Here is a 183,749-nt window from a genome sequence, read left to right on the forward strand (position 1 = left end):
ATTTCTGTGGTCTTACTACTAGAGTGACCTAATAATTCTTGTATGTATCGTAAATCAGTTCCGCTCTCTAATAAATGAGTGGCAAAACTATGGCGTAAGTAAAGTGTGTAAGCTGATTCTTTTTGTAATTCCCGCATTTTTTGCAGCTTGCTGTAATACTGATTGTGCGCTTCTACTACTATATCGTAAGCCAGTATCTAGAACTCTAGTTTAAATAAGACTTCTCAATACCCGACGAAATGTCCCGAAACTTCGGCAGCAGAAGAGGACATTCCCAAATAAAAAAAACCGGCTTGTAGTGAACAAACCGGATGCTTATGGAAATTAATTTTTTGAAACGAAAGAAGTTTATCTGATAACTCCTGTTGAACCTTCCTCGGACGGAATCAATTCAAGAACTGAATTTGGAGCCAAATTAGCTTCGATACGGTGAGAAACATACACAATAGTCATGTTCGATTCCTGTTTAAGCAAATTGATCAACTGACAAACCAGAGCTACATTTTCATCGTCAAGACCTTCTACAGGTTCGTCCAGAATCACTAAAGGCGGATGTTTTAAAACCGAACGCACAATCATAGCCAGACGCTGTTGCCCAACAGAAAGGCGTTTGAACATTTTGCTTTTAAGGTGTTTCATGCCTATTAAATCAAGCCATTGATCGGCTATGTTTTTTTGCAGGGTAGTAGGCAGATCGTATAATCCAATAGAATCAAAAAAACCCGAAAGTATCATTTGCTCCAGAGTGTGATTTCGGGTAAACAGACTGGTCATATTGGTGGCAAAATAACCGATGTTTTTTTTGATATCCCAAACACTTTCACCGCTTCCTTTTTTATGTCCAAAAAGGTGTAAGTCCTGACCGTAACCTTTAGGACTGTCACCATTAATTAGAGATAAAAGCGTGCTTTTTCCCGAGCCATTAGGTCCGATAAGTTGCCAGAATTCATTTTGCCTAATGGTCCAGTTAATGTTTTTCACAACAGGGCGTTCTTCATAACTTACCGAAACATTATTCATTTGCACCAGAATATTTTGCTGGTTTTCAATAGCGTGTGCCGGCTGCGGAATACCGGATTGTGTAATTATTTTAGTTTCGTGCACTCCGGTATTTATTTCTTCTAAAATATAGTCATTTGAATTAATTTGTCTGTTATTCGAAATGAAAGACAATACATCGGCAGAACGATTAATTAATTGAATAATCTTAATTTTTGAAGCCATTTCTTCCAATGATTTTGACAGCTCTGTTCTGGAAGCCTGATCTAAATGATCCATCGGGTTGTCAAAAATAATATAATCGGGTTTTTGATCCATACAGTATTGCAGGAATTTCTTTTTGCGCTGACCGGAAGAAAAGGTGCTGAGTTTTCTGCCGGAATCTACCGTGGTCAATTCCAGGTATTGGAACTCTTTTTGAATAAAATGATCAATGGCTAAATCAGAATAAAGGATTCCTTTCAGGGTGTTAAAAGGAGCTAATTCGCCAGTGGCATTTCCGGAAAGAATGGTTTCTATGAATTCTTTTTTATTGATTTGATTGGAAAGTAAAATGTTCCAATGGGTAGCAGTTTGCATTAAAAAGTCTCTTTTTTATTGACTGCAAAGATAAGAAGTTTTAAGTTATGAGTTTCAATAGCTATCGGGATGAGTTGAAAACAGTGTTCAGATAACAGACAACAAATAGATTACTTAACTGACTCTAATTTTCAATCCACAATTCACAACTAAATCTGAATATTGAGCGCTTTGATCTGGTCTTCGAGTGTTAAGGCGTATTGATAGCTGTAATCGAAAATTTCATCTGCGTTTTTTAGGTTGTAAAGACTAAACTGACTCATGTTAGGCGGTTCAAAATAAAAGTCACAGCTTAGTGTTTTTTGCTCTACAGAACTTTTCATCGCCAAATGAAAACAACGATCCAGAATATTATTCATTCCTACTTTATCTACTTCCTTTTTGATCGAATTGACATAACTTCCAATAATAACATCACATTGTCCCATAAGAGGTTCTATGGGAAAATTGTTAATCACACCGCCATCGACATACAAACTGCCGTTGTAAGAAATGGGTTGAAATAGTAGGGGCAGGCAGGAAGAGGCCATGATGGCACTGGACAGGTTTCCGGAGGAAAAATAGACTAATTCACCTTTTAAAATATCTGTAGCGGTAATGTATAGCGGAATTTTTAAATCTTCAAAAGTATTTGCCGGAAAGCAGTTCAGATAAATATCGTGAAAACCTTTCATCGCAAACAAACCCTGTCGTTTGATTAAAAGATTTGAAAAACTAAAGATTTGTCCTTTTTTGAGAATTTCTAATATTTCAGTTGCCGAGTAACCAGCTGCATAAAACGCAGCAGCAATAGCACCTGCACTGGTTCCTGAAACATGTGAAGCCTTTATATTTAATTCTTCGAGAGCTTTCAGGAGTCCTAAATGTGCAATTCCGCGGGCCCCTCCGCCGGATAATACAATTCCAACTTTGGTTTTCATTTTTTTGGTTTAAGGTTGGGTTATGAGTTATGTGTTATGAGTGTAATGTTTATACATTATTTTACTGAACTGCTATTGCCTAAGATTCTGTAAAATCTTCATATTTTGGAATACTTAACATCGCATTAAGAGCAATTTCCGGAACAGGATCTACAAGTTTACGCAGTTTGGTATCCATCCAGGCACCATCTACAGTCAGCGTTGCACAGAGCACATTATCCTCTGTCCTAAATTCATGAGCAATAGACCAGCGGGATGCATCGGTTTTCATTTTAGCTACTTTAGTATAAAGTGTTATGGCATCACCCAGTTTTAATTCTTTTCTAAAAACACATTCTTCCCGAAAAAGTACCGGACCAAAATGCTGTTTTTGAAAAATCTGTAGAGTGAGTCCCAGACTTTCTAATATTTCCATACGATGCTGAGCGGCAAAATCGTAATAAACACTATGACGAACATGAAAATTAGGGTCTAAATCGGACCAGCGAAAAGATAATTGCTTGCTGAAAGAGGTCATATTGTTATTTTAAAATTTAATTCTCGTAAATTTAGAAAAAATAAGCCAAAAGACAGAGAAGAATTCTATAGTTTTAGCTATATTTAATTTAATTGATTTTGTTTTTTTGTGGTGCTTTTTTAAGTAATAAATATCTTTATCAGATGAGATTTAGTGTAAGCAGTTTTTTATCCTATGAAGTTTTTTCTGCAACAACCTTTATTTTTAATATTCAGGCTGCTGTTTCGGAAACCCAGATTATTGTTTCAGAATTGCTTACCATTACTCCAGAGATTAAGTACGAAGAATTTATGTTGAAAAATTCAGCTACTCGTTTTATAAAAATGGAAGTAGCTAAAGGAACTGCTTTTACAATTAGTTATGAAGCAGTGGTGGAAGTGTTATACCAGCTGATTGCTCCCGAAAGACTGTCAACATCTATGCCTTTAATTAATTTAGATAATGAAATATTACCTTTTATTTCTCCCAGCAGGTATTGTGAATCGGATAAATTATTAGATTTTGCACACCGGCAGTTTGGACATTTACCGAATGAATTTTCTAAGGTAAAAGCAATTAACGAATGGGTTTTTAATTCCATAGCTTATAAAGCCGGAACTAGTGATTCCAACAGATCTGCCTGTGATGTTCTCCATTTAAAAGAAGGGGTTTGTAAAGATTTTGCTCATCTTGCCATTGCTTTATGTCGTGCCTTAGATATTCCGGCGCGATATTTTACGGCTTATGCTTATGCCCTTGATCCACCTGATTTTCATGCTTGTTTTGAGGCTTATGTAGGAGGGAAGTGGTTGTTTTTTGACCCTACTCAATTAAGTATTCCTAATGGATTGGTCAAAATAGCTGATGCTAAAGATGCCAGTGAGGTAGCTGTGGCTAGTTTTTTTGGTGAAGTGAATTGTACTTTTATGAAAATCGAATGCCATCCTCTTTCTGTTTTTATTCCTATGGATGCAAAAAAAAACAAAGCCATTTCTTATGGTTGAAATGACTTTGTTCTCCAGAATGTGTTAATCATCGATAGCCTGTTCAGCTAATATCTGGAATTTCCAGCCAGTATTGTCTGATGTTTTTTGTGTTTGTTTCAGAATGATTCCTATGAGTTCTTCTTTTGGATCAGCAAAATACTGGGTATTAAAGTAGCCGCCCCAGTTAAAGGTTCCGGCGCTTCCCTGACCGCCTGAATCTTCGCCCATCTGGTTCAAAACTCTAAAACCTAATCCGTGACCGGCATCGGTTTTGCCCCAGATTTCGCCAATTTGGTTTGCCAGCATAAATTGAACAGTAGTTCGGCTTAATAATCTTATTCCGTTTAATTCGCCTTTATTCAGGAACATTTGCAGGAAAGTAGCATAATCTTTTGCTGTGCTGGATAATCCGGCACCACCTGAGAAAAAACTTTTGGCTCCTTTTATCGGATAATTTACGTCATAAAAAGTATTGGGAAACGGAATCCATTTGCCGTTTTCTTTGGTTTGGATAGTAACCAGTCGGTTGGATTTTGATTCCGGTAAATAAAAATAAGTATCATTCATTCCCAAAGGTTCAAAAATACGGGTTCTGTAGTACTCATCCATTGGCATTCCTGACATGATTTCGATAAAATAACCGATGACATCCAAACCTTCACTATAAGTAAATTTTTCTCCCGGATTGTGGTGCAACGGAAGCTTTGCCAGTTTTTTGACACTTTCGGCAATGGTAATTTTATCAGTTGTAAACAAATCGGTTACGCCGGCATCTTTGTATATTTTTTTAAAACGGGCATCGCTGTCAATTTGTCCATAACCAATTCCTGAAGTATGCGTTATTAAATCGCGGATGGTAATCTCTCTTTTGGCAGGTTTTGTCGTGTATTTTCCATTTGGATAAACACTGTCCAGAACCTGTGCGTTTTTAAATTCCGGAATGTATTTTGAAATGGGGTCGTCAAGTTTGAATTTGCCTTCTTCCCAAAGCATCATCACAGCGGTTGTAGTAATGGCTTTGGTTTGTGATGCAATTCTGAAAATGGCATCGGTTTTTAAGGGGGCTGAATTAGCATTATCGGCATTTCCAAAGGCTTTTAGATATACAATTTTTCCTTTTCGGGCGACTAAAGCAACGGCGCCGGGAATTTCTGAATCAGCAACGGCTTTGTTAAGCATGTTATCAATTCGTGCCAGTCTTTCGCTGGATATTCCCACACTGGCAGGAGCGGCTTCACTGAGTTTGGGTGAGTTTTTTATAGATTTAGTTTGGGCATAATTGCTAAAACCTGACACTATAAAAAAAGCAATAAAAAGATTTTTCATGTTGGTTAATTAGTAGTAGGGATTAAAATAGTTTTATTCCGGAATTTTTTCTATCAAAATAGGATTTTCGGCAGTAACATAATAGGTGCAGCTCATGTCGATAATGTCTACACGCCATTTGGCAATACCACATTGTGCTGCATGTTGGCAAAAAGTATAATAATCTGTCTGACCGTCCTGATGCATCACCAGAAATTCAATAAATCGCTCTTTGTTAGCCACAGCAGAAATTGTTAATGTATCATATTTTTTATCGGTGCTGACAACAAAATTATTGACACCATAATACGAAACACTTCCATCAGCCACAATTGTATCATAGCCTTTCACGCCCAGACTAATTAAGTCTTGTATGTAATTTGGGAAATCAGCACCCGACTTTACTTTGGAATGTGCAGCTTTAATTTGGTCTATTGTAAACATGTTTATTTTTTTTTAGGTTTTTCAAATATAGCGTAAAAACGCAAAAAATCTGTTTTTTGATGTTTTAGTTTAAGAAGAAAGTCTTTTATCTTCTGGAATTGTTTTAATCGAAATTTCCCTTTGCGGATAGGGAATAGAAATTTTTTCGGCATCAAAGCGTTTTTTTATACTTTGCAATAAATCACAGTACATGATAAATCCATCACTATGATTTTTGGCCCAAGCCCATGCTTTTAAATTCACGCTCGAATCGGCCAGAGCAATTACTCTTGCAACTACTAATGGTGAGTTTTCTCTAATGTTTTCCGGTGTTCTGGTATCAATAAATAAAGGATGTTTTGCCACTTCTTCCTGCATTATTGCCAAAGCTTTATCAATATCTGATTCGTAGCCAATACCTATTTCTATAGCTTTGCAGCATTTAGTATCCTGCATATTTGTATTTTTAATTATTTCATTACTGATAACGGAGTTAGGAATGATAATGCGGTTGTTTTCTGCATCTTTTAAAACGACCTGTCTAAGATTAATATCTTCTACAATTCCGGTAAAATCATTTATGGTTATGCGATCGTTAATACGGAAGGGTTTAAAAATAACTAAAAAGATTCCACTCATGATGTTGCTTAAAGCCTGTTGCGAAGCTAAACCTGCAATTAAGGAAAGTACTCCTGCACCAGCTAACAGAGAATGTCCTATAATTTTAAATTGGGGTATTTGTATTAGTGCAAACGAAATGCCCAGAATATAAATAATACTGATAATAAGGTGTTTTAAGAATTTTAATCCGGTACTGTCAAAATCTTTACGCTCGAGTCTTTTGTATATTAAACGTTTTAATATTTTATCGACAATAGCACCTAATAAAAAAGTAAAAAGAATAATTATAACAATGCTAAGAAGCAGTTTAAAGTCGGTTTTGAAGTTAAGCATAACAGGTGTTTTTGAAATTTTAAAAATAATAAAATGAACCGATATCTGATCCTATTTTTTTATACTATATGACATATTCAGACACAGAATAAAAATAAGGGATAGAAAATGTATTTTATGATGAGAATGGATATAGTTTCTGAAGCTTCAGAAACAGGAATAGCTTTTGATTTTAATTGTGACAGTATTATTACTGTTTTTTGAAATTCTGTCAGTTATTTTTAAAATGTCATATTGTCAGCTAATTTTACGACAGCTTTTCTGTTTTCTGACAATTTACAGGAGGCTTTGATATTGGCACAAAGATTGACTTATGCACCATGAGTTATTAAATCGAGTATATAATAAAAATTAAATATATTAAAAATGGGTAAAATAATCGGAATTGATTTAGGTACAACGAACTCTTGTGTTTCTGTAATGGAAGGTAGCGAAGCAGTTGTTATTCCTAATGCAGAAGGAAAAAGAACAACGCCATCTATCATCGCTTTTGTAGAAGGTGGAGAAATTAAAGTAGGGGATCCTGCTAAAAGACAAGCGGTAACTAATCCAACTAAGACTATTGCTTCTATCAAACGTTTTATGGGACATTCATTTGCTGAAGTTACTGAAGAAGCAAAAAGAGTTCCTTACAGTGTAGTAAAAGGAGACAACAATACACCACGTGTGGATATTGACGGTCGTTTGTATACTGCTCAGGAGTTGTCTGCAATGACACTTCAAAAAATGAAAAAAACTGCTGAAGACTATTTAGGTCAAACTGTAACTGAAGCGGTTATTACTGTTCCTGCTTACTTTAACGATGCACAACGTCAGGCTACTAAAGAAGCTGGTGAAATTGCTGGTCTTAAAGTGATGCGTATCATCAATGAGCCAACTGCTGCTGCACTTGCTTACGGATTAGATAAAAAAGGAACTGATCAAAAAATTGCTGTTTACGATTTAGGTGGAGGTACTTTTGATATCTCTGTTTTGGAATTAGGAGACGGTGTATTCGAAGTATTATCTACAAATGGAGATACTCACTTAGGAGGAGATGATTTTGACCAGGTTATTATTGACTGGTTAGCTGATGAATTTAAAGCTGAAGAAGGAATTGACTTGCGTTTAGATCCAATGTCATTACAACGTATCAAAGAAGCTGCTGAAAAAGCTAAAATTGAATTATCTGCTTCTGCTGAAACAGAAATCAACTTGCCATACGTAACCGCTACTGCTTCAGGACCAAAACACTTAGTTAAAAAATTATCTCGTTCTAAATTTGAACAATTAGCTGATTCTTTAGTAAAACGTTCTATGTCACCAGTTGCTAAAGCGTTAAAAGATGCTGGTTTATCAGTTTCTGATATCGACGAAGTGATCTTGGTTGGAGGTTCTACCCGTATCCCAAGAATCGTTGAAGAGGTTGAAAAATTCTTTGGTAAAAAAGCTTCTAAAGGAGTTAACCCTGATGAAGTTGTAGCTATCGGTGCTGCTATTCAAGGTGGAGTTTTATCTGGAGATGTAAAAGATGTATTGTTACTTGACGTTACTCCATTATCTTTAGGTATTGAAACTATGGGTGGTGTAATGACTGTTCTTATCGAAGCTAACACTACTATCCCAACTAAAAAATCTCAGGTATTCTCTACTGCTGCTGATTCTCAACCATCTGTTGAAATCCACGTTTTACAAGGAGCCAGAGCAATGGCTGCGGATAACAAAACTATCGGTCGTTTCCACTTAGACGGTATTCCGCCAGCACCAAGAGGAGTTCCTCAAATCGAGGTTTCTTTTGATATTGATGCTAATGGTATCATCAAAGTTTCTGCTACAGATAAAGGAACTGGAAAATCTCACGATATCCGTATCGAAGCTTCTTCTGGTTTAACTGCTGAAGAAATCGAACAAATGAAAAAAGATGCAGAAGCTAATGCTGATGCTGATAAAGCTGCAAAAGAAAGAGCTGAAAAATTAAACGAAGCTGACAGTACTATTTTCCAAACTGAAAGTCAATTGAAAGAATTGGGAGATAAAATTTCAGATGAGCATAAAACAGCTATCGAATTTGCTTTAACTGAACTTAGAATGGCACACCAGTCTCAGGATATTGCTGCTATCCAAAAAGGTTTAGATAATGTAAATGCTGCTTGGAAAACTGCTACTGAAGCTATGTACGCTCAAGGAGAGCAAGGTCAGGCAGCTGCTGCTGAACCACAAGCTGAAGGTGACAACGTTCAGGATGTAGATTACGAAGAAGTAAAATAATTTTATAACTAAGCAATTAGTATTAAAATCAAAACCGGGTCAGAAATGACTCGGTTTTTTTGTTTTTTTAGAGAAGTAATAAAATGAAATTTTGAAACATATCTCATAAATTATATAAGGACTTGTAATGATTTATTCAGCAATTTTGAGATATCGAAAATTGAAATAATGAAAAAACGGAATGCCTCACATTTTATATGAAAATTATGGTTTTGAAATAAAAATTAAAAACATATTGTTTTTTATATAAATCGTGTTCATACCTTATAATACGTTAGCTATTGTAGCCAAATATATCGATTGAAATTTCAGCACAAAAAAAACAGCTTTCTAAATAAGGCTGTTTTTTTTTTTTTTTATGATAGCAAAATGAATGACTATTTTATAGAATTTGTAACACAAAATATAAGTTCGGAACATAGTGCTTTGTAAGTTTAAATATTTGGTTCAAAAAAAAATGAAAATTGCCGTTGTACACCGCTGCTTTATGACTTCTTTTCTTTATTTTTGATTCAACTATATTAAAAATTTTACAAATGTTACTCTTGTGAAAAGTTTTATTAATTTAAATTTTAATCTCTGACCATCTAGCTGATCTATTTGTAAAGAGTCATACTTAATTATGATTTTAATTGTTGATGATATAGAGGCAAATATAATTGCTCTGAAAAAAATTCTGGAGTTACATAACCTTGAAGTTGATACAGCAACATCCGGCGAGGAAGCGCTTAAAAAAATTTTAAAGAAGAATTATTCTTTAATAATTATGGATGTTCAGATGCCTAAGATGGATGGTTTTGAGGTGGTTGAAATTTTAGCCGGTAATAAAAAGACAAAAGACATACCTGTCATCTTTCTTTCAGCAGTTAATAAACAAAAAAAATTCATTTCCAAAGGCTACCAAACAGGAGGAGTTGAATATATTACCAAACCGGTAGATCCTGAATTACTCATTTTAAAGGTAAAAACTTTTCTGAAAATTTATAATCAGCAAAATGAACTTAAAATTGTTCGTGATTTATTAGCAAAAGAAATAGAAATTCGAAAAAAAGATCAGGAAAATCTGGAAATCATTGTAGCGGAAAGGACTAAAGAGCTGGTACAAAAAAACGAAGAATTAGAGATGCGCAATCATGAATTACAGCAGTTTTCCTGGGTTGTTTCCCATGATTTGAAAGAACCAGTTCGTAAAATCCAGATTTTTATTAAGATGATTAAAGAAAGATTTCTCATTCAGGAAGAGAAATCACTCGATTATATTGACAGGACGATTCGTTCTGCAGAAAGAATGGAAAACCTGATTACGGATTTATTAGAATATTCCAGACTCTCGTCGAATGTACCTCCGGAAGAAACAGATTTAAATCTCATTGTAGAAGAAATTGTGACTGACTTTGATTATCTGATTGATAAAAAAGAAGCTTCTATTTATGTCGGTAATTTGCCTGTACTTAATGCTATTCCAAGTCAGATGCGTCAGGTATTTCAAAATCTGATAGGTAATTCTTTAAAATTCACCAAAAAAGATGTAAAACCGGTTATCGCTATTTCCTCTCAGATTATCGCTTCTAAATCTTTTGACAGCGAACCTTCAGAAGACGGAAAATATTGTCGTATTGAGGTCAAAGACAACGGAATTGGTTTTGATGAAAATTATATAGATCGTATTTTTATGATTTTTCAGAGCCTGAATGTTCGAAGTGCTTATGAAGGAACCGGAATTGGTTTAGCAATCGCAAAAAAAATAATTGAAAAACACAATGGTTTAATTACCGCTAAAAGCGTTGCTAATGAAGGTGCCACTTTTATTCTGATTTTACCTTTGACTAACGAAATAAATTAATCAAACTATTCTTTATTTACATGAACGGAAATTTTAAAAGAAACGTACTTATTAGCTCTTCTGTATCAATATGCATATTATTGATTAGTTCGATAGCCTCTTTTTTAAGTATTCGAAGTCTCTTAAAAAGTAACAATCTGGTTTATCATACTCAGGAAGTTATTTATAATATTAACGAAGGAAAAGCCCTTTTACTTGAATCGCAGACACGTATGAGAGGCTTTTTAGTTACCGGAAAAGACAGTTTTTTAGCAGGTTTTAATGAAAATGAAGCTAAAACAGATACATTTTTCTATACAGTGGAAGAGTTGACTATTGATAACCCTGTTCAGCAAAAGAGATTAGTTCAGCTAAAACCTTTACGTGCCCAGTATTTCAGATTTCTGAATCAAAAAATTGTAGAGAAAAGAAATGGTTTTAATTTCCTTGCTTATGATTTAGACAGAGGTAATGAGCTAATGGCAAAAATGAATGATCTTACCACTCGTATTGAAAAGGAGGAACAAAGATTATTAACTGAACGCATTTCCAGCTCTGAACGTTATGGTCAGTATAGTTCTATATTGATTGTGGCAGCTTTTATTATCGCTTTTATTATTAGTGTGTTATTTTTAATACGAATACTAAAAGATTATAAGCAAAGATTAGAATTACAAAAAGAGCTGCAAAAGAAAGAAGAAGAAACACAATTGCGCATAAGTACAATCAGTTCAGTAGCAAAACAAATTTCGGAGGGAAATTATGATATTGAAATTGAAGGCGCAAAAAATGACACTTTAGGAAGTGTGAGTGTTTCACTCAATAATATGGGAAAATCGCTAAAAGAATCATTCCGGTTATTAGAAGATCAGGAATGGCTACAAGCCGGTATTGCCGAATTAAATAACGTTATGCTTGGCGAAAAACTAATAGATGTTTTTTCTAATGATGTGGTCAACTTTTTAGCAGTGTATACTAATAGTAGTGCGGGGGGGTTATATGTACTGGAAGGAGATACATTATATGCTAAAGCCGGTTATAACTTTTCTTCAAATTCAAAACGAGAGAAATTTAAACTTGGTGAAGGTTTAATTGGTCAGGCAGCGGTTTCTAAAGAATTATTAGAATTAGACATTATTGAAGAAGATGCAATTCATATTTCTTATGCTTTAGGAGAGGTGAAGCCAACACACATTGTGGCATTTCCATTAATCGACAACAAGGTTGAAGGTGTTATTGAACTGGCAAGTCTTACTACTTATACAGCATTAGAATTAGAGTTTTTTAAATTAATAGCTAAGAATATAGGAGTGGGATTGCGGGCTACAATTAATCGTAAACATTTAAGTGATTTACTGGAAGAAACGCAGGCACAATCAGAAGAATTACGCATTCAGCATAGTGAAATGGAAGCTATTAATGCTGAACTGGAAGCGCAGACAGAAAAATTACAGGCCTCAGAAGAAGAATTGCGTGTGCAGCAGGAGGAATTACAGCAAACTAATGAGGAATTAGCGGAGCGAAGTGTTTTATTAGAAGAGAAAAATACTGAAATTCAGAAAAAATCCGAAGATTTAGAAATCACAACGCGTTATAAATCAGAGTTTTTAGCCAATATGTCTCATGAATTGCGTACACCATTAAACTCTATTTTGTTGTTAAGTCGTTTGCTTTCTGAAAATAATGACAGCAACATGAATGAAGAGCAGATTGAATTTGCAAAAGTAATTCAGAGTTCAGGAAACGGATTGTTAGGTTTAATTGACGAAATTCTGGATTTATCCAAAATTGAAGCCGGTAAAATGGAATTAGAATTTTTAGAAGTTTCTGTTAAGGAAATCACAGATACAATGAAAAATCTATTTTCTCAGGTAGCTAAAGAAAAAAATATTTCTTTTGAAATTATTGCAGAAAATGCCCCAGTAGTAATTAGAACGGACAAAATCCGTTTGGAGCAAATTATTAAAAATTTGATTTCAAACGCTATTAAATTTACTTCTGAAGGTAAGGTTACACTGGAAATAAAAATGGATCCTGATAATGACAAAACAGTTTGCTTTATAGTTACAGATACCGGTATAGGAATTCCGTTAAACAAGCAGCCACTTATTTTTGAAGCTTTTCAGCAGGCTGACGGTTCAACAAAACGTAAATATGGTGGTACAGGCTTAGGATTATCTATCAGCAGAGAGCTGACTAAATTATTAAAAGGAGAAATTAAATTAAAAAGTACTGTTAATCAGGGAAGTGAATTTACTTTATGTTTACCGGCTTATGGACAAAAATCTGTTCAAAACGATGAAACAAACCATAAATCATCTGAGGATGAAACCACTGATATCACCTCAAGACCTATTGTGAAAAAGTACATCAGTCCGGTTATTCCGGATGAAATAGAGGACGACAGAGCGCAATTAGAACCGGGTGATAAAGTTATTTTGATTGTAGAAGACGATATAAATTTTGCTAAATCACTTTTAAAATATACCCGAAATCAGGGGTATAAGGGGATAGTGGCTGTCCGCGGTGATTATGCTTTAGATTACGCTTTGCTTTATAGTCCTATCGGAATTTTATTAGATGTAGAATTACCCATAAAAAGCGGTTGGGAAGTAATGGAAGATTTAAAAGGAAATTCTCAAACACGTCCTATTCCGGTGCATATTATGTCATCTCATAAATTAAAACAGGAAAGTTTGTTGAAAGGAGCGGTAAACTTTTTAGACAAACCAGTTGCATTTGAAAAATTTCCGTCTGTTTTTGAAAAAATAGAACAAATTATCAATAAAGAATCCCAAAAAGTATTAATTATTGAAGACAATTCTCATCACGCACAGGCATTAGCTTATTTTCTGGAAACCTATAATATTAATTCAGAAATTAAAAGTGAAGTTGGAGCAGGAGTAGAAGCTTTGATGAATAGCGATGTTGAATGTGTAATTCTTGATATGGGAATTCCGGACAAACAATCGTATGCTATTTTAGAAGGTTTAAAGAAAACCGAAGGAATGGAAAGTTTACCTGTTATTGTTTTTACGGGTAAAAGTTTATCGATGAAAGAAGAAGTGAAAATTAAAAAATATGCTGATTCAATTATTGTTAAAACAGCTCATTCTTACCAGCGAATGCTGGATGAAGTGTCATTATTTCTTCATTTGGTTGAAGAGAACAAAGACAGTTCCAAAGTGGATAAAAAATTAAATTTATTAAACAATATTCTCAACGGTAAAAAAGCCTTAATCGTTGATGATGATGTTCGTAATATTTATTCATTAACTAAATCTTTGGAGGTTTTTAAAATGAATATAATTACTGCAATAGATGGTAAGGAAGCCTTAATTGCATTAGAAGAAAATCCTGATACTGATATTGTTTTATTAGATATGATGATGCCTAATATGGATGGTTATGACACAGCTGTTCAGATTCGAAAAAATCCATTGTTTAAGAAAATGCCTGTAATTGCAGTTACGGCAAAAGCAATGATAGGAGACCGCGAAAAATGTATTCAGGCAGGAGCGTCAGATTATATTACAAAACCGGTAGATGTTGACCAGTTACTTTCATTATTAAGAGTTTGGTTGTATGATAAAACCAACTAAGAATTTGTTTTAAAATGTCCAGAAAAAGAATTTTAATTATTGATGATGATGCTCGAAATATTTTTGCGCTTACAGCAACATTACGAGCCAGATCTTTTGAATGTGTTTCTTGTTTAAGCGCTGAGGAAGCTTTGAAAAAATTAGAAACAGAGGAAATTTTTGATGCTGTTTTAATTGATATGATGATGCCTGATATGGATGGCTATGAAGCGATTCCTTTAATAAAAAAGATACCTGAAAGGAAAAATGTTTTGATAATTGCAGTTACCGCACAGGCTATGGTAGGTGATCGGGAGAAATGTTTAATAGCGGGAGCAAATGATTACATCTCTAAACCTATTGATGTAGATAAGTTGCTGGTTGCACTTGAGAAAATATAAAAATGATAGAAGAACTAGAGTTGGAAACACTTATTAATGAGGTTTATGAACATTACGGTTTTGATTTTGGAAATTATTCAAAAGCTTCTTTAAAAAGACGGGTGGAAAGACTCTATCTGATGGATGGTTTTAGTCATTTTCACGAATTTTTACATCGTATTACCACCGATGAGGATTATTACAGAAGGATGATTGAAGAAATTACAGTAAATGTAACTGAAATGTTTCGTGATCCTTTGTTCTACAGTGTTTTACGAAATGAAGTTATTCCTCTTTTGGCACCAAAACCATTTATCAGAATCTGGCATGCCGGCTGTTCAACAGGAGAAGAGGTTTTTTCAATGGCTATTTTGTTAAAGGAGCTCGGACTTTTACATAAATCTCTTTTGTATGCAACTGATATCAACGGTACTGTGCTGGAAACGGCTAAAAAAGGGGTTTTTCCATTACGAATGATGAAGCAATATTCTGAAAATTATTTAGCGTCAGGAGGAGCAGAAGATTTTTCGTCTTATTATAGCGCTAATTTTAATATTGTAAAATTCAATCCGGATTTATCTGAAAAAATGGTTTTCTCACAACACAATCTGGTTTCAGACACTTCCTTCAATGAGTTTGATTTAATTTTATGCCGCAATGTTTTGATTTATTTTAATAATGATTTACAATCCCGGGCTATAAAATTATTTGATGATAGCTTATCTGTTCTGGGGTTTTTAGCATTAGGCTCTAAAGAGACAATAAAATATACACAGGGTGACAGTAAATTTGTTCAGCTGCGTAAAGAAAAAATTTGGAGAAAAACACAATGACAAGAAAATGTGAGTTAGTTATAATCGGAGGTTCAGCAGGAAGTTTACAGGTATTAATTAATATTTTGCCACAAATAAAACTTCCTATTCCCTTTGCAATAGTGATTGTTGTACATCGAAAAAACTCATATGACACTGTTTTAGAAGATTTAATTGCGCTTAAAACTTATATTCCTATTGAGTATGTAGAGGATAAATCAAAACTTCAGCCAGGAGTACTATACATTGCTCCTTCAGATTATCATATGCTCTTTGAAGACAAGAATAGCATTGCGCTTGATGGATCCGAAAAAGTTAATTACAGTCGTCCCAGTATCGATGTCTCTTTCGAATCTGCGGCCTTAGTATTTAAGGAACATTTAGTTGGGATTTTGTTGTCAGGAGCAAATACAGACGGAACATTAGGCTTACAGATTATTCAAAAAAAAGGCGGACTAACGATTGTTCAAAAACCTGAAACTGCCGAAGTTCCTTATATGCCAAAATTTGCAGTATTAAATGCTAATCCTGATTTTATTTTCAGTGAAGAAGAGATTATCGCCTTTTTAAATTCTGATATTTAAAGTTTTTAAAACCGGAAATTATACTCTTTCATAATCTCCTTTCCACCTTACAATTGACTTTTTGATGCTTTTTGAATCTAAATTTTCAGCAATGGTTTTTTCAATTAATTGGATAAGTTCCTCATCTGGCGCAAATCGTAAAGAAAAAATCTGACTGTCATTTAACTGTCCTTCAATGATTTCAAAACGCTTTCCTGTTAAGGAAAAATAGCGGTAACGAAGTTCCAGTTTCACTATCCTGTTTTGTAAAGTTAATGCATAATGCTGGCGAAGCATAAATGCTAAACAGAATAAAATAATAAATAAAACAGCAAACATGGCCCATACTAAATATTCTGCACGGGTGAAAGCGAAGTAAATGCTAAGTCCGGTTAAAAATAAGATTACAGGATAATAAATAAAATGATGTGGGGTATAAAACCGAATATGATTGTTGTAATTCTGAGTAGGCATACTGTTTTTTTTAGATGATATAAATTTAGCCTTTACATGATAGAATTCAAAGTTTTTTAGGGTTCTTTTAAAATATGATTTATCTCATAAAACAAAACAACATTTAAAATTACTTTTACCGGCATTAATCACTGTTTTTAAATTGTTAAGTTGTTATAGTTTGCCAAAAGTTTTTTGTAATATTACTATCAAATGATTTTTATATGAGAAAAATAAAATATAAAAAAACAAGAAAAGTACAGCCAAATCCTTTAGAATATACCGGTAAACACAAAAAATCCGAATCAGAAATGCAGTTGTTTGTGTACGATGAACCGGGTTTTAAAGAAAATAAAAGCATTCATTTATCCGATTTAAAATCCAGTATAGATTTAACTAAAAATAATTGGCTGAATTTACATGGTCTGAATGATATTGAAATTGTGGAAGGAATTGGTTCTCTTTTCGAAATAGATAGTTTTTTATTATCTGATATTCTGAATACTACCCGAAGAACAAAATTAGAAGAGACTAATAATAGTTTGTTTTTTAATATTAAATCTATTTTGCCAACAGAAAACTCAGATAATATAACTGTTGAGCAAATTAGTTTTATGATAAAAGACGGTGTGTTAATTTCGTTTCAGGAAAAACGAAGTGATTTTTTTACACACATCAGAGAACGAATCCGTACAAAATCAGGGATTATACGAACGAAAAGAGTTGACTTTTTGTTATACCTGCTTTTGGATGCTGTTATTGAAAATTTTTACATCACCATTGAAAACGAAGAAGATAAAGTCGAAGAGCTGTTAACACTCTCAAAGGGAAGTGCTAATCCGGAAATTTTAATACGTATAGAAAAACACCGCGATAATTTTAATTTTTTAAAGCGTTCTATTGTACCTCTTCGGGATTCTTTAACCGGTATTAAAAGTTTAAAAGATGATGCTATTTGTAATGTAATCGAAATGGATTCCTTTGTCTATTTTTCCAGACTGCATCAAAAAAGTTTAGAACTCTTAGAACAAATTGAATCCGATATGGGGATGCTGGAAAGTGCTTCCAATTTCTTCTTTTCTTCTCAGGGGCATAAAATGAATGAAATTATGAAAACGCTGACTATTATTTCTTCAATATTTATTCCGCTCACTTTTCTGGCCGGAATCTACGGAATGAATTTTGAATACATTCCTGAACTGAAAATACATAACGGTTATTTTATAGTTATAGGTGTTATGTTTTTAATGGTGCTGGGCATGATAGCTTATTTCAAAAAAATTAAATGGTTTTAAACCAGTTCAGATAACTTAAAATAATTATTAAATCTAAAAAAAACACCATGAACAAAGCCATTTATATTGCAACTTCCGAAAGTAATAGTGGAAAATCAATGATTACTTTAGGATTGATGAGTATGCTAATGGGTAAAACTGCTAAGGTGGGTTATTTTAGACCTATTATCGAAGATTTTGAAGATGAAAAATTAGACAATCATATTGAAACGGTGATTTCGCATTTTGGTTTAGATATTCATTTTGAAGAAGCTTTTGCAGTCACAAAAAGTCAGTTAATCAAAAAGAAAAACAAGGGGAAAATAGGGGATGTTCTGGACTTAATCATTCAAAAATTCAAACATCTGGAAGAACGTTTTGATTTTGTTTTAGTGGAAGGAACCAGTTTTAGTGGTGAAGGAACAGCGATTGAATTAGATATGAACGTCCTTATTGCAAAAAATTTAGGTATTCCGGTCATTATTGTAGGTTCAGGAGTAGGGAAGACACTAGAGGAATTTTTAGACGGAGAATATTTAGTTTATGATTCTTTCAAAAATAAAGAAGTCGAAGTTCTGGCATTTATTGCTAATAAAATTCAGCCTGAAAATCTGCAATTGGCTACCGATGGTTTAAAGAGTATACTGCCAAAAGATGTTTTGGTAAGCGCTGTTCCTCTGGTATCAACTTTAGACAACCCTACAGTTAAAGAAATTGTAGAAGAACTGAATGCTAAAATACTATTTGGCAGCGATTTTATAAACAATGAAGTGGGAAGTTTTAGTGTGGGAGCTATGCAGTTACGAAACTATTTATTGCACTTGAAAGAGAATGCATTAGTAATCACTCCCGGTGACCGGGCTGATATTATTTTAGGAGCTTTGCAGGCCAACGAATCGGCTAATTATCCTACTGTTTCAGGAATTGTTCTTACCGGTAATATTTTGCCTGAAGAAAGTATTTTATTGCTGATTCAGGGTCTAAATAGTATTGTACCTATAATTTCAGTAGATGGCGGTACTTATCGGATAACTAATAAAATAGGTTCTATTCGTTCTAAAATTTACGCTGAGAATAAGCATAAAATTGAAACTTCTGTGAGTACATTTGAAAAATATGTAGATATAGAGGTTTTGTCGGATAAACTCAGTGCTTTTGAAGCAGATGGAATGACGCCAAAAATGTTTCAGTATAATTTAGTTAAAAGAGCCAGACAGCACCGAAAGCATATTGTCCTGCCGGAAGGAAATGATGAGAGGATTATTATTGCAGCATCCCGGCTGTTAACAATGGATGTAGTTGATATTTCGATAATTGGAAACAGAAAACAAATCGAAAATAAAGTAGCCGAATTAGGAATTACATTTGATTTTTCCAAGGTTAATATTATCGTTCCAATCGAATCACCTTTTTATGAAGAGTATGCAAATACCTACTACGAACTTCGTAAAAATAAAAATGTTTCTATAGCTATGGCTAAAGATTTAATGGAAGATGTGTCTTATTTTGGAACGATGATGGTTTATAAAGGGCATGCGGACGGAATGGTTTCCGGAGCAGCACATACGACTCAACACACTATTTTACCTGCTTTACAATTTATCAAGACCAAACCTAACTCAAGTGTGGTTTCTTCAGTATTTTTTATGTGTTTAGAAGACCGGGTTTCCGTTTTTGGAGATTGCGCTATCAATCCGAATCCTACAGCAGAACAATTAGCCGAAATCGCTATTTCTTCTGCTGATTCCAGTCTTGCATTTGGAATAGAACCTAAAATAGCGATGCTTTCTTATTCTTCAGGTTCATCAGGAAAAGGTGATGAAGTTGAAAAAGTGAGAAGAGCCACAGAAATTGTTAAACTCAAACGCCCCGATTTAAAAATTGAAGGACCTATACAATATGATGCTGCAGTAGATATGGGCGTTGGTCAGAGTAAAATGCCCAATTCAGAAGTTGCAGGACAGGCGAGTGTGCTTATATTTCCGGATTTAAACACAGGAAATAATACGTATAAGGCAGTTCAGAGAGAAACAGGTGCATTAGCAATCGGACCGATGTTACAAGGGTTAAATAAGCCTGTAAACGATTTAAGTCGTGGCTGCACTGTTGATGATATTATAAATACAGTGGTTATTACAGCAATTCAGGCGCAGGGGTTGTGAAAAAAAAGCTTAGTGCCTTACGGGCTTAGTATTTTATAAACTAAAATAAAGAAAATAAAGAAAATAAAGAAAATGAAAATAGTTATTATAAATTCAGGAAGTTCTTCTATAAAATACCAATTGATTGATATGCCCTCACAGGAAGTGATTTGTAGTGGTATGATTGACAGAATAGGATTGGATACATCAAATTTAAGTTACAAAACTAATAAAGATTCATTGGAGGAAAGAATACCAATAGCTAATCATAAAACAGGTTTAGAAAAAATAGCCCAATTATTATTGGATGAAAGTATTGGTGTAATTAAAACAACACAAGAAATTGAAGCAGTAGGACATAGAGTAGTACATGGGGGTGCCAGTTTTTCAGATACTGTTTTGATAAATGATGAAATAAAAGAAAAGATAAAAGAGCTTTTTGAGTTAGCTCCTTTGCATAACCCTGCTAATTTAGAAGGAATTATTGTAGCCGAAGAAGTTTTTGCTTTAGCTAAACAAGTAGTTGTTTTTGATACTGCATTTCATCAGACTATGCCTGAAGTTGCTTATCGATATGCCATTCCAAATTATCTATTGATAGAAAACAAAATAAGAGCCTATGGTTTTCACGGGACTTCTCATAAATATGTTTCAGAAAAGGCTATCAGTTTTTTAGAAAAAAGTAATAAAATTATCAGTATTCATCTGGGGAATGGCTGTAGTATTACTGCCGTAAAAAATGGAAAAAGTGTTGACCACAGCATGGGGTTTAGTCCTGTAAACGGATTGATAATGGGAACCCGTAGTGGTGATATTGACCAATCAGTGATTTTTTATATGGTAAATACGCTGGGGTATCAATTAAATGAAGTTAATACAGTATTACAAAAACAAAGTGGTATGCTGGGGCTGACTGGTTATAGTGATTTGAGAGATATTCAGGCAAATGCGGAAAATGGAGATGTCAGTTGTCAACTCGCTTTAGATATGAATGTATACCGCATTAAAAAATATATTGGTTCTTATGCTGCGGTTTTAAACGGAATTGATGCTATTGTTTTTACAGCAGGAATAGGAGAAAACTCCGCATACATTAGGAAAAAAGTCTGTGAGCAAATGGATTTTCTTGGAATAGAATTGGATGAGGATAAAAATAATATGCGCTCGAATGCTATCCGTCAAATCAATACAGTCCGGTCAAAAACTAAAATTTTAGTTATTCCAACTAATGAAGAATTAGAAATTGCTCATCAGGTTTATGATTTAATAGTTAATTAGTGTTACTTTAAAGGAAAGCTAATTGTAAATTTTGATCCCTTATTCACCTCACTATCCAGAGTAATCTGACCACCGAGTGTTGTGATATGATTGTGTACCAAATAAAGCCCGATACCATTACTATCTGCATGTGTATTAAATTTCTGAAATAACCTAAATACTTTGTCTTTTACTTTATCTAAATCAAACCCAATACCATTATCTGAAATAATTAACTGGATGGTATTGTTTTGTTTTTTAGATTTAATAGAGATTGAAGGTACTGTATTAGGTTTTACATATTTTATAGCATTCGTAATCAAATTTAAAAAAATACTTTTTAAATAGGATTTGTTGAAATGTACTTTATCAATTGCAGAAAAATCAACATTAATGGTAGTTTTAGAATTATGGATTAAGGCATTAATCGAAGTTAAAACTTCATTCAGCGAATTGTTTAAATCAATTTCTTCCAATTGGTTATCGCTTTGATTTTTATAATTCAGTACCCGAATGTACTCGTCTAAATTTTCTTTTAAAGTATGAGTGGTACTTTTTAGAATAGTAATAAACTCAGCAATTTCCTCTTTATCAATATTTTCTGTTTCTAAAAGCTCAAAAACAGAAAGCATGTTATTTACAGGTGATCTTAAATCATGTGCTGTAGAATAACTCAATTGTTTAAACTCATTATTGATTTCAGTAAGCCTTTTAAGATGATTTTTTCGTTCCTGTTCCAGTTCTTTTTTATCGGTAATATTTTTTGCTACAGCATAAATTAGTTTTTTATCCTCTACGGGTACTGAAGTCCATAAAAGCCAAACGATCTTTCCGCTTTTAGTTTCATATCTGTTTTCAAAACTAAACAGAGGAACCTGGTTTCTTAAATTTTTTCTGGCTAAGCTTGTTTTTTCTTTATCATTGCTATACACAAAGTGATTAACAGGTTCTGCTAATAATTCTTCGGTAGTATATTCTAAAAGATCAGAAACCGCATTATTGATTTTTTTAAAATAACCATCATATCCTACTATGCAGAATAAATCTTGTGATACATCAAAAAAATGTTCAAAGTTCTGGAAAACATCATAATTATGTACTAAGTCAGTTTCTCTATTTTTGGTCATAAACATTTACTAAAGATTAATTAGTGTTAGGACAAATAAATAGGTTAAAAAAAAGACTTGGGGAGAATTTTTATACAAAAATAATTTTTTTTAGAGATAAAACTGTAAAATTAAGTTTTTTTTTGTGAGATATTTAAATTGGTTTTTTTATTGAGTTAAAAGTTTAGATGATCCCAATGAAATAAAATTTTTCTCTGTATGAAATAAAAAAAAAGCTGCTTTGACAGATTCAAAACAGCTTTTGTAAAAAGTTAAAATATTTTATAATTTAAAAATCCCTCCCAGTGCGATAATCCGCTGCAAGAAGAAAAAGTCCTGCGAAGCTTTATCTGCTGTACTTTGTGTAGTACGAATATCCTGCATATTGATGTAACCGCCTTTTAATTCGCCCTGAATGTAAAAATGTTTAAAGAAAGTGATGTTTAAACCTGCTTTTGCAGATATTCCATAACCCGAAACATGAAAATCATCGTGGCGTTCTTTTCCTAGCAAGGTAGTATTTGTTCGAGGATATAAAAGACCGGCACCCAAACCTTCTGTTAAGTTAATTTGCACTTTGTCGGTGTTGGGAAGTTTGAATAGTTTTGAAATATCGTCAAAACGAGACACTTCAGTATGCACATAATTTAAACCATCAGTATGCTCATAGATAAGAAAAGTCATGTCTGAAAAATCAACAGGAGTATTGTTGTATACCCCGTTGTGAATCGAACCCGGATCAGTTAATGGTAAATTGATTTCTCCGCTGACATTTGCAGTCTGATTTTGCGTCATCACATATTTCATGTGATCTACTCCGATAGTCACACTGTAATGATCACTAAAAAAATATCCTAAGCGTAAATTAGTCTGCGGAATAGTCATTCTCGCAGGGTTAACATAATCTACATTCCAACCTTTGGGTTTATCATGCGCAACCATGTTTTTTACAGTAAAATTATAATCTTTTCCTGTGTAGGTTACATCCGATTTTGAATAATCTTCTCTGTTTCCACCCCAGGAAATGAAAAACTTTCCTTTGTTATGTGCGGTATATTTATCTTGTATTGTTATATTTTCCTGAGCGTTTAAGTTGTTAACAAGTAAAACAGCTGCAAATGCAGTTGTGAATAATTTTTTCACGATTTATTAAAATTTTAATTAAAATGTATTGATGGTTTTTCTAATGGCTACAAGTTTAGTCATTAAACTTTCAAAATAATCCAAATGCAGCATGTTAGCTCCGTCACTTTTAGCATTAGCGGGATCAAAATGAGTTTCAATAAAAAGTCCATCAACACCTACGGCAATACCTGCTTTGGCAACGGTTTCAATCATATCTGGTCTTCCGCCAGTTACTCCGGCTGTTTGATTAGGTTGTTGCAGTGAATGGGTAACATCAAGTACGGTAGAAGCATATTGTTGCATAGTAGGTATTCCTCTAAAATCAACAATCATATCCTGGTAACCAAACATAGTACCACGATCGGTAACCATTACATTTTGATTATTGCAGTCCAATACTTTTTGTACGGCGTGTTTCATACTCTCCGGACTCATAAATTGTCCTTTTTTCAGGTTGACTGTTTTTCCTGTGTTGGCAGCAGCCACAACCAAATCTGTTTGACGTACTAAGAAAGCGGGAATTTGCAATACATCAACGTATTGAGCTGCCATAGCTGCATCTTCATTGGTATGAATATCAGTTACCGTAGGAATATCAAATGTTTCAGATACTTTTCGAAGTATTTTTAATGCTTTTTCGTCACCAATTCCGGAAAAGCTATCAATTCTGGAGCGATTGGCTTTTTTAAACGAACCTTTAAAAACATAAGGGATTTGAAGTTTGTCTGTAATACCAACTAATTTTTCGGCAATACGCAGCGCCATTTCTTCTCCTTCGATGGCACAGGGACCTGAAAGCAAAAAGAAATTATCACTTTCTGTATGCTTAATTTTGGGAATATTATGTATGTTCATGGGTGTTTTTTAGTGATTGCAAATGTAGTTATGATTTGCGATTTAAGACTTAATTTTGTGATTTTTTTAATTAAAAAAAGATGTCTTATTGAGGGTTAAACAAAAACGTATTTGTTTAATCCTGTTTTTTTATGCTTAATCCTACAGGACATTTTAAATACCCTTTTTCATATATATTTAAGTATAAAAGGATTGGTTTTTTCTGACCTTCCCAGCTAATTTCATAAATATTAAGAAATCCGGCTCCCATAGCTGTTCTCTTAGACGGAAAAGGGCAACAGGTTTCTATTTTAGTATACGTTATTTTTTCTCCTTTTGGTCCGGCCAAGGCGTTCAGAAAACGTTCTTCGTTTAATTGTTCATTATAGGTATTGTAGTAGAAAATATTAACGGGATAATCTTTATTGTAACCGTATCTTTTGTCCTTACTGTATTCGGTGATAATAAAAGTGTTGTTCTTAGAAAGTTTGGGTATAGGAGCGTTGTCATCTACATTTTTCAATGTAGAGCGTGTACTGATACAAGAACTGCTTAAAAACATTAAAACAATTGCAACTAATATTTTTTTAGAAACTATAAAAAAGAGGAGTTTTCTATTTTCCTGAATTTTTTTAAGTAAATTAGTTATTAAAGGTAATTTCATAAAATAAATTAATTTAGAAATAGGTATTCTTACAACAGTGATACAAAGATATTCAGAACTTTAAAGTTTATACCAGCTTTTATGTATTTTTTTAAAAGTAGTATTGTTTTGACCTTCTGTAACTTTTCTCACATACCATTTACAGCCTACTGTTTAACTTTGCCAGAAAATAATAAATATGGAATCAATTTATCACACCTGGACATGGTATGTTTCGGGGTTTCTAATCGGCTTAGTAATGCTAATTCTGACTTATTTTGGAAAGTCATTTGGGATGTCTTCCAACTTAAGGACTTTGTGTAGTATGGCCGGTGCCGGAAAAAGAGTTTCTTTCTTTGATTGGGATTGGAAGTCTCAACGTTGGAATCTTGCTGTAGTGGCAGGAGCCATGTTGGGCGGTTTTGTGGCTGTAAATTTTTTAAGTGCCCCTTCAAATGTTTCGATAAGCCCAGAAACGATAGGAATGCTTCAATTGATCAATATTGATGCCCCTGAAGGTAAATTAATGCCGGATGCTTTGTTCTCAAATCAGGTTTTTACTTCTCCGAAGACAATTTTAATTTTGATGATTGGAGGAATTCTTATTGGATTTGGTTCCCGTTATGCTGGTGGTTGTACTTCAGGACATGCTATTTCGGGATTGAGCAATTTGCAGCTACCATCTTTAAAAGCTGTAATAGGTTTTTTTATTGGTGGATTAATTATGGCTCATTTTATTTTACCTTTAATTGTATAAAATATGAAATAAGCATAAACTAAAATTGGTTGAAACTACCAATTAGTTGTATGCGAATTATATATTACCTATAAAAAGACAATAAATATTTAAATATGAAATTAATAAAATTTATTTTGGTTGGATTTGTTTTCGGAATTGTACTAACAAAATCAGAGGCAGTTTCCTGGTACCGCATTTATGAAATGTTCCAGTTTCAGTCTTTTCACATGTACGGAATTATTATGGTTGCTGTTTTAACAGGAGTTATTGGTATTCAAATCATTAAAAAATATCAGTTAAAAGACAGTACAGGAACTCCAATCTGTATTGCCGATAAAGAATCATCAACTACTCGTTATGTTTTAGGTGGAATAATTTTTGGATTAGGATGGGCTTTAGCAGGTTCTTGTCCGGGACCTATATTTATTTTAATTGGAGCAGGTTTTACAAGTGTTATCATAGTTTTTTTAGGTGCTATGATTGGAACTTTTCTTTATGGCGTTTTAAAAGATAAATTACCTCATTAATAATTTAAAAGGCATAAAAAAAAGCATTCGCTTTGACGAATGCTTTAAAAATTGGGTAAATTTTGTAGTTTATTAAATTATTTCGGCGCTTAAACCAGCTTCTAAAAGCTGTGTACATTGTGGTTTTAATTTGTCTAAAGAGCCTGTTTTTACCGTACATTTTCCATTGTAATGAACAATTAGCGAACATTGTTCGGCTTGTTCTGGTGTATGCTGGCAAACACGCATTAGAGTTTCAATTACATGGTCAAAAGTATTCACATCGTCATTGTAAACAATAATTTCATTGTTTTTAGCCGTGACTTCTTGTACGCTTACTCTTTCTCTAATTTTTTCTTTAGTACTCATTGTGTTCTATTTTTGTACTTTAATCATTGATTATAAACAGAGTACTAATTTACGTATTTTAGTGAGACCCAGTTGTTTCTTTCGAATTTTTTAACATAAGTCAAACCTTTTTCTGTGCAGGAAGCATCAATAAAAGGGATGTCTTCATTGTAAAAACCGCTTAGTAACAAAGTTCCTTTTGGGTTCAAACAATCAACATACGTTTGCATATCGTTCAACAAAATATTTCTGTTAATGTTGGCAATAATTAAATCGTATTTTTTATCTTTTAATAAAGAAGCATCGCCTTCATAAACACTAATGTTTTTACAATTGTTGCGCTCAGCATTTTCAATAGAATTTAAATAACACCAGTTGTCAATATCGATAGCATCAATAGGTTGAGCACCTTTCATTTCGGCAAGAATAGCAAGAATAGCAGTTCCGCAACCCATGTCTAAGGTTTTCATTCCAGTGACATCCATTTCTAATAAATGTTGAATCATCATGTGTGTTGTTTCATGATGACCTGTACCAAAACTCATTTTGGGTTCAATTACAATATCAAACTCCGCATCAGTTTTAGGGTGAAAAGGAGCACGAACATGACATCTTCCATCTACATCAATAGGTTCAAAGTTTTTTTCCCATTCTTCATTCCAGTTTACCTGATCAATTTCTTCAAAAGAATAATCAATTTCAAATTCTTCTGAGTGCAAAATATTTACATTTTCAAGAATCATTTCGTCCCATAAATCTTTTTGAACAAAAGCGGATATTCCGGTTTCTGTTTCGGTAAAACTCTCGAAAGCAAGTTCGCCTAATTCGGCAATTAAAATTTCAGAACCCAGTTCTTTTGGTTCAATGCTAAAATGGTAGGCGATATAAATATTGGACATAATTGTTTTAATTTTTTGCAAAGGTAGTATTTCTCTTTTATGAAAATCATAAAAATAAAAAAAGCGATAAAATGGATTATCGCTTTTCTGTATGTAGGATTGTTTTTTTAGATAGCTGTTACAATTGCAACAAAATCATCCGCTTTTAATGCTGCTCCACCAATAAGACCACCGTCTACATCTGGTTTTCCGAAAATTTCTTTAGCATTTTCAGGTTTTACTGAACCTCCGTAAAGAATAGTTACGTTTTCAGCAATTTCTTTTCCGTAAGCTTTAAGAACTGTTTCTCTGATGAATTCGTGCATTTCCTGTGCTTGTTCCGGAGAGGCAGTTTCACCTGTTCCAATAGCCCAAACTGGTTCGTAAGCTAAAACAACTTTATCCCAAGATTTAGCATCAATTTGGAACAGACCATCTTTCAATTGGTTTTCAACAATATTGAAATGATTGTTTGATTGACGGTCTTTTAATTCTTCGCCAAAGCAAAAAATAACAGTCATATCGTGTTTTAAAGCAGTGTTTACTTTATCAGCAATTAAAGCGTCTGTTTCATGGAAAATAGCTCTACGCTCAGAGTGACCTAAAATAACTGTGTTTACACCAACTCCTGTTAACATGTCAGCAGAAATTTCTCCTGTAAATGCACCACTTTCAGTTTGGTGAACGTTTTGTGCCGAAACACTAATGTTAGTTCCTTTTAATTGGTTTACAGCTGCAGCTAAGTTTACAAATGTAGGAGCCACAATTACTTGTGCTGTAGTGTTTGCAGGTACTTTTGCAATTAATTCACTTAATAATTCGCTAGTTTGTGCGGCATTTTTATGCATTTTCCAGTTTCCTGCTACAATCTTTTTTCTCATTTTAGTAGTGTTATATTTGAATTTTGTTTTTTTATGCGGTAAGTTATTCTTTTTCTAATTGGCTTAGAGTATTGTTAATTTGGTCAAAATCAGTTTCAATGGCGCGATACAATACAATCTTTCCTGTTTTGTCTATAATGATGTATCTAGGAATCCAGTCTAAATCAATCGCTTTTGCAAATACGCCACTCATTTGATCATTTGCCATAAAATGCGCTCCTTGTAATTGATGTTTTTCAATTCCGGATTTCCATTTATCGGCCGTTTTATCCATTGAAATAAAAACATAAGCGGTTTTGGGATGTGCTGCTTGCAATTCTTTTATTTTTGGCATTGCTTTTACACAATCTCCACACCAGGAAGCCCAGACTTCAATAACTACATTTTTACCTTTGTTTTGAGACAGTATTTCACTAAAAGCAACTTGCCCGTTGTTAGTTGACAACAGTGTTTCAGATAAGGCTTCTTTAGAAAATTCCGTTTTTTGTGCTGTTGATTTTGCACAGGACACGAAAACTAAAGCCAGTAGAATAAGTGTTATTTTTTTTATTTTTTCCATTGTTACAAAGTTAAAATAAACAATTTGATTGCTGTTTTCATATTGTTATTTTTTAAATATTCTTTAATAAAATAACAAATACAGTATTTTGAGTTATAAAAAGCCAAATGAAAACGTAATAGTTGCTTTCCCATTTTTTATTTGGTATAATAAAATTGAAAATTATAGTTTCAAAAAGCTAAAAAACTACTTTTTTGCATACGAAAACTAAGATAAAAATATAAAAAAAACAACTATCAGAGTAATGATAAGCTTTTATTTCTATAGTTTTAAATCACTAATATCCTCGTAATGTACTTTTTGTTTTACAGTACCTTTTTCCAGAATTACAATACTTGGGTTGGCTCTTTCAATTGTTTTTAATGCAATCGCATCACAAATATAAAAATCGAAGTCTAAATTGTATTTTTTTTGTGCTTTCTTAATTTCCTGCTCAGAAGAATTGGTCATACCAATGACTTTATATCCTTTTGCAACAGCTTTTTTATTTAAGTCTGCTAATTTTTGCATTCCGTCAGTGTCTGATTTAGTGAGGTCATACGTTACTATCATTAGTAATTTAGATTCTAAAAGTAATTCCTCTTTATAATCAGAACCATCTTTCATCATCGTAAAATCGTGAATAGGAGGAACGTAACCTTCGCTGATTACCTGATCTTTTCGGTCTACAAATTCAGCGCCTTCAGGAAGATTCATTAAGTCATCTTCACTAAATTCTTTGTTAACACCGTTTACTTTATAAATAAAAGTCATTTTAACTACGGCTTGCGGAGCACCTTCAGGTATTTCCATTGCTTTTTGAATATTCGTTCCTACTTTGTAAGGACGGAAATCAATAATTGGTAAATGATTTAAGACATAATATGCCATAAAAATGGAAGCAGTCATTCCTAAAGCTACTAATAGATTTTGAGTTCCTTTACTGAATAATGGTTTCACTAATTTTTTATTGATAAATAAAACCAGGATAAAGAATAAAAGGACAACATCTTTAGTAAATGATTCCCAAGGCGTAAGATGCAATGCATCTCCAAAACAACCACAGTCTTTCACTACATTATAATATGCAGAATAAAATGTAAGGAAAGTAAAAAATACAATCATTAACAGTAAACTCCAAATGGTAAATTTAGGCTTGTAACCTATGAGTAACATGATTCCTAAAAGGACTTCTGCAATAACCAAAAATAGCGCTAATGATAAGCAGAAAGGTACTAAAAAAGGCAGGTTAAATACAGGTTCACTAAAATACTCGGCCAATTTATAAGAGAAACCTACGGGGTCATTCAGTTTAATTAAACCTGAAATGATAAATAAAATACCAACAAATATTCTTGAAAACTGAGTAATGATGTTCTTCATAAGAATGTTATTTTTTATCGGCAAAACCCATTAAAATTAAAGCAAAAACAGAGTAGTTAATCATGTCCTGATAATTGGCATCAATCCCTTCAGAAACAATTGTTTTTCCTTTATTGTCTTCAATTTGCTTCACGCGAAGTAATTTTTGCAAAATCAAATCGGTCAAAGAACTTACACGCATATCGCGCCAGGCTTCGCCGTAATCATGATTTTTAGCTTCCATTAAATCTTTGGTTAACTTTACTTTAGCATCATATAAAGAAGTGGCTTTAGCAGTGTTTAAATCCGGTTGGTCAACAACACCAAATTCTAACTGGATTAAAGCCATGATAGAATAATTGATAATTCCGATGAATTCACCCGATTCGTCCTCGTCAACTTTTCGAACTTCGTTTTCTTGTAAACTACGAATTCTCTGGGCTTTGATAAAAATTTGATCGGTTAAAGAAGGCAAACGTAAAATACGCCAGGCGCTTCCATAATCCTGCATTTTATTCACGAATAAGGAACGACAAATTTCAATTACCTTATCGTATTCTTGAGAAGTATTCTTCATTATTGATGTATATTTGTCTAAAATTTTCTCAAAAATAGGGATAAATTTTAAAAAGATTCTACTTTAAACAAAGATTAAAAAATGACAATTAATTGCAAAGGACAACTGATTGATTTATCGCAACCTAAAGTGATGGGGATTTTGAATATAACACCCAATTCTTTTTTTGATGGAGGAAAGTATTCCAGTGATGATGAAATTATTGCTAAAGTTCAAAAAATGCTGGACGAAGGAGCCACATTTATTGATGTTGGTGCTTATTCCAGTAAACCAAGTGCCGAGTTTGTTTCGGAGGAAGAAGAAATCAGCCGAATTGTTCCTGTAGTACAGTTGTTGTTGAAATTTTTTCCGGATATTTTGTTGTCTATAGATACTTTTAGAAGTAAAGTGGCTAGCGTTTGTATCGATAATGGTGCTGCTATTATTAACGATATTTCAGCCGGAAATCTCGATGATAAAATGATGGAAGTGATTGCAAAATACAATGTGCCTTACATCATGATGCACATGCGTGGTACACCACAAAGCATGCAAAGTTTAACGCAATATGATGATATTATAAAAGAAATTTTATTCTATTTTTCTGAAAAAATAAGCAAAGCCAGAAGCTTAGGGATTAATGATTTGATTGTGGATCCAGGTTTTGGTTTTGCAAAAACAATTGAGCAGAATTATGAAGTTATGCAAAAGTTAGAATTATTTCATAATTTAGATTTGCCGTTATTAATTGGGATTTCCAGAAAATCAATGATTCATAAAACCTTAAAAATTAGTGCCGAAGAAGCCTTGAACGGAACTACTTTTTTAAATACAATTGCATTGACTAAAGGAGCTCAGATTTTAAGAGTACATGATGTGGCAGCAGCTGTTGAATGTATAAAATTATTTCAAAAACTGAACCAGTAATGATGAAATATTTAAGTCTTATTTTAGGGGTGTTGTTTTTTTCCTGCGGAAATAAAGAAGATATTTTATTGCCAAAATCAGATACTACAGTGGTTAGTGATGTTCAGGATCATTCGCCCATTTATATTTTTTTTAGAGTAAGTGAAAAAGATACTTTGGCAGAAGTCAATCGAAAAAACAGTATTATTACAACTAATTGGATTTTTAGTATTGATAAACGTTTGCCCTTAAAATTAGTGATTCCCGAAGTAATAAAACTTCAGGAAAAAAAGCATCAGGAAAAAGCACACAGGAATGAAAAAGCTGAGAATTTCTATGCTTATGCCGATACGGTAAAAGAAAATTTGGCTTTTTTACCTTTTACAAAAGTGAATTATACAATGGGGAAACCTAAAAATAATGATTTTGTAATTTTATTTAAAAAAGCTACTGATATGGTTTGGTTAAATGGAAGAGGCATTAAAAAATCAGATTTGATTCAGGAATTTTTCAGTATTCAGTTTATTACAAAACCTCATGTGGTTACTCAGTTTGAAAAAAATATGTCTTATGGAGAATACATTGACAATAAAGTGATATTGCTAAAATTTGATTTGTACAGTACCAATCCAATTTCTTCAAATGAATTTATTTTTTAGTACTAACTTTAAAATAGCTTACTCTTTTTCCTGTTTAATTTGAACAGGCATTTCGTTTAAAGTTGTTCCTCCTTTGATGCCAAAATCTAATGTTCGGATTGGGAACGGAATCATAATATCATTAGCATCATAAGCTTTCTTGATTTTTATAATTGCTTCACTGCCTACTTTATTATAAACGGATTGTTCGGGAGTATTAATCCACATTCTAACGGATAAATTCACAGAACTATCGCCAAATTCAACAAAGAAAACATTTATAGTATCTTCTTTTGACAGTTCTGCAATATCACTAACGGCATCAAGTGTAATTTGCCTTACTTTTTCTAAATCATCTCCATAAGAAACACCTACACTTAAATCGAAACGCCTTTTTTGAAGAAAACTGTAATTTTCTATAGGATTCTGGAAGACTTCTTTGTTTGGAATAATAACGGTTTTACCTTGAAAAGTTTCTATGATGGTATCTCTAAGATTAACCTCTTTTACTTTTCCCATATAATCTCTGATTTCGACAATATCACCCACTTTTAGAGGTTTTCTAAACGAAATAAAAATCCCCGACATGAAATTAGCTGCAATATCCTGAAAAGCAAAGGCTAAAGCTAAGCCTAAAATCCCTGCACCGGCTAATATAGAAGTAACCGCTTTATCTAATTTAAGAATGCTTAGCACCGTAAATATTACAATTCCTAAAAAGATAAAATAAATGATGGAACTGAATAAATTATTTAAAGTTAAATTTTTAGAAATTTTACCAATTAGTCTGGTTGCAGTTTTTTGAATAAATTTAGCCAGATAAAACCCTAATACCATTACAATTGCCGCTACGGCAATGTTAGGAAGGAGTTTGATAAGTGCTTCGCTCCAGACAGTTAATTTTTCAGTTATTAAATCAGTAATTTTATTGATGTCCATATTTTTTCAATGAAAATTTAATTAGTAATTCATTGACAAGATACCAAAAGTTTCGTTTTATGACAACTATTGCTCCATCAAAGTAGAGCATTTTAAGCTGTGTGGATATAATTTACCCCTTTTAAAAGACAATTTTACTGATGGTGATACGGTTCATTTCTTAAAATGGTAAACCCACGGTATAATTGTTCGATAAAAAATAAGCGTACCATTTGGTGAGAAAATGTCATTAGCGAAAGTGAAATTTTTCCTTGTGCTTTGGCATAAACCGTATCCGAAAAGCCATAAGGACCGCCAATGACAAAAACCAGTGTTTTAATTCCGGAGTTCATTTTCTTTTGTAATTCTTCTGAAAAACCTACGCTGGAAAAGTTTTTTCCGTTTTCATCCAATAAAATCAGTTGGTCAGTTGAAGTTATTTTTGACAAAATCAATTCACCTTCTTTTTCTTTTTGCTGACTTTCGGATAAGTTTTTTACATTTTTGATATCCGGAATAATTTCTAAATCAAATTTGATGTAGAAAGACAGGCGTTTGGTATAATCGTCAATTAAGCTTTGTAACGCTTTATTATCAGTTTTGCCTATGGCGATGAGTTTGATGTTCATTTTGGATAATTTTCGAAGCCACAAAGATATTAAACTAGTTTTTGATTTAATAATTACCGCAAATTCGCAGATTTAATGAAAATTGCGAATTTGCGGTAAAAAAAATTAGTTTACTTTTTTACTTTCAATATTAGGTAAAAAACCGGTTATGATTCCCAATAAAGGCAAATAAGCACAAACATTAAAAACATAAGTAATACTTGTGGTATCTGCTAAATTTCCTAATACAGCTGAACCTAAACCAGCCATTCCAAAAGCAAATCCAAAGAATAACCCGGCAACTAAACCCACTTTTCCCGGAAGTAATTCGGTAGCATATACTAAAATCGCTGAAAAGGCTGAAGAGATAATTAATCCAATAATAACCGATAAGATTCCCACCCAAAATAAAGAAACGTACGGCAATAAAAGAGTGAAGGGAGCCGCACCTAAAATGGAAATCCAGATTACATATTTTCTTCCAAACCTATCTCCTAAAGGACCTCCTATTAAAGTTCCGGTGGCTACAGCACCTAAAAAAGTAAATAAATACAGCTGAGAATCCTGAATACTTATATGAAATTTATCAATCAAAAAGAAAGTATAATAGCTGGTAATACTGGTCAGATAAAAATATTTTGAAAATATTAAAGCCAGTAATATTATTAATGAAAAAGTTACTCTTGTTTTTGATAAATGATGCGGTATAATTTCATTTTGAATTTTTCCTGCATTTTTTAATGATAAATGATCGCTGTACCATAATGCAATTTTGTACAAAACAAATATTCCGATTAGTGCAATAAGGCAAAACCATACAATATAACTTTGTCCATGCGGAATGACAATTAGAGCCACTAATAAAGGACCAATGGCGCTGCCGGCATTTCCTCCTAATTGAAAAATAGACTGAGCCAAACCTTTTTTTTCACCTGACGCTAAATGAGCTACTCTGGAAGATTCAGGATGAAAAATAGATGACCCCACACCTATTAAACTAACTGAAATCAATAAAAAAGAAAAGCTGGAGGCTATTGAAATAAGGTATATTCCGATTAAGGTAAAACTCATTCCGATTAATAATGAATAAGGTTTTGATTTTTTATCCGTATACATCCCCACAAAAGGCTGTAAGACAGAAGCTGTAACCTGATAAGTAAAAGTGATAAGTCCGATTTGTGAAAAGCTTAGTTTAAAATTATCCTTCAATAAAGGATAAACAGAAGGGATTACTGCCTGTAATAAGTCATTAATTAGATGAGAAAAACTAATGATAAATAAAATAGAATAAGTTGTTTTTTTGATTATATCGGGATGTGTTTTAACATTTTCCATGAGTTGTTTTTTAATTATAAAATTCTTTTAAAATAACAGCTGTATTATTTTTTTACAAAGATGATAAGAAAAATTATTGTCTTAATTATTATATTTGGACAATGAATAACGATAATCAGACATATAAAGTAGTAGATTTTGGATTTCAGATCAATTCTGCTTTGCCGGTTACAGGATATACTGAAACAGTTACCAATGCTGTTTGTTTGTCTCACTCACATCCTCGCGCACAATTAATTTATGCCACCAGCGGAGTAATGAATGTAGTGGTTGATAATCAAATTTGGGTTGTGAATCCATTACAGGGATTATGGATTCCGGGAAATACGGAACATCAGGTTTCTTTTCAAAAAGATGTGAAATTGTATAGTGTATTTATTGATCCGGCCTTTACAGCTGATTTGCCCACAGTTAGTTTTTCTTTTGATATTTCGGTTTTTCTAAAACAATTATTGTTTAAGATTATTTCATTTGAAAGTAATGATGTAATTACTCCTTCACAAAAAAGAATCATGGATGTTTTTTTGGACGAAATGGCTTTGATTGAACCTAGCGCTACTTTTTTACCTACTACAAATCATTTGAGATTAAAAAATGTAGTTCAGCTTTTGCTTAATGATGTGGCGAGTAGATATACGATAGATTATTACGCTGAAATTTCGTCTATGAGCAGCAGGACATTATCCCGTTTGTTTATCAGGGAACTAGGTATGAATTTTAGTGATTGGCGTATTCGGTTAAAATTACTGGAAGCCATAAAACGACTGGGAGAAAAACAATCGGTAAAAGAAATTGCTTTTGATTTGGGTTATGAAACCACAAGCGCATTTATTTTTATGTTCAAAAAGCATCTGGGCAAGACTCCTTCTACTTATATTTTAGAAAGTAATGAATAATTTTTAAGTGATTTATCGTTAAATAAGACGATATTTTAAATTATCGTTAAAATAAGCGATAATTTCACTATATTGCTTTTATTTTTATAAAAGTTCAAAATATTTTACAGGCAAATCCATAAACACTAATCTATGAAAGCAGTAATTACAGGAGATATAATTGATTCGCGAAAATTGAGTTCGGCAGTTTGGATGTCGGATTTAAAAGCAGTTTTAAATCAATATGGGAGTGAACCTAAAAACTGGGAAATTTATCGAGGAGACAGTTTTCAATTAATTATAGCTGTTGAAGATGCTCTTGAAGCAGCATTGCTGATCAAGGCAGCGGTAAAACAACATAAAGAATTAGATGTACGAATGGCAATAGGAGTGGGGAAGGTAGATTATTTATCTGATAAAATTACAGAATCTAATGGTGCGGCATTTATTAATTCAGGAGAATGTTTTGAAAATTTAAAAAAACAAACTCTGGGGATACAAACACCCTGGGAACAATTCAATACTACTTTTGCTGTTATTTTTTCTTTTATGCTTATTATTGTCGATAACTGGACAAGTACTTCAGCGGAAATAGTAAAAAAAGCTTTGGAAAATCCGGAAATTAATCAAAATCAGCTGGCTTCTGCTTTAAATAGAAAAAGTCAAAGTTCGATTAGCTCATCGCTAAAGAGAGCAGCTTATGATGAATTAAAGAACATGATTGCATTTTACAAACAAGAAATCAAAAAACAATGGTAGCATTATTTTTAAGTTTGCTTTTAGCACATTTTGCAGGAGATTTTTTAATGCAGCCTTCTTCCTGGGTAAAAGATAAAAAAAAGCGAAAAATAAAATCGAAGTTTTTGTATTATCACGTGGCCGTCCATTTAGTATTATTACTAATTACTACACAATTTAATTCCGAATATTCAGGTGCCGTTTTTTTAATTACAGTAAGTCATTTTGGTATTGATTGTGCTAAATTATATTTCGAAAAAAAGAAAACTGAAAAAAAATGGTTTTTTGCAGATCAGTTTTTGCATCTGTTGGTAATTGCGTTTGTTGTAAATTATTATTATCCATATCAGATTCCGTTTGCTCAATTGTATTCGGAGCAAAGTTTAGCCCTAATTACAGCTTTAATTTTAGTAACTTACGTAAGTGCTGTTCTTTTAAAAGTATTGTTATCAAAATGGAGTGAACAGATTGTGAAAACAGACAGCAATGATACCAATAATGCGGGTAAATATATTGGAATTCTGGAACGGTTATTTATTTTCTTTTTTGTTGTAATGGATTTTTGGGAAGGAATTGGTTTTTTGCTGGCAGCAAAATCTATTTTTCGTTTTGGTGATTTGAAAGAGTCAAAAGATGTTCGCCTTACAGAATACATTTTAATAGGTACATTAATGAGTTTTGGATTAGGAATTCTTTTTGCAATGCTTTATAAATTGTTATAAATAAAATATCGCTAAATAAAGCGATATTTTTAAATATTGCGTTATTTAGCGATATTGCTAAAAACAGAACGGTAATAATTTCTAATTGTCGTTTTGAGATGCTTTTTTAAGCAGGAATTTGTTGGCTCAGGCAGTGTAAAGTACCGAATCCCCAAATTAAATCGACAGCACTAATTCCGATTATTTCTCTGTCAGGAAAACATTCCGCCAAAATATTTAATGCTTTGCGATCATTTACATCATTAAAAGTAGGTACCAGAACACAATTGTTTAAAATCAGAAAATTAGCATAACTTGCCGGCAAACGTAAATCTTCAAAATCCAAACGTTTTGGCATAGGCAAAGTTACAATTACAGGTGATTCTCCATTTTCTAATTTGGCATTCTGCAGTCGTTTTAAATTATCCTGTAAAGGTTCATAATTTTTATCTGATTGATTTGTTTCAATAATGGTTACAATAGTGTTTTCGTTGATGAAACGACATAAATCATCTATATGACCATGCGTATCGTCCCCCTGAATACCATCGCCCAGCCAGATCACATTAGTAACACCTAAATATTCTTTAAAAACAGTTTCATAATCTTCTTTGCTAAAACCTGCGTTGCGTACCTGAATGCTTTGATGCATCAGGCATTCTTCGGAAGTTAATAAAGTACCTCGACCGTTTACATCTATAGCACCGCCTTCTACAATTACAGGTTTTCCGTTGTAAGTAACCTGTGTTAGAGGGAGATTTAAAAAATCAGCAACTTTAGCAGGGACATGTTTGTCAAGTTGGAAGTTTTTGTATTTAGCCCAGCCGTTAAAGTTAAAATTCAAGGCTTCTCTTTTACCGTCTTTATAAACAACAATAGGTCCGGAGTCACGCATCCAGCTGCGATTTGTTTTTTGAATAATAAAGAAAACCTGTTCTAAGTTTACATGCGCTCTACTGAGCATGTCATTAACTTTCGCTTTTAATTTTTCGTCAATCACTACCAGAAATACCTTTTCATAAGTAGCTACTTTTTTAATAAACTCCACAAAAGCCCATTGAATCGCTTCATATTTCCCTGGCCAATCGTTTCCGTTATGCGGAAAACAAAGCAAAATTCCTTCTTGTTTTTCCCATTCAGCAGGAAAACGTCTGTTTGTAGTTGTCATAAAAAAAGCTAAAAATTATAAGACTGCAAATATAAGCATTCACAAGGATTATAAAAATCATAGATGTAAACAATATTAAAAACAGGATGCTGTTAAAACAGAAAGTTTTTTTTGTATTATGGTAAAAAAATATTGCATTTTAATGTTGTACAGGATAAAAGCTTTTACCAATACAATAATTGTGATAAAATGACGTTGCAAATGATTTTTTTATCTTTTGAATGGTATATAACTTCAGTTTTATTAGAAAATATTTGTTGTTTTATTGCTAAAAAATTACCTTTGATTTGATGAAATAGCGATAATATCTCAAGTAAATTAAGATAATTAAGAGATTAATTTAAAAAAAAAGTGGTTTTTTAAGTCTTTACAAACAGAGTTAAATGCCGTTTTAACACTTTGATAATCAAAATAATAGTACGATATTGTTTCCATAATAAGGAACGAAGAATTAAAAAAGTGGGAATTATATAACTCTAAAATAACAATTATCAGAATTATATGATTTATATTTGCATTGATTAAAAAATAAAATAAATTAAAATAAATAATCATGAAAAAGAAATTTGCCTCTTTATCTCTGTTAATACTGTCATTTGCAGCAAATGCACAAATTATGGGGACAACATCTGAAGAAAACATCGTTGATCCAAATCCTTATGACAAATGGTCTATTGAATTGAATGGTGGTGTAAACAAACCATTAAGAGCTATGACACCAGGTTATTCAACAGCTACACTTAATCCTTTTCATGCTGATTTAGGAGTAAGATACATGTTTAATCCTAAATTTGGTTTGAAACTTGATTTTGGATATGATAAATTTCAAGAGCGTGATGATACTGCACCATTTGAAAGCAGAATGATCAGAACAAGTTTACAAGGGGTTATCAACTTGGGTAGAACTTTAAACTTTGAGACATGGACTAACACTATTGGTTTATTAGCACATGGTGGATTTGGAGTTTCTCAATTATCTGCTAAAGATAATGGTTTTGACGGAGAAGATTACATGGGACATGGTATCCTTGGTTTAACGGGACAAATTAGATTAAGTAATAGTGTTGCTTTAACTGGAGACTTAAGCGGATTAGTTTACGGAAGACAAAACTACAATTTTGATGGTATGGGAGCAGCTAGGACAGGTGCTTTAGACGGAGTAACTCTTAATGCTTCTGTTGGTTTGACTTTTTACTTAGGTAAAAATGAAAAACATGCTGACTGGTATTCTAAAGATAAGTACGATGAGTTAGATGAAAGAGTAACATTGATTGAAACAGGTCTTATTGATTCTGATAAAGATGGTGTAGCTGATTTATATGATTTAGAGCCAAATACCGTTGCAGGTGTAGCAGTAAATACAAAAGGACAAGCGATAGATAAAAATCAAAATGGAGTTCCTGATGAATTAGAAAGTTATTTAGATAGCAGATTTGCGCAAAACAACAATACTAGTGCAACTAATAGTACTGTAGAAGAATTAATCAACGGAGGTTATGTAAATGTTTATTTTGATTTTAATTCATCAAAACCAACAAATACTTCTTTATCAGGTGTTGATTTCTTAGTGAAATATTTGAAAAATAACCCTTCAAAAAGTGCAGACGTTATAGGTTATGCAGATGAAATTGGAGGTTCAGGATACAACCAGACTTTATCTCAAAAAAGAGCAGAGGCAGTTAAGAATGTATTAATCAATGCCGGAATTGATGCTTCAAGATTAACTGTATCAGGTAATGGAGAAGATGCTTCAGTGAACAAAAATTCTAAAGAAGCTCGTCAAATCGTAAGAAGAGTTACTTTTAAAGTAAAGTAATTTTTAAACACTAATATTATAAAAAAGCTGTTTTGACAAATTGTTGAAACAGCTTTTTTTTAACTGTTAATTATTTATTGTTGCAAAACAAATTGTAAGTTTTGAAAATGTATAGAGGATTCAGTATCCTCTTTTTTATGCATTTTAATTTTATTGGCTTAAAATTACAACGGATATAGCGTTTTTTATTTTTTATTTAATTATCAAACATGAAAAATGGACTAAGGCAAATAGCTTTAGTCCATTTTTTATTTTAAAATCTGTGAGTTCTATATTAATCAATCGCTCGTTTTGTAATATCTCCAAAAGCATCGATTCTTCTATCTCTGAAGAAAGGCCAGTTTTGACGTACATTTTCCTGTAAATCTAAATCAACTTCAGCGATTAAGATTTCCTCTTTGTCATGGGAAGCCTGTGCCAAAATTTCTCCTTGCGGTCCACAGATAAATGAAGCTCCCCAAAATTCAATTCCGGGAGTATCCGGTAAATATTGTTCTAAGCCAATTCGGTTTGCTGCAGCTACAAATACACCATTAGCAACCGCATGACCTTTCATTACATTCATCCAGGCACCATATTGGTTTTCACCATAGTGCTCTTTTTCTTGTGGGTGCCACCCAATTGCGGTTGGATAAAATAATACTTCAGCACCTTTTAAAGCGGTCAAACGGGCTGCTTCAGGATACCATTGATCCCAACAAATTAAAGTTCCAATATTCCCTTTTTTAGTCGGATTGTTTTTAAAACCTAAGTCACCCGGTGTAAAGTAAAATTTCTCATAGAAAGCAGGATCGTCAGGAATATGCATTTTTCGGTATAGTCCGGCTTCAGTTCCATCCGTATCAATTATATAAGCACTATTATGATAAATTCCGGCCATCCTTTTTTCGAAGAAAGGAACAATAATTACGACACCCAATTCTTTAGCTAATTCGCTAAAAGCAATAAAAGAAGTGCTGTATAAAGGTTCAGCCAGGTTAAAGTTTTCTACATCTTCGCTTTGGCAGAAATAATGACTGCTGTATAGTTCAGGTAATGATATGACTTCTGCTCCCTGACTGGCAGCATCTCTCACCCAATTGATACATTTTTTTAAATTGTTTTCGGCATTATCATTCAGGTTTAACTGAACAACGGCAATTTTATATTTTTTGTTTGGCATCGTAAAAAAAATTTAGACTGTAAAAATAGTTATTTTTATGAAGAGTAGAAATAGTGACTTTTATTAAAAAAGAGGTTTTTCCCTCTTTAACAAATATTTTAAGTATCTGAATAGTAAATATTGGGAACTTAGCTCATAAAACACCCGAATATTATTTTATATAATGTTTATTTAAAAATTATATATATTTTTGTCAGAAAAATACAGAATCCGTTTTTTATGATAAAACTTTACAGGGTTGTACATTGTTTATGTATATGCATTGCTCTCATAGGAATAAATGAAACAATTGCCAATACTTTAAATACCACTGTTGAAAATACTGTTGCTGCTCCTGTAGTAGATTTTACTTTTAACAATAACAATAGTTGTTCCGGAACTCCCATTACTTTTGCTCCTGTAATTAGTGGTGATGCACCTTATACTTACAATTGGGATTTTGGTGACGGTACCAACTCTGCTAATAGTAATCCTACACATAATTTCATCGCTTTGGGGTGTGGAATTCAAAATTTCAGTGTTAAATTAACGGTTACAGATCGAAATGGTTTAAGCAATTCAGTAACTAAAACAGTTTCAGTACAACAAAAGCCTGATTTAAAGTTTGTCAATTTAGATGCGGGTTCTACTTCAGTTTTTGAGCGTTGTGGTGATAATAACACCAATTTAACCTATACTATCCGAGTGGGTAATGCTTCTGCTTCGGTCTCCTGTATTAGTTCTTACAATATAGATTGGGGTGATGGAAGCACTGAAACGAATGTTAGTTTTCCAAAGACACATACGTACCAACGTTTAGGTTCTTTTAATATGGTTATTACAGCTGTAGGAAGTGCAGGTTGTAATAATAGTATTTCGTACATCGTAAAAAATTCAAACAATCCTGTAGGAGCTTTGATAGCTCCGGGAAATACGACCAACTTTTGTATTCCGGTAGCTCCAATGAATTTTGCCATTGGTTCCTGGGCATTAAATCCTTCTGATACCAGATACACGGTAAATTATGACGATGGTTCAACAGCAACCTATACACAAACTCAATTAGAAAGTTCGGTTTATTATAACGCTTCAAATCCTTCTGCATCTCAGGATTTTCCTATTCCGCATACTTTTACACGTTTTAATTGTCCCACTGGAAGTACGGTAAGATTAACTATTTCTAATTCCTGTGGAAGTACGAGTTTATCTGCCGGTCCTATCATTATTTTGGATAAACCAACTGTAAGTTTTAGTTCGCCAAGTATAGCCTGTGTGAATTCGTCAGTTTATTTTAGTAATACCACTGTTGCCGGATTTAAAAATGATTGTAGTACAGTGGGAGTATATACATGGGATTTTGGTGATGGAACACCCGTATCTAATCAGGTTAATCCAAGTCATGTTTATACAAGACCAGGATCTTATACCATTAAACTAAACGCTGTTACTCCTTGTGGTGTGGGGATAGAATACAGAAGAGATATTTGTGTGGAACCTGTTTTACAACCCAATTTTACTTATACAAAAGCTTGTATCAATTCGAATACTCAGATTAGCAATACAACCGATACGAGATTTGCCTGTGGTTCTCAAAGTTATTATTGGAGTATAAATGATTTTTATGATCCTTATTGCAAAAATGAGAGAGGAAGCTGGTATTTTACAGCTGGAACAAGTTCTAATTCTAAAGATCCAGTAATCAATTTTACAGTTTCGGGAACTTATTACCTTCGATTAAGAACTATAAATTCCTGTGGTATCGAAAGAGAAATCACTAAGATTATAGAAGTTAAAAAACCTCCAATTATTACTTTAGATCCTATTTCTAATTATTGTAATTCTGCCACAATCAATCCGGTTGGAAAAGTAGTAGAGAATTGTGCGCCAAGTTCTGAATTGACTTATTCCTGGAGTTTCCCCGGAGGAACTCCATCAACTTCTTCGTCTTTAAATCCGGGGCCTATAAATTATACAAGCAGCGGGAATTACACGGCAACTTTTACGGTTACTAATAGTTGTGGTTCTGTTTCCGCATCACAAAATTTTTCGGTAAATACGGTTTTGTCACCTATTATTGCTCCTAAAGCAGTTAATATGTGCAGTGGTGCGACTTTTAATGTTACCCCAAGAAGCGGAGCCGGAGATAACGTTCCTTCGGGTACTACTTATACGTGGTTTACACCGGTAATTTCTCCTGCGGGAGCAATTAGTGGCGCATCGGCACAATTAACTCCCAGAACTAATATCAGTCAGACATTAGTAAACAATACAAGTAATCGGGCGACTGCTACTTATACCGTTTCACCTACAGCAGGAAGTTGTCCCGGACCTAATTTTACCGTTACCGTTACGGTTGATCCTCTGATAAATCCTAATCCTGTCATCCGTAACACTACTTGTTTTGGCGCAGCTGATGGTGCTATTAATTTAACAGTAGCAGGAGGAATCCCTTTTACTACAGGAGCTCAATATCAATTTTCATGGACAGGACCTAATGGTTTTACAAGTACCAGTGAGGATATTTCCAATTTAGTAGCCGGAACTTATACTTTGAGAATTACAGATAATGGAAATTGTCCATTTGTAGCTACTTATCAGGTAAATCAACCGGCTAAATTTGCATTTACTGATTTTAAAACAGACATCTCCTGTCATAATTTGAATGACGGACAAATTATTCTAAATGTTAGTGGCGGAACAGCGCCTTATACATATGTCTGGACCAAAGATGGTAATCCATTTTCTTCTTCGAAAGATATTCGGAATTTAGCCGAAGGCGTTTATCATGTTATCATAACGGAAGTCAATAATTGTGATATTCTCGAAAATACTTATACCATTGTCAATCCTCCTTTATTAGAAGTAAGTCTGGCCGGAAAAAAAGACATTCTTTGTTATGGTTATGCTACGGGTGAAATTGATGTTGATGTTATTGGTGGGAGAGCTGTAGAAATAAGTCCGGGTCTTTTCAATTACAGTTATTCATGGACCGGTCCTAATGGATTTAGAAGCTCTTCTAAAAACTTACGCAATCTGTACGCAGGAACTTATCGCTTAAGTGTAACTGATAATTCAGGATGTGTGGACAATCTGGATGTTGTTTTGACTCAGAACAGCGAAATTAAACTGGAATACACTAAAACAGAAATTGCCTGTTATAATGATGCGAATGCATCCATTACTATTACAAATATTACCGGCGGAGTTCCATTTGCTTCAGGCGAACCTTATAGTATCAAATGGAGTAATTTAGGTTCGGGAAGAATCCAAAACGATTTATCAGCAGGAACTTATGTTATTACTATCGAAGATGCCTTAGGCTGTCCAAAAGTATTTCCTGTTACCATTGATAATGTTCCTGAGTTTGCCATCCATCCTGATGTAAAACAAATTAGCTGTTTTGGAGCTAAAGACGGTCATATTCGATTAAACTTAGTAGGAGGAGTAACTCCTGTAAAATTAGTATGGACTGATGATCCTACAGCCGGAGTTGAACGAAACAATCTTGGACCGGGAAGATATTCCGTAATTATTACAGATAAAAAACTATGTAAAATTGAGGATACTTTTATTATAAACGAACCTTTAGCTATAGAATTAAAAGCAGATGTATCAAACCCGTTGAGTTGTAATAACGCCAATACCGGAGCAATTAATTTGATTATTACCGGAGGAACACCGCCTTTTACTTATGTCTGGTCGAATGGAGCAAAAACAAAAGATTTAATCAATTTGCCTCCGGATAATTATATTGTAAATGTAACTGATGCGAATGGTTGTAAAGCAACAGAATCCTGGAAAATTACCCGATTTGAACAATTAACACCCACTGTCGAAACCATAACGGATTATGATTGTGATACTAAATATGTCAAACAAACTTTTGTAGGACATGTAAAAGGAGGGATTCCACCTTATACTTTAAGCTGGTCTGACGGGGTAATTAGCGGCAGTAATAACCAGATTATGAACACTAAAAATAATGGTTTAATCGTATTTAGTGTTGAAGACAGTTTTGGCTGTAAACAGGATTTGCCTTTCAATGTAAATACTCCGGTACTGGGGAATCCCGGTTTTTCTTTCGAATCGTATGGAAATGATGTTTATAATTTATATTCCATATTTGACCCTGTTTTGTTTACCAATTTAGCTACGGGAGATTTCACTACTATTGCCTGGGACTTTGGAGACGGGAATTTCTCTGATGAAGAAAGTCCTTCTCATATTTATACCAGAACAGGAACCTATACGATTAGGCAAACTGTTAGCTATCCTTTTGGTTGTCAGTATGTTTTTTCTAAAACTATTCAAATAGAAAAAGGATATAGTTTAGTAATGCCTACCGCTTTTACTCCGAATAATGATGGTACTAATGATAGTTTTGCTCCTGTATTTTTAGGTCTTACTCAGATTACATTACATATTTATGACACCTGGGGCAGTTTAATTTACAGTGAAACAGGAGAAACCATAAAAGGCTGGAATGGAAAAGTAAAAGATACTGATGCCGAAAATGGAAATTATTATTTTAAAGTATTGGGTACAACCTTTTACAATCATACCATTACCGAAGAAGGAGCTGTCACATTAATAAAATAAAAGAATATCATTAAAATGAGAATTAAATTAATTATTATCCTGATTTCGTGTTTCTTTTATTCGAATTTGAAAGCACAGGATCCTGTTTTTACGCAGTACTTTTTAGTGCCAGAAACTTTGAATCCCGGTTTTACGGGTTTTATGGAAACTACCTATCTGGGAATTATTCATAGAGAACAATGGCCGGATTTAAATTTAAAAATTGATACTGATTATGCTTTTTTGAATACCTGGAGTGACCAAATGAACAGTGGTATTGGCATCAGCTTTTTAAATCAGAGGGAAAGTGCAACTAATTATAATTTTTCTCAAATCAATGCCAATTATGCTTACCGTGTTCGAATAAGTGACGAATGGGATTTCAGACCCGCAATAGAAGTTGGTTTTGGATTAAAATCATTTGGATTCCGAAATTTATTATTGGAAGACCAAATCAATATTCGAACAGGAATTAATAATGCCACTTCAATTGATCCGGCATTACAAAATGATAAAGTTGGTTTTTTTGATATAGGAGCAGGGATGGTTTTTAATACGGAGGATTTATGGATTGGCTTGTCTGTAAAACACCTCAATAAACCTAATATTGCTTTTAATAAAGATGGAAATGTTCCTTTGAATACCTTTTTCTCCTTGAGTTCGGGATACGAATTTCTTTTAGCCGATTATATCGATGTACAATTTTTTCCGTATGCCACTAAAATGTTTGCTACAGCAAATTATATGCAACAAGGGCGTTACAACCGTCTGGATATAGGAACTTCTATATTATTTGAAAAAATGTTTTTTGGTGTTACTGCCGTTACTAATCCTGCTAAGAACGGAATAGACGGACACTTACTGACTTCCTTAAATTTCTTTACCGGATTGCAATATGAGCATTTAAGGCTGGGACTTTCTTATGATGCCAATACAACTAAAATAGGTCGGACAGGAGGTATTTATGAACTTTCGCTGACTTACCAGTTTAATTTAGACAAAAAATGTTTTGGCTGTCCTAATTACACCGAAAGGTAAGTTGAATATTACTTTTCTGAAAGTACCGCTTCCCGGTGTTGTATTCCCCATTCCAGCATTTTATCCAGAACATCACTCAGTAATTTTCCTGATTCAGTCAGTTCATATTCAACGGTAATAGGTGTAGTATCATAAACAGTACGTTTTACCATTCCGTTTATTTCTAAATCTTTTAATTCTTTGGATAGCATTCGGGGAGTAATCTTTGGAATATTACGCTGAATATCTGTAAAACGTCTTTTTTCGAATAAGAGCGAACCGATAATGGGCAATTTCCATTTTCCACTAATAACATTCAGCGTATCATTTACTGCTAAAACAAACTGAATTGGACAGGATTTAGCTTCTTTAAAACTAATTATGTTTTCCATAATGTATTGATTTTATTGTTACTATACTAAAGGATAGTAGTATACTTTAGTATATGAGTATATTTTGTATAGCAAATGTAAGTATCTTTGAATTATTATTAATGAAAAAAAACAGAAAAAATGAATACTACTATTTTAGTTACCGGAGCTACCGGAAATTTCGGAAAATTAACAATTGATTTTTTATTGAAAAAGGGAATCGCTCCGGCAAATATTTCAGCATTAGTCAGAAACGAAAACAAAGCAGAAGATTTGGCTGCAAATGGAATCAATATAAAAGTTGGAGATTATGACAATTATGATTCTTTATTAAATGCTTTTCAAGGAATCGATAAGTTATTATTGGTATCCGGTACTGATTTGACCAACAGAATGAGCCAACAATTAAATGCTGTTAAAGCGGCAAAAGAAGCAGGAGTGAAGCATATTTTGTATACCAGTTTTGAACGTAAAAACGAAACGGAAACTTCACCAATTGCCTTTTTAGCCCAATCCCACATTGCTACGGATCATGCTATCAAAACAAGCAGAATCAGGTATACTATTTTTAGAAACAATTTATATCTGGATGTTTTACCTATGTTTCTGGGAGAAAAAGTATTAGAATCCGGAATTTATTTTCCTGCCGGAGAAGGAAAAGCAGCTTATGTTTCCAGAACTGATTTGGCAGAAGCAGCTGCGAATGTATTGAGTTCTGAAGGACATGAAAACAAAGAATATGCAATGAATAATATCGAGAATTATTCGTTTCAGGAAATTGCCGAAGCTATAAGTAAAATTACATCTAAAGAAATTAAGTATTTCAGTCCCGCTACAGAAGAATACTCAGAAACACTCAAAAATGCCGGAGTTCCCGGAGAATACATAGAAATGTTTACAGGTTTTGCTGAAGCTATCAAACAAGGAGAATTTGATTCTGATAAATCTGATTTGGAAAAATTATTGGACAGAAAACCTACAAGTCTGAATGATTTTTTAAAGAATGTTTATGCTAAATAAAATCCAGCACTCAGAAAATCAATAAAATTTTATTAACCACAAACTATACCAATTAATTTTCGCTAATTTGTGTAATTTGTGGTTGAAAATAAAAAATCATTGTTTATGAATACTTTAAACGATTTATATAAAATTTCGGGTAATTTTTCTAAAACGGATAAAATGCCGGTGCTGTTTTTAGGACATGGAAGCCCGATGAATGCTATTGAGGAAAATCAGTTTGTGGCTGGTTTTAGGAATATGGCTAAAACTTTACCGCAGCCGAATGCTATTTTGTGTATTTCGGCACATTGGTTTACTAAAGGAACTAAAGTTACAGCTATGGAAATGCCTCGAACGATTCATGATTTTGGAGGATTTCCAAAAGAATTATTCGCAGTGGAATACCCTGCCCAAGGAAATCCGGATTTAGCCATCGCAACTAAGGAATTATTATTGCCCACAGAAGTGGAACTCGATCACGAATGGGGATTGGATCATGGTGCCTGGAGTGTGATTAAACATTTATATCCTGAGGCTAATGTTCCTGTGATTCAGTTGAGTATTGATTATTCAAAATTACCACAATACCATTTTGAGTTGGCGCAAAAATTAAGTGATTTGCGTCATAAAGGCATTCTTATTATAGGAAGTGGAAATATTGTACACAATTTACGATTGGTAGATTTTTATAATATGAATGTAGATAATTATGGTTTTGATTGGGCAATTGAAGCCAGAGAAAAAGTAAATGCTTTTTTATTAGATGGTAATTTTCAGGCTTTGATTGATTATGAAAAACAGGGGCAAGCTTTGCAACTCGCTATTCCTACACCGGAACATTATTTGCCTTTAATTTATACCTTAGGCTTAAAAAATAAAACTGAAGAACTGAGTTTGTTTAATGATAAATTATTGGGAGGTTCTTTGAGTATGACTTCGGTGAAGATTGTGTAGAGTATTTGATTAAAATAAGACTATGCATAGTTTAAAAATTGTAAATCAATAACCATTTGTTTCCTTATAAAGAAACTTGTATCTTTGTTAAATTAAGCGTATAAATATGGATTATAAATTCAAAGTTACATTTCTTGAACCTGTTTTTGGAGTTTTTAGAAAGTTTAGATCAAAAAACTAAAGAGAAAGTTCTTTACAATATTTGGAAATCAAGAAGTGTAAATGATAATGAACTTTTCAAAAAACTGGAAGGTAAGATTTGGGAATTTAGAACTTTGTATAATAAACAATATTTAAGATTATTTGCTTTTTGGGACAAATCAGACAAGCAAGATACAATTGTAATTTCAACTCATGGAATAATTAAAAAAACAGACAAAACACCAAAAGTAGAAATGGAACGTGCAAAATCATTAAGAATAAAATATTTTAACGAGAAAAAATAAGATTATGAAAACATATAGTTTAGATGAAGTAACAGATAAATTCGTTGGAAAAAAAGGAACAGCTAATAGAGATGCTTTTGATAACGAGTTAAAATTAGAGCTTATAGGACAAACTATTAAACAAATTCGTAAAGAAAGAAATTTAACTCAAGAACAATTAGGAGAATTAGTGGGAGTTAAAAAAGCGCAAATTTCAAAAATTGAAAATAGTTTAACTGATGCGAGATTTGATACCATTATAAAAGTGTTTAAAGCGCTAAATGCAAAAATAAATTTTAGTGTTGAATTAAGTCATTAAAAATAAATTGCAAAACCATCTTAGATGAATTATATCATTTTAATATGAAAAAATGTATCTTGATATTATGTTGTTTTCTTATAATTGTTTCTTGTAATAAAAACAAGAAAAAAGTTGTTGAAAAATCAAACATTGTAAAAAGTATAGTTGTATCTAAATTTAATTCCTCAAATAATTTAATACCTAAAGTTAATAGTGACACTTTGATTATTAAAAGTAAATGTGCAATAATATATGATCAAACAGAAAAGAATATTGAAAAAAGAAAAAAAGAAATTGGAGAAGAAAAATTTTATGTAGGTGCAGACGATTTTCTTTTTTATCTCAATGAAGCCAATGAATATTTGGAATCAAAAGAAATAAAAATCATTACAACTGAAAATCATAAAATTTTGAAATTTGTTTCAGATAATAAAAAAGTTACAATTATAAATCTTGATTTAGAAAAAGATATGGGTGGAGTTTATTTATTTAATTCCAAACAAACACCTAAAAAGATTAACATCATGGACATAAGTGACGAATTTGAATCTTATATGAAATAAAACATAGTTTAGAAAAACAACAAATTTCAATTTTAAATATATCTTTGCGCCTTTCTGTCTTTGTGGCAAATATAATTTTATATGAAAATAATAGCAGTCATTCCCGCCCGTTACGCCTCCACACGATTCCATGCCAAACTAATGCAGGATTTGGGAGGAAAAACAGTCATTTTAAGAACTTATGAAGCAGCAGTAAACACTAATTTGTTCGATGATGTTTTTGTCGTAACGGATTCCAGTTTGATTTTTGACGAAATTACAGCTCACGGCGGTAAAGCGATTATGAGTATCAAAGAACACGAATCGGGGAGTGACCGAATCGCTGAAGCGGTAGAAAATCTGGATGTAGATATTGTAATTAATGTTCAGGGCGACGAACCTTTTATTAATGCCGAACCGTTGAAAGAGGTCATTGAAGTTTTTAAAAACGACCATGAACAAAAAGTAGATTTGGCTTCGTTGATGTATGAAATCAAAGACGAGGAAGAAATCAACAATCCAAATAATGTGAAAGTAGTGGTGAATCAAAATAATTTTGCCTTATATTTTTCCCGCTCAGTTATTCCGTATCCAAGAGAGAAAAATGTTGGGGTACGCTACATGAAGCATATTGGAGTCTATGCATTTAGAAAACAGGCATTATTGGATTTCTATCATTTGCCCATGAAAACTTTGGAAGCTTCCGAAAAATTAGAACAATTGCGCTATTTGGAATTTGGCAAACAAATAAAAATGGTCGAAACTACTCATGCCGGAATTGGTATTGATACCAAAGAGGACTTAGACAAAGCCCGAAAAATAGTTTAATCAACAAATAAACTTTTTGCCACGAATTCACGAATTGAAAATAAATTTGTGAATTCGTGGCTTAAAATTTCAGATCAATTTTTCAATAATAATTAATTCATTGTGCTGTTCTACCCTTGGAATGGTTTTAATTGTGAAAGACTGCTTTTTAAAATCGGTAATTAATTTTTTATTTCTAAGATTGTCCGCTTCGTTTAAAAGCATGGTGTTAAAAAGAATGTTCCCTTTATTTTTTAACAGCGAACAAATCCTGTCGATAAAAAAAGATTCAAAAAGGAAATTAGGCATTTTGATATCCTGAAAAATATCGACTACAATCAAATCATATTTTTCGGTTGTTTTTAAAACAAATTCAAAAGCATCGTCAATCACAATGTCGAGCTGTGGAATTTCATTCAGTTTAAAAAACCGATTCGCTATTTTTATAATTTCTGAATCAATTTCTACAGCTGTTATTTTTCCTTTAAACTCAATTTCATCAACCAGCGTTTTGATGACGCTTCCGCCTGCAACTCCTAAAACTAAAATATGCTGCATTTGCTTTATTCTGGCAAAACCAATGTTTTTTAAACCTAATTTTAAAATTCGCTGCAAACTTCCATACGAATAATTAGTATTTAAAGAATCCATGACCAAATCGCCATTAGACCAGCTAATTTCTAAAGTCTGACTTATAGCTGATTTTTGAGTATAAATTTTTATGGGGTAGAAATAACTTAAAAGGCGTTTAATCATAAAATAAGGGCTTTTACCAAAAATAGCGCATAATTTTTAAAATTCTATATTTTATTACAGAAAAAAGAGTGAGATTTTGCTTATTCTGTTAAAATTTAATAACAGGATTTTTTTTGATAATTTTAAAACCATGACTGGGAAATTTTCGTAAATAAATGAAACTTTAAAAAATACAACTATGAAAAATTTATTTATCTCTTGCGCAGTCTTAATTTTATCACTGAGTTCCTGTTCTAATGATGACAAAGAAATGAAGGATAAAGAACTGGTATTAGTTACGTCAAGTAATACTTCAGGAAAAGTAACTTATGTTAACTTAGAAGAGCCTTCTCCAATGGTTCAGTCATTTACTATTGCTTCTCTGGATGCAGAAGGAATTTCGTATGATCCCGATACAGATAATATTATTGTAGCGTCACGCACAAATAACAGATTAGAAAGTTATTCGGATGTTAAAACCGCAGCTGCTTCCGGGGCTTTAGCATTAACAGCTTCTGTAAGCAGCTCAAATCTTGATTTTACAAATGCACGGGAAACTGCAGTTGCAGGGGACAAAATCGTAGTCGCTCAGGATCAGTTAGCGTCCAACGGAATGGTTAATAAATTATTTGTTTACCAGAAAACGACCTCAGGTTTTACGCTTTTAAAGTCTTATACCGTTGATTTTAAATTATGGGGAATTCATATGGATGGAAATGATTTATATGCAGTTGTTGATTTAACCTCAGATATTGCAGTGTTTAAAAACTTTATGAATAATCCTTCGGGGAATATTGCTGCCACTAAACGCGTCAGTATTGAAGGTCTTGTAAGAACTCATGGAATTACTTATTCTGCTAAGGAAGACTTAATGGTTCTTACTGATGTTGGAAGTGCAACTTCTGATTCTGATGGCGGATTGGTTTATATTAAAAATTTCACCAGTGTATTTGCTTCAACTGCTAATATGGGAACTATCAGTACGGGAAATCAAATCAGAATTTACGGTCCCAACTCTCAGTTAGGAAATCCTGTAGATGTAGCTTATGATGATAAAACTAAAATGACGTATGTTGCGGAACGGTTAAATGGAGGTGGAAAGGTATTGACTTTTGCAAAAGCTACTATGTCCGCTGATGCTAATCCTTTAAGTGTAAGAACTGAAGCTGGTGTTACTTCAATTTTTATTATAAGAAATTAAGATAGGTTTTTATTTGTTTTGTATAACCCTAAATGCTGTAAAAAGGTATTTAGGGTTATTTTTTTTGGTTAGCACTATAGGTCTTAAAAGTTCCGTCTTTGTAAAAAAACACTATTTTATCAATAGTTTCTTCAAAGAAATGAGCTGTGATTTCCGGTTTCTTTTCCGCAACGGTCTCTTTTTTATCTTCTTCTATAGTACCTTGAAAGCTTTGGGAAAACAAATCCTCTTTTATTGCAGTCCTAGTATCTGAAAAACTGCTTATAGCTTCAGCTTCTGTAGGGACTGAGTTATTTTTAGGGAAAGTTCCTTTACCGTTTAAAAGCCAGTACAAATCCACTTCAGGATAAACTTCTAAAATTTTAAGTATAAAATCCAGACTGGGTTTGTTTCTTCCGGAAAGGAGGTGGGACAGACTGGAGCGTTGTACTCCAATTTTATCTGCAAATGCAGAAGCGTTTACACCGTAGTATTCCAGTATAACTTCGAGTCTTTTTATAAAATCATCCGTGTTTACCATTGTAAATCAGTATTTAAATTTGACTATTTACAAATGTAAATAAAACAATCGGTATTAACAAATTTACAACTGTAAAGAGCGATTTTATAGTTTAAAACATTAATTTTTAAGTTTATTTAATTATATATAAAATACTGATAATTAGTTTTTTATAATATTTAAACAAACTAGATAACATTTGTTAATTACAGACTTAGTTTCTAGATATAGTTTTCTAAAACGGCTGTTTACAATTCTGAAAAATCAAACCAAACAATTGTTTACAAATGTAAAAATAAAGATGTTTACTTTTGTAAATCAAATATATCAGATTATGAATTTAGAGCAGTTGTTTCTAGACAGCAAGGAAAAAACGATTGAAGGCAGGTATTTGACTTTGGAGTCAATTGAGCCAATTTTGAAACGAATTAATACAGATAACCAACTTTCTGTTGTTGGACAATCGGTTCAGGGAAGACCAATTTATAAGTATATTATTGGTACCGGAAAAACTAAAATTTATTTGTGGTCACAAATGCACGGAAATGAAAGCACGACTACTAAAGCATTATTCGACTTTCTAAACCTCTTGCATAGCGGTAGTGATTTAGCCGAAAGCTTTTTGGAAAATTTTACATTTTGCTGTTTGCCGATGCTTAATCCGGATGGAGCTGTGTTGTACACTCGTGCGAATGCCAACGAAATTGATTTAAACAGAGATTCTCAGGATTTAACCCAACCGGAAAGCAAATTATTACGAGCTGTTTTTGAAGAATTCAAACCGGATTATTGTTACAATCTTCATGATCAGCGAACTATTTTTGGTGTAGCAGATACCGGAAAACCTGCAACTGTATCTTTTTTAGCACCTTCTTACAATGAGGAAAGAGAAATAAATAATTCGAGACAAAAAGCGATTAATTTGATTGCAGGAATGAATGAAGTTTTACAAAAATTCATTCCGGGACAAATAGGCAGGTTTGATGATTCTTTTAATATCAATTGTATAGGTGATACATTTCAGTATTTGGGCGTGCCAACCATTTTATTTGAGGCTGGGCATTACCCTGGTGATTATGAAAGAGAAGTGACCAGAAAGCATATATTTATCGCATTAGTGACGAGTTTTAAAATACTTAGCGAAAACGTTATAGAAATTAACAGAACAGAGGATTATTTGAATATTCCTCAAAATAAAGTCACTTTTTATGATTTTATATACAAAAAGGTTAAAATAAATTATGACGGTAATGAAAAAATAACGAATTTTGCTGCACAGTACAAAGAAGAATTAGTTGACGGAAAAATCAACTTTAATGCTTACATTGTAAAAGTGGATGATTTGGAAGGTTTTTTTGGTCATGAAGTATTTGATGCCCGGGAAGGTGTTTATGAAGATGAGGACGAAAATTTTCCAAAATTAGATCAAAAAGCAAATTTTTGTGTAAATAAAAACATTAATTTTGTTAACGGATTGATAAAAAAGTAATTTTTTGTAAGAGTTCTTCATTTTTATGTATATTTTTATGCTTTAAAAATGATAATTAATAATATAATTAGAGAAATATGAGTAAGTTCCGTTTAGATGAAGTTGATCATCAAATATTAGACATGTTGATAGACAATACGAGAGTTCCGTTTACGGATATTGCTAAAAAATTATTGATTTCTGCTGGAACAGTTCACGTGAGGGTAAAGAAAATGGAAGATGCCGGAATAATTATGGGATCTTCATTAGTATTGGATTATGACAAATTAGGCTATTCTTTTATAGCTTATGTGGGCGTTTTCCTGAATAATACTTCTCAGACTAAATTTGTTTTACAGCGAATTAATGAAATTCCATTTGTAACTGTTGCTTCGGTAACTACAGGTAAATTCAATATTTTTTGCAAAATCAGAGCAAAGGATACGAAACACGCTAAAGATGTAATCTTTATGATTGATGATATTGATGGTGTTTACAGAACCGAAACTATGATTTCTCTTGAAGAAAGTATAAACGATAAAAAGCGTTTGATGCATACTATTTTTAAAAATATGTAATCAACTTGAATGCGAAGTAAAAATATTACCTCAAGTTGACTCTTGGGGTTATTTTTTTTAATACTCAACAATAAAATACACTATAATTAACTTAATAATTTAACATAATTTATGTATACGCTCCCTAAAATAGAACGTTTTAACCAAAACGTACTCTCTAAATACAATATTTACAACAGCGTTTTTATTACTTTACCTTTTGACTCTATAGATAACACAGGTGCTTTATTACCTTTATTCACAGAAGTTTGTGAAACGGGTTTTAAAAAAATGGAAACTCCTAAGGAAATTTTCGAATTTTTCTCCAAAAAATATTTACATACTGACGTAGAAGCAGACAAAATCGATTTGATGTTTCGTTTTATTCAATATATTGAGCGTCAAATTGTATTGTTTGATGCTGTAGAAGATGCTGCATTTCCAATTGTAAATAATATGGAAGGGCGCGGTTCACTTAGAGATGTTAAAGAAAAATCAGATGCAAGAGGAAAAAATGAAGAGTTAGTTGAATTTTTAGAGAATTTCAATGTCAGAACTGTTTTAACAGCGCATCCTACACAATTTTATCCCGGAGCTGTATTAGGTATCATTAATGACCTGACGCAGGCAATTCGTGATAATAATTTACTTCAGATTAAACAGCTTTTAGCGCAGTTAGGGAAAACACCTTTTATTCAAAATGAAAAACCAAATCCTTTTGATGAAGCTGTAAGTTTGATTTGGTATCTTGAAAATGTATTTTATAATACCGCCGGTGATCTGATGCATTATTTGGAAACGAATATTGCTCCAACAGGGAATATTAAAAACCCAATTATCCAGCTTGGTTTCTGGCCGGGAGGTGACAGAGACGGTAATCCGTTTGTAACGACTGATATAACCTTAAAAGTAGCCGATCGTTTAAGAACTTCTATTTTGAAATGCTATTATTTTGAAATGAGAAACTTAAAAAGAAAATTAACTTTTTCAGGAGTAGATGTATTGGTGGCTGAACTGGAAAATAAATTATATCGTTCTGTATTTTACTCAAGAGGAGAAATTTATATTACTTTAGAAGAATTCAAAGCACAATTAAATAAGATCAAGACTATTATTGTCGAGCAGCATCAATCTTTATATGTTAATGAATTAGAAGCTTTATTGATTAAAGTAAATTTATTCGGTTTTCATTTTGCGACCTTAGATATTCGTCAAAACAGCAGAATTCACGATGCCGTATTCAGAGATATTTTTGATTTCTATCAAAATAATGGAGGCGATATTTTTCCTAAAAACTATTACGAATTATCTGAAAATGAAAAATGTAAAGTTTTAACAAGTGTCCTGGGCAATCTGAATCCGGCTGATTTTAAAAACGAAATGACTAAATCTACTATCGAGTCAATTCAGGCTATCAAACAAATTCAGACCAGCAATGGTGAGCTTGGTGCTAACCGCTACATTATCAGTAATAACGAAAATGCGGTGAATGTTTTAGAAGCATACGCTTTATTCAGGTTGAGTAACTGGGAAAATCCTTCAGTTGATATTGTTCCTTTATTTGAATCTGTTGATGATTTACAAAACGCACATCATGTTATGGAGCAATTGTACACTAATCCTGTATATGCAGCTCATCTGGCTGACAGAGGAATGAAGCAGACTATTATGCTTGGTTTCTCTGATGGAACAAAAGATGGAGGATATCTTATGGCTAACTGGAGTATTTATCAGGCTAAAGAACAGCTTACAGCAATGTCCAGAAAATATGGTATCAAAGTAATTTTCTTTGACGGACGTGGTGGGCCGCCTGCACGTGGAGGAGGAAAAACACATAAATTTTATGCTTCTTTAGGTCCGGATATCGAAAACAAAGAAATCCAGGTAACTGTTCAGGGACAAACTATTAGTTCTAATTTCGGAACTTTAGATTCCTGTCGTCATAATTTAGAAAATTTATTGAGTGCCGGAGTCACTAATCAGGTATTTAATAAGGAATTAAATAAGTTTTCTGAAACAGACAAAGAAGTAATGACTCAGTTATCAGAGCTTGGATATAAAAAATACCTGAGTTTTAAAAATCACGACAAGTTTATTCCATATCTGGAAAAAATGAGTACGCTGAAATATTATGCTAAAACTAATATTGGTAGCCGTCCTTCAAAAAGAAGTAAATCTGAAAAACTGGATTTCAAAGATTTAAGAGCAATTCCATTTGTGGGTTCATGGAGTCAATTGAAGCAAAATGTTCCTGGTTTTTATGGAGTAGGATCAGCTTTGAGACATTTTGAAGAGACAAATCAATGGGATAAAGTTCAGGATTTATATAAAAATTCTATGTTCTTTAAAACATTGTTGGAGAACAGTATGATGTCATTAGCAAAATCATTTTTTCCATTAACAGCATATATGAAGAATGATCCTGAATTTGGGGAATTCTGGCAAAATATCTACGATGAGTTTTTAGAAACGAAACGATTATTGTTGAAAATTGCAGGACATAAAGAACTAATGGAGAATTATCCTGACGGAATGGCTTCGATTCAGATACGTGAACGTATTGTATTGCCTTTATTGACAATTCAGCAATATGCTTTATTGAGAATTAATGAACTGAATAAAGAAAGTGTTCCAGATGATAAATTGATTAAGGTATACGAAAAAATCGTAATGCGTTCTTTATTTGGAAACACCAATGCTAGTAGAAACTCAGCTTAATGACAAAATAATGAAGCGAACTGATATTCCGGAAAACGAATATTCTAAATTTAATGCTACTTATATTAACGCAGCAACTGATGGAGATTTACATGAAGACTTAGAAATAAGTCTTCATGATTTTATTCGGTTTGTTCAGGATATTCCAATGGATAAATTTGATTATCGTTATGCTGAAGGCAAATGGACGATTAAAGAAATTATTCAGCATATTATTGATACAGAACGTGTTTTTAGTTACCGTGCTCTTCGGGTTTCCAGAAATGATAAAACACCATTGCCGGGTTTTGATGAAAACGATTTTGCTTCCAATACCAATGCCAATGACAGGCACTTGCAAAGTTTGTTAACAGAATTGTCTATTGTTCGTCAGAGTACTTTAGCACTTTTTAAAAGTTTTTCTGAAGAACAATTAAAACGAATCGGAATCGCTTCAAATGATGAAATTTCAGTGCGTGCTATTGGTTTTATTATCATTGGACATCAAAAACATCATCAAAAAGTTTTTCAGGAAAGATACCTGTAAATTATTCAAAACAAGTTGACCAGATTTTCAGCTTGTTTTCAAAAGACATCGTATTAGCGGGACTTGTAGAAGGCATTACATAATAAGTAATGCCTTTTATTTGCCCAAAACTTTTTACAAAATACCGGTGACTTTCTTTTCCGTTAAAAATAATTTTTCTAATATTTGGAAATTGACTGAAGAGAGTTTGAAAATCATTAGGTTTGTGATTTTTAATATGAATATCTAAACTTCCTTTGCGCTCGCAATTTTCTAAGACATCCCAAATTCCGATTTTATTCTTTTCTAATAGTTTTATTTTTTCTTCGAAATGAACTGAAACGGGTAATTTATCAAAAAGTGTATAGATTATTTTCCAAAAATGATTTCGTGGATGCGCATAATATTCCTGTTTCTCTAAAGAGGCAATTCCGGGCATAGTTCCTAATATTAGGATTTCAGTTTCAGAGTTTACAAAAGGAGGAAAGGAATGAATCATGATTTTAGAGGTTTTCTTCTTCTTTTTCAATTATAGCTAATCCCAGCCTTATTTTTCCATAACTAATTTGTTCTTCAAAATAGTCAAAATAAGGTCTTAGTGCATTTGGGGTTTCTAAAGTTTTTCTTGCTTGTGAAATTTTACTAACTTCTTCTTTTGAAATGAATTGGTGTAAATCAATTAAAGCTCCGTCTGAATATAATTTTGCTAAATGGGACATGATAGTTCCTAAGCCTAATTTTCGTTTTTCAGCAATTTCATCAACAGATAATCCTTCGTTGAATAGCGCCAGTGTTTCTTTATAAGTAGCCGATTCTTTTTTTGTTTTACTCTTTTTATCTTTTTGAAAAGCAATAATAGCTTTGATGAAAGCATCACCATATTTTTCTAATTTCGCTTTTCCTACACCGTCAATAATGATAAATTCTTCTTCACTCATCGGGCGGTTTATTTCCATTTGGCGTAAAGCAGCATCACTAAAAATTACATAAGCGGGAACTTCTTCTTCTTTGGCGATTTCATAACGCAATTTGCGTAAACTTTCAAAAAGAGAATTTGCAATTACCTTTGTTTTAGTTTCTTTATTTTTAACTTTTTCAGTATTTACTTTTTGTAAGGTGTTGAGTTGTACTTTTTCATCTTCAAATAATACTTTTTTAGCTAACGGAGTAAGTTTTATTTTATTTTGCTGATGAAATGCAATTTCGCAATATCCTAAATTAATAAGTTGAATCAGGTATTGATTCCAGTCTTGCCATGAGATTTCGATACCTACACCGTATGTTTTTAAATTCTGATATTCTTTTTCATAAATATAAGCATTTTTAGAACCTCTTAAAAAATCAACAACTACAGCTAATGATTCTGATTCTTTAAGTCTGATAATTGCCGAAAGTGCTTTTTGTGCAATGATAGTTCCATCAAAAAAGGCGGGAGGATTTTTACAAATATCGCAATTACCACAATTTTCGGTTACGATTTCTCCAAAATAGGAAAGCAATATTTTACGTCGACAGCTCAAAGCATCTGCGTATTGTTTCATTCTTTCTAATTTTGCCAGCTGGATTTCAGCATTTTGTCCCTGTGAGGCAAATTTTTGCAACTGAATCAAATCGCCATAACTTTCGAATAAAATAGTTTCTGAAGCTAATCCGTCTCGTCCCGCGCGACCAATTTCCTGATAATAGCCTTCAATATTTTTAGGCAAATTATAATGAATAACCCAGCGCACATTCGATTTATCAATTCCCATCCCAAATGCAATGGTAGCACAAACTACCTGGCATTGATCATTTATGAATTCATCCTGAGTTTTAAAACGAATCTCACTATCTAAACCAGCGTGATAAGACTTAGCTTTGATTCCGATATTACTGAGTTTTTCGGCAAGTTCTTCAGTTGTTTTTCGGCTAAGACAATAAATAATACCGGATTCAGCAGGTTTTAATTCGATAAAATCAATAATTTGTTTCACTCTGTCCAGCGCAGGACGCACTTCCAGACTCAGATTTTTTCTATCAAAAGAAGCTATAAAAGTTTTTGAATTTCTTAAATTTAACTGATTGCTAATATCCTGACGTGTAGCTTTATCGGCAGTTGCAGTTAAAGCTAATATTGGAGTAGAAGGGAAGCGGTTTTTCAGGTAGCCTAAATTAGTATAAGCAGGTCTGAAATCATGTCCCCATGACGAAATGCAATGTGCCTCGTCAATAGCAATGAGGCTGATGGTAACAGCACTAAATGCATTTTCCAGATAGGATAAACTTTCAGGAGCTATATAAACAAGTTTAACTTTATTATTTCTCAGGTTTTCAATATGCAACTGCTGTTCATTATCAGTTTGTGTACTATTGATGAAGCAGGCAGCAATTCCGTTAGCTTTCAGACTGTCTACCTGATCTTTCATTAAAGCAATAAGAGGGGAAATCACAATAGTAATTCCCGGGAATAATAAAGCCGGCAACTGAAAACAAATAGATTTTCCACCACCTGTAGGCATAATTGCTAAAGTATCTGTTCCGTTTAAAACGGTACTTATAATTTCTTCCTGATTAGCTCTGAATTTTTCAAATCCGAAATTTTCTTTAAGAGTATGATGTAGGATTTGAGAAGTAATCATTTTGTACTACTTAATTTGATTGTGTTTTTATGGATAAAAAAAGGAACTCTTTTTTGGAGTTCCTTTTGGTGTATTATACTCTGAAAATTAATTAATCTTCGTCCTCTTCGTCGTCATCCTCTGCGATGTCTTTGTCATCAGCATCTTCATCTTCGTCATCCAGATCCGGTTTGTCTATATTTTCGTCTTCATCATCATCGTCATTAATATCATCATCAAGATCTAAACCTTTAATTGGAGCAATTGGTTCGATTTCATCATCAATATCATCATCTTCATCAAAGTTTTCGATTCTGTCAGCAAGTTTTGTACTTACTTTTACTAAATAAATGGTGTCTTCAGTACGCACTTCTACTGCTTCCACTAATTCGTTTTTAGCATTTTTAAAACGGATGATATCTTCGTCGTCATATCCATCAGGAAATTTTTCAACCAATAAGTTTAAAATTTCATTTGTCAGTTTAGCGTACTCAACAATAACTCTTCTCATAAAAATGGTATTATAAATCTAATAAATAAGCAAAAATTAATGGCGCTACAATAGTAGCATCTGATTCAATGATAAACTTAGGAGTAGTAATATCTAATTTACCCCAAGTGATTTTCTCGTTCGGAACTGCTCCTGAATAAGAACCATAACTGGTTGTAGAATCTGAAATCTGGCAAAAATAACTCCAAAACGGAATATTATGCATTTCCATATCCTGATATAACATTGGTACTACACAAATAGGGAAGTCTCCTGCGATACCACCGCCAATTTGGAAAAATCCAATACCATTATCACTATTTTTTGGATACCAGTCTGCTAAGAAAGTCATGTATTCAATACCTGACTTCATTGTAGACGCTTTTAATTCTCCTTTAATAACATAGGATGCAAAAATATTACCCATAGTGCTGTCTTCCCATCCTGGAACAATAATAGGCAAATTTTTCTCAGCTGCAGCATACATCCAGCTATCTTTTAAGTCAATTTCGTAATACTCTTCAAGAACACCTGAAAGCAGCATTTTGTACATAAACTCATGAGGGAAATAACGCTCTCCTTTATCATCAGCATCTTTCCAGATTTTGTAAATATGTTTTTGCAGTCTACGGAAAGCTTCGTGTTCCGGAATACAGGTATCAGTTACACGGTTCAGTCCTCTTTCTAATAAATCCCATTCATCCTGCGGAGTCAAATCGCGGTAGTGAGGCACCCTTTCATAGTGAGAGTGTGCTACCAGGTTCATGATGTCCTCTTCAAGGTTTGCTCCCGTACAGGAAATAATCTGCACTTTATCCTGACGAATAATTTCAGCGAATATTTTTCCAATTTCTGCTGTACTCATGGCACCAGCCATACTTACCATCATTTTAGCTCCATTGGCCAATTGTTGTTCGTAGGCTTTTGCGGCATCGACTAAAGATGCAGAATTGAAATGTAAATAATGCTTTTCAATAAACTGACTGATCGGTCCTTTACTCATTTTATGGGGTTTAAATATTTTGTAAATTTATAGCTATCTGAATCTAAACTGGCTCAAATATAATGAAATTATAAATCTACTAATTGTGTGTTTTGTTAATTATTTTTTATTGTAACCTAAAATTTTTAATACATCCTCAGAGGTTTGTTGTTCTGAAAAAACTTCTGTTGCTAATATACCATTTTCATCCCGGTCTATTAAGATATGTTTGGGCTGCGGAATCAAACAGTGGTGTAAACCGCCGTATCCGCCTATGGTTTCCTGATAAGCTCCGGTATTAAAAAAACCGATATAAAGTGGTTTTTCTTTGTTGTATTTAGGTAAATAAATAGCATTCATGTTTTGTTCTGAGTTGTAATAATCATCACTGTCACAAGTCAGACCTCCTAATAACACCCTTTCATAAGTATCATTCCAGCGGTTTACTGCTAACATAATAAAACGCTTGTTTATTGCCCAGGTATCCGGTAAGGTGGTAATGAATGAAGAGTCAATCATGTTCCACTTTTCTCTGTCATTTTGTTGTTTTTGATATAAAATCTGATAAATGGCGCCACCGCTTTCTCCTACTGTAAAGGAACCAAATTCTGTAAAGATATTTGGAACATCTACTTCTGCTTCGTCACAGGCAATTTTTATCTGATTAATGATTTCATCAATCATATATTGATAATCGTATTCAAATGCAAGCGAGTTTTTGATAGGAAAACCACCTCCAATATTTAGACCGTCTAAAGAAGGGCATTCTTTTTTTAAGGCAATATATACTTTGATACATTTTACCAACTCGTTCCAGTAGTAAGCAGTATCGTTTATTCCTGTATTGATAAAAAAGTGAAGCATTTTTAATTCAAGATTGCTATTTTCCTGAATTTGCTTTTTATAGAAATTAACAATGTTTTTATAACCAATTCCTAATCTGGAAGTATAAAACTCAAATTTAGGTTCTTCCTCGGCAGCAATACGGATTCCAATTTTGAATTTTCCTTTAATTTCCGCCTGAAGTAAATCTAATTCTTCGTAGTTATCAATAATAGGAATAGTATTTTCATGACCATTATTGATTAAACGGGCAATATTACTGATGTATTCGTCTCTTTTAAAACCATTACAAATGACATAAGTGCTTTTATTGATTTTGCCGTTTTCTAATAAATTTTCAACTATATTAATGTCAAAAGCAGAGGAAGTTTCAACGTGAATATTGTTCTTGAACGCTTCGTTCATGATAAATTCAAAATGAGAACTTTTAGTACAATAACAATAATAGTACTTTGCCTCATATTTGTTTTTTTCCATCGATTTACGAAACCAGCTTTTGGCTTTGTTGATGTTGTTGGAAATTTGTGGCAAATAAGTAAATTTTAATGGCGTACCATATTTTTCAACCAGTTTCATCAAATCGATATTGTGAAACAGCAGATTGTCTTTATTGAGTTTAAATTCTTCCTGAGGAAAATAGTATGATTGATTTATTAAGTCAGAATATTTTGTATTCATTGAATTTTAGGATTTTATTTTTTTTTTATAGCTTAATGTACTAAATTAATCTATAATTCAAACCCTAATATTGGCATAAATAATTTGCAGCTTTTCGTTTTCTACTTTTAAATACTGAAAAGTATCAAAATTAAAGCGCCCTATAACTAAGTTCAAACGCTTCAATATTCTTAAAAAAGAACTATTGTTAACGCTTTGATTTTTGTTATAATTTCTTTGTTTTTGATCTCTTTTCATTGCGGCAAATGTAAAAAATAAAATATAAGTGATGCAATCCTTTTTTATAAAAAAAACAGCTAAGATTTATAATCTTCAAAAGCTTCAAGAATTAATTCATTCTCAACTGCTTGATTAATTTTTATCTTTCCAATTCCTTCGATTAAGGCAAACTGAATGCTTCCGTACTCATTTTTTTTATCATGAATCAGCAATTCCAGAATCGGTTCTATGTCTGCTTCTTCAAAAATAATATCTTCGTAAATTGATTTTAATACGCTTTTAATTTGTGTATATTCTTCTTTAGAAATCAAATCTTTCTTTAATGAAATATAACTTTCCAAAATCATTCCCACAGCAATTGCTTCTCCGTGAAGCAGGGTTGTTTTGCTTTGGCTTTCCAAAAAATACCCTTCAATTGCATGTCCTAAAGTATGCCCAAAATTCAATGCTTTTCGAATGTTTTTCTCAGTAGGATCCTGCTTTACAATTTCATTTTTAATTTCTACTGATCTGAAAATTAATTGATCTAACGCTTCAAAATCAATAGTAGAAATATCTAAAAACTCTTCCCAGTATTTTTTATCATAAATCAAACCGTGTTTCAGCATTTCGGCAAGACCGGAACGCATTTCGTTTTGAGGAACGGTTTCTAAATATTGAGTATCAATAATAACCATTCCGGGAACATTAATTACACCAATCTGATTTTTTAAATTTCCTAAATCCACTCCGTTTTTTCCACCTACCGAAGCATCCACCATTGAAAGTAAAGTTGTAGGGATATGGATAAAATCAACACCGCGTTTGAATGTTGAAGCAACAAAACCACCCAAATCTGTAACAACTCCGCCTCCCAGATTGATAACAAGACTTTTTCGGTCTCCTCCAAGTTCTGTTAGTACTTTCCAGATTTCAACGCAGGTTTCAATGTTTTTATTTTCTTCTCCGGCCTCAAATTCAACAATTTCAACATTTAAATCCGTTTCGATATAAGGTAATAATTTTGGCAGGCAAAATTCGTTGGTGTTGCTGTCTACAATTACAAAAATATTAGAATATTTATTTTTAGTAAGGTGAATGTTTAATTCCTCATATCCTTTTTCGTTGAAATAAACATTATAGTTATTGGCTTGAATTGTTTGTGTCATCATTAATTAATTTGAAATGCAAAATAAGGTAATTTCCAGTAATTAATATTCATAACTCTGGCTATATTTGTTTTAAATAGTAAAAAAAGATGAAAAAGATATTTGAAAATACCCAAATCGCTTTTGCTTTAAAAAGCAATAATCAATTACAGTTATCGTATTTTCTTTTTAAAGTAATGAATTTTAAACTATTGGTTCAGTTAGGTACAAAAATCCTTTTACTGACTTTAAAATTACATTTACCGGTTCAGAATATAATCAGGAAAACAATATTCAGTCAATTTTGTGGCGGTGTAAATGAAGAAGATTGTCTGAAAGTAGTTGATACCTTGTTTACTAAAGAGGTTTCTTCAGTTTTAGATTATGCTGTCGAAGGGAAAATAAATGAAGAGGAGTTTAATATTGCTTTTTCAAAAACGCTTAAAATTATTGAATTTGCTAAAGAACGCCAGGCCATTCCGTTTGCCGTTTTTAAACCTACAAGTTTTGGGCGCATTAGTTTGTATGAAAAAATAACCGCTAAAAAGATACTAAGAGATACAGAGCAGGAAGAATGGAATAGGGTAGTGAACCGTTTTGATTTAGTTTGCCAGGCAGCTCATCAAAAAGAAGTTCCCGTTTTGATTGATGCCGAAGAATCCTGGATGCAAACCGCTGCCGACAGTTTAGTTATTGAAATGATGCGTAAATACAATACCGAAAAAGTGATTGTTTATAATACGTTACAAATGTATCGTTATGATCGGATGGAATATTTGAAAAAAATCCATCAGGAAGCTAAGCAAGGAGCATTTTATATTGGAATAAAATTAGTCCGCGGTGCTTATATGGAAAAAGAAAATGAACGTGCTCAGGAAAATAATTATCCATCGCCAATTTGTGCCAGTAAGTCAGAAACCGACGAAAATTATAATACTGCTTTACAGTATATTACTGAAAATTTAGAGTTTTTTTCTCTTTTTGCAGGAACACATAACGAAATCAGTACTTATTATTTAATGGAATTAATGCAGAAAAAAAACATAGCAGCTAATGATTTCAGAATCTGGTTTGGTCAATTGTATGGGATGAGTGATACAATTAGTTTTAATTTGGCAGCCAATGGTTATAATGTGGCTAAATATATTCCTTTTGGTCCGGTGAAAGAAGTGATTCCGTATTTAATTCGGCGTGCACAGGAAAATACAGCCGTTGCAGGACAAACCAGCCGGGAATTAGAAATGATAAAAAAAGAACGTAGCCGAAGAAAACAAGAATAACTATTCTAAAAATTTAGCTCTTAACTCAGGAGTAGGGATCATACACTGTTCTTTCTTGCCGTACCATCTGTATCGGTTTTTAGCAATATAATCATAAATAATATCATTTATCTTTTTTGGAAAAACGTTCAAAACTGCTAGAAATCCATAGAAGCCGCCTAATTCAGAAGCTATTTTCAAAGCTGCTTCTGATTTATGATAATAAGCAATTCCGGGTTCATACAGAATTATACTATCATTCTTTTTTTGGTCTACACCAATATGACTGCAAATTTTCTGACCCAAATCAGATTGCAGAGCCACAAACCGGAAAATATCTTTTTGATCTCTTTTAATGATAAATTGTACCGCTGAATCACAAAGATTGCAAACGCCATCAAAGAGAATTATTTTTTTATTTTTGGGTAGGTTTTGCATTTTGTGGTTATTGCGAGGGACAAAGCAATCTCAGGAAGTTTGATATCCCATTATTAATATCAAATTATTTTATATAAATTTCTGACTTAGGTTTAGATTCTAAAACAATTTCCATATTTGTATCTTTTACTTTAAAGATCTTAGATTTAAATCCATCTAAATAAAATACCAAAATATCATTTTCACAAGCGCTTAATGAATAATTTCCATTCGAATCAGCTTTAAAAGATTCTTTTCTGTTCAAATTGGAGATAAAAACATTTGGAATTATTTTCTTATCTACATCATAAACTACTCCTGATATTCTTTGTTGTTTTGAATTGTCGTTATGTAGACCATAGAAAATTTTAAATTTTTCAAGAGTATTAATGTTTTGATCTTTCAATGTTAAAAATAGCACTCCATTTTTTCCTTTTTCGCCATAAATATTATAATCTTTATCTTTTAGAACGGAAATATCTTTTATATCAGTAGGATTAATAATACTTAATACAGTAGTGTCGTTTCCCCAAATGAAACCATTTATTAATAATAATGGATTTTCAGATTTTTCATTAAAAAAAATATATAATTCCTGTGCTATTGATTTTTTTAAACCATCACTGTTTGTTGAATCTTGATTTTGCGCATGAACTGCAAAAACATTTGCAAAGAAAACAATTAGTAATATTGGTGTAATATTTTTCATTTTCAGGTTAATTAGAATCATAAATATAAAGAAAAATCTTAATTAACTAATAAAAATATGATTGCTTCGTGCTAAACAATGAACTTACTGCACACTATTTCTTCACCGCTTCCACCAAATCCAATTCATCCAAGCTCACCTTAGAAGTAAAAAGGCCATAATTGACAACCGCTTTGTTTTTCTCAATTTTATCAATACTTCCCACGGCTTTTCCGTCTAACATTCGCACGCGGTCGCCTACCTTTAAAATAGGTTTTGGTTTTTCAATAACAGGTTTTAGTTTTTTTTCTTTCTTTTCCTTTCGTATTTCTTCCACCTGAACTTTTACCTCCTCAATGATTTCTTTTTTCTTAGCTACAATTGCCTTTGTTTCTTTTGGTGTAGCTTTTTTACGTTTTGAATTTTCAATTTCTACAATCTTCAAAAATTCTCCAATGAGTTCTTTTTTGTTTTTATTATTGAAATATTTCTCTGCTATATCTTCTATTTTCTGACCAATGTAAATTGTTTTCTGATTACTGTCATACAATTCCTGATAACTTTCCAGTTTTTGCTTTATTTTGACGTTGATATTTTCCATTTTTTTACCTTCTTCACGCGCTCTGGTTTCTTCTTCTTTCAGGTTTTGAGAAGTTTTTTCCAGTTTGGAACGTTCTTTTTGCAGGGTGGCAATGGTTTTGTCAAAACGTACTTTACCTACTTCGATTTTCTTTTTGGCACGATTAATTAAACCAAACGGAATCCCGTTTTTCTGTGCTACTTCAAAGGTAAAGGAACTTCCGGCTTGTCCTAAAGCCAGTTTGTACATGGGTTCTAATGATTTTTCATCAAACATCATATTCGCATTGGTAGCAAAAGGCAATTCGTTAGCCAGAATTTTCAAATTGGAATAATGCGTTGTGATAATTCCAAAAGCTTCTCTGTGATAGAATTCTTCTAAGAAAATTTCAGCCAGAGCACCACCTAATTCCGGATCGGATCCGGTACCAAATTCGTCAATTAAAAACATGGTTTTTTGATTGCATTTCTTCAGGAAATAGTTCATGTTTTTTAATCGGTAACTGTAGGTACTTAGATGATTTTCAATGGATTGATTATCTCCTATATCTGTTAATATTCTGTCGAATAAAAAGGTTTCCGAACGTTCGTGAACCGGAATCAACATTCCCGATTGCAACATCAATTGGAGTAAACCGACTGTTTTTAACGAAATAGTTTTTCCTCCTGCATTAGGACCTGAAATTACAATAATTCGGTTTTCCTGTTTTAGTTCAATAGTCTGCGGATAAGTAATTTCCTTTTTTTGTTTGTTTGTTAAATACAAAATAGGGTGAAAAGCATCTCTAAAATACAAACGACGTTCCTCAGTTATGGCAGGTAAAATTCCGTTGATTCTTTCGGCATATTTCGCTTTGGCAGCAATGACATCTATATCACTCAAAAAATCCTGATACTCTTTTAATAAAGGCAGATACGGACGGATAGCATTCGATAATTGCTTTAAAATACGGGTGATTTCTTCTTTTTCCTCATATTCTAAATTGCTCAGTTCTCTGGAATATTTAAGCGTCATTTCGGGCTCGATATAAGCAATACTTCCTGTTTTAGAACTTCCTAAAATAGTTCCTCTTACTTTTCGGCGGTACATAGATAATACGGCAAGAACACGACGGTTTTGAACAAAACTTTCTTTAATATCATCCAGATAACCCAAACCGTTATATTGTGTTAAAGCAATCCCAAAGCTCTGATTGACTTTCCCTCGGACCAGATTCATATTTCTGCGTATATCGGATAAAACAGGGGAGGCATTATCTTTAATTTCGCCATATTTATCCACTACAACATCAATCTGTGAAATAATTTCTTTAGTAAGTTCCACACGCGAAGCACGGGCATTTATATTGGGGTAATAATCATCAAATTTCTTAAGAAAATTTAATAAAAAGTTTACTGTTGAAGACAATGTGGCAATTTTTCTAAAACTACCCACTTCCAGAAAACTGTCTTCAATGGCTAAAAATTTTATTTCGTGTGTTATCGCATCAAATCCGTGATTGGGAATTGCATTATTATTCTGAAAAGAAGAAACATACTCTGAAGTTTGCAGCAAAGCCTGCATCAAAGTTTCTTTATCTCTGAACGGAGTAATTTGTAGAGCTTTATCTTTTCCTATTTCGGTGTTACAGATATCTGAAATCGTTTCCAAAATTGTTGGAAACTGTAAGTCCTGTAAAGTTTTTTCGGTAATACTAATCATTTAATTTCTTTAAGAAAGTCTCGCAAAAGTACAAAAAATACCAGCATTCATTACGGTAAGTATCTTTCTAATTTTTATCTAAAGTAAATATGAATTGATTAAAAAAATTCTGAAATTCGCAAAAAAAAGATATGGATGTAAAAATGCATGATTCCTGGAAGACTGTTTTAAATGAAGAATTTGAAAAAATATATTTCAAAGAATTAATTGATTTTGTTAAATCCGAATATATGACAAAAATCTGTTATCCTAAAGGGAGTCAGATATTTTCAGCTTTTAATCATTGTCATTTTGATCAGGTTAAAGTGGTAATTATTGGTCAGGATCCTTACCATGGTCCGCATCAGGCAAATGGTTTATGTTTTTCTGTAAATGACGGGATTCCGTTTCCGCCTTCATTGCAAAATATTTTCAGAGAAATTTGTACCGATTTAAATGTGTCCATGCCAGCATCCGGAAATTTAGAACGCTGGGCAGATCAGGGTGTTTTTCTTTTAAATGCGACATTAACTGTCAGACAATCAGAAGCAGGAAGTCATCAGGGAAAAGGCTGGGAAAAATTTACGGATGCCGTAATTAAAAAAATTTCGGAAGAATCAGAAAATGTAGTGTTTTTACTTTGGGGCGGTTTTGCACAGAAAAAAGCTGCTTTGATTGACGCATCCAAACATCATATTTTAAAATCAGGGCATCCTTCCCCTTTGAGCGCTAACAGAGGTTTTTGGTTTGGAAATAAACATTTCAGTAAAACAAACGAGTATCTAAAAGCAAACAACAAGCCTGAAATCAATTGGTAAAAAAAAGCCACTTAAATTCCGTAGAAGAAACTTAAATGGCTCATTTGTATCGTAAAAGAACTTATTTTTTTATAATATTTACAAGAATAGCTTTGTCTGACTGATTTTTTACAGTCAGAATAATTTCAATATTCTGAGCCGTTTTCCCTTCAATAACATACAGTTTGGTATTTTTTCCAAATTCGGTATCACTTTTATCGAAATCTACATCTCCAAATTCCAAAGAGTTTTTGATATCAGTTGTGTCAATCCATTTTTCTGCTAAAATCTGAGAAGCTTTTTCAGAATATTCAAAAGGTTTATTTCTGATATCATTTAAAACACGGGCATTGGGAAAATAATTGCAGCGGGTATCTTTTCCGCTAAAAACCAGAGCTACAAAAAAGCAGCCTAAAACCAACCCAACTAAATAATAAGAAAAACGATATGCAAACTTCATGAAGTGTTTTTTTTTGCAAAGGTAATTGAAAGTTTGCTTAAAACACAATTAAATTAATATCGTTGTTAGGTAAATCAAACCAGTCTCCGATGGCTCTGTTAGTAAGGATTCCGTGATAGGTATAAATTCCGTTTTTCAGACCTTTATCACAACGAATAGCGCTTTCGATTCCGCCATCTTCAGCAATTTTTAACAAATAGGGAGTGATAATATTACTAATAGAAAGTGAAGCTGTCTTTGAATAACGAGAAGGGATATTAGGAACACAATAATGTAAAATATTATTTTTTATAAAAGTCGGTTTTTCATGAGTAGTAACTTCAGAAGTTTCAAAACAACCGCCGGTATCAATACTTACATCTACAATTACAGCGCCTTTTTTCATATGTTCCACCATAGTTTCAGTAACTACAATAGGGCAGCGTTCTATGCCACGCATGGCTCCAATGGCTACATCACAGCGTCTTAAGGCCTTCATCAAAGCTTTTGGCTGAATAGTAGAAGTAAAAATTCGCTGGCTTAAACTATTTTGCAGTCTTCTTAATTTGGTAATAGAATTATCAAACACTTTTACATTAGCCCCTAAACCAATAGCTGTTTTTGTTGCAAATTCTCCCGCTGTTCCGGCACCCAAAATGACTACTTCTGTAGGAGGAACACCTGTTATGTTACCAAATAAAAGTCCTTTTCCAAAAGTATTGGCAATCATCAGTTCGGCTGCAATTAATATAGATGCTGTACCTGCAATTTCACTCAAAGACTTAACAATAGGATAGGTTTCATCGACGTCTTTAATATATTCAAAAGCAAGTGCAGTTATTTTTTTCTTGCTTAAAGCTTCGAAATATTCTCTTCTCTTCGTTTTTAATTGAATTGCCGAAATGAGAATCGCCTGATTGTTCATCATGTTGATTTCGGCAACAGTAGGTGGTTCAACCTTTAAAATCATAGGACAACCAAAAACTTTTTGAGTATCCTGAGTGACTTCGGCACCTGCCTCAGAATATTCTTTATCGGAATAACTGGCATTTTCTCCTGCACCTGATTCAATCATTACACGATGACCGTGACATACTAAAGAACTCACAGCATCAGGAGTTAAACAAATGCGGCGTTCCTGATAGCTGGTCTCTTTAGGAATACCTATAAATAGTTCCCCTTTTTTTCGGGCTACTTCCAGTTTTTCTTCCTGAGGTAATAACTGTTGTTTTGTAAATGGCGTTATTGATATTGACATCGTTTTTTGTACTATTAAAAAGTAAAATTACGCAAAAAGATTAAAAAAATAAGCTTTATAATTTTATAAAAGGCTGAAAAGGCTCATTTATTAACATAGATGAAAAAACAAACTTATTTTATATTATAAATTAAGAAGTAATTTCGGAATAAGCTTTAAATTTTAAAACACAAATCATTATTAATCAACAGGTAATATTTTTAATTTACAGTTTAATTTAATTTTAAAAGTCTTTTATTGTCAGGAAGCACTTCTATGGTAATTGTTGAATATTTTTCAGGCAGAAGATTAACAATATTTTCGGCCCACTCAATAAAGCACCAATGTCCGGAATACAAATAATCATCTATTCCCATATCTAAAGCTTCTGTTTCTTTTTTTAAACGATAAAAATCAAAATGATAAACAATCTGATTATCTGTAGTTTCATATTCGTTAACTAAAGAAAAAGTTGGACTGCTTGTTGCTCCGGTCACACCCAGAGTTTTACATAGTTGTTTAATAAAAGTAGTTTTTCCGGCTCCCATTTCACCGTTAAAAAGCAATACTTTATTAGGTTTCGCAGCCACAATTAATTCGGCAACATTTTGTATTTCTTCTAATGAAAAAGTGATTTCCATATTTTAGTAATTAGTGAATAGTCATTAGTAATTAGCTATTTGTGAATTATTAAAAAGCTAACTAATCACTATTCACTAGTGACTAATTACTACTTCGGATTAAATATCAAACAGGGAATAATCATTTCTTCCAGAGAAATCCCTCCGTGCTGATAGGTATTTTTATAATAACTCACATAATGATTGTAATTATTGACATATGCCAGAAACAAATCATTTTTTGCAAAAATATAAGAACTACTCATATTTATAGCAGGTAAACCAATTTTTTTTGGGTCTTTTACAGCATATACGTCTTTATTTTCATAAGTAAGACTTCGGCCTGTTTTGTAGCGTAAATTGAGACTGGTATTTTTATCGCCCACAACCTTTGATGGATTTTTTACATTTATGGTTCCGTGATCAGTAGTTAAAATTAATTTGAATCCTAATTTTTGAGCCTGTTGGATAATTTCTAATAAAGGAGAATTTTTGAACCAGCTCAAAGTAAGGGAACGATAAGCTTTATCATCCGGAGCTAGTTCTTTTACAACATCCATTTCAGTTTTAGCATGTGAAAGCATGTCTACAAAATTATAGACAATGGTAACCAGATCGTTTTCTTTCAGTGCCCTGAAATTCTCTACGAGTTTTTTACCCGATGCCATATTGGTAATCTTGAAATAATCTTCTTTAATGTTTAATCCCAAACGCTTTAACTGAGCGGAAAGAAATTCGGCTTCAAATAGATTTTTTCCACCTTCATCAGGATCATTTTTCCACAAATCAGGATGTTTTTTTTCCATATCTGCCGGTAGCAAACCAGAGAAAATAGCATTTCTTGCATATTGCGTAGCGGTAGGCAGAATAGAGTAGTAGGGTACTTCTTTTTCCAGTTTGTAATAATCTGCCACGACACTTTCAAATGCTTTCCATTGATCGTAACGTAAATTATCAATAACTACAAATAAAACAGGTTTCTCTTTTTTCTTTAGTTCAGGAACTACTAATTCTTTAAATAAGGTATGAGACTGAATCGGTTTGTCTGCTTTGGGTAAAAACCATTCTTCATAATTGCGTTCAATAAATTTTCCGAACTGTGAATTGGCTTCCACTTTTTGGGATTCCAGAATTTCAATCATACTCTGATCATTGATATCTTCAAGTTGTAATTCCCAGAATAATAATTTTTTATATAATTCTATCCAGTCTTCAAAACTATTTACCATTCCTAATTCCATTGCTATTTTACGGAATTCTTTCTGATAATCCAGAGTGGTTTTTTGCGAAATCAGTTTTGAATGATCTAAATTCTTTTTCAGACTCAGTAATATCTGATTAGGATTGACCGGCTTAATAAGATAATCAGCAATTTTAGCCCCGATAGCTTCCTCCATGATATATTCTTCTTCACTTTTAGTGATCATAATCATTGGGATAGCACTCTTTTTTTCTTTCATTTCGGATAAAGTTTCTAATCCGCTCATTCCGGGCATATTTTCGTCTAAGAAAACAATATCAAAATTTTCATTTTCAAATATTTCAATAGCATCAAGACCATTATTAGAGGTCGTGACTTCGTAATTTTTTTTCTCTAAAAAAAGAATGTGAGGTTTCAAATATTCAATTTCATCATCCACCCAAAGTATTTTTATCTTGTCCATATATGTTTAAATAATAATCTATTATAATAGTTACTCAACAACGTTTAAAAAAGCTGTTCATTGTGCAAATTACAGATTTTATATAAGCTGAGTTCCTAATATTATGATAAAATTTCTTTCTAAAAGAGGAGAGCTCAATGCTTTATTTTACACGAATAACCTAATACTAATTAAAAAATTAATACAATTTTATAACTATATGCATTATTTTTTCTTAAATTTATAAATAACATAAAATCATCTATTATGACTGTAAATCAAATATTAGGCGTAAAAGGGAATGAAGTTCATTCCATACTTTCTACCATTACAGTTTATGAAGCATTGCGGATTATGGGAGAAAGAAATATTGGTGCTGTTTTAGTTATTGAAGATAATATTTTGAAAGGCATTTTATCAGAGCGGGATTATGCCAGAAAGATTGTTTTGAAAAATAAAACATCAAGAGAAACGTTTGTTCATGAAATTATGGATACTGAAATCATTAGCGTTAAACCCGATGATGATATAAATTATTGTATGGATTTAATTACTAATAAAAGAGTCAGACATCTGCCGGTAGTATCAGAAACGGAAGTGATTGGTATTGTTTCTATTGGTGATGTGGTAAAATCTATTATTGAATTACAACAAAACACCATTCATCATCTTGATTCTTATATTCATGGAACTAAAGCGGAATAGAATATATTATAATTAGAAATTTCATTATGGTAACAATCATTCTATCAGTTTTTCTTTTAGCTGTGGGAATTGCCGGAATTGCAATCAAACTATTAGTTAAAAAAAACGGACGATTCTCAGGTACCTGCAGTAGCAATAATCCTTTAATACAAAGTGAAGAAGGAGAGGTATGCAGTATTTGTGGCGCTAAACCACAGGAAAAGTGCAAATCTTAAGTCTAAGATACTGTTTTGATGCGCTTCATCAAACCGGGAGAAATATAGGTTTTCCATTTTCCTTTTTCATCATATATAAAGAAAACTTCCAAATTTAATTCTTTGTTTTTTTCTACAAAATCAATTGATTTCTGTAAACCCATTACCATAAAAGCAGTTGCATAAGCATCCGCAGTTATGGCATCATTGGCAATGACGGTAGTGCTTAGCAAATTATGTTTAGCCGGATACCCTGTTTTAGGATTTATAATATGTGAAAATTTTTGATTGCCTTCTCTGTAAAATTTCCGGTAATTACCTGAGGTAGCAAGTGCGCGGTTGCCTAAATTAACAATGGCCTGTAGTTTTCTGTCTGATGCATTTTCTTCGTCAGGCTGCTCAATGCCCACTTTCCATTCTTCTTTTATTTTTTTTCCGTTTGATTTTATTTCGCCTCCTAATTCAACTAAATAATGTGTTATTCCTTTTTTTTGAAAAAAATCGGCTAATACATCCACTGAATATCCTTGTGCTATAGCATTAAAATCAATTTTAATTTCCGGTTTTTCTTTTACTATTTTGCTGTGCTGAAGGCTTAGCATTTTATAATTGACCAATGGCAACAGACTATCAAGCTTTCTTTTATTTAAGGTCTTTTTTGTGGCCGGACCAAACCCCCATGCATTTATTAAAGGACCTACGGTAATATCAAAATCACCTTTTGTTTTATCAGACACTTCGACTGCTTTATTAAAAACTGTTCTGAAATAATCATCAATAATTACATCCTTTTCATTATTATTTATCCGCGAAATGATTGAATTTGGAATCCATGCAGACATAGACCTATCAATATCAGCTAATAAAGAATCGATTTGTTTTTTGGAAACGATTTTATCTTTAGAAACATAGCTTATATGGTAACTGGTTCCCTGTGCGTTTCCCTGAAGAAAAAAAATGGCTTCTTTTTTTGCGCAGGCAGCAACGAATATTGCTGTTATGAAAATAATGAATACGTTTTTTATCATATAATTGTTTTAACTTCCAAAATCATCAAAAGCAATATTTTCCTGCGGAACTCCTAAATCGTCCAGCATTTTAAATACTGCAGCATTCATTAGTGGCGGACCGCAAACATAGTATTCGATGTCTTCCGGAGCTTCATGTTCTTTTAAATAATTGTCAAATAATACATTGTGAATAAAACCGGTATATCCTTTCCAATTGTCTTCAGGCAATGGTTCAGAAAGCGCGATATTATATTCAAAATTATCAAAATCTTTTTCAATATTTCTAAAATCTTCGGTATAAAATACTTCTTTTAAAGATCTTCCTCCGTACCAAAAACTCACTTTCCGGTCTTTTTCTTTTAACGTATGAAACAAATGAAATAAATGAGAACGTAAAGGAGCCATTCCGGCTCCTCCGCCTATATAAATCATTTCTCTTTGTGTGTCCTTAATGTGGAAATCACCAAAAGGCCCAGCTATACTAACTTTATCACCCGGTTTTAAAGAAAATACATAAGATGATGAAACTCCGGGATAAACCTTCATAAATCCACCTGCTTTTCTATCAAAAGGGGGAGTAGCTAATCGGATATTAAGCATAATTATATTGCCTTCCGCAGGATGATTAGCCATAGAATAGGCTCTGAAAACAGCTTCCGGATTTTTAACTTTTAAATCCCAAACTTTAAATTTATCATAATCTGATTTAAAACGGTCATCTATCTTATATAAATCATTTTTAAAATCCAGTTCAAATTCAGGAACATCAAGCTGGATATAACTTCCGGGTTCAAAATCTAAAAAATCGCCTTCAGGTAATTTTACTATTAATTCTTTGATATAAGTTGCTACATTGTCATTAGAAACCACTTCGCATTCCCATTTCTTAATTCCCATTACACTTTTAGGAATTACAATTTCCATATCCTGTTTTACTTTTACCTGACAGCCTAATCTCCAGTTGTTTTGTTGCTCTTTTCTGGAAAAATAAGGAGTTTCTGTTGGTAAAATTGCGCCACCGCCGGACAGTACCTGACATTTACATAAACCGCAGGTACCACCACCTCCACAGGCTGATGGTAAAAATATTTTTTTATTGGATAAAGTAGAAAGCAGTGATGAACCCGCTTCTGTTTTTAATTCTTCTTCTTCGTTTATAGTGATATTGACTAATCCGGAAGGAGTCAGCTTGGATTTAGTATACAGAATTATATATACAAGAATAGCATTGAAGAGTAAAAATACAATTACACTACAAATGATTGTTATGCCATCAAAATCTGATATATTCATTTTAATTAGTTTAGATGTTTTATAATGAAATCCCCATAAAACTCATAAAAGCAATTGCCATCAAACCGGTTAAGATAAACGTGATTCCTAAGCCTCTTAAAGGTCCGGGAACATTAGAATACCTCAATTTTTCACGTATTGCAGACAAAGCAACTATCGCTAAAAACCATCCTACACCAGATCCCAGAGCAAAAGCGCTTACTTCTCCTAAGTTGGCATATTCTCTTTCCTGCATGAATAATGCCCCACCGAGAATAGAACAATTTACAGCAATCAGAGGTAAAAATATTCCCAAAGAGGTGTATAATGCCGGTGCAAATTTTTCAACAATCATCTCTACCAATTGTACAATAGAAGCTATTGTTGCAATGAACATGATAAAACTTAAAAAGCTCAGATCTACAGTTGAAAAATCAGCAGACAGCCATTGTAAAGCACCGGCTTTCAAAACATATTTTTCCAAAAGATAACATACAGGAACAGAAACAAACAATACAAAGGTTACTGCAAGCCCCAGTCCTACAGCACTTTTTACTGTTTTAGAAATGGCTAAATAAGAACACATGCCTAAAAAATAAGCAAATATCATGTTCTCGATAAAAATTCCTTTTATAAAAATATTGACGTATTCCATGATGAAATATTTATTTTGATTCTATTAGTTTTTGATTTCGGCTTCTTTGAATCCAAATAAGGATACCCACAATAATAAGTGCCATGGGCGGCATGATAGCCAGACTGTTGTTAAAATACCCAGATTCATAAAAAGAATCAGGTACAACCCGATAGCCTAATAATTCTCCGGATCCAAAAAATTCACGTAACATAGAAACAATAATCAGGATTATACCGTATCCAAAACCGTTTCCGATGCCGTCTAAAAATGAAGCCCAGGGTTTATTAGACATAGCAAAAGCTTCTAGCCTTCCCATAATAATACAATTAGTTATAATCAATCCTACAAAAACCGATAGTTGCTTACTGACATCGAATAAAAAAGCTTTCAGAAACTGGTCTACTAAAATTACCATGGTAGCAACTACTGTTAACTGAACAATAATCCGTATGCGATTGGGAATAATATTTCGAATAAAAGAAATAATAACATTTGAAAACGCACAAACAACAACTACAGCAACAGCCATTACAATTGATGGTTTCATTTTTACTGTAACTGCTAATGCCGAACAAATACCCAATACCTGAACAGTAATAGGATTATTGTCATTCAGCGGATCATATAAAAGACGTTTGTTTTTAGCTGAAAACAAAGGCTCTTTTGATTTTTTCTTTTTGGCAGGAACTGCGATAGTTTCTTTACTCATATCCTGTAGTTTTTAATTTTTAAATGCAACAGTCTGCTGTTTTTTAAAATACGGAATGTAATTTTCCAGGATATTTTCCAGCATATTACTAACTCCGTGACTGGTGATGGTAGCTCCGGAAATTGCATCAACACCGTGTGAATTATCCGTTTTAGCGCCACCTTTAATCACATCAACTGAAACAAATTTGCCTGATTCATCAAAAATTTTTTTTCCTGCAAACTGTTGCTGGAATTTTTTGGTTTCAATTTCTGCACCTAGACCTGGTGTTTCACTTTTATGACTAAAACTAACTCCGTAAACTGTGTTCATATCATTTTCCAGAGAAATATAACCCCATATGGGACCCCATAAGCCTTTTCCTCTGACAGGAATAATATAGAATGATTTTCCGTCTTTATTGCAAATAAAAAGTGGAAACAGTCGTTTATCTTCATTTCCTGTTTTGGATTTATCCAGTTCTTTTTTAATATCAATATCAAATGCTTTTACGTTGTTATTAGTAAGTTCTTCTCCTTTGTTATTCAATACAATTTGCTTTGTGATATATTTATCAAAAGCAGCTTCGGTCTGATCTGATTCAGTTGTGACAGAAATACTGCTAAGTATGTTTTTCATTTTCTCCACTCTGCTGTTCTTTTCCTGATAAGGTGCCAGACTAATGGCAGTTACGGATAGTACTATTGCAACAATAATGACCATAACTGACGAAAAAATAAACGTTGTTTTATTATTATCTTTATCCATTTTGTTTCTGTATTGGCTTTATTCTTTTCAATCTTCTTTTAATATTGGCTTCCACCACATAATGGTCTATCAACGGTGCCATTACATTCATAAACAGGATTGCCAGCATCATTCCTTCAGGATAAGCGGGATTAAATACTCTAAAGAGAATTGCCAGCAATCCTATTAAAAATCCGTAAATATATTTTCCTGTATTGGTCTGAGTGGCGCTAACAGGATCAGTGGCCATAAATACGGCTCCGAAAGCAAAACCTCCCAATACTAAATGATGCAGAGGGCTTATTTGCATCAGCGTATTCAATCCAAATAAATTAAATATTAACGCCATTAAAAATCCTCCTGCAAATACTGAAGTCATAATCCGCCAGCTGCCAATTCCTGTAAATAATAAAATTCCAGCACCAATCAGGCAGGCAAGCGTAGATGTTTCACCAACAGATCCGGGAATAACTCCGATAAAAGAATCGATTATATTCGGAAGTTTATCACCATATCCAGCAGCGGCATCACCTAAGGCAGTTGCACCGGTATAAGCGTCGACAACGGTCTGTCCTTTTTCAGGATCAGTATTAATCCATACTTCATTACCGGACATTTTAGCTGGATATGCAAAAAATAAAAATGCTCTGGTTGTTAATGCCGGATTTAAAATATTCATTCCGGTACCACCAAATACTTCTTTTCCTATAATAACTGCAAAAACTGTTGCAACTCCCAGCATCCATAAAGGAACTTCAACGGGCATGATAAGGGGAATCAGCATTCCTGAAACTAAAAAACCTTCATTAATTTTATGTTTTCTGATTATGGCAAAAATAAACTCGGTAGTCAATCCTGCTCCGTACGAAACTAAAATTAACGGAAGTACTTTGACAGCTCCAAAAATAAAATTATCCATTAAGGAAACATTTGCAATTCCCAGTGCCTGATAATGCTGGTAACCGATATTCCACATTCCGAATAATAAACAGGGAACTAACGATAAAACTACCAATATCATAGTGCGTTTTAAATCAATCGCATCCCGAATGTGTGTTCCTTTACTGTTTGTTGTATGATTAGGAACAAACAAAAAAGTTTCAAACGCATCGAATGCAGGGTAAAATTTTTCCAGTTTTCCCCCTTTTTCAAAATTTGGCTTGAGATTATTTAGTAATTTTCTAAGTGGTTTCAAATCTTATTTTTTTAAATAATTATATTAAATAATTCATTGGTTATAAAATTATTATCAACACTAAAATGAACTGATACATTAATATGAAATAGCGGCAATATTCCTGAAAAAGAATAAATCAGCTGAATTCCTTTCGAACCATATCAAGACCATGGCGAATGATTTCCTGTGATTTAATTTTGGATGTGCAAATCAATTCACAGAGCGCAAAATCTTCTTCTACAACTTCGTAAATTCCCAGCTTTTCCATTAAATCTATATCTTCAATCAGGATAGATTTTAATAATTGTACCGGGTAAATATCCATGGGAAAAACTTTTTCATATTGTCCTGTCATCACAAAAGGGCGTTCTTCGCCGTGCAGATTTGTATTTAAATTGTGTTTTTTATTTGGTGATAACCAGGAAAAGAAAGTGCGTGAAACACTAAATTTATTAAAACCGGGCGCAAGCCAGCCCATAAATTCATAATCGTTTCCTTCTAAAATAACAGAAATTTGTGTATCATAAAAACCTAAAAAACCATCGGCAGGAATTTGGCTTCCTGATAAAACAGAACCACTAATAATTCTGTTATCACCTTTTTTGAGCACGGCATCAGCAAGGATATTTTTTATAGTAGTTCCTACTATTGTTTTGTAATATTGTGTTTTTTCAAGTTGTGTACCGGTGACTGCAATTGTTCTTACGGCATCAAAAATCCCTTTGCTAAACAATTTGCCAATAATTACCACATCCTGCGGATTGATATGCCATACCACTTCACCCTTATTAATGGGATCAATATGGTGAATTTGAACACCAACATTTCCTGCGGGATGCGGACCTGAAATGGTATTAATTTGTACATTTTGAGCTTGAGAAAAAACAGCAGGGGGTGAACTATCCGCTTTAAGATTCAAATGTATTTTGCCTGTTGTTAATTTTTTTAATGCATCTAATCCTGTCTGAAAATCAGTTTCTTTTTCGGAGAATATAAAATCATAATCAGGAGCCAGCGGATTGGTATCAAAACCTGAAATAAAAATAGCTTTAGGACGGTCTTTTGGATTAGCAATAGTTCCGTAAGGACGCTGACGTATAAATGGCCATATACCATTTTTTAAAAGTTTTTCTGTAATCTCTTTTTCAGAAAGCAGATTTGGATCCGACGGTGTACAGGAAAGGTATTTTATATCTTTGTCAGCGAGTATTCTGATTTCTAAAATTACTCGTTTATCCCCGCGGATAATTTCAATAACTTCACCACTTACCGGGGAGCAAAATAAGACATTTTCATCATTTTTATCATAAAATAAAGGAGTTCCAGCTTCTACATTAGCTCCCGCCTTAACTAATAACTTTGGTGTAATACCTACGAAATCTTTTGGTTTAATTGCAAATATACCGGCAACCGGAAGTTCAGTAATGGTTCTGACCGCTTCGCCGACTAATTTGAGATTTAGCCCTTTTTTAATTTTTACATATTCACTCATACATTGGGTAGTTTTTAGTGGATATTATTTTAGATTTTTATGATAATTGATGTATTCTTATAGATAATGAATTTTAGTTTTTGTAAGTGTAAAGTACTAATTTAATGAAATTATGTAGAAAATACAATAATAAAAAAGACTATATAACAAATATTTAAAATGGAATTCTTTAAAATCAAAATGAATCCACTAACTTGGTACAGTATTTTTTATTCTAACTTTTAAAAATGAAACCCCGAATCACCACACTTACTGAGAAAAAGCTTATGGGTTACAGACAAAGCATGAATTATGCATCTTACAATCCGGTTTCTTTATGGCAGCGTTTTATGCCTTTAAAAAAAGAAATTAAAAATACTGTAACTGCGGATTTATATTCGCTTCAGCAATTTCCTGCAGGTTTTTGGCAAAAGTTTAGTCCCGATGCTGAGTTTGAAAAATGGGTCGCAGTCGAAGTCACTGATTTTGATATTATTCCTGAAAACATGGAAACCTTAATAATTCCCGGAGGCTGGTATGCTGTTTTTGATTACCGAGGTGATGGAAGTGATGCTTCCTCTTTTTTTGAATCTATCTTTAGCAATTGGATTCCTGACTCAGCTTATCTAGTGGATGACAGACCTCATTTTGAAATTTTAGGTTCTAAATACAAAAAAGGAGATCCAAATTCAGAAGAAGAAGTTTGGATTCCAATTCGCTTAAAAAACCTTTAAGTTTTATGGTACACGGATGAAACAGATTTTAGCAGATTAGAACAGATTTTTATATTTTAAAAATTCCCTTTATTTGTTGTTAAATTAATTTGTTTTCTCATTAGAATGCTGAATTTAGCATAAAATAATCTTTATAATGAATGAAAAACAATGTTTAAAAGATCTGGCACAACTCTTTTTGAAGTTGGGGATTATAGGTTTTGGTGGTCCTGCAGCTCATATTGCGATGATGCAAAACGAAGTGGTTGTAAAAAGAAAATGGCTTGATGAACAGCATTTTCTCGATTTATTGGGGGCCACCCACTTGATTCCGGGGCCTAACAGTACAGAAATGGCGATTCATATTGGGCATGAAAGAGCAGGAGTGAAGGGTTTAATTATTTCGGGACTTTGCTTTATTCTGCCTGCTGTTTTTCTCACAGCCGTAATTGCATGGCTTTATAAAGAATATGGGCAGTTACCGGAAATTCAGCCTTTCTTATATGGAATCAAACCAGCTATTATTGCCATCATTCTGGGTGCTATTTTTCCTTTGGCTAAAAAATCATTTAAAACTATTCAACTCGGCGTTATTGGTGCTTTAGTTTTGGTACTTTCACTTTTGCATTATAATGAAATTGTCCTGCTTTTTGGAGCAGGTTTTTTGGCTTTGTTTTGGTTTTCTATCAAGAATAAAAATGCGGTTCAAAGTAATGCAAGTCTCTTAATTTACCCGTTTATTGATCAAGGCTCTTTTATAACAGCCAGTAATTTGAATTTATTTTTGATTTTTCTAAAAATAGGAGCTATTCTTTATGGAAGCGGTTATGTTTTATTTGCTTTTCTGGATGCTGAATTAGTGAGCGAAGGTTTACTGACTCGAACACAGCTGATTGATGCGATAGCTGTAGGGCAGTTTACTCCGGGACCTGTTTTTTCCTCAGTAACATTTGTAGGCTATCAGATTAATGGATTTTCAGGTGCATTAGTCTCTACGCTGGCTATATTTTTACCCTCTTTTGTATTTGTAGCCTTACTGAATCCATTGGTTAAAAAATTACGGAATTCTAAATCCTTTTCGGTGTTTTTGGATGCTGTAAATGTCTCTTCTGTAGCAATTATTATATCTATCTGTGTTCAAATGGGGATAGCAACTATTATTGATTGGCGTAGTATTCTAATTGCACTTTTAAGTATTTTTATCGTTTTTAATTATAAAAATATCAATAGTGCTTTCGTTGTTATTGGAGGTGCTTTTGTTGGTTATTTACTCACTTTTATATAAAAACAAAAAATCCATTAAGCACGAAACTTAATGGATTTTTTTTGAATATATAACCTAATTTAATTCCGGGTAAAAGAATTAAGCTTATTGCCATCCACCGCCTAAGGCTTTGTATAATTGGATGATGGCTTTATATTGTTGAAATTTATTATCAACTAAATTTAATTTTGCATTTAATGCATCATTTTTAGAGGTTAATACCTCCAGATAGTTCGCTAATCCGTAAGTAAGTAATTCATCTGAAAAAGCTGCAGCTTTTGTTAACGATTCCACTTGTTTTTCTCTCACACTTATTTTATAAGTTTCGTTTTTATATTGTGCCAGAGCATCTGAAACTTCTTTACCGGCAGTTAAAAGAGACTGTTCAAATTGTAAATATGCTTTTTCCTGATTGGCTTTTGCAATTTCGTATTTAGTTTTGATTTGTCTCTGATTGAATATAGGCTGGGTTATACCCGTTACAATATTTGCAAAAACCGAATTGGCACTCAGCCATTTTTTTATATCAATACTTTGTAAACCTCCGGTTGCAGTTACTTTCAGCGAAGGATAAAAATTGCTTTTGGCAACATTAGTCATTTCAAAATTACTAATCAGATTGTATTCTGCAGCAATTATATCAGGTCTGTTTCTAAGCAAACTTGCTGGTACTCCTAAAGTAATAGCAGGTTCCAGTTTTTGAGATTCAAAACTACTGCGTTCTATTTTAGCCGGAGCTTCAGCTAAAAGTATACTTAAGGTGTTTTCTAATAAAATGCTGTTGTTTTTTAAATCGGCAATAATTAGTTCGGTAGCATATTTTTGAGCTTCAGTTTGTTTTACACCAACTTCAGTAACATTTCCTGATTTTTTCAAAGCATTGATGGTTTCAACACTTTTATTTCTGTTGATTAAGGTTTCTTCGGCTACTTTAATTTGTTCGTCTACCGCTAATAACTGATAATAAGTAGTGGCAATACTTGCAATTAATTGCGTTTTTATAGCCTGATTAGCTGCATTAGTTTGTAAATATGCCGCTTGTGTACCTCGTTTATTACTTCTTATTTTCCCCCAAATATCGGCTTCCCAGCTTAATGTTCCGGTCAATTGATACTGATTCACTGTAGTATTATTTACAATAGCACCAAATTGGCTGTTCTTTGATAATTCCTGATGGGTCCAGTCGGTACCGGCGGATAGTGTAGGGAAGTATCCGGCTTTACCTTGTAACATGGTTGCTTGTGCAGCAGCTAAATTTTGCATAGCAATACGTATATCATAATTGTTTTCTAAACCTTTTTTGATATAGTTTTGCAAAATTGGATCAGTAAAAATCTTATCCCAGGATGCATTTGCTAATGAAACAGAGTCTGTTGAAGCAACTTCTGTGCGGTATAAATCTTCTGTTTTCAGGTCTGGACGTTTATAATCTTTCGCAACAAAACAGGATTGTAATAAAGTTGCCGACAGGACTAATAAAGTGATTTTATATATTTTATTTTTCATTTTTTTATTCTAAAGATTCAACATCTGATTCGGCAATTGGTGCTGGAAGTGGTTTTGTCGACACTTTTTCCTGTAAATGTTGGAAAACAATAAACAAGATAGGAATTACAAATACTCCTAAGACTGTTCCAATTAACATTCCTCCAATAGCTCCTGTACCAATGGCTTTGTTACCTACAGCACCGGCACCTCTGGCTAACATTAAAGGTAGTAATCCTAAAATAAAGGCAAACGAAGTCATTAATATAGGACGTAAACGCGCCACTGCTCCTTGAATAGCAGCCTGAGTAACGCTATGACCTCTTCTTCGGGCATCAGCTGAAAACTCAACTATCAAAATGGCATTTTTGGCTAATAAACCAATAAGCATAATTAAGGTAATTTGAAGGTAAATATTATTACTTACATTAAAGAAGTAAGCAAAAATAAATGCTCCTGCCAAACCAACTGGTAACGATAACAAAACGGCAAATGGTAAAATGTAACTTTCGTATTGGGCTGACAATAAGAAATAAACAAATACTAAACACAATAAGAAAATAAACAAGGTTTGTCCACCAGCACTAATTTCCTCACGAGTCATCCCCGAAAATTCATATCCATATCCAAGAGGTAATTTTTGACTGGCCACTTCTTCAACCGCTTTAATTGCATCTCCTGAACTAAATCCTTCGTTTGGAGCACCTGTAATCTTAACCGATGTGAACAAGTTGAAACGGTCGATAGCCTGAGGACCGAATACTTTTTCCAGTTTTACAAATTGTGAAATAGGAGCCATTTGTCCGGCATTATTTCGAACTAATACATTATTTAAAGATTCCGGATCACTTCTAAATGATGGTTCCGATTGATACATTACACGGTATTGTTTTCCGAATTTGTTAAAATTTGAAGCATAAACTCCGCCAAAGTATCCTTGCATTGTTCCTAATATATCAGTAACAGTCAATCCTGATTTTTTGATGTTAGCTACATTAAGATCAATTCGGTATTGAGGGTAATTTGGTGAAAAAGAAGTAGCAGCATATTTGATTTCCGGACGGCTGTTTAAAGCCGCTAAAAAGTCATTGTTTACAGAGCTTAATTCTTGAATAGTTCCCCCTTTTTGATCTTGCAATTGCATCTCAAAACCATTAGAATAACCAAAACCTGATAATGTAGGACGTGCAAAGAACAATATTTTGGCGTCTTTAACTGTAGTTGCACGTTTAAATAACTCCTGGACAACAGCATTTATTTCCTGATTGGCTTCTTTACGTTCAGCCCATGGTTTTAATTTCAAAATTACCATACCATAGTTACTACCAGAACCACTAATTATACTTCTACCAGAAATACGAAGTATTTCTTTAATTTCTGGCATGTCTTTTATTTTGTTCTCTACTTCTAATAAAACCTCTTCTGTTTTTTTCAACGAAGTTCCTGGTGCTAATTGAATATCTGAAAAGATAGATCCGGTATCTTCACTCGGCACAAAAGCTTTTGGAGTAGTGTTTAATAACAAAGTGAATACACCTGCAAAAACGGCAATTCCTAAGAAAGCCAACCATTTTCGTTTCACTAAAAATTCAACCGATTTTTTGTATTTATTAGTTGTTGTTTCAAATCCCGCATTAAATGCAGTGTAAAAACGTTCTAAAAATCCTTTTTCCTTGTTAGGGTCATGCTCTTTCAAGAAAATTGCACATAAGGCAGGTGATAGGGTAAGGGCGTTAATTGCAGAAAGTACAATAGAAATAGCCAGTGTTAATCCAAATTGTTTATAGAAAACCCCTGCTGATCCACTAATAAATGAAACCGGAATAAATACCGCCGACATAACCAATGTAATGGAAATAATAGCACCACTAATATCTCCCATGGCACTATGTGCTGCTTTTTTAGGATCGTGTTCTCCGGCTTCCATTTTGGCATGCACGGCCTCTACCACCACAATGGCATCATCCACAACAATACCCACGGCTAAGACTAAAGCAAATAAGGTTAATAAGTTGATGGTAAATCCAAATAAACTCAGGAAAAAGAAGGTTCCTAAAATAGCAACTGGAACCGAAATAGCCGGAATAAGTGTTGATCTCCAATCCTGTAAAAAGATAAAAACAACAATAAATACCAGTATAAAAGCCTCTATTAAGGTATGAATAACTTTAGTAATAGATTCGTCAAGGAAATCATTAGCATTAATTAATGAGGTATATTTTACTCCTTTAGGGAAATTTACCTTTGCTTTTTCTAATTCTTTTAAGGAATTCTCAATTACTTCTTGTGCATTAGAACCTGCAGTTTGCGCTATAGCGATACCTACCGATTGATTTCCATTGGTAAGCGTACTACTGGCATAATTTACAGCTCCTAATTCTATTCGGGCAACGTCTTTTAGTTTAAGGACTTCACCATTTGGAGTAGAACGGACAATGATATCTTCAAACTCTTTTGTACTTTGTAAACGGCCTTTATATTTTAAAACATATTGAAAAGACTGGTCGGCACTTTCACCTAATTGTCCTGGTGCAGCTTCAATATTTTGTTCTGCTAACAAAGTAGTAATATCTGAAGGGACTAAGCCATAAGCTCCCATAATATCTGGTTTCAACCAAATACGCATAGAATAGTCTCTTTGACCAAATATAGTTGCATCACCTACACCAGCAACCCTTTTAATTTTAGGTAAAATGTTGATATTGGCATAGTTTTGAAGAAAAGTCATGTCATAATCAGGATTTTCACTGTATAAAGAGAAAATCAAGATATTATCACTCTGTCTTTTGGAGGTGGTAACCCCAGCTTTGGTAACTTCTTGCGGCAATAAAGGTGTGGCACGTGATACACGGTTTTGAACGTTTACCGCAGCCATATCAGGATTTGTACCTAATTTAAAATAAATATTAATCGAAGCAGAACCATCATTATTGGATGTAGAAGTCATATAAGTCATGTCTTCCACACCATTAATTTGTTCTTCCAGAGGAATAACAACTGAATTCATTACTACTTCGGCACTAGCTCCTTGATAATTTGCTGATACCGATACGGTAGGCGGTGCTATTTCGGGATATTGTGAAACGGGAAGCGAAATTAACCCCAATACTCCCAGTATCACGATGATGATAGAAATCACCGTTGACAATACGGGTCTGTCAATAAATTTTGAAAACATACTCTATTATTTATTCGGGTTAGTTAATTGCTTTTTTTTCAGGAGTAATTATAGTTGCATAATCTACTAATTCAGGTTTGATTACAGTTCCTTCAGAAACGATTCCAATTCCTTCAATAAGAATTTTATCATTTGCATTTAATCCTTTGTCTACTACGAAAAATTTTCCGCCAGGTACAGCACGTACTTCAACCGGGATGGCTTTTACTTTGTTTTCTTTATCGGCAATAAGAACAATACGTTTGTCCTGCATTTCTAAAGTTGCATTTTGCGGGATTAAAATAACATCTTTTAAATGTGTTGGGATTTGAACTGTTCCTGTTCCTCCGGAGCGCAACAACTTGTTTGTATTAAGAAAACGTGCTCTTACATTAAACGAACCTGTTTGTGTATTGGCTTGACCACTAAAAGTTTCAATTCTTCCTTTTTGTTCGTATTCCATTCCGTTACTCAATATTAAGTTTACTTGAGGCATTTTAGCAATTTTATCCTGGAATGTTTTTCCCTCTGCATGCATCATGATGTCTAATTGTTGCTTTTCATTCACTGAAAAATAAGCATACACCGTACTAATATCAGAAATGCGGGTTAATGGCTCAGTAGTCTGGCTACTAACATAACTTCCTAATCTTAATGGTAAAGTGCCTACAATTCCGTTTACAGGACTTTTGATAGAGGCATAATTTATTTTTTCCAGGATGCTTTGGTACGTACTTTTAGCGCTTGCTAAATTTGCTTTAGCTGTTTCTAACTGTACATCACTTATGATATTTCTTTCTACTAAAGGTTTTAAACGATTTACTTCTACCTGGGCAGCATCTACTTTTGCTTTAGCAGCACGGGCTTCCTGATTGGCAGTTTGTGTTTCTAATTTAAAAAGCAATTGTCCTTTTTTTACTTCCTGTCCCTCCTGAACGTATATTTTTTCAATATAACCATCCACCTTAGCACGGATATCAATATCAGTAACTCCTTCTAATGTGGCAGGATATTCAGCTAATAAAGAAGTATTAGATTTTGCTACAGCAACAACTTTGTAAGGCATTACAGGAGGAGCTGCTTGTTCTTCTTTTTTTCCGCAAGCAGAAAAAATAAGCAAAACGGTTATAAGTGATAATGAAATTTTTCCCATTTTTTAAGATTTAATTTAATGATTATTGACTATTATTTTTATTAATTATTTCTATTTTTTTGAATTCAGCTATCGTTTTTTTTAGTGATTTTTCAACCTCATACAGGTTTTTTTTGTAGGATTTGATGTTTTCCAGATTAGTTCTCTCTTCCAAACATGAAGCTGTTTTTTCGCGATAGTTGAGTATTTTGTCTGTTAAATAACATTCAGATTCTAATATTTTTAAATAATTGGATAAACGACTACTTAACGGTGCTGACTTAAAGTATTTTTTTCTATCACAAGGAATGGTGAAATAATATATTTTTTCCATTTTGAGTAATAAATTCAAATTAGTTGAAATAGAACTTTTACTTGCTCCGAGTTTTTCTACAATACTTTCAAAAGTTACACCTGATTTGCATCCTTCCACAATTAAAAGACCTATAATTCTTCCTGCCAACGGAGGAATATGGTATAGCGATTCAAAGTGAATACCGAACATCTCAATGAGTTCTTCTTTTTCTTTTTGTATATCGTCCATGGTAATTTTTTTTGCAAAGATACGTTTAGTTCGTAATTTACCGAACCAACTGAACCTTAATTTTTTGTTAATAATTTTAGGATGTTTTTAAGTATAATTTAAAGTTGCTAAAAAAGTTTTGTTGCAATAAAGCCTAAAGAAGTAACATTGATTTTACTTATATTTGCTCTCAAAATTAAAATAGTGACTCAAATCAATAAGCTTAAAATATTTAATGATCCTATTTATGGGTTTATAAGCATTCCTAATGCTTTAATATATGATTTAATCCAACATCCTTATTTTCAGCGATTGAGACGGATTTCTCAGATGGGATTGTCATATTTAGTCTATCCGGGAGCAAACCACACCCGTTTTCATCACGCTTTAGGCTGTATGCATTTAATGCAAAAAGCCGTAGATGTCCTTAGATTTAAAGGGGTTTCTGTTTCAGAAGAAGAAGAAAATGCACTTTATATCGCCATTTTATTGCACGACATCGGTCATGGGCCTTTTTCACATGCAATGGAAAAAAGTATCGTTGAAGATGTACATCACGAAGAAATCTCACTATTGTTTATGCGTCAGCTGAATATAGAATTTAAAGGACAATTGAGCTTAGCAATCAAAATATTCGAAGGAGATTATCACAGGAAATTTATGCTGCAATTAATTTCAAGTCAATTAGATATGGACCGGATGGATTATCTGAAACGCGATAGCTTTTATTCGGGTGTAGCCGAAGGAAATGTGAATTCGGAGCGCTTGATTCAGATGATGAATGTGCAGGATGATTTTCTGGTTATTGAAGAAAAAGGAATTTACTCCGTTGAAAAGTTTTTAATGTCGCGACGGTTAATGTATTGGCAGGCTTACTTGCACAAAACCAGTCTGGTAGGCGAACTTATTCTTACTAAGATTCTTAAACGTGCTAAGGAACTTACTTTAAAAGGCGTTCTTTTACCTTGTAGCGAACCTTTACAGTTTTTTATGCAAAACAAAGTAGGACTGGAATTATTCGATACCGAAACTTTAGACTTGTTTTCCCAACTGGATGATTTTGATATTATTAGTGCTTTAAAAGCCTGGCAAAAAAATGATGATTTTATTTTGTCTTCTTTGAGCAAAATGATTATCAACAGAGATTTATTAAAAATAAAATTAACCAGTGACAAAATAGCCATTGAGGATTTAAATCCGCTTAAAGAGCGTTTTGCATTAGAGAACAACATAAGTATAGCGGATACTAATTATTTTATTTTTAAAGGGAAGATTAAAAATCAGGCTTATGACAAAGAAGCTGAACCCATACGTATTTTAAAAAAAGACCGTACTGTGGAAGATGTAATAGAATCCTCCGATCAGTTGAATTTAAAGTCTTTATCAAAATCGGTGACTAAATATTACATTTGTTTCCCAAAACAACTAATATAAATCCACATTTAAAATCTATTTTTTTATATTTTTGTCGGAATGAAATTTACAGCAGAACAAATAGCGGGCGTTTTAGAGGGCGAAGTTGTTGGGAATCCCCAGGCTGAAGTACATGAGCTGTCTAAAATTGAGGAAGGAAAAGTTGGTTCTTTAACTTTTTTATCTAACCCCAAATACAACAATTATATTTACACTACCGAGGCGACAATAACGATTGTTAACAGAAATTTTATACCTGAGTCAGATTTAAAAACCACTTTAATTAAGGTTGATGATGCCTATATGGCTTTTTCTAAATTATTAGAATTTTATGATCAGGCAAGAAAAGACAGTAAACAAGGAATTGAAGCGCATACCGTAATTTCAGAAAACGCTAGATATGGTAAAAACTTTTATTTAGGCAGTTTTAGTTATTTAGGAACGAATGTAACAATAGGTGACAATGTAAAAATTTATCCTAATTGTTTTATAGGAGATAATGTTGCTATTCGTGATAATGTCACTATTTTTGCAGGCGCGAAGATTTATTCAGAAACGGTAATTGGTAATAATTGCACCATTCATGCAGGGACAGTTATAGGTTCGGATGGTTTTGGTTTTGCGCCCAATCCGGACGGTAGTTATACGAAAATTCCTCAAATTGGAAATGTTATAATTGAAGATAATGTTGAAGTTGGCTCCTGTACTACCATTGACAGAGCCACATTAGGATCAACAATTATCAGAAAAGGAGTAAAGCTAGACAATCAGATTCAGATTGCGCACAATGTTGAAATAGGAGAAAATACAGTGATTGCTGCACAAACAGGAATTGCAGGTTCTACTAAAATAGGTAAAAACGGAATGATTGGCGGTCAGGTAGGAATATCAGGGCATTTGACAATTGGAAATAATGTTCGGATTCAGGCTCAGTCAGGTGTCGCCAGGAATATAAAAGATGATGAAGTTTTGCAGGGAAGCCCTACATTTGGCTACAATGATTTTAGTAAATCGTACGTTCATTTTAAAAACTTACCTAAGATTATTGCAGAGATTGACGAATTAAAAAAACAAATATTAAACCAAAAAAATGCAAACAATGGTTAAACAGAAAACCATCCAAACAGAGATTTCATTAACGGGAGTGGGCTTACATACTGGTAAAGAAGTTAAAATGACTTTCAAACCTGCTCCGGTAAATAATGGTTTTACTTTTGTCAGGGTAGATCTTGAAGGACATCCTATTATTGAAGCCGATGCTAATTATGTTGTTAATACACAACGCGGAACTAATTTAGAGAAATTAGGAGTTAAAATCCAGACACCAGAGCACGTTCTGGCAGCTTTAGTGGGCTGTGATTTAGATAATGTTATTATCGAATTAAATGCTTCTGAACTTCCTATTATGGATGGTTCTTCAAAATATTTTGTTGAAGCTTTAGAAAAAGCAGGTGTTGAAGAACAAACTGCAAACCGTAATGTTTATGTAGTAAAAGAGGTTATTTCTTTTACTGATGAAGCCAGCGGAAGTGAAATTCTCGTAATGCCTAGTGACCATTATACTGTAACCACAATGGTTGATTTTGGTACTAAAATTTTAGGTACACAAAATGCAACTCTTAAAAATATTGGCGATTTTAAAACCGAAATTGCTTCCTCAAGAACGTTTAGTTTCTTACATGAGTTAGAATCTCTTTTGGACAATGGCTTGATTAAAGGAGGTGATTTAAATAATGCTATTGTGTATGTAGATAAAGAAATATCTGCTGCTACAATGGAGAATTTAAAAATAGCTTTTGGTAAAGAAACCATTAATGTGAAACCTAATGGAATTCTTGATAATTTAACTTTGCATTACCCAAATGAGGCTGCAAGACACAAATTATTAGATGTAATTGGTGATTTAGCTTTAATTGGAACAAAAATTCAGGGAAAAATTATAGCTAATAAACCAGGTCATTTTGTGAACACACAGTTTGCTAAAAAAATGGCAAAAATGATTAAAATCGAGCAACGTAACTACGTTCCTGTATATGATTTAAATCAGGAGCCATTAATGGATATCCATAAAATCATGGCTATGCTGCCACACAGACCACCATTTTTATTGATCGACAGAATTATCGAAATGTCGGATAGTCATGTAGTGGGAATGAAAAATGTCACAATGAATGAGAATTTCTTTGTAGGGCATTTTCCTGATGCACCGGTTATGCCAGGAGTTCTAATTGTAGAAGCTATGGCTCAAACAGGAGGAATTCTTGTTTTAAGTACTGTTCCGGATCCTGAAAATTATTTGACGTATTTCATGAAAATTGATAACGTTAAGTTCAAACACAAAGTATTGCCCGGAGATACATTAATATTTAAATGTGATTTAATCACTCCTATCAGAAGAGGGATTTGTCACATGCAGGCTAACGCTTACGCAAATGGAAAATTAGTTGCTGAAGCTGAACTGATGGCTCAGATTGCAAAAAAACAACAATAAACACAATAGTTTCCTTTCCTGTTACTATTAAAAACTTTTCATAGTAATTAAGGTAATTAATTATAAAAAACAACAAACAGATGAATCAACCATTAGCATATGTTCATCCTGGCGCAAAAATCGCCAAAAATGTAGTTATCGAACCCTTTACAACCATTCACAACAATGTGGTCATTGGGGATGGTACCTGGATAGGTTCTAATGTAACCATTATGGAAGGAGCAAGAATTGGTAAAAACTGTAATATTTTTCCAGGAGCGGTAATCTCTGCGATTCCTCAGGATTTAAAATTTGGTGGTGAAGACTCATTGGCTATCATTGGTGATAATTGTACCATCAGAGAGTGTGTTACTATCAACAGAGGTACAAATGCTTCCGGACAGACTGTTATAGGAAACAATTGTTTAATTATGGCAGCTGCTCATATTGCTCATGACTGTGTAGTAGGAGATAATGCTATTATTGTAAATGGAGTTCTTTTAGGAGGACACGTAATTGTGGGTAAATATGCTGTATTAGGTGGTTTAGCCGCAGTTCACCAGTTTATTAATATTGGAGATCATGCCATGGTTTCCGGAGGATCATTAATTCGTAAAGATGTTCCCCCTTATACAAAAGCGGCCAAAGAGCCACTATCTTATGTAGGTATTAATTCTGTGGGATTAAGAAGAAGAGGTTTTGCAACCGAAAAAATCAGAGAAATTCAGGATATTTACAGAATTTTATATCAAAAAAATTATAATACCACTCAGGCAGTTGGAATAATTGAAGCTGAAATGGAAGCTACTCCGGAAAGAGATGAAATTATCGATTTTATTAGAAATTCATCTCGCGGTATTATGAAAGGTTATTCTGGAAATTACTAAAAGAGAATAGAAAAAAGAAGAAAAAGAAAAGACCAAAAAAAAATATTTTGTCTTTTAAATAATAAATTAAGATTTTAGAACTAATCTAAAATCTACAATCTTAAATCATATATAAAATGGCATCTACATCAGATATTAGAAACGGGCTTTGTATTAAATACAACCACGATATTTATAAAATTATCGAATTTTTACATGTTAAACCAGGTAAAGGACCTGCTTTTGTACGAACAAAATTAAAGAGTTTAACCACCGGAAAAGTCTTGGATAACACTTTTTCAGCAGGACATAAAATTGATGATGTTCGTGTAGAAACGCATACATATCAGTATTTGTATGCTGAAGGAGATCAGTTTCATTTCATGAATAATGAATCTTTCGAGCAAATTACTTTGAATAAAAGTATTCTTGATAATCCGGATTTATTAAAAGAAGGAACAAATGTTATGGTGCAAATTAATACCGAAACAGATTTGCCTTTATCAGTAGATATGCCGGCTTCAATTATTCTTGAAGTAACTTATGCTGAACCCGGAGTAAAAGGAAATACAGCTACAAATGCTACAAAATCTGCGACTGTTGAAACTGGTGCTACTGTGAATGTTCCTTTATTTATTAACGAAGGAGATAAAATTAAAATTGATACAGCCTCAGGTTCTTATATGGAGCGTGTAAAAGAGTAGTCTGTTAAAGATTAAAATACAAATTCATTTTAAGCTTTAAGTTGGCAATAGCATTTTTCAATCTTTACATAATTTATGAAATTTACAAGATCATATTCTTTAATAGAAATAGCAGGTTTACTTAATTGTGAATTTGTGGGTGATGAAAACTTTGAAGTTTTGGGCATGAATGAAATTCATGTGGTAGAGCAGGGGGATATTGTTTTTGTAGATCATCCTAAATATTATGACAAAGCTTTAAATTCTGCTGCAACTATTGTTTTAATTAATAAAAAAGTAGCTTGCCCGGAAGGAAAAGCACTTCTTATTTCAGATGATCCGTTTAGGGATTTCAATAAGCTAACCAATCATTTCAGACCTTTCCGGTCTTCGGGAGCTGCAATTTCTCCAACAGCAATCATTGGTGAAGGAACGGTTATTCAGCCTAATTCTTTTATAGGAAATAATGTTGTTATCGGGAAAAATTGTTTGATTCATTCGAATGTTTCTATTTACGATAATACCGTTATCGGTGATAATGTCATTATTCATGCAGGAACCATTCTTGGTGCTGATGCTTTTTATTATAAAAAACGTCCGGAAGGTTTTGATCAGTTGCTTTCAGGTGGTCGTGTTGTTATTAAAGACAATGTTGGTATTGGTGCACTTTGTACTATTGATAAAGGAGTTACCGGTGATACCACTATTGGCGAAGGTACTAAAATAGACAATCAGGTGCATGTAGGGCATGATACTGTTATTGGAAAAAAATGTTTGATTGCATCACAAACAGGAATTGCAGGTTGTGTAATTATCGAAGATGAAGTAACACTTTGGGGACAGGTAGGAATAACTAGTAGTGTTACTATTGGTGAAAAAACAGTCTTATTGGCTCAGGCCGGAGTAACTAAATCTTTAGCGGGCAATAAAGTTTATAATGGAAATCCTGCGCAAGAGTCAAGAGCATTTTTGAAACAAATGGCTAATATTAAGAAGATTCCTGAAATTCTGGATGAAATCGAATCTATAAAAAAAGAAAAAATTAATTATTGAATTTGTTTAAAAAAGGAATATTTTGTGTCGGAGTTAACAAAAGAATGTAATTACTAACTTTTTTTTGATAATAAAAAAGCCTGAAATAATTTCGAAAACCCTATTTTTGCATCACAAATTTAAAAATCATATAAAATATATATCATGAGTGTTTTAGTTAACAAAGATTCTAAAATAATTGTTCAAGGATTTACAGGAAGTGAAGGTACTTTTCACGCTTCTCAAATGATTGAATACGGGACAAACGTTGTAGGTGGTGTAACTCCGGGAAAAGGTGGTTCAACTCACTTAGATCTTCCTGTTTTTAATACTGTTAAAGATGCTGTTGAGCAAGCAGGTGCAGATACTTCTATCATTTTTGTACCGCCAGCTTTTGCTGCTGATGCAATTATGGAAGCTGCTGATGCAGGAATTAAAGTAATTATTGCAATTACAGAAGGAATTCCTGTTGCAGATATGATTAATGCTAACAACTACGTTAAAGAAAGAAATGCCAGATTAATTGGTCCTAACTGTCCGGGTGTAATCACTCCGGGTGAAGCTAAAGTTGGTATTATGCCAGGTTTTGTATTCAAAAAAGGAACTATCGGTATTGTGTCTAAATCAGGAACTTTAACTTATGAAGCTGCTGATCAGGTTGTAAAACAAGGATTAGGAATCACTACTGCAATTGGTATTGGTGGAGACCCAATCATAGGAACAACTACTAAAGAGGCAGTTGAATTATTAATGAATGACCCTGAAACGGAAGCAATCATTATGATTGGGGAAATTGGTGGACAATTAGAAGCTGATGCTGCTAAATGGATTAAAGCTGATGGTAACCGTAAGCCTGTAATTGGTTTCATCGCCGGAGAAACTGCTCCTGCTGGTAGAACTATGGGACATGCCGGTGCTATTGTTGGAGGTTCTGACGATACTGCTGCTGCAAAAAAACAAATCATGAGAGACAACGGAATTCACGTTGTTGATTCACCAGCTGAAATTGGTAAAAAAGTAAAAGAAGTTTTAGGTTAATCTCTAAAACTGAATTTTAAATAAATTAAGCCTCACATTTGTGGGGCTTTTTTAGTATAAAACAGAATTAAAGAAATACATTTGCACGCAATTAAAATCAGGCGTACTGATTTAGTATAAAATAATTAAAAAATTAATAATTGGTTTCCCAATGACTGGCATTCTGATCAGTCCTTTTTTTAGAAATCAATTCAAAAGAAAATAGTATGTATAAGGAATTAGAAGGTTTCAAAGTAAAAAATCAGTTTTCATTAACAATCGAAGATAGCCTGGAAGAAGTATGTAATGCTACTGAAGGCTCCGGAGTATTTTTAGTTTTTGATGTAGCTGAAGAAAAAGAATTAATCATGGTAGGTTCTACAGGAACCGTACAAAATGATGGCTCTTTGAAAACCAAAAATGGTGGATTGTATGACAAAATTGTAAACGGTCATCAATTTGCTAAAACAGGAAGAAAATATTCCTGGCCTGCACAAATGAAAAAAGAAGATATCAGCCGCTTAGAAGTGGTTTGGTACGAAACCTATAACGAAGATGAAAAAGTAATTCCTACTTTTGTTGAAGCACAGGTTTTACAAAACTTTTTAAGTGAAAATGCAAAGTTGCCTAGATGGAATGTTGCTTTCTAGTTCATTTTCAACACAATAAAACAGTGTTTTTAAAAGCCTTGCTTCGGTAAGGTTTTTTTTATAGCATAAATTTTATAAAACAGCTAAATCGTTTATATTTGTAACTCAATTTAGAAATAAACTTATTATCACAATATGAAATTACTTGAAGGAAAGGTAGCCATTATTACAGGCGCAAGTCGCGGAATTGGTAGAGGAATTGCAGAAGTTTTTGCAAAAAATGGTGCCGATGTGGCTTTTACTTACAGCTCATCTGCTGAATCAGCTTTAGCCTTAGAAAATGAATTAAATGCTTTAGGTATTAAAGCTAAGGGTTATAAATCAAATGCAGCTGATTTTGAAGAAGCGCAAACTTTAGTAGATACGGTTTTAGCTGATTTTGGTACAGTAGATATTTTAATCAACAATGCCGGAATCACTAAAGACAATTTGTTAATGCGTATGTCAGAGGCTGATTTTGATCAGGTAATTGATGTGAATTTGAAATCGGTTTTTAATATGACTAAAGCCATTCAAAAAACATTCTTGAAAAAACGTGCCGGTTCCATTATCAATATTAGTTCAGTAGTAGGGGTTTCCGGAAATGCAGGACAAACTAACTATGCTGCTTCAAAAGCTGGTGCTATTGGATTTACAAAATCGGTAGCTTTAGAGCTAGGTTCCCGTAATATTCGTTGCAATGCTATTGCACCAGGATTTATTGAAACTGAAATGACAGCTAAATTAAGCGAAGATGTCGTAAAAGGATGGAGAGAAGGAATTCCGTTGAAACGTGGAGGAACTACTGAAGACGTTGCAAATGCTTGTTTGTTCTTAGCTTCAGACATGAGTGCTTATGTTACAGGACAAGTATTAAATGTTTGCGGAGGAATGCTAACATAAATCATATTCAAAGATTTAATGATTTAAGAATTTAAAGATTTTTTATATTCGTAAATGTTTAAAATTTTTAAATTATTTAATTTTTCAATCTTTAAATTAATAAAAATAAATGACAACAAACACCATTCTACTTATTATTCTTTCTGTAATAGTAGCTGCTGGTTTGTCATACTTTCAATATTATTATAAAGCCAGGAGTAAATCTAAAATTAATTTACTCTTGGCTTTTTTACGTTTTTCAGCCATTTTTGGGCTGCTGTTATTGTTGATAAATCCAATCATTACAAGCAATACTACGGTAGTCGAAAAACCAACTTTGGCGCTTGTTGTTGATAATTCCAGTTCTGTTGCTTATTTAAAATCGGATAAGCTGGCAACTGAATTGTATTTAAAAATTGCGACTAATGCAGCTTTAAAGGAAAAATACACTGTTCAATCGTTTCAGTTCGATTCGGATTTTTTGCCTTTTCAACAATTGGATTTTAAAGGAACGCAAACACATGTAGATGCTGTAGCCAAAGATTTAAAAGCAATTAATAAAAACAGTACATTTCCAACGGTTTTAATTAGCGATGGGAACCAAACGTCAGGAAATGATTATGTGTATAGTTTTGATACTTCTAATAAAGTTTTTCCCATTATTTTAGGAGATACGACTCAGGTTTTAGATTTGAAAATCAACCAACTGAATGTCAATAAATATGCTTTTCTAAAAAATCAATTTCCGGTTGAAGTTTTTTTGCAATATTCGGGAACAAAAAGTATAACTGCTGATTTTAAAATTTCGCAAGGAAATTCGGTTTTAAGCAAACAAAAAGTAAGTTTCTCTCCAACTAAAAATACGGCGGTTGTTAATGTGCTTTTAACAGCCAATAAAATAGGGTCGCAGTTGTATAAAGCAACTTTGATTTCGACTGAAAAAGAAAAAAACAGCTACAACAATACTAAGAATTTTGCCGTTGAAGTTTTAGATCAAAAATCTACTGTGGCTATTGTTTCTGCCATAAATCATCCGGATATTGCTGCATTAAAAAGAGCAATTGAATCTAATGCACAACGTAAAGTGGTTGTTGTTAACCCAAAACAAATCAATCAATTAACGGATTATAATGTTTTGGTTTTGTATCAGCCTACAGCGGAGTTTAAAGCTGTTTTTGATTCGAATAAATTAGATAAAATCAATACTTTTATCATTACAGGAACGCATACTGATTTTAATTTTTTAAACCAGCAGCAAAGCAATTTAGAGTTTAAAATGACTACCCAAAAAGAAGATTATTTGGCTGCATTTAATTCGCAATTCAATCTCTTTGCTATTGATGATATTGGTTTTGAAAATTTCCCACCATTGCAAAATCCTTATGGAAAAATCAATGTAAAAGGGAATACATCGGTGTTACTTTCTTCTAAAATTAGAAATATCGATACTCAAGCTCCGTTGCTAGCATTTAGCGAAAATCAAGGAACTCGTGCTGCATATTTATTGGGAGAAAACAGTTGGAAATGGCGTTTAGAAAGTCATAATCAAAATGATTCTTTTGAGAAGTATGATATTTTTATAGATAAAATTATTCAATTTTTAGCTTCTAATAATGCTAAGAAATCATTAGTAGTTAATCATGAAAGTTTTTACAACTCAGGAGAAGCTATCGAAATTACAGCTCAATATTTTAATAAAAACTACGAGTTTGACGAAAAGGCTCATCTGACCATTACACTTGTCAATGCGAAAATCAAAGCCTCAAAAAGTTATGATTTATTGAAAGGTAATAATGCTTACAAAGTAAATCTTGACGGTTTATCGGCTGGGAGTTATAATTTTAGGATAAAAGAATTGAATTCAAAAGCAAGTTATTCTAGTCATTTTGAAATATTAGATTTTGATATCGAAAAGCAATTTGTAAATCCAGATGTTGTTCGATTAAAACAATTAGCTAGTTTAACACAGGGAAAAGTCTATTTTCCTAATCAAGTTGATAGTTTAATTCAGTCGCTATTAGAAGATGAAAATTATAAAACTATCGAAAAAACAAACAGTAGCCGTTCGCCTTTAGTGGATTGGAAGTGGTTACTGGTCTTAATTTGCAGCTTTTTTGCAATTGAATGGTTTGTTAGAAAATACCATGGTTTACTATAAATTTAATAGAAGTATTAGCTCTTGAAAAAACAAACAAAACTTTTTCCTGAAAACGGAATTTTTAATTTAGAAAAACACAGCAGAACACAGCAAATTATCTTTGTATGCTTGTTATTAATATGTTTGACAGGCTATATAACACCGCCCATTGCTTTGTTGTTAGGATTGCTTGTGGCTAATATTTCCGGGCATCCTTGGTTGCATTTGAATCATAAAATTATTCACGTTTTATTGCAGGTTTCGGTTGTAGGATTGGGTTTTGGAATGAATGTTACTAATGCTTTATTGTCCAGTAAACAAGGATTTATGTTAACTGTGGCTACTTTGTTTAGTACCATTTTAATTGGAGTGTTTTTAGGAAAATGGTTCAAAACAGATAAAAAAATTACTCACTTGATTTCTTGCGGAACTGCTATTTGCGGTGGAAGTGCCATTGCAGCTATTACGCCGGTAATTCAATCAGATGAAAAACAAACCTCAATTGCTTTAGGAGTTATTTTTATTCTGAATTCTATAGCCTTGTTTTTGTTTCCGGCTATTGGACATTATTTAAATCTTTCTCAGGAACATTTTGGATTGTGGTGTGCTTTATCCATTCACGATACGAGTTCGGTGGTAGGAGCGGCTAATAAATACGGTGCTGTGGCTTTACAAATAGCTACTACGGTAAAATTAGCTCGCGCTTTATGGATTATTCCAATTGTATTGCTTACCAGTGTATTGTTTAAAAATAAAGCCAGTAAGATAAAAATCCCTTATTTTATTGGATTTTTCATACTGGCTATGATTGTAAATACTTATGTTCCGCAAATGGCAATTGTAAGTCCGTATATCGTTGCTGTTGCAAAAGTGGGACTTACGGTAACCTTATTTTTTATTGGTTCCGGATTGAGTAGTTCTGTTTTACTAGCGGTTGGAATCAAACCTTTGATACAAGGAATCTTATTATGGGGCTTTATCGCAACTTTATCTTTACTGGCTATTTTGTATTTTAATTAGAAAACACAAAATTATACGTCCAAAATAATGAATCAGGTAACTCACATGGTTTTTAATATTTTCTAAACATTTAGTTAAATTAAAAATTTGTTTGTAATGTTTTTATCTCTTATATTTGCGCAACAAAATACGAATACAAAATTATAATGTTATCAAATCAATTGCATCATCATCATTCACATTATTGCTCTCAGGCGATGTGTTAATGGTATGTGTGTAAGTCATCATATTAATAAACCCGTTTGAGTACATCAAACGGGTTTTTCATTGTGTGTTAAGTCCTTTGTACTCAAACACATTCAATAAAACATAAAAAAACAAAACAATGAGTACGTTAAAAATTGCAATTCAAAAATCAGGAAGATTAAACGAAGACAGTATCCAAATTCTTAAAGATGCGGGGATTTCTATCAACAATGGTATTGATCAGTTAAAAGCTGAAGCTTCTAATTTTCCGTTAGAAGTTTTGTATTTAAGAAACTCCGATATTCCTCAATATTTGATTGATGGAGTAGTAGATATCGCTATAGTTGGGGATAATTTATTGGTTGAAAAAGGAAAAAACATTGAAGTTATTCAAAAATTAGGTTTTTCTAAATGTAAGGTTTCAATCGCTGTACCTAAAACATTTGAATACAATTCTATCCAGGATTTAGAAGGTTTGCGTGTAGCGACTTCGTATCCAAATACGGTAATTGATTTCTGTAAGTCAAAAGGAGTAACAGTTGATATTCACCAAATTTCTGGTTCGGTAGAAATTGCGCCAAACATTGGTCTGGCCGATGCAATTGTAGATATTGTTTCCAGCGGAAGTACTTTGTTTAAAAATAATTTGAAAGAAGTAGAAGTAATTTTTAAAAGCGAAGCGGTTTTAGCGGTTTCTCCAAAAGTTTCTGCTGATTCTCAAAAAATCATTGATACTTTAAAATTCCGAATCGAATCGGTATTAAGAGCGCGTAAATCAAAATATATTTTGATGAATGTTCCAAACGATAAAATTGAAGCGGTAAGCAGTATTCTTCCCGTTTTAAAAAGTGCCACAGTAATGCCTTTGGCTCAGGAAGGATGGAGTAGTGTGCACACTGTGATTGACAAAGATACTTTCTGGGAAGTAATTGACCAATTGAAAGCAGCCGGTGCCGAAGGAATTTTGGTTTGCCCAATTGAGAAAATGGTACTTTAATTAAGTTGTAAGGTTGAAGTATTAAGTGAGAAATTAATTTTTAAATCTTTCAATTTTTCAATCATTTAATTAAAAAAATAATGAACAAAATATACAATCCAACACCTGATACTTGGACTTCTATTTTAGAAAGACCAACCAAAACGGTAAATGATATTGAAGGAACAGTAAAAGAAATATTTGCTGCCGTTCAAAAAGAGGGAGATGTGGCTGTAGCCAAATATACGATGCAATTTGATGGCGTTTCTTTTGAAAATATCGAAGTAACAACTGCAGAAATTGAAACAGCTGTAGCAAGTTTATCAAACGATTTAAAAGAAGCGATTGCTTTGGCGAAAGCCAATGTGGAGACTTTTCATAAAGCGCAAAAAACAACCCGAGTTTCAGTAGAAACAGCTCCGGGAGTACAATGCTGGCAGGAAAAAAGACCAATTCAAAAAGTAGGTTTATACATTCCCGGCGGAACTGCTCCTTTATTTTCTACGGTATTAATGCTAGCTGTTCCTGCTAAAATTGCAGGTTGTAGCGAAATTGTTTTGTGCTCACCTCCGGATAAAAACGGAAATATCAATCCTGCTATTTTGTATGCTGCCAATTTGTGCGGTGTGACTAAAATCATCAAAGTAGGTGGGATTCAAGCGATTGCCGGAATGACTTTTGGAACACAAGCAATTCCTAAAGTGTATAAAATTTTTGGGCCTGGAAACCAATATGTAACGGTAGCGAAACAATTGGCAACCCAATTTGGTGTCGCTATTGATATGCCTGCCGGACCATCTGAATTGTTAGTTGTAGCCGATGATACTGCGGTTCCTGCTTTTGTAGCTTCGGATTTGTTAAGTCAGGCGGAACATGGAACGGACAGTCAGGTAATTTTAGTTTCGACTTCCAAAGCGATGATGGATGCTGTTGAAAACGAAATCCAATCCCAATTAGAAGTGTTGCCAAGAAAAAACATTGCCGAAAAAGCCATTGCGAATTCTAAATTGATTTTTGTCGAAAACGATGCTATTGCATTGGATTTAATCAATGAATATGGTCCGGAGCACTTTATTGTTTGCACGGCCACTAACGATTTGTATGTTGATGGAATCCAGAATGCTGGTTCGGTTTTTATAGGCAATTATACACCAGAAAGCGCCGGAGATTATGCTTCAGGAACCAATCATACGTTACCAACGAATGGTTATGCTAAAAATTACAGCGGTGTAAATCTGGATAGCTTTATGAAATCAATGACCTTCCAGAAAATTTCTGAAACAGGAATTCAAAACATTGGAAGCGCCATAGAAATCATGGCAGAAGCCGAAGGTTTACAGGCGCATAAGAATGCGGTAACGTTGAGATTGAAAAGTTTAGAATAAGAAGCAAGAGACAAGAAGCGAGAAGAAAGAGAAGAAAAATATAGATTTCGTTTAGAAGTCTTTGTTCTTGCTTCTTTCCTCTTTTCTCTAAAAATGAAAAAAAAATGAAAAAAAAATGAAAAATTTCGATATAAATAATTTAGTTCGTGCGAATGTGAAGGTGTTGAAGCCTTATTCATCTGCGCGTGATGAGTTTGAAGATTTTGATACAGCCAATATGGTTTTCTTGGATGCCAATGAAAATCCTTATCAAAACGGGGTCAATCGTTATCCTGATCCACAGCAAAACAGTGTAAAAGCAGTTTTGGCAAAAAACAAAGGTTTGAATACCAACCAAATTTTACTAGGAAACGGAAGCGATGAAGTACTGGATTTGTTGTTTAGAGCTTTTTGTGAGCCTAAAGAAGACAATGTCATTTCTTTGCCACCTACTTATGGAATGTATGGGGTGCTGGCAAACATCAACAATGTAGAGCACAAAGAAATTGTTCTTTCTGAAAGTTTCCAACCGAGAGTAGAAGCTATTCTAGAAGCGGTTACTCCAAATACAAAAATCATCTTTTTGTGTTCACCAAATAACCCAACAGGAAATTCGTTTACCGAAGAAAGTGTAACAACATTATTAGAAAAATTCAATGGTTTTGTCGTAATTGACGAAGCTTATATTGACTTTTCAGATAAGGCAAGCTGGTTAGCAAAATTAGACCTATATCCTAATTTAATCATTACACAAACGCTTTCTAAAGCTTATGGATTAGCAGGAATTCGTTTGGGAATTTGTTATGGTGCTGCTGAAGTGATAGCAGTTTTAAACAAAATTAAACCTCCGTACAACGTAAACGAATTAACGCAACAAAGAGCTTTAGAAAGATTAAAAAATCAAAATAAAATTAATAATGAAATCACTTCAATTATAGCTCAAAGAGAATCTTTACTTAAAGTTTTGAATGAAGTTTCTTTTGTAGAGAAAATTTACCCTTCTGAAGCTAATTTTATTTTAGCAAAAGTAGATGATGCTAACAAACGTTATGATGAATTGATTGGGAAAGGAATTGTGATTCGTAACAGAACAACGCAACCACTTTGTGAAAACTGCTTACGTTTTACTATTGGAACAGAAAGTGAAAATTCAGTTTTAATAAATGCTTTAAAAGAATTGAAATAATAAAGACCACGGAGGAAACAGGTTTTAAATCTGTGAAATTTGTGTTTAAAATATAAAAAATGAAAAAAGTACTTTTTATAGATCGTGATGGAACGATTGTTTTAGAACCGGAAGGATACCAATTAGACAGTTTGGAAAAATTAGAGTTTTATCCAAAAGCTTTTCAATATTTGGCTAAAATTGCTGCCGAATTGGATTATGAATTGGCAATGGTAACAAATCAGGATGGTTTGGGAACTGCTAGTTTTCCGGAAGATACTTTTTGGCCTACACAGGATTTTATCCTGAAGGCGTTTCAAAACGAAGGGGTGTTATTTGATGATATTTTTATCGATCGTTCTTTTCCGGAAGACAATGCGCCAACTCGTAAACCTAGAACAGGAATGTTGACAAAATACATTGACAACCCAAATTATGATTTGGCAAACTCTTTTGTTCTTGGCGACAGACTTACAGATATTGAATTAGCTAAAAACTTGGGAGCAAAAGCAATCTTTTTAAATACAACTGATGGTGCCGGAAGTACTGAAATTAGTGCGAAAAGAGAAGAATTAGACGCTGTTATTGCATTACAATCTACTGATTGGAAAAAGATATATGAGTTTTTAAAATTAGAAGCGCGCACCGCTACTATTAGCAGAAAAACGCACGAAACGGATATTTATATCAAGTTGAATTTGGACGGAACAGGAAAAAGCAACATCGATACCGGAATTGCCTTTTTTGACCACATGTTGGACCAAATTTCCCGTCATGGTCAAATGGACTTGGACATTAAAGTAAAAGGAGATTTAGAAGTTGACGAGCACCACACTATTGAAGATACTGCAATTGCTTTAGGAGAAGTTTACGCTAAGGCTTTAGGAAATAAATTAGGAATTGAGCGTTACGGTTTTTGTCTACCAATGGATGATTGTTTAGCGCAAGTAGCGATTGATTTTGGTGGTAGAAACTGGTTAATTTGGGAAACGGAATTTAAACGTGAAATGGTAGGAAAGATGCCAACAGAGATGTTTTTTCACTTTTTTAAATCGTTTTCTGATGGAGCTAAAGCCAACATCAATATCAAAGCGGAAGGCGATAACGAACATCACAAAATTGAGGCTATCTTTAAAGCTTTTGCGAAAGCAATAAAAGTAGCGGTAAAACGTGATACGGAAAAAATGATTTTGCCAAGCACGAAAGGGATGCTTTAAAAGTTTATGGTTGTCGGTTGATAGTTGTTGGCTATCAATGGACAACGGACAACTAACAATAAAAAAAATGAAAATAGTTATCATAAATTACGGAGCAGGAAACATTCAGAGCATTATTTTTGCCATCGAAAGATTGGGATTTCATGCTGTTTTGAGTAATGATCCAGCCGAAATCAAAGCTGCTGATAAAGTGATTTTTCCAGGAGTGGGAGAAGCTAGTTACGCTATGAAAATGCTAAAGGAAAGTGGTTTAGATGCTTTGATTCCAACGCTAACTCAGCCTGTTTTGGGTATTTGTCTGGGGATGCAATTGATGTGCAAACACACTCAGGAAGGAAACACAGACGGGTTGGGGATTTTTGATGTGGATGTAGTTAAGTTTTCTCCAAAAGTGAAAGTACCACAAATGGGATGGAACACGATTTATAATCTAAAATCGGGATTGTTTAAGGATGTAGCTGAAAACGAATACATGTATTTGGTACACAGTTTTTATGCGCCATTATGTGCTGAAACCATTGCTACAACCGATTACGAAATGGCGTATTCATCGGCTTTAGAAAATAAAAATTTCTTTGGAACACAATTCCACCCGGAAAAAAGTGGTGATGTAGGAGAGAAAATTTTAGGAAATTTTCTTGAATTAAATAATTAAAAGATTTAAGAATTTAAAGATTAGCGTTTTAGATAAACAATCTTTAAATCATTGAATCTTTAAATCTTTAAATTAAAATATAATGAGAATAATACCAGCTATAGACATCATCGACGGAAAATGCGTGCGTTTGTCCAAAGGAGATTATAATACTAAAATCATATACAACGAAAATCCGCTTGAAGTAGCCAAAGAATTTGAAGCACACGGAATCGAATATTTACATTTGGTAGATTTAGACGGAGCAAAATCAAGCCGAATTGTAAATCATAAAATATTAGAGCAAATTGCGACTAAAACAAGTTTAAAAATTGATTTTGGTGGTGGACTAAAAGCAGATTCTGATTTGAAAATTGCTTTCGAAAGTGGTGCAAACCAAATTACAGGAGGAAGTATTGCGGTAAAAAACCGTGAAGTTTTTGAACAATGGATTTCTAAATTTGGTGCCGATAAAATTATTTTAGGTGCCGATGCAAATAACGAAAAAGTAGCGGTTTCAGGATGGTTAGAAGAATCAAAGGAAGATTTAGTTCCTTTTATTCAAAATTATCAGTCTAAAGGAATTGAATATGTAATTTGTACGGATATTGCCAAAGACGGAATGCTGGAAGGCCCAAGTTTTGATTTATATGCTAAAATTCTATCGAAAGCTAAAGGTTTAAAATTAATCGCTTCGGGTGGAATTTCGACTTTTGATGAATTGCCTAAATTAGCCGAATTAGGTTGTGAAGGAACGATAATTGGAAAAGCAATTTACGAAGGAAGAATTTCGTTGAAACAATTGGAACAATATATAATAGGTTAATAGTTGATAGTTGTCGGTTGATAGTTTGTACCATTGACCAATAGCCAACAACCAATAACCAACAACTTTAAAAACAATGCTTACAAAAAGAATAATCCCTTGTCTGGATATCAAAAACGGAAGAACCGTAAAAGGTGTTAATTTCGTAGATTTGCGTGATGCGGGTGATCCGGTGGAATTGGCAAAAATTTATTCGGATGAAGGTGCGGATGAATTGGTGTTTTTGGATATCTCGGCAACGGAAGAAAGAAGAAGAACTTTAGTAGATTTAGTTCGAAAAGTAGCGGCAACCATTAATATACCATTTACTGTAGGTGGTGGAATTTCAGCAGTTTCGGATGTGGAAGTGCTTTTGCAAAATGGAGCCGACAAGGTTTCCATCAATTCCTCGGCAGTAAAGAATCCGCAATTAATTAATGATTTGGCTCAAAAATTTGGAAGTCAATGTGTAGTTGTTGCGATTGATGCCAAACAAATTGATGGCGAATGGATGGTGCATTTGGTTGGTGGAAAAGTACCTACTGACATCAAATTGTTCGATTGGGCACAAGAAGTAGAGCAGAGAGGAGCAGGGGAAATCTTGTTTACTTCAATGAACCACGATGGTACTAAAAATGGATTTGCTAATGAAGCTTTGGCAAAATTGTCTAGCTTAGTTAATATTCCTATTATTGCATCGGGAGGAGCAGGAAATATGCAGCATTTTGCAGATACTTTTATTGATGGAAAGGCAGATGCCGCTTTGGCAGCGAGTGTTTTCCATTTTAAAGAAATCGAAATCAAGGCTTTGAAAAAAGAACTTAAAAATAACAATATAGAAGTTAGATTATAGAAAATAGAGTAAAGAATAAAGAGAAAAGATATATTGTTGTAATGATTTTCTTTGTCCTTGCTTCTTTCTTCTTTTCTCTTTCTAAAAAAAATAATTATAAAAATGGAAATAGATTTTTCAAGATTGGCTCATGGATTAATTCCGGCCATTATTCAAGATAGTGAAACCAAAAATGTGTTGATGTTAGGCTATATGAACGTAGCAGCTTATCAAAAAACAATTGAAACAGGCAAAGTAACTTTTTTCAGCCGTTCTAAACAGCGTCTTTGGACAAAAGGGGAAGAAAGTGGACACTTTTTGAATCTGGTGAATATCAAAAACGATTGTGATGAGGACACTTTATTGATTCAGGCAAAACCTGTAGGACCAACTTGTCATACAGGAGCAGATACCTGCTGGCAAACACCAAATGAAACCAGTTATGGATTTATTTCAGAATTAGAAAAAACGATTCAGTCTCGAAAAGAAAATGCTGATTCTGAACAAAGTTATGTGGCTTCGCTTTTTGCGAAGGGAATTAATAAAATAGCTCAAAAAGTAGGGGAAGAGGCTGTAGAAGTAGTTATTGAGGCGAAAGATGCAAATGACGATTTATTTTTAAGCGAAAGTGCCGATTTACTTTTCCATTATTTAATTTTATTACAAGCCAAAGGATATAAGCTGGATGATGTGATGAATGTTTTAAAAAGCCGTCAGAAATAGCATCTATATTTTGTGTTAATTTATTGTAAAAACGAGTCAATTGGAGATTAAATTTCCTCAGTTGACTCGTTTTCATTTTTACACCAAAGTCCAATCTGTTATATTTACAACAGAAATTAATTATTTATAATCAATACCTTATGATTTTTGATAAGACTCATTTTTCAGAAGCATTCATCGATACTAAAATAGAAACAGGATTACATATCATACTTACAACAGACGAAGACGATTCCCGTTCCGTTTATATATCCGGAAATTTTAATGACTGGCGTACTCAGGATAAAGATTTTATGATGGAAAAAGTAGGTACTGGTTTGTATCATTTTAAATTCACTCATGATTTTAATTATCCTGAAGTTTTATTGTATAAGTTCACTAAAGGAGATTGGAGTGCTGTTGAAATAGGTGCTAACGAAGAGCGAACAGAAAATCGTTTTACATCTAAACATACAGGTATTCAAAATGAACATGTTTTTCGCTGGAGAAAAAACTGGATGCCATTCAAGCCTAATTTTTTGCCACAAATTCAGTTAATTTCTGATGAGTTTGAAATCCCGCAATTAAACACTACCCGTAAAGTCTGGGCACTATTACCACATGATTATGATTTTTCCAATGAAAGTTATCCTGTGATGTATTTACAGGATGCACAGAATTTATTTAATGAAAATGCGGAATACGGCAATTGGGAAATTGATAAAAAACTGGCTGTAATGTCCGAATACAATGTGGGTAAAATCATTGTTATTGCTGTAGAACATGCAGAAGAAGACCGGGTTAAAGAATACAATGTTGGGAAAACAGTTTTAGGAAAAGGACAGGGTAAAAAATATATTAAATTTTTAGCAGAAACCCTGAAACCATATGTTGACAGTAACTTCAGAACAAAAAAAGAAAGAGAATTTACCGGAATAGGAGGCAGTTCTATGGGAGCTTTGGTCAGTATTTTTTCCGGTTTGCGTTATCCTGAAATTTTTGGTAAATTAATGATTTTTTCACCTTCGCTTTGGGTAGCTCCTAAAATGAAAATCAAAAACTATGAGGATTCCGGAAATACAAAAATTTATTTATACGCAGGCGGAGAGGAGAGTGAAACCATGATTGAGCATGTAGAAACTTTTAAAAACCGGATGCTTGAAAGTGAATTTGTTACAGATAAAATGAAAATCAATCTTAGTATTAATAAGTTAGGAAAACACAATGAAACTTATTGGAGTGACGAATTTCCCAAAGCTATAGAATGGCTGTTTTTTAACACAAAGGAAAATTAAATGATAACAACAAAAATTGATAGTTTAGAAAATTTTTCAGGAACAATATTAATTCCTGTTTTTGAAACAACAGAAAAAAATCTAATCCCTGTTAAATTTGACGATTTAGAAATTCCTTCTTCTGTTTTTTATGGTAAAAAAGACAGCACATATCTAACTCAAAAAGGAGAAAATTTATATTTATTTATTGGTATAGGAAAAAATCCGGATTATAAATCATTAAAAACAATATTCAGAAGAATTTCTTTTAAAGAAAAAAAACTTTTTAATAAAAAACTATGTCTTTTTTTACCCGAAGAATTTGCTTCTGAACAGGCAGAAGCTGCTATGTCAGGTTTGCTTTTAGGAACGTATGATTTAGGGCATTATAAAGAACAGGAAAAGCATCCGTTTTTAAAAGCAGATTTTGAATTAAATATATTAGCTGTTCAGGATTATTCTGTTTGGCTTAGCAAAGCTATAAAAATAGCCCGTGCCCAGTTAGAAACACTCTCGTTAGTTGATTTACCACCCAATAAGGTAACACCTAAATACCTGGCGTTATGGGCACAGGATAAAGGTATTCAATACGGTTTTGATGTAAAAGTACTGGGGCTGGAAGACGCTAAAAAAGAATATTTGGGCGCCTTTGTAGCTGTGGGAAGAGGCAGTGATAACGAAGCCCAGTTTGTAATTATGAATTACACGCCTAAAATTGCTCCTGCTTCATTAAAACATGTAGGACTTGTAGGCAAAGGAATTACGTTTGATACAGGTGGTCTGAATATCAAAACATCCGGTATGGTGCATATGAAGTGTGATATGGCCGGTGGCGCTGCTGTTTTTGGTGCCATGCAGCTCATTGCTGATTTACAACTGCCGGTACGCGTTACCGCTATTGTTCCCTGTGCGGAAAATGCAGTGGACAATAAATCATTTCTGCCCAGTGAAGTTATCCATAGCTACAGTGGGAACTCTATTGAAATCATTGATACCGATGCTGAAGGCCGTCTAATCTTAGCCGACGGTTTATCGTATTTAATTAAAAATTACAAACCGGAGTATATTATAGATATTGCAACTTTAACAGGGAGTAGTGTTGGGACTTTTGGCTATGAATGTGGTGCTTTGTTTACTAATAATGAATTTATTTCTAAAAAAATTCAGGAAACAGGAACATCCATTGGTGAACGATTATGGCCATTACCTTTATGGGATGCTTATAAAGATGATATTGAAAGTGATATTGCCGATGTGAAAAATTTTAGTGGAAAACCGGTAGCAGGGGCCATTAGTGCAGCAAAATTTTTAGAGTTTTTTACTAAAGAACATCCTGCCTGGGCACATTTAGATATTGCCGGAGTAGCATTTGGCGATGATGAATTTGCAAAAAGTAAACATGCAACTGCTTATGGTGTTCATTTATTAACTAAATTCATAGAAAATTTATGAATTTATGGAAAATGCTAAAACCTTCATTTGTATTTCAAATTATTATAAAGGAGCCGATTTTTTAATTCAGTTAAAGAATTCAGGAAATAAAGTTTATCTCGTTACCAGTGAAAAATTAAGAGATAAACCATGGCCACATGAAGCAATAGACGAAATATTTTATATGCCTGGTCAGGATACCGAATGGAATTTAGATCATTTATTACTGGGAATAGGTAATTTAATGATTACTAATAAGGTTGATGCTATAGTTGCTTTGGATGATTTTGATGTAGAAAAGGCCACCTATCTTAGAGAAAATCTTAGAATTGGAGGAATGGGACAAACTACTGGTCGCTACTTCAGAGATAAATTAGCCATGCGGATGAGAGCCAAAAGTTGTGGCATACCTATTCCTGCTTTTTGTTCCTTATTTAATGATCATGACATCAATACTTTTGCCGACAGAGTCGCTCCTCCATGGGTTTTAAAACCACGTTCTGAAGCTTCTGCCTCAGGGATTATCAAGGTTTTCGATAAAGAAAATTTATGGATTCATATTAATGAAATGGGGAATAACCGTTTTAAATATTTGTTAGAACAGTTTAAACCCGGTGCTGTTTACCATTGTGACAGCTTAGTTTTAGATAAAAAGATACTTTTTAGTCTCACTTCAAAATATCTGGCTACACCGATGGAAATTACTCAGGGTGGTGGTGTTTTTAGAAGTTCCAATATTCCTTATGACTCTGAAGATGATGTAGAAATAAAAAAAGTAAATGAAGCTGTTTTAAAAAGTTTTGGTTTAAAGCATGGTGTTGCTCATACAGAGTTTATTAAATGTACCGAAAATGGAAAGATTTACTTTCTGGAAACTTCTTCCCGTGTGGGCGGTGCTCACATCGCTGAGATGGTCGAAGCTGCCTCCGGTATTAATCTATGGAAAGAATGGGCCACTATAGAAGATGCCTTAGTCAAAGAAAAAGAATACCAATTACCGGAAATAAAAAAGGAGTATGCCGGAATTGTACTGACTTTATCTAAATTTCAGCATCCTGATTTATCTTCATTTTCAGATGCCGAAGTTTGTTTCAGAGTTCCTTTAGATTATCATGCAGGTCTTGTGGTTAAATCTGTTAAAAACGAAAGAATTCTCGAATTATTAGACAATTATGTTGATCGTTTAATAGCTGATTATACCGTAGTGGTAGCACAAAAAAAGGTGGATAAACTGCATTAGCCCATGAGAGTATTTTGTTTTTTTATTTTTTTCTCGTTGCTTTTTTTAAATGAAATAAAAGCGCAACAACTTTTCGAACATAAAAAAAATCAGTTTAACAGACAGGATAGTTTGCGCGGAAGTATTACTAAAGAAAGAGACTGGTGGGATTTAAAACAATATCGGTTAGCTATAAAAGTAAATCCTTTAGATAGCACAATAACAGGATCTAACACTGTAAAATATAAAGTTTTACAGGAATATAATGTTATGCAAATTGATTTGCAGAATCCCTTAGCAATCAGCAAAGTGATTCAGGATAAAAAAGAATTAAAGTTTTACAGGGAAGGGAATGTTTACTTTATTAATTTAATTGCTCCTCAAAAAAAAGATGCTGTAAAAGAGCTCACAGTATTTTATAGCGGAAAACCCAAAGTAGCAGTCAATCCGCCCTGGGATGGTGGAATTAGCTGGAAAAAAGACAGCAACGGTAAACCATTTATTGCTTCGTCCTGTCAGGGATTAGGCGCCAGTGTGTGGTGGCCTAACAAAGATCATATGTATGATGAAGTCGAAAATATGTATATCAGTGTGAATGTTCCAGAGGATTTAAAGGATGTTTCTAATGGTCGTTTACTGAGTATAAAAAAACATAAAAATGGCACCAAAACGTATAACTGGTATGTTGCTAATCCTATAAATAATTATGGCGTAAATATTAATATTGGAGATTATGTTTCTTTTTCAGAAAAATACAAAGGCGAAAAAGGAACTCTGGATTGCAGCTATTACGTTTTGAGAGACAATTTGGCGAAAGCCAAAAAACAATTTCAGGAAGTGCCCAGAATGTTAGAAGCTTTTGAATACTGGCTGGGACCTTATCCTTTTTATGAAGACGGCTATAAATTGGTTGAAGTTCCATATTTAGGAATGGAACACCAAAGTTCTGTTACCTATGGGAATGGTTTTGGAAATGGTTATTTAGGCACTGATTTAAGCGGAACGAGTTGGGGACTAAAATTTGATTTTATTATTGTACACGAATCAGCACATGAATGGTTTGCTAACAATATCACTAATAAAGATATAGCTGATATGTGGATTCACGAGAGTTTTACTAATTATTCTGAGAGTCTTTTTCTGGAATATTATTATGGAAAGGAAGCCGCTTATACGTATCTGCGGGGACTCCGAAAAAACATTCTGAATGACAAACCCCTAATAGGAAATTATGATGTTAACAATGAAGGTTCCGGCGATATGTACTATAAAGGTTCAAATATGCTGCATACCTTACGGCAAATTGTTAATAATGATATTAAATGGAGGAGTATATTAAGAGGTTTAAACAGCACTTTCTACCATCAGACAGTAACTACAAAACAAATTGAAAATTATCTGAGTCGGGAAACAGGAATAGATTTAAATCCTTTTTTTAATCAATATTTAAGGGATATCAGAATTCCAAAACTGGAATATTATTTTGAAAACAACAATCTGCTTTTTCGCTGGACAAACTGCGTTTCAGACTTTAATATACCGATAAAAGTGATTATAAACGGAGAAGAAAAGTGGCTAAATCCACAAACAAACTGGAAAAGAGAAACAAATATTGCAGAAAATTCAAAACTACTTATTGAAGCAAATTTTTATGTGGTTGGAGTTAATATTACCCAATAAAATAGACTAATTTTATCCTTAAAATTCAGAAATAATAAATTGAATATTTAATATGAAAAGTTACTACTTCATAATTATCTTTTTGTTTATAAGCGGGATTAATTACTGTCAGACTAATGAAGTTGAGTCAGAAGATTTAATAAGCAGTACTGATTCTCTTTCTACAATTCCGAGAATCAATTTAGATTCCATTCATTTTGCTCCGTCCAATAAAATGCTCGATGAGGAAATTTACTGGACTATTATTGACCGTTCTTTAAAAGAAACTACCAATCAGGAAGATCAGGAAATTTTTCTGATTAACACTTTAGAGCAACTTTCTCCGGAAGAAATAGTAGGTTTTCGTTTAAGAACAGATAAACTGATGTTCGACTCTTATACCTCTGATTTGTGGTGCGCTAATTATATTATTAGTAACGGAGCCGCTGATGATGGTTTTGATTATTTTAGATGCTGGCTGATTTCAAGAGGAAAAGAAGCCTATTATCAAGCACAGCAAAATCCGGACTCTTTAGTGAATTTGATCGAAAACGAACCAAAAGTATATGATTTTGAAGGTTTTTGGTATGTAGCGATGAATGCATTTAAAAACGCTACGAATCAGGAAATATATGCTTATCTTGATTATGAAAATTTTAAAACGACAGATGAAAATTATCCGATATTAGAATTCAACTGGAATGTTAATGAACCTAAAACGATGGAAAAAGTGTGTCCTGTTTTATTTAAAAAATTCCGGGAAAAATAAAACTGAAATTCAATTGCATTTTTAAATATGTTACTGATAATCAGATTAGTTTCTTTTTGATATAGTTAAAACTTTTTACGGTAGACTCTAAAATATCAGGTTTATAATTGGTCTCTTGTTCCACAAAAAAGCGTTTCATTCCGGATAGCTGAGCTGCTGCAAAAATAGATTTAAAGTTGATCGTTCCTTCGCCAACTTCGGTATTCCATTCGGTTTTCAATTTATCCATATCTTTTACGTGCCACATTGTAAATCGTCCGGGATGGGCCTCAAACAGTTCCAGAGGATTATTTCCTGAACGCACTGCCCAATACAAATCCAATTCAAAATCAACCAGCTCTATATCTGTTTCCGCTAATAAAATATCATATCCTGTTTGAGTTCCAAACTTTTTAAATTCAAAATCATGATTATGATATCCCAATTTTAATCCGGATTGCTTGCATAAAACGGCAGCTTCATTTAATTTTTGAGCAATTCGTTTGTAATCATCCAGATTACTTCTTAATTTTTCATCTAAATGGGGAACAGTAATATATTCACTTTCTAATTGATTGGTACACTCCATACAGGATTTTAAAAAATCAGTATTACCATTTTTTATAAAAGAATTAAATTCATAATGTCCGCTTGGTGCTTTTAGACCATTATCAGCCAGTATTTTTTTGAAATCTTTTACAGAAGTGCCAAAAAAACCTTTTTCGGCTGAATATCCATAAGTTTCTATTTCCTTATATCCTGTTCTTGCAACAAATTCTAAAGTGCCTTTTACATCTTTAGAAAACATATTTCTTAAAGTGTATAATTGTAAGCCGATATTTCTTTGTTTCGTTGAAAAGGCGAGGGAAGGAGCAATAGCCAATGCACCTAAAACCAAACTACTGTTAATTATAAAATCTCTTCTTTTTATCATTTTTTGATTTAAATATCTGAATTATATATTTAAAAATATAAAAAAAATGGATTCAAATAGTTATCTACTGCAGATTAGTATAATAAATAAAAAAAAATCATCGCTCAAATAAACCAATAGTTCCGCCTACCCAGTCTTTGTCCTGATTGTATTTTACACCTATCATTTCGCCACGGCTCAAGCGTACTAGATTACACAATAGAGCAGGTGCTTTATCTTCTTTTTTCCAGATACAAAGTATTCTCACTTCGGCTTTAACTTTTCCGTCAGGAGACTGAACAACTGGTAAATAGTTAACTTTCTTCTGAAGAATGTAAAGTTCTTTATCGACAACAGCTTCAATATCTTCCTTTTTTACATGAAAAATAACACCGGAACCCGAAAAAGAAAAAAGAGGTTTTAAGACATAGTTTTCCAAATCTTGCGGAATTTCTTTTAATTCGCTTAACAAAGTGGTTTCTATAAAATACTTTCCTTTTAGCATTGGTAAAATAAACTTACTGATTCTGAAAAACCAATTGGGATGTCCCGCCCATTCCACATCCAAATCGTCTGAAAAACTAAAGTTCATTTTTAAATCTGTCCGTAGTTCCAGTTCGTCAAAAATTACGCGATTGTAAATACGCTTAATCTCAATTTCTTTGCCTTCAGAGTTGTGATAAAAAAGTTTTTTCCCTTTTTTTAATATTTCCGTTACACAGACAAAAGGAATTCCAAGATCTCTTTTGCAATAATAAAAATCAATTTTTGTATTTTGTTTTTCAGGTTCTATTTCCAGTAACACCACGTTTTCTTTTGGATGGTTGTTACAAAAAATATCCTCTAAATTTTTGAGATATTCATCCGCAGTTATACCATTAAAAAATGGAGTTAATTCTTCTAAAAAAGGGTAATATTTTTTGAATTTTTCAAATAAATTGACCTGATAATTAAAGAGAGAAGGAAATCCTTGTACTTCAATTAGTTTTGGAATTACATTGCCTTCTTCTTCACAAATTCCAAAATCAATAGCTAAAAAAGTGGTGTGCTCATCCTCGTTAGGTACTTTTTTATTTAACAATAATGACTTATCAGTAAGTTTTTTAAAGTCTTTTTGTTTAATTAAAGCTATAACATCATTACAACCTTCAATTAATTGTGTTTTTAATTCATTCGAAATAAAAAAAGGAGTTTCTGCCAGTCTAAAAGTGGGAGCATAGTCAAAATCGGCTGCAATATCATCCTTTAAAGCCTGATATTTTTCTTCAGTAAATTGCTCGTTAAACAGCTTTCGGTATTTTGGGATCATTTAAATTCCAGATATTAATTAGACATGATTTTTTTAGATTTCATCAGGTCAGTGATAGCTGAGCGAAGAAAATTAGGAATTAAAGTTTCATTGGTACGATAAATTTTATCATCGTCAACTAAATCTTCCAGCATGTTTCTGAACTTTCTTTTGCCTTTCATTTTTCTAATTTTTTCTTTCACTTCTTTATTTCTCAGATGCGATAGAAAACTAATAGGATCAGCTTCCGGATGAAATTGTGTTCCTACTAAATGATCTGTAAATCGGACCGCCATAATAGCTCTTTCATATTGCACATTATCTCTTATTTTTTCCAATGAAAGTATTTTAGCTCCTTTTTTTGCAAAAACACTCAATTTCGGTTGAACTACCTGATAATCTCTGGAATCAATTGCATAAAACGGGTCATCCAGTCCTTCAAATAATAAATCTTTAAGTCCGTCTTTCGTTTTATGGATAGTCATTACACCAAACGAAGTATCGTGTCTTTTTGTGATTTCTGCTAATCCAAAATGTTTACACGCCATTTGATAGGAATGACAAATAAAAAGCACGTGCTTTTTGATTAGGTTTTCATTGTTCCATTTCAATATAGCATCAATAAAATCAAAATATTTTTTGTCCCATTCACCATCGCCATCCAATGGATTTCCGGGACCTCCGGTTGCAATATAAATATCAAATTTATCTATCACAGGTAATTCACATTTTCCTCTTACATCAAAAATTTTAAAGCTTACAAAAGGTGTAAATCTGTTTACAATTTCGATGATACACCGCATGCCCTGATTAGGCTCTCCATTGTACATGTCCAATATCGCTATTGTTATGTTTTTCTTTCCCATTAGTTCCCGATTTTATCTTATTTGCAAAGATAAGTTAATAATTTATAGCCCTTTAGTGAATTCTGCTGTAATAAAGTCAACTACCTTAGTCAGATTTTTTGTTTCTTCAAAAACAGCAATCTGCTTGTCTGCACCTGTTCCGTTTTTTAAAATTTCATGTGTGTAATTGATATGTTCTCTGCTTCCTAATTCATCGACTACATCATCAATAAAGTCCAGTAATTCTAAAATCAGCAATCGGGTTTCTACTTCTTTCTGAAGTCCAAAATCAATCAAATGTCCTTCTATTCCATATCGGGCAGCTCTGAATTTATTCTCTTTGATTAATGCCAGACGATAGGTGTTGAATTTCAGGTTCTGCGTATTAAGACGATACAGTTTAGCTACAACGGCCTGTATTACAGATACCATACACATGGTTTCTTCAACTGTTAATGCCATATCACAAATTCGGAATTCAATTGTATCATAAAATGGGTGCAAACGTAAATCCCACCAGATTTTCTTTGGATTATCAATACAATTAGTTTTTACTAAAGTTTCCAGAAAATTATCATAGGATGCTACCGAATCAAAATATTCCGGCAGCCCTGTTCGTGGAAACTTATCAAAAACCTTTGTTCTAAAGGATTTATAACCAGTTTGTCTTCCTTCCCAAAAAGGAGAATTAGTTGATAACGCAAATATATGCGGCAGGAAATAACAAGCCTGATTGATTAATTTCAGACCTATTTCACGGTTTTCTATTCCTACATGGCAATGCATCCCGAAAATTAAATTAGAACGTGCAGCATCCTGTAACTCATTGATAATGGTATGATATCGAGGATCATCGGTTATAGGCTGATCCTGCCATTTAGAAAAAGGATGTGTTCCGGCACCACCAACGATGAGTCCTTGTTTATCGGCCAATTCTACAATTTTAGTTCTTAAAAACTTAATCTCGCACTCGGCTTCTTTTACATTTTTACAAATATTAGTTCCAACTTCCACCACCGATTGGTGCATTTCGGCTTTTACTTGTTCATTTAATACTATTTTTGCCCCATCAACTATTTTAGACAAATGGGAGCGGAGATCTCTTGTTTCGGGATCTATAATCTGGTATTCTTCTTCTATACCAAGCGTAAAAACAGGTAATTTTTTCATTTAAATTATTCTGATTATTTATTTAACCCAACAGCTTCTTTCATAAAGGTTCCCCAAGTCAGGTTTATTTTTCCGGGTTTTTGCTTTTTTGCGGCAGCAATAGCCATTTTAGCCGATTCTTCAACTACCCATTCAAAGTTTTCAATACCTACTGAATTAATATCAGCATCAGGAGCAGGATTTCCAAAATCAATAGCATAAGGAATACCGTCACGCACCGCAAATTCTACCGTATTAAAATCGTAACCTAAACCTTTGCAAAGTCGAATTGTATAATCTTTGATAGTGGCTAATAATTTTTTATCTGCAACAGGGCCGTTAAGCACATAGCGTAAATGGGGTTCATTTCTGGGTTCGTATTGCATGATTTTGACAGCTTTACTTCCTAAGCAATACACTCTGAAATATTCAGTAAAGATAATTTCCTCCTGCAACAGCATTACCAACTGTCCCGTTTCTTTATGCTTCTCCCAAAATTCCTCTTTATTTTCCAGTCGGTACACATTTTTCCACCCGCCACCGGCATACGGTTTCATGTAGGCAGGAAACTTCACATAGTCAAAAATACCTTCCCAGTCTAATGGATATTTCAGATTTCTGAACGAATTAGAATTTGTATCATTTGGATGTTCTGCTGAAGGAAGAATGACTGTATTAGGCAACGGAACACCCAGTGTATCGGCTAATGCATTATTAAAAAATTTATCATCAGCACTCCACCAAAAAGGATTGTTAATAACATTCGTACCCGTTAAAGCAGCATTTTTAAGAAAAGCTCGATAAAAAGGAACATCCTGTGAAATTCTATCAATAATTACCGCATATTCGCCTCCTTTATTTTGAATAATTTTATCAATAGAAACGGCTTCGGCTATAATATTTTTTTCGTTTTTTGAATTAACTCTGTCAATAAAAGCCTGAGGAAAGGTATCTTCCATACCAAATAAAATTCCAATCTTTTTCATATTCGTTGTTTTCTTTTACTATTTTATAATCAGTGTTTAGCTAAAATTTTATTCTGGATAAATAATGGGGAAACATTTCTTTCCATAGGGGCCAGTCGTGTAGCTTATCCTGCCTGATATCAAGCCAGTGGTGCATGTTTTTATCAGACAATAAGCGACTCATTTTTAAGTTGGCATCAAAACAAATGTCCCAATTTGAAGTTCCCAGTACAATATCCATATTCCATAATTCATAATCATTCAAGCCTTGCAAATAATCATGAGGACTATGGTAAAAAACAGTATCATTATGAAAACCATCAAGATAGTTTTTAATTTGATAAACTCCGCTCATACTGAACAAATGGCTCACATAACCCGGATGTCTAAAAGCAAAATTAGCCGCATGATAACCTCCAAAACTACAGCCGGCAACAGCAACTTTTCCTGAAGCGGTATTGTTACGCACTTTTTCAACAATTTCATGACAAATCATTTTATCATAGCAATCGTGATTTTCTATGCGGTGTACAGGAGAAATCTGTTTATTATAAAAACTGTTTTTATCAATACTATCCGGACAATAAATCTGAATCAATCCCTGCTCGAGATACCAGCTTACTGATTCAATTAATCCCATATCTTTATTTTCATGAAAACTTCCCATAGAGGTGGGAAACAAAACTACCGGATATCCCGAATGCCCAAAAACAAGCATTTCAATATATCTGTTCAGATGGGGTGAATGCCACTTAAAATAGTCTTCTTTCATAATTTTCGTTTCAACAATTATACTGAAATAATCGATATGAAATTTACAAACAGAAGAAGGTTCTTTACTTTTAATGAAATGATAACGCTTTGTTTACTATTGTTGCATATAATTTATTTTAAAGCTTTTAAATGAGATCTTTTAAAGCAATTTGGTAACACATCCCCAACATAAAAGCAGATAAGAAAAAAACAACTGTTAAGATTAGTCCACAAACAATCTGAAAATTTTAAACAAAAAGACTGGATTTGAGGAGTTCGAATTATTCTTTAAAAAATCAATTTGTTTTGTATTTATATTCTAATTAATCAGCAACACTTTTTTCAAATAACTGAACCTGATTTTTCAATCTTTCAATCAGCATATTCATCATGCGTTTATTTAAACTGGAGGAGTTTTTTATGTAAGAAGTATATTCCTCTACAGTAAAAAGGGCTATAATCATTCCTTTTAATGCATTTCTAAACTTGATGTCTTTTTGAATTGCATTCTCAATAGTTGCAATCTTTTTCTCGACACTTAGCGAATAAAAATCCCTTTTGTATTTACTGATATAATTATGAAAAGAAGCAATAAATAAATCATTTTGAAGTTTCAATATAGGTCTTAAAACTTCATTTTGAAAAATTTCATCTGCTGAAGACTGTGTGCTGACACTTCCAATAGTGTCACCTCTGAATTCCGTTAGAAAACGATCTCTGTGGCTCATCTTTTTTTCTTAAAAATAGCAAAAAAATACTCAGGGAAACCTTATTTTAGCATAAATAATTAAAAATATGCGATTTCATACCAGAAAATGGGTAAAGCCCGAAGACCTTAATCCAAATGGAACTTTATTTGGAGGAAAACTATTATCGTGGATAGACGAAGAACTGGCACTTTATACTATTGTGCAGTTTGAAAACTCCAGAGTAGTAACTAAATATATGTCGGAAATAAACTTTAAAAGTTCGGCAAAAGAAGGAGATATTATCGAAATAGGAATCGATGTGATCCATTTTGGAACGACTTCAATTTCACTTGAATGTCAGGTTCGCAACATGATGACCAGAGAAATCATTATTACTATTGACAAATCAGTAATGGTTAATCTGGGTGAAGACGGAAAACCAAAGCCACACGGAAAAACAGAAATAGAGTTTGTGAAAAATCGTTTGTAATCAGATTGTAAAAGCAACGAATTCACGAATAATCCAATTGAATTCGTGAATTCGTAACTTTGATTTATTTATTCAGGAAATCACCTCTTGAGGGCAATTCAAAAATTTCAAGATCAAAATAGGGAACAGCTGAGATGACATGATCAAAAATATCAGACATTACATATTCATAATTTTCCCATTTCTTATCTTTTGTAAAAGTATAAATTTCCAGCGGAACTCCTTCGGCAGTAGACTGCAACTGACGACACATTAAAACCATATCCTGATTTATAGCCGGATGATTACGCAGATACTGGATTATATATTTTCGAAATAATCCCATATTAGTCATATTACGCCCATTTATTGCAATCGATTTGTCTATACCTTTGTCTGTATTGTATTTATTGATTTCAGTTTTTCTGTTGGTTATATAATCAGTAATCAGACTGATTTTTTTTAGTTCTTCTAATTCTGTTTCCTCCAGAAAACGAATGCTGTTTGTTTTGATAAGAATGTGTCTTTTGATGCGCCGTCCATTCGATTTCAGCATGCCACGCCAGTTCTGGAAGGAATCTGAACTTAAACTGTAAGTAGGAATGGTAGTGGTTGTATTATCAAAATTACGCACTTTGACGGTAGTCAGATTAATTTCGATCACATCTCCGTCAGCACCAAATTTATCAATTGTAATCCAGTCGCCTATACGAATCATATCATTTACAGAAACCTGAACACTGGCAACAAAACCGAGAATAATATCTCTGAAAATCAATATAATCAATGCAGAAACAGCACCTAATGTGGTAAACATATTATTGAAATCAATCTCGAATAATCTCGAAATCAAAATTGTAATGCCTACCAGCCACAGCACAATCATGATTACCTGAATAAAACTGTCAATAGGTTTGTCGCTGTACCGTTTTTTTTGTTTTAAATAATCCCTCAAAGCATTAAAAACAGTCCGAATTATCCACAGCACTAAAATAACAATATAAACACCTACTAATTTCCCAAATACACCATCCCAGTATTCATAACGGTCTAAAATAACAGGAACTGATTTATAGATAAACAGCACCGGAATAAGATGAGCAATGTATTTAGCCGTTTTATTAGATACTAATAAGTCATCAAATTGTGTTTTTGTTCTTCTGGCAATTACAATTATCAACCCTACTAACAGCTGTCTGGAGATATAATAAATGAGATAAGCTAAAAAACAAAGTATTACAATGTTAATTATCAAACTCGAATAAGAGGCCATTGTAACATTGAATCCCCACTTTCTAAAAAGAGGATATAAAAATGTAAACAGCTGCTTTAACAATAAATACATTTTAGCAGTATTTCTTTTCTACATAAAAAGTACCAAAGGGCAGTAATGAAGCAATTAAAATAATTCCAAAATCTCTGACACCCCATTTTTGTGGTGTTTTTAATAAAAATGCCAAAATGATATAACCTATAAACAAAATACCATGAGTCATACCGATAGGGTACAATAAGGTATGATACAATTCAGAATTATTAGGCTTAATAAAAAGCATATTAGCAAATAAAACCAAATACGAAATCCCTTCAAGGATAGCTGTAATTTTAAAAATCTTAAGCATTGCAATTGTTATTTTAATGTTTCCTGTCAAAATTAAGGATTATCATTCATTTTATAGGTATTAAAACCTAAAGTAATTTACTTTTGTAATCATAAAAATTTCATAATGAGTAAAAGAGATTTAAAAAAATATTTGGGCGAACTTGACAAAGAACAATTGCAGGAACAACTGATTGAATTGTATGAAAAATTTAGCGCGGTAAAGGAATATTATGATTTTGTATTTAACCCAAAGGAAGAGAAGCGGTTGCAGGAAGCTAAGCTTAAAATTGCTCATGAATATTTCCCGGTTGCGGCCCGTGGCAAAAGGAAAAAACCAAAAATGCGCCGTTCAGTAGCCCAAAAAAACATCAAACATTTTATAACGCTGGGAGTAGACCCATTTATAATCAGTGATCTGATGCTGTACAATATAGAAATAGCTCAGGCTTTTTCTGCCGAAAATCTCATAAAACAAGATACTTTTTACAAAAGTATGCATACTTCTTTTGAACAGGCCATACAATTTATGATTGCTAATGGCGTTTTAAGCGATTTTAAACCCAGAATAAATTCTCTTTACGAAGAAATTGTCAGGCAAAAATGGAAAAACAGAATGGATTTCCTGCAAATTACAGAGCGAATCAATGAATAACAGGCTTGTAAATCAAATTATTTCAAATTAAGTTAATAATTTAAATTAAATATAACAGGATAACTGTTTTTTAACCGTATTTTTGCAAAAATTCAACAAAAAGCAATGTTCGAAAGTACGATAGAAATAGAAAAAGAAGAGAAAAAAGAACTTTATGCCTACCAGCAAGGTGATATTGATGCCATTTTTGAGCGCATCGATAACGGTCCTGCGCAACATCACCTGCTGTATCAGCTGCCTACAGGTGGCGGAAAAACAGTGATATTCTCAGAAATTGTTCGCCGTTACTTATCAAAACATAATAAAAAAGTAGTTGTTTTAACACATAGAATTGAGTTGTGTAAACAAACTTCTAAGATGTTAAAAGGTTTTGGTGTAAAAAATAAAATTATCAATTCTAAGGTGAAGGATTTACCGGATCAAAATGATTATTCCTGTTTTGTAGCTATGGTGGAAACCTTAAAAAACCGTATTAATGATGAGAAATTATCTCTCGAAAATATTGGTTTGGTCATTATTGATGAAGCGCATTATAATTCATTCAGAAAACTTTTAAGTTCCTTTACAAATGCTTTTATATTAGGAGTAACAGCAACACCGCTGAGTTCTAATATAAAATTACCTATGAACCAGAGTTATGATGAATTAATTGTAGGAGATACTATTAGTTCATTAATAGAAAAAGGCTTTTTGGCCAAAGCCACAACATACAGCTACGATGTAGGGTTAACATCATTAAAAGTAGGTATCAACGGAGATTATACTGTAAAATCTTCTGATGATTTGTATACTAATACGCTGATGCAGGAAAAACTGGTACATGCCTACACCGAAAGATCATTAGGTAAAAAGACTTTGATTTTCAACAATGGTATCAACACCTCTTTATATGTTTATGAAACTTTCAGAGAAGCAGGATATGAAATTCGCCACCTGGATAACACCAGCAGTAACGAAGAAAGAAAAGAAATTCTGCATTGGTTTAAACATACAAAAGACGCCATATTAACTTCGGTTGGGATTTTAACAACCGGATTTGATGAACCTACAGTAGAAACCATAATTTTAAATCGTGCCACAAAATCATTAACTTTATATTATCAAATGATAGGGCGCGGTTCCAGAAAACTGCCTAATAAAGATGAATTTACCGTTATTGATTTAGGAAATAATGCAGCCCGTTTTGGTCTTTGGAGTGAGCCCGTAAACTGGCAGCACATCTTTAAATCACCTGAATTTTATTTAGAAAATTTACGTGATGATGCTGAAATTGAAATGTATTTTAAATACACAATGCCACCGGAACTGAGAGCTAAATTCAGCAATACTGAAGATGTCACTTTTGATGTTGATGAAGAACATAAACTGGCCATAAAACAAAATTTACGTTCTAAAGTAGTTTTGGATAAATCATTGGATCAACACGCAACCATGTGTGTTTACAATACCGAAACTTTACAGGAAGCTAAATTGTTAGCCAAAGAATTAGACGATGATATTGAATGCCGTATTAAACGTTATGCCAAATGTTTGAGTCAGTGCAGTAAAAATTACCGCGAATGGCTGGTAGATGATTATAAACAAAAATTAACCTTGCTGTTAGGTAAAAAGTATCGTGAGAAAATCATGAACGAACCTGATGAAGACGAGGAATAAAATAAGGAGCTGATTCCCGCTATCCGCTTTATCTTACTGTTCTTAAAGAAAGAACAGCAAGGATATCGCTGCTATCGGGGCTAAAAAACTGTTTTTCATACAAATAATAAAAACTAAACAATGTCAACACAATTCTCAGATTTAGGAATTTCGACAGCTTTATTACAATCCTTAACCGAATTGAATCTTGTTGTGCCTACAGCCATTCAGGAACAAGTAATTCCGTTGCTTTTAGCAAACAAAACAGATTTGGTTGGTTTAGCAAAAACAGGTACAGGTAAAACGGCCGCTTTTGGCTTGCCTATTTTACAATTAATTGATACTTCACAGCCAACGGTACAAGCCGTAATTTTAGTTCCAACAAGAGAATTAGGACAACAGGTTTTTAAAAATTTAGAAAGTTTTGCTAAAAATTTACCTGATGTTTCCATAGCAGCAACCTGTGGAGGAATCCCAATAAAACCCCAAATAGAACGTTTAAGCAATCCCACCCATATTGTAGTAGCAACTCCGGGACGCTTAATTGATTTATTACAACGAAAAGCCATCAGTCTTAAAGAAACCCAATTTTTAGTTCTGGACGAAGCAGATGAAATGGTAAGCATTCTAAAAGAGAGTCTGGATGAAATCGTTGCTGAACTTCCTAAAACACATCGCACTTTTTTATTCTCTGCTACCATGCCGGGAACTATAAAACAACTGATTCAGAACTATTTGCATAAAAATGTAGTACATGTTAGTGCAAACATGGAAACATCAGGAAATCAAAGTATTGATCATCAGTATATTATTGTTGATCCTATAGAAAAGTTAGATGTTTTAATGCATTTTTTAAATTCCCGAGAAGGACAGCGCGGTATTATTTTCTGCAAAACAAAAGCAGCAGTAAATAAACTGGCTAAAAATCTGGCCATCAATCGCTTTTCTTCAGGAGCATTACACGGCAGTTTGTCGCAGGGAATTCGGGATCGTATAATGGAGCAATTTCGCAAAGGACACATCAATATATTAGTAGCAACTGATTTAGCCGCCAGAGGAATTGATGTAAAAGAAATTGCTTATGTAGTCAATTATCATTTACCGGATACTTATGAAAACTATGTTCACCGTAGCGGAAGAACGGCAAGGGCAGGGGCAAACGGACTGGCTTTAACAGTATTACAAGCCGAAGAAGAAATAGAAATTGATGATTTTGAAAAGGAATTAGGAATTAAATTCACACCGTTTTCTAAACCGTCTGTTGCCAGCATCGAAGAAAACAACACTTTGCTGTGGGCAAAACAAATTTTCAAGACAAAACCCAATCACGAGGTGGAAGCCGATTTAAAAACAAAAATAAAAACGATATTTCATCATCTGACCAAGGATGAATTAATTGAAAAAATATTAGCTAACCATTTATTACAAAATAAAAACCAAACCAACGAAAAACCAGTTAAAAGACAAAAACAAAAAAAATAAAAACTGTTTGACATTCCTCTTACCAAAAAAAGAGAATGTTATTTTTAAAATTGTAAAAATATGGAAATCGTAATAATCGGAGGCGGTTTTGCCGGACTGAATCTTGCAAAAGAATTACTGAATCAGGATGGAGTGCGAGTAACTCTTGTGGATAAAAACAACTATAACTTTTTTCCTCCACTTATTTATCAGGTAGCAACAGCGTATTTAGAACCATCAAGTATTAGCTATCCTTTCAGAAAATTTTTCGCAGGAAAAAAGAATCTTCAATTTCGTTTGGGCGAGCTTATCGAAGTAATTCCTTCAGAGAATAAAATAATTCTGAGCAACGGGGAATTGTCTTATGACAAACTGGTTTTTGCAACAGGAGCAGAGACCAGCTATTTTGGAATGGAAAATGTAAAAAAGAATGCCATTCCAATGAAAACGCTCAATGATGCAATAGTGATGCGTAATACGCTGCTAAAAAACTTAGAAAAAGCGGCTATTACCAAAGATATTCGAAAACGAAGAAAATTACTTACAATTGTTGTTGCCGGAGGAGGACCTACAGGAGTAGAAATCTCAGGAATGTTTGCTGAAATGCGCAGAAATATTTTTTTAAAAGAATATCCTGAATTAGCCACCACTGCGAGTAATATATATTTAGTTGATGGTGCACCGGCATTATTAACTCCAATGAGTAAACAATCCCAGGACGATACTTATAAAGCTTTAACCGATTTAGGTGTTGTGGTAAAATTAAACAACAATGTAGTTGATTATGTCGATGATACGGTTCATTTTGCTAATGGAGAAACCATTCAGACCAAAAATTTAATTTGGGCAGCAGGAGTTACAGCACGTGAGTTTACAGGACTTCCGGCTGAAAGCTATGGACGTGGAAAACGCTTAAAAACGGACGCTTATAATAAAATTGAAGGAACCGCTAACATTTATGCCATTGGTGATACTTGTATTCAGTTTAATGATGAAGCTTTTCCGCACGGACATCCGCAAGTTGCCCAAGTGGCAATCCAACAGGGAATTAATCTGGCTAAAAACTTTAAAAATGCTATCAAAGAAAAGCCTCTGACGCCTTTTAAATATTTAGATAAAGGATCTATGGCAATTATTGGAAAGGCAAAAGCCGTAGTGGATTTACCAAAACCTAAATTGCATTTTAAAGGATTTTTTGCCTGGATTATCTGGTTATTCATTCACCTGATTTCGTTAATTACATACCGAAACAGAATAAAAACATTCTACAACTGGATGATTGCTTATTTTTCAAAAGACAATTCATTACGAATGATTATCAGACCTGATAAAAAAGTAAAAGTTGAAGACCTTGCAAAATAAAATATTTATAACAGAAAATCGATACCGAGATGTATCGGTTTTTTTATAGGATTTTTTTGAATAAGAAATAGATTACTTGAATGAAATCATTTATATTTGGCAAAAAGTAAAAATGGTAAAATTTAAAATTAAAGAGTTCTTTTTGTGTGTACTTTTCATCGCAACCTGCTTATTTATGATTAATTGTTCCTCAAAAAAAGTAAAAGTAAATGAGACAGTTGTTCAAAAAAAACGAGTTGAATTCGAATTTATTCCTAATGGTTTTCAATTGGAAACCACTGGCAATGGATTTGTAGATGTTTATCCGGACAAATTAGATATCGTAATTATAAAAGGCGAAATGCGAATAAATCCAATATACAGCAGATTCAAAACTTCTTCAGCATACGCAATTCAAATTGGAATTTCCCGATATTATCCCGGTGAAAAATCATTTAAAATTTTAGCCACTGGAGAAAAAATAATAATCAACAAAATATTTCAGTCCAGAGATGATTTTTATATGTTATCAAATTTAAAATTTTCCATACCAAATATTAAAAAAGAAGATTTGAAAGATTCAAGAGTAACACTTACAATTTTTAGAGATGAAACATCTCATTCCAGTACAAATTATGCACATTCTAATGATGAGAATACCATTTCTACTTTATTTGATTTCTAAATTTTTTTACGACAATTCAATACAGTAAAATAAAAATTACTCAGAAAGACTAATAACAGTTTATATAAGCCAAAATCATTAAATGAGGTGAAAAATTATATTGATAATATTTGAACTATAATTTATATTATGTAAAATAGAAAATTTGATTTATCAGTTATTATAATACAAAACCCTTCTGTATTGTTTGCATTAAAAAAACATTTTTTTTAGCTAAAAATGAAATTCATTATACTCTTTTATTTAGTAGTTTTGCAGTATATATTAGAAGCAACCTATGAATATAATTGCAGAACAAATAGCTGAATTTTTAAAAAAATATGCACCTTTTAATCAGCTTACATTTGATGAGTTAGCTGAAATAGCCAGCAATATTCGTGTTGTAAGTTTAGAAAAAAAGCAAACTTTATTTAAAATTAACGATCCGTTACATGATAGTTTTTATGTAGTAGCTTCAGGTGTTGTAAATATTTCAGTTATTGCAGATGCTGAAGAAAGTATTACCAATAAATGTCATGAAGGAACTATCTTTGGTTTACGGCCATTTTTTGCTAAAAATAATTATAAAGTAACTGCAAAAGCCCGAGAAGAAAGTTTAGTGTATGCTATACCTATTGCTGTTTTTAAACCGCTATTAGCTAATAATTCGGAGGTTTTAAATTTCTTATTAGAAAATTTTGCCAGCAATCTACCCGAAGACCGTTCTACACAGGGAAATATAGTTGCTGATGGGTTTTATTCTGAAAAACAATCTGAAGCACAGTTCTTTCAAACTTTAGCTTACAATACAACTCCTCTTCTAGCCACTTCTGATAATACTGCTCAGGAAGTAGCTCAGCTAATGGCGGAATCATTAAAGAATAATGTCATTATTTTTGAACGTAACGGTCCCATCGGAATTGTAACACATGCCGATTTAGCTGCTAAAATTGCAACCGGACGTTATCCGGTCAATACCCCTGTAAGCAACATTATGTCTTCACCTGTAGTAACCGTTTTAGAAAATGTATCTTTAGCCGAAGCCCAATTACTGATGTTAAAAAACAATGTAACTCATTTGTGTGTCACCGTGGACGGCACGGATAAATCGCCTATAAAAGGAGTTATTTCTGAACACGATTTAATTGCAGCACAGGCCAGTAATCCGGGTGTTTTAATCAAAGAGATTAAACGCTCATTATCTGCGAATGAACTCAAAGAAATCCGATCCAGGTTAACTAATTTAATCCAGTCATCTATTCAGAAAAACATTCCGCTAACTCATATTACAAATATTGCCAGCGAAATTAATTTTGCAATATTAAAACGTGCAGTAGAGTTATCAATTTTAGATTTAGGCTCACCTCCTGCCCGTTTTGCATGGCTGAGTATTGGAAGTCAGGGACGAAAAGAACAGCTTTTACTTACCGATCAGGATAGTATTCTGGTTTTTGAGGATGTAGCCCAGGATAAATATATTGAGGTGAAAGACTATTTTTTGAATCTTGGCAAAAAGACTACAACTACCTTAGAAAAAATCGGATACAAACTATGCCCCCACGGACATATGGGAAGTAACATGATGTGGTGTAAATCATTGAGTGACTGGATAAAACAATACAACAACTGGATGAATACTACAAGAGAAAATACTGAAAACCTGAGTAGTATTTTCTTTGATTATGAATTAGTTATTGGAGAACAGAAAATAGAAACAGCGATTAACAATATTGTATTTGAGAATGCCTATAACAATACACTGTTTTTTGATTTTTTGGGGAATGATGCTTTACGAAAAAATTCTCCGCTAAGTTTTTTCAAGAAATTCATAGTGGAAGAAGAAGGTATTCATAAAGATAAATTCGATATAAAAACCAGGGCGATCATGCCATTAGTTGACAGCGCAAGACTTTTTACCTTAAGTTATGAAATCAAAGGAATCAATAATACCTATACCAGGTTTAAACAATTAGCAATAGCTGATCCTAAACATGCTGAAATTTACCTGAATTGTGCTGAAGCGTATTTATTTTTAACAAAAATAAGAACTTTAGAAGGTTTAAAAAATGAAGATTCCGGACAATATATTAACTTAGAGGAACTATCAAAAATTGATAGAGAAAAACTTAAAAATGCCCTGATTCCGATGAAGGAATTGGAAGAATTAATTAAAGACAAGTTTCAACTTACTCAATTCTCATAAGTTTATGCTAGACTGGTTAAAAAATATAAATAAAGAACATCCGGAATTTTGGAAAGAATATTTGGCTAAATTTTCTAAAAAATCAAATCGGTATGTTATTATATCCACGGAATCCACAGGAGATTCTTTAGAGAAAGATGTTATCACCTATATCAGTGCTTTTGCTGTAGTAGATAATTCTATTTTGATAAAGGACAGTTTTGAAACTATTTTATTGCAGTATCGCTTTTTGCACGACAATCATCTTTCTAATGAATACATCATTGAAAGTAAGCTATTAAAATTATCCGAACCGGAAGCTTTAAAAACATTTGTTGAATATCTTGGGAATAGTATTCTTGTAGGTCATCAGGTAGAAAGAGATGTAGAAATGCTTAATGCAACTTTAGAACGACTCGATTGTGGAAAATTACGCAATGAGGCACTGGATATTGATATTATGCATCGAAAACTAAATGACCTTCCGGAAGAAAAAGAGTTTTCACTGGAGGAATTAACAGAAAACTACAACATCCACCAAACTAAAAATGATACTGTAACTGAAAAAGCATACAACATTGCTTTACTCTTTTTGAAACTAAAATTTAAATTGGGATTAAAATAAAAAAATAGCTGCTTCAAAAATGAAGCAGCTATTTTTTTTATTATTTCTTTTCGTTTTGAATCTCTTCAATAATTTCAGGATTCAGTAACGTACTGGTATCTCCGTAATCAGTGAAGTTACCTTCTGCAATTTTTCTGAGGATTCTTCGCATAATCTTACCGGAACGGGTTTTAGGCAATCCGGAAACGAACTGAATCTTATCTAATTTTGCAATCGGGCCTACGTGATCAGTAATATGCTGATTGATTTCGATAAATAAATTTTCTTTATTTCTGACTTCGCCAGTTTCTTTTAATATCACATAACCATATAAAGCATTTCCTTTTACATCATGAGGAAAACCTACAACAGCACTTTCGGCAACTGCCGGATGCTCATTAATCGCATCTTCAATAGGTGCTGTTCCTAAATTATGTCCGGAAACAATAATCACATCATCTACTCGACCTGTAATTCTGTAATACCCTACTTCATCTCGTAAAGCACCGTCTCCTGTAAAATATTTTCCGGGATATTGAGAAAAATAAGTGTCTTTATAACGCTGGTGGTCATTCCAGATTGTTCTTGCCATTCCCGGCCATGGAAATTTGATGCACAAACTACCTACAACCTGATTCCCTTCAATTTCATTGCGTTTGTCATCCATCAATACTGCCTGAATTCCAGGTAAAGGGAAAGTCGCATACGTTGGTTTTGTTGGGGTAATAAAAGCTAATGGCGAAATCATAATTCCTCCTGTTTCCGTTTGCCACCAGGTATCCACAACAGGGCATTTTTTATCTCCTACGTGATCGTTAAACCAGTGCCAGGCTTCCTCATTGATAGGTTCACCTACTGAACCAATAACTTTTAAGCTTTTTAAAGGATATTTTTGAACGTATTCTAATTTTTCTTTTGCTAAAGCTCTGATAGCTGTTGGTGCTGTATAAAACTGGCTCACTTTATGTTTTTCAATCACCTGCCAGAAACGACTGTGATCAGGATAAGATGGAACTCCCTCAAAAATTACTGTGGTAGCTCCATTTAATAAAGGTCCGTATAATATATAAGAATGTCCTGTTATCCAGCCAATATCGGCGGTACACCAGTGCACATCATTTTCTTCATAGCTAAATACATTTTTAAAAGTATAAGCGGTAAAAACCATATAACCTGCAGTAGTGTGCACCATTCCTTTCGGATTTCCTGTAGATCCGGAAGTGTAAAGGATAAACAGAGGATCTTCTGCATCCATGATTTCGGCAACACTATTATCTGAAGCTTCATCTAATAAAGGCTGTAACCAAATGTCTCTGCCTTCTGTCATGTTTACTGCTGTGTTGGTTCTTTTTACTACCAAAACGGTGCTAACTGACTGACAATTTTGTAATGCTTCATCAACAATCTCCTTAAGTTCGATAGTTTTAGCCCCACGGAAACCACCATCTGAAGTAATTACCATTTTACTTTGACTGTCATTAATTCTGGTTGCTAAAGCTTTAGAGGAAAAACCGGCAAAAACTACTGAGTGTATCGCTCCAATTCTTGCACAGGCTAAAATAGCTACTGCTAATTCGGGAATCATAGGCAAATAAATACACACCCGATCTCCTTTTTTAATGCCCTGCTCACGCAAAACATTTGCCATTTTACACACTCTCTGGTGCAATTCATTATAGGTAATATGTAACGCTTCTTCGTCAGGATTGTTGGGTTCAAAAATTATAGCCGTTTTCTCCCCTCTTTTGTTTAGATGTCTGTCAATACAGTTTTTGGTAACATTTAATTTAGCCCCTGCAAACCATTGAACATCGGCTTCAGTCATGTCAAATTCTACCACTTTATCCCATGGCTGGTACCAGGTAAAATTTTCTTCTGCTATTTTTCCCCAAAACTTTCTTGGTTCGCGAATTGATTTATTGTAATGCTTAAAATATTGCTCTAAATTATCAACTTTATAGTAACTCATCCTTTGTTTATATTTTTTATAAATATATTAAATCTCTATCTATTCTTTTAAAAAAATAAATCATTAATCAGTGCAATTTAATTAAAATAACGAAAAAGAATCTTAATAAAAATGCAAAATCATGAAAAAACGCTTTAATACTGATTATTTTTAAAATATCAAAAAGCGAACTTTCCGGCTACTTTGCTTATTTTTAATTAACAAGAAGTCTAATTTGTGTGATTTCTCACTAGAGTCATTTCTTTAGGGGTCGTAAGATTTTTTTGAGTGAATTATTACCCAAATCCAATTAAATTATTTTTTATTTCTAATGAAACCCCGTTAATTAAACTAATTAATACAACAAAGTTGTAATTTCAATAAGTTAATTGGATTTTATTTAAGTACCTGAGCAATTCCAATTAAAATCCCTTCCGGACCACGAATATAACACAATCTATAAGCGTCCTGATAATGCACTACTTCGTCTACAAGTTGTGCACCATGCTTGTAAAGTCTTTCTAAAGTATCATCAATATCAGCCACGGCAAACATGACACGTAAATATCCCAGGGAATTTACCGGAGCGGTACGATGATCTTCTATTACTTCTGGATTTATGAATCTTGATAGTTCGAGTCGGCTGTGGCCATCGGGTGTTACCATCATGGCAATTTCTACAGATTGATTGCCAAGACCAGTTACACGACCCGCCCATTCGCCTTCAATCATGGCTCTTCCTTCTAATTCTAAGCCGAGTTCTTGGAAAAAAGCAATAGCATTGTCTAGCGATTCTACCACAATCCCCACATTGTCCATTCGGAGTAAATTGCTTTTTGACATTGTCTTAGATTTAAGTTTATACAAATATTGAAATCATCACACCTGTATTCCGCAAACTTGTCGATTAGGGTGCCACAACTTACACTTACTTCTTTTCTGTTGTTTGTAAATTAAATACTGTTCCTGCCGGGTCTTGTATCCAATGCATGTTTTTAGGTATTTCCTCAATTTCATCACAGGTTTCTACCCCATTTGACAACAAATATTCCTGTGCCTCACCAACATTTGGAACCGTTAGCTGCAACCAGGTTTCTGAATGAGTGTAGTTGTCTACACAGTCTAACCAAATTACATTATTACCAAATTTTACTTCGTGAGTTCTGGAAACAGTGGGATTCGTAATTGGTTTTTCTTCTACCTCTAATTTTAAAATGTCTCTGTAAAAAGCCACTGTTTTATCATATTTACTTTTAGGAATTTTTATCGCAATATTAATTCCAGCTTCAAATTTTATATCCATGGTCTTAATGATTTTTTAGGTTGATTTAAAGTTTTGAGTTCAAATTTTGAATTACAAATATTTACCGCAAATTCGCAAATTATTTTCAAACTAGTAGATTTTAACGCATTTAGTCTTCAAGTTTTACAAATTTGCTTTTGATAGTATCTAACAAATATAGTTCGGGCTTACAATAAGCACAATCTTTAGAATAATAACCTACGCTATCTGGAGGATTTACAATCAATAATCTACTGTTTATTTTAAATTCGTAACCTACACTTGAAGCAGGAATTTCTATTAATTTTCCATTTTGTGCATTTATTGCTATTCCAACAGCACAAGGTGAGCCACATCCCCAATAATTGATAATATATTTTCCTGCAAAATTTATCTCTTCCTTTTCAAATGATTGTTTAATTCTGGTTTTGTAATATCTTGAAAATGTACTGATATTTGTATTCAGTTCTAAATTGGATTTTGTTGACAGTATTTTTTTTACGGGGAAGGAATCAAATTTATATTTTGTTTCAAATTTTATTTTTCCACATTCTAATTTGTTTATATTTTTTTTTATCGGCACATTTTGTTGCAAATAATTATCTTTTTTGCATCCATAAATTAGGATGAAAAATATAAGAATTTTAAATAAAATTATTTGTTTCATTTTGAATAGTGATAAACAGGATTGAAATGGTGGCTGAACAAAAATATTAAGTAATAAGTTATTAGCGGCTAGCTCTATATCGCAACACCGCTTCCGGCAATGACTTTTAATTGGTCGTCAAACATTTTCCAAACTCGCAAATAACGAAAATTTCCTTCAAAGTGTTGCTCCAGCATTTTCCCCCGCAATAGAACCAGTTCCGCAACCAACATCTAAAACTGACATTCCTTCCTTCAAAATCGATTTAAGAGTTCTGTTATCAACATTTAAACTTCTATTGTCAAATATTTTTGTTGCTGCCTGTCCGTCTCTTTCTATATGTTTATTGTTTTTCATTTATGCTTGTTTTTATTTATTTACAACTTGAAGACAGGTTTTTAATTTCTTTGGATGTACAAGCGGGACGCTTGCACCAGCTGAGGGCTTAATTAAATGTATAATTATGAAAGCTTATTACTTTACCTGACTTTAAATGTTTTAATTGGAAAGAACTTCCGCCAATAATATCTGATTTACTTCCGAATTCAAATTCATCACCCATTTCTAAACTGATGTTATTTGGATTCAAATATTCTGATTTTATTGTAAAGTTTTGATTTGCATTTGCGGTTAAGGTTATTTCTAATTTTTCGTTGTCTAAAGACTTAATTTTAAGATTCGTATCTAAAACTAAATTTTTCTTTTCAAAAGGATTTTCGAATTTCATATTTTAAGTATTTATTTTTTCGAGGAGAAGCTGCAATAATTCATTTGCATTTTTAAAATTATCTTTTTGTTCATCTATGACTTGAATATCTTTAACGCCGTGAAAAAGATTATTTCGGAATCTATAGACAATTATAACCATTGCTAAAATTATATCATGTACGTTTTCATTATTTCCTAGTAAAACTTCGGCTACAAGTTCTTGTCTATCGCTTTGTCTAAAATTTAAATGTTGAAATCTACCGTTTAAAGTTGAATTGGTAACATATCTATTTTTAAAGTAATCCAAAAATCTTTGAAAATCATTGATATCAAATTGATGCTGTTGTAACTCTTGTTCGGTTGTCGCGATTGAGAAATTTGAAAGACATACATAACTATCAAATACGTTCCAAATCAAAGCGAAATCTTTGACGCTCGTTAAATCTTCTTCGTTTAAATTAATTCCAAACCTGTTGTTTAACCAATTTCTCATCATGTCTGATTTATGTTCGATGTTTTTTGCGCTTGCAGCTAACTTGTTTATACTCGCTATAAAGTAGCGCTTATACACCCAAAATTGGGTCGATTGTCGCTATTAAGTAACTTTATTTATTCTCAAATATATAAAATTTATCATACAAATTATTAATTTGAGAATATTTACTAAAAGCCCTTTAATTGTGGAGTTACTAGATGAGATTGCTTTGCTTCGTGCCTCGCAACTCCTCGCAATGAACTATTGGGTGGTGAATTATGGAAACAACTCCTTCTTCCTTAGCCCTGATGGTAGCGGCATCCTTTTTATTTTGTCCTTCGACAGGCTCAGGATGACAAAATAAAAGATACAGCGGACAGCAGGAACAATAGCGTTTAAATAAAGAAAAAGTGCTGCTCCTGAAAATTAGGCACAAAAAAAGGCGAAGTAAACAAATACTCCGCCTTTTTGGAATTAACAATAATTGTAATTATACAATTTTTTTCATTGCAGTCATTGATTCTCTCAACCATGCTCCCACTTCTTCAACTGGGTGGTTACGGATGATATCATTTACTTCAATTAATTCTTTATTATCTACACCGTTGTTTCCGTTGTTAAATGGACGACCAATTAAGTTTGATGGTGCATTTTTAACGTACTCAGCGATTAATGGCTTACAAGCGTGGTCAAATAAGTAACATCCGTACTCAGCTGTATCAGAGATTACACGGTTCATTTCGAACAATTTCTTTCTTGCAATAGTGTTTGCAATAAGTGGTGTTTCGTGTAATGACTCGTAGTAAGCAGACTCTTCGATGATTCCTGAATCAGTCATTGCTTCGAAAGCTAATTCTACTCCGGCTTTAACCATAGCTACCATTAATACTCCATTATCGTAGTATTCCTGCTCAGAGATTTCAACGTCTCCAGCTGGAGTTTTTTCAAAATTAGTTGCTTCAGTAGCAGCTCTCCAGGTTAATAAGTTTTTATCGTCATTAGCCCAGTCTTCCATCATTGTTTTAGAGAAATGACCTGAGATAATATCATCCATATGTTTCTGGAACAACGGACGCATGATGTCTTTTAATTCTTCTGCTACATTAAAAGCAGCGATTTTAGCAGGATTAGACAAACGGTCCATCATGTTAGTGATACCACCATGTTTTAATCCTTCTGTGATAGTTTCCCATCCGTATTGGATTAATTTAGATGCATATCCTGGCTCAATTCCTTCAGCTACCATTTTGTCAAAACACAAGATAGACCCTGTTTGTAACAAACCACAAAGGATAGTTTGCTCTCCCATTAAATCTGATTTTACTTCCGCTACGAAAGAAGAACGTAAAACCCCTGCTCTGTTTCCTCCTGTTGCAACAGCATAAGCTTTTGCCTGATCTAAACCTACTCCGTTTGGATCATTTTCAGGGTGAACAGCGATTAGTGTAGGTACACCAAATCCTCTTTTGTATTCTTCACGTACTTCAGAACCCGGACATTTAGGAGCACACATAATAACTGTTAAGTCTTTACGAATTTGCATTCCTTCCTCTACGATATTAAAACCATGAGAATATGATAAAGTAGCTCCTTGCTTCATTAATGGCATAATTGCAGTAACTACAGCAGTATGTTGTTTATCTGGTGTAAGGTTACATACTAAATCAGCAGTTGGAATTAATTCTTCATAAGTTCCCACATTGAAACCATTCTCAGTAGCATTTCTGTAAGAAGCTCTTTTTTCAGCAATAGCTTCAGCACGCAAAGCGTAAGAAATATCTAAACCTGAATCTCTCATGTTCAACCCCTGGTTTAAACCCTGAGCACCACAACCAACAATAACTACTTTTTTACCTTTTAAAGCTTCGATTCCATTAGCAAATTCTGATTGATCCATGAATTCGCATACGCCTAATTGTTCTAATTGTAATCTAAGTGGTAATGAATTGAAATAATTTGCCATTTTTTAATATTTAATTTATGATTTTAATTCCTCTAATAATAAACTTGTAACTTCCATTTTTTCTTTAGAAACAGAAATTCTTCCTGAACGTACAAATTGCATAATTCCAAAAGGCTTTAATTTTGAATGCAATTCTTCAATTTCAGAACGTCTTCCTGATTTTGATATAACAAAAAAGTCTCTGGATACGGTAACAATTTCAGAATGACTTTCTTTGATGATGTTTTGAATTTGTCTCTCGTCAAATAACAAATTAGAAGCGATTTTAAATAAAGCACTTTCCAGGAAGATAGTCTCTTCATCTACGTGATAAAAAGCTTTGATAACTTCAATTTGTTTTTCAATCTGACCTACAATGTTCTGTACCCATTTTTCAGTAGTATCTACTACGATTACAAATCTGGAAACGTTTTCAATTTCAGATTCGGATACATTTAAACTCAATATATTAATGTGGCGTTTCAGGAATATCCCGGATATTCTGTTTAGTAAGCCTACATTGTTTTCTGAATAAACAGAAATAGTGAATGTTTTATTTTCTTCCATAATATTAACTTAATCTGATGTCAGAAACCGAAGCTCCTGTTGGAATCATTGGAAATACGTTGTTCTCTTTCTCCACCATAACTTCAAGGAAATAAGAGTCTTTAGAAGCTAACATTTCAGCTATTGCTTCATCTAATTCTTCTCTTTTAGTTACTTTTCTGGCTTTGATATAATAACCTTCTGCAATAGCACAGAAATTTGGATTAGTCATCACCGTTGAAGCATATCTGTAGTCAAAAAACAATTCCTGCCATTGACGTACCATTCCTAAAAATTCGTTGTTTAACACTACAATTTTAACCGGAACCTGTGTCTGATGAATCGTTCCTAATTCCTGGATGTTCATCTGAAAACCACCATCACCAATAATAGCTACTACTTCACGATCGGGTCTTCCCATTTTAGCACCTATGGCTGCCGGCAAAGCGAACCCCATAGTTCCTAATCCTCCGGAAGTAACATTACTCTTAGTTTGATTGAATTTAGCATAACGGCAGGTAAACATCTGGTGTTGTCCTACGTCAGAGACCATAATTGCATCACCATTAGAATGTTTATTGATCATTTCAATAGTTTCTCCCATCGAAATTCCTTTACCGTTTGTTGGCGCTAACTCTTCGTTGATAACTGCATCTAATTCAATTTCGTATTTCTTCTTGAATTCATTATGCCATTCTTCGTGAGAATTCTTTTCAATAAGTGGTAACAAAGCCGTTAATGCCTCTTTTAAATCAGCTAATACAGCAACTTCTGTTTTAACGTTTTTATCAATTTCAGCAGGGTCAATTTCAAAATGAACAACCTTGGCCTGTTTGGCATAAGTAGCTAAATTTCCAGTTACACGATCATCAAAACGCATTCCTAATGCAATTAATACATCACATTCGTTTGTTAAAATGTTAGGACCGTAATTTCCGTGCATCCCTACCATTCCTACGTTTAACTCATGTTCAGTAGGCAAGGCAGAAAGTCCTAAAATAGTCCAGGCTGCAGGAATACCTGATTTTTCAATTAAAGCTTTCAGTTCTTCTTCGGCCTTACTTAAAATAATTCCCTGACCAAAAATGATCATTGGCTTTTTAGCCGAATTGATTAATTGAGCCGCTTCCTGAACCTTATTCATTTTTAAAACAGGTTTAGGATGATAGCTTCTGATATCTGAACATTTTTTATAACTAAAATCTAATGTATCAAATTGGGCATTTTTAGTAATATCAACTAATACCGGTCCGGGACGGCCGGAACGCGCAATATAAAACGCTTTTGCCATAATTTCCGGAATCTCATCTGCTTCTGTAATTTGGTAATTCCATTTGGTTACCGGAGTCGAAATTCCGATAATATCTGTTTCCTGGAATGCATCTGAACCCAGTAAATGTTTCCCTACTTGTCCGGTAATACATACCATTGGTGTAGAATCGATTTGCGCATCGGCAATTCCCGTAACTAAGTTAGTAGCTCCCGGTCCGGAAGTTGCAATCGCTACTCCTACTTTTCCGGTTGCTCTGGCAAACCCCTGAGCAGCATGCGCAGCTCCTTGTTCGTGACGCACCAAAACATGGTGCAATTGATCCTGAAATTTATATAATTCGTCATAAACCGGCATAATAGCACCACCCGGGTAACCATAAACCAAATCTACTCCTTCGGCTAATAAGCATCTGATAACTGCTTCTGCTCCTGATATTTTCATAATTTATCTTTTCAAAAAACTCAATCGTAACAACAGTATTAAATCAATTAGATTCTTAGTGTTCTGCTGTTACAACTGATATTATTATTTAATATTTGTCAGTAACACATCCTTCAGATGCACTGGATACTGAACGCATATATTTAAGTAAAACTCCTTGTTTAATTGGTGATTCCGGTTTTTTCCAATTGGCTTTACGTTTCGCTAATTCTTCATCGGAGATTTGCATATTGATGGTATTTTTTACCGCATCAATTGTAATAACATCTCCATTTTCGATTAAAGCAATTCCGCCACCTTCGTAAGCTTCCGGAGTTACATGTCCTACTACGAAACCGTGAGAACCTCCAGAGAAACGTCCGTCAGTGATTAAAGCTACCGTACTTCCTAAACCAGCTCCCATAATAGCAGAAGTTGGTTTTAGCATTTCAGACATTCCGGGACCACCTTTTGGGCCGCAATAGCGGATGATGACGACATTCCCCGGTTTCACTTCCCCGGCTTGAATTCCTCTTATAACTTCTTTTTCTCCTTCAAAAACGACAGCTGTACCTTCAAAAAATTCTCCTTCTTTACCGCTGATTTTTGCCACACAACCTTCTGAAGCAATATTTCCATATAAAATTTGAATATTTCCAGTTGGTTTTAATGCTTTATGAATTTCAAAAATTACTTCCTGTCCATCATTTAAATCCGGAACTGAAGCCAAATTTTCGGCAATAGTTTTACCTGTTACAGTTAAACAATCTCCGTGTAAGAAACCTTCTTTTAATAAATATTTCATTACTGCCGGTACTCCACCAACATTGTGTAAATCTTCCATTAAATATTTCCCACTTGGTTTCAAGTCGGCTAATAATGGCGTTTTATCACTGATATCCTGAAAATCTTTCAAAGTTAATTCGATACCCACTGAATGAGCCATGGCAATTAAGTGCATTACCGCATTGGTAGAACCTCCTAAAACAGCAACCATTGTAATTGCATTTTCAAAAGCTTTACGCGTCATAATGTCACGTGGCTTGATATCTTTTTCCAGTAATATTCTGATAGCTTTTCCTGCATCAATACATTCTTGTTTTTTTTCAGGACTTAAAGCTGGATTGGAAGAACTGTATGGCAAACTCATTCCCAAAGCTTCAATTGCTGATGACATTGTATTAGCGGTGTACATTCCACCACAGGCACCTGCACCGGGACAGGCATTTTGAATTACTCCTTTAAAATCTTCCGGAGTAATTGTATTTTTAATTTTCTTACCTAAAGCTTCAAAAGCAGAAACAATATTTAAATCTTCTCCTTTCCATTTTCCCGGATGAATAGATCCTCCGTAAACCATTATAGAAGGACGATTTACTCTTCCCATAGCCATTAAAGCTCCCGGCATGTTTTTATCACAACCCGGAACAGCAATCATACCGTCATACCATTGTGCTCCCATTACAGTTTCGATAGAGTCAGCAATCACATCACGCGAAACTAAAGAAAAACGCATTCCGTCATTCCCATTAGAAATACCATCACTTACTCCAATAGTATTGAAAATCAGTCCTACTAAATCTTCTTTCCATACTCCGGTTTTTATATCCTGAGCCAGATCATTCAGGTGCATGTTACATGGGTTTCCATCATATCCCATACTTACAATACCTACCTGAGCTTTTTTAAGATCTTCTTCAGTTAATCCCAGTGCATACAACATTGCCTGAGAGGCCGGTTGTGTTTCATCCTGAGTAATTGTCCTGCTATATTTATTTAATTCCATTGTATTTTTATTTTATTTTTTGTCTAATATAATTCCAAAAAAAAACTCCCAATTGATGGGAGTTATATAATATTATTTTTCAATTATATTAATAGCTTCCCTTATGCACTTGTTGATACAACAATGACATTAACGACAGAAACTATTACAATTGAATTTTTCATTTTCTTTTTTTGATGCAACAAAAGTATAAAAACCTTTATATTTAAAAAAATAAAAAATAAAATTTTACGAATTTCTTATCATTAAATGTAATTATCTGTCAAAACATTCTATTATACTATTGTCGATTGCCCTAAATGTACATTATCATTATTAAAATACATCAGATCATCTTTGTTTAAAATAAAGTTCGAAACAAATTCTCCTACTTCATTGGTTCCAAATTTAGTATCTGAATTTAAATCTATAGTAACCACATTGTATTCTATTGCTTTCTCCACCCCTTCATAGATTTTTTTAGCCTCTTCAGTTAAACCAAAATGTTCTAACAACATTGCTGCCGATAGTATTGCCGCAAACGGATTAGCAATATTTCTTCCTTTAGCATGCGGATAAGAACCATGTACGGGTTCAAACAACGCATTTTTTCTTCCTAAAGATGCTGACGGCAAAACTCCGATAGAACCTGTAATTACACTGGCTTCATCAGACAACATATCTCCAAATAAATTTCCTGTCAAAATAACATCAAATTGTTTTGGATTCGATATAATCTGTTTTGCTGCATTATCTGCAAATAAAAAATCCAGTACCACATCAGGATAATCTGTACTAATCTTTTTAACTACTTTTCTCCACAAACGGGAAGATTCTAAAACATTAGCCATATCTACTAATGTGAGCTTTTTTCTTCTCTTTTGTGCAGACTGAAAAGCCAGATGGGCAATTCTTGTAATCTCATCTTCTGAATACTCACATAAATCAGAAGCGACTGTTCCGGATGCATTCAGTTTTTTTTCGCCAAAATAAATTCCGGCTGTCAGTTCTCTGTAAATAACAAAATCTACACCTTCTACAATTTCTCTTTTTAAAGGAGAAACATCAAGCAAACCTTTAAAAGGCTTAAGCGGTCTGATATTTGCAAAAAGCCCCAACTCTTTTCTCAACTTTAACAATCCATTTTCCGGACCGGAATCTGAAGCGGTATCAACACCATATTTAGGGTCTCCAATTGCTCCAAGTAAAACAGCATCAGTATTAAGACACAAATTCAAGGTTTGCTCAGGAAGTGAAGAACCTGTTTTATCCAGCGCAACAGCACCTATAAGTGCGTCTTCAAAAATAAAATCATGCTCATAAACCACCCCTACAGCATACAAGGCTTTTTTGGCCTGCAAAATTACCTCCGGTCCTATCCCGTCTCCCGATAATACAGCTACTTTTAAGTTCATGTGGATTGTTTTTTTAATTAAAAAGCTGCAAATTTAATCATTTAAAAACTCCTAATCCCTAACTATCGCTTAATTAAATCACCTTCTATTTTTGAAGCTGCTATAATCAAATGAATATCGTCATCTAAAACTTCTTTTTTAACATCAGCAAATTTCAAAAACTCAACATAAACCACATCTAATTGTGTTTTTGTCAATTCGTAACCTACTTTTTTAGCACGGTAAGCTAATGCTGCCCTACCACTTCTGGCAGTAAGCACAATTGATGATTCATTGACTCCTACATCTACAGGATCAATAATTTCATAAGTAGCTCTGTTTTTAATCACACCGTCCTGATGAATTCCGGAGCTGTGTGCGAAAGCATTTGCTCCCACAATTGCTTTATTTGGCTGTACCATCATCCCCATACTTTCAGAAACCAAACGACTCATTTCATTTAGTTGTCTGGTATTGATATCTGTATATAAATTCAAATCCGGATGTTGCTTAAATATCATTACTACTTCTTCAAGTGCTGTATTTCCGGCTCTTTCACCAATACCATTAATAGTACATTCTATCTGACGTGCGCCATTAATAGCTCCTGAAATAGAATTGGCTGTTGCCATACCTAAATCATTATGACAGTGGCATGATATAGTTACATTATCAATCCCTTTTACATTTTCTTTAAGGTATTTTATTTTGGCACCATATTCATCAGGCAGACAGTATCCGGTTGTATCAGGAATATTCAACACTGTAGCTCCTGATTTAATAACTTCTTCACACACTTGTGCCAAGAATGCATTATCAGTTCTTCCGGCGTCTTCTGCATAAAACTCTACGTCTTCCACATAAGATTTTGCATGAGCTACAGCTGCTTTTGCTCTGGCTATAATATCTTCTCTGGTAGTATTTAACTTGTGTAAAATATGAGAATCAGATGTTCCAATACCCGTATGAATACGTGGTCTTTTTGCGTGTTTTAAAGCTGCAGCAGCCACATCGATATCATTTTTAACCGCTCTGGTAAGACCACAAACTGTAGCATTTTGTACAATTTTACTAATCTCCGTAACAGATAAAAAATCTCCGGGACTGGAAACAGGAAATCCGGCTTCGATGATATCAACTCCCATTCCGTCTAATCGTTCAGCTATAATGAGTTTCTGATTGGTATCTAATTTACATCCCGGGACTTGTTCGCCATCACGCAAAGTGGTATCAAAAATTTGGACTTTCTCTCTATTCATTTTCATTTATTTAATGTAATTTCACATCTTGATAACAAAAATATATTCTTTACTTTGTATATAAAATTCATTTTATTTGAATATACTGTTCATAAGCCTATCAAAGAAGGTTTAAATAATTAAAAATCAACTAGTTAAATCTATTTATTTTACAATGGCTAACCATCAAAAAGATTTTTTATTCGTTCTGATAAAGTCCTTATCCAAATCTGAAAAACGACAATTTAAGATTTTCGCGAGTCGATTGGAGACCAGTTCGAATACAAAATTCATTGAACTATTTAATATTTTAGACAAATCAGAAAGTTATGATGAGAAACTTATTTTAAAAAGTGGCATCATTAAAAAAGTACAATTATCAAATTTAAAATCGTATTTGTACAAGCAAATATTAGTAAGTATAAGACTAAATATTCCCAGTCAGAATATCCGTTATCAGCTAAGAGAGCAAATCGACTTTGCAACTATATTATACAATAAAGGTTTGTATAAGCAAAGTTTGAAGATTTTGGATAAAACCAAAACCCAGGCCATAGAAAATGACGAAAAGTTAATGGCTTATGAAATTGTAGAATTTGAAAAACTAATCGAATCGCAATACATCACCCGAAGTATTCAGGGACGTGCCGACGAATTAGTTATTCAGGCAAAAGAATTGAATTACCAAAATACCATTTCCAGCAAACTGTCTAATTTATCTTTACAGCTGTATGGAATCATGCTTAAAACGGGCTATGTAAAAAGTGATGAAGAATATAATTATATTGACGATTATTTCAACAAACATATATCTAAATTAGACGAAAACAAGTTTGGCTTCCGGGAAAAGTACTGGTTTTACAATGCTAACCTATGGCGTAGTTTCTTAGTTCAGGACTTTTTGGGCAGTTATAAATTTGCCTCTAAATGGGTAACTCTTTTTTACGACAATTCAAATATGATTTTCTTAAATCCGGTGTTTTTCCTAAAAGGAAATAACTATTTACTGGAATCCTTATACATGTTAAAGTATCAAACCAAATTCAAAAAATACTTAACATTACTCGAAGAAACCATTAAAGACCCCCGTTTTCCTATTAATGATAACATCGCCTCATTAGCATTTTTATACGTTTACAACAATAAATTAAATTATCATATCATGGAAGGAACTTTTGCGGAAAGCGAATATTTAATTCCTGAGGTTTTAAACAAATTAAAAATTCACAACGAACATTTAGACGAACATCACGAAATGTTGTTTTTCTATAAAATTGCCAGTATTTATTTTGGTATTGAAAAATACAATGAATCTATTTTCTATTTAGAAAAAATCATTAATAATAAAAATTTGAGTATGCGTGAAGATTTAATGTGTTTTGCACGCATCTTATGCCTGATTGCTCATTATGAACTTGGAAAAGATTATTATTTAGAAAGCCAGTTGAAAAACACTTATAAATTTCTAATCAAAATGAATGATTTGCATGAAGTTCAGAAAGAAATTATCCGATTCCTTAAAAACCTGAATTCTATTTATCCAAGCGATATCAAAAAAGAGTTTGTAAAAATGAAAGAACGTTTTATAGAATTAGAACAAAATACTTATGAAAAAAGAGCTTTTCTGTATCTCGACATTATTTCCTGGCTGGAAAGTAAAATAGAAAACCGAAAAATAAGTGATATTATCAAAGAAAAAGCAAAATTGAGTAACCGATAATAACAAAGAGAGAAATAAAACTTCTCTCTTTGTTATTTCAATTCTTTTCTGCCCCGGAGTATATCTTTAAATGAGCAACATTTTACCACTTCTTCTTCCCCATCAATCATAATAGGTAAATAAATAAATTCTACTTCTGAAAGATCCTCTTTCAAATAAAAAGCTACGTCATCAAACTTAAAAAACCATTCTTTATCATACTGTCGTTTATGGATTGTTGCATCTTTTATCAGCAATATCTCTTTTAATCGTCTCATAAATGGTTTAATTTTTTACAAAAATAATCCAGTCCTATAATTAAAACAAATTCTCCAACTTGCTTTTCAAATTATTATTATAGCATTGTTTTAACTATTGTACAGAATCATTCCTATATATGCACTAATATTGATAATTATAACAAAAATTTAGCGATTAAAATTATTGCTGTTTTATAAATTTAAATACTTTTGCACACTTAACTAATTTAACTAATTAATAATGAAAAAATTATTTTTATTACTTTCTGCCTCTGCCGTACTATTTTCTTGTAGTAAAGTTGGTAAAGACGAATACATTATCACAGGTACTGCAAAAGGAATTGAAAACGGAAAAACTGTAATTCTTCAAACACAGGATCCAAGCGGAATGGGTGGATTAATAAACATTGATACTGTAAAAGTTGAGAATGGTAAATTTGAAATTAAAGGAAAAGTTACAGAACCTTCTTTTCATGTACTTCAATTAGAATCGGTTAATGATAAAATTCCATTTATTCTTGAAGAAGGAGAAATTAACATTGAAGTTAACAAAGATAGTATTCAAAAATCTAAAATTTCCGGTACATACAACAATGACGAATATGTGAAATTCAATGAGGAAATGAAAGTGGTTCAAAAGAAATTAATTGATTTTCAATCAGCTAATATGCTTAAAATGAATCAGGCTCAACAAACTAAAGACACGGCAACTATTACTAGTCTGATGAATGAATATCAAAAGATTCAGGAAGAAGTGGGTACTAAATCTAAAGAAAAATACATTACTTATGCTGAATCACACCCAAAATCTTTTATTAGTGCTTTAATCATTCAAAGCATGTTACAAGATCCTTCTGCTGATGTAAAACAAGCAGAAAAAATCTATAATGGTTTTGATGAAGAATTGAAAAACACTAAACCAGGTAAAGCTATTAAAGAAAGACTTACTGCTGTAAATTCTTCTGTACCGGGTGCTCCGGGAGCTGCTCCTGCGCCAGGTGACGCTAAATGAAGAGCAGATTTTTCAGCACCCAATCCGGAAGGGAAAGTAATTTCTCTTAAAGAAAGCCTGGGAAAAGTTACAATAGTTGATTTTTGGGCATCATGGTGCGGTCCCTGCAGACAGGAAAATCCAAATATTGTAGCATTATACAAAGAGCTGCATTCAAAAGGATTAAACATCATAGGTGTATCCTTAGACAAAGATCCAGCTAAATGGAAAGAAGCTATTGCAAAAGATAAATTGACATGGAATCAGGTTTCTAATTTAAAAGGGTGGGAAGAACCAATTGCTGCTCAATATAAAGTTGACGCTATACCCGCCACTTTTATTCTTGATGCTTCCGGAAAAATAGTTGCAAGAGACTTAAGAGGTGCTGAATTGAAAGCAAAAATCATAGAACTTTTAGCTAAATAATATATTTTTAGCGATTCAAATAAAAAATCTCCCTTGTGGAGATTTTTTATTTTATTCAATTCCAATACGTTATAAACACCTTTAAAAATATTGCAAAAATAGTCCGAAATTAGTTTGCAGAAATAAAAAGTGTTCCTATATTTGCACCGCTAACAACAACAAACAACTGTTGTACTCAAAGGCTTCGGGGAGATACTCAAGCGGCCAACGAGGGCAGACTGTAAATCTGCTGTGAAAACTTCGCAGGTTCGAATCCTGCTCTCCCCACAAAAGCGCTTCAAGAAACTGAAGCGCTTTTTTTATGTCTTCTACTAAGATAAAAATCCAATAATCGGGATAAGAAAATCAATTAATATTTATTTAGGATAAAGTAGCTTGGTTAACTAAGATGGTTTTAGTAATTTTAGGTGATTAACCCTTGATAACATACAAAAAACTATTTTATGACAAATTTAAATTATGGGATAATAGGTAATTGTAGAAGCGCTGCATTAATTTCTGAAACAGGAGCAATTGAGTGGTGTTGTTTGCCTGAATTTGATTCTTCTTCTGTATTCGGAAAAATTTTAGATGCTGAAATTGGCGGGAGTTTTGAAATTCGTTGTAGTGATGATTATAAAATTACTCAAAAATACCTTGAAAATACCAGTATTCTTGTAACCACTTTTAACAATGGTACAGATGCATTTGAAATTAATGATTTTATGCCCCGATATCGAAAAGACAAAGGCGGATATGTCATACCACCGGAGATTATACGTTACTTCAAAAAAATAAGCGGTTCACCTGTTTTTAAAGTTATTTACGACCCTAAATTAGAATATGCCTCTGGTCAGACAGTCAGTTATGTAAAAGAAGACCATATTATCAGTGTAAGTAATTCTACCAAATTTGACTCTTTATTTATGTATAGTAATTTTGATTTAACTGCTATAAAAGAAAGCAACGAAATTACACTGGAACAGGATGGATATATTTTACTGGCTTATAATGAAAAAATATTTACACCTACACAGACTAAGATAAACTTAGAATTTGAAAGAACTAAAACCTATTGGCTGGGTTGGGCTGATAAAACCACCGAATACAGAAAGTTCAACAAACAGATTATGCGTAGCGCTATAACACTCAAACTGCTTAGTTATGAAAAAACTGGTGCAGTTCTGGCAGCTGCAACTACCTCACTCCCTGAAACTTTAGGAGAAGTCAGAAACTGGGATTATCGCTTTTGCTGGATTAGGGATGCTTCTATGGTAGTCAAAGTTGTTTCCGGTTTAGGTCATAAAAAAATGGCTAAAAACTATTTACAATTTATTATAGATTTGGTTCCGGATAAAGATGAAAAATTGCAAATCATGTATGGCATCAATAAGGAAAAAACACTTACTGAAGAAACATTAGATCATCTTAGCGGTTATATGGGCAGTAAGCCTGTCAGGATAGGTAATGCAGCTTATTCACAACGCCAGAACGATATTTATGGTATTTTGATGGACGTTATCCATCAGCAGCTTATCACTTTTAATAATGATACTGAAAACGGTGAAGAGCTGTGGAATATAACACAGGGTATTGTATGGGTGGTAGCAAAACACTGGCAGGAACCTGATAAAGGAATCTGGGAATTCAGAACTGAAGAAAGACATTTTACATTTTCTAAAATTTTATGCTGGACAGCTGTTGATAAAGCTATCAAGGTAGCGAAAATTTTAGGGAAGAAATCTAAAGTAGAAAAATGGGAACCCCTTGCAGAAGCTATAAAAAATGATATTATGGAACATGCCTGGAATGATTCGGTACAGGCATTCACTCAGTCATATGGTTCTTATGATTTAGATACATCCGTACTTTTAATGGAAAACTATGGTTTTATTGAAGCAAAAGATCCAAAATATATAGCAACGGTCAAGGCTATTGAACGCGATCTGAGTAATGACGGGCTTTTGTATCGTTACAAAAATAAAGACGATTTTGGTCATCCCTCCTCTTCATTTACTATTTGTACCTTTTGGTTCATTAATAGCCTGTATAAAATCGGAGAGACTAAGAAAGCAGAAAAACTTTTTGAGCAACTTCTTAGTTACAGTAATCATTTAGGTTTGTTTAGTGAAGATATTGATTTTAAGACCAAACGATTACTGGGTAATTTTCCGCAAGCATATTCACATCTGGCACTCATCGAAACCGCCATTAACCTTTCTAATATTACCGAAGAAGAAGAGGTTTTGGGAGCTATTAAAAACTAAATACAAAAAGAGTCGCAATAAGGAAATTGCGACTCTTTTTTTATACTGAGAGAAATCAAGAAGTTATTATTTTTCGTAACAAATCATGAACTTCAGTATTATCCTCTATGTAATAATTAGCGACTGTTTTTACATTCCCTACTTTTACTGTATGAGCATTTTTTGGAAGTTCTTCAAACATAAATTCATCAGTCCAGTCATCGCCTATAGCAAAAATAAAATCATAATTACTATTTAAAACTATATTGGAGGCTGCGCGTCCTTTATTCACATTACTGTTTTTTACTTCTAATACTTTATTTCCTTCAAGAACAGTTAGCGTATGATTAAAAAGAAAACTTTTTAACACATGTTTCAATTCCATCGTTCTTAACGCAGCCATCTTTGCATCTGCTTTTCTGTAATGCCAGGCTAATGAATATTCCTTTTCTTCAATTAAAGCTCCTGGAGTGCTATCAGTAAAAGCTTCCATTACGGGACGTATATTTTCTTTCCAATTGGACTTAAGATGGTCTAATGGTGTCCAGTCTTCTCCTTTTTTTCTCATCCAGGCACCATGATCAGTAACTAAAGTATAATTTTTATGACCAAACCAACTTTCAAGTGTTTTTCGGTCTCTTCCGCTAATGATCGCTATTTCTGTATTTTCATCTGAATTTATCTGATCCAGTAAATCGTATACTTCCTGACCGGGACTGGCTTCACCCGGATTATTTTTAAAACCGACTAAGGTTCCGTCATAATCCAGTAAAAATAATTTTCTGGAAGCTTTTTTATATTCTGAAGCTATTTCCTCTATTTTAGTCGGAATAAGTTTTTGAGCTATCTGTAACGGTACAGTATCTTTAGCAACTTTTAATCCTTTCAGAAATTCTTTAGCCCAACGCTCCACATCATAACGGGAAATTCTTTTTTGAAGTGCTTCTAATCTTGTTTTTTGTTCTTCAGCCGGCATTTCCAGCGCTTCTTTAATACAGTCAGCAGTCTGATCAAAATTATTTGGATTTACAATTAAGGCTTCATGCATCTCCTTAGCTGCACCGGCCATTTCGCTCAATATAAGAACACCATCATTTTTAGTTCTGGTTGCTATATATTCTTTTGCAACTAAGTTCATTCCGTCCCTTATAGGAGTAACCATTGCAACATCTGAAGAGACATATAAATCTATAAGTTCATGAAAAGGCAATGCTCTGTAAAAATACCAGACAGGAGTCCAGCTAATCGTAGAAAGATCACCATTTATTCTTCCTACCAGCTCATCTGTTTCTCTTTTTAAAAGTTGGTATTGCAATACATTTTCCCGCGAAGGAACCGCCAGCATTACCAGTCTTACTTTACCTTTATATTCCGGATATTTATTCAGAAAATATTCAAAAGATTTTATTCTGTTTGGAATCCCCTTAGTGTAATCCATACGGTCAATACTCAGAATCAATTTACTTTCTTCATTAGATTTGTTGTGAAAATCAATGTTTTTCATCAATTCTGACTTAGAACTTTCCGGATATTTATGATGTTCAAGAGCAGCATTATGATATTTATTGTAATCAATTCCCATAGGAAAAGAGTCCACTTTTATAATTCTGTTATCATATGAAATTTCGTTAAAATTTATTTCAATATCTTTTAAACGCTCTACAGAACTTATAAAGTGTCGCACATAATCATAAGTATGAAAACCTATAAGATCTGCTCCAAGCATTCCTTGCAGTAACTCATCACGCCAAGGACAGGTTCTGAAAATTTCATAGGAAGGGTAAGGAATGTGCAGGAAGAAACCAATAGTAATGTTTTTTCTTTTTTTTCTGAGGAGTTCAGGCAGTAATAATAATTGATAATCATGAATCCATACGGTATCACCTTCATTTAGATGTTCTAAAACAATATCAGCAAATTTCTGATTTACTTCAACATATGATTTCCAATGATGCAGTTCAAATTCGGTATAAGCCTGAAAATAATGAAATAAAGGCCATAAGGCAGCATTACTAAAGCCGTAATAATAATTGTCAATATCATACTGATTAAGCGGTACCGAAATGCATTTCTCTTTAGCTAATGCTTCATTAACTTCCAGTTTCTGTTTCGGGTTAATCACTTCTTCAGTAAGTCCTGACCACCCAATCCAGATACCGTTTCCCTCAGAATGTACTGATTTCATTCCCGTAGCTAATCCTCCTGAACTGGATTTTACTATTAGCTTTCCTTCATTATATTTAAGATCGACAGGTAACCTGTTTGAAACGATAATTGTTTTTTCCATTTTATTATTTATTATTGTTTTTTCACTTTTTCTAGAATGATTTTTTGAACTGAATAAAAATAATATGTCTATCTTTAAAAAAGATTATAGTATTATTTTTATAGTTTATAGAATCTCCATAAAATCCTGAAAATTTGATTTAGTTGAATAATATACAAAAAAAATATAGATTTTCAGGCTTTTATTTCATTTTATTCTTGTTTTTCTGATTTTTACCCTATTTTATTCAAACAATATTTTAAAAAGCTATGATAATTTCAGTCTAAATTAAAATTGTGCAATATTTCATTGTAATTGTATAAAATTACTCAGGACTGATTATGTAATTTTAAGTAAATTATAAAAGATAAAATCATGAGTACTAATAAACACAACCCTACGAACAACAATAATAAGGGATCGGACAACAGAAGTGACACCAGAAAACATCAATATAAAGATCATGATGAAGTGTTAACTAATGATGAAAATTATGATGTCGATACTCAAAAATTCAAAGGTGAAGAGCCCGATTTTGATGATAAAATGAATAACGAAGAGAAAAAATAAATAAAAAACGTCCTAAAAAATTAGGACGTTTTTTATTTGCAAAAGGAAAACTCAATTAATTTTCCGGCTTTGGAATTGAATCTTTTCCATATTGTTTGTCAAAACAATCAGGATCATTGTTATCAACCAAATTAGTATCCCCTACAATATCTTCTTCATCAACAAATTGATGAGTCGCATTTTTATCAGATTCATTTCCTGATTCATATGGTTTCTTATCCGGTTTGATATCTTTTAATGGTTTTTCATTTTGTGGTGTTCCATACAACTCTTCGTTGTCATTTGTTAAACCTGCATCATGATTTGTTACCGGTTCCATTTTTGAGTATGGTTTTTGTGAAAAACCTTTTTTTGTAGTATCATTTTTATCTTTATTCGTTTCCATAATATTTAAAATTAAATTAATAAATACGCTAGCTTAAAAAATATTTTTTTATGTTTTATTACTGACCCAAAGTATAGCTTCTTCATCATTCTCTTTTGAAAATCCCTTAAATTCTCCAGGAATAATATAACTAAAAGCCTTTGTGAATGAAATTATATTTGAAGAATCGGTTATTATAGCAGCACGATTCCAATTTCCAAGATTTTTTAATCCTAAAAGTGCATCCTGATAGCAGGCACTATCTGTAAAATTAATGTCGGTATCCAGATAAAGTATAAAATTTATTTCATCAGTTTGTGAAACTAATTTTTGGACAGCCGGAACAATAATATTGGTGTAATCCTCATGTGTCACTTCTCCAATAGCCTTAAATGCAACTATCTGGGGAGGGACATCTTTTATTTCTGTTATCATTATTTAATGTTTAAATTCATCTGTCTAAATTACTTTAATGTGTAGCCAAAAGGTTATAACATTTTTTTATTTCCTTTAAAGATTTCCATTTGAAGCAACAATACATTGTATAACTATTTATTGAAATTTTGTAAAACAGTCTGTCTCGTTATTAATAATTTTACATTAAAGCTTATCAAAATAAGCATAACAAAATTGTACCGATGCCTGTTGCAACGAAGATCACGGGTAGTCAGGTTGCTGCAGTAACTGTAATGGAGTATGTGCTTTCCACCCGTTCGTACATACAATAATCCTACGTTTTCTTTTTTAATTAATAAAGGAAATCAGTCACACAGCAATAGCATAAGCATCGGTACTTTTTTTTAAAACTCCTTCCCTCCTATTTTCTCCTTAAACATCATTTTTTCAAATATTATGGGTTTATAAATGTAAAAGTTATAAAGACTAACTGTAATTATGTAAAAAGACAGGTTCTGAAAATTTTAATTTTAGATGCTATTTAAGCAATGTCGAATTTTAAAAATAACAGATCATGGATAAGAATATAAGCCTACCATTACAAAGACAAAGTTTACCGGGAGAACAGTCTAAAATGATTCCTGAACCGGAAATAATTCGTAAAAACTATAAAGGAGCTGATAAACTTTTGGGCAAAGTAGCATTGATTACCGGAGGTGACAGCGGTATTGGCAGAAGCGTTGCGGTGCATTTTGCCAGAGAAGGCGCTAAAATTGCGATAATTTATCTGGAAGAAAATGAAGATGCACAGTTAACTAAAGAATTAGTGGAAGCCGAAAACAGCAATTGTTTACTTATACAAGGAGATTTAAAAGATCCTGAATTTTGTAAAAATGCTGTAGAAAAAGTGGTGTCAGAATACGGAAAATTAAATATTCTGGTTAATAATGCCGCTACTCAAATGCTTGAAAGTAAACTGGAAGACATTTCGAATGAACAATTGCATCTTACATTTGAAACCAACATTTACCCTTATTTTTATATTACTAAAAATACAATTCCACACATGAATGAAGGTGATTGTATTATTAACACAAGCTCAATTACAGCATATCGCGGCAGTGAACATTTATTAGATTATGCCAGTACTAAAGGAGCAATTGTAAGCTTTACAAGATCATTAGCCGGTAATTTAGTACAGAAGAACATTCGGGTAAATGGTGTTGCTCCCGGTCCTATATGGACTCCATTAATTCCTGCCAGTTTTAAAGATGTTACAAATTTTGGAAAAGATACCCCGATGAAAAGAGTGGGTCAGCCTTCTGAAGTAGCTCCCGCTTATGTTTATTTAGCATCTGAAGACAGCAGTTATGTTACCGGACAATTCATTCATGTGAATGGTGGTGAACCTGCAGGAAGCTAAAAATTTTATTAGTTTGTGATCTTATAATTCTCATACGGTCACAAACTAATAAAACAATAACTATCAGTGCTTTATAAAGTAAAATTATTTTTTTCAATCTTATACATTAAGTGCTTGTCTTTTAAATCGTATTAAAAAAAATTATTCACACGCAACCAATTTACTTTTCTTACATCTTTAAAATATCCTTTTGTTATTTTCAGAGGAATTTTTATTTGTAGAATTAGTAAAGTATTTATTAATCTTGAAGAACAAAATTATTTATGCAATACTCAGCCCCAAAAAAGATTTTTCTTGAAACTCATAATATTAGAAATTTATATAGCGGATTTGGACAATTCAATTTCAATTTAGCTAAGGCATTAAGCAAGGAAACCGATTTTTTAAATGAACATCAGCTTATTTTAAACTGTAATAACGACAAAATTAAACAAGAGTTAGGAAAATGTATTTCTTATAATAAATATTTTCCAATAACAAGATACCCATTTTTCAGAATAAAGAAAAACTTTCACTTATGGCATTCTGTAAATCAGAATACAAAAATTGAACCAGCAAGTAATTCCACTCCTTATTTATTGACTATTCATGATATAAATTTTTTAGAAGAAAACACAGGAAAAGATCTTGAACTAAGAATTAATCAATTAAAAAATAAAATTGAAAGAAGTGATGCAATTGTATATGTATCAGAATTTGCTAAAACCAGCACGCACAATTATTTTAAGATACCTGATGTCCCTGAATTTGTAATTCATAATGGTAATAATTTCAATTATAAATATTCTAAATATTCAGAAATTTTTTGTTCTGGCTATGTACCTGACAAACCTTTTATTTTTTCTATTGGGCAGGTTGTTGAAAAAAAGAATTTTCACACTCTGATTGAAATGCTTCGGTTTCTAAATGACATTAATTTAGTAATTGCAGGAGAAATAAAGGATGAATACGTAGACCTATTAAAACAGAAAATACAAGCTTATAAATTAGAAAACAGAGTCTTTTTACTTGGTCCTATTTCCGAATCAGACAAAATATTTTATTATAAAAACTGTCTTGCTTTTGCCTTTCCTTCTTTGAGAGAAGGTTTTGGATTACCGGTTTTGGAAGCGATGACCTTTGGTAAACCGGTATTTCTATCTAATAAGACTTCGCTGCCTGAAATAGGCGGAAAAGATGCCTTTTACTGGGAAAATTTTGATCCGGAATATATGGCTAAAGTATTTAATGAAGGCATGAGTAAATTTCACAATAATAAACAAACATATATATCAGCCTATAAAAACCGAGCCAAAGAATTTACATGGGAGAATGCTGCTAAGGAGTATATGAACGTATATAAAAGCATTTTACAATAATAAAAATGGAATAGCGAGGAAAGGTTGTTGTACACAATTTAATATCGGCAACAATAAATATTCAGAGTATAAAATGCATAACTACAAACAAGGAATTAATATTATCGGATACACAAAGGGCAGTTTTGGTCTGGGAGAAGCCGTACGTCTAAACATTAAGGCTGCTAAAAAACACAATATCCCGCTTTCTTTGATCGATTATAATGAAGTTAAAAATAATCCTAAATATCAATACTCATTTGAGTATCCGGTAAATTTGGTTCAGATTTCACTACAGGATCTTAAATCATTTTTTGGAGTCATAAATCCGGATTTATTTAAGGAAAAATACACAATCCTGTTTTTAGTATGGGAATCAGAATACATTGCACCTGAGCTATTAGAAAACCTGAATCTTTTTAATGAAATCTGGACTACTTCCCATTATTGTAAATCAATCTTTCAAAAAACCTATAATAATCCCATAATTATAGTACCACATCCTGTTGAAGTAGCTCTCGATACTGCTGACAAAAAAAATACGATTGCTTTTTTTGATGAAAAAAAGTTTAGCTTTCTGTTTATTTTCAGTTACCATAGTTCCATAGAGCGAAAAAATCCTTTTTTCCTGATTGAAGCATTTAAAACCGCTTTTGGAAATAATGCCAACGTAGAATTAGTAATTAAAACCGTTGGTGGTGACCATTATAGAAAATCCAGACAGCAATTACAAAAATATATTTCCAATACCAAAAACATAAAAATATTTGATATTGAACTGGATAAAAACAATGTCAATCAGTTAATAAACAATTGTAATGCCTACGTTTCCATGCATCATTCCGAAGGGTTTGGATTAACGCTAGCCGAAGCTATGTTTTTAGGCAAACCTACCATAGCCACTAATTATTCCGGAAATACTGAATTTATGAATGACAATAATAGTTATCTGATTGATTTTCAAGTTGGATATATTGAAAATCCGGATAAAAACTTTTGTGCTAAAACAATCTGGGCTAATCCTAAATTGTCCAGTGCAGTGGATAAATTAATTGAAGTTTATGAAAATCCTTCTTTAAGAAACAGCAAAGCAAACCATGCCAGCCTTTATATTAAAGAAAAATTATCATTTTATGCTATAGGGATGCTGATAAAAGAGCGGTTAAATTACCTGTATGCTAATTTTGAAAATGTTACTGCCGGCCAAAATCAAAATGCTTATTTTATAAATCAGTTACAGCTTGCAAAAACGGAGAACACACAGCTTCAAAAAGAAATCAGAAGAATGAAAAAAAACATTATTATTCGTTTTGTTCTTTTTCTAAAAAATTCAATTCGTAAAATAAAGCTTTCTATTAAAAATTCTTCGGTTAAAAAAAAAGAGTACAAAATGCCGGAATTAATATTTCAAAATTCAATTACATCGAATCAGAATAAAAAAGACAGAAAAGAGGTTGCATAACACAAAATCCTGATAGGATTAAAAACCTTCTTTCAGAATAGTATACACTAATTTTTGGGTTGGTTTTTGATCTTTTAATTTTTCTCTGACAGTTTCAAAAGGAACTTTAAAATCACAACCTGATTTATAATGACTGCATCCATAAGCTGAATTGCCTTTTATAATAGTTCCTCCCTGACATTTTGGACAAGCAAATTTATCAGATGTTGTTTCTGATATTGCCTTTGAAACTGTTTTTCTGGGTTCTAATTTAAGTTTAAAAGCATCATCAAAACGAAGTAATCCTTCTATCATTGTACCTTCATCCGTTTTAAAATCTTTTAAATTTACCGTTGAACCTTTTTGAAGCAATCGTAAATATTGATTTTCTGATATTTTTTTCTCTGCAAAAATAAAGGGTAAAACAAAATCACACCCCAACTTATATCCGGAACATCCATAAGCTGATTTTCCTTTTATAAGATTTCCTTTTTTGCACTTAGGACAGGATTGCGCTTCTATTCCTGCCGCCTTTTTTTTCTCAACAGCTGCTTCTTCTTTTTGAATACTTCCGGCATGCGAAATATTAGCACGAGTAGTTTCGCTGCGTACTTCATACACCAAAGCATCAACCATACGCTTCATATTATTGATAAATGCAGCTGCGGTAAAAGTTCCTTTCTCAATATCTTTCAGTTGTTTTTCCCAGGAACCCGTCAATTCTGCCGATTTTATCAATTCATTCTGAATAATATCAATAAGCTGAATCCCTGTTGGTGTAGGCAGAACCTGTTTTTTATTTCGAATGATGTATTGGCGTCGGAACAAAGTTTCAATAATATTGGCTCTTGTAGAAGGTCTTCCGATACCGTTTTCTTTCATTAATTCACGCAAATCTTCATCATCAACCTGTTTTCCTGCCGTTTCCATTGCTCTTAACAAAGAAGCTTCTGTAAACTGATTAGGAGCTTTTGTTTCTTTTTCTAAAAACGAAGGTTCATGCGGGCCTTTTTCTCCCACAACAAAAGCAGGTAACAAATCTGTTTCTTTTTCCTTTGCGTTTGGATCTTCAAAGACAAGCCGAAAACCTTTTTTCAGAATTTCTTTTCCTGTTGTTTTAAAAGTAACATCAGCCGCTTTGCCAATTACTGTTGTATTTGCCACCAGACAATCATCATAAAAAACAGCAATAAAACGTTTTACAATAATATCATACACTTGCTGCTGATTGTATTGCAGATTGATTTGTACTCCTGTCGGGATTATAGCATGGTGATCGGTAACTTTTTTATCATTAAAAACTTTCGGAGATTTTTTAATTTTTTTCCCTAAAAGAACCTCGGTCAATGAAGCATAATTAGTCAGATTTTGCAAAATCCCGGGAACTTTAGGATAAATATCCGTTGGTAAGAAAGTAGTATCTACTCTGGGATAAGTAACCACTTTTTGTTCGTATAAAGTTTGTACTATTTTCAGAGTTTCATCAGCCGAAAACCCAAACTTAGTATTACAATACACCTGTAAACCAGTTAAGTCAAAAAGTTTCGGAGCATATTCGTTTCCATTCTTTTTTTCGACAGAAACAATTTCAAAATCACTTTCTTTGACTTTATCTGCCAAGAGTTGCCCGTCTTCTTTTTTTAAAAAACGACCTTCTTCATAGCTAAAAAGGATTTCCCGATATAAAGTTTGCAATTCCCAGTAAGGCTGTGGTTTGAAATTTTCAATTTCTTTAAAACGATCCACAACCATGGCTAATGTTGGCGTTTGCACACGACCAATAGACAATACCTGTTTATATCCGCCATGTTTTACGGTGTACAAACGGGTGGCATTCATACCCAGCAACCAGTCACCTATTGCTCTGGAAAATCCTGCATAATATAAATTATCATAATTAGCGGCAGGTTTGAGATTTTCAAAACCTTCTTTAATAGCTTCTGTAGTTAATGACGAAATCCACAGGCGTTTAACTTCGCCCTTATAATTAGCCTCATTCATTACCCATCGCTGAATCAGTTCTCCCTCCTGGCCGGCATCGCCGCAATTGATTACGACATCAGCTTGGTCAAATAAACTTTTTACAATTTTAAACTGCTTTTGAATCCCGGCATTTTCCACAACTTTAGTTTCAAATTTTTCAGGCAGCATAGGAAGGTTATTCAAATCCCAACTTTTCCAGTAAGCTTTGTAATCATTGGGTTCTTTTAAGGTACATAAATGACCAAAGGTATAAGTTACAGCATAACCATTCCCTTCATAATAGCCATCATGTTTGGTATTTGCTCCCAATACGGATGCAATTTCGCGTGCTACACTTGGTTTTTCGGCAATACAGACCTTCATCTTTCCTTACTAATTTAAGGTCGCAAATTAAGAATTTACAAATTGGGAATAAAGAGAAATTACAAGGAGTTATACACTACAACTGAATTATAATAAAATTAAATTTTACTTTTTGAATTTTCCCATTGTAATTCAGTTACATCCGTTAATTCAATTTCATTAATAACGTGTTGCTGACGATATTTTTTTCCTATAGTACTGTATTCCCAAAAACGATGCGCATTAACAGGATACGGAATTTTTAAACGTGAAACTTCTAACTTTTCGTTTTCTTCCCAGTACAATTGATAAATGCCATACACATAATTCACTACATCATAAATAGTAAACTGTAACTTAAAGTCCAATCTTAAATCTTCATCACTGGCAAAACAGACAGCGCCGGATTCAAATTCATCTTCGACAAATGGAATTTCAATACTATTTTCAATTGTTTTTAAAACCAGCCTCTTCATTGTATATAAAACCTACTAATCATTAATCTGAAGAATTTTGCCAAATGCATGAGCGGCCTTATGCACTGATTCAGCCCAGTCATCAGCTGCATTATCATCAGCACTGTCAGAAATATATTTAAGACATACAAACGGAATATTTTCTTTCATCGCGATAGTAGCCAGTGCGTAAGCCTCCATATCCACAACATTATATTTAGTTTCATTATGGCTCATTTCAAAATTATCACCCGTACCACAAATACCCAGCGGTAACTTTTCTATTTTTAAACCATATTGTAATAGGGACGGCACTCCTGAAAAAGGAGTTTCATAAAGTTCATACCCCAAGCCACGTACGTCCATATCACGTTGTACAAATTGTGTACAGCAAATTACATCTCCCTTAGAAAATGTACTACTTCCGGCAGAGCCTAAATTGATAATTAAATCAGGTTTTTTATTATGAATTGCTTTTGTCAATTCGTAAGCAGCGTTAATTTTTCCTATTCCTGTAAATAATTTATTTTGTTTATTAAATACGTCCGCAGCTTCTGATTCCAGTGCAAATACAAAAAGTATCTTTTCTAATGGATATTTACAATCCTGATTGAGTGCAATCATTATTAATTTAGTTAACTATTTTAAAATTGTGAGTATATCTTTTCAAGAAAAGAAAAAAAAAAAACTACAAATTTATAATAGTTGCGTGGTAATAATTCAAATAAAAAAAGCCATCTCTGAAAATATCAAAAATGGCTATTATTTTTTATATGACTGAAAAATTATTTTTTCATATTAGCTTTCAAAGCATTCTTCTCAGCTGTCATTTCTAATGCTCCATAAACTCCTGAAAGTGTTTTTACCACATCTTCGTTTTGAGGATCTAATTCATACGCTTTTTTCAAATACGGTAAAGTACTTTTAAACAACTCCTCTCTTTTCTTTTTCAAAACATCATAACGTTTCATATCCTTATCAGAAGTTCCTAACTTATTCATTTCTTCGATAAGAGGTTTTTCGTTTTGTAGTTTTAAAACAGCTAAGTTGATATAAGCGTTAGTATAATCAGGTTTAATTTCGATTGCTCTTTTATAATATTTCTCTGCATCAGCATTATTATTAGCATTTGCAGAAATCACTCCTAAATTGTATACTAATCCTGCATCATTAGGATTTTTTGCTAATACTTCCGTAATTATCTGTTTGTATTTATCAAAATCTTTAGTTTGAAGATATAAATTAGCCTCAGTTAACATCAAAGAAGTATCGTCCGGATTAGCTGCTGTAGCTTCTGCAACGGCTTTTTTAGCTTCAGCAATTTTTCCTTGATCTACTAATATCAAAGCCATATTTTTATAAATCTCCCCTCTTTTAGAAGGAATTTGTTCCGTTTTTGGATTTTCATGCGTTCCTAATTTCACTGCTTTATCTCTTTCAGCAGCAGTAGCAAACGCATTTTCTTCACCATTTACTTTACTGGTAGCCAGGTATTCTGTTGCTTTACCGGAATAGTTTAACTTTTTAAGCTCATTATACAGTTCCATTGCTTTATCATAATCTTTACCACTTACATAAGTGGAAGCTGCATAATAAAGATTTATAGTATCTTTTTTATCTAAAAGATAGGCTTCATATAATTTTTGAGCTCCTTCAATATTATTGTTTTCTTTAGTAGCTGCAACACCACTGTTAATTAACATACCTTTAATTCTTGTGATTGATGTTGCTGCCTGACTGGAATACTTTTGTTTACCGGAAGCTTTCTCAGCTGCTATTAATTCTTTATACGTATTGGCAGCCTGAGACATATTAACTTCGGTATCGACTTTTTTCTCTACCAGCGCCATATAAGCATTTCCTTTTAAAAAGAGATACTGGGCTTTTTCTTCATCAGATGCATTCGTCATTACAGGTTCGGCTTCTTTCAAAATTCTGAGCACTTCTGTCATATCGTCACCTTTTGCTGCTTTTTCTGCAGCTCTTAATTCTTTTTTCTGAGCAAAAGTAGCTACAGACAGCAATAAAGCTGATGCAAGCATTACAAATTTACCATTCATAATATTCATTTTTAATATTTAATAATTCACTTGGGTTACAAATTTAAGATTCATCATCTTCAGAATCATCAACTTCTTCGTCTTCGATGCTATCTTCTTCTTCATCCTCTTCATCTTCCACAATGCCATCATCTTCTAGTACTTCTAATACTGGTTTTACTCTTTCAATGGCTGCATTTTCTATAACATTTCCGTTTTCGTCAAGTACCACTTCTTCAGCATCATCTTTCATTACTTTAGCAACCGCCGCAATAGAGTCATTTCCTTTCAGATTGATCAATTTAACTCCCTGGGTAGCACGCCCCATTACTCTTAAATCTTCAATTGCCATTCTGATAGTTAACCCGGATTTATTAATAATCATTAAGTCATCAGCATCGGTTACGGCACTTATAGAAATTAAACTTCCTGTTTTTTCAGTAATGTTAAGGGTTTTTACTCCTTTTCCTCCACGATTTGTAATTCTGTACACGTCTTCTCCATCATCATCTACTAACTTAGTACGTTTACCATATCCTTTCTCAGTTACAACTAAAATTTGAGTATCGTTGATATTGTCTTTGTCAACAGTAACCATACTAATTACTTCATCACTATCGTCTTTTAGCGTTATACCACGTACTCCGGAAGCTGTTCTTCCCATTGGGCGGGTTTTAGTTTCTTCAAAACGAACTAACTTACCTGATTTAACGGCCAGAATAATTTGGCTTTCACCATTCGTTAATTCAGCCCCTAATAATTCATCACCTTCTTTAATGGTAATAGCGGCAACTCCGTTAACTCTTGGTTTAGAATATTTCTCTAATGAAGTTTTCTTAACCTGTCCTTTCTTAGTTACCATAACTAAGTTATGTGTTTTGATATAATCCTGATCTTTCAAATCCTGAGTACAGATAAAAGCTTTAACTTTATCATCGCTTTCGATATTGATAAGGTTTTGGATCGCTCTGCCCTTAGCCGTTTTGCTTCCTTCAGGTATTTCATAAACCCGCATCCAGAAACATTTTCCTTTTTGAGTAAAGAACATCATATATTGATGGTTTGTAGCCACAAACATATGCTCTAAGAAATCCTGATCTCTTGTTCCGGCACTTTTTTGTCCTACTCCTCCTCTATTCTGCGTTTTGTATTCTGTTAAATTGGTTCGTTTAATATAACCGGCATGAGAAATAGTAATCACTACATTCTCATCGGCAATTAAATCTTCAATACTTACATCTCCGCCTGAATATTCAATAGTTGAACGACGGGCATCACCATATTTATCGCGTATTTCGGCTAATTCTTCTTTAATAAGCTCAGTTCTTAAATTCACATCAGCTAATAATGCCTTTAAGTGAGTAATTAATTTCATTAATTCCTCATATTCTGCTCTTAATTTATCCTGTTCCAGACCGGTTAACTGACGCAGACGCATTTCAACGATAGCACGTGCCTGAATGTCTGAAAGTTGGAACCTTTCTATTAATTTCTCACGGGCTTCTTCCGTGTTTTTAGAACCTCTGATTAACGCAATTACTTCATCAATATTATCCGAAGCAATAATTAAACCTTCTAAAATGTGAGCTCTTTCTTCGGCTTTACGCAATTCAAACTGTGTTCTTCGAACTACAACATCGTGACGGTGCTCAATAAAGTAGTGAATCATGTCTTTTAGATTCAACATTTGCGGGCGTCCTTTAACAAGCGCAATATTATTTACACTAAATGAAGATTGTAATTGTGTAAACTTATATAAGGTATTTAAAACCACATTAGGCGTAGCATCTCTTTTCAGAATATAGACGATGCGCATTCCGTTTCTGTCTGACTCATCACGGATATTAGCAATTCCGTCTATTTTTTTCTCATTTACTAAGTCAGCAGTACGTTTAATCATATCTGCTTTGTTCACCTGATATGGAATTTCAGTAGCAATAATGCATTCTCTGCCATCTACTTCTTCAAAACTTACTTTAGCACGCATTACAATACGTCCTCTTCCCGTTTTAAAAGCTTCACGAACCCCTTCATAACCATATATTACACCTCCTGTTGGAAAATCAGGAGCTTTTATATGATTCATTAATTCATCAATTTCGATATCGTTATTATCTAAATAAGCAAGTGTCCCATTGATAACTTCAGTAAGATTATGAGGAGGCATATTAGTAGCCATACCTACTGCAATACCGGTTGCTCCGTTTACTAATAAAGTAGGAACACGGGTAGGCATTACTTTTGGCTCATATAAAGTATCGTCAAAGTTCAATTGGAAATCAACGGTTTCTTTTTCGATGTCTGCCATTATTTCTTCCGAAATCTTACGCATTCTGGCCTCGGTATAACGCATTGCTGCCGGGCTGTCACCGTCTACAGAACCGAAGTTACCCTGACCGTCAACTAATAAATAACGTAAACTCCATTCCTGAGCCATACGAACCATGGCATCATAAACGGAAGTATCTCCATGCGGGTGATACTTTCCTAAAACTTCCCCTACTATTCTTGCAGATTTTTTGTGGGCAGATCTTGAAGTTACTCCTAAATCATACATTCCATAAAGCACTCTTCGATGTACTGGTTTCAAGCCATCTCTAACATCAGGAAGCGCTCTTGATACAATTACCGACATTGAATAATCAATGTAAGCTGATTTCATTTCATCTTCAATGTTAATAGGAATTAACTTTTCTCCTTCAGACATAAGTTGTTATATTAAATAATTATATTCATTTCAAAACGTGCCAATATACGGATTTTTGAAATTTTTAAAAGCTTTTCGATATACTAATTTCAAAGATTTATTAACAACTTAACATTGTCATTTGTTTAATAATTTATAGATAAATTCAAGCTTTTTTGCCATTTTTTTTGTCTATTAGCTGACATAAGTACTTAGGTATGGTTTTTGTTTTTCAAATAGTAATTCACTAAATTTACACATACAAGAAATAAATATTATGGATGACAATTTTTCACCAAGAGTAAAAGATGTTATTACCTACAGTAAAGAAGAAGCTTTACGACTAGGTCATGACTTCATTGGGACTGAACACTTGATGCTTGGTATTCTTAGAGATGGTAATGGTAAAGCAATACAGATACTCAATAATTTATCTATTGACTTAGATCATTTACGCAGAAAAGTAGAAATCCTAAGCCCTGCAATCCCGGGAATCGATAATAATTTAGAAAAGAAAAACCTGCATTTGACTCGTCAGGCGGAGCGTGCATTAAAAACCACATTCCTTGAAGCTAAAGTTTTCCAGAGTCCATCGGTTAGTACCGCTCATTTATTATTATGTATTCTAAGAAACGAAAACGATCCTACAACCAAGCTATTAAATAAACTAAAAATAGATTATGATATAGCTAAAGAACAATATCTCAATATGACACCAAACGAAGAAGAATTCTTAGAAAATTTACCAAGAGCCACAGACTCTTACAATGACGATTTAGGACAAGATGACAGTTTAAAAGAAGGCAATTTCAACAATCCGGCCAATAAGTCTAACAAAAAATCAAAAACACCTGTTTTAGACAATTTCGGAAGAGATCTGACCGAAATGGCCGAAGAAGGAAAACTGGATCCTGTTGTTGGACGCGAAAAAGAAATTGAACGTGTTTGCCAGATTTTAAGTCGTCGCAAAAAAAACAATCCACTGTTAATTGGAGAACCGGGAGTAGGAAAATCAGCTATTGCCGAAGGATTAGCATTGCGTATTATCCATAAGAAAGTATCCCGAATTTTATTTAATAAACGTGTTGTTACTTTAGATTTAGCCAGCTTAGTTGCCGGCACTAAATACCGTGGTCAGTTTGAAGAACGCATGAAAGCAGTAATGAATGAATTAGAAAAAAATGACGATATCATTCTTTTCATTGATGAAATTCATACCATTGTTGGTGCTGGCGGAGCTACAGGTTCGCTGGACGCTTCTAACATGTTTAAACCAGCATTGGCCAGAGGTGAAATTCAATGCATCGGTGCAACTACTCTTGACGAGTACAGACAATACATTGAAAAAGACGGGGCTCTCGAAAGACGTTTTCAAAAAATCATTGTAGAACCTACTTCGGTAGAGGAAACAATCACTATTTTGAACAATGTAAAAAACAAATACGAAGACCACCACAATGTTACTTATACACAGGAAGCAATCGAGGCTTGTGTAAAATTGACAAACAGATATATGTCTGAACGTTTTTTACCGGACAAAGCAATTGACGCAATGGATGAAGCGGGGTCACGAGTACACATTACCAATATTGAAGTTCCTAAAAAAATACTCGATTTAGAACGTCAGTTAGAAGACATCAGAGAGTTAAAAAATGCCGTTGTTAAAAAGCAGAAATATGAAGAAGCAGCTAAACTTCGTGATGATGAAAAACGCATTGAAAAAGATTTAGCCATCGCTCAGGAACAATGGGAAGAAGATGCAAAAAGTAATCGAATTCAGGTAACAGAAGATAATGTTGCCGATGTGGTTTCTATGATGACCGGCATACCTGTTAACAGAATTGCACAAACTGAAAGTAATAAATTAGCAAAACTACCGGAACTTATTGAAAGTAAGGTTATTGGTCAAAATGAAGCAGTATTAAAAATTGCCCGATCTATCCAAAGAAATCGTGCCGGACTGAAAGATCCAAACCGACCAATTGGTTCCTTTATTTTCTTAGGACAAACGGGAGTTGGAAAAACACAGCTGGCTAAAGTTCTAGCTAAAGAATTATTTGATTCAGAAGAAGCTCTGGTGCGAATTGACATGAGTGAATATATGGAAAAATTTGCCATCTCACGATTAGTAGGTGCGCCTCCGGGATACGTAGGATACGAAGAAGGCGGACAATTAACCGAAAAAGTTCGTAGAAAACCATATGCAGTTGTACTTTTAGATGAAATTGAAAAGGCCCATCCTGATGTTTTCAACATGCTTTTACAAGTATTAGATGACGGATTCCTGACTGATAGCCTAGGAAGAAAAATTGACTTTAAAAACACCATCATCATTATGACTTCTAATGTAGGAGCCAGACAATTAAAAGATTTTGGTCAGGGAGTTGGTTTTGGAACTGCTGCTAAAGTAGCACAGGCTGATGATAATTCGAAAAGTATTATTGAAAATGCATTGAAAAAAACATTTGCACCTGAATTCCTGAACAGAATTGATGATGTAATTGTATTTAATGCACTGGAAAAACATGATATTGATTTAATTATCGAAATCGAATTGAAAAAACTATATGCCAGAATTGCCGACTTAGGATACAATCTAAAACTTTCCGATAAAGCAAAAGCATTTATTGCAGAAAAAGGTTTTGATAAGCAATTTGGTGCCAGACCATTAAAAAGAGCTATTCAAAAGTACGTAGAAGATACACTTGCCGAAGAAATTATTACTTCAAAAATTACAGCCGGCGATGAAATTTTCATGGATATTGAAGATGGGACTCAGGAATTAACTGTAAAAATTCACAAAACAGGAGAAGCAACTAATTTATAATTAACCGCTTCCCTTAACTCTATAAACCCGTTATGTTTTCTTAACTTAACGGGTTTATTCTTTTAACACAATTTCCTTTTATTTCAGCAACAAATAACTACATTTGGCGTTTAAAAAAACAGACTAAACCAATAAAATTATAATGAATAAAGTTGTCGTAGGTAGTGAAGAATGGTGCTCTTTTCCAGAACTAGGAATTCCAACCATAAAAGCCAGAGTCGATTCAGGGGCAAAAACTTCTGCCCTGCACGCCATCAATATAGCACCTTTTATCAAAAATGACGCAAACTGGGTTAAGTTTGACATTAATCCCATACAGAACAATTCTAAAACAATAATTCACTGTGAAGCCCCTTTGATAGACAAGCGGATTGTAAAAAGTTCAAGCGGATTCAGAGAACAGCGTTATGTTATCCAAACCAATTTAAAAATTGGAGAAACTACATGGCCTATTGAAATGACTTTAACTAACAGAGATACAATGGGGTTTCGTATGCTGTTAGGCCGTGAAGCGATGAGCGGAAGAATATTAGTTGATCCGGCGCAACAATTTTTATTAGGACAACCCACAAGTGATACTTTAAAAGAAATTTATAAAAACTCTGAGAAAGCTCCAAGCGGATTACGCATTGGCTTACTGGCAAGCAACCCTGAATTATACAGCAATAAAAGAATCATGGAAGCCGGAGAAATGCGTGGTCACGAGATGCATTTCCTGAACATCAAAGAATGCTATATCAAACTGGATGCTAAAAAACCCGAAATCCATTATCGTGGTGGGAAAATTTTAAATGAATTTGACGCCATTATTCCCCGAATCCGACCAAGTATAACTTTCTATGGCTGTGCTTTAACACGCCAGTTTGAAGCCTTAAATGTTTTTTGCTTAAATTCATCAACAGCCATTACGCAATCCAGGGACAAACTTTTCTCTTTACAACTGTTATTACACAGCGGAATAGGTATTCCCACTACAGGATTTGCCAATTCCCCATTAGATACAGATGATTTGATAAAAATGGTTGGTGGTACACCGTTAATTGTAAAACTTCTTGAAGGCACTCAGGGAAAAGGTGTGGTTCTTGCCGAAACAAAAAAAGCTGCCGAAAGTGTTATCAATGCTTTTAAAAGTTTAAATGCAAATATTTTAGTTCAGGAATTCATTAAAGAAGCAAATGGTAAAGACATTCGTTGTTTTGTAATTGATGGAAAAGTAGTCGCCTCGATTCAAAGGGAAGCTATGCCCGGAGAATTCAGAGCTAACATCCATCTTGGCGGAACAGCTTCTATTATCAAAGCGACCTCTGAAGAGAAAAAAATAGCAGTAAAAGCTGCAAAAGCAATGGATTTAAAAGTAGCCGGTGTTGATATTATCAGATCTTCAAAAGGACCTTTATTGCTCGAAGTAAATTCTTCTCCCGGTTTAGAAGGTATTGAAACAGCAACCAATAAAGACATCGCAGGGGAAATGATTAAGGCTATTGAAAAAAATTTCAAATTAGATCCTAACAAATCTTAAGCTGAAATAACAATAAAAAGTATAGAAAATAGTGCCAACAACAGTCCTGCATAATTAAGTTTTGATAATTTCTCCTTAAAAGCAAGCACCCCAATTATACTTCCTAACAGAATAACTCCCATGTTCATTCCTGCAAAAACAGTCGAAGGATTTGTGGAGAATTCCTGATGTGCTTTTAAATAAAATAATATATTTCCAAAATTAAAACATCCAACTAAAAACCCAAAAAACAGGTTGTTGACACTAAAAAGTTTCTTTATAAAAAATCTTTCATAAAGCACTACAACCAGCATGCAAAGCAAAGCGATTCCGAAAATCACAAACAAAGATGTTGTGTAGGGAACAGTGGTAAAAGCCGCTACTTTCTTAAACAAAATATCAATAATACCAAAACCTAAAAAGACTAAAACAGGATATTTAAAATCCGCTTTTTCCGAATTATCAGTCTTGTACAACACACAAAACAAAGCTCCAAATCCTATTATGATTCCAATTAGCTTTGTAATCGAAAATACTTCTTTAAAAAGCAGCCAGGCCGCCAGAATTGAAACGAACAATGACAATCTTTGTGCAGCATCTGTTTTTACAATTCCAATATTTTTGATGGAAGCAATCAAAAACAAAAATACAAGCGGCAGTAAAATTCCCAGGCTTCCATAGAGTACAAATGGAGTTTCTGTAGTTATTATTATCATGTCCGGAGAAAAGACCACATAACAAAGTAAAAACGCAAAAAGATAATTAAACAGCACAATTTGTTTTGGATTCACTGATGATTGACGGGCAATTTTAAAAATCACACCTACAGAAACACTACAAATAACACTTAATAATAAATACAACATAATTTAAAGCTAAAAAACACAAAAGCCATCCGAAGTAGCGGATGGCTTTATGAATTTATGATTTTGTTTTACAGAAAAAGATTCAAAACATAGTAACAAATAGCTGCTAAAAGAGCAGAAATAGGAATAGTTAAAATCCATGCCCAAATTAAACTAACGGTCACTCCCCATCGTACTGCAGACACACGTTTAGTCAAACCAACACCGATGATAGAACCTGTTATAGTATGAGTGGTACTAACCGGAATTTTTAAATGTTCTGTAAAATACAAAGTCAAAGCTCCGGCTGTTTCAGCAGCAACCCCCTCAAAAGAAGTTACTTTTGTGATTTTAGACCCCATTGTTTTTACAATTTTCCATCCTCCACTCAATGTTCCGGCCGCAATAGCTGAATAACAGGCAAGTGGAATCCATTCCGGCATGATTCCTGGTGTTTCTCCGTCAGGAAGTGCTACTTGTAACCAGGCAGGCATTTCTTCCAAAGCTACTCCTTCTTTATTTACATACACAATTACTGCTGCTGCAATGATACCCATTACTTTTTGAGAATCATTTCCACCATGACCCAAACTAAAAGCCGCTGATGATAACAACTGCATTTTTTTCAGCATTTTTTCTGACTGATGATGGCTCAAACTGCTAAACACTAAACAAAAAGCACTTATTGACAAAACAATAAAACCAACTAAAAGCCACTTTATATTATGAGGCTCAAAAGCTACACTCCAAAAATGAGATTCAAACCTGGGTTTCCCAATATCATTAATCATCATGTGGCTTACAAACCAAACCGTAACGATCATTAATGCTACTGTAAAAATCTTTGGGTAAATACTTTTTCTTGCTGCATTTAATAACCATATCGAAATAGAGTAAGAAGCAATTGCTCCTACTAATGGTGCCAAAAATATAAAAGCGATAATGATAATAACTCCTGTCGGCAATCCGCCCGGTTTTCCCGGATCATACCAGTTTACAATATTATACCAGTGTCTAGTAATAGTTACTCCGTCTTCTACAACAGTATAATCAGAGAAACCATGCATATAAATAGCGTGAGCAACAGCGGCTCCGGCAAATCCGCCAATTAATGTATGAGAAGAACTTGAAGGAATTCCCAACCACCAGGTTAATAAATTCCAGCAAATGGCCGCAATGACTCCCGCCAGAATTACAATTAAATTAATATCAATAGTGTGTGCCGTTTTTGCTACAGTATCTGCAACTCCAAAACCAAAAACCCAATAGGCTAAAAAATTAAAAAAAGCAGCCCAAACAACTGCCTGAAAAGGTGTCAGTACTTTAGTAGCAACTACTGTTGCAATAGCATTAGCAGCATCATGAAAACCATTTATGTAATCAAAAATAAGAGCTAAAACTATAATTGTTATAAGTAAAGTCATGTGTTATTTCTTCAGAAGAATAAATTAAATTTAAGAATGTTTAACCGAAATAGATTCCAGAACGCTGGCTACACTCTTACATTTATCAGTAGCAGATTCCAGAATTGATAATACTTCTTTATATTTAATGATGTTCTTAGCATCTGTTTCGTTTTCAAAAATTTCAAAAACGGCTTTATTATAAACATTATCAGACTTATTTTCTAACTTAGAAATTTTAGCACAAGCCGCTTTAATTTTGTGTGCATTTTTAAAATCTCTTAATTCTTTTACAGCAATTTCAATATTTTGACAAGCTTCAAGATTAATCTCGGTCAGTTTTCTGATAGACTTTGTAATCTTGTCTACCTGATACAATCTCATAATACTGGATGCACCGTGCAAACGGTCTGCAACATTGTCAATAGAAGTTACCAAAGAGTGAATATCTTCTCTGTCAAAGGGAGTAATAAAGTTTCTGCTCAATTCTAAATTTGTCTGACGGGTAATATCTTCTCCTCTTTGTTCTAATTCGTCTATTTTTTGAAAAAGAACTTCTCTTTCTTTCAGAGGAAGATTTACTGCTTCGTGCAAATTAGAAGCTAATTCAATCAAATTACTGGAAGCTTCTTCAAAAAGTGGAAAGAATTTTTTATCTTTCGGTACTAAAAATTGGAAAATACTGTTTATTGACATTTTTTACTTTATTTTTTAGATAGCAAAAATACTTTTTTTTATTTGATGTTAAAGTTATTTCAAAAATTAATCCTGCATTGCAACAGTTTTTTTCGACTATTTGTACTCTTTTAAATAAAAAATTAACCAAATCAGAAAACACTTCAGCATACAATGTGCGTAAAAACTGCTTTATCTCAAAATTAAAACCGGATGAGTTAGCAAATTCCTAAAAACAAAAATAAGCGCATCAAACCGTAAAACATATTCGGTCTAAATCTTTTTTAGATAAATAAGTATTTCAATATTTTTATTTTTGAATAAATCCGACCAAGTTATTTTCACAAAAAACAGCTTATTTATAAAAATTTCAACAGAAATCTCTATAATTAAAAGCAGTAAAAACATATATTTGCTCTTTTTTAATTTTTTTTCACAAAAACCGGAGAAAGGTTTTTGATTTTTATAAAAAACTGTATTTTTGGGAACTCTTATGAAAGACAACAGAATCATATATCACTCTCCGATAGCAACTCAAATTTGGGTTACAATTTCTGTTGCAACTACTACTACCCCTTAGGGGTATTTATCATTACATATAATCCTGAATTTATACATGCTTTTTTATTAGAAGAAAGTAACTGGGTGTATATAAAGTATTGCATTTTTAAAATAAAACAAACAAAATGAAAGTATTAAAATTTGGCGGAACTTCGGTTGCCAATGCAAAAAATATAAAATTAGTTCTAGATATTGTTCTCAGTAAAGCTAAAAATGACAAACTGATTGTAGTAGTTTCTGCTCTTAGTAAAGTAACCGATTTGCTGCAATTAGCAGCTTCAAAAGCAGCTTCTAATGATGAAACTTACAAAGATATCGTTGCTGAAATCGAGAAAAAACACTTAGACGCTTTAAAAGAATTAATTCCTGTAAGCGAACAAAGCGGTCTATTAAGTCACATCAAAAGAATCATTAACCACTTAGAAACTATCTTAGACGGTTGTTTTCTTCTTGGCGAATTATCAGCTAGAACATCAGATACTATTTTAAGTTTTGGCGAATTACTTTCATCTTATATTATTGCCGAATCATTAAAACAAAATCTAAAAAACAGCAGCTACAAAGACAGCCGGGAGTTGATTAAAACCAATAACAATTACGGAAAAGCAGCGGTAAGTTTTGAAGCAACAAACTTATTAACTACTGCATTTTTTAGTGCCAATGAGTCTCAGGTTGTAGTAATGCCTGGTTTTATTGCTTCTTCTTTAGATGATATCAATACTACTTTAGGTCGTGGTGGATCCGATTATACTGCAGCTATTATGGCCGGAGCATTAAACGCCAGCGAACTGGAAATCTGGACTGACGTGAACGGAATGTTTACTGCGAATCCAAAAATTGTAAAACAAGCTCAGCCTATTGCTACTATTTCGTACCAAGAGGCAATGGAGTTGTCGCATTTTGGTGCCAAAGTTTTATATCCGCCAACTATTCAGCCGGTTTTAACCAAAAACATTCCAATTCATATCAAAAATACTTTTGAACCAGAAGCCGAAGGAACTTTTATTTCTAATGTTTCTGTATCAAATGGGAATCCAGTAAGAGGAATCAGCCATATTGAAAACATCACATTGGTAACTCTTGAAGGACCAGGAATGATTGGTGTTTCAGGTTCATCTAAAAGACTTTTCGAAGTGTTGTCGAATGAAAGTATCAATGTTATTTTCATTACTCAGGCTTCTTCGGAGCATTCAATCTGTATCGGAATTTTAAATTCTGATGCCGAAGTTGCCGAAAATGCCATCAACAAAGCATTTGAAATCGAAATTGCCCAAAACAAAATCGATCCATGCATTGTAGAGAAAAACTTGTGCATTATTGCATTAGTGGGCGAAAACATGAAAAATCACCAGGGATTAAGCGGAAGAATGTTTAGTACTCTGGGTAAAAATAACGTAAACATCAGAGCGATTGCTCAGGGTGCTTCGGAAAGAAATATCTCGGCTGTAATTAACGAAAGAGACGTTAAGAAAGCATTGAACACTTTGCACGAAAATTTCTTTGAAGAAAATACCAAACAACTGAACCTGTTTGTGATGGGTGTGGGGAATGTAGGGGAAAAATTTATCGAGCAAATCCACCAGCAAAAGAAATTCTTAAAAGAAAATCTAAAAATCAACGTTCGCGTGATTGCTATGTCTAACTCCCGAAAAATGCATTTTGATGAAGATGCAATTGATTTAGACAATTGGCAAAAAACTTTAGAAAATGGAGAAACAGCAAACAAAGAATTGTTTATCGAAAAAGTAGCGGCCTTAAATTTACGCAACTCTATTTTTGTAGATATCACTGCGAATGCTGATGTTGCTGCTACTTACGAACACTTCTTAAAACAAAGTGTAGGCGTGGTTACCTGTAACAAAATTGCCTGTGCTTCTGCTTATGACAATTACAAAAACCTGAAAAAATTATCTCGTCAATACAATGCGCCATTCTTATTTGAAACCAATGTGGGAGCTGGATTACCAATTATCGATACCGTAAAAAACTTAATCGCTTCAGGAGACAAAGTACATAAGATTCAGGCAGTTTTATCCGGAAGTTTAAACTTTATCTTTAACAATTTCGACAAAGACAATTCGTTCCATGATGTGGTTAAAGAAGCAGGAGTTCAAGGATTTACAGAACCAGATCCAAAAATTGATTTAAGTGGAATTGACGTAGCTCGTAAAATCCTGATTTTAATTCGCGAAAGCGGTTACAAAATGGAAATTGAAGATATTGAAAACCAGGCTTTCTTACCAAAGGAATGTATGGATACTGCTAATAACGAAGAATTTTTCAAATCGTTAATTGAATATAACAGTCATTTTGAAGGTATTTTGGCGGAAGCCATTGCAAAAGAAAGTAGATTGAAATTTGTGGCTCAATTTGAAAATGGAAAAGCTAGCGTAGGCCTGCAATTCATCCCAAAAGACCATCCATTCTACAATTTAGAAGGAAAAGACAATATCGTTTTATTCTTTACAGATCGTTATGTGGACCAACCTTTATTAATTAAAGGGGCTGGTGCTGGTGCAGCGGTTACTGCTTCGGGAATTTTTGCCGATGTAATCAGAATTGGAAATGTTTAAAAGGAGTTGCTAAGTAACTGAGTTACTAAGTTGCTAAGATTAAAAAAAGCTTAGAAACTTAGTAACTTAGAATCTTAGAAACTTAGAAACTATAAAAAAATGAATGAAGTAAAAGTATTTTGCCCTGCAACTATTGCCAACCTTTCCTGCGGATTTGACGTTCTGGGATTGTGTCTGGACAATGTAGGTGACGAAATGATTGTTCGAAAAACGACTGAAAAAGGCGTTCGCATCACTAAAATCGAGGGGGCTAATTTACCTTTGGAAGCCGAGAAAAACGTTGCCGGAGTCGCTTTATTAGCCATGCTGGAAGAAGTTGATTCCGATTTTGGTTTCGAAATTGAAATATACAAATACATCAAAGCAGGAAGCGGAATTGGAAGTTCGGCTGCGAGTTCAGCAGGAGCCGTTTTTGCTGCCAATGAATTATTAGGCAATCCGTTTACGCGAAAAGAATTGGTAAAATTTGCGATGCAAGGTGAAAAACTAGCTTCGGGAAATGCCCATGCTGATAACGTTGCTCCTGCCCTATTGGGAGGTTTTACCTTGGTAAGAAGCTCCAATCCTTTGGATATTATCAAAATTGACAGTCCGGACGAATTGTATGCTACGGTAATTCATCCACAAATTGAATTAAAAACATCTGATGCCCGTTCGGTATTAAAACAAACCGTTTCTCTTAAAAGCGCCATTACGCAATGGGGAAATGTGGGCGGATTAGTAGCAGGATTGTACACGCAGGATTACGAATTAATCGGGCGTTCCTTGCATGACGAAATAGTTGAACCGTTACGAAGCGTATTGATTCCGGGATTTGATTTAATCAAACAATCAGCCTACGAAAACGGTGCTTTAGGTTCAGGAATATCCGGTTCCGGTCCTTCTATTTTTGCTTTAAGCAGAGGGGCAGCCACCGCCGAAAAAATCGCCAAAGGGATGAGCAAAGTCTATGACACCATGAATTTACCTTATGAAATCCATGTGTGCAAGGTGAATGATACAGGAATGAAAGTTATCTAGTTACTATTGAACAGTAACTAGTGAATAGTCTAAACTAATTACTTACTACCTAAAACTAAAACAGAATAATAAATAATTAATGATGTGTATTTGTACTAATTACCAGTTACTAATCACTAATCACTATAAAAATGAAATACTACAGTTTAAACCATAACGCACCTAAAGTTTCTTTTCAGGAAGCCGTAATACAAGGATTAGCAGCTGATAAAGGATTGTATTTTCCGGAAAGCATTACGCCGCTTCCGCAATCTTTTTTTGATAATATTGAAAACTTAAGCCACGAAGAAATTGCTTTTGAAGCAATTCAGCAATTTGTAGGTGACGAAATTCCAACAGAAACATTAAAACAAATCATTGCCGAAACTCTATGCTTTGATTTCCCGGTTGTTCCGGTTGAAAACGGAATCTATTCGCTGGAATTATTCCACGGACCAACAATGGCTTTTAAGGACGTAGGAGCGCGTTTTATGTCGCGTTGTCTGGGTTATTTCAACAAAGACAAAAAAGATAATACCAATACTGTTTTGGTAGCGACTTCCGGAGATACCGGAGGTGCTGTTGCCAGCGGATTCTTAGGAGTTCAGGGAGTTGAAGTGGTGATTTTATACCCTTCCGGAAAAGTGAGCGATATTCAGGAAAGACAATTAACTACATTGGGACAAAACATCAAAGCACTGGAAGTGGACGGAGTTTTTGATGATTGTCAGGACATGGTGAAGAAAGCCTTTTTGGACGAAAGTCTGAAACATAAAAACCTGACTTCGGCTAACTCGATTAATATTGCACGTTGGTTACCACAGATGTTTTATTTCCTTTTTGCTTACAAAGCGTTGAAATCTCAAAACAAAGAATTGGTATTCTCCTGCCCTAGCGGAAATTTTGGAAACATCTGTGCCGGAATTATTGCTAAGAAAATGGGATTACCCGTAAAACATTTTGTGGCATCTACGAACGTAAATGATACCGTACCAAGATTTTTAGTCGATGGGATTTATGATCCAAAAGCTTCTATTGCAACCATTTCTAATGCAATGGATGTAGGAAACCCAAGTAACTTTATCCGAATTCAGGAAATGTACGGCAACGATTTAGCGCAGTTCAAAAAAGACTTTTCTTCTTATACCTATACTGACGAAGAGACTCTGGCAGCTATGAAAACCATTTACAACACCGATGGTTACATTGCCGAACCACACGGAGCAGTTGGTTATTTAGGATTGAAAAAAGAATTGAAAAACTACCCGAACGCTATTGGAGTTTTCTTAGAAACGGCTCATCCTATCAAGTTCTTAGACGTGGTGGAACCAGCTTTAGGAGTAACTTTACCAATTCCTGTGCAAATAGAAAGCGTACTGAACAAAGAAAAAGTAAGCACTAAAATTAAAACGTATGAGGAATTGAAAGCCTTTTTAGGATAAACTTTCAAAAACAAATATACAAACGGCTAAGGAGAAATCTTTAGTCGTTTTTTTATGGGCGTGCCCTCGTTGCACAACGTTTATAAGTATTGGAAATTTAGTTTGGCAACGAGGTCGGGCTGTACGTTCCCGCTTCCCGATAAAAAATCGGGAGAGCTCCACTTCCATCCCTCACGCAAACGCACAAAATCATCAAGTCCTTCTTTTCAAATTTTAAAAACAAATTGATGGAGCACGCTGGAGCCAATCCCTTTTAGCTTGGCATCTTCCGGATACGGAAAAAAACCGAGAAAGATTCAAAATTGCTCCACTCGCCCATTCCTTTCCATCAATAGAAGGAATGGCACAAATAGAAAAATTTAAGCACTTTTTGCGTTCCAAACGCTATAGTGAAAGCACAGTAACAACCTATAGCGAAGCTTTGAAATCCTTCTTGGTTTTTTATAGAGAAAAACCAATTGCCGAAATTGATAATGAAGATGTAATTATTTACAACAATGAGTATGTCCTGAAGAATAATCTTTCGGCTTCGTATCAAAACCAGATTGTGAATGCTATAAAACTGTTTTTTCAGACTATTCGAGAAACCAAGATACTCGTAGATAAAATTCATCGTCCAAAACGAGCTAAAGTTTTACCAAATGTATTGAGTAAGGAAGAAATTAAATTAATTTTAAATGCACATTCTAACCTCAAGCACAAAACAATATTAAGTTTGATTTACAGTTGTGGATTGCGCTGTGGCGAATTATTGGTATTGCAACCCGTTCATATCGATTCTAAAAGAAATTTGGTTTTACTCAAAAATGCAAAAGGCAAAAAAGACCGCATTGCTCCTTTATCTCCAAAAATTTTAGAAATGCTTCGAGAATATTATAAAGTACACAAACCAACTACTTACTTATTCGAAGGACAAATCAAAGGACAACCTTATGATGCCCGAAGCTTACAACTCATACTAAAACAAGCTCTACAAAAAACAGGAATTACAAAACCTGCCACTTTGCATTGGTTGCGACACAGTTTTGCCACGCATTTATTAGAAAGTGGTACCGATTTAAGATACATACAAGAATTATTAGGTCACTCTAGTAGTAAGACCACAGAAA

The 183,749-nt window shown here is 33.3% G+C and carries 166 protein-coding genes, 1 tRNA gene and 2 pseudogenes; 84 read left to right on the forward strand and 85 right to left on the reverse strand.

Features of this window, described 5'->3' with window-relative positions:
* The 4 genes and pseudogenes from ACSV4D_RS11675 to ACSV4D_RS11690 all read right to left on the reverse strand — a co-directional run.
* Positions 1-192 (reverse strand): annotated as a pseudogene (locus tag ACSV4D_RS11675) (tyrosine-type recombinase/integrase); the annotation flags it as partial.
* Between the two features lie 156 nt (positions 193-348).
* Positions 349-1,578 (reverse strand): ATP-binding cassette domain-containing protein, encoded by a 1,230-nt coding sequence (locus ACSV4D_RS11680; RefSeq protein ID WP_439228415.1) that lies wholly within the window; start codon positions 1,576-1,578, stop codon positions 349-351.
* 149 nt (positions 1,579-1,727) lie between these two features.
* A complete protein-coding gene (locus ACSV4D_RS11685) occupies positions 1,728-2,498 on the reverse strand; it encodes a patatin-like phospholipase family protein (protein ID WP_439228416.1) in 771 nt (256 codons plus the stop codon).
* Between the two features lie 79 nt (positions 2,499-2,577).
* Complete coding sequence (locus ACSV4D_RS11690) at positions 2,578-3,015, reverse strand: acyl-CoA thioesterase (protein ID WP_439228417.1); 438 nt, start codon at positions 3,013-3,015, stop codon at positions 2,578-2,580.
* 143 nt (positions 3,016-3,158) lie between these two features.
* Here ACSV4D_RS11690 and ACSV4D_RS11695 point away from each other — a divergent pair, with 143 nt between their 5' ends.
* Complete coding sequence (locus ACSV4D_RS11695) at positions 3,159-3,998, forward strand: transglutaminase-like domain-containing protein (protein WP_439228418.1); 840 nt, start codon at positions 3,159-3,161, stop codon at positions 3,996-3,998.
* Positions 3,999-4,022: 24 nt separating this feature from the next.
* On the opposite strand, the gene ACSV4D_RS11700 is transcribed toward ACSV4D_RS11695, so the two are convergent.
* From ACSV4D_RS11700 to ACSV4D_RS11710, 3 genes are all read right to left on the reverse strand, one after another.
* Complete coding sequence (locus tag ACSV4D_RS11700; protein ID WP_439228419.1) at positions 4,023-5,306, reverse strand: serine hydrolase domain-containing protein; 1,284 nt, start codon at positions 5,304-5,306, stop codon at positions 4,023-4,025.
* A gap of 33 nt (positions 5,307-5,339) precedes the next feature.
* Positions 5,340-5,729 carry a DUF1398 domain-containing protein gene (locus ACSV4D_RS11705; RefSeq protein ID WP_439228420.1) on the reverse strand — a complete coding sequence of 130 codons (390 nt, stop codon included), beginning with the start codon at positions 5,727-5,729 and terminating at the stop codon, positions 5,340-5,342.
* 69 nt (positions 5,730-5,798) lie between these two features.
* Positions 5,799-6,662, reverse strand: coding sequence for a mechanosensitive ion channel family protein (locus ACSV4D_RS11710; RefSeq protein WP_439228421.1), 864 nt, complete (start codon positions 6,660-6,662; stop codon positions 5,799-5,801).
* 366 nt (positions 6,663-7,028) lie between these two features.
* Here ACSV4D_RS11710 and dnaK point away from each other — a divergent pair, with 366 nt between their 5' ends.
* The 6 genes from dnaK (at position 7,029) to ACSV4D_RS11740 (ending at position 16,088) form a co-directional block, all read left to right on the forward strand.
* Positions 7,029-8,909, forward strand: a complete 1,881-nt coding sequence (dnaK, locus tag ACSV4D_RS11715; RefSeq protein ID WP_439228422.1) for a molecular chaperone DnaK — start codon at positions 7,029-7,031, stop codon at positions 8,907-8,909.
* 622 nt (positions 8,910-9,531) lie between these two features.
* Complete coding sequence (locus tag ACSV4D_RS11720) at positions 9,532-10,752, forward strand: hybrid sensor histidine kinase/response regulator (protein WP_408079227.1); 1,221 nt, start codon at positions 9,532-9,534, stop codon at positions 10,750-10,752.
* 20 nt (positions 10,753-10,772) lie between these two features.
* Complete coding sequence (locus ACSV4D_RS11725) at positions 10,773-14,333, forward strand: response regulator (protein ID WP_439228423.1); 3,561 nt, start codon at positions 10,773-10,775, stop codon at positions 14,331-14,333.
* 14 nt (positions 14,334-14,347) lie between these two features.
* Positions 14,348-14,713, forward strand: coding sequence for a response regulator (locus ACSV4D_RS11730; protein ID WP_408079231.1), 366 nt, complete (start codon positions 14,348-14,350; stop codon positions 14,711-14,713).
* Between the two features lie 2 nt (positions 14,714-14,715).
* Positions 14,716-15,525 carry a CheR family methyltransferase gene (locus tag ACSV4D_RS11735; protein ID WP_408079233.1) on the forward strand — a complete coding sequence of 270 codons (810 nt, stop codon included), beginning with the start codon at positions 14,716-14,718 and terminating at the stop codon, positions 15,523-15,525.
* Complete coding sequence (locus ACSV4D_RS11740) at positions 15,522-16,088, forward strand: chemotaxis protein CheB (RefSeq protein WP_408079235.1); 567 nt, start codon at positions 15,522-15,524, stop codon at positions 16,086-16,088. The genes ACSV4D_RS11735 and ACSV4D_RS11740 overlap by 4 nt, the downstream gene beginning before the upstream one ends.
* A gap of 18 nt (positions 16,089-16,106) precedes the next feature.
* Here ACSV4D_RS11740 and ACSV4D_RS11745 read toward each other — a convergent pair whose 3' ends face one another.
* Complete coding sequence (locus ACSV4D_RS11745) at positions 16,107-16,541, reverse strand: DUF6526 family protein (RefSeq protein WP_439228424.1); 435 nt, start codon at positions 16,539-16,541, stop codon at positions 16,107-16,109.
* Positions 16,542-16,744: 203 nt separating this feature from the next.
* Between ACSV4D_RS11745 and corA the strand changes: the two genes are divergently transcribed.
* The 3 genes from corA to ACSV4D_RS11760 all read left to right on the forward strand — a co-directional run bounded on the left by corA (position 16,745) and on the right by ACSV4D_RS11760 (position 21,213).
* Positions 16,745-17,815, forward strand: a complete 1,071-nt coding sequence (gene corA / locus ACSV4D_RS11750; RefSeq protein ID WP_439228425.1) for a magnesium/cobalt transporter CorA — start codon at positions 16,745-16,747, stop codon at positions 17,813-17,815.
* Positions 17,816-17,862: 47 nt separating this feature from the next.
* Positions 17,863-19,956, forward strand: coding sequence for a phosphate acetyltransferase (gene pta / locus ACSV4D_RS11755; RefSeq protein WP_439228426.1), 2,094 nt, complete (start codon positions 17,863-17,865; stop codon positions 19,954-19,956).
* A gap of 72 nt (positions 19,957-20,028) precedes the next feature.
* Positions 20,029-21,213, forward strand: a complete 1,185-nt coding sequence (locus ACSV4D_RS11760) for an acetate/propionate family kinase (RefSeq protein WP_439228427.1) — start codon at positions 20,029-20,031, stop codon at positions 21,211-21,213.
* Between the two features lie 2 nt (positions 21,214-21,215).
* Here ACSV4D_RS11760 and ACSV4D_RS11765 read toward each other — a convergent pair whose 3' ends face one another.
* From ACSV4D_RS11765 to ACSV4D_RS11780, 4 genes are all read right to left on the reverse strand, one after another.
* Positions 21,216-22,319 (reverse strand): PAS domain-containing sensor histidine kinase, encoded by a 1,104-nt coding sequence (locus ACSV4D_RS11765; RefSeq protein ID WP_408079245.1) that lies wholly within the window; start codon positions 22,317-22,319, stop codon positions 21,216-21,218.
* A 261-nt stretch (positions 22,320-22,580) separates the two neighbouring features.
* Positions 22,581-23,444 (reverse strand): hypothetical protein, encoded by an 864-nt coding sequence (locus ACSV4D_RS11770; RefSeq protein WP_408079744.1) that lies wholly within the window; start codon positions 23,442-23,444, stop codon positions 22,581-22,583.
* Positions 23,445-23,459: 15 nt separating this feature from the next.
* Positions 23,460-24,278 (reverse strand): 3-deoxy-8-phosphooctulonate synthase, encoded by an 819-nt coding sequence (gene kdsA / locus ACSV4D_RS11775; protein ID WP_439228428.1) that lies wholly within the window; start codon positions 24,276-24,278, stop codon positions 23,460-23,462.
* A 115-nt stretch (positions 24,279-24,393) separates the two neighbouring features.
* Positions 24,394-24,819: a 2-dehydro-3-deoxyphosphooctonate aldolase gene (locus ACSV4D_RS11780; protein WP_408079746.1), complete on the reverse strand. Its 426-nt coding sequence runs from the start codon at positions 24,817-24,819 to the stop codon at positions 24,394-24,396.
* A 280-nt stretch (positions 24,820-25,099) separates the two neighbouring features.
* Here ACSV4D_RS11780 and ACSV4D_RS11785 point away from each other — a divergent pair, with 280 nt between their 5' ends.
* Together ACSV4D_RS11785 and ACSV4D_RS11790 are read left to right on the forward strand one after the other, a co-directional pair.
* Positions 25,100-25,657 (forward strand): YeeE/YedE family protein, encoded by a 558-nt coding sequence (locus ACSV4D_RS11785; protein WP_439228429.1) that lies wholly within the window; start codon positions 25,100-25,102, stop codon positions 25,655-25,657.
* A 95-nt stretch (positions 25,658-25,752) separates the two neighbouring features.
* Positions 25,753-26,166 carry a DUF6691 family protein gene (locus ACSV4D_RS11790; protein WP_439228430.1) on the forward strand — a complete coding sequence of 138 codons (414 nt, stop codon included), beginning with the start codon at positions 25,753-25,755 and terminating at the stop codon, positions 26,164-26,166.
* 72 nt (positions 26,167-26,238) lie between these two features.
* Here ACSV4D_RS11790 and ACSV4D_RS11795 read toward each other — a convergent pair whose 3' ends face one another.
* The 6 genes from ACSV4D_RS11795 to ACSV4D_RS11820 form a co-directional block, all read right to left on the reverse strand.
* Positions 26,239-26,514: an ATP-dependent Clp protease adaptor ClpS gene (locus ACSV4D_RS11795; protein WP_439228431.1), complete on the reverse strand. Its 276-nt coding sequence runs from the start codon at positions 26,512-26,514 to the stop codon at positions 26,239-26,241.
* Between the two features lie 44 nt (positions 26,515-26,558).
* On the reverse strand, positions 26,559-27,392 hold the full coding sequence (gene prmA / locus ACSV4D_RS11800) for a 50S ribosomal protein L11 methyltransferase (protein WP_439228432.1): 834 nt from the start codon (positions 27,390-27,392) through the stop codon (positions 26,559-26,561).
* 107 nt (positions 27,393-27,499) lie between these two features.
* Complete coding sequence (gene tpiA / locus ACSV4D_RS11805; RefSeq protein ID WP_439228433.1) at positions 27,500-28,252, reverse strand: triose-phosphate isomerase; 753 nt, start codon at positions 28,250-28,252, stop codon at positions 27,500-27,502.
* A gap of 43 nt (positions 28,253-28,295) precedes the next feature.
* Positions 28,296-28,802, reverse strand: a complete 507-nt coding sequence (locus tag ACSV4D_RS11810; RefSeq protein WP_439228529.1) for a TlpA family protein disulfide reductase — start codon at positions 28,800-28,802, stop codon at positions 28,296-28,298.
* Positions 28,803-29,072: 270 nt separating this feature from the next.
* Entirely contained in the window at positions 29,073-30,173 is a 1,101-nt protein-coding gene (locus ACSV4D_RS11815; RefSeq protein ID WP_439228434.1) for a BT_3928 family protein, read from the reverse strand.
* A 7-nt stretch (positions 30,174-30,180) separates the two neighbouring features.
* Positions 30,181-30,729, reverse strand: a complete 549-nt coding sequence (locus ACSV4D_RS11820; protein ID WP_439228435.1) for a DUF1599 domain-containing protein — start codon at positions 30,727-30,729, stop codon at positions 30,181-30,183.
* Between the two features lie 81 nt (positions 30,730-30,810).
* Here ACSV4D_RS11820 and folP point away from each other — a divergent pair, with 81 nt between their 5' ends.
* A complete protein-coding gene (gene folP, locus ACSV4D_RS11825; protein ID WP_439228436.1) occupies positions 30,811-31,635 on the forward strand; it encodes a dihydropteroate synthase in 825 nt (274 codons plus the stop codon).
* On the forward strand, positions 31,635-32,273 hold the full coding sequence (locus tag ACSV4D_RS11830) for a hypothetical protein (RefSeq protein WP_439228437.1): 639 nt from the start codon (positions 31,635-31,637) through the stop codon (positions 32,271-32,273). Before folP ends, ACSV4D_RS11830 begins: the two co-directional genes overlap by 1 nt.
* Positions 32,274-32,291: 18 nt before the next feature.
* Here the strand turns inward: ACSV4D_RS11830 and ACSV4D_RS11835 are convergent, their stop codons facing one another.
* The 3 genes from ACSV4D_RS11835 to ACSV4D_RS11845 form a co-directional block, all read right to left on the reverse strand.
* Complete coding sequence (locus ACSV4D_RS11835) at positions 32,292-33,191, reverse strand: mechanosensitive ion channel family protein (protein WP_408079267.1); 900 nt, start codon at positions 33,189-33,191, stop codon at positions 32,292-32,294.
* 134 nt (positions 33,192-33,325) lie between these two features.
* On the reverse strand, positions 33,326-33,799 hold the full coding sequence (rlmH, locus tag ACSV4D_RS11840; protein ID WP_408079269.1) for a 23S rRNA (pseudouridine(1915)-N(3))-methyltransferase RlmH: 474 nt from the start codon (positions 33,797-33,799) through the stop codon (positions 33,326-33,328).
* A gap of 105 nt (positions 33,800-33,904) precedes the next feature.
* The gene (locus ACSV4D_RS11845; RefSeq protein WP_439228438.1) at positions 33,905-35,113 is read right to left on the reverse strand and encodes an MFS transporter; all 1,209 of its coding nucleotides are present in this window, start codon (positions 35,111-35,113) and stop codon (positions 33,905-33,907) included.
* Between the two features lie 101 nt (positions 35,114-35,214).
* Between ACSV4D_RS11845 and ACSV4D_RS11850 the strand changes: the two genes are divergently transcribed.
* The 3 genes from ACSV4D_RS11850 (at position 35,215) to ACSV4D_RS11860 (ending at position 37,448) form a co-directional block, all read left to right on the forward strand.
* Positions 35,215-36,009: an AraC family transcriptional regulator gene (locus ACSV4D_RS11850; protein ID WP_439228439.1), complete on the forward strand. Its 795-nt coding sequence runs from the start codon at positions 35,215-35,217 to the stop codon at positions 36,007-36,009.
* Positions 36,010-36,141: 132 nt separating this feature from the next.
* Positions 36,142-36,747, forward strand: a complete 606-nt coding sequence (locus ACSV4D_RS11855) for a transcriptional regulator (protein WP_439228440.1) — start codon at positions 36,142-36,144, stop codon at positions 36,745-36,747.
* A complete protein-coding gene (locus ACSV4D_RS11860) occupies positions 36,741-37,448 on the forward strand; it encodes a DUF3307 domain-containing protein (protein ID WP_439228441.1) in 708 nt (235 codons plus the stop codon). Before ACSV4D_RS11855 ends, ACSV4D_RS11860 begins: the two co-directional genes overlap by 7 nt.
* Before the next feature lie 106 nt (positions 37,449-37,554).
* Here the strand turns inward: ACSV4D_RS11860 and ACSV4D_RS11865 are convergent, their stop codons facing one another.
* The gene (locus ACSV4D_RS11865; protein ID WP_439228442.1) at positions 37,555-38,595 is read right to left on the reverse strand and encodes an agmatine deiminase family protein; all 1,041 of its coding nucleotides are present in this window, start codon (positions 38,593-38,595) and stop codon (positions 37,555-37,557) included.
* Between the two features lie 553 nt (positions 38,596-39,148).
* On the opposite strand from ACSV4D_RS11865, the gene ACSV4D_RS11870 reads away from it, so the two are divergent.
* Positions 39,149-40,411, forward strand: coding sequence for an OmpA family protein (locus ACSV4D_RS11870; protein WP_439228443.1), 1,263 nt, complete (start codon positions 39,149-39,151; stop codon positions 40,409-40,411).
* Positions 40,412-40,685: 274 nt separating this feature from the next.
* Here ACSV4D_RS11870 and ACSV4D_RS11875 read toward each other — a convergent pair whose 3' ends face one another.
* Positions 40,686-41,573, reverse strand: coding sequence for a carbon-nitrogen hydrolase (locus ACSV4D_RS11875; RefSeq protein ID WP_408079283.1), 888 nt, complete (start codon positions 41,571-41,573; stop codon positions 40,686-40,688).
* A gap of 219 nt (positions 41,574-41,792) precedes the next feature.
* Here ACSV4D_RS11875 and ACSV4D_RS11880 point away from each other — a divergent pair, with 219 nt between their 5' ends.
* Together ACSV4D_RS11880 and ACSV4D_RS11885 are read left to right on the forward strand one after the other, a co-directional pair.
* The gene (locus ACSV4D_RS11880; protein ID WP_439228444.1) at positions 41,793-46,151 is read left to right on the forward strand and encodes a PKD domain-containing protein; all 4,359 of its coding nucleotides are present in this window, start codon (positions 41,793-41,795) and stop codon (positions 46,149-46,151) included.
* A 15-nt stretch (positions 46,152-46,166) separates the two neighbouring features.
* Positions 46,167-47,168, forward strand: coding sequence for a PorP/SprF family type IX secretion system membrane protein (locus ACSV4D_RS11885; RefSeq protein WP_439228445.1), 1,002 nt, complete (start codon positions 46,167-46,169; stop codon positions 47,166-47,168).
* Positions 47,169-47,176: 8 nt separating this feature from the next.
* On the opposite strand, the gene ACSV4D_RS11890 is transcribed toward ACSV4D_RS11885, so the two are convergent.
* Positions 47,177-47,539 (reverse strand): winged helix-turn-helix transcriptional regulator, encoded by a 363-nt coding sequence (locus ACSV4D_RS11890; protein WP_408079289.1) that lies wholly within the window; start codon positions 47,537-47,539, stop codon positions 47,177-47,179.
* Between the two features lie 120 nt (positions 47,540-47,659).
* On the opposite strand from ACSV4D_RS11890, the gene ACSV4D_RS11895 reads away from it, so the two are divergent.
* The 6 genes from ACSV4D_RS11895 (at position 47,660) to kdsB (ending at position 51,570) form a co-directional block, all read left to right on the forward strand.
* Positions 47,660-48,538, forward strand: a complete 879-nt coding sequence (locus ACSV4D_RS11895) for an SDR family oxidoreductase (RefSeq protein ID WP_439228446.1) — start codon at positions 47,660-47,662, stop codon at positions 48,536-48,538.
* Between the two features lie 105 nt (positions 48,539-48,643).
* Positions 48,644-49,474, forward strand: a complete 831-nt coding sequence (gene ygiD / locus ACSV4D_RS11900) for a 4,5-DOPA dioxygenase extradiol (protein WP_439228447.1) — start codon at positions 48,644-48,646, stop codon at positions 49,472-49,474.
* A 134-nt stretch (positions 49,475-49,608) separates the two neighbouring features.
* Positions 49,609-49,920 carry a type II toxin-antitoxin system RelE/ParE family toxin gene (locus ACSV4D_RS11905; protein WP_439228448.1) on the forward strand — a complete coding sequence of 104 codons (312 nt, stop codon included), beginning with the start codon at positions 49,609-49,611 and terminating at the stop codon, positions 49,918-49,920.
* Positions 49,921-49,924: 4 nt separating this feature from the next.
* Entirely contained in the window at positions 49,925-50,218 is a 294-nt protein-coding gene (locus ACSV4D_RS11910) for a helix-turn-helix domain-containing protein (protein WP_408079297.1), read from the forward strand.
* Positions 50,219-50,262: 44 nt separating this feature from the next.
* Complete coding sequence (locus ACSV4D_RS11915; protein ID WP_439228449.1) at positions 50,263-50,763, forward strand: hypothetical protein; 501 nt, start codon at positions 50,263-50,265, stop codon at positions 50,761-50,763.
* An 81-nt stretch (positions 50,764-50,844) separates the two neighbouring features.
* The gene (gene kdsB, locus ACSV4D_RS11920; protein WP_439228450.1) at positions 50,845-51,570 is read left to right on the forward strand and encodes a 3-deoxy-manno-octulosonate cytidylyltransferase; all 726 of its coding nucleotides are present in this window, start codon (positions 50,845-50,847) and stop codon (positions 51,568-51,570) included.
* Positions 51,571-51,639: 69 nt separating this feature from the next.
* On the opposite strand, the gene ACSV4D_RS11925 is transcribed toward kdsB, so the two are convergent.
* Complete coding sequence (locus ACSV4D_RS11925) at positions 51,640-52,305, reverse strand: spermidine synthase (RefSeq protein ID WP_439228451.1); 666 nt, start codon at positions 52,303-52,305, stop codon at positions 51,640-51,642.
* Between the two features lie 178 nt (positions 52,306-52,483).
* On the opposite strand from ACSV4D_RS11925, the gene ACSV4D_RS11930 reads away from it, so the two are divergent.
* Positions 52,484-53,485: a hypothetical protein gene (locus ACSV4D_RS11930; protein ID WP_439228452.1), complete on the forward strand. Its 1,002-nt coding sequence runs from the start codon at positions 52,484-52,486 to the stop codon at positions 53,483-53,485.
* A 55-nt stretch (positions 53,486-53,540) separates the two neighbouring features.
* Here the strand turns inward: ACSV4D_RS11930 and ACSV4D_RS11935 are convergent, their stop codons facing one another.
* Entirely contained in the window at positions 53,541-54,005 is a 465-nt protein-coding gene (locus ACSV4D_RS11935) for a helix-turn-helix domain-containing protein (protein ID WP_439228453.1), read from the reverse strand.
* Between the two features lie 313 nt (positions 54,006-54,318).
* Between ACSV4D_RS11935 and ACSV4D_RS11940 the strand changes: the two genes are divergently transcribed.
* The 4 genes from ACSV4D_RS11940 to ACSV4D_RS11955 all read left to right on the forward strand — a co-directional run bounded on the left by ACSV4D_RS11940 (position 54,319) and on the right by ACSV4D_RS11955 (position 59,253).
* Positions 54,319-55,473: a M14 family metallopeptidase gene (locus ACSV4D_RS11940; RefSeq protein WP_439228454.1), complete on the forward strand. Its 1,155-nt coding sequence runs from the start codon at positions 54,319-54,321 to the stop codon at positions 55,471-55,473.
* Between the two features lie 77 nt (positions 55,474-55,550).
* Positions 55,551-56,030 (forward strand): Lrp/AsnC family transcriptional regulator, encoded by a 480-nt coding sequence (locus ACSV4D_RS11945; RefSeq protein ID WP_007139244.1) that lies wholly within the window; start codon positions 55,551-55,553, stop codon positions 56,028-56,030.
* A gap of 111 nt (positions 56,031-56,141) precedes the next feature.
* Positions 56,142-58,727: a phosphoenolpyruvate carboxylase gene (locus ACSV4D_RS11950; protein WP_408079311.1), complete on the forward strand. Its 2,586-nt coding sequence runs from the start codon at positions 56,142-56,144 to the stop codon at positions 58,725-58,727.
* Positions 58,728-58,737: 10 nt separating this feature from the next.
* The gene (locus tag ACSV4D_RS11955; RefSeq protein ID WP_408079750.1) at positions 58,738-59,253 is read left to right on the forward strand and encodes a DinB family protein; all 516 of its coding nucleotides are present in this window, start codon (positions 58,738-58,740) and stop codon (positions 59,251-59,253) included.
* Between the two features lies 1 nt (position 59,254).
* On the opposite strand, the gene ACSV4D_RS11960 is transcribed toward ACSV4D_RS11955, so the two are convergent.
* The 7 genes from ACSV4D_RS11960 to aroB form a co-directional block, all read right to left on the reverse strand.
* A complete protein-coding gene (locus tag ACSV4D_RS11960; RefSeq protein WP_408079313.1) occupies positions 59,255-59,731 on the reverse strand; it encodes a DNA-deoxyinosine glycosylase in 477 nt (158 codons plus the stop codon).
* 4 nt (positions 59,732-59,735) lie between these two features.
* Complete coding sequence (recQ, locus tag ACSV4D_RS11965; RefSeq protein ID WP_439228455.1) at positions 59,736-61,850, reverse strand: DNA helicase RecQ; 2,115 nt, start codon at positions 61,848-61,850, stop codon at positions 59,736-59,738.
* 91 nt (positions 61,851-61,941) lie between these two features.
* The gene (locus ACSV4D_RS11970) at positions 61,942-62,340 is read right to left on the reverse strand and encodes a DNA primase (protein WP_439228456.1); all 399 of its coding nucleotides are present in this window, start codon (positions 62,338-62,340) and stop codon (positions 61,942-61,944) included.
* A gap of 10 nt (positions 62,341-62,350) precedes the next feature.
* The gene (locus tag ACSV4D_RS11975) at positions 62,351-63,322 is read right to left on the reverse strand and encodes a deoxyhypusine synthase family protein (RefSeq protein ID WP_408079319.1); all 972 of its coding nucleotides are present in this window, start codon (positions 63,320-63,322) and stop codon (positions 62,351-62,353) included.
* 99 nt (positions 63,323-63,421) lie between these two features.
* Positions 63,422-64,822, reverse strand: coding sequence for an arginine decarboxylase (locus ACSV4D_RS11980; protein ID WP_439228457.1), 1,401 nt, complete (start codon positions 64,820-64,822; stop codon positions 63,422-63,424).
* Between the two features lie 57 nt (positions 64,823-64,879).
* Positions 64,880-65,059, reverse strand: coding sequence for a hypothetical protein (locus tag ACSV4D_RS11985; RefSeq protein ID WP_439228458.1), 180 nt, complete (start codon positions 65,057-65,059; stop codon positions 64,880-64,882).
* 59 nt (positions 65,060-65,118) lie between these two features.
* Positions 65,119-66,189, reverse strand: coding sequence for a 3-dehydroquinate synthase (aroB, locus tag ACSV4D_RS11990; RefSeq protein WP_439228459.1), 1,071 nt, complete (start codon positions 66,187-66,189; stop codon positions 65,119-65,121).
* 89 nt (positions 66,190-66,278) lie between these two features.
* Between aroB and ACSV4D_RS11995 the strand changes: the two genes are divergently transcribed.
* Positions 66,279-67,448: a proline dehydrogenase family protein gene (locus ACSV4D_RS11995; RefSeq protein WP_439228460.1), complete on the forward strand. Its 1,170-nt coding sequence runs from the start codon at positions 66,279-66,281 to the stop codon at positions 67,446-67,448.
* On the opposite strand, the gene ACSV4D_RS12000 is transcribed toward ACSV4D_RS11995, so the two are convergent.
* From ACSV4D_RS12000 to ACSV4D_RS12010, 3 genes are all read right to left on the reverse strand, one after another.
* Complete coding sequence (locus tag ACSV4D_RS12000; protein WP_439228461.1) at positions 67,449-67,865, reverse strand: thiol-disulfide oxidoreductase DCC family protein; 417 nt, start codon at positions 67,863-67,865, stop codon at positions 67,449-67,451.
* A 64-nt stretch (positions 67,866-67,929) separates the two neighbouring features.
* Positions 67,930-68,553 (reverse strand): hypothetical protein, encoded by a 624-nt coding sequence (locus tag ACSV4D_RS12005; RefSeq protein ID WP_439228462.1) that lies wholly within the window; start codon positions 68,551-68,553, stop codon positions 67,930-67,932.
* 94 nt (positions 68,554-68,647) lie between these two features.
* Positions 68,648-70,813 (reverse strand): endonuclease MutS2, encoded by a 2,166-nt coding sequence (locus tag ACSV4D_RS12010; RefSeq protein WP_439228463.1) that lies wholly within the window; start codon positions 70,811-70,813, stop codon positions 68,648-68,650.
* Positions 70,814-70,944: 131 nt separating this feature from the next.
* Here ACSV4D_RS12010 and ACSV4D_RS12015 point away from each other — a divergent pair, with 131 nt between their 5' ends.
* Entirely contained in the window at positions 70,945-71,610 is a 666-nt protein-coding gene (locus ACSV4D_RS12015) for a uracil-DNA glycosylase (protein WP_439228464.1), read from the forward strand.
* A 61-nt stretch (positions 71,611-71,671) separates the two neighbouring features.
* Here the strand turns inward: ACSV4D_RS12015 and ACSV4D_RS12020 are convergent, their stop codons facing one another.
* The 4 genes from ACSV4D_RS12020 to ACSV4D_RS12035 all read right to left on the reverse strand — a co-directional run bounded on the left by ACSV4D_RS12020 (position 71,672) and on the right by ACSV4D_RS12035 (position 75,549).
* Positions 71,672-72,049 (reverse strand): DUF4258 domain-containing protein, encoded by a 378-nt coding sequence (locus ACSV4D_RS12020; RefSeq protein ID WP_439228465.1) that lies wholly within the window; start codon positions 72,047-72,049, stop codon positions 71,672-71,674.
* Positions 72,050-72,086: 37 nt separating this feature from the next.
* Positions 72,087-73,286, reverse strand: coding sequence for an alanine dehydrogenase (locus tag ACSV4D_RS12025; protein WP_439228466.1), 1,200 nt, complete (start codon positions 73,284-73,286; stop codon positions 72,087-72,089).
* 212 nt (positions 73,287-73,498) lie between these two features.
* Positions 73,499-73,906, reverse strand: coding sequence for a tRNA (adenosine(37)-N6)-threonylcarbamoyltransferase complex ATPase subunit type 1 TsaE (tsaE, locus tag ACSV4D_RS12030; RefSeq protein ID WP_439228467.1), 408 nt, complete (start codon positions 73,904-73,906; stop codon positions 73,499-73,501).
* Between the two features lie 89 nt (positions 73,907-73,995).
* Positions 73,996-75,549, reverse strand: coding sequence for a response regulator (locus ACSV4D_RS12035; RefSeq protein ID WP_439228468.1), 1,554 nt, complete (start codon positions 75,547-75,549; stop codon positions 73,996-73,998).
* 246 nt (positions 75,550-75,795) lie between these two features.
* On the opposite strand from ACSV4D_RS12035, the gene ACSV4D_RS12040 reads away from it, so the two are divergent.
* Together ACSV4D_RS12040 and ACSV4D_RS12045 are read left to right on the forward strand one after the other, a co-directional pair.
* On the forward strand, positions 75,796-76,233 hold the full coding sequence (locus ACSV4D_RS12040) for a CBS domain-containing protein (RefSeq protein WP_408079343.1): 438 nt from the start codon (positions 75,796-75,798) through the stop codon (positions 76,231-76,233).
* A gap of 26 nt (positions 76,234-76,259) precedes the next feature.
* Positions 76,260-76,448, forward strand: a complete 189-nt coding sequence (locus ACSV4D_RS12045; RefSeq protein WP_408079345.1) for a membrane or secreted protein — start codon at positions 76,260-76,262, stop codon at positions 76,446-76,448.
* A gap of 2 nt (positions 76,449-76,450) precedes the next feature.
* Here the strand turns inward: ACSV4D_RS12045 and ACSV4D_RS12050 are convergent, their stop codons facing one another.
* The 7 genes from ACSV4D_RS12050 to ACSV4D_RS12080 all read right to left on the reverse strand — a co-directional run bounded on the left by ACSV4D_RS12050 (position 76,451) and on the right by ACSV4D_RS12080 (position 83,450).
* Positions 76,451-77,455: an FAD:protein FMN transferase gene (locus ACSV4D_RS12050; RefSeq protein WP_439228469.1), complete on the reverse strand. Its 1,005-nt coding sequence runs from the start codon at positions 77,453-77,455 to the stop codon at positions 76,451-76,453.
* A gap of 9 nt (positions 77,456-77,464) precedes the next feature.
* Positions 77,465-78,730 (reverse strand): NADH:ubiquinone reductase (Na(+)-transporting) subunit F, encoded by a 1,266-nt coding sequence (gene nqrF / locus ACSV4D_RS12055; protein ID WP_439228470.1) that lies wholly within the window; start codon positions 78,728-78,730, stop codon positions 77,465-77,467.
* A gap of 19 nt (positions 78,731-78,749) precedes the next feature.
* The gene (gene nqrE / locus ACSV4D_RS12060; protein WP_408079351.1) at positions 78,750-79,364 is read right to left on the reverse strand and encodes an NADH:ubiquinone reductase (Na(+)-transporting) subunit E; all 615 of its coding nucleotides are present in this window, start codon (positions 79,362-79,364) and stop codon (positions 78,750-78,752) included.
* 10 nt (positions 79,365-79,374) lie between these two features.
* Positions 79,375-80,055 carry an NADH:ubiquinone reductase (Na(+)-transporting) subunit D gene (locus tag ACSV4D_RS12065; RefSeq protein ID WP_408079353.1) on the reverse strand — a complete coding sequence of 227 codons (681 nt, stop codon included), beginning with the start codon at positions 80,053-80,055 and terminating at the stop codon, positions 79,375-79,377.
* A 12-nt stretch (positions 80,056-80,067) separates the two neighbouring features.
* Positions 80,068-80,802 carry an NADH:ubiquinone reductase (Na(+)-transporting) subunit C gene (gene nqrC / locus ACSV4D_RS12070; RefSeq protein WP_439228471.1) on the reverse strand — a complete coding sequence of 245 codons (735 nt, stop codon included), beginning with the start codon at positions 80,800-80,802 and terminating at the stop codon, positions 80,068-80,070.
* The gene (locus tag ACSV4D_RS12075; protein ID WP_439228472.1) at positions 80,795-81,976 is read right to left on the reverse strand and encodes an NADH:ubiquinone reductase (Na(+)-transporting) subunit B; all 1,182 of its coding nucleotides are present in this window, start codon (positions 81,974-81,976) and stop codon (positions 80,795-80,797) included. Before ACSV4D_RS12075 ends, nqrC begins: the two co-directional genes overlap by 8 nt.
* A 118-nt stretch (positions 81,977-82,094) precedes the next feature.
* Positions 82,095-83,450 (reverse strand): Na(+)-translocating NADH-quinone reductase subunit A, encoded by a 1,356-nt coding sequence (locus ACSV4D_RS12080; protein WP_439228473.1) that lies wholly within the window; start codon positions 83,448-83,450, stop codon positions 82,095-82,097.
* 227 nt (positions 83,451-83,677) lie between these two features.
* Here ACSV4D_RS12080 and ACSV4D_RS12085 point away from each other — a divergent pair, with 227 nt between their 5' ends.
* Together ACSV4D_RS12085 and chrA are read left to right on the forward strand one after the other, a co-directional pair.
* Positions 83,678-84,163, forward strand: coding sequence for a GyrI-like domain-containing protein (locus ACSV4D_RS12085; protein ID WP_439228474.1), 486 nt, complete (start codon positions 83,678-83,680; stop codon positions 84,161-84,163).
* Positions 84,164-84,299: 136 nt separating this feature from the next.
* A complete protein-coding gene (gene chrA, locus ACSV4D_RS12090) occupies positions 84,300-85,427 on the forward strand; it encodes a chromate efflux transporter (RefSeq protein WP_439228475.1) in 1,128 nt (375 codons plus the stop codon).
* Between the two features lie 84 nt (positions 85,428-85,511).
* On the opposite strand, the gene ACSV4D_RS12095 is transcribed toward chrA, so the two are convergent.
* The 4 genes from ACSV4D_RS12095 to ACSV4D_RS12110 are packed head-to-tail and all read right to left on the reverse strand — an operon-like array spanning position 85,512 to position 91,724.
* Positions 85,512-86,912, reverse strand: coding sequence for an efflux transporter outer membrane subunit (locus ACSV4D_RS12095; protein WP_439228476.1), 1,401 nt, complete (start codon positions 86,910-86,912; stop codon positions 85,512-85,514).
* Positions 86,913-86,916: 4 nt separating this feature from the next.
* A complete protein-coding gene (locus tag ACSV4D_RS12100) occupies positions 86,917-90,069 on the reverse strand; it encodes an efflux RND transporter permease subunit (protein ID WP_439228477.1) in 3,153 nt (1,050 codons plus the stop codon).
* A gap of 19 nt (positions 90,070-90,088) precedes the next feature.
* Positions 90,089-91,201 (reverse strand): efflux RND transporter periplasmic adaptor subunit, encoded by a 1,113-nt coding sequence (locus ACSV4D_RS12105; RefSeq protein ID WP_408079369.1) that lies wholly within the window; start codon positions 91,199-91,201, stop codon positions 90,089-90,091.
* Between the two features lie 22 nt (positions 91,202-91,223).
* Positions 91,224-91,724: a GbsR/MarR family transcriptional regulator gene (locus tag ACSV4D_RS12110; RefSeq protein ID WP_408079371.1), complete on the reverse strand. Its 501-nt coding sequence runs from the start codon at positions 91,722-91,724 to the stop codon at positions 91,224-91,226.
* Positions 91,725-91,907: 183 nt separating this feature from the next.
* On the opposite strand from ACSV4D_RS12110, the gene ACSV4D_RS12115 reads away from it, so the two are divergent.
* The 24 genes from ACSV4D_RS12115 to ACSV4D_RS12230 all read left to right on the forward strand — a co-directional run bounded on the left by ACSV4D_RS12115 (position 91,908) and on the right by ACSV4D_RS12230 (position 118,085).
* Entirely contained in the window at positions 91,908-93,137 is a 1,230-nt protein-coding gene (locus ACSV4D_RS12115; RefSeq protein WP_439228478.1) for an HD domain-containing protein, read from the forward strand.
* 39 nt (positions 93,138-93,176) lie between these two features.
* Complete coding sequence (gene lpxD / locus ACSV4D_RS12120) at positions 93,177-94,223, forward strand: UDP-3-O-(3-hydroxymyristoyl)glucosamine N-acyltransferase (protein ID WP_439228479.1); 1,047 nt, start codon at positions 93,177-93,179, stop codon at positions 94,221-94,223.
* The gene (locus tag ACSV4D_RS12125; RefSeq protein WP_408079375.1) at positions 94,216-95,607 is read left to right on the forward strand and encodes a bifunctional UDP-3-O-[3-hydroxymyristoyl] N-acetylglucosamine deacetylase/3-hydroxyacyl-ACP dehydratase; all 1,392 of its coding nucleotides are present in this window, start codon (positions 94,216-94,218) and stop codon (positions 95,605-95,607) included. Before lpxD ends, ACSV4D_RS12125 begins: the two co-directional genes overlap by 8 nt.
* Positions 95,608-95,687: 80 nt before the next feature.
* On the forward strand, positions 95,688-96,473 hold the full coding sequence (gene lpxA, locus ACSV4D_RS12130) for an acyl-ACP--UDP-N-acetylglucosamine O-acyltransferase (RefSeq protein ID WP_408079377.1): 786 nt from the start codon (positions 95,688-95,690) through the stop codon (positions 96,471-96,473).
* Between the two features lie 116 nt (positions 96,474-96,589).
* Positions 96,590-97,156, forward strand: coding sequence for an elongation factor P (efp, locus tag ACSV4D_RS12135; RefSeq protein ID WP_408079379.1), 567 nt, complete (start codon positions 96,590-96,592; stop codon positions 97,154-97,156).
* A gap of 75 nt (positions 97,157-97,231) precedes the next feature.
* The gene (locus ACSV4D_RS12140) at positions 97,232-98,188 is read left to right on the forward strand and encodes a UDP-3-O-(3-hydroxymyristoyl)glucosamine N-acyltransferase (RefSeq protein ID WP_439228480.1); all 957 of its coding nucleotides are present in this window, start codon (positions 97,232-97,234) and stop codon (positions 98,186-98,188) included.
* Between the two features lie 144 nt (positions 98,189-98,332).
* Positions 98,333-99,205 (forward strand): succinate--CoA ligase subunit alpha, encoded by an 873-nt coding sequence (gene sucD / locus ACSV4D_RS12145; RefSeq protein ID WP_408079383.1) that lies wholly within the window; start codon positions 98,333-98,335, stop codon positions 99,203-99,205.
* Positions 99,206-99,411: 206 nt separating this feature from the next.
* Complete coding sequence (locus tag ACSV4D_RS12150; RefSeq protein ID WP_408079385.1) at positions 99,412-99,834, forward strand: hypothetical protein; 423 nt, start codon at positions 99,412-99,414, stop codon at positions 99,832-99,834.
* A 135-nt stretch (positions 99,835-99,969) separates the two neighbouring features.
* On the forward strand, positions 99,970-100,716 hold the full coding sequence (gene fabG, locus ACSV4D_RS12155) for a 3-oxoacyl-[acyl-carrier-protein] reductase (RefSeq protein ID WP_439228481.1): 747 nt from the start codon (positions 99,970-99,972) through the stop codon (positions 100,714-100,716).
* A gap of 109 nt (positions 100,717-100,825) precedes the next feature.
* Entirely contained in the window at positions 100,826-102,853 is a 2,028-nt protein-coding gene (locus ACSV4D_RS12160; protein WP_439228482.1) for a hypothetical protein, read from the forward strand.
* Between the two features lie 57 nt (positions 102,854-102,910).
* Positions 102,911-103,852: a YeiH family protein gene (locus tag ACSV4D_RS12165; protein WP_439228530.1), complete on the forward strand. Its 942-nt coding sequence runs from the start codon at positions 102,911-102,913 to the stop codon at positions 103,850-103,852.
* Between the two features lie 325 nt (positions 103,853-104,177).
* Positions 104,178-105,035 carry an ATP phosphoribosyltransferase gene (hisG, locus tag ACSV4D_RS12170; protein WP_439228483.1) on the forward strand — a complete coding sequence of 286 codons (858 nt, stop codon included), beginning with the start codon at positions 104,178-104,180 and terminating at the stop codon, positions 105,033-105,035.
* Between the two features lie 80 nt (positions 105,036-105,115).
* Entirely contained in the window at positions 105,116-106,399 is a 1,284-nt protein-coding gene (hisD, locus tag ACSV4D_RS12175) for a histidinol dehydrogenase (RefSeq protein ID WP_439228484.1), read from the forward strand.
* A gap of 115 nt (positions 106,400-106,514) precedes the next feature.
* Positions 106,515-107,564 (forward strand): histidinol-phosphate transaminase, encoded by a 1,050-nt coding sequence (hisC, locus tag ACSV4D_RS12180; RefSeq protein WP_439228485.1) that lies wholly within the window; start codon positions 106,515-106,517, stop codon positions 107,562-107,564.
* A gap of 59 nt (positions 107,565-107,623) precedes the next feature.
* Complete coding sequence (hisB, locus tag ACSV4D_RS12185; RefSeq protein ID WP_439228486.1) at positions 107,624-108,760, forward strand: bifunctional histidinol-phosphatase/imidazoleglycerol-phosphate dehydratase HisB; 1,137 nt, start codon at positions 107,624-107,626, stop codon at positions 108,758-108,760.
* A gap of 67 nt (positions 108,761-108,827) precedes the next feature.
* Positions 108,828-109,415 carry an imidazole glycerol phosphate synthase subunit HisH gene (gene hisH / locus ACSV4D_RS12190; protein ID WP_439228487.1) on the forward strand — a complete coding sequence of 196 codons (588 nt, stop codon included), beginning with the start codon at positions 108,828-108,830 and terminating at the stop codon, positions 109,413-109,415.
* A gap of 82 nt (positions 109,416-109,497) precedes the next feature.
* The gene (gene hisA / locus ACSV4D_RS12195; RefSeq protein WP_439228488.1) at positions 109,498-110,220 is read left to right on the forward strand and encodes a 1-(5-phosphoribosyl)-5-[(5-phosphoribosylamino)methylideneamino]imidazole-4-carboxamide isomerase; all 723 of its coding nucleotides are present in this window, start codon (positions 109,498-109,500) and stop codon (positions 110,218-110,220) included.
* A gap of 76 nt (positions 110,221-110,296) precedes the next feature.
* Entirely contained in the window at positions 110,297-111,052 is a 756-nt protein-coding gene (hisF, locus tag ACSV4D_RS12200) for an imidazole glycerol phosphate synthase subunit HisF (RefSeq protein ID WP_439228489.1), read from the forward strand.
* Between the two features lie 102 nt (positions 111,053-111,154).
* Entirely contained in the window at positions 111,155-111,754 is a 600-nt protein-coding gene (gene hisIE, locus ACSV4D_RS12205; RefSeq protein ID WP_408079407.1) for a bifunctional phosphoribosyl-AMP cyclohydrolase/phosphoribosyl-ATP diphosphatase HisIE, read from the forward strand.
* Between the two features lie 140 nt (positions 111,755-111,894).
* Complete coding sequence (locus ACSV4D_RS12210; protein ID WP_439228490.1) at positions 111,895-113,028, forward strand: alpha/beta hydrolase; 1,134 nt, start codon at positions 111,895-111,897, stop codon at positions 113,026-113,028.
* On the forward strand, positions 113,029-114,459 hold the full coding sequence (locus ACSV4D_RS12215) for a leucyl aminopeptidase family protein (protein WP_439228491.1): 1,431 nt from the start codon (positions 113,029-113,031) through the stop codon (positions 114,457-114,459). It abuts the gene before it with no gap.
* Between the two features lie 4 nt (positions 114,460-114,463).
* Positions 114,464-115,678 (forward strand): ATP-grasp domain-containing protein, encoded by a 1,215-nt coding sequence (locus ACSV4D_RS12220; protein ID WP_439228492.1) that lies wholly within the window; start codon positions 114,464-114,466, stop codon positions 115,676-115,678.
* A gap of 3 nt (positions 115,679-115,681) precedes the next feature.
* Positions 115,682-117,337 (forward strand): M1 family metallopeptidase, encoded by a 1,656-nt coding sequence (locus ACSV4D_RS12225; protein ID WP_439228493.1) that lies wholly within the window; start codon positions 115,682-115,684, stop codon positions 117,335-117,337.
* Between the two features lie 52 nt (positions 117,338-117,389).
* Positions 117,390-118,085, forward strand: coding sequence for a DUF4240 domain-containing protein (locus ACSV4D_RS12230; RefSeq protein ID WP_439228494.1), 696 nt, complete (start codon positions 117,390-117,392; stop codon positions 118,083-118,085).
* Between the two features lie 40 nt (positions 118,086-118,125).
* On the opposite strand, the gene ACSV4D_RS12235 is transcribed toward ACSV4D_RS12230, so the two are convergent.
* From ACSV4D_RS12235 to ACSV4D_RS12265, 7 genes are all read right to left on the reverse strand, one after another.
* Positions 118,126-118,998, reverse strand: a complete 873-nt coding sequence (locus tag ACSV4D_RS12235; protein WP_439228495.1) for a sugar phosphate isomerase/epimerase family protein — start codon at positions 118,996-118,998, stop codon at positions 118,126-118,128.
* A gap of 97 nt (positions 118,999-119,095) precedes the next feature.
* A complete protein-coding gene (locus ACSV4D_RS12240; protein ID WP_439228496.1) occupies positions 119,096-120,286 on the reverse strand; it encodes a hypothetical protein in 1,191 nt (396 codons plus the stop codon).
* 14 nt (positions 120,287-120,300) lie between these two features.
* Positions 120,301-121,131, reverse strand: coding sequence for a type 1 glutamine amidotransferase (locus tag ACSV4D_RS12245; RefSeq protein ID WP_439228497.1), 831 nt, complete (start codon positions 121,129-121,131; stop codon positions 120,301-120,303).
* A 42-nt stretch (positions 121,132-121,173) separates the two neighbouring features.
* Positions 121,174-122,280, reverse strand: coding sequence for a carboxylate-amine ligase (locus ACSV4D_RS12250; RefSeq protein WP_408079425.1), 1,107 nt, complete (start codon positions 122,278-122,280; stop codon positions 121,174-121,176).
* A gap of 14 nt (positions 122,281-122,294) precedes the next feature.
* Entirely contained in the window at positions 122,295-123,245 is a 951-nt protein-coding gene (locus ACSV4D_RS12255) for an ATP-grasp domain-containing protein (protein ID WP_439228498.1), read from the reverse strand.
* Between the two features lie 40 nt (positions 123,246-123,285).
* Positions 123,286-123,996: an alpha/beta fold hydrolase gene (locus tag ACSV4D_RS12260; protein ID WP_439228499.1), complete on the reverse strand. Its 711-nt coding sequence runs from the start codon at positions 123,994-123,996 to the stop codon at positions 123,286-123,288.
* Positions 123,997-124,300: 304 nt separating this feature from the next.
* Positions 124,301-124,705, reverse strand: a complete 405-nt coding sequence (locus ACSV4D_RS12265) for a glyoxalase (protein WP_408079431.1) — start codon at positions 124,703-124,705, stop codon at positions 124,301-124,303.
* Between the two features lie 67 nt (positions 124,706-124,772).
* On the opposite strand from ACSV4D_RS12265, the gene ACSV4D_RS12270 reads away from it, so the two are divergent.
* Positions 124,773-125,156, forward strand: coding sequence for an acyl-CoA thioesterase (locus tag ACSV4D_RS12270; protein ID WP_408079433.1), 384 nt, complete (start codon positions 124,773-124,775; stop codon positions 125,154-125,156).
* 64 nt (positions 125,157-125,220) lie between these two features.
* Here ACSV4D_RS12270 and ACSV4D_RS12275 read toward each other — a convergent pair whose 3' ends face one another.
* Positions 125,221-126,480 (reverse strand): mechanosensitive ion channel family protein, encoded by a 1,260-nt coding sequence (locus tag ACSV4D_RS12275; protein WP_439228500.1) that lies wholly within the window; start codon positions 126,478-126,480, stop codon positions 125,221-125,223.
* Position 126,481: 1 nt separating this feature from the next.
* The gene (locus ACSV4D_RS12280; protein WP_439228501.1) at positions 126,482-126,757 is read right to left on the reverse strand and encodes a DUF3817 domain-containing protein; all 276 of its coding nucleotides are present in this window, start codon (positions 126,755-126,757) and stop codon (positions 126,482-126,484) included.
* Positions 126,758-126,862: 105 nt separating this feature from the next.
* On the opposite strand from ACSV4D_RS12280, the gene ACSV4D_RS12285 reads away from it, so the two are divergent.
* The 7 genes from ACSV4D_RS12285 to ACSV4D_RS12315 all read left to right on the forward strand — a co-directional run bounded on the left by ACSV4D_RS12285 (position 126,863) and on the right by ACSV4D_RS12315 (position 135,298).
* Positions 126,863-127,390: a DUF6155 family protein gene (locus ACSV4D_RS12285; RefSeq protein ID WP_439228502.1), complete on the forward strand. Its 528-nt coding sequence runs from the start codon at positions 126,863-126,865 to the stop codon at positions 127,388-127,390.
* Between the two features lie 105 nt (positions 127,391-127,495).
* Positions 127,496-129,046, forward strand: a complete 1,551-nt coding sequence (locus ACSV4D_RS12290) for a DEAD/DEAH box helicase (RefSeq protein ID WP_408079439.1) — start codon at positions 127,496-127,498, stop codon at positions 129,044-129,046.
* Between the two features lie 120 nt (positions 129,047-129,166).
* Positions 129,167-130,507: a DEAD/DEAH box helicase gene (locus ACSV4D_RS12295; RefSeq protein ID WP_439228503.1), complete on the forward strand. Its 1,341-nt coding sequence runs from the start codon at positions 129,167-129,169 to the stop codon at positions 130,505-130,507.
* A gap of 60 nt (positions 130,508-130,567) precedes the next feature.
* On the forward strand, positions 130,568-131,848 hold the full coding sequence (locus ACSV4D_RS12300) for an NAD(P)/FAD-dependent oxidoreductase (protein WP_408079443.1): 1,281 nt from the start codon (positions 130,568-130,570) through the stop codon (positions 131,846-131,848).
* Positions 131,849-131,960: 112 nt separating this feature from the next.
* Positions 131,961-132,512 (forward strand): hypothetical protein, encoded by a 552-nt coding sequence (locus ACSV4D_RS12305; RefSeq protein WP_439228504.1) that lies wholly within the window; start codon positions 131,961-131,963, stop codon positions 132,510-132,512.
* A 277-nt stretch (positions 132,513-132,789) separates the two neighbouring features.
* Positions 132,790-134,694 (forward strand): DUF294 nucleotidyltransferase-like domain-containing protein, encoded by a 1,905-nt coding sequence (locus ACSV4D_RS12310; protein ID WP_439228505.1) that lies wholly within the window; start codon positions 132,790-132,792, stop codon positions 134,692-134,694.
* Positions 134,695-134,698: 4 nt separating this feature from the next.
* A complete protein-coding gene (locus ACSV4D_RS12315) occupies positions 134,699-135,298 on the forward strand; it encodes a 3'-5' exonuclease (protein WP_439228506.1) in 600 nt (199 codons plus the stop codon).
* Positions 135,299-135,338: 40 nt separating this feature from the next.
* On the opposite strand, the gene acs is transcribed toward ACSV4D_RS12315, so the two are convergent.
* The 13 genes from acs to ACSV4D_RS12380 form a co-directional block, all read right to left on the reverse strand.
* The gene (acs, locus tag ACSV4D_RS12320) at positions 135,339-137,246 is read right to left on the reverse strand and encodes an acetate--CoA ligase (RefSeq protein ID WP_439228507.1); all 1,908 of its coding nucleotides are present in this window, start codon (positions 137,244-137,246) and stop codon (positions 135,339-135,341) included.
* A 375-nt stretch (positions 137,247-137,621) separates the two neighbouring features.
* Positions 137,622-138,068 carry a VOC family protein gene (locus ACSV4D_RS12325; RefSeq protein ID WP_439228508.1) on the reverse strand — a complete coding sequence of 149 codons (447 nt, stop codon included), beginning with the start codon at positions 138,066-138,068 and terminating at the stop codon, positions 137,622-137,624.
* Between the two features lie 85 nt (positions 138,069-138,153).
* Complete coding sequence (locus tag ACSV4D_RS12330) at positions 138,154-138,528, reverse strand: hypothetical protein (RefSeq protein WP_439228509.1); 375 nt, start codon at positions 138,526-138,528, stop codon at positions 138,154-138,156.
* A gap of 109 nt (positions 138,529-138,637) precedes the next feature.
* Positions 138,638-139,174, reverse strand: a complete 537-nt coding sequence (locus ACSV4D_RS12335) for a hypothetical protein (RefSeq protein ID WP_408079456.1) — start codon at positions 139,172-139,174, stop codon at positions 138,638-138,640.
* 156 nt (positions 139,175-139,330) lie between these two features.
* Positions 139,331-139,510, reverse strand: a complete 180-nt coding sequence (locus tag ACSV4D_RS12340; protein WP_439228510.1) for a hypothetical protein — start codon at positions 139,508-139,510, stop codon at positions 139,331-139,333.
* Positions 139,511-139,598: 88 nt separating this feature from the next.
* Entirely contained in the window at positions 139,599-139,880 is a 282-nt protein-coding gene (locus ACSV4D_RS12345; protein WP_439228511.1) for a hypothetical protein, read from the reverse strand.
* A gap of 3 nt (positions 139,881-139,883) precedes the next feature.
* Complete coding sequence (locus tag ACSV4D_RS12350) at positions 139,884-140,354, reverse strand: hypothetical protein (protein WP_439228512.1); 471 nt, start codon at positions 140,352-140,354, stop codon at positions 139,884-139,886.
* A gap of 472 nt (positions 140,355-140,826) precedes the next feature.
* A complete protein-coding gene (gene ilvC, locus ACSV4D_RS12355; RefSeq protein ID WP_408079462.1) occupies positions 140,827-142,299 on the reverse strand; it encodes a ketol-acid reductoisomerase in 1,473 nt (490 codons plus the stop codon).
* Positions 142,300-142,314: 15 nt separating this feature from the next.
* Positions 142,315-142,845 carry an acetolactate synthase small subunit gene (gene ilvN, locus ACSV4D_RS12360; protein ID WP_408079464.1) on the reverse strand — a complete coding sequence of 177 codons (531 nt, stop codon included), beginning with the start codon at positions 142,843-142,845 and terminating at the stop codon, positions 142,315-142,317.
* 4 nt (positions 142,846-142,849) lie between these two features.
* Positions 142,850-144,538 (reverse strand): biosynthetic-type acetolactate synthase large subunit, encoded by a 1,689-nt coding sequence (gene ilvB / locus ACSV4D_RS12365; protein WP_408079466.1) that lies wholly within the window; start codon positions 144,536-144,538, stop codon positions 142,850-142,852.
* 88 nt (positions 144,539-144,626) lie between these two features.
* Complete coding sequence (gene ilvD / locus ACSV4D_RS12370) at positions 144,627-146,303, reverse strand: dihydroxy-acid dehydratase (protein ID WP_439228513.1); 1,677 nt, start codon at positions 146,301-146,303, stop codon at positions 144,627-144,629.
* A gap of 275 nt (positions 146,304-146,578) precedes the next feature.
* Positions 146,579-147,697 (reverse strand): 3-isopropylmalate dehydrogenase, encoded by a 1,119-nt coding sequence (gene leuB, locus ACSV4D_RS12375; protein ID WP_439228514.1) that lies wholly within the window; start codon positions 147,695-147,697, stop codon positions 146,579-146,581.
* Positions 147,698-147,759: 62 nt separating this feature from the next.
* Complete coding sequence (locus ACSV4D_RS12380; protein ID WP_073243805.1) at positions 147,760-148,935, reverse strand: 2-isopropylmalate synthase; 1,176 nt, start codon at positions 148,933-148,935, stop codon at positions 147,760-147,762.
* A gap of 154 nt (positions 148,936-149,089) precedes the next feature.
* On the opposite strand from ACSV4D_RS12380, the gene ACSV4D_RS12385 reads away from it, so the two are divergent.
* Complete coding sequence (locus tag ACSV4D_RS12385) at positions 149,090-150,634, forward strand: hypothetical protein (RefSeq protein ID WP_408079472.1); 1,545 nt, start codon at positions 149,090-149,092, stop codon at positions 150,632-150,634.
* A 32-nt stretch (positions 150,635-150,666) separates the two neighbouring features.
* Here ACSV4D_RS12385 and ACSV4D_RS12390 read toward each other — a convergent pair whose 3' ends face one another.
* Positions 150,667-150,891, reverse strand: coding sequence for a hypothetical protein (locus ACSV4D_RS12390; protein ID WP_408079474.1), 225 nt, complete (start codon positions 150,889-150,891; stop codon positions 150,667-150,669).
* Positions 150,892-151,114: 223 nt separating this feature from the next.
* Here ACSV4D_RS12390 and ACSV4D_RS12395 point away from each other — a divergent pair, with 223 nt between their 5' ends.
* The 4 genes and pseudogenes from ACSV4D_RS12395 (at position 151,115) to ACSV4D_RS12410 (ending at position 154,536) form a co-directional block, all read left to right on the forward strand.
* Positions 151,115-151,885: a DUF4369 domain-containing protein gene (locus ACSV4D_RS12395; protein ID WP_408079476.1), complete on the forward strand. Its 771-nt coding sequence runs from the start codon at positions 151,115-151,117 to the stop codon at positions 151,883-151,885.
* Positions 151,886-151,903: 18 nt separating this feature from the next.
* Positions 151,904-152,290: pseudogene (locus ACSV4D_RS12400) on the forward strand (TlpA family protein disulfide reductase); the annotation flags it as partial.
* Positions 152,291-152,476: 186 nt separating this feature from the next.
* A tRNA-Tyr gene (locus ACSV4D_RS12405) sits at positions 152,477-152,557 on the forward strand.
* Between the two features lie 176 nt (positions 152,558-152,733).
* Positions 152,734-154,536, forward strand: coding sequence for a glycoside hydrolase family 15 protein (locus ACSV4D_RS12410; RefSeq protein ID WP_408079478.1), 1,803 nt, complete (start codon positions 152,734-152,736; stop codon positions 154,534-154,536).
* Between the two features lie 55 nt (positions 154,537-154,591).
* On the opposite strand, the gene ACSV4D_RS12415 is transcribed toward ACSV4D_RS12410, so the two are convergent.
* Positions 154,592-156,802 carry a bifunctional alpha,alpha-trehalose-phosphate synthase (UDP-forming)/trehalose-phosphatase gene (locus ACSV4D_RS12415; protein WP_439228515.1) on the reverse strand — a complete coding sequence of 737 codons (2,211 nt, stop codon included), beginning with the start codon at positions 156,800-156,802 and terminating at the stop codon, positions 154,592-154,594.
* 354 nt (positions 156,803-157,156) lie between these two features.
* On the opposite strand from ACSV4D_RS12415, the gene ACSV4D_RS12420 reads away from it, so the two are divergent.
* A complete protein-coding gene (locus ACSV4D_RS12420) occupies positions 157,157-157,351 on the forward strand; it encodes a hypothetical protein (protein ID WP_408079482.1) in 195 nt (64 codons plus the stop codon).
* A 55-nt stretch (positions 157,352-157,406) separates the two neighbouring features.
* Here ACSV4D_RS12420 and ACSV4D_RS12425 read toward each other — a convergent pair whose 3' ends face one another.
* Positions 157,407-157,736: a hypothetical protein gene (locus ACSV4D_RS12425; RefSeq protein ID WP_439228516.1), complete on the reverse strand. Its 330-nt coding sequence runs from the start codon at positions 157,734-157,736 to the stop codon at positions 157,407-157,409.
* A 48-nt stretch (positions 157,737-157,784) separates the two neighbouring features.
* The gene (locus ACSV4D_RS12430) at positions 157,785-158,150 is read right to left on the reverse strand and encodes an STAS/SEC14 domain-containing protein (RefSeq protein WP_439228517.1); all 366 of its coding nucleotides are present in this window, start codon (positions 158,148-158,150) and stop codon (positions 157,785-157,787) included.
* Between the two features lie 535 nt (positions 158,151-158,685).
* On the opposite strand from ACSV4D_RS12430, the gene ACSV4D_RS12435 reads away from it, so the two are divergent.
* The 3 genes from ACSV4D_RS12435 to ACSV4D_RS12445 all read left to right on the forward strand — a co-directional run bounded on the left by ACSV4D_RS12435 (position 158,686) and on the right by ACSV4D_RS12445 (position 162,333).
* Positions 158,686-159,534, forward strand: a complete 849-nt coding sequence (locus tag ACSV4D_RS12435; RefSeq protein WP_439228518.1) for an SDR family oxidoreductase — start codon at positions 158,686-158,688, stop codon at positions 159,532-159,534.
* Between the two features lie 263 nt (positions 159,535-159,797).
* A complete protein-coding gene (locus tag ACSV4D_RS12440) occupies positions 159,798-160,892 on the forward strand; it encodes a glycosyltransferase family 4 protein (RefSeq protein ID WP_439228519.1) in 1,095 nt (364 codons plus the stop codon).
* A 73-nt stretch (positions 160,893-160,965) separates the two neighbouring features.
* Positions 160,966-162,333 (forward strand): glycosyltransferase family 4 protein, encoded by a 1,368-nt coding sequence (locus ACSV4D_RS12445; protein ID WP_439228520.1) that lies wholly within the window; start codon positions 160,966-160,968, stop codon positions 162,331-162,333.
* Between the two features lie 18 nt (positions 162,334-162,351).
* On the opposite strand, the gene ACSV4D_RS12450 is transcribed toward ACSV4D_RS12445, so the two are convergent.
* The 5 genes from ACSV4D_RS12450 to gyrA form a co-directional block, all read right to left on the reverse strand.
* Complete coding sequence (locus ACSV4D_RS12450; protein WP_439228521.1) at positions 162,352-164,658, reverse strand: DNA topoisomerase 3; 2,307 nt, start codon at positions 164,656-164,658, stop codon at positions 162,352-162,354.
* 98 nt (positions 164,659-164,756) lie between these two features.
* A complete protein-coding gene (locus tag ACSV4D_RS12455; protein ID WP_439228522.1) occupies positions 164,757-165,113 on the reverse strand; it encodes a hypothetical protein in 357 nt (118 codons plus the stop codon).
* 15 nt (positions 165,114-165,128) lie between these two features.
* Positions 165,129-165,716 (reverse strand): 5'-methylthioadenosine/S-adenosylhomocysteine nucleosidase family protein, encoded by a 588-nt coding sequence (locus tag ACSV4D_RS12460; protein ID WP_439228523.1) that lies wholly within the window; start codon positions 165,714-165,716, stop codon positions 165,129-165,131.
* A 161-nt stretch (positions 165,717-165,877) separates the two neighbouring features.
* Positions 165,878-167,152: a tetratricopeptide repeat protein gene (locus tag ACSV4D_RS12465; RefSeq protein ID WP_408079500.1), complete on the reverse strand. Its 1,275-nt coding sequence runs from the start codon at positions 167,150-167,152 to the stop codon at positions 165,878-165,880.
* 43 nt (positions 167,153-167,195) lie between these two features.
* The gene (gyrA, locus tag ACSV4D_RS12470; protein WP_408079502.1) at positions 167,196-169,838 is read right to left on the reverse strand and encodes a DNA gyrase subunit A; all 2,643 of its coding nucleotides are present in this window, start codon (positions 169,836-169,838) and stop codon (positions 167,196-167,198) included.
* A 256-nt stretch (positions 169,839-170,094) separates the two neighbouring features.
* Between gyrA and ACSV4D_RS12475 the strand changes: the two genes are divergently transcribed.
* Both ACSV4D_RS12475 and rimK read left to right on the forward strand, forming a co-directional pair.
* Positions 170,095-172,644, forward strand: a complete 2,550-nt coding sequence (locus ACSV4D_RS12475) for an ATP-dependent Clp protease ATP-binding subunit (protein WP_408079504.1) — start codon at positions 170,095-170,097, stop codon at positions 172,642-172,644.
* Between the two features lie 136 nt (positions 172,645-172,780).
* Positions 172,781-174,163, forward strand: a complete 1,383-nt coding sequence (gene rimK / locus ACSV4D_RS12480; RefSeq protein ID WP_408079755.1) for a 30S ribosomal protein S6--L-glutamate ligase — start codon at positions 172,781-172,783, stop codon at positions 174,161-174,163.
* Here rimK and ACSV4D_RS12485 read toward each other — a convergent pair.
* The 3 genes from ACSV4D_RS12485 to ACSV4D_RS12495 form a co-directional block, all read right to left on the reverse strand.
* Complete coding sequence (locus ACSV4D_RS12485; RefSeq protein WP_439228524.1) at positions 174,160-175,008, reverse strand: EamA family transporter; 849 nt, start codon at positions 175,006-175,008, stop codon at positions 174,160-174,162. The two genes, rimK and ACSV4D_RS12485, sit on opposite strands and share 4 nt — an antisense overlap.
* A 68-nt stretch (positions 175,009-175,076) precedes the next feature.
* On the reverse strand, positions 175,077-176,411 hold the full coding sequence (locus ACSV4D_RS12490; protein WP_408079508.1) for an inorganic phosphate transporter: 1,335 nt from the start codon (positions 176,409-176,411) through the stop codon (positions 175,077-175,079).
* Positions 176,412-176,441: 30 nt separating this feature from the next.
* Positions 176,442-177,086, reverse strand: a complete 645-nt coding sequence (locus ACSV4D_RS12495) for a DUF47 domain-containing protein (protein WP_408079510.1) — start codon at positions 177,084-177,086, stop codon at positions 176,442-176,444.
* A 665-nt stretch (positions 177,087-177,751) separates the two neighbouring features.
* Here ACSV4D_RS12495 and thrA point away from each other — a divergent pair.
* The 4 genes from thrA to ACSV4D_RS12515 all read left to right on the forward strand — a co-directional run.
* The gene (thrA, locus tag ACSV4D_RS12500; protein ID WP_439228525.1) at positions 177,752-180,199 is read left to right on the forward strand and encodes a bifunctional aspartate kinase/homoserine dehydrogenase I; all 2,448 of its coding nucleotides are present in this window, start codon (positions 177,752-177,754) and stop codon (positions 180,197-180,199) included.
* A gap of 99 nt (positions 180,200-180,298) precedes the next feature.
* Positions 180,299-181,219: a homoserine kinase gene (locus ACSV4D_RS12505; RefSeq protein ID WP_439228526.1), complete on the forward strand. Its 921-nt coding sequence runs from the start codon at positions 180,299-180,301 to the stop codon at positions 181,217-181,219.
* 131 nt (positions 181,220-181,350) lie between these two features.
* Positions 181,351-182,640 carry a threonine synthase gene (gene thrC, locus ACSV4D_RS12510; protein ID WP_439228527.1) on the forward strand — a complete coding sequence of 430 codons (1,290 nt, stop codon included), beginning with the start codon at positions 181,351-181,353 and terminating at the stop codon, positions 182,638-182,640.
* Between the two features lie 340 nt (positions 182,641-182,980).
* On the forward strand, positions 182,981-183,749 hold a 769-nt coding region (locus tag ACSV4D_RS12515; protein WP_439228528.1), incomplete at its 3' end, for a tyrosine-type recombinase/integrase.

The sequence above is a fragment of the Flavobacterium sp. ARAG 55.4 genome (genome assembly GCF_051846875.1).
Classification (GTDB): Bacteria; Bacteroidota; Bacteroidia; order Flavobacteriales; family Flavobacteriaceae; genus Flavobacterium; species Flavobacterium plantiphilum.

Coding starts and splice junctions, on each gene's coding strand:
- ACSV4D_RS11680 (WP_439228415.1), bottom strand. CDS start 1,578: ATGCAAACTGCTACCCATTGGAACATTTTACTTTCCAATCAAATCAAT.
- ACSV4D_RS11685 (WP_439228416.1), bottom strand. CDS start 2,498: ATGAAAACCAAAGTTGGAATTGTATTATCCGGCGGAGGGGCCCGCGGA.
- ACSV4D_RS11690 (WP_439228417.1), bottom strand. CDS start 3,015: ATGACCTCTTTCAGCAAGCAATTATCTTTTCGCTGGTCCGATTTAGAC.
- ACSV4D_RS11695 (WP_439228418.1), top strand. CDS start 3,159: ATGAGATTTAGTGTAAGCAGTTTTTTATCCTATGAAGTTTTTTCTGCA.
- ACSV4D_RS11700 (WP_439228419.1), bottom strand. CDS start 5,306: ATGAAAAATCTTTTTATTGCTTTTTTTATAGTGTCAGGTTTTAGCAAT.
- ACSV4D_RS11705 (WP_439228420.1), bottom strand. CDS start 5,729: ATGTTTACAATAGACCAAATTAAAGCTGCACATTCCAAAGTAAAGTCG.
- ACSV4D_RS11710 (WP_439228421.1), bottom strand. CDS start 6,662: ATGCTTAACTTCAAAACCGACTTTAAACTGCTTCTTAGCATTGTTATA.
- dnaK (WP_439228422.1), top strand. CDS start 7,029: ATGGGTAAAATAATCGGAATTGATTTAGGTACAACGAACTCTTGTGTT.
- ACSV4D_RS11720 (WP_408079227.1), top strand. CDS start 9,532: ATGATTTTAATTGTTGATGATATAGAGGCAAATATAATTGCTCTGAAA.
- ACSV4D_RS11725 (WP_439228423.1), top strand. CDS start 10,773: ATGAACGGAAATTTTAAAAGAAACGTACTTATTAGCTCTTCTGTATCA.
- ACSV4D_RS11730 (WP_408079231.1), top strand. CDS start 14,348: ATGTCCAGAAAAAGAATTTTAATTATTGATGATGATGCTCGAAATATT.
- ACSV4D_RS11735 (WP_408079233.1), top strand. CDS start 14,716: ATGATAGAAGAACTAGAGTTGGAAACACTTATTAATGAGGTTTATGAA.
- ACSV4D_RS11740 (WP_408079235.1), top strand. CDS start 15,522: ATGACAAGAAAATGTGAGTTAGTTATAATCGGAGGTTCAGCAGGAAGT.
- ACSV4D_RS11745 (WP_439228424.1), bottom strand. CDS start 16,541: ATGCCTACTCAGAATTACAACAATCATATTCGGTTTTATACCCCACAT.
- corA (WP_439228425.1), top strand. CDS start 16,745: ATGAGAAAAATAAAATATAAAAAAACAAGAAAAGTACAGCCAAATCCT.
- pta (WP_439228426.1), top strand. CDS start 17,863: ATGAACAAAGCCATTTATATTGCAACTTCCGAAAGTAATAGTGGAAAA.
- ACSV4D_RS11760 (WP_439228427.1), top strand. CDS start 20,029: ATGAAAATAGTTATTATAAATTCAGGAAGTTCTTCTATAAAATACCAA.
- ACSV4D_RS11765 (WP_408079245.1), bottom strand. CDS start 22,319: ATGACCAAAAATAGAGAAACTGACTTAGTACATAATTATGATGTTTTC.
- kdsA (WP_439228428.1), bottom strand. CDS start 24,278: ATGAACATACATAATATTCCCAAAATTAAGCATACAGAAAGTGATAAT.
- ACSV4D_RS11780 (WP_408079746.1), bottom strand. CDS start 24,819: ATGTTTTTAAGCAGTTCTTGTATCAGTACACGCTCTACATTGAAAAAT.
- ACSV4D_RS11785 (WP_439228429.1), top strand. CDS start 25,100: ATGGAATCAATTTATCACACCTGGACATGGTATGTTTCGGGGTTTCTA.
- ACSV4D_RS11790 (WP_439228430.1), top strand. CDS start 25,753: ATGAAATTAATAAAATTTATTTTGGTTGGATTTGTTTTCGGAATTGTA.
- ACSV4D_RS11795 (WP_439228431.1), bottom strand. CDS start 26,514: ATGAGTACTAAAGAAAAAATTAGAGAAAGAGTAAGCGTACAAGAAGTC.
- prmA (WP_439228432.1), bottom strand. CDS start 27,392: ATGTCCAATATTTATATCGCCTACCATTTTAGCATTGAACCAAAAGAA.
- tpiA (WP_439228433.1), bottom strand. CDS start 28,252: ATGAGAAAAAAGATTGTAGCAGGAAACTGGAAAATGCATAAAAATGCC.
- ACSV4D_RS11815 (WP_439228434.1), bottom strand. CDS start 30,173: ATGAAGAACATCATTACTCAGTTTTCAAGAATATTTGTTGGTATTTTA.
- ACSV4D_RS11820 (WP_439228435.1), bottom strand. CDS start 30,729: ATGAAGAATACTTCTCAAGAATACGATAAGGTAATTGAAATTTGTCGT.
- folP (WP_439228436.1), top strand. CDS start 30,811: ATGACAATTAATTGCAAAGGACAACTGATTGATTTATCGCAACCTAAA.
- ACSV4D_RS11830 (WP_439228437.1), top strand. CDS start 31,635: ATGATGAAATATTTAAGTCTTATTTTAGGGGTGTTGTTTTTTTCCTGC.
- ACSV4D_RS11835 (WP_408079267.1), bottom strand. CDS start 33,191: ATGGACATCAATAAAATTACTGATTTAATAACTGAAAAATTAACTGTC.
- rlmH (WP_408079269.1), bottom strand. CDS start 33,799: ATGAACATCAAACTCATCGCCATAGGCAAAACTGATAATAAAGCGTTA.
- ACSV4D_RS11845 (WP_439228438.1), bottom strand. CDS start 35,113: ATGGAAAATGTTAAAACACATCCCGATATAATCAAAAAAACAACTTAT.
- ACSV4D_RS11850 (WP_439228439.1), top strand. CDS start 35,215: ATGAATAACGATAATCAGACATATAAAGTAGTAGATTTTGGATTTCAG.
- ACSV4D_RS11855 (WP_439228440.1), top strand. CDS start 36,142: ATGAAAGCAGTAATTACAGGAGATATAATTGATTCGCGAAAATTGAGT.
- ACSV4D_RS11860 (WP_439228441.1), top strand. CDS start 36,741: ATGGTAGCATTATTTTTAAGTTTGCTTTTAGCACATTTTGCAGGAGAT.
- ACSV4D_RS11865 (WP_439228442.1), bottom strand. CDS start 38,595: ATGACAACTACAAACAGACGTTTTCCTGCTGAATGGGAAAAACAAGAA.
- ACSV4D_RS11870 (WP_439228443.1), top strand. CDS start 39,149: ATGAAAAAGAAATTTGCCTCTTTATCTCTGTTAATACTGTCATTTGCA.
- ACSV4D_RS11875 (WP_408079283.1), bottom strand. CDS start 41,573: ATGCCAAACAAAAAATATAAAATTGCCGTTGTTCAGTTAAACCTGAAT.
- ACSV4D_RS11880 (WP_439228444.1), top strand. CDS start 41,793: ATGATAAAACTTTACAGGGTTGTACATTGTTTATGTATATGCATTGCT.
- ACSV4D_RS11885 (WP_439228445.1), top strand. CDS start 46,167: ATGAGAATTAAATTAATTATTATCCTGATTTCGTGTTTCTTTTATTCG.
- ACSV4D_RS11890 (WP_408079289.1), bottom strand. CDS start 47,539: ATGGAAAACATAATTAGTTTTAAAGAAGCTAAATCCTGTCCAATTCAG.
- ACSV4D_RS11895 (WP_439228446.1), top strand. CDS start 47,660: ATGAATACTACTATTTTAGTTACCGGAGCTACCGGAAATTTCGGAAAA.
- ygiD (WP_439228447.1), top strand. CDS start 48,644: ATGAATACTTTAAACGATTTATATAAAATTTCGGGTAATTTTTCTAAA.
- ACSV4D_RS11910 (WP_408079297.1), top strand. CDS start 49,925: ATGAAAACATATAGTTTAGATGAAGTAACAGATAAATTCGTTGGAAAA.
- ACSV4D_RS11915 (WP_439228449.1), top strand. CDS start 50,263: ATGAAAAAATGTATCTTGATATTATGTTGTTTTCTTATAATTGTTTCT.
- kdsB (WP_439228450.1), top strand. CDS start 50,845: ATGAAAATAATAGCAGTCATTCCCGCCCGTTACGCCTCCACACGATTC.
- ACSV4D_RS11925 (WP_439228451.1), bottom strand. CDS start 52,305: ATGATTAAACGCCTTTTAAGTTATTTCTACCCCATAAAAATTTATACT.
- ACSV4D_RS11930 (WP_439228452.1), top strand. CDS start 52,484: ATGAAAAATTTATTTATCTCTTGCGCAGTCTTAATTTTATCACTGAGT.
- ACSV4D_RS11935 (WP_439228453.1), bottom strand. CDS start 54,005: ATGGTAAACACGGATGATTTTATAAAAAGACTCGAAGTTATACTGGAA.
- ACSV4D_RS11940 (WP_439228454.1), top strand. CDS start 54,319: ATGAATTTAGAGCAGTTGTTTCTAGACAGCAAGGAAAAAACGATTGAA.
- ACSV4D_RS11945 (WP_007139244.1), top strand. CDS start 55,551: ATGAGTAAGTTCCGTTTAGATGAAGTTGATCATCAAATATTAGACATG.
- ACSV4D_RS11950 (WP_408079311.1), top strand. CDS start 56,142: ATGTATACGCTCCCTAAAATAGAACGTTTTAACCAAAACGTACTCTCT.
- ACSV4D_RS11955 (WP_408079750.1), top strand. CDS start 58,738: ATGAAGCGAACTGATATTCCGGAAAACGAATATTCTAAATTTAATGCT.
- ACSV4D_RS11960 (WP_408079313.1), bottom strand. CDS start 59,731: ATGATTCATTCCTTTCCTCCTTTTGTAAACTCTGAAACTGAAATCCTA.
- recQ (WP_439228455.1), bottom strand. CDS start 61,850: ATGATTACTTCTCAAATCCTACATCATACTCTTAAAGAAAATTTCGGA.
- ACSV4D_RS11970 (WP_439228456.1), bottom strand. CDS start 62,340: ATGAGAAGAGTTATTGTTGAGTACGCTAAACTGACAAATGAAATTTTA.
- ACSV4D_RS11975 (WP_408079319.1), bottom strand. CDS start 63,322: ATGAGTAAAGGACCGATCAGTCAGTTTATTGAAAAGCATTATTTACAT.
- ACSV4D_RS11980 (WP_439228457.1), bottom strand. CDS start 64,822: ATGAATACAAAATATTCTGACTTAATAAATCAATCATACTATTTTCCT.
- ACSV4D_RS11985 (WP_439228458.1), bottom strand. CDS start 65,059: ATGAAAAGAGATCAAAAACAAAGAAATTATAACAAAAATCAAAGCGTT.
- aroB (WP_439228459.1), bottom strand. CDS start 66,189: ATGACACAAACAATTCAAGCCAATAACTATAATGTTTATTTCAACGAA.
- ACSV4D_RS11995 (WP_439228460.1), top strand. CDS start 66,279: ATGAAAAAGATATTTGAAAATACCCAAATCGCTTTTGCTTTAAAAAGC.
- ACSV4D_RS12000 (WP_439228461.1), bottom strand. CDS start 67,865: ATGCAAAACCTACCCAAAAATAAAAAAATAATTCTCTTTGATGGCGTT.
- ACSV4D_RS12005 (WP_439228462.1), bottom strand. CDS start 68,553: ATGAAAAATATTACACCAATATTACTAATTGTTTTCTTTGCAAATGTT.
- ACSV4D_RS12010 (WP_439228463.1), bottom strand. CDS start 70,813: ATGATTAGTATTACCGAAAAAACTTTACAGGACTTACAGTTTCCAACA.
- ACSV4D_RS12015 (WP_439228464.1), top strand. CDS start 70,945: ATGGATGTAAAAATGCATGATTCCTGGAAGACTGTTTTAAATGAAGAA.
- ACSV4D_RS12020 (WP_439228465.1), bottom strand. CDS start 72,049: ATGAAGTTTGCATATCGTTTTTCTTATTATTTAGTTGGGTTGGTTTTA.
- ACSV4D_RS12025 (WP_439228466.1), bottom strand. CDS start 73,286: ATGTCAATATCAATAACGCCATTTACAAAACAACAGTTATTACCTCAG.
- tsaE (WP_439228467.1), bottom strand. CDS start 73,906: ATGGAAATCACTTTTTCATTAGAAGAAATACAAAATGTTGCCGAATTA.
- ACSV4D_RS12035 (WP_439228468.1), bottom strand. CDS start 75,549: ATGGACAAGATAAAAATACTTTGGGTGGATGATGAAATTGAATATTTG.
- ACSV4D_RS12040 (WP_408079343.1), top strand. CDS start 75,796: ATGACTGTAAATCAAATATTAGGCGTAAAAGGGAATGAAGTTCATTCC.
- ACSV4D_RS12045 (WP_408079345.1), top strand. CDS start 76,260: ATGGTAACAATCATTCTATCAGTTTTTCTTTTAGCTGTGGGAATTGCC.
- ACSV4D_RS12050 (WP_439228469.1), bottom strand. CDS start 77,455: ATGATAAAAAACGTATTCATTATTTTCATAACAGCAATATTCGTTGCT.
- nqrF (WP_439228470.1), bottom strand. CDS start 78,730: ATGAATATATCAGATTTTGATGGCATAACAATCATTTGTAGTGTAATT.
- nqrE (WP_408079351.1), bottom strand. CDS start 79,364: ATGGAATACGTCAATATTTTTATAAAAGGAATTTTTATCGAGAACATG.
- ACSV4D_RS12065 (WP_408079353.1), bottom strand. CDS start 80,055: ATGAGTAAAGAAACTATCGCAGTTCCTGCCAAAAAGAAAAAATCAAAA.
- nqrC (WP_439228471.1), bottom strand. CDS start 80,802: ATGGATAAAGATAATAATAAAACAACGTTTATTTTTTCGTCAGTTATG.
- ACSV4D_RS12080 (WP_439228473.1), bottom strand. CDS start 83,450: ATGAGTGAATATGTAAAAATTAAAAAAGGGCTAAATCTCAAATTAGTC.
- ACSV4D_RS12085 (WP_439228474.1), top strand. CDS start 83,678: ATGAAACCCCGAATCACCACACTTACTGAGAAAAAGCTTATGGGTTAC.
- chrA (WP_439228475.1), top strand. CDS start 84,300: ATGAATGAAAAACAATGTTTAAAAGATCTGGCACAACTCTTTTTGAAG.
- ACSV4D_RS12095 (WP_439228476.1), bottom strand. CDS start 86,912: ATGAAAAATAAAATATATAAAATCACTTTATTAGTCCTGTCGGCAACT.
- ACSV4D_RS12100 (WP_439228477.1), bottom strand. CDS start 90,069: ATGTTTTCAAAATTTATTGACAGACCCGTATTGTCAACGGTGATTTCT.
- ACSV4D_RS12105 (WP_408079369.1), bottom strand. CDS start 91,201: ATGGGAAAAATTTCATTATCACTTATAACCGTTTTGCTTATTTTTTCT.
- ACSV4D_RS12110 (WP_408079371.1), bottom strand. CDS start 91,724: ATGGACGATATACAAAAAGAAAAAGAAGAACTCATTGAGATGTTCGGT.
- lpxD (WP_439228479.1), top strand. CDS start 93,177: ATGAAATTTACAGCAGAACAAATAGCGGGCGTTTTAGAGGGCGAAGTT.
- ACSV4D_RS12125 (WP_408079375.1), top strand. CDS start 94,216: ATGGTTAAACAGAAAACCATCCAAACAGAGATTTCATTAACGGGAGTG.
- lpxA (WP_408079377.1), top strand. CDS start 95,688: ATGAATCAACCATTAGCATATGTTCATCCTGGCGCAAAAATCGCCAAA.
- efp (WP_408079379.1), top strand. CDS start 96,590: ATGGCATCTACATCAGATATTAGAAACGGGCTTTGTATTAAATACAAC.
- ACSV4D_RS12140 (WP_439228480.1), top strand. CDS start 97,232: ATGAAATTTACAAGATCATATTCTTTAATAGAAATAGCAGGTTTACTT.
- sucD (WP_408079383.1), top strand. CDS start 98,333: ATGAGTGTTTTAGTTAACAAAGATTCTAAAATAATTGTTCAAGGATTT.
- ACSV4D_RS12150 (WP_408079385.1), top strand. CDS start 99,412: ATGTATAAGGAATTAGAAGGTTTCAAAGTAAAAAATCAGTTTTCATTA.
- fabG (WP_439228481.1), top strand. CDS start 99,970: ATGAAATTACTTGAAGGAAAGGTAGCCATTATTACAGGCGCAAGTCGC.
- ACSV4D_RS12160 (WP_439228482.1), top strand. CDS start 100,826: ATGACAACAAACACCATTCTACTTATTATTCTTTCTGTAATAGTAGCT.
- hisG (WP_439228483.1), top strand. CDS start 104,178: ATGAGTACGTTAAAAATTGCAATTCAAAAATCAGGAAGATTAAACGAA.
- hisD (WP_439228484.1), top strand. CDS start 105,116: ATGAACAAAATATACAATCCAACACCTGATACTTGGACTTCTATTTTA.
- hisC (WP_439228485.1), top strand. CDS start 106,515: ATGAAAAATTTCGATATAAATAATTTAGTTCGTGCGAATGTGAAGGTG.
- hisB (WP_439228486.1), top strand. CDS start 107,624: ATGAAAAAAGTACTTTTTATAGATCGTGATGGAACGATTGTTTTAGAA.
- hisH (WP_439228487.1), top strand. CDS start 108,828: ATGAAAATAGTTATCATAAATTACGGAGCAGGAAACATTCAGAGCATT.
- hisA (WP_439228488.1), top strand. CDS start 109,498: ATGAGAATAATACCAGCTATAGACATCATCGACGGAAAATGCGTGCGT.
- hisF (WP_439228489.1), top strand. CDS start 110,297: ATGCTTACAAAAAGAATAATCCCTTGTCTGGATATCAAAAACGGAAGA.
- hisIE (WP_408079407.1), top strand. CDS start 111,155: ATGGAAATAGATTTTTCAAGATTGGCTCATGGATTAATTCCGGCCATT.
- ACSV4D_RS12210 (WP_439228490.1), top strand. CDS start 111,895: ATGATTTTTGATAAGACTCATTTTTCAGAAGCATTCATCGATACTAAA.
- ACSV4D_RS12215 (WP_439228491.1), top strand. CDS start 113,029: ATGATAACAACAAAAATTGATAGTTTAGAAAATTTTTCAGGAACAATA.
- ACSV4D_RS12220 (WP_439228492.1), top strand. CDS start 114,464: ATGGAAAATGCTAAAACCTTCATTTGTATTTCAAATTATTATAAAGGA.
- ACSV4D_RS12225 (WP_439228493.1), top strand. CDS start 115,682: ATGAGAGTATTTTGTTTTTTTATTTTTTTCTCGTTGCTTTTTTTAAAT.
- ACSV4D_RS12230 (WP_439228494.1), top strand. CDS start 117,390: ATGAAAAGTTACTACTTCATAATTATCTTTTTGTTTATAAGCGGGATT.
- ACSV4D_RS12235 (WP_439228495.1), bottom strand. CDS start 118,998: ATGATAAAAAGAAGAGATTTTATAATTAACAGTAGTTTGGTTTTAGGT.
- ACSV4D_RS12240 (WP_439228496.1), bottom strand. CDS start 120,286: ATGATCCCAAAATACCGAAAGCTGTTTAACGAGCAATTTACTGAAGAA.
- ACSV4D_RS12245 (WP_439228497.1), bottom strand. CDS start 121,131: ATGGGAAAGAAAAACATAACAATAGCGATATTGGACATGTACAATGGA.
- ACSV4D_RS12250 (WP_408079425.1), bottom strand. CDS start 122,280: ATGAAAAAATTACCTGTTTTTACGCTTGGTATAGAAGAAGAATACCAG.
- ACSV4D_RS12255 (WP_439228498.1), bottom strand. CDS start 123,245: ATGAAAAAGATTGGAATTTTATTTGGTATGGAAGATACCTTTCCTCAG.
- ACSV4D_RS12260 (WP_439228499.1), bottom strand. CDS start 123,996: ATGAAAGAAGACTATTTTAAGTGGCATTCACCCCATCTGAACAGATAT.
- ACSV4D_RS12265 (WP_408079431.1), bottom strand. CDS start 124,705: ATGAGCCACAGAGATCGTTTTCTAACGGAATTCAGAGGTGACACTATT.
- ACSV4D_RS12270 (WP_408079433.1), top strand. CDS start 124,773: ATGCGATTTCATACCAGAAAATGGGTAAAGCCCGAAGACCTTAATCCA.
- ACSV4D_RS12275 (WP_439228500.1), bottom strand. CDS start 126,480: ATGTATTTATTGTTAAAGCAGCTGTTTACATTTTTATATCCTCTTTTT.
- ACSV4D_RS12280 (WP_439228501.1), bottom strand. CDS start 126,757: ATGCTTAAGATTTTTAAAATTACAGCTATCCTTGAAGGGATTTCGTAT.
- ACSV4D_RS12285 (WP_439228502.1), top strand. CDS start 126,863: ATGAGTAAAAGAGATTTAAAAAAATATTTGGGCGAACTTGACAAAGAA.
- ACSV4D_RS12290 (WP_408079439.1), top strand. CDS start 127,496: ATGTTCGAAAGTACGATAGAAATAGAAAAAGAAGAGAAAAAAGAACTT.
- ACSV4D_RS12295 (WP_439228503.1), top strand. CDS start 129,167: ATGTCAACACAATTCTCAGATTTAGGAATTTCGACAGCTTTATTACAA.
- ACSV4D_RS12300 (WP_408079443.1), top strand. CDS start 130,568: ATGGAAATCGTAATAATCGGAGGCGGTTTTGCCGGACTGAATCTTGCA.
- ACSV4D_RS12305 (WP_439228504.1), top strand. CDS start 131,961: ATGGTAAAATTTAAAATTAAAGAGTTCTTTTTGTGTGTACTTTTCATC.
- ACSV4D_RS12310 (WP_439228505.1), top strand. CDS start 132,790: ATGAATATAATTGCAGAACAAATAGCTGAATTTTTAAAAAAATATGCA.
- ACSV4D_RS12315 (WP_439228506.1), top strand. CDS start 134,699: ATGCTAGACTGGTTAAAAAATATAAATAAAGAACATCCGGAATTTTGG.
- acs (WP_439228507.1), bottom strand. CDS start 137,246: ATGAGTTACTATAAAGTTGATAATTTAGAGCAATATTTTAAGCATTAC.
- ACSV4D_RS12325 (WP_439228508.1), bottom strand. CDS start 138,068: ATGTCAAAAAGCAATTTACTCCGAATGGACAATGTGGGGATTGTGGTA.
- ACSV4D_RS12330 (WP_439228509.1), bottom strand. CDS start 138,528: ATGGATATAAAATTTGAAGCTGGAATTAATATTGCGATAAAAATTCCT.
- ACSV4D_RS12335 (WP_408079456.1), bottom strand. CDS start 139,174: ATGAAACAAATAATTTTATTTAAAATTCTTATATTTTTCATCCTAATT.
- ACSV4D_RS12340 (WP_439228510.1), bottom strand. CDS start 139,510: ATGAAAAACAATAAACATATAGAAAGAGACGGACAGGCAGCAACAAAA.
- ACSV4D_RS12345 (WP_439228511.1), bottom strand. CDS start 139,880: ATGAAATTCGAAAATCCTTTTGAAAAGAAAAATTTAGTTTTAGATACG.
- ACSV4D_RS12350 (WP_439228512.1), bottom strand. CDS start 140,354: ATGAGAAATTGGTTAAACAACAGGTTTGGAATTAATTTAAACGAAGAA.
- ilvC (WP_408079462.1), bottom strand. CDS start 142,299: ATGGCAAATTATTTCAATTCATTACCACTTAGATTACAATTAGAACAA.
- ilvN (WP_408079464.1), bottom strand. CDS start 142,845: ATGGAAGAAAATAAAACATTCACTATTTCTGTTTATTCAGAAAACAAT.
- ilvB (WP_408079466.1), bottom strand. CDS start 144,538: ATGAAAATATCAGGAGCAGAAGCAGTTATCAGATGCTTATTAGCCGAA.
- ilvD (WP_439228513.1), bottom strand. CDS start 146,303: ATGGAATTAAATAAATATAGCAGGACAATTACTCAGGATGAAACACAA.
- leuB (WP_439228514.1), bottom strand. CDS start 147,697: ATGAACTTAAAAGTAGCTGTATTATCGGGAGACGGGATAGGACCGGAG.
- ACSV4D_RS12380 (WP_073243805.1), bottom strand. CDS start 148,935: ATGAATAGAGAGAAAGTCCAAATTTTTGATACCACTTTGCGTGATGGC.
- ACSV4D_RS12385 (WP_408079472.1), top strand. CDS start 149,090: ATGGCTAACCATCAAAAAGATTTTTTATTCGTTCTGATAAAGTCCTTA.
- ACSV4D_RS12390 (WP_408079474.1), bottom strand. CDS start 150,891: ATGAGACGATTAAAAGAGATATTGCTGATAAAAGATGCAACAATCCAT.
- ACSV4D_RS12395 (WP_408079476.1), top strand. CDS start 151,115: ATGAAAAAATTATTTTTATTACTTTCTGCCTCTGCCGTACTATTTTCT.
- ACSV4D_RS12410 (WP_408079478.1), top strand. CDS start 152,734: ATGACAAATTTAAATTATGGGATAATAGGTAATTGTAGAAGCGCTGCA.
- ACSV4D_RS12415 (WP_439228515.1), bottom strand. CDS start 156,802: ATGGAAAAAACAATTATCGTTTCAAACAGGTTACCTGTCGATCTTAAA.
- ACSV4D_RS12420 (WP_408079482.1), top strand. CDS start 157,157: ATGAGTACTAATAAACACAACCCTACGAACAACAATAATAAGGGATCG.
- ACSV4D_RS12425 (WP_439228516.1), bottom strand. CDS start 157,736: ATGGAAACGAATAAAGATAAAAATGATACTACAAAAAAAGGTTTTTCA.
- ACSV4D_RS12430 (WP_439228517.1), bottom strand. CDS start 158,150: ATGATAACAGAAATAAAAGATGTCCCTCCCCAGATAGTTGCATTTAAG.
- ACSV4D_RS12435 (WP_439228518.1), top strand. CDS start 158,686: ATGGATAAGAATATAAGCCTACCATTACAAAGACAAAGTTTACCGGGA.
- ACSV4D_RS12440 (WP_439228519.1), top strand. CDS start 159,798: ATGCAATACTCAGCCCCAAAAAAGATTTTTCTTGAAACTCATAATATT.
- ACSV4D_RS12445 (WP_439228520.1), top strand. CDS start 160,966: ATGCATAACTACAAACAAGGAATTAATATTATCGGATACACAAAGGGC.
- ACSV4D_RS12450 (WP_439228521.1), bottom strand. CDS start 164,658: ATGAAGGTCTGTATTGCCGAAAAACCAAGTGTAGCACGCGAAATTGCA.
- ACSV4D_RS12455 (WP_439228522.1), bottom strand. CDS start 165,113: ATGAAGAGGCTGGTTTTAAAAACAATTGAAAATAGTATTGAAATTCCA.
- ACSV4D_RS12460 (WP_439228523.1), bottom strand. CDS start 165,716: ATGATTGCACTCAATCAGGATTGTAAATATCCATTAGAAAAGATACTT.
- ACSV4D_RS12465 (WP_408079500.1), bottom strand. CDS start 167,152: ATGAATGGTAAATTTGTAATGCTTGCATCAGCTTTATTGCTGTCTGTA.
- gyrA (WP_408079502.1), bottom strand. CDS start 169,838: ATGTCTGAAGGAGAAAAGTTAATTCCTATTAACATTGAAGATGAAATG.
- ACSV4D_RS12475 (WP_408079504.1), top strand. CDS start 170,095: ATGGATGACAATTTTTCACCAAGAGTAAAAGATGTTATTACCTACAGT.
- ACSV4D_RS12485 (WP_439228524.1), bottom strand. CDS start 175,008: ATGTTGTATTTATTATTAAGTGTTATTTGTAGTGTTTCTGTAGGTGTG.
- ACSV4D_RS12490 (WP_408079508.1), bottom strand. CDS start 176,411: ATGACTTTACTTATAACAATTATAGTTTTAGCTCTTATTTTTGATTAC.
- ACSV4D_RS12495 (WP_408079510.1), bottom strand. CDS start 177,086: ATGTCAATAAACAGTATTTTCCAATTTTTAGTACCGAAAGATAAAAAA.
- thrA (WP_439228525.1), top strand. CDS start 177,752: ATGAAAGTATTAAAATTTGGCGGAACTTCGGTTGCCAATGCAAAAAAT.
- ACSV4D_RS12505 (WP_439228526.1), top strand. CDS start 180,299: ATGAATGAAGTAAAAGTATTTTGCCCTGCAACTATTGCCAACCTTTCC.
- thrC (WP_439228527.1), top strand. CDS start 181,351: ATGAAATACTACAGTTTAAACCATAACGCACCTAAAGTTTCTTTTCAG.